This is a genomic window from Escherichia albertii, assembly GCF_028622335.1.
Classification (GTDB): domain Bacteria; phylum Pseudomonadota; class Gammaproteobacteria; order Enterobacterales; family Enterobacteriaceae; genus Escherichia; species Escherichia albertii.
Genome location: NZ_CP117568.1, coordinates 4,033,529 through 4,264,214 on the forward strand (window position 1 = coordinate 4,033,529; position 230,686 = coordinate 4,264,214).

Genomic DNA, 230,686 nt, shown 5'->3' on the forward strand with positions numbered 1-230,686 from the left:
GCGGCTCGCGGGGTTTGGGGCAGTCTATTCTACAGCGGCATATTGCCTCGTTTTCGCATCATGGTTTGCAGGAAAGTAGTGACGACGCGCTACGGTATATTGCGGAACATGATGATGCGCTGGCGTTTGCGCGTATTAATCGCCAGCTGATTGCTTTGCGCATGATGCAACAGGTGAAGGCAGTGGGAAGTCCTGTTCTGGATGTGGCGCATAACTTTGTTAGCGCGTGCCAAATCGGCGATCAACAAGGCTGGTTACACCGTAAAGGGGCTACGCCGGATGACAACGGTCTGGTGATTATTCCCGGTTCACGCGGCGATTACTCATGGCTGATTCAACCCGTCAGCAGTGAAGAAACATTGCATTCGCTGGCGCATGGGGCAGGGCGTAAATGGGGGCGCACCGAGTGTAAAGGGCGTCTGGCAGCGAAATTCACAACAGCGCAACTCATGCGTACTGAACTGGGTAGCCGGGTAATATGTCGCGATAAACAACTCATCTTTGAAGAAGCACCACAAGCCTATAAATCGGTAGAAAGCGTGGTTCAATGCCTGGAACAAGCCGGTTTAATTATTCCTGTCGCGCGGCTGCGTCCGGTGCTGACGCTCAAAAACAGTGGAGGGAAAAAAGGATGATCTTGCTACAACTCTCCTCAGCTCAGGGGCCAGAAGAATGTTGTCTCGCAGTAAAAAAGGCGCTGGACAGGCTGATTAAAGAAGCTGCCCGACAAGACGTTGCGGTAACGGTGCTGGAAACAGAAACGGGCCGCTACTCTGACACGCTGCGTTCGGCGCTGGTTTCTCTGGATGGCGACAACGCATGGGCATTAAGCGAAAGCTGGTGTGGCACTATTCAGTGGATTTGTCCGAGTCCGTATCGCCCTCATCATGGGCGCAAAAACTGGTTTCTGGGCATTGGGCGTTTTACCGCTGATGAGCAGGAACAATCCGATGCGATCCGTTATGAGACGCTGCGTTCGTCGGGGCCGGGCGGTCAACATGTCAATAAAACCGACTCGGCGGTACGCGCCACGCATCTGGCAACCGGGATTAGCGTGAAGGTACAGTCAGAACGCAGCCAGCATGCTAACAAACGGCTGGCGCGATTGCTGATTGCCTGGAAACTGGAACAACAGCAACAGGAAAATAGCGCGGCGCTGAAATCGCAGCGGAGAATGTTCCATCACCAGATTGAACGTGGCAACCCGCGACGAACGTTTACAGGGATGGCATTTGTTGCTGTGTAATGCAGGAAACTGTCCCGCCGCTTTCTTCATGAAAGCGACGGGCAGAAGGAAAGGAGTCGTCATGTTTATCGGTCATCTTCTGGCTGGATATTTAATCAATTGCACCTTAGCGAAATGTTTGCCGCTGATGGTTAGCCATGTGCGGTGGGCGATGATTATTGGTTTAGTCGGGGCCGTTGCGTCCGATTTTGATCTTTTCTTATTTCCCGGGCGCGGCGTAATAAAATGTCATAAACAGATCATTTTGTGGTTTAAAGTTTTTCTGTCTAAATTCATAGGTTGTTGAATCAATCAGTTTCAGTGGTTGTTTAAAACAGGTTGCCAGAATGTCATCTGGCTGAGGTTTGTGGATCCGTAGCGTAAAATCGCCGATGGAACCATTCTTCCAGTTGGCTCCAGTGGTGAGAATGTACTCCAGTCTTGTCCAACCGATCACATCGCTGTCAGGATTCTTCTTTTCTTTCGTTAATGTTTTTTCTAACTGTTGTAATTTGCGGAGGGTCACATGATTCAGGCATTTATCGGGAGCGAAGGACGGGAGAGTTTTGGTAGACAGAGGTAGACCACCGGAAAGACTGGGAGAATATGAATGGTGAATTACGACCTCTTTTTCGGCAGGGAAGTTTTGCTGCCAGACAAAATATTGCTGGAGAGTAAATAATGGTATTTTATCTTTAAACCACTGTTCCGGCATATCAGGTTGTATATTAAATCCTTGCAAAACATCAATAAGTTGATCTGGCGTCCAGCCAGTTTGTTGTATTTGTTTAGTTATGTCCTCCTCTATTTTGCCAGTATTATCAGTACGCATAACTATCCAGCGCGACTCTGTCGCAATTGGTTTTCCATCTACGCTGAGTTGGAAATTGCCAATACCCGGTGATTTACCGTCAATTTCACTATCTTTAGTGATAATTGGCATGGGAAATGCCATCGGCAATGTAATATCTTGTGAGCTATGGTTAATAAAAAGATAGTCAACGTTTATTCTATCGGGACTAATTAGCAGACGTTCTTTTGCCATGCTGATGTCATTTTGCTGTAGAAACTCAATGGTGCCGTTGTTTTCTCCCCACCACGTATCATTAGCACAGGTCGCTGTACTGAATGCTATCAAAAGGAAAAATAAAATCGTATGTGGCATTGAAAATGAATTCCTTGTGGAGAAAATTATGTTTATTATGGTGAAAGTTGAGAGGGATTTCCAGGGAATAGTCAATGCGCATACTAATATTATTAATGATGATGTTTTGTGCCAATATATACGCAGAAAAAATGCAATGGCTGGGCCAACAGCATCCATGGAATATGGAAATAACCCAGTCTCTTGCCCGAGAAACGCGTTTAGCACAAACTTCTTTTGAAACTATCCGTCTTTATTCCGGTTTTGAATATACATCAGAGAAATACGCTCTGAATTTGGTCTATTTTTGTGGGGCGCAAAAATTATCAGAACAAGGCGCTTCATCTGCAAAAGAACGTTTCCACATTTACGACCGTATATTTTTGTATTCGGTCGTTGACGGGTGGATAACGGCAGCGCAGTTCGACAAAGAGGCGGCAACTTCGCGGGAAACGGCTTGTCGGTATGGAGAGGCGATAGCGCCGGAGATACAAAAACTATTGGCTGACATAGCAATACAGAGCCACAGTAAGTTCTGCCGGCCAGTGCCTGAAGGTGACCCTCTCAGACGACAACTTTTAGACGCACTGCGCAGAGCTTATATTGGCGATAGTAATAAACGTAAGTTAAACAGTGTATTTCCTGCGGTGGAGTTTGTGGCTGAACGCCTGTGCGCTACTGCAAATTATGCCTTATTTTATGGCTATGTTTCTGGTGAGTCACCTAATCCTTACTGGCATAAAGAGAGCCATGTTGAAAGAACGATGAGTGTGGATGGTATGACAATGGATATTTTGCCCAATACACCACATCGTTACGAAAAACGTTTTCTGGATGTTATTCTGGAAAAAAATATCTATGGTATCTGGCAGACAATACCGCAAAATTATTATCTGACACAACAAACAACGCTTGCTGCATGGTTTGATAATCGACCTGGCGAAGGTTATTGGAACGGTTCTCTTCACCATGATCCTCTTTTTTCCACAACCCTTGCTAAAGTGGCGCTTCAGCGTGAGCAACGCTGTGCTCGCGAAGGGGATACTCTTTCTGTGACCGGACTGTTGCATCAGAAAGGTGAGGGGAAATCCGCATACTGGATAATTACACCGGATAAGCCACTCTTCTGCGTACGCGATGTCGACACTCGCGGGAGAAATTGGAATCGGCAATTACAATTAGTCCTTACGGCAGATGAACGTTCGGCATTGCGTTATTTATTAGATAAAAGCGTGGTAGTTGGTGGCGATCTTTTTCTTGCATTAGGCGATATGCATCATACTCCTCTGTTGTTGGATAATATTTTCCTTCTGACACAGGCGCGGTGAGCAGTGATTACAGCCTGTCATTAATCCTTTAGTGCATTGTTGATCAATGCTACAATTTTCTTCTGTAACACCCTTTGTTCCGAGTTTATTACGAAAATCATTCCCGTAATGAGTAAGAGCAGAACTGGAGGGAAAATAATAAAACAGATAAATAGTGGTTGAATTCCCTTTTCGACAATAGAGCATATTGCACTGATTTCAGCTACGGTAGAAATTAAAAGGCATGTTATCGCAATAAATGGCAAAAAGTGTGTGTGGAAAAATTACCATTCAGCAGGGGTTGGGGGCCACACTTACTCCATTTACCGTAGAATGTGCAAAAATTACGCTTACCTGATGAGGCCGTTTGATATCTGATTTTAATAGTGTTTTCTGAATATGAGACAGATAAATATTGATTTGCTGCCTGATTTAATTTTTGCTGTGCCTCTGATGGCATTAACTGAGTTTGAAAAGAGAATTTTGGCGGGACCGGAAACCAGATGCGAAATAAATTGAACATTATTCATCCTTGAACCGTCCACGCCTGTAGGCGTGGACGTTATCGTTATTACTTCGCCGGAATTTCTTTCAGCAGTTCAGTCAGAAGCGTCCAGTAGTGACCAACGCTTTCGATGTGAACTTGCTCATCCGGGGAGTGTGGGCCGGTGATGGTTGGCCCGATTGAAACCATGTCCATTTCTGGATACGGTTTTTTAAACAGACCACATTCCAGACCCGCGTGGATAATCTGGATGTTCGGCGTCTTGTTGAACAGACGCTGATAGGTTTCACGCACCAGATGCATTACCGGAGAGTTCGCGTCCGGCTGCCAGCCAGGATATGCGCCTTTCGCTTCGGTTTTTGCGCCTGCCAGTTTACCCAGCGAATCCAGCATGCTCACCACGTAGTCTTTACCGCTATCGATCAGAGAACGGATCAGGCAGTGGATTTCTACGTTTTCGTCAGTCATGGTCACCACACCGACGTTCAGAGAGGTTTCAACCACGCCTTTGGCTACATCGGAGTTACGGATCACCCCATTCGGGGTGGCGTTCAACAGACGAATAAAGGTATCGCGAGAGTTGACGCTCAGCGCAGCTTTGTCGTTCGCTACAGAATCCAGCAGTAATGCCAGATTTTTCTCTTTCTCTGCCAACTCGTTTTTCAGGATATCCTGATAGGTATTTACCAGCGATTTCAGCGCGTCGACTTTATCTGCGGCCACAGCGATGGTCGCAAAGGCTTCACGCGGGATGGCGTTACGCAATGTGCCGCCGTTGAAATCGATAAGACGCAGATCCAGTTCTTCTGCATGACCCGCCAGGAAGCGTACCAGCAATTTGTTGGCGTTACCCAGACCAACGTGGATTTCACCACCGGAGTGACCGCCTTTCAGACCTTTTAAGGTTAACGTGAAGGATTCAAAACCAGCCGGAACCGCTTCACGATCTAAATGCAGGTTGGAGGTGAAGTCGATACCCCCCGCACAACCCATGTAGATTTCACCTTCTTCTTCGGAGTCGGTGTTAATCAGAATATCGGCCTGCAACCAGTTGCTCTGTAAGCCGAACGCGCCGTCCATGCCGGCTTCTTCGGTCATGGTCAGCAGCACTTCCAGCGGGCCGTGAACCACGTTTTCGTCAGCCAGAACCGCCAGTGCAGAGGCCATACCAATGCCGTTATCCGCACCCAGCGTGGTGCCGCGCGCTTTAACCCATTCGCCATCAATATAAGGCTGGATAGGATCTTTAGTGAAGTCATGCACGGTGTCGTTATTTTTCTGCGGCACCATATCGAGGTGGGCCTGCAAGACGACCGGTTTACGATTTTCCATACCTGCGGTGGCAGGTTTACGAATCAGGATGTTACCTACCTGATCACGCTCGACGTGGAAACCTTTCTCTTTTGCCCAACCAACAATGTATTCAGCAAGCTGCTCTTCATGATAGGACGGGTGAGGAATAGAACAAATTTTGGCAAAAATATCCCACAGCGGTTGTGGAGATAATTGAGACAGTTCAGACACGTTAAGTCTCCTTGTCGATCTCCCGCAAAACAGTATTGCAGGTCACAGGGTTAGCAGAAAATGTTGTCAGCACAAGTCAGGCTTGCGAGATATGTTTGAGAATACCACTTTATCCAGCGTCAGGGAGCGGCGGTGCGTAAAAAGACGCGGACTCATGTGAAATACTGGTTTTTAGTGCGCCAGATCTCTATAATCTCGCGCAACCTATTTTCCCCTCGAACACTTTTTAAGCCGTAGATAAACAGGCTGGGACACTTCACATGAGCGAAAAATACATCGTCACCTGGGACATGTTGCAGATCCATGCACGTAAACTGGCAAGCCGCCTGATGCCTTCTGAACAGTGGAAAGGCATTATTGCCGTTAGCCGTGGCGGGCTGGTACCGGGTGCGTTACTGGCGCGTGAACTGGGTATTCGTCATGTCGATACCGTTTGTATTTCCAGCTACGATCACGACAACCAGCGCGAGCTTAAAGTGCTGAAACGCGCAGAAGGCGATGGCGAAGGCTTCATCGTTATTGACGACCTGGTGGATACTGGCGGAACGGCGGTTGCGATTCGCGAAATGTATCCTAAAGCGCACTTTGTCACCATCTTCGCTAAACCGGCTGGTCGTCCGCTGGTTGATGATTATGTCATTGATATCCCACAAGATACCTGGATTGAACAGCCGTGGGATATGGGCGTCGTATTTGTTCCGCCTATTTCCGGTCGCTAATCTTTTCAACGCCTGGCTTTGCCGGGCGTTGTTCTTTTTAACTTCAGGCAGGTTACAATAGTTTCCAGTAAGTATTCCTGGAGGCTGCATCCATGACACAGGCAAACCTGAGCGAAACCCTGTTCAAACCCCGCTTTAAACATCCTGAAACGTCGACGCTAGTCCGCCGCTTTAATCACGGCGCGCAATCGCCTGTGCAGTCGGCCCTTGATGGCAAAACCATTCCCCATTGGTATCGCATGATTAACCGTTTGATGTGGATCTGGCGCGGCGTTGACCCGCGTGAAATCCTCGGCGTCCAGGCGCGTATTGTGATGAGCGATGCCGAACGCACCGACGATGATTTATACGATACAGTAATTGGCTACCGCGGCGGCAACTGGATTTATGAGTGGGCTACCCAGGCGATGGAATGGCAGCAGAAAGCTTGTGCGGAAGAAGATCCGCAAGTCAGCGGGCGTCACTGGTTGCATGCAGCCACACTGTATAACATCGCCGCCTATCCGCATCTGAAAGGGGACGATCTGGCGGAGCAAGCCCAGGCGTTGTCAAACCGCGCTTATGAAGAGGCAGCGCAACGTCTGCCAGGAAGTATGCGGCAAATGGAGTTCACTGTTCCAGGCGGTGCGCCCATCACTGGTTTTTTGCATATGCCAAAAGGCGATGGGCCATTCCCGACAGTATTAATGTGTGGCGGGCTGGATGCGATGCAAACAGATTATTACTCCCTTTATGAGCGCTATTTTGCACCGCGCGGTATTGCGATGTTGACTATTGATATGCCTTCGGTCGGTTTCTCTTCAAAATGGAAGCTCACCCAGGACTCCAGTCTTCTGCATCAGCATGTTTTAAAGGCGTTGCCGAATGTGCCGTGGGTAGATCACACGCGCGTCGTGGCCTTTGGTTTCCGTTTTGGCGCTAACGTTGCTGTGCGTCTGGCTTACCTTGAATCACCGCGTTTGAAAGCGGTGGCTTGCCTTGGTCCGGTAGTTCATACCTTGTTAAGTGACTTTCAGTGCCAGCAACAGGTGCCGGAAATGTACCTTGACGTTCTGGCGAGTCGTTTAGGGATGCACGATGCTTCAGACGACGCTTTGCGCGTAGAGCTGAACCGCTATTCGCTAAAAGTGCAAGGGTTGCTGGGGCGTCGCTGTCCAACGCCAATGTTATCAGGTTACTGGAAGAACGATCCTTTTAGCCCGGAAGAGGACTCGCGGTTAATCGCTTCGTCATCTGCTGACGGTAAATTGTTAGAGATTCCGTTCAATCCGGTGTATCGGAATTTTGACAAAGCGCTTCAGGAAATCACCAACTGGATCGAAAAACGATTGTGTTAAATATTTGCTAAATTTTACCAGTTTGGTAAAACAGTTGCTTCACAACAGGAGATCGCAATGACGTTACCGAGTGGGCACCCGAAAAGCAGATTGATCAAAAAATTTACCGCGCTTGGCCCGTATATCCGTGAAGGTAAGTGCGAAGATAATCGATTCTTTTTCGATTGTCTGGCTGTATGCGTCAACGTGAAGCCTGCGCCAGAAGTGCGTGAGTTCTGGGGCTGGTGGATGGAACTGGAAGCGCAGGAATCTCGTTTTACCTACAGCTACCAGTTTGGTTTATTCGATAAAGCTGGCGACTGGACGCATGTTCAGGTAAACGATGCAGAAGTGATTGAGCGACTGGAGTACACCCTGCGTGAGTTTCATGAAAAGCTGCGTGAACTGTTGGGAACGTTAAGTCTGAAACTGGAGCCGGCAGATGATTTTCGTGATGAGCCGGTGAAGTTAACGGCGTGACTGACATGTACCGGGTTAGATGCTCGTACATCTAACCCGGCCTGGAATATTAGTTTTTTAGGCCGGATAAGGCGTTCTCGTTGCATCCGGCAATATTCGTTAAAATTGATATGTCATTCCAACCGCGACAATATCATCATTATTAATATTCAACTTGTTATTGCTATCCAGTTGGTTGATTTTATAATCAACAAACGCTGACATATTTTTGTTGAAAAAATATGTTGCACTGACATCAATATAATTGACCAGATCCTCATCACCGATGCCTTCAATATCTTTTCCTTTTGATAATACATAACCTAACGATGGACGCAGACCAAAATCAAATTGATATTGCGCGACGGCTTCAAAGTTTTGTGTTTTATTAGCAAAACCGCCAGAAATTGGCGTCATGTTACGTGTTTCAGAATAAAAAGTTGCCAGGTAAATATCGTTGGCGTCATATTTCAGGCCTGTTGCCCATGCTTCTGCGCGCTTGCCTGTACCACGGCTTTGCTGGTTTTGCTCATTGGTGCGGTCAGAATTAGTATAGGCTCCGCTGATGGCAAAATCGCTGCCGCCAAAGTCATAACTCAGTGAAGTACCGAATCCATCACCGTTTTGCTTTTTCACATCACGGTTTTCGTTTTTTCCTTGATATTGCAGGGTTAAGTTCAGGCCATCTACAATGCCGAAGAAGTCGGTATTACGATAAGTTGCCAGTCCGCTGGCGCGCTTGGTCATAAAGTTGTCGGTTTGTGCGGAGGAATCGCCACCAAATTCCGGGAACATATCGGTCCAGGCTTCTACGTCATATAACGCGCCCAGGTTACGACCATAATCAAAAGAACCCAAATCTTTATATTTCAATCCGGCAAACGCGAGGCGCGTTTTTTGCTGTGTGGTATCGCTTTCGGCTTTATTCCCGGCAAACTCCGCTTCCCATCGACCATAACCGGTTAGTTGATCGTTAATTTGAGTTTCGCCTTTAAAACCAAAACGGATATAGCTCTGGTCGCCATCTTTATTGTCATTATCACTGATATAATGCATGGCCTTAACTTTGCCATAAATATCCAGTTTATTACCATCCTTGTTATAAACCTCTGCGGCTTGAACAGATGCAGATGCCACAATTCCCATTACCATTAATGCCAGTGTACTCTTTTTCATTTTCATTCCTGATTTTAATTAACGCGCAAATATTCGTCGGGAGCGTCCCGTTGAAAGCAGGAAAGTTTTTAACGTGGAATTGTTAAATTTATATTACAGGGTAATAATATTCTTAAAATAGGGTAATTTATTAAATCTGTAATAAAAACGTAAACCACTGCCGCTACGCTTGCTGATCCCGCGCAATAAAACGCCCTGCTTTTTTCGCAGATGGTTGGCAACCGGCGACAGTCCTGCTAAAACGTTCGTTTGATATCATTTTTCCTAAAATTGAATGGCAGAGAATCATGAGTGACAGCCAGACGCTGGTGGTAAAACTCGGCACCAGTGTGCTAACAGGCGGATCGCGCCGCCTGAACCGTGCCCATATCGTTGAACTTGTTCGCCAGTGCGCGCAGTTACATGCCGCCGGGCATCGGATTGTAATCGTGACGTCGGGTGCGATCGCCGCCGGACGTGAGCACCTGGGTTACCCGGAACTGCCAGCGACTATCGCCTCGAAACAACTTTTGGCGGCGGTAGGGCAGAGCCGACTGATTCAACTGTGGGAACAACTGTTTTCGATTTACGGCATTCACGTCGGGCAGATGCTGCTGACGCGTGCGGATATGGAAGACAGAGAACGTTTTCTTAACGCCCGCGATACCCTGCGTGCGCTGCTCGACAACAATATTGTTCCGGTAATTAATGAAAACGACGCCGTGGCGACGGCGGAAATTAAAGTCGGTGATAACGACAACCTCTCGGCGCTGGCGGCGATTCTGGCGGGAGCTGATAAACTGTTGTTGCTGACCGATCAAAAAGGTTTGTATACCGCTGACCCTCGCAGCAATCCGCAGGCAGAACTGATTAAAGATGTGTATGGCATTGATGACGCACTGCGCGCAATTGCTGGCGACAGCGTTTCTGGCCTCGGAACCGGCGGCATGAGCACCAAGTTGCAGGCCGCTGACGTGGCTTGCCGTGCGGGTATCGACACCATTATTGCTGCTGGCAGCAAACCGGGAGTGATTGGCGACGTGATGGAAGGTATTTCTGTTGGTACGCTGTTCCACGCTCAGGCAACACCTTTAGAAAACCGCAAACGCTGGATTTTCGGTGCGCCGCCTGCGGGTGAAATCACCATTGATGAAGGGGCGACCGCTGCCATTCTTGAGCGCGGCAGCTCTCTGTTACCGAAAGGCATTAAAAGCGTGAGCGGTGACTTCTCGCGTGGTGAAGTGATCCGTATCTGTGACCTTGAAGGGCGCGATATCGCCCACGGCGTTAGCCGTTATAACAGCGATGCATTGCGTCGCATTGCCGGACACCACTCGCAGGAAATTGATGCAATACTGGGATATGAATATGGCCCGGTTGCTGTTCACCGTGATGACATGATTACCCGTTAAGGAGCTGGCCGATGCTGGAACAAATGGGCATTGCCGCGAAGCAAGCCTCGTATAAATTAGCGCAACTCTCCAGCCGCGAAAAAAATCGCGTGCTGGAGAAGATTGCCGATGAACTGGAAGCGCAGAGCGAAAGCATCCTTAAAGCGAATTCTCTGGATGTTGCCGATGCTCGTGCCAATGGCCTTAGCGAAGCGATGCTTGATCGCCTGGCACTGACACCAGCCCGTCTGAAAAGCATCGCTGACGATGTGCGCCAGGTGTGTAACCTCGCCGATCCGGTTGGGCAGGTGATTGACGGCGGTGTGCTGGACAGCGGTCTGCGTCTGGAGCGTCGTCGTGTGCCGCTGGGGGTGATTGGTGTAATTTATGAAGCGCGTCCGAATGTGACGGTAGACGTCGCTTCGCTGTGCCTGAAAACCGGTAATGCGGTTATCCTGCGCGGTGGCAAAGAGACCTGCCGTACTAATGCTGCAACGGTAGCGGTCATTCAGGATGCGCTGAAAACCTGCGGTTTACCGGCTGGCGCCGTACAGGCGATTGATAATCCTGATCGCGCGCTGGTCAGTGAAATGTTGCGTATGGATAAATACATCGACATGCTGATCCCACGTGGTGGTGCTGGCCTGCATAAACTGTGTCGTGAACAATCGACGATTCCGGTGATCACTGGCGGTATTGGTGTCTGCCATATTTACGTTGATGAGAGTGCAGAGATTTCTAATGCACTGAAAGTGATCGTCAACGCGAAAACTCAGCGTCCAAGCACGTGTAATACGGTAGAAACGTTGCTGGTAAATAAAAATATTGCGGATAGCTTCCTGCCTGCATTAAGCAAGCAAATGGCTGAAAGTGGTGTGACGCTACATGCCGATGCTGTCGCACTGGCGCAATTGCAGGCAGGACCCGCGAAGGTGGTGGCTGTTAAAGCTGAAGAGTATGACGATGAGTTTCTGTCATTAGACTTGAATGTCAAAATCGTCAGTGATCTGGACGACGCCATCGCCCATATTCGTGAACACGGCACGCAACATTCCGATGCGATCCTGACCCGCGATATGCGCAACGCCCAGCGTTTTGTTAACGAAGTGGATTCCTCCGCTGTTTACGTTAACGCCTCTACGCGTTTTACCGACGGCGGCCAGTTTGGTCTGGGGGCGGAAGTTGCGGTAAGCACACAAAAACTCCACGCGCGCGGCCCAATGGGGCTGGAAGCGCTGACCACCTACAAATGGATCGGCATCGGTGATTACACCGTTCGCGCGTAAATAAAATCGGGTGATGCAAAAGTAGCCATTTGATTCACAAGGCCATTGACGCATCGCCCGGTTAGTTTTACTCTTCTACCCCGTGATTCACGTTCGTGAACATGTTCTTTCAGGGCCGATATAGCTCAGTTGGTAGAGCAGCGCATTCGTAATGCGAAGGTCGTAGGTTCGACTCCTATTATCGGCACCATCTAAATCAATAAGTTACACATCATTAGAACCTTCCTTATTTTTTGACTGGGACAAGTTTGGGACCGATGGGTTCAGGATCGAGTCTATTTGCCGTGCGTGTTCGGTAAGGTGATTAGGTGCAAGGTGAGTATATCGATAGGTTCCCGGCCACATCTCACACAGATTTGTGGCCCCTGAATTTTAATTCCCGGCTGGTTTTAGATGAAGACGAGCTAAGGATTCATCTTCTGCCCAGTAAATACGCTCCGCGACCATCGCTTCAGGATTGAGCTGTACGCCACGCAGTACGCGTTCTTTGAAACGAAGATAGCCACCTTTATCAATAAGATGTCCCATATGGAGATAAATGGGCTTGCCATTTAACATCTCTTTTTCAAATTCAAACAGGTTAATAATTACCTGCCTAATGACATCTTCAGTAACCCAGTTAAGAAACAGCTTACCAATTCGTGGGGTTTTTTTACTGGTTCTCCCGCCCAGACGAACCTGCCAGAATTTTTCTGGTTTACGTTGCCAGGCCAGAGTCGGGCAGGCCAGAACGCATTCACCACAACCGATACAGGCAGATTCTTCTTTTGTAGCTTTGCCGTTCTTTAATGACAGACAACCTACTGCGTGATGAGCACAGGCTTTCACGCAGGCGCCACATCCAATGCAGCGTTCCGCAGTAAAACGAATTTTTGCTACGCCAATAATGCCAAAGTCTGACATTGATGCCTTGGCACAATCATTCGGGCATCCGACAATAACTGTTTTCAGATGATAAGGACTGGGATAAATCAGTTTTTCCAGTCGTTGGGATAAACCTGTGGTATCCGTGTTGGCTTTCTGGCAGATGCGATTTCCCTGACAGGCGACGATGTTGCGCCCACCGATAGCCTGATATCCTGCTCTGGGATCATCAACCTCAACATTGCACATTTCCATTTCGATTTCACGAATGAAAGGCTCGAGCGCTGCATTCACTTTGTCCATGTCTTCGTAACGAATACCTGGCATTGCCAGCTTCTGACGCGTTGTCAGGTGTATTTGACCGTTGCCGTAGGTTTCAGCAATATCGCGTGCCACTGTCAGCAGATGAGCCGGTAAAATACCACCAGGTATGCGCACGCTGATCATGGCTTCTCCGCGAACTTTAGAAAGGCGATATTCGTTATTCGCACGGGCTTTAATGATATCAATATCCATACTCATAATTTTTACCTTAATCCGCAAACTTCCGGGCAATGTCATAGTTGAAAACTGGACCATCGACGCAGACATACACGTCACCCATACGGCAATGGCCACATTTACCCACAGAGCAAGCCATTCTGCGTTCGTAGTCCACCCAGATTTGCTCTGGTCGTAGCCCTTTTTGCAACAGCATCTGTACGGTAAATTTGATCATGACTGGTGGACCAACAACAATGGCTTGCATATTGTCTGTCCGGCGGAGTGTTAATTCTGCGAGACGATCGGTTACCCGACCTATCTGGTAACGCTCATCTGCTTCACCTTCATCAAGTGTCAGAATGAGGTTGTGGATATTATCCCAACCCTCCATTTCATCTTTGTACAAAACACAGTCGCGATTTTTGTAGCCAAGAATCATATCCATATGCGTAATTTCGTCAGGGTTTTCGACGAAATAGCGCATTAGCCCTTTAACGGGGGCGACTCCGGTGCCGCCAGCAATAATCAACAACGGCTTATGGCGGAAAGCGTCAATGGGATAGCCATTTCCGTAACAGCCGCGAAGCCATAAATTATCACCTTCTTTTAATGTGAATATTTCGTTGGTGACTTTACCCACCTTGCGAATAAGAAGGTCTATCCAACCGTCTCCATAGTCTGAAATGGAAATAGGGGCTTCACCTGTGCGCGGTAAAGAGACTTCGACAAATTGTCCGAACTTCGCCGGAAAATCGACTGATACACGGAAATTCCATTCCAGTGGCGTGTGGCGCGTAATATTGAGAATGCGGTATGCAACAGGCAGCAGGTTATGTTGCTTTTTATTGTGGCAAGTACACGGTGACATACATTATGCCTCCTCTGTTAGCGCGCGCTGTACGGCGGCTGTCATTTTATTAATGATGTGGGAGAATTTAATGTACTGAGGACAACGATCGTCACATCGTCCGCAGCCAACACACATATGCTCAACCCCATTTCGCGCTTTGTAGTCGTTTACCTTATGTAAAGCCCGGTAGCGCAGACGTTCACTGACTTTCTCGCGAAAACCGTGACCACCAGCCATATCGCTGAAGCCAGGTATCATGCAACTGGCCCACTGGCGGCGACGTTCTCCCCGCTGCGGATTTTCATCGTAAGTAATATCGAACACGCTGTAACAGGTGCAGGTGGGGCAGCCGGTGGTGCAACGACCACAACTGATACAGCGGCTCTCGTAAGCATTCCATAACGGATGTCCAATAATTACTTCGCGTATTTTCTGTGGGTCATCACAAATGCTGTCTGGAGTGACAACTTTCTCAGGATTTTCACTGATGAATGATGGACTGTATTCGACGGTATGTCCCAGCCCGCGTAGCGCATCTTCGATAAAATCGTCGTTAATAAAAACCTCGGCACCTTCGTCACTAAAACGCATAGCGGCGCTGTAATTGTCAGTTTTGTTGCTGCCCATCGAAACGCAGAAACAATTTTCAAAGCTTTTTTCACATTCAATTAAAACAAAACGAATGTGTTTGCGTAATAATTGATAAGTGTAATCGGAATTATTCCCATTTGATAAGTACATAAAATCCAGACGGGACATGGCGTTAATATCACAAGCCCGGGCAAAGATTAATATTGGAGTGGTATCTGTATCTGCAATCTGGATAGTGTCTTTATCAAAATAGAAGAGTGTTTCGGTTATTGGTGCGATGATGGTGTTTGGCGACATGTGCGATTTTTCTTGCCAGACTAAATCCTCCCATCTGCTAATTTGCTGATAAGTAATATTATCTGTGTCAGAAAATCTACCACCGCAGTGTTCTGCTGTAGGGGCAAAGACACGCCATTTTGGGGTTAGTCGCTGGAGTAGCAAACTAAATTCTCCAGGCGTAATTTTGATAGCCATGACATACTCCGTATGTGTAATTGCAAATAAAAATTTTTAATCATATCCGAGAGATAGCTCATCGTAAGCTACCCCCTGACGTTCAGGCTTGCCAACAGGAAAAATTGATTTTTGTTACCAGTTTAATGAATAGATTAGGCTGATTTTCAATGATGAAATAGAACGGAAGTGAATGTTGTACTAATTTTTAACTCAATAAAATAAAATGAATTTAATGGTTGTTAATGTGCTTTATAATAAATTTGGTTTAATATTTTATCTGTTTTGGTGAGTTGTTTCTGTGATGGTGATGTATAGCACCCTTTATAACTTTATGGTTATTGATATATAATGGAAAAGAAAATTTTGTTTATTTTGGAGGAGAAATGCTTCCTGTTAGCTCATCAGCAAGTAATAACCTTAATCACCCGATACATAAAAGTAATACACGTCAAGGCGTATTACAGGCAGAAGGGGAGAAAGCGCGAACGATTGTCAATGTGGATGTCGCACCAAAGGCAAATAAGAGACCCAGGCTGTTGTTAAATTTAAGTGCCGCATCTCGCGAAATTTCCATTGGTAGCGGGCTTGAGGGCGATGTATTCAAGGATAAAAACAATCCGGGGTTTGTCATTAAACGTTACCACACAAGTGATGATGCTGGTGAAGAGTGTGAGCTGTTTAATCGATTTTATGGCGAAGGAAGTGCAGAAGTCTTTGTGGAAAATGGGAAGACTCACTTGCGTATGCTGGAGGTTCCTGGTACGCCATTGAAAAAGCTTTCAGAATTTCCTAAGGATTCGGAAAAATTGTTTCTGAATATGATTATTGATATGGCTGAGCATAAGATAATTCATGGAGATCTGCATATGGAGAATATCTTATATGATGAAAGTGCTCACCGTTTCTGGCCCATTGATTTCTCGAACTCCTATGAGCGATATTATTCATTAGATGGTGATAAGAAACCGTTTGCTAATGAGTTATCTGAAAGTGATTTTTCATCTGTTTTAACTGCATTGCGCAATAGAGTTGGATGATTTTTTTATAGGGATGTTTTTATTTTAAAATGAACCATTGCTTCTCATTTACAATACATTACCAGCCACCCTTTTTTCCCTCTTGTGATGAAAAATTATATTTGTAATGAAAGTTTAGACAGCCTATAGGAAAAGTAGTGGTTGGGGTGAGGTGCGTTTTAGTTGCCATTGTATCATGATGTCTGTTAATTACATTGGGGTAGTTATAGTGAATTATTGGAGGGATTATGCCCATCATGACTTTTAGTATACCCAATATGTCTCAATTATCCCCTGAAAATATACAGGTTTTACAGGATGCTGCCAGACAAAGTGGTGAAATAAACATGTCTGTCGGTAGTAGACAATATTCTATTACTCATGTTCAGTCGTTAGATGGATTTACAGTTGAGCCTGTAAGGGGCGGTTTTCTGGATAGATTATTCAGACGAGAGCACCGGATGGCAGAAAGAGCCATTTCTCTTGAAAGAAGGTTAAATAATGATAATGATTTCTACTCTCTATTCAATAATTATTTTAGAAGGGTGATTGAAGATTATATGGAAGGGAAAGCAAACAATGCTACATTACAAAATAAAATAAATTCTTGTGCATTTAATCTGGATTCTGCGCGTTTCTCTTATCCCGAATCATCTTTGATATGTCCGATAACGTTGTGTAAACCTGAATACGGTATTTTTATGAAAAATTCTCAGGAGTCTAAGATATGTAGCTTGTATGATCAAGCGTCATTGTTGCATCTTGTTAAAAACAATGCGTCTCATCCTTTGAGTAGAGAACTAATAACTGAATCCATGATTATGGAAAAAGATAAATGTCATTTTGATCATAAAAGAGATGCTTTTGTTGTAAGTGATTCTTAATTTTATAAATGGTATTTTGAAGTGAATGGAAAAAGTTAATTAAAAAGGAATATGTCTGCATGCCGATAGATTTAACTGCTTATGTTTTACCAGAGTTTAATTTGCTGTTTAGCGTTCCTGACGAAGTATTATCTGAGATACGTAATCAGAGTGCTGCTGGAGAGGCTCAAATCCAGTTAGGGGAGCTGATGGTATCAATACGGCCTATGTCAATAGATGGTTTTTTTATGGGAAGCATTAACCAGAATGGATTATCGGAAGATAGCATTCTGATGGGGTTACAACATATAGAATATCTTGAGCGAGAGATTAACGCAGGAGGCTTGACGAGTAGTGAAGTTAACATGTTGCGTGAGATTGAAATAAATGTGAATACTTCTTTACTTCCTGATGTGCGGTTACCGCGAATATTAGATAAAATTGAGTTATGTGCATTTAACGTGAAAGATGCAGAGCTGAAGGGGACAGAGAGTTCACTGACATGCCCTATTACATTATGTGAACCTGAGGATGGGGTTTTTATGAAGAATTCTCTGCATTCAGATATATGTACATTGTATGATAAATCAACATTAATGCATCTTGTTAATACAGGAGCATCTCATCCTATAAGTAGAGAGTCAATAACAGCATCAATGATTGTGAGAAGAGATGAATGTTATTTTGATTCTGAGAGAGAAAATTTTGCTGTAAAAAATTAATGTAAGAACAGAATTGTATTCTTAATTTTAAGATTGTTCTTAACATAATATTGTAATCGATATATATGATTTACTGTTATTTAAGTAAGAGAGATTGTATGAAATTACGATATTTGTTAGATAAAAGGTAATCTGGTTAGATAAGGGCGTAATTTTATGATGATTGATTTGACTCCTAATCTGAATTCTGCTGGATTATTGAATTTAATTCCAGAGGGCACTTTATCTGATATACGTAAGCAAGCTTATGTTGGATTTGCTAAAATCCGAATTGGGAATGTGATAGTGTCAATACGCTCTATGCCCATCTCTGGGTATTTTACTGGGGAAATTAATACTGAAGATCTGACTGAAGATGCACTTCAAATAGCGTTGAATCATATTGATTATATTGAGCGCTCACTTAATAATGGTTTTTCTGGTTGTGAAGTCAAGGTTTTGCACAAAATGGATTTAGAATATCAAACTTCACTGCTTGTTAAAAATAAAACGTAATTTGTTGGTAGGTTTAATATTGATGTAAACGATATTTTTTAATTGTTATTGGATGTTCTGTTTATGCCGCTATATTTGGCGGCATATTTAATGGTGGAAAGAAAACATGTTGCCATTAAAAACATACTGTTATTAATCTATGCAAGTGTCCTTGTGTTACCAGGAACCGTAAAAGAGGACAATGAGAGAGAAGACAGCGCCTTTTCTCAGCCAATGGGGTTCGCTTTTGAACAACTATGTTTTATCACCTATGACGCCATTGTGCTTGAGCTGATGGCCCAGCCTGGTGAAACCAGTGACACAATGTTTAAAAGACACGCTGACCTTGAGTAACTTTCAGGAAATCTTCCTTTAATGAGCAATGCCAGGTCGTTAAGCCACAGACTGACCGCCTGATTAAAGATGTTATTCTCAACACAAAACGTCAGCCCTCACCTGTAAAAGGCGGAGCTGACGGATGAAATATCAGGCAACAGGCTCTATTCGGCGTGTAAAACTTTAGTTGTTATAATTTGAACACGCTCCATGACTTCGTTGTTTAAGGATTTCCCGCGCAGAATCGGCCATTATCATGACTGCGCCAGCCAGCATTAAAGTATCTTTCAATACCAGACGACCCGCGCCAGATAAATAAGGAAAACCATGATGGGCATCGCCTAACGCAGGGACCCATGCCTCAGGGGTGGTGATTAAAAATGAGAGCGTGACTAATGGCGTGGTAAATGCCATTAGTCCCCCCAGTAAACCCAGCCACCGATTAATCGGGTTAGCTAAAACCAGCAGGGCAATAATCACCTCCACTACGCCAAGACCGTTGGAAAAACCATAGGTATTATTGGCAACTTGCCATGCTCGTGCTTCCGGCTTGTATTCGCCTTCGTGTGTCAGGTATTGTTTATATTCCTCTGGGTGTTCGTAAAAGAAAGACATTACCGGACTGTTCGCCACGAATGGTGTAATACTGTCTGCCTCGTAAGGGACAAACTTTAATAACCCAATCCACATAAAAACAATCGCAATGCTCAGACGAATTAATGTCAGGCCGATTTTATCCCCTCGGCTTAACAGGTGCATATATTTTTCCATTGTAAACATCCTTATTTATACAATACTGCCGTTGCAGTTGAGTTATTATCAATCCGCATAGAAGTGATTTTCCAGGATGAGGCATCATGTTTTTTGGCAATATTAGCAATAGCATCTTCCAGAACTGTCGGTGATGCTGATATTGACGAGACGCTGACGTGTTTAAGAACTACTTTGTCATCAGCATTGGCGGAAAAAGTCATAACGCCAGATAATAACGTCGCAAATAAAACGGTTTTTTTAAACATATAAAATACCATCAATAGAGTGATTAAGAGTTTATAGAATATACAAAACGTGACAAAGTTGTTTTCTTTAAGACGCCAGAATATTTGTCCTGGCGTCTGATTTTTTATTTAATCTTATTTGACTAATGAAAACAGGTCGTTGAGTGATTCACTCATCGACGGATGAGTGAAGATCTGATCGCGTAATACGAGATAAGGTAAATCTGCATCCATCGCCATTTTCACAATATTGATTATTTCGTGGGAGTCAACACACAACAGTGATACCCCTAATATACGCTGGGTTTTATTATCGATAATCGCTTTTAATACACCTCTGGTATCATTCATCACTCTGGCGCGTGGAATTGCCGCAACAGGTAATGTTACCACCTGAATATCCGCACCACGCTCTCTGGCCTGTTCTTCCGTCATGCCAACCCGGGACAGCGGTGGTGTCATAAATACGGAATAGGGCACATTTTTTCGATCGTCAGTACTGCGTTTACCTTCTCCCAGCAACTCATCGCGTACGATACGGAAGTCATCCAGTGAAATATAGGTAAACTGCAGCCCGCCGGTAACATCTCCCATAGCCCAAATATTGTCTGCGGTGGTATGTAATCGGTTGTCAACGACGATGGCCCCGCGTTCATTCACTGCAACTCCGGCATTTTCTGGTTGCAATGAGGCCGTTGCAGGTTGACGACCGGAAGCAATTAACAGCGCATCCACTGCCAGTTGATCGCGCTCAGAATGTATTTGCACTTTATTTCCATCGTGGCTGATACGCTGCACATGGGCATTGAGGATGATATCGACTCCTTGCTCGCGTAAAATAGCTGCGATGTTATCAGCAATATCCCGATCTTCTCGTGGTAAAAATAACGATGCGGCTTCGAAAATGGTAACTTTACTGCCAAAATTAGCGAACATAGAGGCAAACTCAACGCCAATATATCCCCCGCCTAAAATACCTAAATGCTCGGGTAATTCCTTCAGATTAAGCAACCCGGTACTGTCATATACGCCAGGCGTTGTGGTTATTCCTGGAATCGCTGGCACCACGGTTTGTGCACCAGTATTAATAAAAATCTTTTCACCATGAATCTCCAGATTTCCCTCAGACCGGTGAATACGCAGAATATGATTATTGATAAACTCAGCTCTTCCTTCGAACACATCGATATTGGGCATATCAGCGAGATTATGGAAATTCTTATTGCGTAAGAAATTGACCACGGCATCTTTACGTTGCATGGCGCTGGCAAAATCCAGGTGCTGTTGCGCATCATGAACCAGCGTCTTGGTTGGGATGCAGCCGATATTAATACAAGTCCCACCATACATTTCACTCGACTGTTCGATGAGCGCTACGCGCCATCCGGCTTTAGCCAGCGTTGCTGCTAATGTTTTTCCCGCCTTACCAAAACCAATAATAACTGCCTGATATTTGTTCATGATTATATCCTGTCAAAACGTGTTCACTTGCCATAATAACTATAGACGCAACGGCGAAAATAACATCTCTTCACAACGCTTAAGAATTTGTCTTATTGTCTGACGATCGTTGTTTTTTTATCAGAGTCACAATATGGTGATAATGATTAACTAATTGATGATATTGAATTAAGGCTTATCTAAGATTGTTCGCACTTATAATCAAAAAACACTCAGGAGTCTGATATGGATGCCCTTAGCCGTTTGTTGATGCTTAACGCCCCACAAGGAACGATTGATAAAAATTGCCTGTTAGGGAGCGACTGGCAGCTTCCTCATGCCGCCGGAGAACTGTCAGTTATTCGTTGGCATGCGCTAACACAAGGTGCAGCGAAACTGGAAATGCCAGCGGGGCAGACCTTTACGTTGCACCCGGGTAACGTGGTTCTTCTGCCACAAAATTCAGCTCATCGTCTGAGTCACGTCGAAAATGAATCGACCTGTATTGTTTGCGGCACTCTTCGACTACAACGTTCGGCTCGTTATTTTTTAACGTCTTTGCCTGAAGTTTTGTTTTTGGCGCCGGAAAGCCACTGCGTGGAGTTTCGCTGGATAAGGGAGGCGATTCCTTTTTTACAACAGGAGTCCAGATCCTTGATGGCGGGAGCGGATGCTCTGTGTAGTCAGATCTGTGCCGTTTTGTTTACGCTCGCTGTGCGTGAATGGATTACACAAGCTAATACCGAGAAAAATATCCTCAGTTTGTTGCTGCATCCGCGTCTTGGTTCAGTGATGCAGCAAATGCTGGAAATGCCAGGACATAACTGGACAGTCGAATCATTGGCCAGCATTGCCCATATGTCCAGGGCGAGTTTTGCTCAGCTTTTCCGGGAGGTTTCTGGAACCACGCCACTGGCTGTATTAACAAAATTGCGGCTACAAATAGCGGCCCAGATGTTTTCCAGGGAAACGCTCCCCGTCGTGGTGATTGCGGAGTCCGTAGGCTATGCCAGCGAATCATCCTTTCACAAGGCCTTTGTCCGCGAGTTTGGCTGTACTCCAGGGGAATATCGGGAAAGCGTCAGGCAACTTCAGGAGGTTAAGCATGAATAAGATTATCGGGTATAAAAATAGAGGATGTGACATTTAACATAGCTGTCTAAAAAGAAAGCAGCAGGATGTTCTCGCTGAAATAAAGAACATCCTGATATTCTAAAGGTAAGAGTTTCGTTACTTAACCGTTGCTTTCACCTTTATCAATATAAACGTATCTGTCTAAGTGAGCTGTTTTATCGCATAAACAAGAAATAAAAGAGACCCACTTTTAAGCCAAGTATTGTGATGTAAGCACAGCAGTATTTCATAGTACCAGACATTATTTTGTTGGCTTGCCCTTCCATTTTGGTCGCTGAAACGGCAATGGCGATGCTTTGTGGAGAAATCATTTTTCCTCCTGTTGCGCCAGACGTATTTGCTGCGGCTAACCAGTTAGGGTCGATATGTAATTTACTGGCTGCAATAGTTTGTAGCTTGCCAAACAAAATATTCGAGTTAGTGTCGCTCCCTGTGACAAATGTTCCCAGCGCACCAATAACTGGCGCGAGGAAGACGTATGATCTTCCGGTAAGATCAACAATTGATTGTGCCAGCGTAGAAATTATGCCGCTGAGGTCCATGACAGTGGCCATGGCGACAATGGCCATAATCGCGATAATGGAGTTTTTAAGCTGAAGTGCGGTTTTTATAAATACTTCAAACATACCGCGTGCTGAGGCTCCCTGGATAAAACCACCGAGAATAGTCGCAAAGATAATCAGCATTCCGGGCGTTGTGAGCCATTCGACCTTTAACGCTAATGTACTGCCATCAGCCAGTGAGAAATGCAGCACTGACGCTAATTGAGATGCTGCTGATTTTATTGTTGGAAATAACGGTGAGCACAACAAAATAAAGACAAAAATAAACAGATAAATAGAACCGACCCGGAACAGTACCTTTGCTGAACGTGGTGCCATTTCACGGGTATGACTGGTTTCAATACGCCACTGTGGATCTATTTCACCTTTGCGAAGACGACTGGCAATCGCGACAGCAAAAAGGCTAACCAGGCTACCAGCAAAAGCGGGTAATTCGGCACCGAGATGTATAGCAACAAAATACTGCGGAACAAGTGTCGCGATGCCACATATTAAGGTAATAAGGAATACGCCGCGAATTGCTCTCACACCTCCGCCAATGATGCAAATGATGACAAATGGCAGCAAGATATTAAAAAGCGCTAGTTGCAGGATAATGGTGCCGCCTAAGGTGTAAACAGGCAGGTTAACCTGTTCAGCGAGGATTGACACCGGAATCCCCACAGCTCCAAACGCCGTAGGTACGGTATTAGCGACCAGCGACGCGATGGCTGCTTTCAGTGGGGTGAATCCCAGCGCGATAAGGATACCGATAGGGATCGCGACTGCCGTACCGTATCCGGCTGCAGCTTCAAGAAAACCACCGAAGCACCACGAAATAAGGAGTACCTGGATACGTTTATCTTCGCTAATACTGGCGAGAATATCGCGGAGAATATCCAGCGCTTTCGTTGCCTGCATAACGTTATAACTGAATATCGCGCCGAGGATAACAATGACAATCGGCCATAATCCTTTGAGTGCGCCATAGCCTATTGAGGCTTTAAGATTCTGTACAGGCATATCCCAGAACAGAACAGATAAAACAGCCGTGAATGCCAGCGATATCAGGACTGAATAATGAATGGGCATTTTCAATTTTAAAATCAAAAATACCATGAGTAGCAAAGGTGAGAGTGCGAGAGCAAACATTAAATATTCGTGCATTGCTATTTCCAACTATATTGTTTGACCTTGTTTATGTGTTTTTTTCGAAAGAGGTTATCTCATTGTGGAAATGAAAAATGCAAACTGAATCGCTTCAGTGAAATAAAGTTACAGTTGTTTATGTTTGTATATATTTTGTTAAAAAATCAATCTGTAAAAAATGTTTGTATATTATTATCGCTACTAAATAAGTAACTCAAAATAGGTACAAAAGATAGCGGTATGGGATATATAGCCTTCTGAAATCGGTTTCATGAGAACGTTTTGAGTGGGGGGGACATTATAAAAATGTGAGCGATGCCGAAAGAAATAAAATTAGTTATTGCATCTGGATATTGAATGAAGGATTATTATTTTGTCATACAAAAGAGGCTGAGATTGTATTTTTGTCATCCAGATAAAAAGTTCCCCCATTTTTATTGTTGACTGATAACCCTGAAGGGGGAGCTGCTATCGGCATAAATTGAAATGAAGTCATGGAGCATTGGTTGTGAATGTAAATTTCTTTGTTACCTGTATTGGTGATGCACTGAAATCACGGATGGCACGAGATTCCGTGCTGCTACTGGAAAAACTCGGCTGTCGCGTAAATTTTCCTGAGAAACAGGGATGCTGCGGTCAGCCTGCGATCAATAGTGGTTATATCAAAGAAGCGATTCCAGGGATGAAAAATCTGATCGCCGCACTGGAAGACAACGACGATCCCATTATTTCTCCGGCTGGCTCTTGCACTTATGCCGTAAAAAGTTACCCGATGTATCTGGCTGAAGAACCTGAATGGGCATTACGTGCCGAAAAGGTTGCCGCGCGTATGCAGGATCTCACCTCTTTTATCGTTAATAAATTGGGGGTAGTTGATGTTGGCGCCAGCCTACAAGGGAGAGCGGTGTATCACCCATCCTGTAGTCTGTCCCGCAAATTGGGTGTGAAGGATGAACCACTTACGCTCCTGAAAAATGTGCGTGGACTGGAACTATTGACGTTCGCCGAACAGGACACTTGTTGCGGATTTGGCGGTACGTTCTCGGTCAAAATGGCCGAAATATCCGGCGAGATGGTGAAGGAAAAGGTTTCACACCTGATGGAAGCCCGTCCTGAATATTTAATTGGCGCAGATGTGAGTTGCTTGTTGAACATTAGCGGCCGATTACAGCGTGAAGGGCAGAAGGTCAAAGTGATGCATATTGCTGAAGTGCTGATGAGTCGCTGAGGGGATAAATATGTCGATCAAAACCAGTAATACAGAATTCAAGACACGCATCCGTCAGCAAATTGAAGATCCGATCATGCGTAAAGCGGTGGCGAACGCGCAGCAGCGTATCGGGGCTAATCGGCAAAAAATGGTTGATGAATTAGGACACTGGGAAGAGTGGCGCGATCGTGCCAGCCAGATACGTGATCATGTTCTGAGTAATCTGGACGCTTATCTGTATCAACTTTCAGAAAAAGTGACGCAAAACGGTGGTCACGTCTATTTCGCAAAAACCAAAGAAGACGCTACCCGTTACATTTTACAGGTCGCTCAGAGCAAGAATGCGCGGAAAGTTGTGAAGTCTAAATCGATGGTGACCGAAGAGATTGGCGTCAATCATGTGTTGCAGGATGCTGGAATTCAGGTGATTGAAACCGATCTGGGGGAATATATTCTTCAGTTGGATCAAGATCCGCCATCTCATGTTGTGGTTCCGGCCATTCATAAAGATCGTCATCAGATCCGCCGGGTGCTACATGAACGCCTGGGCTACGATGGCCCGGAAACGCCTGAAGCCATGACCTTATTCATTCGTCAAAAGATCCGTGAGGATTTCCTCAGTGCCGAAATCGGTATTACCGGCTGTAATTTTGCGGTTGCAGAAACAGGGTCAGTATGTCTGGTGACCAATGAAGGCAATGCGAGGATGTGTACCACGTTGCCAAAAACGCACATTGCGGTGATGGGGATGGAACGCATCGCCCCCACGTTTGCCGAGGTTGATGTATTGATCACCATGCTGGCGCGTAGTGCTGTTGGCGCACGTTTGACGGGATATAACACCTGGTTGACGGGGCCGCGCGAAGCGGGCCACGTTGATGGTCCAGAAGAGTTTCATTTGGTTATTGTCGATAACGGGCGCTCTGATGTACTGGCCTCTGAATTTCGTGATGTGTTGCGTTGTATCCGCTGCGGAGCCTGTATGAATACCTGCCCGGCATACCGCCATATTGGTGGGCACGGATACGGTTCTATTTACCCAGGACCAATCGGCGCAGTGATTTCTCCGCTGCTTGGCGGCTACAAAGATTTTAAAGATCTGCCTTATGCCTGTTCTTTATGCACAGCCTGTGACAGCGTTTGCCCGGTGCGTATTCCACTGTCGAAACTGATTTTGCGCCATCGTCGGGTGATGGCTGAAAAAGGAGTTACAGCAAAAGCGGAGCAAAGGGCGATCAAAATGTTCGCTTATGCCAATAGTCATCCGGGGTTGTGGAAAGTCGGGATGATGGCTGGCGCCCACGCGGCGAGCTGGTTTATCAATGGCGGTAAAACCCCCATCAGGATTGGTGCAATTGGCGACTGGATGGAGGCACGCGATCTTCCTGAAGCTGACGGCGAGAGTTTCCGTAGCTGGTTTAAGAAACATCAGGCGCAGGAGAAAAAGAATGGATAACCGTACTGCATTTTTGCAAAACGTTGCTCAGGCACTGGGCCGTCCGCTGCGACTCGAACCGCAAGCAGAAGATACGCCGCTTAACAATTATGCTAATGAGCGGCTAACAGAACTGAATCTGCAACAACGCTGTGAGGCGTTTATTCAGTTTGCCAGCGATGTCATGCTGGCGCGTTGTGAACTGACCAGCGAAGCGCAGGCGGCAGAAGTTGCATTACGTCTGTGTAAAGAGCTGGGAGAGCAGTCGGTTGTGATTAGCGGCGACACGCGACTGGAGGCGCTGGGGATCAGCGAACGTTTGCAGCAGGAATGCAATGCTGTTGTGTGGGATCCGGCGAAAGGCGTTGAAAATATCTCACAGGCTGAGCAGGCTAAAGTTGGCGTTGTGTATGCTGAATATGGCTTAACCGAATCGGGCGGGGTGGTCCTTTTTTCCGCAGCCGATCGCGGGCGTTCATTAAGCTTGCTGCCTGAGTCCTCTCTATTTGTTCTGCGTAAAAGCACCATCTTGCCGCGAGTGGCGCAGTTAGCTGAAAAATTGCATCAAAAAGCGCAGGCTGGCGAACGTATGCCGTCCTGCATTAATATCATCAGCGGTCCCAGCTCAACAGCGGACATTGAGCTTATCAAAGTCGTTGGAGTTCACGGCCCGGTGAAGGCGGTGTACCTGATTATTGAGGATTGTTGATCAATAAATGGGGAGTCCTCCTGGCGATGTCGGTCAGGGGGGCCCGGCAGATCATTTTTATGGTTTTAAAAGAGATGTTTTTGTAGGGATAATGACGCGCTAACCGATTGAAAATGTGAGCTGGAGAAGGCTGATGCTGAAAGAAAACTTTGCTGAATTGCAATTATTTCTGGCGATTGCCCGGGAGCGAAGTTTTACCAAAGCGGCGGCAAAACTTGGCGTGTCACAGTCTGCGCTCAGCCATGCGATGAAGTCACTGGAAGAGCGTCTGAATGTGCGTCTGTTGACCCGTACAACCCGCAGTGTGGCGCCGACAGAAATGGGAGAGCAAATTATTGCCTGCCTCGAACCTCGCCTTGCCGATCTTGAGCATGAGTTGAGTGCCGTTATTGAACGGGATGGGCCGACCTCCGGCAATATTCGCTTGTCAGCAGGCGAACATGCCGTTCGCTATCTTCTGTGGCCAAAGCTGAAGCCGTTTCTGCATCAATATCCGCAAATTAATGTTGAACTGGTGGTTGATAACGGTCTTGTCAATATTGTTGAAGGGCGTTTTGATGCCGGCGTCAGATTAGGCGAAAGCGTTGATAAGGACATGATTGCCGTCAGGATTGGCCCGGATATGCGTATGGCGGTCGTTGCATCTCCTGACTATTTTTCGGCAATGGGGATTCCTGAAACACCTCATGATTTGCAGCATCATCGCTGCATTAATATGCGCCTGCCAACGGCAGGCGGCTTGTATCACTGGGAGTTTGAGAAAGAAGGAAAGTCACTGCGTGTTCAGGTTCAGGGGCAGTTGACATTTAATGTCTTAGATGAGCGACTGGATGCGGCAATATGCGGTTACGGCATTGCTTTTGTCCCTGAAGATAGCGTTGCGGATAAAGTTAATTCCGGCGAATTAGTCCAGGTTCTGCAAGACTGGTGTCCGACATTTCCAGGCTACTATCTCTATTATCCAAGTCGCAAACAGCACCCTCCCGCTTTTGCGTTGTTAATTGAAGCGTTGCGGTACAGGCAATAACCTCTATTGCTTAGCGCTCAATAAGCGCCTGAAGATTAGCTGGGTAACGCTCGCCAATGATTTTTACCGTCTCCAGCGCCTGTTCTATCTTCTGCATCTCCGTCTGAGAAAGGATGACATTAGCGGCGCCGAGGTTTTCCTCCAGACGGTGCAGTTTAGTGGTACCCGGAATCGGCACAATCCACGGTTTTTGCGCCATCAACCATGCCAGAGCAATTTGTGCTGGCGTCACGCCTTTTTCTACCGCTAATTCTCCCAGTAAGGTGACCAGCTTTTCATTAGCGGCAAGAGATTCTTCGCTAAAGCGCGGCACAATACTGCGGAAATCGTCTTTACCAAACGTCGTCCCGGACGTGATTGCACCAGTAAGGAAGCCTTTACCTAATGGACTAAAAGGCACGAAACCAATTCCCAGCTCTTCCAGCAACGGCAGGATCTCTTGTTCCGGTTCCCTCCACCACAGAGAATATTCGCTTTGCAAGGCTGTAACGGGTTGAACGGCATGAGCGCGGCGAATGGTTTGCGCACCCGCTTCGGAAAGACCGAAGTGTTTTACTTTACCTTCTGCAATCAGATCTTTAACTGCACCGGCAACGTCTTCGATTGGCACTTCCGGGTCAACGCGATGCTGATAAAGCAGATCGATAACATCAGTTTTAAGGCGACGAAGCGACCCTTCCACTGCTTTGCGAATATGCTCTGGACGGCTATTTAATACCCGTTCTTTGTTGCCATTGTCTAAGCTAAAACCAAATTTAGTGGCGATAACTACGCGATCGCGAAATGGTTGCAATGCTTCACCCACGACCTCTTCATTCAGATATGGGCCGTAAACTTCGGCAGTATCGAAGAAGGTCACACCGCGTTCTACTGCAGTTCGAATCAATTCAATTGCCTGACGAGTGTCGGTTGCTGGGCCATAACCATGACTAAGTCCCATACAGCCAAGTCCCAGCGACGATACTTCCAGCCCTGATTTTCCAAGATAACGTTTTTGCATAATTTTTTCCTCTCTGTCACGGTTATCGACGCTTTTCCCATACATTTCAGCAATCTTTGTTAGTTCGGGATGCTGGAATAAACCCTTTCTTCCTTCTGCAAATGGCGCCCGGGCTTCCGGCTGGATACCCCGGTTTTGCATCTGTTGTGGGGAAAGCATAGCGCGGGAGAATTTATTTGATTAGAGATGGTAATTTTCTTAGGTCTATGAATAAAATTCATAAATAGATATGCAGAGTGGGGAAGCCCCCTTTTGGCAAGAGAAGGCGTTCAAAAGGCGGAGTCCCTACAACTGAGAAATCCAGCTATCTGAACATATTGCTTTTTGAGAGCTTGTTTTGTGGGTGAAAATTAGCCAGGCATTGTTTGTTGCTGTCATTGTGATTTTACGCTGTAAAGATTTGGTTTAAAAATTGATGCCTGCATTTTTACTAAATGCAGAAGCCATTTCCTGTAATTACGGTATGGATTATATTAAGAGATAGTCATTTATTAATGGAAAAGAGTTGTTTTATTTTACGCTGAAAGGATTCAGTCTTAAATTAATTAATAATATTTAATGAGACAATTCTTATATTCCGATACTCAATTAGTGTTACCACTTTTTCTTGTATTAATAATCGAAACCAGAACTCTTTCAGTAAGTTGTATTTTAAGTTGATTTGGGGTCATAGATACATATAATGCCTCTATGTTCGAAGCTGGAAGTTAATGTAAGAATGATGTTGCAGTTGTTAATTTATAAAACGAATCCAGTGGAGATCTAACCTTATATTCATTTTTAAGCTGTGTATCTGACGTATACAGTTTTTAATATTATGCAGTCTGTTTGAATTTTTATTATCTCTCTCATGAACGGGAATAGTATTTAACTATTGTAGTTTATGAGTGTTTAGTTTTGTCTGGATGCTTGCTGGAGAATCTCATGAATAAAATATATCAGCTAAAGTGGAACAGGTCCCGTAGCTGTTGGTGTGTCTGTTCTGAACTGGGAAGCAGAATAAAAGGAAAGAAGGCAAAGGCAGTTTTAATTAGCGCGATAAGTTTATATTCATCTCTGGCAGTGTCCAATGATGTCATTGTGGACCAGGATAAGACTGTTGAGTTCGGTACAAGTAACCAGAGCATCAATTACCGTATTACAGTTACCGACAATGCCAACCTGGTTATCAATGCAACTGATTCTTCTCGTCCGCGTTTGACTCTCGCTTCTGGTGGCGGACTGGATATCACCGGAGGGAAGGTACATATCAATGGCCCGCTTAATTTTCTGCTAAAAGGAACGGGGTTCCTGAACGTTTCCAATGCGGGAAGTGAGTTGTATGCTGATGATCTATATGAATCAAACTCTGGCATGAGACATGATAAGGGCTATTTTAATGTCTCTAACGGTGGCAAAGTTCATGTTAAAGGCACCAGTCGCCTGACTTATTTGCAGGGCAACGTCAGTGGTGAAGGCAGCCAGGTAAATTCCGAAACCTTCTTTATGGGGGTTTATAGCAGTTACGGTGGTAATCAATTTCTGTCAGTTAATAACGGCGGTGAAGTTAATGCTCGTGAGCATATTAGTCTGGGCTATTATAATCAACGCTCCGATACGACACTCGCAGTTTCGGAAGGTGGTAAAATTTCTGCGCCGAAAATTAGTTTAAGCACCAACTCGGAATTGGCATTAGGTGCCCAGGAAGGGAAAGAGGCGAAGGCAGCAGGGATTATTGATGCCGAAAAAATTGAGTTTGTGTGGGCAGATACATCTGACAAGAAAATCACCTTAAACCACACGGATAAAAATGCGACTATTTCTGCGGATATTGTCAGTGGCAGCGAGGGGCTGGGCTATATCAATGCGCTCAATGGTACGACTTACTTAACCGGCGATAACTCTGCATTTAGCGGCAAAGTAACGATTGAGGAAAAGGGGGCTTTGGGAGTTACCCAAAATATAGGTACAGCAGATATCACTAACCGCGGGAAATTACATCTGAAGGCTGATGGTAACATGACCTTTGCCAATAAAATTTCTGGCAATGGAACGATCAGCATCGATAGTGGAACGGTTGCTTTGACCGGAAATAATTATGCATTCTATGGATATATCGATGTGGCTACTGATGCTGTCGCTGTTATTTCTGAAGACAGAAACATCGGTCGCGCGGATCTGGATGTTGATGGCAAATTGCAAATTAATGCCAATAAAGATTGGATATTTGATAACGATCTTCGAGGTAAAGGCATTGTTGAAATAAATATGGGGAATCACGCATTCTCCTTCGATGAGTATGCTTATACCGACTGGTTCCAGGGTTCTCTGGCATTTCAGAACACAACATTTAACCTGGAACAGAACGCCGAGTTTCTGGCGAAGGGCGGAGTGATAGCGGGTCAGGGAAGCCAGATAACGGTGGGTAAGGGCGCTCACTCCATTAGCACTCTGGGATTCTCCGGCGGAACTGTTGATTTTGGCGCCCTGGCAGCAGGTGCACAGATGACAGAAGGGACGGTCAACGTTAGCAAAACGCTGGATCTGCGGGGCGAGGGCGTTATTCAGGTAACTGACAGTGACGTTGTACGCTCTGTCTCCCGCGATATTGACTCTGCGTTATCGCTCACTGAAGTCGATGATGGCAATAGCACCATTCAACTGGTTGATGCAAAAGGTGCTAGCGTAGTCGGCGATGCTGGCAATCTGCAATTGCATGATCAAAATGGACAAATTCTCACCAGTAGTGCACAGCGCGATATTCAACAGAATGGGCAAAAGGCGGCTGTTGGCACTTACGACTATCGCCTGACAAGTGGGGTAAATAATGACGGCCTGTATATTGGCTATGGCCTGACGCAGCTTGATTTACAGGCTACCGACAGTAACGCCCTGGTGCTGAGCGCCAATGGTAAAAGCGAGAATGCTGCCGATCTCAGTGCGCAGATTACCGGCAGCGGCGATCTGGCGTTCAGTAGTCAGAAAGGTCAGACCGTATCGCTATCTAACAGGGATAACGACTATACCGGTATTACCGATCTGCGCAGCGGGGCACTCCTGCTGAATAATGATAACGTGTTGGGCAATACCCGCGAATTGCGCCTGGCCGCAGAGACTCAATTGGATATGAATGGTCATAGCCAGACCATTGGTACGCTTGATGGCGGCGTAGATTCTCTGCTTAACCTCAATGGCGGGAGTCTGACTCTTGCTAACGGAGGGCGTTCGGCCGGTTCGCTAACAGGAAATGGTGAGTTGAATATTCAGGGCGGTACGCTGGATATTGCGGCTGATAACAGCGGCCTGACGGCTAATATGAATATTGCAAACGGGGCCAGTGTTCTGGTGAGCCATGCACAAGGATTGGGGAGTGCAAACGTCGAGAACAACGGCACCCTGACACTGAATAACAAGGGTGAAAAGGCATTAACTTCTCCTGTGCAGTACACCCTGGGGGGGAATCTGACTAACAGCGGTACGCTGATGGCGGGGATGTCAGGTCAGCAAGCAGGTAATGAATTAATTATTAAAGGGAACTACCACGGTAATAACGGACAATTGGTGCTGAATACGGTGCTGGATGGCGATAATTCAGCTACGGATAAACTGGTCGTACAGGGAGATACCAGCGGATCGACTTCCGTTACGGTTAACAACGTTGGTGGGACTGGGGCTAAAACGCTCAATGGTATTGAACTCATCCATGTTGGCGGCAAATCTGAGGGGGAATTTGTTCAGGCAGGACGTATCGTGGCGGGGGCGTATGACTACACTCTTGCGCGTGGTCAGGGGGCGAATAGCGGCAACTGGTATTTGACCAGTGGGAATAATTCACCGGATCCGCAGCCGAATCCAGAGCCGACGCCGACTCCAAAGCCAGAACCGACGCCAACACCGACGCCGACGCCAACACCTGATTCCGGTCAGAATCTGGATAATGACCTGCGTCCTGAAGCTGGCAGCTACACTGCGAACCTTGCAGCAGCTAATACGATGTTTACTACGCGACTGCATGATCGTTCAGGAAATACGTACTATACCGACATGGTGACTGGCGAGCAGAAACAAACCACCATGTGGATGCGACATGAAGGAGGCCACAATAAATGGCGTGATGGAAGCGGTCAGCTAAAAACCCAGAGCAATCGTTATGTTCTACAACTGGGTGGTGATATCGCGCAGTGGAGCCAAAACGGCGGCGATCGTTGGCATTTGGGAGTAATGGCGGGTTACGGCAACAGTGATAGCAAAACAATCTCGTCGCGAACTGGTTATCGCTCGAAAGCGAGTGTGAACGGATACAGCACGGGTCTGTATGCCACCTGGTATGCCAATGACGAGTCGCGTAATGGGGCGTATCTTGATAGTTGGGTGCAGTACAGTTGGTTTGATAACACCGTGAAAGGCGATGATTTACAAAGTGAATCTTATAAATCGAAAGGATTCACCGCTTCGCTGGAGACGGGATATCGACAAAAACTGACCGAATTTATGGGAAGTCAGGGAACGCGTAATGAATGGTATGTGCAGCCGCAAGCGCAGGTTACCTGGATGGGGATCAAAGCAGATAAACATCGCGAAAGCAATGGCACTCGAGTCAGCAGTGAAGGTGATGGTAATATTCAGACCCGTCTTGGTGTAAAAACCTGGCTGAAGAGCCACCATAAAATGGACGACGGTAAATCTCGCGAATTCCAGCCATTTGCTGAAGTGAACTGGTTGCATAATAGTAAGGATTTCAGTACTCGCATGGACCGTGTTGCCGTGTATCAGGATGGCTCTCGCAATATTGCAGAGGTAAAAGCCGGTGTGGAAGGTCAGATAAATTCCCATCTGAATGTATGGGGAAATGTCGGCGTTCAGGTTGCTGATAAAGGGTATAACGATACCTCGGCGACGATTGGCGTTAAATGGTCATTCTGATCTGAATAATCTGTTGAGGAAAAGAGAGCCGAATTTGGCATAATTCGGCTCTTTGAATCAATTATTCTTGCCGTCAGCTTTTCCGTCGCAGGGGAAACAATCGGAGTTGGCTGACGCACATGATTTAATCAATGGTGTGTTAAATGGGTTCTTATGATTTGAGTGTTTTTCTGAAAGAGTTCGGGGCAACGGTTAATTTAGCGTTGCCTGACATTGTGTCCGAAAAAGAACGGCTTTTACTCAAGCTGTTGATGGAGGGGATGTCGGTTACAGAAATCTCACAGTACAGAAATCGCAGTGCAAAGACAATTTCACATCAAAAGAAGCAACTGTATGAAAAATTAGGGATCCAGAGCGATATCACCTTCTGGCGGGATATCTTTTTTCAGTATCATCCGCAGGTAGTCTCCGCCACGGGAAGTAAAAATAAATTTTATATCCCTGACAACCATTTTCATCATGTTATCACGCCTGAAGCCATCAGCCTGGCGCTGGAAAACCATGAGTTCAAACCGTGGATTCAACCCGTTTTCTGTGCACAAACAGGTGAATTAACCGGCTGCGAAATCCTGGTTCGTTGGGAACATCCGCAAACGGGAATAATCCCGCCGGATCAGTTCATCCCGCTGGCAGAATCTTCCGGTCTTATTGTGATAATGACCCGTCAGTTGATGAAACAAACAGCAGATATTCTGTTGCCGGTAAAACATTTGCTACCGGACAATTTCCATATTGGGATTAACGTGTCCGCAGGCTGTTTCATGGCATCCGGGTTTGAGCGTGAGTGCCTTCACCTGGTGAAAAAATTAGGGGATAACAAAATTAAATTGGTTCTGGAATTAACTGAACGCAATCCGATCCCTGTTACACCAGAGGCCAGAGCGATATTTGACAGCTTACACCGACATAACATTACTTTTGCCCTGGACGATTTTGGTACCGGTTATGCGACCTATCGCTACTTGCAAGCGTTTCCGGTCGATTTTATTAAAATTGATAAATCGTTTGTGCAAATGGCGAGTGTTGACGAAATTTCTGGTCATATTGTGGACAATATTGTCGAGCTGGCACGTAAGCCGGGTCTTAATATTGTTGCGGAAGGGGTGGAAACTCAGGAGCAGGCCGATTTAATGATCGGGAAAGGCGTTCACTTTTTGCAAGGGTATTTGTTTTCTCCGCCGGTACCGGGTGAGAAATTTGTCACTGAATGGGTTAAAAAAGGAATGGGTGTTTCACTGGGAACAAGAAACAAATAGCTTCGCAACTGTTTCGGGGCCTGTGAGAGAGTTGCTCTTAGCAGCTCTCCCGATGCAGTAAATCCTGATAAATCTCAGTTAATATCCCTTTTGACGCAAACTGTTTTTTAATCCACTGCGTCACCTGACCCGTAGCAGAGTGCTGGGTTGCCAGTAACATGCGCGAATCCTGACGCGGATTATGGATTTGCCGGGTAACCAGCAGTGATTGCGCCATCGCCTCGCGAACCATGTAATCAGGCAAAAAACCGATACCTTCGCCCAGGATCTGGCATTGGCATTTAGTATTGAAATCAGGCACCAGGATTGATTCCTGACCGTGCAGCAACCAACCCACTTTTTTATTAATGGTATGCGCAGTGTCTTCTACCATGATGTTGGGATAAAGGCGTAACTGGCTTTCGGCTATTGGTTCTGGCATAAAGGCCAGCGGATGATCCGGGGCGATAGCAAATGCCCAGCGAATGGCGCCAATCTCGGTGTAATCAATACCGCCGCCGTCCAGCAGGGTATCGGGAGCGCCAATGGCAATATTTGCCTGATTATTAATAATGGCGTCCCAGACGCCGTTATACACCTCGGTGGTGACAGTAATCTGGCAAGTGGGAAACTGCTTTTTCAGCACTTGTAATAAGCGCGCGGTGTGTCTGGGCGTATAAAGCAACTGATTAATACAAATTCGAATACGCGCTTCTATACCCTGTGAAATGGTATCGATGCTGCGCTTGATGGCGTGGAAATCATTCAGCAGATCGGTGGCCTTGCGAAAAAAATAACGCCCGGATTCCGTTAGCTCAATATTGCGGGTGTTGCGAGTAAAGAGCACAACATCCAGCCCTGTCTCCATTCGCTTAATCGTGTAGCTAATGGCGGAAGTGGTTAACCCCAATTCATCCGCGGCTTTACTAAAGCTGCCAAAACGTGCGGCGGTAGTAAACGCCAACAGGTTTTCTTCAGTAAAAATTGAGTTCATTAAACCATTCCCGCCATTATCTAATCTGAGTTTCTCCAACCATGACTGTAGAGATATTGACTAAAGATGGGTAATCATTTTTGAATAACTTTTAATACCCATCGCTTTTTGTTGTTGTTTCGCTCAATTTTCGCCCGCTATATTCAGAAATTATCCCTACACAGTTACCCGCCAGAAAACCCAGTATCGTCACCGTCCAGTTAAGTCCGCTGGCAAAAAACAGCGTCATGCCCAGAAAGCCGCCGGGAATGAACGACAGTAACCAGAAGCGCCCTTGCCAGACCACTACCGCTGAAAATGGTACGGTGGTAATCACGCTGGCCCAGAAGCTGGAAAGCCCGCTCACGGAAGCCAGCCAGCCGGAGGTCAGTGCGGCGAAAAATGCCCAAACCATCCCGGAATAATTGACGGCAAGGCTCTTGATAAACCCCGATTTACCGCCGCCTGCGGCATAAAAACTACAAAAGGCGACGAAGCCAATCGTTCCTAATAATTCCCATCCTTGAGAGACTCCGATATGTGATGACACCATCTGCCAAAGGCCTGCGCAAATCCCCACGGTGATCCCTGTTGCAGTGAGTCCGTTCATCTTGTTCTCCTCTGGTTAGAATTGAATAGGTGTTGCTCTTACATGTGCAGACTATAGAGAAATAAAACCCAATTGAGTGAAAGGGTATCGGGGCAAAGAAACAAATATTGCACTACCGCACACGGCTTAATGATTGTTGAATGATATTCAACAAAAAGGCGAAATATGGCGAATTAAATTTAAGCGGGTTCTTTTATCAGATTATCATTGCTATTCTCAATTCATCGAAAACAGCCACAAAAACCAGGGGAATGTGAATGACTATAAAAAATCTACCTGCCGACTATTTATTGGCTGCACAACAGGGCGATATCGATAAAGTAAAAACCTGTCTTGCGCTGGGCGTCGATATTAATACCTGCGATCGCCAGGGGAAAACGGCAATTACGCTGGCAAGTTTATATCAGCAATATGCTTGCGTGCAGGTGTTAATTGATGCCGGGGCAGATATTAATAAACAGGATAAGACCTGTTTAAATCCTTTTTTAATAAGCTGCCTGACCGGTGATTTAACGCTACTACGAATTATTTTACCGGCTAAACCCGATCTTAATTGCGTAACCCGTTTTGGCGGTGTCGGCCTGACGCCAGCCTGTGAAAAAGGCCATTTAAGTATTGTAAAAGAGCTTTTGGCAAATACGGAGATTAACGTTAACCAGACCAACCATGTTGGCTGGACGCCACTACTGGAAGCGATTGTGCTTAATGATGGCGGGATTAAACAGCAGGCGATTGTCCAGTTATTGCTGGAACACGGCGCCAGTCCGCACATGACGGATAAGTATGGCAAAACACCGCTGGAACTGGCGCGGGAGCGCGGTTTTGAAGAGATTGCGCAGCTGCTGATTGTCGCAGGCGCATAACCCAGGAGGCTTGCTATCAACACACCAGAAAGACGGTGTGTGTGGGCGCTAACTGCGGATACGGATTTTCTGGCGCAGCGGGGTCAAGGACAGGTTGAACAGGTCTTTGCCAGAGCGGTAAATATCGCACTCCCGGCCCGCCAGCAGTTGCTGACGCTGCTTTGTGAAGAGTACGACAATGCGCCAAACAGTTGTCGGTTGGCACTCACTCACTTTGATGGTCTGTTCCGTCATGGTGATAAGGTTCAGTTTGACGAACAAGTCATTACGGTTGGTCAACATCTTCATATAGAGATGAGTCATTGCCGGATTTGGCACTCCCCAACATGGCAAATGACGGCTGAAAATTTTCGCCTTATCACCTGGCAACAGTGGCACGACATTATTCATCAGCACCTGGGGGAAAATGAAACCCTGTTTAATTATCGCGGCGATAATCCGTTTTATCAGGCATTAAATAAAGAATTACATATCAGGAGACACGCGCTTATTCAGGCAGTAATCGATAAACAAAATATCGACTCAGCGGTCGCCAGTATGATGGGCTTAGGGATTGGCCTTACGCCATCAGCCGACGATTATTTAACAGGTCTGGCGCTTATTTTATTTATTCCCGGGCACCCGGCGGAAAAATACAAAGAGCAATTTTATCTTGGTCTGCAACGCGGCAGAAATAATACCACATTACTAAGTGCCATAACGCTGGAAGCCGCATTACAACAACGCAGTCGGGAAAATATTCATCGTTTTATTTACAACATTATTTATGACATCCCTGGGAACGCAACCCAGGCAATAGAAAAAATTAAACATATTGGCTCCAGTTCCGGCTGCGACATGCTGTATGGCATGGCCGATGGTTGTGCGCTGAGTCAAACCTACGGAGGGAATTATGTCAGTTAAAATAGTCATTAAACCGAATACCTATTTTGATTCGGTCTCGCTGATGTCTATCTCCACACGTGCAAATAAACTCGACGGCGTCGAGCAGGCATTTGTGGCGATGGCGACCGAAATGAACAAAGGCGTTCTGAAGAATTTAGGACTGCTGACGCCGGAGCTGGAACAGGCGAAAAACGGTGACCTGATGATTGTCATCAACGGCAAAGCGGGCGCGGACAACGAGCAGTTGCTGGTGGAGATTGAAGAGCTGTTCAACACTAAAGCGCAAAGCGGCTCGCATGAAGCGCGTTACGCCACTATTGCCAGCGCCAAAAAGCATATCCTGGAAAGTAACCTAGCAGTGATTTCGGTCAACGGTCTGTTTGCCGCTCGCGAAGCGCGTCAGGCGCTGCAAAACGATCTTAACGTGATGCTGTTTTCCGATAACGTCTCGGTTGAAGATGAACTGGCGCTCAAGCAACTGGCCCACGAAAAAGGGCTGCTGATGATGGGGCCAGACTGTGGCACGGCGATTATCAACGGCGCGGCGCTCTGCTTTGGTAACGCTGTGCGTCGCGGCAACATCGGTATTGTTGGCGCATCCGGCACCGGCAGTCAGGAACTGAGCGTCCGCATTCATGAATTTGGCGGCGGCGTTTCGCAACTGATTGGCACTGGCGGGCGCGACCTGAGCGAGAAAATCGGCGGCCTGATGATGCTCGACGCTATCGGGATGCTGGAAAATGACCCGCAAACTGAAATCATTGTGCTTATCTCCAAACCGCCTGCGCCTGCGGTGGCACGCAAAGTGCTGGAACGTGCGCGCGACTGTCGCAAACTGGTGGTGGTCTGCTTCCTCGGTCGTGGTGAAACGCCAGTGGATGAGCAGGGGCTACAGTTTGCCCGCGGTACTAAAGAGGCGGCGCTGAAAGCGGTGATGCTCTCCGGCGTGAAACAAGAACATCTCGACCTGCATACCCTGAACCAACCGTTGATTGCGGATGTCCGCGCTCGCCTGAAACCGCAGCAGAAATACATTCGTGGCCTGTTCTGCGGCGGCACGCTGTGCGACGAAACCATGTTCGCGGTGATGGAAAAACACGGCGATGTCTACAGCAATATTCAGCCCGATCCTGAATTTCGCCTGCAAGATATCAACCGCAGCATCAAACACACCTTCCTCGACTTTGGCGATGACGACTTCACCAACGGCAAGCCGCACCCGATGATTGACCCCACCAACCGCATCAGCCGCTTGATCGAAGAAGCGCGCGATCCACAGGTGGCGGTGATCGTGATGGATTTTGTGCTCGGATTTGGATCGCATGAAGATCCGGTCGGTTCCACCATCAAGGCGATCAAAGAAGCGAAAGCGATCGCCGCTGCCGAAGGACGCGAGTTGATCATTCTCGCCTATGTGCTGGGCACCGATCTCGATACGCCATCATTAGAACAACAAAGCCAGATGCTGCTTGATGCCGGGGTAATTCTGGCCAGCAGCAGCACCAATACCGGATTACTGGCGCGTGAATTTATCTGCAAAGGGGAGGAAGCCTGATGAACCCGTCACTGTTTAGCCAACCGTTGAACGTTATTAACGCCGGCATCGCCATGTTTAGCGATGACCTGAAAAAGCAGCATGTAGAAGTGACCCAACTCGACTGGACGCCGCCGGGGCAGGGCAATATGCAGGTGGTGCAGGCGCTGGACAACATTGTCGATTCGCCGCTGGCGGACAAAATCGCCGCCGCTAACCAGCAGGCGCTGGAGCGCATTATCCAGTCGCATCCGGTGCTGATTGGTTTTGATCAGGCCATTAACGTGGTGCCGGGCATGACGCCGAAAACCATTCTTCACGCCGGACCACCAGTGACCTGGGAAAAAATGTGCGGCGCGATGAAAGGCGCGGTCACCGGGGCGCTGGTGTTCGAAGGGCTGGCAAAAGATCTCGACGAGGCGGCTGAACTGGCGGCTTCCGGGGAGATCACTTTCTCGCCGTGCCACGAACATGACTGCGTGGGGTCGATGGCGGGCGTTACCTCTGCCTCGATGTTTATGCACATCGTGAAAAACAAAACCTACGGCAACGTCGCTTACACCAACATGAGCGAGCAGATGGCGAAGATTTTGCGTATGGGTGCCAACGATCAGAGCGTGATTGACCGCCTCAACTGGATGCGCGATGTGCAGGGGCCAATGCTGCGTGACGCGATGAAAATTATCGGCGAGATCGATCTGCGCTTAATGCTGGCGCAGGCGTTGCATATGGGCGATGAGTGCCATAACCGCAATAACGCCGGGACGACGCTGCTGATTCAGGCGCTGACGCCGGGGATTATTCAGGCAGGTTATTCCGTCGAGCAACAGCGCGAAGTGTTTGAGTTTGTCGCCAGCAGCGACTACTTCTCCGGCCCGACGTGGATGGCGATGTGTAAAGCGGCGATGGATGCGGCGCACGGCATCGAATACAGCACCGTGGTGACCACCATGGCGCGTAACGGCGTCGAGTTCGGCCTGCGGGTTAGCGGCCTGCCGGGGCAGTGGTTTACCGGCCCGGCGCAGCAGGTCATCGGCCCGATGTTTGCCGGTTATAAGCCGGAAGATTCAGGGCTGGATATTGGCGACAGCGCCATCACCGAAACCTACGGTATTGGCGGATTTGCGATGGCGACCGCGCCTGCGATCGTCGCGCTGGTGGGCGGCACGGTGGAAGAGGCTATCGATTTCTCCCGTCAGATGCGTGAAATCACCCTCGGTGAAAACCCCAACGTCACCATTCCGCTACTGGGGTTTATGGGCGTGCCATCGGCAATCGACATCACCCGCGTGGGTAGCAGCGGCATTCTGCCGGTGATCAACACCGCCATCGCTCATAAAGATGCGGGCGTCGGCATGATTGGCGCGGGTATTGTGCATCCACCTTTTGCCTGCTTTGAGAAAGCCATTCTTGGCTGGTGCGAGCGTTACGGCGTTTGACCTGCAAAGCGCGCGTTGTTCATGCCGGATGCGGCGTGAACGCCTTATCCGGCCTACGGATGGCGCGAGAATCTGTAGGCCTGATAAGCGTAGCGCATCAGGCAATTTGACGTTGGTCATAACCCCATCACCCTCTGTCGCGGACATAACAATATGAAAGAACTTGTGGTCGTTGCCATTGGTGGCAACAGCATTATCAAAGATAACGCCAGCCAGTCGATTGAGCATCAGGCGGAGGCGGTGAAAGCCGTCGCCGACACAGTGCTGGAAATGCTGGCTTCCGATTACGACATTGTGCTGACCCACGGCAACGGGCCACAGGTCGGGCTGGATTTACGCCGTGCGGAGATTGCCCACGAGCGCGAAGGTCTGCCGCTAACGCCGCTGGCGAACTGTGTGGCGGATACGCAAGGCGGCATCGGCTACCTGATACAACAGGCGCTGAACAACCGACTGGCGCGTCACGGCGAGAAAAAAGCCGTCACCGTGGTGACTCAAGTAGAAGTAGATAAAAACGATCCGGGGTTTGCTCATCCCACCAAGCCCATCGGCGCATTCTTTAGTGAAAGCCAGCGTGACGAATTACAAAAAGCAAACCCTGACTGGCGCTTTGTTGAAGATGCCGGACGGGGCTATCGCCGCGTGGTTGCCTCGCCGGAACCACAACGTATTGTCGAAGCACCTGCCATTAAGGCGCTGATCCAACAAGGCTTTGTAGTGATTGGCGCGGGCGGCGGCGGAATTCCGGTGGTGCGCAGCGAAGCAGGAGATTACCAAAGCGTGGACGCGGTTATCGACAAAGATCTCTCTACTGCGCTGTTAGCCCGTGAAATTCACGCCGACATTCTGGTGATCACCACCGGCGTGGAAAAAGTGAGTATCCACTTTGGCAAACCGCAGCAGCAGGCGCTGGATCGCGTAGATATTGCCACCATGACCCGCTATATGCAGGAAGGGCATTTTCCGCCTGGCAGCATGTTGCCAAAAATCATCGCCAGTCTGACATTCCTGGAACAAGGCGGCAAAGAAGTGATTATCACCACGCCGGAATGCCTGCCAGCGGCGCTGCGCGGTGAAACGGGCACCCATATTATTAAAACGTAAGGACGTAAGATGAAAGAAAACAATAGCCGCCGTGAGTTTCTCAGCCAAAGCGGTAAGATGGTCACCGCCGCCGCGCTGTTTGGTACCTCTGTGCCGCTCGCCCATGCGGCAGTTTCTGGCACCATCCACTGCGACGCAAATAACACCATGAAAATCACTGACCCGCACTATTATCTCGACAACGTGCTGCTGGAAATCGGTTTTGACTACGAAAATGGTGTGGCTGTGCAGACTCGCACGGCGCGCCAGACCGTGGAGATTCAGGACGGCAAAATTGTTGCCTTGCGCGAGAACAAACAGCACCCGGATGCTACGCTGCCGCACTATGATACTGGCGGTAAGTTGATGTTGCCCACTACCCGCGACATGCATATTCATCTCGACAAAACCTTTTATGGCGGGCCGTGGCGCTCACTCAATCGCCCGGCAGGCACCACCATCCAGGACATGATCACGCTCGAGCAGAAAATGCTGCCGGAGCTGCAACCCTACACTCAGGCGCGGGCGGAAAAACTGATCGATTTATTGCAATCGAAAGGCACCACTATCGCCCGTAGCCACTGCAATATTGAACCGGTTTCCGGTCTGAAAAATCTGCAAAATTTGCAGGCGGTGCTGGCGCGACGTCAGACGGGCTTCGAGTGTGAAATCGTCGCCTTCCCGCAGCACGGTTTACTGCTGTCGAAATCGGAACCTTTGATGCGAGAAGCGATGCAGGCAGGGGCACATTACGTCGGCGGGCTGGACCCGACCAGTGTTGATGGCGCGATGGAAAAATCCCTCGATACCATGTTCCAGATTGCGCTGGACTACGACAAAGGTGTCGATATCCACCTGCACGAAACCACTCCGGCGGGCGTGGCAGCCATCAATTATATGGTGGAAACGGTGGAGAAAACGCCGCAACTGAAAGGCAAGCTGACCATCAGCCACGCCTTTGCGCTGGCAACGCTCAACGAGCAACAGGTAGATGAACTGGCGAATCGCATGGTGGCGCAGCAAATTTCTATTGCCTCGACGGTGCCAATTGGCACGCTACATATGCCGCTCAAACAGTTACACGATAAAGGCGTAAAAGTGATGACCGGCACCGACAGCGTTATCGACCACTGGTCGCCTTACGGCCTGGGCGACATGCTGGAAAAAGCCAATCTTTATGCGCAGCTTTATATTCGTCCTAACGAACAGAATTTATCCCGCTCGCTGTTTTTAGCCACCGGTGACGTATTGCCGCTGAATGAAAAAGGCGAGCGCGTGTGGCCAAAAGCGCAGGATGACGCCAGCTTTGTGCTGGTGGACGCCTCCTGTTCTGCCGAAGCGGTGGCGCGTATCTCGCCGAGAGTGGCAACCTTCCATAAAGGACAACTGGTATGGGGAAGTGTGGCGGGGTGATACATATTTGATGCACCCGTAAGCGTTTCTTTTGTGTCGGGCAAATTAACGACGTCTGCGAGGCGATGTGAAATATCGCGTATCGCCACATAATAACCTCGCTCTCCGACACTGTTTTAGTTTAGGGGAGCGATAAAATCCATTCCGACTGAGATGGAATTGAGTTGCTAATTAAAATGATAAGTAGACAGGAATTTGCTGGTGTTTAATTAATAAACAGCAAAGACGTCTTGTGAATGAATATGTTGACATTCATATAAAAACATCATATTTTCGTCATGTTTATGTAGGGTGTTTTCTATATCTTACGCATCGCACTAAGACCTGACAGAAAATATGCTGGAAGGTTTATATCAAAAACCGCCATTAGCTCATCAGGAAGAGCAGACGACAACCAGGATTGTTGTATGGTACGGGGTTCGAGGCCTCGATGGCGGTCCAATTTCTCATCTTGCTATTTCCATTTTTTAATACGTCCAGAATATTAAATATTCTTCTTTTTGACTGTTTGCTGAACAATAAATAATATTGTCACAAGCCGAAACGAAAAAAGCCCACACAGGGGACGGTGGGCTGAAATGGGAAGCAAAGACTCAAGTAAACTCATCGGAAATTAAGGACCACGCATTACGGTGGCATCATCGCCCATGAGCCGGATAAGGCAAATCGGGTTGATTACGTAGAAGTTTCATTATCAGTTCAGATGTTATTACCGCTGCACTATTCCTTCGTAAATCAGACGTAGCGCGAATACGCTGATAATCGCGCCAATTACCCGACTGGCTACACTTTGCATACGTCCATACGCACGACGCACGGTCGGTAAAGAAAATGCCTGACTAAGAAATATACGCCAGATAACAGAGGCAAGAACAATTCCTGCCCAGGCCGTTAAACGCGCCCAACCTGGTGTTTCCGCGTTTAACGTTACCGAAAAAATACTGATAAAAAACAAAACGGTCTGTGGATTAGAAAGATCGGTAATTAATCCACGGCGAAAAAATACATACCAGGGGGCGCTGAGTGGTTGCTGTAGCGTGCTCATTTGCGGGGCTGACTGGCGGCGCATACTGCTCCAGGCAAACCATAAGAGATAAGCGCCGCCAGTGATTTTAATGAGCGAGAAAATCTCTTCACATTGGGTAATGAGTGTCGCCATGCCAAACAACCCTAACCCGGAATAGAAAGCATCGCCCAGCGCCACACCGAGCCCGGTCACTACGCCAGCGCGACGGCCTGAGGCCAGGCTGGTTTGTACCACGATGAATAAATTTGCTCCGGGATTAAAAAAGGTCATTACGAACAGTCCGACAGTCAGATAAACGGCGTGTAAAGGGTCCATAGTGATTTCATCCATTAATGAGCTTAATTAACCTCATCCTATTTATAGTAAAACTGACTGAATGCGAACAGGATCACAAAGACAGTCAAACCAGGAGAGGGCCGCCCCGTTGATACGGTATTCGGCGAGGGGAATACCGTATTCTATAGGGGGAGAGCGTCAGGGCATCATAATTAACATTAAGCCATGTCAGAATGAGCGATTTTTTATAGTGGCTGCTATAACCATTGATTTATTATCCGCACCGTTAATTTCAACTAGAGTATTAATTATGCGATTGATTTCTGGCTTGGGTAATATAATGAATCCCCCCAAAACATCTTGCTGTAATAATGAAGTAAATAAGCATGGTCTTTCCATAAAATCTTCAAGTGTACTGCGCGCCTGTGCTAATTATTTTGCCATTATGTTAAATGGTCGTTCTGAATACAATCATTCTCACATTAAAAAATTACTTAATGATGTTAATTTCATTAATCTTATAACCAGTATCATAACCAGTCAATTTTCTCCTCGTGATAATAATGTGTTAGCTATTCATGTAAAATTCACCAGTGAATTTCGTAAATCTTTTCCTGATTTACCTGACTATGAGGTTATATTTAAGATAAAGGTGAGCCCCGGGGGCGGAGGAAAAATATGGGTTGAAAATATCAATGAAAGAAAATTATGTGGTGATTATAAACTTTATGGGAAGACATTAGAGGCACTTAAAAACATGGATGATTTTATTAGTCAGAAAAAATGCTTTTTTATCGAAGCACGAACCAATAGATATTGAAAGACTCCCAAAAGGTAATGCTGGAATGTCATTATTCATAATTGATGGCGAGTAATTAAGATATTTTACATATTCAGATAACACGTTGTTACGTCAGGAAAAATGTAAATATATTCTCTTTTCCTGTGGCTTTTTCCTGAATACTGAACTACTTGTTAATCAACCCTGAATGATGACATCCAGCTTCAGGGCATTAGCCAATCACACATCATGGAGTTCACCTATGAAAACTGGAACTAAGCTTTTAGTTGGTGCGTTAGCTTTCGTGGTTACAAACGTCTATGCTGCAGAATTAATGACTAAAGCAGAATTTGAGAAAGTCGAATCGCAATATGAAAAAATAGGTAATATTTCAACGAGTAATGAAATGTCGACCGCTGATGCGAAAGAAGATTTGCTTAAAAAAGCTGATGAAAAAGGTGCTGATGTGTTAGTGCTGACCTCCGGCCAGACCGACAATAAGATCCATGGTACGGCTGATATTTATAAGAAGAAGTAAGTTTATCCGCTAATACATGCCCGGTACGCAAGTTTATCGGGGAACACAATATATTGAAATTCATATTTTTGTCGGCCGGATAAGGCATTCACGCCGCATCCGGCAATTTAATTTTTTAGCCGCCGCCAGAAGGTTGTCCGACTGATACCTAAATAATTCGCTGCTGCCGTTCTGTCGCCATTAAATTTCTCCAGCGCTTGTTGTGGCGTCAGTGAATGAAGGGCGGTTGTTTTCGTCGATTCACGTGCCAGTTCCGGCAGTAGCTGCTGTAAAAACGGCAGTGTTAACTCCGGCGTCGGTTCCACGCTTAAAAATAATGCCAGCCGCTCCATCATATTACGCAGTTCACGAATATTACCCGGCCAGTCATAGTGCAACAGCGCGGCTTCGCTTGCCTGTAATCCCTGACGAATTGCGGCAGAAAAAGGGGCGGAGAGTGCCGCCAGCGACACTTTCAAAAAGCGCTCTGCCAGCGGCAAAATATCCGCTACCCGCTCGCGCAGTGGCGGCAGTTGCAGGCGTAAAATACTCAGGCGATAAAACAGGTCACGACGAAATTGCCCCTGTTGCATATCCTTTTCCAGATTACAGTGTGTAGCACTAATCACTCGCACATCGACAGAAACAGGCTGATGCCCGCCGACGCGTGTCACTTCTTTTTCTTCCAGCACCCGCAGCAGCCGGGTCTGCAACGGTAGTGGCATTTCGCCTATCTCATCCAGAAACAGCGTGCCGCCGTGGGCAATTTCGAACAGTCCGGCGCGGCCTCCGCGTCGTGAGCCGGTAAACGCGCCTTCCTCATAACCAAACAGCTCCGCTTCCAGCAGCGATTCAGCAATCGCTCCACAGTTGACGGCAACAAACGGATGTGACTTTTTTCCCTGCCGCGCATCGTGACAGGCAGCGTATTCCCGATGAATCGCTTGCGCCGCCAGTTCTTTGCCCGTCCCCGTTTCCCCTTCAATCAATACCGCCGCACTGGAGCGGGCGTAGAGCAAAATGGTCTGCCGCACCTGTTCCACCTGTGGTGATTGACCGAGCATATCGTCCAGAACGTAACGCGTACGCAGGGCGTTGCGATTAGCGTTGTGAGCATTATTTCGCAGAGACATGCGCGTCATATCCAGCGCATCGCTGAACGCCTGGCGCACGGTGGCGGCAGAATAAATAAAAATTCCGGTCATCCTGGCTTCTTCTGCCAGATCGGTAATCAGCCCCGCGCCGACTACCGCTTCGGTGCCGTTGGCTTTGAGCTCGTTAATCTGCCCGCGTGCGTCTTCTTCGGTAATGTAGCTACGTTGGTCGAGGCGCAAATTAAAGGTTTTTTGAAACGCCACCAGTGCCGGAATAGTTTCCTGATAAGTGACGACACCGATAGACGACGTAAGTTTTCTCGCTTTTGCCAGTGCCTGTAACACATCGAATCCACTCGGTTTAATCAGAATTACCGGCACCGAGAGGCGGCTTTTCAGATACGCGCCGTTAGAGCCAGCAGCGATGATGGCGTCGCAATGTTCGCTGACCAGTTTCTTGCGGATATAGGTCACCGCTTTTTCAAAGCCAAGCTGAATAGGCGTGATGTTCGCCAGGTGATCGAATTCCAGGCTTATGTCGCGAAACAACTCGAACAGCCGCGTTACAGATACCGTCCAGATAACCGGTTTGTCGTCGTTCAGCCGGGGTGGATGTGACATAGCGCACCGCAAAGTTAAGAAACCGAATATTGGGTTTAGTCTTGTTTCATAATTGTTGCAATGAAACCTTCCTGAAACGTTAGCTGAAACGTGTTTTTCCTTTTTCTTCGGTATTATTTTTATTTCGACGCGTTGTGTTAATTTTCTATAAAAATGCAGTCATTGAATATGCTATTTGCTAACGAGTATGAACTCTGTTAATAAAGGGATTGTGGTTGTCGAAATAATATATATATGAGTTTATAACTATCTTTTAAATATAATTTAAAAGAATGAATGAAATAAATGGAGAGATTTTTATGAATAAAATGATAAGGATAATGATTGCTCTTCTTTCTCTATTGCTAGCAGCCTCAATGTTGAGTGGTGCTGGGGTGGAATTTACCCATACGTGGTATGCAGCTCCTGCGGCGTTTTCAAAATTTATTGTAACTATCTTCACGATGGGCGCTTTTGTCACTATTTCATTAAAAATAAGCAAAAAGTTCAGCGATTAAATCAGGTCTGCGGATTCGCGTTTTACCTACTCATTGCAGCGCCAAATGGGGCAAAGTTGTTTCACTGAAACGTCTGAGTCTGTTTCAGTGAAACAGTTTCTGATAAATCACTGCCGTTTATTTTTACTATCATTCATAATTAACTTATTGATATTTATGTGGTTATAACAAACTGAGATGTTTTTTTAATTTCTGGCACCTCCCTTGCTTTGTCTTTATCAACAAAACAACAAGTTGATAACAAAGGATGGGCTATGTCTCTACACTCTCCAGGTAAAGCGTTTCGCACTGCACTCACCAAAGAAAATCCATTGCAGATTGTCGGCACCATTAATGCTAACCACGCGCTGCTGGCACAGCGTGCCGGATATCAGGCAATTTATCTCTCCGGCGGTGGCGTGGCGGCAGGATCGCTGGGGCTGCCCGATCTCGGTATTTCTACTCTTGATGATGTGCTGACTGATATTCGTCGTATCACCGACGTTTGTTCGTTGCCACTGCTGGTGGATGCGGATATCGGTTTTGGTTCTTCGGCTTTTAACGTTTCCCGCACTGTGAAATCGATGATTAAAGCCGGGGCGGCGGGCTTACATATTGAAGATCAGGTTGGTGCAAAACGCTGCGGTCATCGTCCGAATAAAGCGATCGTCTCGAAAGAAGAGATGGTGGATCGGATCCGCGCGGCGGTGGATGCGAAAACCGATCCTGATTTTGTGATCATGGCGCGCACCGATGCGCTGGCGGTAGAGGGGCTGGATGCGGCGATCGAGCGTGCGCAGGCCTATGTTGAAGCGGGTGCCGAAATGCTGTTCCCGGAGGCGATTACCGAACTCGCCATGTATCGCCAGTTTGCCGATGCGGTGCAGGTGCCAATCCTCGCCAACATTACCGAATTTGGCGCCACGCCGCTGTTTACCACTGACGAATTACGCAGCGCCCATGTCGCGATGGCGCTTTACCCGCTTTCCGCGTTTCGCGCTATGAACCGCGCCGCTGAACATGTCTACAACGTCCTGCGTCAGGAAGGCACGCAGAAAAGCGTCATCGACACCATGCAAACCCGCAATGAGCTGTACGAAAGCATCAACTACTACCAGTACGAAGAAAAGCTCGACGACTTGTTTGCCCGTAGTCAGGCGAAATAATAAACGCCCGTTGGCTGTATTCGACAGCCGATGCCTGATGCGTCGCTGACGCGACTTATCAGGCCTACGGGGTGAACTGAACTGTAATCCCGACCCTACAAATGATAACAATAACGAGGACAACATGAGCGACACAACGATCCTGCAAAACAGTACCCATGTCATTAAACCGAAAAAATCTGTGGCACTTTCTGGCGTTCCGGCGGGCAATACGGCGCTCTGCACCGTGGGTAAAAGCGGCAATGATCTGCATTACCGTGGCTACGATATTCTTGATCTGGCAGAACATTGCGAATTCGAAGAAGTGGCGCATCTGCTGATCCACGGCAAACTGCCGACCCGTGACGAACTCGCCGCTTACAAAACAAAACTGAAAGCCCTGCGCGGTTTACCGGCTAACGTGCGTACCGTGCTGGAAGCCTTACCAGCGGCATCGCACCCGATGGATGTCATGCGCACCGGCGTTTCCGCGCTCGGCTGCACGCTGCCGGAAAAAGAGGGGCACACCGTCTCTGGCGCGCGCGATATTGCCGACAAATTATTGGCGTCGCTTAGCTCAATTCTTCTCTACTGGTATCACTACAGCCACAACGGCGAACGCATCCAGCCGGAAACCGATGACGACTCTATCGGCGGTCACTTCCTGCATCTGCTGCACGGCGAAAAGCCGTCGCAAAGCTGGGAAAAGGCGATGCATATTTCGCTGGTGTTGTACGCCGAGCACGAGTTTAACGCTTCCACTTTTACCAGTCGGGTGATTACGGGCACTGGCTCTGACATGTATTCAGCCATTATCGGCGCGATTGGCGCACTGCGCGGGCCGAAGCACGGCGGGGCGAATGAAGTGTCGCTGGAGATCCAGCAACGCTACGAAACGCCGGACGAAGCCGAAGCTGATATCCGCAAGCGGGTGGAAAACAAAGAAGTGGTCATTGGTTTTGGTCATCCGGTTTATACCATCGCCGACCCGCGTCATCAGGTGATCAAACGCGTTGCGAAGCAGCTCTCACAGGAAGGCGGCTCGCTGAAGATGTACAACATTGCCGATCGCCTGGAAACGGTGATGTGGGAGAGCAAAAAGATGTTCCCCAATCTCGACTGGTTCTCAGCCGTTTCTTACAACATGATGGGTGTTCCCACCGAGATGTTCACGCCACTGTTTGTCATCGCCCGCGTCACTGGCTGGGCGGCGCACATTATCGAACAACGTCAGGACAACAAAATTATCCGTCCTTCCGCCAATTATGTTGGCCCGGAAGACAGACAATTTGTCGCGCTGGATAAGCGTCAGTAAGCCTCTACGAATAACAATAAGGAAACGTACCCAATGTCAGCTCAAATCAACAACATCCGCCCGAAATTTGACCGTGAAATCGTTGATATCGTCGATTACGTGATGAACTACGAAATCAGCTCCAGAGTGGCCTACGACACCGCCCATTACTGCCTGCTCGACACCCTCGGCTGCGGTCTGGAAGCTCTCGAATACCCGGCCTGTAAAAAACTGCTGGGGCCAGTTGTTCCCGGCACCGTCGTACCTAACGGCGTGCGCGTCCCCGGAACTCAGTTCCAGCTCGACCCCGTCCAGGCGGCATTCAACATCGGCGCGATGATCCGTTGGCTCGATTTCAACGATACCTGGCTGGCGGCGGAGTGGGGCCATCCTTCCGACAACCTCGGCGGCATTCTGGCAACGGCGGACTGGCTTTCGCGCAATGCGGTCGTCAGCGGCAAAGCGCCATTGACCATGAAACAGGTGCTGACTGGAATGATTAAAGCCCACGAAATTCAGGGCTGCATCGCGTTGGAAAACGCCTTTAACCGCGTCGGCCTCGACCACGTTCTGTTAGTGAAAGTCGCTTCCACCGCCGTAGTAGCTGAAATGCTCGGCCTGACTCGCGAGGAAATCCTCAATGCCGTTTCGCTGGCGTGGGTAGACGGTCAGTCACTGCGCACCTACCGCCATGCGCCGAACACCGGCACGCGTAAATCCTGGGCGGCGGGCGATGCCACCTCCCGCGCGGTACGGCTGGCACTGATGGCGAAAACGGGCGAAATGGGTTACCCGTCAGCCCTGACTGCGCCTGTATGGGGCTTCTACGACGTCTCCTTTAAAGGTGAGTCGTTCCGCTTCCAGCGCCCGTACGGTTCCTACGTGATGGAAAATGTGCTGTTCAAAATCTCCTTCCCGGCGGAGTTCCACTCCCAGACGGCAGTTGAAGCGGCGATGACGCTCTATGAACAGATGCAGGCAGCAGGCAAAACGGCGGCAGACATCGAAAAAGTGACTATTCGCACCCACGAAGCCTGTATTCGCATCATCGACAAAAAAGGGCCGCTCAATAACCCGGCAGACCGCGACCACTGCATTCAATACATGGTGGCGATCCCGCTGCTGTTCGGGCGCTTAACGGCGGCAGATTACGAGGACAACGTGGCGCAAGATAAACGTATTGACGCCCTGCGCGAGAAGATCAATTGCTTTGAAGATCCGGCGTTTACCGCTGACTACCACGACCCGGAAAAACGCGCCATCGCCAATGCCATAACCCTTGAGTTCACCGACGGTACGCGCTTTGAAGAAGTGGTGGTTGAGTACCCAATTGGGCATGCTCGCCGCCGTCAGGACGGTATTCCAAAACTGGTTGATAAATTCAAAATTAACCTCGCGCGTCAGTTCCCGACTCGCCAGCAGCAGCGCATTCTGGACGTTTCTCTCGACAGAGCTCGCCTCGAACAGATGCCGGTCAATGAGTATCTCGACCTGTACGTCATTTAAGCAAATGGCGGTAAGGCGTAAGTTCAACAGGAGAGCGTTATGTCTTTTAGCGAATTTTATCAGCGTTCGATTAACGAACCGGAGCAGTTCTGGGCCGAGCAGGCCCGGCGTATAGACTGGCAGACGCCCTTTACGCAAACGCTCGATCACAGTAATCCGCCGTTTGCCCGTTGGTTTTGTGAAGGCCGAACCAATTTGTGCCATAACGCCATCGACCGCTGGCTGGAGAAACAGCCAGAGGCGCTGGCATTGATTGCCGTCTCTTCGGAAACAGAGGAAGAGCGCACCTTTACCTTTCGTCAGCTGCATGACGAAGTGAACGTGGTGGCCTCAATGCTGCGCTCGCTGGGCGTACAGCGTGGCGATCGGGTGCTGGTGTATATGCCGATGATTGCCGAAGCGCATATTACCCTGCTGGCCTGCGCGCGCATTGGCGCTATTCATTCGGTAGTGTTTGGTGGATTTGCCTCGCACAGTGTGGCGGCGCGGATTGATGACGCTAAACCGGTGCTGATTGTCTCGGCAGATGCCGGGGCGCGCGGCGGTAAAATCATTCCCTATAAAAAATTGCTCGACGATGCGATAAACCAGGCGCAGCATCAGCCGCGCCACGTTTTGCTGGTGGATCGCGGGCTGGCGAAAATGGCGCGCGTTAGCGGGCGTGATGTCGATTTTGCTTTGTTGCGCCATCAGCACATCGGCGCACGAGTGTCGGTGGCGTGGCTGGAATCCAACGAAATCTCTTGCATTCTCTACACCTCCGGCACGACCGGCAAACCTAAAGGCGTGCAGCGTGACGTCGGCGGTTATGCGGTGGCGCTGGCGACCTCGATGGACACCATTTTTGGCGGCAAAGCGGGCGGCGTGTTTTTTTGCGCCTCGGATATCGGCTGGGTGGTGGGGCATTCGTATATCGTCTACGCGCCGCTGCTGGCAGGGATGGCGACTATCGTTTACGAAGGATTGCCGACCTGGCCGGACTGCGGCGTGTGGTGGAAAATCGTCGAGAAATATCAGGTGAGTCGGATGTTCTCCGCGCCGACCGCCATTCGCGTGCTGAAAAAATTCCCTACCGCCGAAATTCGCAAACACGATCTCTCGTCGCTGGAAGTGCTCTATCTGGCGGGGGAGCCGCTGGACGAGCCGACCGCCAGTTGGGTGAGCAATACGCTGGATGTGCCAGTGATCGACAATTACTGGCAGACCGAATCCGGCTGGCCGATTATGGCGATTGCTCGCGGTCTGGATGACAGGCCGACGCGTCCGGGAAGCCCCGGCGTGCCGATGTATGGCTACAACGTGCAGTTGCTCAATGAAGTCACCGGCGAACCGTGCGGCGTCAACGAGAAAGGGATGTTGGTGGTGGAAGGGCCATTGCCGCCGGGCTGTATTCAGACCATCTGGGGCGATGACGAGCGCTTTGTGAAGACTTACTGGTCGTTGTTTCCCCGCCCGGTATACGCCACCTTTGACTGGGGTATCCGCGATGCTGACGGTTATCACTTTATTCTTGGGCGCACTGACGATGTGATTAATGTTGCCGGACATCGGCTGGGGACGCGTGAGATTGAAGAGAGTATCTCCAGTCATCCGGGCGTTGCCGAAGTGGCGGTGGTTGGGGTGAAAGATGCGCTGAAAGGGCAGGTGGCGGTGGCGTTTGTCATTCCGAAAGAGAGCGACAGTCTGGAAGACCGCGAGGTAGCGCACTCGCAAGAGAAGGCGATAATGGCACTGGTGGACAGTCAGATTGGCAACTTTGGCCGCCCGGCGCACGTCTGGTTTGTCTCGCAATTGCCGAAAACACGCTCCGGGAAAATGCTGCGCCGCACGATCCAGGCAATTTGCGAAGGACGCGATCCGGGGGATCTGACGACCATTGATGATCCTTCGTCGTTGGATCAGATCCGCCAGGCGATGGGAGAGTAGGTTATTGTCGGATGCGTCGTATGGCGCATCCGGCATTTATCGCCAGCTCACCTGATAATAATAACGACCCGCGTTCAATAAAAACTCCGGCGAAACTGACGGGCTCCAGGAGTCGTCGCCACCAATCCCCATATGAAAACCATCGATATTCAGCCATGTGCCTTCTTCCGCTTGCAGCAGATGGCGATGGTTGGTCTCCATGAGTTGCTTTTGACTATAGCGGCTGATATTGAACTGAAAGTCGCCGCGCCACTGGTGTGAGCCATAATTCAATTCGCGAGTGCCACAACGCAGACCGTTTTCACTGGGGAAGACGTAGGGGGTATACATCGCTGACAATGGCCGCTCCCAGCGGTCATAACAGGCTGCACTTAGTCTGTCAGGGTAGTTTTCTTCCGGGCCTAGTCCCAGCCAGTTTACGCGCTCAGCCACTTGCGCCAGTTGGCAGGTGAGGCCAATGCGTGCCGGATGCGGCGTATCGCTTGCAACTTCAACATCCACACTGATGCTCATCTCACCATGCCCATCAATACGATATGTTTTCCGGCTGATAAATAAGATTTTTCCCTGGTGTTGCCATGTGTGGACGGTAGTTATCAGAACTGCGTCGATGAGTTTATCTGCCGTACACTGTAGCAACGCGGCTTGTGTCTGATAATGGCCCGCCGATTTCCAGCGTTCTACCCATGCGTTAGGGTCAATGCGGGTGGCTTCGCTTACGCCAATGTCGTTATCCAGCGGCGCACGGGTGAACTGGTCGCGAAGCGGGGTCAACAGTTGCTTTTCACCATCAATCCATAATTGTGTGAGAAAACCTGACAGACGGCTAAATTGCCAACGCTTATTACCCAGTTCAATGCAAAAGTCCGTTTCGTTGGTAAGCAGTTGCGGGCAGGAATGGGGCGCGGAGAGTGGCGTCACGCTGAGATTTTCCGCCAGTCGCCACTGTTGCCAGGCGCTGATATGTCCGGCCTGCGACCACGCGGTCGCGTTCGGTTGCACCACGCGTACTGTTAGCCACAGCTGCCCGGCGCTCTCAGGTTGAGGTAGTTCAGGCAGTTCAATTAACTGTTTACCTTGCGGCCCGATATTCAGAGGCGTTTCGCCGTTCGCCAGAGGATTGCCGTCCAGCGCCACCGACCAGTGTAGAATTTCGTTATCGCTATGACGGAATAAATATTCACTGGTCACTTCGAGTGTTCGTTCAAGTAAGCGAAACTGGAAAAACTGCTGCGCGTGTTTCGCTTCCGTTAGTGCCGGATGCGGCGTGCGATCGGCAAAGACCAGGCCGTTCATACAGAACTGGCGGTCATTAGGCGTATCGCCAAAATCACCGCCGTAAGCCGACCACGGATGACCTTCTTCATCATATTTAATCAGCGACTGATCCACCCAGTCCCAGACAAAACCGCCTTGTAAACGCGGATATTGACGAAACGCCTGCCAGTATTTAGCAAAACCGCCGAGGCTGTTGCCCATCGCGTGGGCGTATTCACAAAGGATCAGCGGACGCAACTCGCCGGGCATCGAAAGCCATTTTTTAATCGACCATTTCGGCACTGCCGGGAAGGGCTGATCTTCATCCACGCGCGCGTACATTGGGCAGATAATATCGGTTGCCGAGGTGTCTGCTCCACCGCCTTCATATTGTACCGGACGGGAAGGATCGGCGGATTTAATCCAGCGATACAGCGCGTCGTGATTAGCGCCGTGGCCCGATTCATTACCCAGAGACCAGATAATCACGCATGGGTGATTGCGATCGCGTTGTACCATCCGCGTGACGCGTTCGCTCATTGCGGGTAACCAACGTGGATCGTCTGCCAGGCGATTCATCGGCACCATGCCGTGGGTTTCAATATTGGCTTCATCCACCACATACAGGCCGTAGCGGTCGCACAGTGTGTACCACAGCGGATGGTTCGGATAATGCGAACAACGCACGGCGTTAACGTTGTTCTGCTTCATTAGCAGGATATCCTGCACCATCGTCTGCTCATCCATAACCTGACCGTGCAGAGGATGATGTTCATGACGGTTAACGCCGCGAATCAGCAACGGCTTACCGTTCAGTAACAGCAAGCCATTTTCAATCCTCACCTGGCGGAAGCCGACATCGCAGGCTTCTGCTTCAATCAGCGTGCCGTTGGCAGTGTGCAATTCAATCACCACACGGTAGAGGTTCGGGAGTTCTGCGCTCCACAGGGTCGGATTTTCGACGTTCAGGCGCAGCGTGACGCGATCGGCATAACGACCCCGCTCATCGATAATTTCGCTGCTAAAAGGTGCGGTGCTGCTGGCAACCTGCGTTTCACGCTGCCACAAAGAAACCGTTACCCGTAGATCATTGTGTAACTCGCCACTCATGTGGACTTCAGCTTCCAGTACGGCGCGGCTGAAATCGTCATTAAAATGAGTATTAATATGGAAATTGCTGATTTGCGTGCTCGGTTTATGTAGCAATGAAACATCGCGGAAAATGCCGCTCATTCGCCACATATCCTGGTCTTCCAGATAACTACCGTCACTCCAGCGCAGCACCATGACGGCGAGGCGGTTGTCTCCGGGGCGTAAAAAAGCGCTCAGGTCAAAGTCAGATGGCAAACGGCTGTCCTGGCCGTAACCGACCCAGTGCCCGTTGCACCACAAATGAAATGCTGAGTTAATGCCATCAAAGATAATTCGCGTCTGGCCTTCCAGCAGCCAGCTTTCATCAATAGAAAATGTGAGTGAGTAACAACCTGTCGGGTTTTCTGTGGGAACAAATGGCGGATTCACCGCAATGGGATAGGTCACGTTGGTGTAGATAGGGGTATCGTAACCATGCATTTGCCAGTTTGACGGCACTGGTATGTCATCGGCACCGGGGAGATCGTGCTCAAGCCAGCTTTCCGGCACCGCTTCCGGTGAGGAAAACCAGACAAATTGCCAGTTGCCGTTCAGACTGCGCAACGAGTGGGAAGGGGGATTGTCACGGGCTTCTTCGCTGCTGCGCCAACTGGAAAAAGGAGGATGCGCTGTAAGGCGATTGAGTTGTGTAACGTCAGGGTTTTCCCAGTCGCGGCGGGCAAGTACAACAGCAAGCGAATCCGTAAACATATCATTCCCCTGAATATAATAATTTATCGGCGCTATCATGGCATAGCACGGAAGGTTTTGCGCCACTGGGTATGGTGCAAAGTTTGCTCTGCATCACAGAGCTTATCGCTCTAACGTAAATCATGGCGATGTTGCTGCTGATTTATAGCCACTATGCGTTTCTGTCGCGTTTTATCATGCCAGTGGGCAAAAGGCGCTTCCTCCCCAATACAGGCATAGTGTTTACAGGTATACTCGCAAAAATTATTCAGCGGGTTTGGAAATAAAGATGGCAAAACTTACCTTACAGGAGCAGTTGCTTAAAGCCGGTTTAGTCACCAGCAAGAAGGCAGCTAAAGTCGAGAGAACAGCAAAAAAATCACGTATTCAGGCGCGTGAAGCGCGAGCGGCGGTAGAAGAAAATAAAAAAGCGCAGCTTGAGCGCGATAAACAATTAAGCGAACAACAAAAACAAGCGGCATTAGCGAAAGAATATAAAGCCCAGGTGAAGCAGCTTATTGAAATGAACCGTATTACTATTGCTAATGGCGATATTGGGTTTAATTTCACCGACGGTAATCTGATTAAGAAAATTTTTGTCGATAAGCTCACGCAAACGCAGTTGATTAATGGTCGTCTGGCGATTGCACGCCTGGTTACCGATAGCAATAGCGAAGGTGAGTACGCCATTATTCCCGCCAGCGTTGCCGATAAAATTGCGCAACGTGATACCAGCAGTATTGTATTACACAGTGCACTTAGTGCAGACGCGCAGGATGAGGACGATCCGTATGCCGATTTTAAAGTGCCTGATGATTTGATGTGGTAGATATACACTGATGGATTGCCTGATGCGCTACGCTTATCAGGCCTGCATTTCACTCCGTAGGCCTGATAAGACGTTTACGCCGCATCCGGCGGTCGTACGCTATTATCAACGCATATTCAATTTGTTGGCGTGGTACGCAATATGTTCGCCAATAAAACTGGAGATAAAATAATAGCTGTGGTCATAACCCTCGTGATAACGGATTAATGCCTTAATATTCATCTCCTGACAGATCTTTTCAAGATTTTGAGTCCGCAGTTGTTCTGCATAAAAATCGTCACTCAATCCCTGATCAACCATTATTTCTGCGACGCGTCGACCTTGTGAAATAAGACTTACTGGATCATAGTTCAACCAGCTTTCTTTATTTTCACCCAGATACGCGGCAAAGGCCTGTTGCCCCCACGGCACTTGTGAAGGCGAAACAATCGGAGAGAATGCCGAGACGCTGACATATTCATCCGGGTTACGTAGCGCCAGTACCAGCGCGCCCAGTCCCCCCATAGAATGACCCGAAATTGACTTTTTGGCTGTTGCCGGAAAATGTTTCATCACTAAATCCGGCAGTTCACTGCGGATATAGTCGTACATTTTGTAATGTTCATTCCACGGTGCTTGCGTCGCGTTCAGATAAAATCCGGCACCTTGTCCGAGATCGTAACGGTCGGCATCCGCGATATTACTGCCGCGGGGACTGGTATCAGGCGCAACAATAATAATGTTGTGTTCTGCCGCGTAACGCTGCATCCCTGATTTGGTAATGAAGTTCTGCTCGGTGCAGGTCAGTCCCGAAAGCCAGTACAATACCGGCAGCTTTTCACTTGCTGCTTTAGGCGGGAGATAGACGCCGACATTCATTTCACAATTAAGGGATTGGGAATAATGCCGATAAACATTTTGCCAGCCGCCAAAGCAGGCATGTTTTTCAATGAGTTCCATCAGTCATTATCTCATGGTTAATTCCCCTGGCGGTTGCTCGGGGAAGGAATTAAGAATCCCGTCTGAACTGGACGGGGCGAAACCAGCTCGTAGGCCTGACAGGTGTAGCACATCAGGCAATCTTACGCTTTCCATCAGTTTCAAAAGAAAACTCGATTCCCCGCCCTGACAGGGCGGGGTAAACCTGCGGGAAATTAGTAACGAATCACAGTTCGAATGGATTTGCCTTCATGCATTAAATCAAAGGCGTCATTAATTTCATCCAGCGTCATGGTGTGAGTCACAAACGGTTCCAGATCGATATCGCCTTTCATGGCATCTTCAACCATGCCCGGCAACTGTGAACGGCCTTTTACGCCGCCAAATGCGGAACCTTTCCATACGCGACCGGTGACTAACTGGAATGGGCGAGTGGAAATTTCCTGACCGGAGCCCGCGACGCCGATGATGACAGACTGTCCCCATCCGCGGTGAGCGCTTTCCAGCGCTGCACGCATTACGTTGACGTTACCGATGCACTCAAAGGTATGGTCGATACCCCATTTGTTGATATCCAGCAGAACATCTTTAATCGGTTTATCGTAGTCATTCGGGTTAATGCAGTCAGTAGCGCCGAAGCGACGCGCCAACTCGAATTTCTCCGGGTTAGTATCGATAGCGATAATTCGTCCGGCTTTTGCCTGACGAGCGCCCTGAACCACCGCCAGACCGATTGCGCCAAGACCGAACACGGCAACGGAATCACCCGGTTGGACTTTAGCGGTGTTATGCACAGCGCCAATACCAGTGGTTACGCCACAGCCGAGCAGGCAGACGTGTTCGTGGTTTGCTTCTGGGTTAATTTTTGCCAGAGAAACTTCCGCAACTACGGTGTATTCACTGAATGTGGAGCAGCCCATGTAGTGATACAGCGGTTGACCGTTATAAGAAAAACGGGTGGTGCCATCCGGCATCAGGCCTTTGCCCTGGGTTTCGCGAACCGCAACACAGAGGTTGGTTTTGCCGGAACGACAGAACTCACACTCGCCGCATTCTGCGGTGTAAAGCGGGATCACATGGTCGCCTGGTTTGACGCTGGTTACGCCTTCACCGACCTCAACCACAACGCCTGCCCCTTCGTGGCCGAGGACTACCGGGAATACACCTTCCGGGTCATCGCCGGAGAGAGTAAATGCGTCGGTGTGGCAAACGCCGGTATGGGTGACTTTAATCAGCACTTCACCTTTTTTCGGTGGCGCCACATCAATTTCAACGATTTCCAGTGGTTTACCGGGAGCAAATGCAACGGCAGCACGTGATTTCATCTCTCGCTTTTCCTCAATATGGTAATAGTTTCAACTACTTAAGATAGGCACGAACCAGTTCAATAGTGTCGTCAACGGATTGGCTGACTTCGCGGCTGTAGCAGTCATTTCGGTCAAACGTTTCCCGGATATGGCTTTCAAGTACTTCTGCCATCAGCCCGTTAGCCGCGCCCCGAACAGCGGCTATCTGTTGGAGTATGGCACGGCATTCGGCATCCCCCTCCAGCGACCGTTCCAGAGCATCAATCTGCCCCCGAATACGACGAACTCGAGTAAGGACCTTTTTCTTCTCTTCTGGAGTACTGGGCATTTCGCACCTCATCATCTGCATGCAATATACTATAGGGGGGTATGCTATATGTCAATATATACCCCCCTATAGTATATAACATTAGAGAATAAACTTTATTCTGTCCTGGTATTTGTAGGCATGATAAGACGCGTGAGCGTCGTATCAGACGATATTCGTTAAAAGTAGCAAAATGCGTATATTCGCTAACCATTGCTGTTTTTTTTCTAAAAACGCTTTGTTCTTAACAAGACGTTTTAATTCCTTTATCAAATTTACCGGCAACGAAATACTGCTCCCATAACAAGACAGGGGAGCAGACAATCATGGCAATTTCATCGCGTAATACATTTCTCGCCGCACTGGCATTCATCGCTTTTCAGGCGCAGGCGGTGAACGTTACCGTTGCGTATCAAACCTCCGCCGAACCGGCGAAAGTCGCTCAGGCCGATAATACTTTCGCCAAAGCGAGCGGGGCGACCGTGGACTGGCGTAAGTTTGACAGCGGGGCCAGCATCGTGCGGGCACTGGCGTCGGGCGACGTACAAATCGGCAACCTTGGCTCCAGTCCGTTAGCCGTGGCTGCCAGCCAACAAGTGCCGATAGAGGTTTTCTTACTGGCCTCAAAACTGGGCAGCTCCGAGGCATTGGTTGTGAAGAAAACCATCAGCAAGCCCGAGGACTTGATTGGTAAACGGATTGCCGTACCGTTTATTTCCACTACGCACTACAGCCTACTGGCGGCGCTGAAGCATTGGGGTATTAAGCCCGGACAAGTGGAGATTGTGAATCTGCAACCGCCGGCGATTATCGCCGCCTGGCAACGAGGAGATATTGATGGCGCTTACGTCTGGGCGCCTGCGGTTAATGCGCTGGAAAAAGACGGCAAGGTGCTGACTGATTCTGAACAGGTCGGGCAGTGGGGCGCGCCAACGCTGGATGTCTGGGTCGTGCGGAAAGATTTTGCCGAAAAACATCCTGAGGTAGTGAAAGCCTTCGCCAAAAGCGCCCTTGATGCCCAGCAGCCTTACATAGCCAATCCTGATGCGTGGCTGAAACAGCAAGAAAACATCAACAAACTGGCGCGCTTAAGCGGCGTGCCGGGGGCCGACGTTCCCGGATTGGTGAAGGGAAATACCTATCTGACGCCACAGCAGCAAACGGCAGAACTGGCTGGCCCCGTAAACAAGGCAATTATCGACACTGCCCAGTTTTTAAAAGATCAGGGAAAAGTCCCTGCCGTGGCGAATGATTACAGCCAGTACGTCACCTCTCGCTTCGTGCAATAAAAGGAGACGCGGATGCTGCAAATTTCTCATCTCTATGCCGATTATGGCGGCAAACCTGTGCTGGAAGATATCAATCTGACGCTGAATAGCGGCGAACTGCTGGTCGTACTGGGGCCGTCCGGTTGCGGCAAAACCACCTTGCTGAATCTGATTGCCGGATTTGTACCTTATCAGCGCGGCAATATTCAACTGGCGGGCAAACGCGTTCAGGGGCCGGGCGCGGAGCGCGGAGTCGTTTTTCAGAACGAAGGATTGCTGCCGTGGCGTAGCGTGCAGGATAACGTGGCGCTTGGTCTGCAACTGGCTGGCGTAGAGAAAGCGCAGCGCCAGGAAATCGCGCGCCAGATGCTGAAAAAAGTGGGCCTTGATGGTGCGGAAAAAAGGTATATCTGGCAGCTTTCCGGCGGTCAGCGCCAGCGAGTGGGAATTGCCCGCGCGCTGGCGGCGAATCCACAACTCTTATTACTTGATGAACCGTTTGGCGCGCTGGATGCCTTCACTCGTGACCAGATGCAAACCCTGCTGCTGAAACTTTGGCAGGGGAGCGACAGGCAAGTGCTATTGATTACCCACGACATAGAAGAAGCGGTGTTTATGGCGACCGAACTGGTTTTGCTTTCATCAGGCCCTGGTCGTGTGCTGGAGCGTTTGTCGCTCAACTTTGCCCGTCGCTTTGTTGCAGGCGAATCGAGCCGCAGTATCAAGTCCGATTCCGCGTTTATTGCCATGCGCGAATATGTTTTAAGCCGCGTATTTGAGCGACGGGAGGCGTTCTCATGAGTGTGCTCATTAATGAAAAGTTGCATTCGCGTTGGCTGAAATGGCGCTGGCCGCTTTCGCGTCAGGCGACTTTAAGTATCAGTACGTTAGTCGTCTTGCTTGCCATATGGTGGGCGGTGGCGGCGCTGCAACTGATGAGTCCGCTGTTTTTACCGCCGCCGCAACAGGTGCTGGCAAAACTGCTCACTATTGCCGGACCACAAGGATTTATGGATGCCACGCTGTGGCAGCATTTGGTCGCCAGCCTGACGCGCATTGCGCTGGCGCTCTTTGCGGCGGTGTTGATAGGTATCCCGGTTGGGATCGCGATGGGACTAAGCCCGACAACGCGCGGCATTCTGGATCCGGTAATCGAGCTTTATCGTCCGGTGCCGCCGTTGGCGTATTTGCCGCTGATGGTGATCTGGTTTGGTATTGGCGAAACCTCGAAGATCCTACTGATCTATTTAGCGATTTTTGCACCTGTGGCGATGTCGGCGCTGGCGGGGGTGAAAAGCGCCCAGCAGGTTCGCCTTCGCGCTGCGCAGTCGCTGGGGGCCAGCCGTGCGCAGGTGCTGTGGTTTGTTATTTTGCCCGGCGCCCTGCCGGAAATTCTCACCGGATTACGCATTGGCCTTGGCGTGGGGTGGTCAACGCTGGTGGCGGCAGAACTGATTGCCGCGACGCGAGGCTTAGGTTTTATGGTTCAGTCAGCGGGCGAATTCCTTGCGACTGATGTAGTGCTGGCGGGGATCGCGGTGATAGCGGTTATCGCCTTTCTTTTAGAACTGGGTCTGCGCGCGTTACAGCGCCGTCTGACGCCCTGGCATGGAGAAGTACAATGAGTGAACGTCTGAGCATTACCCCGCTGGGGCCGTATATTGGCGCACAAATTTCGGGTGTCGACCTGACGCGCCCGTTAAGCGATAACCAATTTGAACAGCTTTACCATGCGGTACTGCGCCATCAGGTGGTGTTTGTGCGCGAACAGGCTATTACACCGCAGCAGCAACGCGCGCTGGCTCAGCGTTTTGGCGAGCTGCATATTCATCCTGTTTATCCCCATGCCGAAGGCGTTGACGAGATTATTGTACTGGATACTCATAACGATAATCCGCCGGATAACGACAACTGGCATACTGATGTGACATTTATTGAAACGCCACCCGCAGGGGCGATTCTGGCGGCGAAAGAGTTGCCATCGACCGGCGGCGATACGCTATGGACCAGCGGTATCGCGGCGTATGAGACGCTCTCTGTTCCCTTCCGCCAACTGTTGAGCGGGCTGCGTGCAGAGCATGACTTCCGTAAATCGTTCCCGGAATACAAGTCCCGCAAAACGGAGGAAGAGCATCAACGCTGGCGGGAAGCTGCTGCGAAAAATCCACCGTTGTTACATCCGGTGGTGCGTACACATCCGGTGAGTGGTAAGCAGGCGTTGTTTGTTAATGAGGGGTTCACCACACGAATTGTTGATGTGAGCGAGAAAGAGAGTGAAGCATTGTTAGGTTTTTTATTCACTCATATTACCAAACCGGAATTTCAGGTGCGCTGGCGTTGGCAGCCGAATGATATTGCTATTTGGGATAATCGTGTGACCCAGCATTATGCAAATGCCGATTATTTGCCGCAGCGACGAATTATGCATCGGGCAACGATACTCGGAGATAAACCGTTTTATCGGGCAGAGTAAGGAGATATGCCGGGTCGGGATTACCCGGCATCATGGTCATTAACGTAGAATTTTTTTCTCGGCCAGATCCAGCGCAAAGTAGCTGAAAATCAGATCCGCACCCGCACGCTTAATTGCGCCTAAGCTTTCGAGCACCACTTTCTCTTCATCTATTGCACCAGCCAGCGCGGCAAACTTGATCATCGCGTACTCGCCGCTGACCTGGTATGCGCCAATAGGCAATTCTGTACGTTCACGTAATTCACGCATTATGTCGAGGTATGCCCCGGCAGGTTTAACCATCAGGCAGTCTGCGCCCTGGGCTTCATCCAGCAGCGATTCACGAATCGCCTCGCGACGGTTCATGGGATTCATCTGATAGCTTTTGCGATCGCCCTTTAATGCGCTTCCCGCTGCTTCGCGGAACGGGCCATAAAAGGAGGATGCGAATTTGGTCGAATACGACATGATCGCGGTATCTTTAAAGCCTGCGGCGTCCAGCGCCTGGCGAATTGCCTGCACCTGGCCGTCCATTGCGGCGGAAGGTGCGATGAAGTCTGCGCCTGCAGCAGCGGCAACGACGGCTTGTTTACCTAAATTCACCAGGGTTGCGTCGTTATCGACTCCGTGATCGCACAACACGCCGCAGTGACCGTGAGACGTATATTCGCAGAAGCAAGTATCTGACATGACGATCATTTCCGGCACAGTCTGCTTACAGATGCGCGACATGCGAGCCACAAGACCGTCTTCCCGCCAGGTATCGCTGCCGATTTCATCGGTATGGTGGGAAATGCCGAAAGTCATGACCGAACGAATACCGGCATTGGCGATGCGTTCGATTTCACGAGCCAGATGTTTCTCAGGAATGCGCATTACGCCGGGCATGGCTTCAACGGCTTTGTAGTCGTCGATTTCCTCTTCAACAAAGATCGGCAACACCAGGTCGTTAAGGCTAAGTGTTGTCTCTTCAAACATAGCGCGCAGCGCAGGAGATTTGCGCAGGCGACGAGGGCGTTGGATTAAGTCTGTCATGGTCTGCCTGATGTTTGTGGAATTGAAGGGCACAGTATACCTGAAGCCGGGCCAGAGTGTTTTACGAAAGTTGCCGCTATGTTGATTTAAAGAGCGAGTAATAGAGTGTGATGACATAATTTTAATAATGTCGGTAATGTTTTTATATTCATGGAAAAAATTTTAAATTTTTATTTATAATTTTAAATTATGAATATCAGCCAAATATCGAGGCTGTGAAAAAATGAATAAATTAAAGTTCCCTGCTTATTGATACATTATTTGTCTGTTTGGTTGGTTAGCTATTTGTTTGTAAAATGGATAAGGATGAAAATTCTCTGCAACATGTTGAAATTATGTGGTTTTGTTAATTTGTGTTTTTTATTTGTGCTCGTGTTTTATATATGTCCGCAATCGGACTTAGGGGAAAGAATAATTGAACCATTCCTCTATAACGCCGCATAATCGTAAACGCAAAACATAATATGTTTTCTATGCATTGATAATTGATGGATCAACTTATTACGTCCCTGAGGAGGGATGACAAATGCACTCCTGGAAAAAGAAACTTGTAGTATCACAATTAGCATTGGCTTGCACTCTGGCTATCACCTCTCAGGCTAATGCTAAAACGTATGACACTTTTGGGTATCATGATAATACTAAAACCGTCCTTGACTGGGCTAATATGCCTGTAAATGGTGACGGCGATTATATTACCTATAGTGGCTTTGTTTATAACAATGCGGCAAGCGGCGATTTTGACACGACTTTCAGCGGCGACACGGTAAACGGTATCATTTCCACCTACTACCTGAATCATGATTATGCTGATAATTCTGCGAATACGTTGAATATCACCAACTCAACCATTCACGGCGATATCACTTCTGACTTGCCTTTTGGCTGGTACAGCTATGATTCATCAACTGATACTTACAGTGGTTATGAGTTCAATAATGGCACGACTGTTGCGGCGCATGACTGGGTTGATAATGATACCTTCACGCTGAACATCTCCAATTCCACTATTGATGATGATTACGAAGCGCTCTATTTCACCGATACTTATCTGGATGCCGACGGTAAAACCGTTAAGAGCAATGCCGATCAGTTTGTAACTGCTCTGGGCGTCGCTGTTAATCTGGATGTAGAAAGCGCCATCAACATTACCAACAACTCTCATGTCGCCGGTATTGCTCTGACCCAGGGCGATACGACGAATGCTAAGTATACTACCGGTGATCATCAGTGGGATAACAGCATTAAAGTTGTTGATTCTACCGTAACGTCTGGTGCAACTGAGCAACTGGAAAATAGCGGTCATTTCGGTCACTCTGCTGAGCCGAGTGATTATGACGGTTCTTCCTATACCGCGGATGATGTTGCGTTAGCTTTTGTTGATAACGCTGCTTCAGATTACCGCATGGTAAACAACGTAGAGTTCGACCATTCAACTCTGCAGGGCGATGTGGCTTTCTCCAGCACGTTTAACGCCAATTTCGGCTTTACCGACGTTAACAAAGATGGCGTATACGACAGCAATGCCGGCTGGGCAACTGATGATCAGAACGTTGACCATTTGAGCCTGACGCTGAATAACAGCAAATGGGTTGGCGCTGCGCTGTTTGACTACGAAACTGTTAATCCGGCTAATTTCTATGATATCGCGGCAAATAGCCTGGACCCGGATTCTTCTTCTGCTGATGCATGGGGACGTGTTAACTCCGCAGATAGCTTCCAGAGCGGCATCTTTGACGTCAAACTGGTTAACGGTTCCGAATGGGATACTACCAAATCTTCTCTGATTGATACGCTGACTGTAGATGGCGCTTCTCAGGTTAACGTTGCTGACTCCAGTCTGACTTCAGACTCCATCGCTCTGACCAACGGTTCTTCTATGAACATTGGCGAGAATGGTTCTGTTGATACCGATCACCTGACCATCGACAGCTACAGTACGGTTAATCTGGATACTACCGCCGTTAACTATGGTGATACTGCGCTGTATGCTAACACTATCACCGTTAACAATGGCGGTGTGCTGGACGTAAACGTTGATCAGTATGACGCTAATCCGTTCCAGACTGAGAAATTAGAGCTGACTAACGGTGGTGTATTCGATATCCATAGTAGCGATTACATCCTGAATGCCGATCTGGTTAACGGTCATACCAATGACACCTCCAAGTCTAACTACGGCTACGGTGTTATTGCGATGAACTCCGACGGTCACCTGACCGTAAACGGCAATAGCGATCTGAACTCCGGTGACGAAGCAGATGCCAGCAGCGTGAACGACAACGTAGTCGCCGCAGCCGGTAACTACAAAGTTCGTATCGACAATGCAACGGGCACTGGTGCAATCGCTGATTACAAAGATAAAGAAATTATCTACGTAAACGACGCCAATACCAACGCGACCTTCTCTGCAGCTAACAAAGCTGACTTGGGTGCTTACACCTATCAGGCAGAGCAGAAAGGTAACACCGTTGTTCTGCAACAGATGGAGCTGACCGACTACGCTAATATGGCGCTGAGCATCCCGTCTGCGAACACCAATATCTGGAACCTGGAACAAGACACCGTTGGTACTCGTTTGACCAACTCTCGTCATGGCCTGGCTGATAACGGCGGCGCATGGGTAAGCTACTTCGGTGGTAACTTCAACGGCGACAACGGCACCATCAACTATGATCAAGATGTTAGCGGCATCATGGTCGGTGTTGATACCAAAGTTGACGGTAATAACGCTAAGTGGATCATCGGTGCGGCTGCAGGCTTTGCTAAAGGTGACATGAATGACCGTACTGGTCAGGTGGATCAAGACAGCCAGTCTGCCTACATCTACTCTTCTGCTCACTTCGCGAACAACATCTTTGTTGACGGTAACTTAAGTTACTCTCACTTCAACAACGATTTGAACGCTAACATGAGCGACGGTACTTATGTTGACGGTAGCACCAACTCTGACGCCTGGGGCTTCGGTGTTAAACTGGGTTACGACTGGAAAGTGGGTGACGCAGGTTATGTAACTCCTTACGGCAGCATTTCTGGTCTGTTCCAGTCTGGTGATGACTACAACCTCAGCAACGACATGAAAGTTGATGGTCAGTCTTATGACAGTATGCGTTATGAACTGGGTGTAGATGCGGGTTATACCTTCACTTACAGCGAAGACCAGGCTCTGACTCCGTACTTCAAACTGGCTTACGTTTACGACGACTCTAATAATGATGCCGACGTAAATGGTGATTCCATTGACAACGGTACTGAAGGGTCTGCGGTACGTGTTGGTCTGGGTACTCAGTTCAGCTTCACCAAAAACTTCAGCGCCTATACCGATGCTAACTACCTCGGTGGTGGTGACGTAGATCAAGATTGGTCTGCGAATGTAGGTGTTAAATATACCTGGTAATATTCTTCACTCTGAAGAAATACTGGTAATTTAATCTAAATAATGCCCGTCAAGGATTTGACGGGCATTACTGCATAGGACGCGCAAATGTTATCTGTAGGTAAACCTCTTCAGGAATTTAGTAAGCTCGATAAATGTTTGTCCAGATACGGCACGCGCTTCGAGTTTAATAATGAAAAACAAATTATTTTTTCCAGTGATGTCGACAACGAAGACACATTCGTTATTTTAGAAGGGATTATCTCTCTGCGTAGAGAAGAAAATGTACTTGTCGGTATTACACAGGCTCCTTTTATTATGGGGCTGGCTGATGGTTTAATGAAAAATGATATACCATACAAATTAATATCAGAAGGAAACTGTACGGGATATCATCTGCCAGCCAAACAAACTATTGCTCTTATTGAGCAACATCAACTCTGGCGTGACGCTTTTTACTGGTTAGCCTGGCAAAATCGAATTCTGGAATTACGCGATGTTCAGCTCATTGGTCATAATTCCTACGAACAAATTCGTGCCACTTTATTATCAATGATTGACTGGAATGACGAGTTACGCTCACGTATTGGTGTAATGAATTATATTCATCAACGTACACGGATATCACGTTCTGTCGTCGCTGAAGTTCTCGCTGCCTTACGCAAGGGTGGTTACATTGAAATGAATAAAGGCAAACTGATTGCTATCAACCGTTTGCCTTCAGAGTATTAATCAGGACGCGGGGATGACCAGCGGTTTATTCCCGCTCAGTTCGGTTATTAAATCATTAATTCCATCACTCATATTTTTAAAACGGGTCAACGGAGAGCGGGTGACAACGACAAACGCGCCAATATTTTTTTGCGGAATCATCGCCATGTAAGTAATGAAACCGCCGCCGCCACCGGTCTTTTGAATAATTCCCGGACGTCCATCCTTCGGCGCCATATACACCCAGCCTAAACCGAGCGCATCTGCTTTGCCTGGCACATCCATCCCGATCACTTTCGTAAACTGTGCACGCTGATAAATCAACGTCTGCATACGATCTGCCTGATTGCTGCGTTGATAAAAATCAGACGATAAATACTGCTGCATCCAGCGCATCATATCGCCAGGCGTGGAATAGACACCGCCGCTGCCAATTGCCGCCAGGGTGTTATTACATGGACTGGCGCCTCGTTCGGCTACCATTAAACGACGGCACTGGTCAGGAGATGGCGTGTAGGTGGTGTCCTTCATTCCCAGCGGACGGGTAATTTGCTCTTCAAACAATTGTGTATAGGGCTTGCCAGAAGCATTTGCCAGCGCATCTGCCAACAGGTCGAATGCGAGATTGGAGTACGCGGCCTGACTACCCGGAGCGGCTTTCAGTTTCGCAGTTGAAAGGTATTTCCAGCGCTGCTCGCGAGTCGGCCAGACAAAAACCGGACGATTTGCAGCCCCGCCCGGTTGTTCACGAGGCAGGGCGCTGGTATGCGTTGCCAGATTCACCAACGTGATGGGCGTTCCATTGTAGGTCGGTACGCGTGCGCCTGGCGGAGCATATTTACTTAGCGGATCGTTTAACTTCACCGTCCCTTGATCCAGCAATTTCACCAGCATTTCGCTGGTCATCAGTTTGGTTAATGAAGCAATACGAATTACGGAATCCAGCTGCGGGCGAACGTTATTTCCGGGACGTGTTTCCCCATAACTGCGAAAAACATGCTGATTGCCATCGATAACCACTAACGCCATCCCTGTGGCGCCGCTGCCGTAAAAAATATGATCGGCATAACGCTCGACAATGTCAGAGGCGAACTCCGGTTCGGTAATCGATTGCGCCGCCTGGACGGAGGTCAATGACGCCGCGCACAGCACGACAGAAAAAAGCAGACTACGTTTCAACGGTGGTGTCCATAAATTGAATGAAGGTAATAGAGCGTATTTATACTACTCATTGATGGATTGCAAAGCGCGAATTAGTGCAATTTTAGTGCGAAAAGCGTAACGGCGCGTAAACTCAACCTCTTCCCTGCTCACCAATACCGACATTTGTGATCCCGCGCGTGTTAATCCACTATTGTAAACAATCCTTTGTTTGTGAAATCCGTCGAAACAATTCTTCTGGTCAGGATGACGAACTAAGAGCCACCCTTTTGGTCACAATGGGCGGTTTCAATTGGCTGACCCCTTTGGGGCAGTCGTACGGTTTACGCACAGCATCTGTTAAAACGATAAGAAGTTAGCAGGAGATCATATGTTCAAGTCTTTTTTCCCAAAACCGGGAGCCTTTTTTCTCTCGGCCTTTGTTTGGGCGTTAATTGCCGTGATTTTCTGGCAAGCCGGAGGCGGTGATTGGGTGGCACATATCACCGGTGCTTCAAACGATATTCCTATTAGCGCCGCGCGCTTCTGGTCGGCAAACTTTCTGATTTTCTACGCCTATTACATTGTTTGCGTGGGGCTTTTTGCGCTGTTCTGGTTTATCTACAGTCCACATCGTTGGCAATACTGGTCAATACTCGGCACTGCGCTGATTATCTTTGTGACCTGGTTCCTGGTGGAAGTCGGAGTGGCGGTCAACGCCTGGTATGCACCGTTCTACGATTTAATTCAAACCGCGCTAAGTTCCCCGCATAAAGTGACCATTGAACAGTTCTATCGCGAAGTGGGCGTCTTTCTGGGGATCGCACTGATTGCAGTGGTGATAAGCGTGCTGAACAATTTCTTTGTCAGCCACTACGTATTCCGCTGGCGTACCGCGATGAACGAATATTACATGGCGAACTGGCAACAACTGCGTCATATCGAAGGGGCCGCTCAACGCGTACAGGAAGACACGATGCGCTTTGCCTCTACGCTGGAGGATATGGGCGTTAGTTTTATCAATGCTATCATGACGTTGATTGCTTTTTTACCCGTGCTGGTAACACTCTCTGTACATGTCCCGGAACTGCCGATTATTGGTCATATTCCTTATGGTCTGGTGATTGCCGCAATTGTCTGGTCATTGATGGGTACCGGATTGCTGGCGGTGGTAGGGATAAAATTGCCAGGGCTGGAATTTAAAAACCAACGCGTAGAAGCGGCTTATCGTAAAGAGCTGGTCTATGGTGAAGACGATGTCACCCGTGCGACGCCGCCAACAGTGCGTGAGCTGTTCAGTGCTGTGCGGAAGAACTATTTCCGTCTCTATTTTCACTATATGTATTTCAACATTGCCCGCATTCTCTATTTGCAGGTCGATAACGTTTTCGGTTTGTTCTTGCTGTTTCCGTCGATTGTTGCCGGTACGATTACGCTCGGTCTGATGACACAGATTACCAATGTGTTCGGTCAGGTCCGAGGTGCCTTCCAGTATTTGATTAACTCGTGGACCACACTGGTAGAGTTGATGTCAATCTATAAACGTCTGCGCAGTTTTGAACATGAGCTGGATGGTGACAAAATTCAGGAAGTAACCCATACGTTGAGTTAAAAGGAGAGGTAATGTCGTTGGTCAATCGTCTTTCTTCGCTTTCATTGTTGGCTGTTTTTGTTTTAGCGGGATGCAGTAGCCAGGCGCCGCAACCGTTGAAAAAAGGTGAAAAAGCGATAGATGTGGCGAGCGTGGTTCGGCAGAAGTTGCCAGCCAGCGTGAAAGACCGTGATGCCTGGGCAAAAGATCTTGCGACCACTTTTGAGAGCCAGGGACTGGCGCCGACGATGGAGAATGTTTGCTCGGTGCTGGCGGTAGCGCAGCAAGAATCCAACTATCGTGCGGACCCGGTGGTGCCAGGGCTAAGTAAAATCGCCTGGCAAGAGATTGACCGTCGCGCTGAACGGATGCACATTCCGGCTTTTCTGGTCCATACCGCGCTGAAAATCAAATCGCCAAACGGCAAAAGTTACAGCGAACGATTAGATACTGTGCGTACAGAAAAGCAGTTGAGTGCGATTTTTGACGATCTGATAAGCATTGTGCCGATGGGGCAGACGCTGTTTGGTTCGCTTAACCCGGTTCGCACTGGCGGGCCGATGCAGGTCAGTATTGCTTTTGCCGAACAACACACCAAAGGCTATCCATGGAAAATGGACGGCACTGTGCGTCAGGAAGTTTTTAGTCGTCGCGGTGGATTATGGTTTGGCACGTATCATTTATTGAATTATCCGGCTAATTACAGCGCGCCAATTTACCGTTTTGCTGATTTTAATGCAGGCTGGTACGCCAGTCGTAACGCCGCATTTCAGAATGCAGTTAGTAAAGCCAGTGGTGTGAAGCTGGCGCTGGATGGTGATTTGATTCGTTATGACAGTAAAGAACCGGGCAAAACGGAGCTGGCGACACGCAAACTGGCGGGCAAACTCGGAATGAGCGATAGCGAAATTCGTCGTCAGCTAGAAAAAGGGGACAGTTTCTCTTTTGAAGAGACCGCGTTGTACAAGAAGGTTTATCAGCTCGCAGAAGCGAAAACGGGTAAATCGCTGCCGCGTGAAATGTTGCCCGGCATTAAGCTGGAAAGCCCAAAAATCACCCGTAACCTTACCACTGCATGGTTTGCAAAGCGTGTTGATGAGCGATGGGCGCGCTGTATGAAGCAGTGATCAATAGAGAATTGTGTGCCAGATAAGGCGTTTACGCTTTATCTGGCAAAGCAAATCTTACTGGCGGCGATGTCGCCAGTGCAGCCATCCGGCAACTATTGCAAAAATGAAGCAGCCAACCAAAAATGGTATCAGTCCAAAAATAGTGCCGACGCCGAAACCCATTTCCACCCGAGGACGACCTGTCTCCTGTACCTGCATCAAACGCTCATAGATGCCTGGCGCATGTACTAACAGATTCAACAATTGCGCTCCAATCCAAAAGCAAAACAGCACAAACAAAGCGTAGGCAACGTTGCCGGACGTTGAAGAGGTATTACGATTTTTTTTGCTAAACATTGACTTAGACAAGGTGAAATCAGCCATAAAAACCTCCCGAAGTCATTTACTTCTCTTCTGGTGTGATACCAGCGGTTGATGGCAAGTCTGACAGGTCATTTAGATTGTCAACATCAGAATCATGGTAAATTCAGACTGGGAATATTCCCGAAGTGTGAATACTCGTCGAGTGTCACAAAATGGTAACTTTAAGTTAAATTCCCCAACAGGATTAAAAATGCCGTCTATGCCACAGACGAATGTTGCGGAATATGGGAGGATGTTATTTTTCGTTAGGAGCAGTCAATGAACCTGCCTGTAAAAATCCGCCGCGACTGGCATTACTACGCGTTCGCTATTGGTCTCATTTTCATTCTTAATGGTGTGGTGGGATTGTTGGGATTCGAGGTAAAAGGTTGGCAGACCTATGCAATCGGTCTGGTGACGTGGGTGACAGGCTTCTGGCTGGCAGGGATGATTATTCGTCGTCGCGATGATGAAGCTGAAAACGCCCAATAACAAATTATTGGGCGTTCTGGTGTTGCTGACAACGTGCTCGTTGTTTATGCCGGATGTGGCGTGAACGCCTTATTCTGCCTACAAAATCGATATTACAATTATCTGCCAGGCCAGATAAGCGAAGCGCATCAGGCAATCTTACGTCTGCGCATCACATCGTGGTTTTCAATGCGTTATCCGCAGCGTGGCGCTCCAGCGCCAGTTCAATCAAACGCGTGATGAGGTCGGTGTAACTCAGACCGCTGGCTTGCCACAGTTTCGGATACATACTGATGTTAGTGAATCCAGGTAGTGTGTTGATTTCATTGATCACCACGTCATTTTCCGGGGTTAAAAAGACGTCCACTCGTGCCATACCGGCACACCCCAGCGTCTGATAAGCCTGCACTGCGATCGCCCGGATTTTGTCGTTAATTTCCGGTGCAATGTTCGCAGGAACCACCACTTTCGCGCCATCTTCATCAATGTACTTGGTGTCGTAGGCGTAGAAATCACTGGTCAGCACGATCTCGCCGCAGGTGCTGGCTTGCGGATCGTCATTACCCAGAACGGCGCATTCGATCTCACGGCCTTTGATCCCTTGCTCAACGATCACTTTATGATCGAACTCGAATGCCAGATCGACGGCAATTGCGTATTGTTCTTCACTGGTTACTTTGCTGACGCCAACCGAGGAACCCTGGTTAGCCGGTTTTACAAACAGCGGTAAACCCAGTTTAGACTGCACTTCGGCAAAACTGATTTTGTGGCGATTAGCACGCGTCAGAGTAATAAATGGCGCGATGTTCAACCCGGCGTCGCGCAGTAGACGTTTGGTGACGTCTTTATCCATGCAAGCGGCAGAAGCCAGAACATCTGAACCGACAAACGGTAAATTGGCGACCCGTAGCATTCCCTGCAAGGAACCATCTTCACCCAGCGTACCGTGGACAATCGGGAAAATGACATCCACCGTTGGCAACGGCTGGCCGTTTTGCGCGTCGATAAGCTGATGCTCATGCTTGCCTGGCACCTGTGCGAGGCTGGTCGCAGAAGGGCGTAGCGCAATATGGGCAGGATCGTCTGCATTCAGCAGATAATTGTTGGCATCGCTGACGTGCCATTGCCCTTGTTTGTCAATGCCCAGCAGCACAACGTCGAAACGGCTTTTATCAATGGCATCGACAATATTTTTTGCCGATTGCAAAGACACTTCATGTTCTGCTGATTTTCCACCAAAAACGATACCTATCCGCAGTTTTTCCATCTTGAAAACCTATCCCGTCGAACATAAAGAGCATACATTACCACGACAATACGGGGGATTCGCGGCCTTCTGACAGAATGTTGCGATCTTCTGACCACAAAGCACTCGGCTTGCTGGTTAAGAAATATTATTGATTAAATTGTGTGCGTTAGATCACAAAAATGATGAACGGGAAACGAATTTATTCCTGAGATTAACGGAGGCTTAATCAGTGAATAGCTTAATAATAAGTTAACTAAGCAAATATATTTCATAACTTTTTATTATACTAAAGGTTGATAGTTGAATAGCGGCTTTATTTGTAAGACAACTATTTAAATAAGAGAAACGTTTCGCTGACAAATATTTGTGTAAAATATTTCCTTTGTCATAAAAATACGACTTCCAGGCCCTATGAAGTGATGAAGCATAATGTTAACTTCTCCATACTTTGGATAAGGAAATACAGATATGAAAAATCTCATTTCTGAGTTGTTATTTAGACTCGCTCAAAAAGAAGAAGAGTCGAAAGAACTGTGCGCGCAGGTGGAGGCACTGGAGATTATTGTTACCGCAATGCTGCGCAATATGGCACAAAATGACCAGCAGCGGTTGATTGATCAGGTTGAGGGGGCATTGTATGCGGTAAAGCCCGATGCCAGCATTCCTGACGGCGATACGGAGCTGCTGCGCAATTACGTAAAAAAGTTGTTGAGATATCCTCGTCAGTAACAAATTAAGTCACTTTTCTTACTGTCATAAAGCTGTCATGCCGGAGACTTATAGTCGCTTTGTTTTTATTTTTTTATTGTATTTGTACATGGAGAAAATAAAGTGAAACAAAGCACTATTGCACTGGCCCTGTTACCGTTACTGTTTACCCCTGTGACAAAAGCCCGGATACCAGAGATGCCTGTTCTGGAAAATCGAGCTGCACAAGGAGATATTACTACGCCTGGCGGTGCTCGCCGTTTAACAGGTGATCAGACTGCCGCCTTACGTGATTCACTTAGCGATAAACCGGTAAAAAATATTATTTTACTAATTGGCGATGGGATGGGCGATTCGGAAATCACTGCCGCACGCAATTATGCCGAAGGCGCGGGTGGTTTTTTCAAAGGGATCGATGCCTTACCGTTGACTGGTCAATACACCCACTATGCGCTGGATAAAAAAACGGGCAAACCAGACTATGTGACCGATTCTGCCGCGTCAGCAACCGCCTGGTCAACCGGCGTCAAAACCTATAACGGCGCTCTGGGCGTTGATATTCACGAAAAGGATCACCCCACCATTCTGGAAATGGCAAAAGCCGCCGGACTGGCGACGGGTAATGTGTCAACGGCTGAATTGCAGGATGCCACGCCTGCAGCGCTGGTGGCGCATGTGACGTCGCGCAAATGTTATGGTCCTGGCGCTACCAGCGAGAAATGCCCGAGCAACGCGCTGGAAAAAGGGGGTAAAGGTTCTATTACCGAGCAACTGCTTAATACCCGTGCTGATGTCACGCTTGGCGGCGGCGCAAAAACTTTTGCAGAAATTGCAACCGCTGGCGAATGGCAGGGAAAAACGTTGCGTGAACAGGCGCAGGCGCGTGGTTATCAATTAGTCAGCGATACAGCATCGTTGAATGCGGTGATGGAAGCGAATCAGCAAAAACCGCTACTGGGATTATTTGCCGATGGCAATATGCCAGTGCGTTGGGAAGGACCAAAAGCAACATACCACGGCAATATTGATAAGCCCGCTGTAACCTGTACGCCGAATCCGCAACGTAATGATAGCGTGCCGACGCTGGCGCAGATGACCGATAAAGCCATTGAATTATTGAGTAAAAATGAGAAAGGCTTCTTCCTGCAAGTTGAGGGAGCATCGATCGACAAACAAGATCACGCCGCTAATCCTTGTGGGCAAATTGGTGAAACGGTCGATCTCGATGAAGCTGTACAGCGGGCGCTGGAATTTGCCAAAAAGGATGGCAATACACTGGTTGTGGTAACGGCAGACCATGCTCACGCCAGTCAGATTGTCGCGCCGGATACTAAAGCACCGGGCTTGACTCAGGCATTAAATACCAAAGATGGCGCAGTGATGGTGATCAGCTACGGTAACTCTGAAGAAGACTCTCAAGAGCACACTGGCAGCCAACTGCGAATTGCCGCTTATGGTCCACATGCCGCGAATGTGGTTGGCCTGACCGATCAGACCGATCTCTTCTACACTATGAAAGCTGCGCTGGGGCTGAAATAAAAACTCGCCCGGCGGTGAATTTTCGCTGTCGGGTGGTATTTTTCATGTTAGCAACCAGACTTAAAGGCAGATCACGGGCGCAAACGCTCATGGTTAAAATGTGAAGAGGGATGGTGCTATGAAAATAACATTACTGGTTACCCTGCTATTCGGTCTGGTTTTTTTAACCACTGTCGGTGCTGCCGAGAAGACGTTAACCCCACAACAACAGCGTATGACTACCTGTAATCAACAGGCGACGGCGCAGGCGTTAAAAGGGGATGCCCGTAAGACGTACATGAGTGATTGCCTGAAGAACAGCAAATCTGCGCCTGGTGAAAAGAGTTTGACGCCACAGCAGCAGAAGATGCGTGAATGCAATGGTCAGGCGACGCAGCAATCTCTGAAAGGCGATGATCGCAATAAGTTTATGAGTACTTGCCTCAAAAAAGCCGCGTAATACCTGTTAGTGCTAACGGGTGAGCTAAGGAAATGGCTCACCCGAAATATCATACTCCCGCCTGTAGCCCCGTCTCTATAATTTGGGAAAATTGTTTCTGAATGTTCCCAAAAATAATGAATGATGAAAACTTTTTCAAAAAAGCGGCGGCGCATGGGGAGGAACCTCCTTTTACTCCTCAAAACGAACATCAGCGATCCGGGTTGCGATTTGCCCGTCGTGTCAGGCTTCCCCGTGCGGTGGGATTGGCTGGTATGTTCTTACCGATTGCTTCAACGCTGGTTTCGCATCCGTCGCCGGGCTGGTGGTGGCTGGTGTTGGTCGGTTGGGCATTTGTCTGGCCGCATTTGGCCTGGCAGTTAGCGAGCAGGGCTGTTGATCCGCTAAGCCGGGAAATTTACAACTTAAAAACCGATGCAGTGTTAGCGGGAATGTGGGTAGGCGTAATGGGCGTAAACGTGCTGCCTTCAATCGCAATGTTGATGATTATGTGTCTGAATTTGATGGGGGCAGGCGGCCCCCGTCTGTTTGTTGCAGGTCTGGTGCTGATGGTGGTTTCCTGCCTTGTCACCCTGGAACTGACCGGTATTACGGTGTCGCTAAATAGTGCGCCGCTGGAATGGTGGCTCTCCCTTCCCATTATCATTATTTATCCTTTGCTGTTTGGTTGGGTCAGCTACCAGACGGCGATTAAACTGGCTGAACATAAACGCAGATTGCAGGTTATGAGTACTCGCGACGGTATGACGGGGGTGTATAACCGGCGTCATTGGGAAACGATGCTACGCAACGAATTTGATAATTGTCGGCGGCATAACCGTGATGCGACGTTATTGATTATTGATATCGACCATTTTAAGAGCATTAACGATACCTGGGGCCATGATGTCGGTGATGAAGCGATTGTTGCTCTCACCCGCCAGTTACAAATTACCCTGCGCGGCAGTGATGTGATTGGTCGATTTGGCGGCGATGAGTTTGCGGTGATCATGTCCGGTACGCCAGCGGAGAACGCCATTACCGCTATGTTGCGTGTGCATGAAGGGCTAAATAATTTACGCTTGTCGAATGCGCCGCAGGTGGTGTTACGGATTAGCGTTGGTGTTGCACCATTGAATCCACAAATGAGTCACTATCGTGAATGGCTGAAATCGGCAGATATGGCGCTCTATAAAGCAAAGAAAGCCGGACGTAACCGCACCGAAGTGGCGGCCTGACGTCCGGCGATGAGCATCAGGACTTGCTAAGTTTTTCTGATTTTTCCATACACTTCGTCATCGCTTCGATCACGGCGGCACGGAAGCCTTTCTCTTCCAGTACGCGCACTGCTTCAATGGTGGTGCCTCCCGGTGAGCAGACCATATCTTTCAATGCGCCGGGATGTTCTCCGGTTTCCAGTACCATTTTCGCGGACCCCATTACGGCCTGAGCTGCAAATTTGTAGGCCTGTGCGCGTGGCATTCCACCCAGCACCGCGGCGTCGGCCATCGCTTCGATAAACATAAAAACATAGGCTGGTGAAGAACCGCTCACTCCGACCACCGGATGGATCATCGGCTCGGCAATCACTTCCGCCTCACCGAAGCAGCGGAAAATATTCAGAACATCAGCGGTATCTTCTGGTGTGACCAGCGCATTTGGCGTCACGGAAGTCATCCCGGCGTTAACCAGTGCGGGGGTATTTGGCATCGCGCGGATAATTTTCCGGTCATGGCCCAGCGCCCGGGCAAGCTGGTCGAGGGTGACGCCTGCGGCGATAGAGACCACCAGCGAGCCTTTATTCAGGCTGGAGGTGATTTCGCTAAGCACTTTAATCATAATGCCCGGCTTAACGGCGGCAAAAACGATGTCGGCGATTTGCGCTACTTCTTGTGCCGATTCTGCGGCGTTGATGCCGAACTGGTCATGTAAGGCAGCGACTTTATCCGGGGAGGGGGTATAAACCCAGATTTGCCCTGGAAGGACCTGGCCGCTGGCAATCAGACCGCCGAGAATGGCTTTTCCCATATTGCCGCAGCCAATAAAACCGATTTTCTTTTCCATTGCCTCACTCCTGCCGTGAAATTCATTGTTTTGATAATCGCTGGCAGAAGCATAAACAGAACTATGCCGGAAGGCAAAAGCGCGACACAATAGAGGATGACTTAACAAAGGATGACTTTATGACAATATGGGTGGACGCCGATGCGTGTCCCAATGTAATTAAAGATATTTTGTACCGCGCGGCGGAACGTATGCAAATGCCCGTGGTGCTGGTGGCGAACCAGAGTTTACGCGTGCCGCCCTCGCGGTTCATTCGTACACTGCGCGTTGCGGCTGGTTTCGATGTTGCCGATAACGAAATCGTACGCCAGTGTGCGGCGGGGGATTTAGTGGTAACCGCGGATATCCCTCTTGCTTCAGAGGTCATCGGGAAAGGTGCGGCGGCGCTTAATCCACGCGGTGAGCGTTACACGCCAGCAACTATTCGCGAACGTCTGACAATGCGCGATTTTATGGATACTTTACGTGCCAGCGGTATTCAGACCGGAGGACCAGATAGTCTTTCGCAACGTGACCGCCAGTTATTTGCCGCTGAGCTGGAAAAGTGGTGGCTGGAAGTACAACGTAGTCGCGCATAAATGTAATTTATTATTTACACTCCTTTCTCATATATTTCTTGTTATAGTAAGGAATGTATTGAAATTTGCGTCCTGAGTGGAACTATTTCTTTACAATCGAAATTGTACTAGCTTGATGGTATGATCGCTATTCTCACGAAACCGGCTTTCGCCGCACTGCGACCTTTTGGGGAAAACCCACGATGACACAACCTCTTTTTCTGATCGGGCCTCGGGGCTGTGGTAAAACAACGGTTGGAATGGCCCTTGCCGATTCGCTCAATTGTCGGTTTGTCGATACCGACCAATGGCTGCAATCACAACTCAATATGACGGTCGCGGAGATCGTCGAAAAGGAAGAGTGGGCTGGATTTCGCGCCAGAGAGACCGCGGCGCTGGAAGCAGTGACTGCGCCTTCCAGTGTTATCGCAACGGGGGGCGGCATTATTCTGACGGAATTTAATCGTCATTACATGCGCAATAACGGAATTGTGGTTTACCTTTGCGCGCCGGTATCGGTGTTGGTTAATCGCCTGCAAGCTGCGCCTGAAGAGGACTTACGACCGACTCTGACAGGGAAACCGTTAAGTGAAGAGGTCGAGGAAGTACTGGAAGAGCGCGATGCGCTGTATCGCGAAGTTGCGCACATTATCATTGACGCCACAAACGAACCGGATCAGGTGGTCTCTGAAATTCGCTGTGCATTGACACAGACGCTAACAGAGCACCAGCTCCGTGCAGCGCATCCTAACCCTGACTCTTTTATCTGCGAGCATTCGACATCTCTGGATGCTAAAAAAACGGAGAAAGAGTGACAGTATAAAACGGCTCGGAAGGGATTCTGAGTGCCACTATAACGGACCTGCGTCACACTTTTCACAATTCATGTTTTTCAAATAATTAGAATATTAAACAATAACAACCCATTACTGGAATCATTTGGAATCTTTACATTATGCCGTGCGCGTTTGCTGCCAGGCTTTTTGTCATTTGCTGCACAGGTGACTGTCAGCAGTGGGGCCTGGCATTTAGCCGGTAATTAACGACGAAGTAAAAGTAAGGTGGAAGAACAATGAGTGCGTCGTTGGCAATCCTGACCATCGGCATTGTACCTCTGCAGGAAGTTTTGCCGCTCCTGACCGAGTACATTGACGAAAAGAATATTTCTCATCATAGCCTGTTGGGAAATCTAAGCCGCGAGAGAGTGATGGCGGAGTATGCGCCGCAAGCGGGCGAAGAAACTATTCTCACATTACTCAATGATAATCAGTTGGCCCAGGTTTCGCGTCGAAAAATAGAACGTGATCTGCAAAGTGTGGTTGAAGTGCTCGATAACCAGGGCTACGACGTTATTTTGTTGATGAGCACGGCCGCCATTCGCGGTATGACCGTCCGAAATACGATCTTCCTGGAACCGTTGCGTATTTTGCCGCCGCTGGTTTCCTCTATTGTTGAGGGCCATCAAGTCGGCGTGATCGTACCGGTTGAAGAGCTGTTGGAAGCGCAGGCACAAAAATGGCAAATCTTACAAAAACCGCCGTTGTTCTCTCTGGGGGATCCTGTTCATGATTCGGAACAGAAAATCATCGAGGCAGGGAAAGAATTATTGGCAAATGGCGCGGATGTTATCATGCTGGATTGTCTTGGATTTAACCAACGTCATCGCGATTTACTGCAAAAACAGCTCGATGTTCCTGTTTTGCTCTCTAACGTATTGATTGCAAGGTTGGCAGCGGAATTACTGATGTAATTTTGCGTGACAGCCAGCGTCTCTGACCCCTATAGTGAAATAGACGTTTAACTACCAGACAAGGCCAGTTTATGCTTCAAAGTAATGAGTACTTTTCCGGCAAAGTGAAATCGATCGGCTTTACCAGTAGCAGCACTGGTCGCGCCAGCGTCGGCGTGATGGTGGAAGGCGAATATACCTTCAGCACTGCCGAACCTGAAGAGATGACAGTAATTAGTGGCGCGCTGAATGTGTTGCTGCCTGACGCGACTGACTGGCGAGTGTACGAAGCTGGTGAAGTGTTTAATGTTCCCGGTCACAGCGAGTTCCATCTGCAAGTTGCTGAACCGACCTCTTATTTGTGCCGCTATCTGTAATATCGCGCCTTCCCGGTTGAACGGGAGGGCGTTTTTCTGAAATGTTTCTATTTAATTAATAATAGTATTTTTTTTTTTGCTGTTTTTTTAGGCATATTTATAATCTGTCAAGATGGGTATAAATATTATGAATAGGTAATTAACACCCCTCAATAATATGCCAATGCAAGGCGACGAGACTAAAAGAGATGTCGTCGCTAATATTATTTCTGTCTTCCAGAACTACAGCCGTTACGTAATTTCGTCAAAACTGGAGTGACGCGGTAAACTCGTAGTGAAGCGCGTAATAAGTTGGAGGAAAGATAATGAAACAACGCCCCTGGAGCAAGTTACAGCGGGAGATTTATGATTTACTGACTCCGACGATTAATCTGCAAATTCACTGCACATGCTACCCGATGCGTAGTCAAAATGGGGGAAGCACCGATTTGCCGCGTTACTGGATTTCTCTGGATAAAGACATTATCTGGGATTATCCCAAAGACTTTGTGGCGGGTAATTGCGGAGTTCAGAATTGTCACGGTGAAACCTGTTGGTACCCTTACCTGACGGATATTTCTGCGATATCTAATTTACTGCGTGAATATATTGATACACCGAAAGAAGATGTGTTAACGAAGCAGTTTACTAACGATAAATGGGGATTAGTGAATATTCTGCGTGCCGCCGACAGGCGAATAGGAATGAGGCGGTTAGATCAGTTACGACGTAAAACGCATAATATTGCCGCGTTAAAAATCATTGCCCGACGTACCGAATGATTACCCAATGCCGGATATGGTATACGCACTTTATCCGGCTAGTCATGGTTTCGTAGGCCGGATAAGACGCGCCAGGCATCACATCCGGCGTTGAAGGCAAATTAGTGATTAACGCTGGGCTTCACCACCTAATCCTTCGATCAGGTTTTGAATTAATGCCGCCAGTTCACCAGTCATCAGGATGAAATCGGCATCAAACCGCTGGGCGAAATCCTCACGATCAATGTCTTCGTTTTGATCGCGTAGTTCGTCGCAGAATTTCAGACGTTTCAGCGAGCCATCGTCGCACATTACAAACTGAATGCGTTGTTGCCAGTCGAGCGCCAGTTTGGTGACGACTTTTCCGGCTTCAATGTGATTGGTGATCTCTTCGCTGGTCAGGTCCTGTTTTTTCGCGCGGATCACGCCGCCATCTTCCAACAGCGATTTCAGTTCAGCTTCATCGAGTAACTGGAAGCCCTGCGCCGCGCCACCGGAACGCACCCATTCGGTTAGCGTGAGTTCAATCGGGTTTTCCATGCTCAATGGCACAACTGGTAGCGAACCGAGGCTTTTACGCAGCAGTGCCAGCGTATCTTCTGCTTTTTTGGCACTGGCGCAGTCCACCATAATCAAACCGTTAACCGTGTCGATCCACATCATTGTCTGGCTAAAGCGGCTGAAAGCGCGTGGCAGCAGAGAGTGCAGCACTTCATCTTTCAGTGAATCTTTTTCAGTTTTCTTCAGCTTACGCGCCTGTTCCGCTTCCAGTTTGGCGATTTTCGCTTCCAGCGCCTGTTTAATGACCGGAGACGGGAGAATTTTTTCTTCTTTGCGTGCGCAGATAATAATTTGACCATTGGCAACGTGCGTTAATGCATCGCTGTGCGATCCCATCGGAGGAACCCAGCCCATTTTCGCCATATCCTGGCTGCCGCACGGGGTAAATGCCATCGAGGCTAGCTGTTTTTCCATCTCTTCTGCACGCAGTGAAATGTCGCGGCTAAGACGGTAAACCATTAAATTTTTGAACCACAGCATGATAATTTCCACGGCCTTGTCGTTAAATTTAGCGGGCATGATAACGAATTGTCGGCGGCCTTGCATTGCCAATCCCATTGCCTGTCTCTACGCTATTGATATTGAAAAAGATAAGGAGAGTACCGTGCGTATAGGTATCGATTTAGGCGGCACCAAAACTGAAGTGATTGCCCTGGGCGATGCAGGGGAGCAGTTGTATCGCCATCGTCTTCCCACGCCGCGTGATGATTACCGACAAACTATTGAAACGATTGCCACACTGGTCGATATGGCGGAACAGACAACGGGGCAATGTGGAACGGTAGGTATCGGCATACCCGGATCTATCTCGCCATATACTGGCGTGGTAAAAAATGCCAATTCCACCTGGTTAAACGGACAGCCATTCGATAAAGACTTAAGCGCACGATTGCAGCGGGAGGTCCGGCTGGCAAATGACGCCAATTGTCTGGCTGTTTCAGAAGCGGTAGATGGCGCGGCAGCAGGGGCGAAGACGGTATTTGCCGTGATTATCGGCACGGGATGTGGCGCAGGTGTGGTGTTCAATGGGCGGGCGCATATCGGTGGCAACGGCACGGCAGGCGAGTGGGGGCACAATCCACTACCGTGGATGGACACAGACGAACTGCGTTATCGCGAGGAAGTCCCTTGTTATTGCGGTAAACAAGGTTGTATTGAAACCTTTATTTCGGGAACCGGATTCGCTACAGATTACCATCGGCTGAGCGGACACGTGCTGAAAGGCAGTGAAATCATTCGTCTCGTCGAAGAAAACGATCCGGTAGCGGAGCTGGCATTGAACCGTTATGAGCGGCGTCTGGCGAAGTCACTGGCACATGTGGTGAATATTCTCGACCCGGACGTGATTGTCCTGGGCGGCGGGATGAGCAATGTCGAGCGTTTATATCAAACCGTTCCGCCGCTGATTAAACGGTTTGTCTTCGGTGGCGAATGTGAAACGCCAGTGCGTAAGGCGAAGCATGGTGATTCCAGTGGCGTACGCGGCGCCGCGTGGTTATGGCCGCAAGAGTAACAACCGGGCATTTACAGGCCAGATAAGGCGCTCATGCCGCATCTGGCAGGTTGCCAGTCACCGTAACCAATCAATGCATAGCTTGCAGGATAATGATCAGTCAGGATTTCTCCCTCTGTATTCATTATCCTGCTGAATAGCTATTTCACCGCAAATGCATTGTCCAGTTTGCTGTAGCCCAGGCCGTTGATCTTTTTCACTTTGATCTGTACCGGAATGCGCTCTTTCATTGCGTCAACGTGGCTAATCACGCCGATAGTTTTACCGCTGGCGTTCAGTGCATCCAGCGCATCAAGAGCGGTATCCAGCGTTTCGCTATCCAGTGTGCCGAAGCCTTCATCGAGAAATAGCGAGTCAATACGCGTTTTATGGCTGACCAGATCCGAAAGCGCCAGTGCCAGCGCCAGGCTAACGAGAAAACTCTCGCCGCCGGAAAGGGTGCGGGTATCGCGTACCGCATCGGCCTGCCAGGTATCGATAACCTCAACTTCCAGCGTCTCGCTGGCTTTGCGCTGTAACAGATAGCGCCCGTGCAGACGGGTAAGTTGCTGGTTAGCCAGGTGGACCAGATTGTCCAGCGTTAGTCCCTGGGCGAACTTACGGAATTTATCGCCTTCTTTAGAGCCGATCAGTGCGTTGAGATATCCCCAGTCTTCGGCCTGTTGCGTCATCAGGGAAATTTGTTGCATCAGGGCCTGTTGCTGTTGACGATTATCTGCATCCTGCTTCAGTTGCTGGCGAATTTCCCCCTGTCGGGTGGTACTTTCACGCAATTTTTGGTTAGTTTGTACTAACTCCTGCTGTATTTGTTCCACTGTTAAAGTGAGATCCAGCCCGGCAGGCGGCTGTTGCTGATGTTGTGTTAGCGTTTCAGACACCTGAGATGCCAGCGTTTTCGCCTGACGACGCTGGTTTTCCAGACGTTGTTTAAGTTGCTCCAGTTGGGTCAGCTTCTGTTCATCCATTAGTGCCGCAACGAACTCTTGCTGGTCGGCAAAGATGCTGCCCTGTAGCGCAGCGTCAAACTGCGCCTGGACTTTTTCCAGGTTTTGTTGCGCCAGAACTTCCTGTTGCTTTAAGGTCCGGCACTGGCTTTGTAACGCGAGGCATTGTTCATGAATTTGCCGCCAGTTTTCCAGCGCCACATTTTCTTCACTGTGTGGTAACTCATCACTTTGCGGTAATGTGTCCAGAATCGGCGTCAGTTGCTGAATACGGTTTTGCAGCTCGCTTAATTCATTCTGGCGCTGTTGCCAGCTTTGCGCTTCTTGCTGGCGTGCTGCCAACCAGCTCTCTTCTTCATCTTCCTGCGGTAATGTCAGCGCGTAACTTGCTAATGTTGCAGAGAGTTGCTGATGGCGTTGTTCTATTTGTTGTTGATACTGAGTAATTTGCTGATTATGTGCGGCAATTTGCGCCTGCAATTCATGGCGCTGACTGAGCAATCGTAACTGTTGTTCGTGCTCATCTTGTGCATCAAGCCACGGTTGAATATCGTCCTGCGGCTGCAACGTGATATTCAGGCTGTCTGTGACGGCTTGCCACTGTTGAGTAAGCGCTTGCTCATCTTGCCGGATGCTTTGCGCTTCGTTCTCATCGCGCTGAAGCTGCTTTGTTAATGCATCCAGTTGCCCACGCAGCGCCGCGCCTTCTTCGCCGAGCTTTTTCACTTCCTTTTCCAGCGTCAGTAAGCGGGCCTGATTAACCCCCAGTTCCAGCGCCTGATAGGCCTCGACCGCCGGGTGGCTGGTGGAACCGCAAAGCGGACATGGCTGACCCGCCTGTAACTGCGCGCGCTGGGCCTCCAGCGTTTTAATGCGTGCTTCCTGCTCGCAAATGGTTTTGACATCGGCAAGCTGCTGCGTCTTTTCTTTATAACGTTGGCGCATTTCTGTCAGCGCAGCGTTACGTTGCGTTTGTTCCAGCGTAACGCTCTGAATAGCGGCTTGCAGCTGCGCCAGCCGTTTTTGCTGAGGGACTATCTGCCCGTGCAGCGCAACCAGGCGCTGACGCAGTGGGCGTTGCTCAGCATGTTGCGCCTGGGCGGTAGCAGCTTCATCAGCGGTTAAAGTCAACGAGATCGCCGGAAGCGCATTAAGTTTTTGCCCGGCATGGTTTAACTGCTGTTGCCATTGCCGCAGATGTGCGCGATCGCTGGCCTGTTGGGAGAATTGCGCACGCCATCCGGTCAATTCGTTGTTCCACAGGCGAAAGCGGTCATTTTCCTGTAACCACGCATTCAGCGTTTGTTGACGGTGTTGTATTTCTGCTGACAAACGTGTTGCGTGGTGACGAATGCTTGCGCGAAGCGCTATTGTGCTTTGTAAGCGAGTGTTCACTTCCTCAATCTGCTGACGAGTATGCATCAGAGCAGCAGAGTGTTCTGCGATGCGTTCCCAGTGTGGACGGAGATTTCGCGCTGGCAGTGCCAGACGGAGTGCCGCCAGTTGGGGTTGCGCTTTTTCTTCCTCTGCCAGTGCCTGTTGCAGCGTTTGTTGACGACGGCGCGTTTCCTTCTGTAATTCATCCAGACGCGTTAACCAGTTTAGTGATTGTTGTTCTTGCTGTTGCGCGACAAGTAACTGTTTTTCTTCGTCAGTAAGTGCCTGCAAACTTTCTGTCAGCGATTGCACTTGTTCTGGTGCGAGCAACGCGACGCCGTTGGCCTGCGCTTGCAGTTTCTCCAGCTCAGTACGGGCCAATTTGTGCTGTTCAAAGACCATCGCCGAGATTTGCCCGTAGATTTCGGTGCCGGTTAACTCCTCGAGCAATTCCGCGCGCTCTTTCGGTTTGGCATTGAGGAAGGCTGCAAATTGGCCCTGCGAAAGCAGCATCGAACGGGTGAAACGTCCGTAATCCAGTCCGGTTAATGTCGCCGTTAATTCCAGCTTATCTTTTACTTTATCGGCAAGGATTTTACCGTCTGCACAGCGCGCCAGCTCTACGCGCGGCACCTGCAAATTACCGTCCGGCTGGTTGCGCGCCCGATTCTGGCTCCAGAATGCGCGGTACGCTTTGCCTTTGACTTCAAATTCAACTTCCGCCAGACATTCGGCGGTATCGCGGGTCATCAGATCATTTTGCGATTGTGAAATGGTTGAGAGGCGCGGAGTCTCGTGATACAGCGCCAGACAAATGGCATCCAGCAGCGTGGTTTTCCCCGCGCCGGTAGGGCCGGTAATCGCAAATAGTCCGTTACTGGCGAACGGCTCGCGGGTGAAATCAATCTTCCATTCGCCTTTTAATGAGTTGAGGTTTTTCAGGCGCAGGCTGAGAATTTTCATGCTTCATGTTCTCCGGCGAGGGTCTGCAATGTTGTGGCGAAAAGATGTTGCAGACGTTGATGCTGCGTTTCATCAAGTTCCTCCAGCGCCAGACGGCGATTAAAAACGTCCTCGACGCTAAGTTCGCTGAGAGTTTCACGCTGTTGGCTGGCCAATACACGCTCGCGCTGTTCGCGGCTCCGGCGTACCAGCAGGACTTCCACAGGCAGTGATTCAGTTAATGTCTGAATTTTGCGCTGAATATCATGCAGATACTCATCAGTAGTGATTTCAATATCCAGCCAGATGGGCGGGTTCTGCGGCGCATCTCGCCATTGTTCCAGTTGCGTGGTAATCGCCGCCAGGTCTCCTTTCAGTACCGCCATCGGTTGTGTTACCGGTACACTCAGATTTTCCACGCTCTCTAATTTGCCGTTTGAAAATGTCACCAGATGGACATATTTATTTTTGCCGCATTCATCAAAACTCAGAGGAATGGGGGAGCCGCAATAGCGAACATGCTCCATGCCGCCAATAATCTGCGCGCGGTGAATATGCCCGAGCGCGATGTAGTCGGCTGGCGGAAAGTTTTGTGCCGGGAAGGCATCCAGCGTACCTATATAGATGTCGCGCACGGCGTCGCTTTTGCTGGCGCCAACGGTCGTTAAATGCCCCGTGGCGATGATGGGCAGAGGCTGATCGCCGCGCAGCTTGCAGGCATCGGCATAGTGTTGTTGGTAATAGTCAGTGATCGCTGTCAGCAAATGCTGCTGTTTTTCAATACCGTTAAGCCCCGCCTGGCTGGTAATAATGTCACGCGGGCGTAAAAAAGGAATGGGGCATAGCACCGCGCCAGGCGTCCCGTCGCGACGTGGCAAGATTTGTGGGGCATGTCCGGCGCTGGCGACCACGGTAGTATTGAGGAACGCCATGATATCGCGCGATTCATTCAGCGTGGCTACCGAGTCATGGTTTCCTGCCAGTACCACCAGATGACAGCCGGTTTGCTGTAAATTGACAACAAAGCGGTTATATAACGTACGGGCGTAACTGGGCGGTGAGCCGGTATCGAAAACATCACCGGCAACAATAATCGCATCTACCTGATGGGTTTGCGCGGTCTCCAGCAGCCAGTCAAGAAAGGCCTGATGTTCAGCTTCGCGGCTTTTGCTGTAGAAGTTCTGGCCGAGATGCCAGTCTGATGTGTGAAGAATGCGCATAACAATTTCCTGGCGAAAAAGCATGAGCGCGATTATACCCAAACAGGTGTGTGATTTACTTTTTTCTGCGCCCGGAAATCAATAACCTGAGGACGAGTGCGACGTTCTTTTCATAAATCTGTCATAAATCTGACGCATAATGGCGTCGCATTAATGATCGCAATCTATCTCTTACAACAGGGCAAATCATGGCGAGACGTATTCTGGTCGTAGAAGATGAAGCTCCAATTCGCGAAATGGTCTGCTTCGTACTCGAGCAAAATGGCTTTCAGCCAGTCGAAGCGGAAGATTATGACAGTGCTGTGAACCAACTGAATGAACCCTGGCCGGATTTAATTCTCCTCGACTGGATGTTACCCGGCGGTTCCGGTATCCAGTTCATCAAACATCTTAAGCGTGAGTCAATGACCCGGGATATCCCGGTGGTGATGTTGACCGCCAGAGGGGAAGAAGAAGATCGCGTGCGTGGACTTGAAACCGGCGCGGATGACTATATCACCAAGCCGTTTTCGCCGAAGGAGCTGGTGGCGCGAATTAAAGCGGTGATGCGCCGTATTTCCCCTATGGCGGTAGAAGAGGTGATTGAGATGCAGGGGCTAAGTCTCGATCCGACTTCTCACCGGGTGATGGCGGGCGAAGAGCCGCTGGAGATGGGGCCGACAGAATTTAAACTACTGCACTTTTTTATGACCCATCCCGAACGCGTGTACAGTCGCGAACAACTGTTAAATCATGTCTGGGGAACCAACGTATATGTGGAGGACCGCACGGTCGATGTCCACATTCGTCGCCTGCGTAAAGCACTGGAGCCTGGCGGGCATGACCGCATGGTGCAGACCGTGCGCGGTACCGGATATCGTTTTTCAACCCGCTTTTAACGCCTTGCTCATCGGACGCAGAGCAGGGCTTATGATTTCTTAACTGGAGTATCTTACGTGCTGGAACGGCTGTCGTGGAAAAGGCTGGTGCTGGAGCTGCTACTTTGCTGCCTCCCGGCCTTCATCCTGGGTGCTTTTTTTGGTTACCTGCCCTGGTTTTTGTTGGCATCGGTAACGGGACTGCTTATCTGGCATTTCTGGAATTTATTGCGTCTTTCATGGTGGCTGTGGGTTGACCGCAGTATGACGCCGCCACCGGGGCGTGGTAGCTGGGAACCGCTGCTGTACGGCTTACACCAGATGCAACTGCGTAATAAAAAACGTCGCCGCGAGCTGGGCAATCTTATTAAACGTTTTCGTAGCGGCGCGGAGTCGCTGCCCGATGCGGTGGTGCTGACTACGGAAGAGGGCGGCATTTTCTGGTGCAACGGTCTGGCGCAACAAATTCTTGGCCTGCGCTGGCCGGAAGATAATGGGCAGAACATCCTTAACCTGCTGCGTTACCCGGAGTTTACGCAATATCTGAAAACTCGCGATTTTTCTCGCCCGCTTAATCTGGTACTCAACACCGGGCGGCATCTGGAAATTCGCGTCATGCCTTATACCCATAAACAGTTGCTGATGGTGGCGCGCGATGTCACGCAAATGCATCAACTGGAAGGGGCGCGGCGCAACTTTTTTGCCAACGTAAGCCATGAGTTGCGTACACCGTTGACGGTATTACAGGGCTACCTGGAGATGATGCATGAGCAGCCGCTGGAAGGCGCAGTTCGAGAAAAAGCGTTGCACACCATGCGTGAACAGACCCAGCGGATGGAGGGGCTGGTAAAGCAGTTGCTGACACTGTCAAAAATTGAAGCTGCACCAACGCAGTTGCTGAATGAGAAGGTTGATGTGCCGATGATGCTGCGCGTTGTTGAGCGTGAAGCTCAGACTCTGAGCCAGCACAAACAGACATTTACTTTTGAAATTGATAACAACCTCAAAGTGTCTGGCAATGAAGATCAGCTACGTAGTGCGATTTCCAACCTGGTTTATAACGCGGTGAATCATACGCCGGAAGGTACACATATTACCGTGCGCTGGCAGCGAGTACCGCACGGTGCCGAGTTTAGCGTTGAAGATAACGGGCCAGGCATTGCACCGGAGCATATTCCGCGACTGACGGAGCGTTTTTATCGTGTTGATAAAGCGCGTTCCCGACAAACAGGTGGCAGCGGATTAGGGTTAGCCATCGTTAAACATGCGGTGAATCATCACGAAAGTCGCCTGAATATTGAGAGTACATTGGGTAAAGGCACGCGTTTCAGCTTTGTTTTGCCGGAACGTTTAATTGCCAAAAACAGTGATTAATCCACCTTTGTCATTTTTTGTTTCCACAAGCCAGCCGACGCTGGCTTTTTTTGTTTGCAGTCAAAAAACGAACGCTAAATTTCACAACGAATGGTGATTTTTTGTTCGCATGATTAGCCATATCTTTTTCACTGAAATAGTGTTTTATACTGATTGATGATTTCTTATCGATATATACCTCTGGTTTTTAGATCCCTCCTTGCTTTAAAACGTTATAAGCGTTTAAATTGCGCATCAGATGCTGTCATACTGACTGCATTAAAGCGGTAAATCGAAAAACTATTCTTCGCCGCATTTGGTCGGGAGTTTTTCCCGCTAAAATTGTTTAAAAATACCGCTGTATCATCCCCAGGGATTGGCACAAAAATTTAACGTTACAACACCACATCCACAGGCAGTATGATTTATGACCCATCAGTTAAGATCGCGCGATATCATCGCTCTGGGCTTTATGACATTTGCGTTGTTCGTCGGCGCAGGTAACATTATTTTCCCTCCCATGGTCGGCTTGCAGGCGGGCGAACACGTCTGGACTGCAGCGTTCGGCTTCCTCATTACTGCCGTTGGTCTGCCGGTATTAACGGTGGTGGCGCTGGCGAAAGTTGGCGGCGGCGTTGACAGCCTGAGCACGCCAATTGGTAAAGTTGCCGGTGTACTGCTGGCAACGGTTTGCTACCTGGCGGTGGGGCCGCTGTTTGCGACGCCGCGTACAGCAACAGTCTCCTTTGAAGTGGGGATTGCGCCGTTGACAGGCGACTCCGCGCTTCCGCTGTTTATCTACAGCCTGGTCTATTTCGCTATCGTTATTCTGGTTTCCCTCTATCCGGGCAAACTGCTGGATACAGTCGGTAACTTCCTTGCGCCGCTGAAAATTATCGCGCTGGTTATCCTGTCTGTTGCTGCAATTGTCTGGCCAGCGGGTTCTATTAGTACCGCGACAGAGTCTTATCAAAACGCTGCGTTTTCTAATGGCTTCGTCAACGGCTATCTGACGATGGATACGCTGGGCGCAATGGTATTTGGGATCGTTATTGTTAACGCAGCGCGTTCTCGCGGCGTTACTGAAGCGCGCCTGCTGACCCGTTATACCGTCTGGGCGGGCCTGATGGCGGGTGTTGGTTTAACGCTGTTGTACCTGGCGCTGTTCCGTCTGGGTTCAGACAGCGCGTCGCTGGTTGATCAATCCGCGAACGGCGCGGCAATTCTGCATGCTTACGTTCAGCACACTTTTGGCGGCGGCGGTAGTTTCTTGCTGGCGGCGTTAATTTTCATTGCCTGCCTGGTTACGGCGGTTGGCCTGACCTGTGCCTGTGCGGAATTCTTCGCCCAGTACGTACCGCTCTCTTATCGTACGCTGGTGTTTATCCTCGGCGGTTTCTCGATGGTGGTGTCTAACCTTGGCTTGAGCCAGCTGATTCAGATCTCCGTACCGGTGCTGACCGCTATTTATCCGCCGTGTATCGCACTGGTTGTATTAAGTTTTACGCGCTCATGGTGGCATAATTCGTCCCGCGTGATTGCTCCGCCGATGTTTATCAGCTTGCTTTTTGGTATTCTCGACGGGATCAAAGCATCCGCATTCAGCGATATCTTACCGTCCTGGGCGCAGCGTTTACCGTTGGCCGAACAAGGTCTGGCGTGGTTAATGCCAACAGTGGTGATGGTGGTTCTGGCCATTATCTGGGATCGCGCGGCAGGTCGTCAGGTGACCTCCAGCGCTCACTAAATCACTGAAAATTTGTTTTAACCACGGGGCTACGATGCCCCGTGGTTTTTTATTGTGTTGATGGGTTAGGAATTGATGGAAAGTAAGAACAAGCTAAAGCGTGGGCTAAGTACTCGACACATACGCTTTATGGCACTGGGTTCAGCAATCGGCACCGGGTTGTTTTACGGTTCGGCAGACGCCATCAAAATGGCCGGACCGAGCGTGTTGTTGGCCTATATTATCGGTGGCGTCGCGGCGTATATCATTATGCGCGCGCTGGGAGAAATGTCGGTACATAATCCGGCCGCCAGCTCTTTCTCGCGCTATGCACAGGAAAACCTTGGCCCGCTGGCAGGTTATATCACCGGCTGGACCTACTGCTTTGAAATCCTGATCGTCGCCATCGCCGATGTGACCGCTTTCGGTATTTATATGGGCGTCTGGTTCCCGACAGTACCGCACTGGATTTGGGTGTTGAGCGTGGTATTAATCATCTGCGCTATCAACCTGATGAGCGTAAAAGTCTTCGGCGAGCTGGAGTTCTGGTTCTCGTTCTTTAAAGTTGCCACCATTATCATCATGATTGTCGCTGGTTTCGGCATCATCATCTGGGGGATTGGCAACGGCGGGCAACCGACCGGTATCCATAACCTGTGGAGCAACGGCGGCTTCTTCAGTAACGGCTGGCTTGGCATGGTCATGTCGTTGCAAATGGTGATGTTTGCCTACGGTGGCATCGAAATTATTGGTATTACTGCCGGTGAAGCGAAAGAGCCGGAGAAATCTATTCCACGCGCCATTAACTCTGTGCCGATGCGTATTCTGGTGTTTTATGTCGGTACGCTGTTCGTCATTATGTCTATTTATCCGTGGAATCAGGTTGGCACCGCCGGTAGCCCGTTTGTGCTGACGTTCCAGCATATGGGCATTACCTTTGCCGCCAGTATTCTTAACTTTGTTGTGCTGACAGCCTCGTTATCGGCAATTAACAGCGACGTGTTTGGTGTAGGCCGTATGCTGCACGGCATGGCAGAGCAGGGCAGCGCGCCGAAAATTTTCAGCAAAACCTCGCGTCGCGGTATTCCGTGGGTCACGGTACTGGTGATGACCACTGCGCTGCTGTTTGCGGTGTACCTGAACTACATCATGCCGGAAAACGTTTTCCTGGTGATCGCTTCGCTGGCAACCTTCGCCACGGTGTGGGTATGGATTATGATCCTGTTGTCGCAGATTGCTTTTCGTCGGCGTCTGCCGCCGGAAGAAGTTAAGGCTCTGAAGTTTAAAGTACCGGGCGGAGTGGCAACAACTATCGCGGGTTTGATTTTCTTGCTCTTTATTATCGGGCTGATTGGTTACCACCCTGACACGCGTATTTCTCTGTATGTTGGTTTCGCGTGGATTGTTGTGCTGTTGATTGGCTGGATGTTTAAACGCCGCCGCGATCGCCAGCTGGCTGAAAATCACTAATTCCTCTGTACTGTAAACCGGGTCAGGAACAAATCCTGATCCGGCTATTCCGAAAGTTATCCGCCCCCGCCCTCCTCCCCCAAATATCCTTAAGATGATGAGTGATCCTGCATTAGGCTATGGCAAGGTGATCAGATTTTCATCACAGGGGAATTATGATGTTAAATGCATGGCACCTGCCGGTGCCCCCATTTGTTAAACAAAGCAAAGATAAACTGCTCATTACACTGTGGCTGATGGGCGAAGAGTCGCCGCAACGCATTATGCTGCGCACGGAAAACGATAACGAAGAAACGTCAGTGCCGATGCATAAACAGCGCAGTCAGCCGCAGCCTGGCGTAACGGCATGGCGAGCAGCGATTGCTCTCTCTTGCGGGCAGCCGCGGCGACGCTATAGCTTTAAATTGCTGTGGCACGATCGCCAGCGTTGGTTTACGCCGCAAGGCTTCAGCCGTATACCGCCCGCTCGACTGGAACAGTTTGCCGTCGATGCACCGGATATTGGTCCACAATGGGTAGCGGATCAGGTTTTTTATCAGATCTTCCCGGATCGTTTTGCTCGTAGCCTTCCTCGCGAAGCTGGGCAGGATCGTGTCTATTACCATCATGCGGCCGGGCGGGAGATTATTCTGCGCGATTGGGAGGAACCGATTACTGCGCAGGCGAGCGGATCAACGTTCTATGGCGGCGATCTGGACGGTATTAGTGATAACTTGCCGTATCTGAAAAAACTTGGTGTAACGGCGCTGTATCTTAATCCGGTGTTTAAAGCACCGAGCGTACATAAATACGATACCGAGGATTATCGCCATGTCGATTCGCAATTTGGCGGTGACGGGGCGTTACTGCGTTTGCGGCACAATACGCAGCAGCAGGGAATGCGGCTGGTGCTGGACGGCGTGTTTAACCACAGTGGCGATTCTCATGCCTGGTTCGACCGACACAACAGTGGGACAGGTGGAGCCTGCCATAATCCTGAATCTCCCTGGCGCAGTTGGTACTCGTTTAGTGATGATGGCACGGCGCTTGACTGGCTGGGCTATGCCAGTCTGCCTAAACTGGATTATCAGTCGGAAAGTCTGGTGAATGAAATTTATCGCGGCGAAGACAGTATTGTCCGCCACTGGCTGAAAGCGCCGTGGAATATAGATGGCTGGCGGCTGGATGTGGTGCATATGCTGGGGGAAGCGGGGGGCGCACGCAATAATTTGCAGCATGTTGCCGGGATCACCAAAGCCGCAAAAGAAACCCAGCCGGAAGCGTATATTGTGGGCGAGCATTTTGGCGATGCGCGGCAATGGCTACAGGTCGATGTGGAAGATGCCGCCATGAACTATCGCGGCTTCACATTCCCGTTGTGGGGATTTCTCGCCAATACCGACATCTCTTATGATCCGCAGCAGATTGACGCCCAAACCTGTATGTCCTGGATGGATAATTACCGCACAGGGCTTTCTCATCAACAACAATTACGCATGTTTAATCAGCTTGATAGCCACGATACCGCGCGATTTAAAACGCTGCTCGGTCGGGATGTTGCGCGTCTGCCGCTGGCGGTGGTCTGGCTGTTCACCTGGCCTGGTGTACCGTGCATTTATTACGGTGATGAAGTGGGACTGGATGGCAAAAACGATCCGTTTTGCCGTAAGCCGTTCCCCTGGCAGGTGGAAAAGCAGGATACGGCGTTATTCGCGCTGTACCAGCGAATGATTGCGCTGCGTAAGAAAAGTCAGGCGTTGCGTCGTGGCGGCTGTCAGGTGCTGTATGCGGAAGATAATGTGGTGGTGTTTGTTCGTGTGCTGAATCAGCAGCGTGTGCTGGTGGCGATCAACCGTGGCGAAGCGTGTGAAGTCGTGTTACCCGCGTCGCCGTTGCTTAATGTCGCGCAATGGCAACGCAAGGAAGGGCATGGACAATTGGCGGAAGGGATTCTGGTGTTGCCTGCAATTTCGGCCACGGTGTGGATGAACTAATACCTTACAACGCTTTGCGTGACGCCTGCGCCATCATCCACGGATAAAACCGCCAGAAGCGGGTTTCGAGGGCGTCATAATGGGCGTCTAAATCGTACCAGGAGTCACGCAGGGCATCCAGACGTGGGCGACGGCTTGCCATGCCGTTTAACACGTTCTGGATGAAATCCATATCGCGATAGCGCACCAGCCATTGCTCTGACCATAAATAATTGTTCAGGTTGATAAAACGCGGCGGTGAGTCCGGCAAAATAGCCATCACTTGCTCGCGGGCATAACAGACAAATTCCTCTAACGGAAAATCGGGCGACAGCTGCGACCAGTGGCGGGAAAGAAAGTGATCCCACATGACATCCAGCGTAATAGGCGCAACACGGCGAGTTTCATTACGAAACCACTCTCGCGCTTCGCGGACTTCCGGCAGATTATCGGTTAATACGTCGATACGCCGATGCATATGAATGCCAGCCACGACGTCGGGTGGAAAACTTTCTTCAGGATTTCCGCGAACAAAATCAGCCAGTAAGTTGCCAGAAAGCGAGCTTTCAGCGAGATGGGCTAAATGCAGGTGAGCTAAAAAATTCATATACACTTCATCCTTCAAACTGCCTCTTCGTTGGCTGCCTTTACTCACCCCAGTCACTTACTTAATGTAAGCTCCTGGGGACTCATTCAGTTGCCATCTCGATGCATCTTGAATGATTTTGTGTATAGATTATGTCATCCATCAAGGAGGGTAAAGGTTGCAGGGAGAGCGCCCCGGCACTAGACTACCCGCCTCTTATTTTAGTCTGAGTCAGTGTCATGCGCGTTACCGATTTCTCCTTTGAATTGCCCGAAACCCTGATTGCCCACTATCCCATGCCTGAACGCAGTAGCTGTCGTTTACTGTCGCTGGACGGGCCGACGGGTGCGCTGACGCACGGTACTTTCACCGATTTACTCGATAAGCTCAACCCCGGCGATCTTCTGGTTTTTAATAATACCCGCGTGATCCCGGCGCGCCTGTTTGGGCGTAAAGCCAGCGGCGGCAAGATTGAAGTGCTGGTTGAGCGGATGCTCGACGACAAACGCATTCTCGCGCATATTCGCGCCTCGAAAGCGCCAAAGCCGGGCGCAGAGCTGCTGCTGGGCGATGACGAAAGCATCAACGCCACAATGACCGCGCGCCACGGCGCATTGTTTGAAGTCGAATTTAACGATGAGCGCTCGGTGCTGGATATTCTCAACAGCATTGGCCATATGCCGTTGCCGCCGTATATCGACCGTCCAGACGAAGATGCCGACCGCGAACTTTATCAAACGGTTTATAGCGAAAAACCGGGCGCGGTAGCGGCTCCGACTGCTGGACTGCATTTTGACGAACCGCTGCTGGAAAAATTACGCGCCAAAGGCGTTGAGATGGCATTCGTGACCCTGCACGTGGGAGCGGGTACGTTCCAGCCAGTACGTGTTGACACTATTGAAGATCACATCATGCACTCGGAATACGCCGAAGTGCCGCAGGATGTGGTTGATGCGGTACTGGCGGCGAAAGCGCGCGGTAACCGGGTGATTGCGGTAGGCACCACCTCGGTTCGTTCGCTGGAAAGCGCGGCCCAGGCGGCGAAAAACGATCTTATCGAACCGTTTTTTGACGATACCCAAATTTTTATCTATCCGGGTTTCCAGTACAAAGTGGTCGATGCTCTGGTGACTAACTTCCACCTGCCTGAGTCGACGCTGATTATGCTGGTTTCAGCATTTGCCGGCTATCAACACACCATGAACGCCTATAAAGCGGCGGTAGAAGAGAAATATCGCTTTTTTAGTTACGGTGATGCGATGTTTATCACGTACAATCCGCAGGCAATTAATGAGCGCGTCGGGGAGTAATTCCGCGGCGCTGGTTTAAACGTTGGACTGTTTTTCTGACGTAGTGGAGAAAAAATGAAATTTGAGCTGGACACTACCGACGGTCGCGCACGCCGTGGCCGCCTGGTTTTCGATCGCGGCGTAGTGGAAACGCCTTGTTTTATGCCTGTTGGCACCTACGGTACCGTAAAAGGGATGACGCCGGAAGAAGTTGAAGCCACTGGCGCGCAAATTATTCTCGGTAACACGTTCCACCTGTGGTTGCGTCCGGGACAGGAAATCATGAAACTGCATGGCGATCTGCACGATTTCATGCAGTGGAAAGGCCCAATCCTTACCGATTCTGGCGGCTTCCAGGTTTTCAGCCTCGGCGATATTCGTAAAATTACCGAACAGGGCGTGCACTTCCGTAATCCCATCAACGGCGACCCGATTTTTCTTGACCCTGAAAAGTCGATGGAGATTCAGTACGATCTTGGTTCAGATATCGTCATGATCTTTGATGAGTGTACGCCGTATCCTGCTGACTGGGATTACGCAAAACGCTCCATGGAGATGTCTCTGCGTTGGGCGAAACGTAGTCGCGACCATTTCGACCGCCTCGGCAACAAAAATGCGTTGTTTGGCATTATTCAGGGCAGCGTTTACGAAGATTTACGTGATATCTCTGTTAAAGGTCTGGTGGATATCGGTTTTGATGGCTACGCTGTCGGCGGTCTGGCGGTAGGTGAGCCGAAAGCAGATATGCACCGTATTCTGGAGCATGTGTGTCCGCAAATTCCGGCAGACAAACCGCGTTACCTGATGGGGGTCGGTAAACCAGAAGATCTGGTTGAAGGCGTGCGTCGCGGTATCGATATGTTTGACTGCGTAATGCCAACCCGTAATGCCCGAAATGGCCATTTGTTCGTGACCGATGGCGTGGTGAAAATTCGTAATGCGAAGTATAAGAGCGACACGGGACCTCTGGATCCAGAGTGTGATTGCTACACTTGTCGCAATTATTCACGTGCCTACTTGCATCATCTTGATCGTTGCAACGAAATATTAGGCGCGCGACTCAATACCATTCATAACCTTCGTTACTACCAGCGTTTGATGGCGGGTTTACGCAAGGCTATTGAAGAGGGTAAATTAGAGAGCTTCGTAACCGATTTTTACCAGCGTCAGGGGCGAGAAGTACCACCTTTGAACGTTGATTAATATTAATAATGAGGGAAATTTAATGAGCTTTTTTATTTCTGATGCGGTAGCGGCAACGGGTGCTCCGGCGCAAGGTAGCCCGATGTCTTTGATTTTGATGCTGGTGGTTTTCGGTCTGATTTTCTATTTCATGATCCTGCGCCCACAGCAGAAGCGCACCAAAGAACACAAAAAGCTGATGGACTCCATCGCCAAAGGCGATGAAGTGCTGACGAACGGTGGCCTGGTCGGTCGCGTAACCAAAGTAGCGGAAAACGGCTACATTGCTATCGCACTGAATGACACCACTGAAGTAGTTATTAAACGTGACTTCGTAGCTGCCGTTCTGCCGAAAGGCACCATGAAGGCGCTGTAATTAAAATTTTTCCCTAAGGGAATTGCCGTGTTAAACCGTTATCCTTTGTGGAAGTACGTCATGCTGATCGTGGTGATTGTCATCGGTCTGCTGTATGCGCTTCCCAACCTGTTTGGTGAGGATCCGGCTGTTCAGATCACTGGCGCGCGCGGAGTCGCCGCCAGTGAGCAAACGCTGATCCAGGTCCAGAAAACGTTACAAGAAGAAAAAATAACTGCTAAGTCTGTGGCACTGGAAGAGGGCGCTATTCTTGCGCGCTTCGACTCCACTGACACTCAACTGCGCGCTCGTGAAGCATTAATGAGCGTTCTGGGTGACAAATACGTCGTGGCGCTTAACCTTGCTCCGGCAACGCCGCGCTGGCTGGCAGCTATTCATGCTGAGCCGATGAAGCTCGGCCTCGACTTGCGTGGCGGGGTTCACTTCCTGATGGAAGTGGATATGGACACCGCGCTTGGCAAACTCCAGGAACAAAATATCGATAGCCTGCGCAGCGACCTGCGTGAAAAAGGCATCCCATATACCACCGTTCGTAAAGAAAATAACTACGGCCTGAGCATCACCTTCCGCGATGCCAACACCCGTGATGAAGCCATCGCATATCTGAGCAAGCGTCACCCTGATTTGGTGATTAGCAGCCAGGGCAGCAACCAGTTGCGTGCAGTAATGAGCGATGCGCGTCTGAGCGAAGCGCGTGAATATGCGGTACAGCAGAACATTAACATCCTGCGTAACCGTGTAAACCAGCTCGGCGTGGCTGAGCCTGTGGTTCAGCGTCAGGGCGCCGATCGTATCGTGGTCGAACTGCCGGGTATTCAGGATACCGCTCGTGCGAAAGAAATTCTCGGTGCGACGGCAACGCTGGAATTCCGTCTGGTAAATACCAATATTGACCAGGCCGCTGCCGCATCAGGCCGCGTACCGGGCGACTCTGAAGTGAAACAGACCCGCGAAGGTCAGCCGGTTGTGCTGTACAAACGTGTGATTCTGACCGGTGATCACATCACCGACTCCACTTCCAGCCAGGATGAATATAACCAGCCGCAGGTTAACATCTCGCTCGACAGCGCCGGTGGCAACATCATGTCTAACTTCACCAAAGACAATATCGGTAAACCGATGGCGACTTTGTTCGTGGAGTACAAAGACAGCGGTAAGAAAGATGCTAACGGTCGTGCGGTTCTGGTGAAACAGGAAGAGGTGATTAACATCGCCAACATCCAGTCTCGCCTGGGTAACAGCTTCCGTATTACTGGCATCAACAACCCGAGCGAAGCGCGTCAGCTTTCATTACTGTTGCGTGCTGGTGCGTTGATTGCGCCGATTCAGATTGTTGAAGAGCGTACCATTGGTCCGACTCTGGGGATGCAGAACATTGAACAGGGGCTGGAAGCATGTCTCGCCGGCTTGCTGGTTTCTATTCTGTTCATGATCCTCTTCTACAAGAAGTTTGGTTTGATTGCGACCAGTGCGCTGATTGCCAACCTGATCTTGATCGTCGGTATTATGTCGCTGCTGCCAGGTGCAACGCTGAGTATGCCGGGTATAGCGGGTATCGTCTTAACCCTTGCGGTGGCGGTCGATGCGAACGTACTGATCAACGAACGTATTAAAGAAGAGTTGAGCAACGGACGTACCGTTCAGCAGGCAATTGATGAAGGTTATCGTGGCGCATTCAGTTCCATCTTCGATGCGAACATTACCACGCTGATCAAAGTTATCATCCTGTACGCAGTGGGTACCGGGGCAATTAAAGGGTTCGCGATTACTACCGGTATCGGTGTGGCGACGTCGATGTTTACCGCGATTGTCGGTACGCGTGCCATCGTAAACCTGCTATATGGCGGCAAACGCGTCAAGAAGCTGTCAATCTGAGGAGTGCGATGTGGCACAGGAATATACTGTTGAACAACTAAACCATGGCCGTAAAGTTTATGACTTTATGCGCTGGGACTACTGGGCTTTCGGCATCTCAGGTCTGCTGTTAATCGCCTCGATCGTCATTATGGGCGTGCGCGGCTTTAACTGGGGGCTGGATTTCACCGGTGGTACGGTTATTGAAATTACGCTCGAAAAACCGGCTGAAATTGATGTGATGCGTGACGCATTGCAGAAAGCCGGCTTTGAAGAGCCGATGCTGCAAAACTTCGGTAGCAGCCACGACATCATGGTCCGCATGCCGCCTGCTGAAGGCGAAACTGGCGGCCAGGTGTTGGGCAGCAAAGTTCTGAAGGTGATTAACGAATCGACTCATCAGAACGCGGCGGTGAAACGTATTGAGTTCGTCGGCCCGAGCGTGGGCGCGGACCTTGCGCAGACTGGCGCCATGGCGCTGATGGCAGCACTGCTGTCTATCCTTGTGTACGTTGGTTTCCGCTTCGAGTGGCGACTGGCGGCGGGGGTGGTTATCGCGCTGGCGCACGACGTTATCATTACGTTGGGTATTTTGTCGTTATTCCATATCGAGATTGACCTGACAATCGTTGCATCGTTGATGTCGGTTATCGGTTACTCGCTTAACGACAGTATCGTGGTATCGGACCGTATTCGCGAAAACTTCCGCAAAATCCGTCGCGGTACGCCTTACGAAATCTTTAACGTGTCGCTGACCCAGACGCTGCATCGTACATTGATTACGTCAGGTACGACCTTAATGGTTATCCTGATGCTGTACCTCTTCGGTGGCCCGGTGCTGGAAGGCTTCTCGCTGACTATGCTTATCGGTGTTTCCATCGGTACCGCATCTTCCATCTATGTTGCATCAGCGCTGGCTCTGAAACTGGGCATGAAGCGCGAACACATGCTGCAGCAGAAAGTGGAAAAAGAAGGGGCGGACCAGCCGTCAATTCTGCCATAATCAGGCCTTCCATGGTTACCAAAATCCCGGTCTTAGGAGCGGGATTTTTTTCCATTTTGACGATTGCGAAAACCCCCACATCTTGGGAAACTGCGCCTAACCCTACATTTCATCCAGGTAACTTTTCATGGCAATCATTCCAAAAAACTATGCGCGGTTAGAAAGCGGCTATCGTGAAAAAGCGCTGAAACTCTATCCGTGGGTGTGTGGACGCTGCTCCCGCGAGTTTGTCTACTCCAATCTGCGTGAACTTACCGTTCACCATATCGATCACGACCACACCAATAACCCGGAAGATGGTAGTAACTGGGAATTGTTGTGCCTGTATTGCCACGACCATGAGCATTCGAAATATACCGAAGCGGATCAGTATGGTACGACTGTTATCGCAGGAGAAGATGCGCAGAAAGATGTCGGTGAAGCGAAGTACAACCCATTCGCTGATTTAAAAGCGATGATGAATAAGAAGAAGTGATTAAAACGAAAAATTGCCTGATGCGCTACGCTTATCAGGCCTACGTTATCTCCGCAATATATTGAATTTGCGTGCTTTTGTAGGCCGGATAAGGCGTTTACGCCGCATCCGGCGTGAACAAAGCGCACGTTGTTAACAATCTGAAATGCCGGATACAAAATCCGGCATTTCATTCATCAGAAGTTGTAACCTACTACCAGGTAACCACCCCAACCGGTAGAGCGAACGTTGAAGTTGCCCTTACCAAAGTTCAGTTCTGCGTCGTCGTTCCACTGACCGCCGTTGTGCCAGTAACGGGCTACTACAGAATAGTGCCAGTGATCGTAGTTCAGCGCCAGAATATGGCTGGATGCGATAGAGTTATTGGTACGTGCTTTGTTACCGTTCAGGTTGGTGAAGTCTTCGTCACCCAGGTCAGAGCCCCAGTCAAAGTTGGTGAAGCCGATGTAGCTCAGTTGACCGCCCCACAGATCGGTAATCGGCACGAAATATTTCACTTTGAAACGGTAGCCGTCCCATTCGTTTTCGTTCGCGGCACCGTAGTTCTGCCACTGATACTTCGCATACACGTTCATGGACAGGCTCATCGGCAGTCCAGTGTCGATATCAGTACCCAGACCCATGTACCAGGTGCTCTGGCGACCATCTTTATTACGACCCATATCGTAGATGTAGTTGTTCGCGAAATACCACTCTTTGAACGGGCCGAAGCTCAGATCGGTATTAGTCAGTTTATCGATGGAGAAGCGCGGTTCGATTTCCATAAACAGCGGAGAACCGTGGTTCCAGATACCTTTTGCATCGGTGTTACCGCCGAAGAATACCGGCGCATCTGCGTAACCATAGAAGTCGAACCAGTCTTTTTTAGCGAATGCTTCGTACTCGAGGTAGGTATCGTTACGGAGCTGAGGTCCGAAACGTGTGTGATAGCTTCCTACAACGTTAACGCTCTGGTGCCACCAGTCGGAGAGATACTGCGGTTTGTCATTTTCAGCTGCGTTGACAGTAAAAGATGATGAGAGCGCCAGTACCGCACCGGCTGCCAGTAATGTTTTTTTCATATGTATGCCACTGTTGGAAAATCCCTTGCGGGAGTGAAAAAGACGAAAAATGCGTTTCTAAATATTTCGTATACAGAGGAGCCTATTATAAAAATCATTGCTCACAAAAATATGTGTCGTTTCACAGTTCTATCATTTACGTAATCGATTGCGTTCACGTTTACACACATTCGGGCGGGGATTGTACTGACTTTCATCTTTGTTGCAAACTTTTACTATCATTCTGGCTGATGTCAGCCAGGTAACATGGAAGCAGCGACAGATGTTACAGAATGCACAAAATACCTTGAAAAACGTTTATTGCATAACAGGCTGAATATCGTGAATGCGTACAAAGTCTAATTGTTCAGGTGAAATGCCGTTTAACTGTAACGGGATGTCAACATCGCTGGGGGCGAGAACGCTGGCAGGTGCATTAATCAATTGATTCTGCACATTGATTTCCTGAAAGTTGTCTATTGTTCCCTGAATTTTCCCATATTCAACGGTTCCGCTGAATGCAGGTAAAGGATCATTGGATTCGCCCTGAATACGCAACGTCAGCATTGTGCCATTTGTATCTGGAGAAATATTCACCAAAGATATGCGTAAGGTGCCGATCTGGCTTTCCAGGCGTGCGGGGGTTTTCGAGCCTGGCAGGAGGTAAACACCACTATTGGATTTCGCATTGAGCCTGTTTTGTTGGGTGATTTTGACGGTTTCTTTATTGAGTTGCGTCATCTCTTGACTCAGCGTGCTGACGCTGTGTTTCATCTGGCGGATTTCGCTTTGCTGTACACAGGCGCTTAGAGTAAACAGGCTTCCCAGCAGAATCGGTCGCAAACACACTTTAATGTTCATAGGGCGTCCCTTTTTGTCGCAATTAGCCTAATAGTAGTGGGTAAAGGCCACGAAAACATCGCTCCTTTGTCTCAAAAGCGTTGCGCCTTTGTTGTATCGTCAGTTCAGGGTAAAATAGATTTCTGTTAACCACCTGGTCAGGACGCCGTATGCATTGCCCATTCTGTTTCGCCGTGGACACTAAGGTTATTGACTCTCGTCTCGTGGGCGAGGGCTCATCCGTACGCCGCCGCCGGCAGTGTCTGGTGTGTAATGAACGTTTCACCACCTTCGAAGTGGCGGAACTGGTTATGCCGCGCGTTGTGAAAAGCAACGATGTGCGCGAACCGTTTAATGAAGAGAAATTGCGTAGTGGAATGCTACGGGCGTTGGAAAAACGTCCGGTCAGTTCCGATGATGTCGAAATGGCGATTAACCATATTAAATCGCAACTACGTGCCACCGGAGAACGCGAAGTGCCCAGCAAGATGATTGGCAATCTGGTGATGGAACAATTGAAAAAACTCGATAAAGTCGCCTATATCCGCTTTGCTTCCGTTTATCGTAGTTTCGAAGATATCAAAGAATTTGGCGAAGAGATCGCGCGCCTGGAGGATTAAGCCGTGCAGGACGAGTATTACATGGCGCGGGCGCTAAAGCTGGCGCAGCGAGGGCGTTTTACCACTCATCCCAACCCGAATGTTGGGTGTGTCATTGTGAAAGATGGCGAAATTGTTGGTGAAGGTTATCATCACCGCGCGGGTGGACCGCATGCCGAAGTACATGCGTTGCGCATGGCTGAAGAGAAAGCCAAAGGCGCGACTGCGTATGTGACACTCGAACCTTGCAGCCATCATGGTCGTACACCGCCGTGCTGTGACGCATTGATTGCCGCAGGCGTGGCGCGTGTGGTTGCCGCGATGCAGGACCCCAATCCGCAGGTTGCAGGACGAGGGCTTTATCGCCTGCAACAAGCGGGTATTGACGTCAGTCACGGCCTGATGATGAGTGAAGCTGAGCAATTAAATAAAGGCTTTCTCAAGCGCATGCGTACCGGTTTTCCTTATGTACAGCTAAAACTCGGTGCATCGCTTGATGGTCGCACGGCAATGGCCAGCGGTGAAAGCCAGTGGATCACTTCACCTCAGGCGCGACGTGATGTGCAACGTCTGCGTGCGCAAAGTCATGCCATTTTAACCAGTAGTGCCACGGTACTGGCTGACGATCCAGCTTTAACGGTGCGTTGGTCTGAACTGGATGAACAAACGCAGACGCTTTATCCGCAAGAGAATTTACGCCAGCCAGTTCGTATTGTCATTGATAGTCAAAATCGTGTAACGCCGGAACACCGCATCGTACAGCAGCCGGGTGAAACCTGGTTTGCGCGTACTCAGGAAGATTCTCGTCATTGGCCGGAGACGGTGCGCACCTTGTTGATACCGGAATATAACAGACATCTCGATTTGGTCATGCTGATGATGCAACTGGGTAAACAGCAGATTAATAGCATCTGGGTCGAAGCGGGGCCGACGCTTGCGGGTGCATTGCTCCAGGCGGGGTTAGTCGATGAGCTGATTGTTTATATCGCGCCTAAACTATTAGGCAGCGAGGCCCGCGGATTATGTACGCTGCCGGGGCTTGAGAAATTAGCTGATGCGCCCCAATTTAAATTCAAAGAGATACGACATGTAGGCCCGGATATTTGCCTGCATTTAGTGGGCGCATGATCTCCCGGCTCGAAAGGGAAGCAGCGCACAAAATATTATGCTAAAATCCGCCCCCCTGCGGGGCCATACTCGAACCCGAAGGAAAAAAATGAACATTATTGAAGCTAACGTTGCTACCCCGGACGCTCGCGTCGCCATCACCATTGCGCGTTTCAACAACTTTATCAATGACAGCCTGCTTGAAGGTGCCGTTGACGCACTGAAACGTATCGGTCAGGTAAAAGATGAAAACATTACCGTAGTTTGGGTGCCGGGTGCCTATGAGCTGCCGCTGGCGGCTGGCGCACTGGCTAAAACCGGTAAATACGACGCGGTGATTGCGCTGGGCACGGTTATTCGTGGCGGCACTGCCCATTTCGAATATGTGGCTGGTGGTGCAAGCAACGGCCTGGCGCATGTTGCCCAGGATAGCGAAATTCCGGTTGCTTTTGGGGTTCTGACCACTGAAAGCATTGAACAAGCGATTGAACGTGCTGGCACCAAAGCTGGCAACAAAGGTGCAGAAGCTGCACTGACCGCGCTTGAAATGATTAATGTATTGAAAGCCATCAAGGCCTGAAATTAGTAAGGGGAAATCCGTGAAACCTGCTGCTCGTCGCCGCGCTCGTGAGTGTGCCGTCCAGGCGCTCTACTCCTGGCAGTTGTCCCAGAACGACATCGCTGATGTTGAATATCAGTTCCTGGCTGAACAGGATGTAAAAGACGTTGACGTCCTGTACTTCCGTGAGCTGCTGGCCGGGGTGGCGACTAACACCGCATACCTCGACGGACTGATGAAGCCCTACCTGTCCCGCCTGCTGGAAGAACTGGGCCAGGTAGAAAAAGCTGTACTGCGCATTGCGCTGTACGAGCTGTCTAAACGTAGTGATGTGCCGTACAAAGTGGCCATTAACGAAGCGATCGAACTGGCAAAATCGTTCGGCGCAGAAGACAGTCATAAGTTCGTCAACGGTGTACTCGATAAAGCAGCACCTGTGATTCGCCCTAACAAAAAGTGACACCCAGGCCGGTAGAGTAGCGGAAAACAGTTTCGCGCTCGCCGGCCTTTTCTTTTTTTACCTGCTGAGGCATAACGTATGGCATGCGGCGAGTTCTCCCTGATTGCCCGTTATTTTGACCGAGTAAGAAGCTCCCGTCTTGATGTCGAACTGGGCATCGGCGACGATTGCGCACTTCTCAATGTTCCCGAGAAACAAACTCTGGCGATCAGCACCGATACGCTGGTGGCGGGCAACCACTTCCTTCCTGATATCGATCCTGCGGATCTGGCGTATAAAGCGCTGGCGGTGAACTTAAGCGATTTGGCGGCGATGGGCGCCGATCCGGCCTGGTTGACGCTGGCATTAACCTTACCGGACGTCAACGAAGCGTGGCTTGAGTCCTTCAGCGACAGTTTGTTTGATCTTCTTAATTATTACGATATGCAGCTCATTGGCGGCGATACTACACGTGGGCCGTTATCGATGACGCTGGGTATTCATGGTTTTGTCCCAATGGGACGTGCTTTAACGCGCTCTGGCGCTAAACCTGGTGACTGGATCTACGTGACTGGCACGCCGGGAGATAGCGCTGCCGGGTTGGCGATTTTGCAAAACCGTCTTCAGGTTACCGATACTAAAGATGCTGAATATTTAATAAAACGCCATCTCCGCCCGACACCGCGTATTTTACAAGGGCAGGCGCTGCGTGACCTGGCGAATTCGGCAATCGATCTTTCTGATGGTTTGATTTCCGATCTGGGGCATATCGTGAAAGCCAGCGACTGCGGCGCGCGTATTGATCTGGCATTGTTGCCATTCTCTGACGCGCTTTCTCGTCACGTCGAATCGGAGCAGGCGCTGTGCTGGGCGTTATCTGGCGGTGAAGATTACGAGTTATGTTTCACCGTGCCGGAGCTTAACCGTGGCGCGCTGGATGTCGCGTTGGGGAATCTTGGTGTGCCGTTTACCTGCATCGGGCAAATGACCGCTGATATTGACGGACTCTGTTTTATTCGTGACGGCGAACCTGTCACGCTTGACTGGAAAGGATATGATCATTTTGCCACGCCATAAAGATGTCGCGAAAAGCCGCCTGAAAATGAGTAACCCGTGGCACCTGTTGGCGACGGGATTTGGTAGCGGATTAAGTCCGGTTGTCCCTGGTACGATGGGATCGCTGGCGGCGATCCCTTTCTGGTATTTGATGACCTTTTTGCCCTGGCAACTCTATTCGCTGGTGGTGATGCTGGGGATCTGTATTGGCGTCTATCTTTGTCATCAAACGGCGAAAGATATGGGCGTGCACGATCACGGCAGTATAGTCTGGGACGAGTTTATCGGTATGTGGATCACCCTGATGGCCATTCCTGCGATGAACTGGCAATGGGTATTAGCTGGATTTCTTATTTTTCGTATTTTCGATATGTGGAAACCCTGGCCAATTCGTTGGTTTGACCGTAATGTGCACGGTGGAATGGGAATTATGATCGATGATATTGTCGCAGGGGTGATTTCGGCAGGGATATTATACTTTATTGGTCATCACTGGCCGGTAGGCATCATCTGATGTGTTAGTTGAACAGTGCAGTAATGTATTAATATTGGGTATGTAATTTAGTACTGATTGCGATTAATAGAGTGCCCCTGAAAGGGGCACTGTTGGTTTTTTAATAATTCATCTTATAAAAAATATTATTAACAATTTCCTCAAAATAAAGGTCAATTGTCTCGTTTATTGTGCTATAGGATTCTAGCGATATGTCATGTATGGCGTTTATTATCTCCGGGCTTTGCCTTATAATTTTATCTATATTAGAATCTACAATAATTTTCGCCATTTGAGACCTCATTAGCGAATTTTCTATCGCCTTAGTATTCAGTTTTTCTTTTTTATACTGAGTTATAAGAGATTTTTTTACATGTTGAGGATTAAATATAATGTCAGGGGCTGTTGTCTTATTAAATATATCACTGTACTGACTGTTTTTCTTCATAAAGAGATTAATATTGTTTTTTGTCTCTTTAATTGTTTCTTCTTTATTAAAATGTAATGGGTGAGGGTTCTTATCTGAAATTAAATATTGGATGATTACGTCTGCAAATTGTTTATTAGATTTTTTTATTTCACTATCTTCTACGATTTCTTTGAACGCCTGTTTAAGCTGCTCACCTTTGTTTGTATATTGATCCCAGTTATAATTTTTTATAAATTCATTGTATTGTTCTTTGTCGTTATCTTTATTTTTATTATGAACATTGGATAATATAGCCAGATTCAGTGTTGTATCTTCCATCTGATTTTTATCAGGAATTGTAATGTTTGATAAATTACAACTGCTAAAATTAGCGCCCCGGCAATCAGATTTTGATAGATCTACCCATGATAAATTGGAGCCAATGCAGGAACTATTTCTGAGGATAATACCTTCAAGATCATTCCCTCTTTTGTTTTCGTTATTATAACCTTTACCTGGAAGCATAGTATTATTAATATTAGCGCCGTTGCAATCAGTATTATTAAGATTACAGTTCTCAAATATGCACCCAGAAAAATTAGAACTGGTGCAATTTGCATCTTTAAGATCAACGTAAAAAAGCTTAGAATTTTTGAGATCAACACCTGAGAGATTGAAACCCTCCATATTTTGGGTAGATATAGTGGTGTGTGCTAAACAGAGACCTCTTAAATCTAACTTCCCATTTTCATCTGTTTCTAAGGCAATTGAATAATCTTTTACTACCTTGTCATAGAAGATAATAGCGCCTTTCATAACTATTTTGCCATCCTGATCAGGAGCAAATTCAATTTTATGGTGAAAACTATTATTTGAAACTTCTCTGGTTGCTGATGCAATGTTATTCCAGAAACGGCAGAGTGTATATTGTTTTTGTATGGCTGAAAGGTTGTTTTGTCTTATATTCAAATAATCATCTATTGTTGAATTTGAGTTTATATTAAGAAAAGAATCTGGCATTTGAGCTGAATCGGCATTTAAATCTGATTTAATGTTGATAAACTCTTTGATTGCTCTCTTCACTTTATCTTTTTCACTGTTGCAAAAAAAATCATGAATTTTGTCCCATAGCCATTCGAAAATGTTTTGTTTGGGAGTTGGTTTTAGTGATTCTTTAAAATCTATCGCCGAAAAATTATTAACTTGAACTGGACTAGACATGATTGAAACCCTCTTACACAATATTAATTATGATTTAATATATAAGGGATATGCCTTGGGTAAACTATCAAAATTCGCTCAAATTGATGCTTTCACAGAGTTTTGATGATTTGTTTGATATTCAATGAGTTGTAGGAGCATATATCTTGTATGGGGCTGTTGAGGTTAAAGAAGAATTGGAGCGCACATTATCCCCATCGCGATAAACGATGGGGATAACCGAAGAAAGTAGAAACTGCAATGGAAGTGAGGGGATTACAAGAAGCCTACTTAAACCCTACCACCGGGTGCGGTTTATATGGCGTTTCCAGTTCAGCAATCTGCTTCGGTTGGAGAGTGATATCTACCGCGTTGAGCAACTCATCAAGCTGTTCTTCGCGCGAAGTACCGATTATCGGCGCAGCAATACCCGGTTTGCTCAATAGCCATGCCAGCGCGACTTGTGCCCGTGTGACGCCTGACTCTTCACTTACGCTGGCTAAGCGGGCCGCTATTTGCGCATCATTTTCATCGCTTTCTTGATAGAGATTTTTCCCCACTTCATCAGACACTTGCCGTGCGGTGGTTTCGCCCCACGGACGCGTCAAACGACCCCGCGCCAGCGGACTCCACGGAATGACCGCCACGCCTTCCTGATAACACAGTGGCAGCATTTCGCGCTCTTCTTCGCGATAAATCAGGTTGTAGTGATCCTGCATACTGACAAATTGTGCCCAGCCATGCTGTTTTTGCAGCTCCAGCGCTTGAGCAAACTGGGAGGCATGCATCGATGATGCGCCGATGTAACGCGCTTTCCCGGCTTTTACGACGTCGTTCAGGGCTTCCAGCGTCTCTTCAATTGGCGTGTTGTAATCCCAGCGATGAATTTGCAGGATATCGACATAATCCATACCGAGACGGCGCAGACTGTCGTCAATAGAGCGCAAAATTTGTGCGCGAGATAATCCTTCTGGCAAATCACCAACGCGATGGAACACTTTGGTGGCAACGACTACGTCTTCACGACGGGCGAAATCCCGCAATGCGCGACCGACGATCTCTTCGCTGCTGCCATCGGAATAGCTATTGGCGGTATCAAAGAAATTTATGCCGCCTTCCAGCGCGCGTTTAATTATGGGACGGCTGCTCTCTTCCGGCAGTGTCCATGCGTGATTACCGCGATCCGGCTCGCCAAAGGTCATACAGCCGAGGCAAAGTCGGGAAACGCGAAGGTCGGTCTTTCCTAAGGGGTTGTATTGCATGCTGCCACTCCCGCTATACTCGTCATACTTCAAGTTGCATGTGCTGCGGCTGCGAGTTATTCGGCCCATCCATGGGCCTCACCCTTAACAGGGCCGCTGCAAGCAGCGTTCAAATCCGCTCCATGCGGATTTGTCGTTCACCCCAGTCACTTACTTATGTAAGCTCCTGGGGCTTCACTCGTTTGCCGCCTTCCTGCAACTCGAATTATTTAGAGTCTATGAATAATTTCTTAAGCATAGCAGGAGTGGAGTTGGGATTATGCCAGCCAGGCCTTGATTTTGGCTTCCATTCCGGCGGCATCGAGGCCAAGTTCGGCGCGCATTTCTTGCTGGGTTCCCTGTGGGATAAAGAAATCAGGTAAGCCAATGTTGAGCACCGGTACGGGCTTTCGATGCGCCATCAACACTTCATTCACGCTGCTGCCTGCACCGCCCATAATAGCGTTTTCTTCAACGGTAACCAGCGCCTCGTGGCTGGCGGCCATTTCCAGAATTAACGCTTCATCAAGTGGTTTCACAAAACGCATATCGACCAGCGTAGCGTTCAGCGATTCAGCGACTTTCGCCGCTTCTGGCATCAGCGTACCGAAGTTAAGGATCGCCAGTTTTTCACCACGACGCTTCACAATGCCTTTGCCAATCGGCAGTTTTTCCAGCGGGGTCAGTTCCACGCCTAGCGCGTTGCCGCGCGGGTAGCGCACCGCCGACGGACCATCGTTATAGTGATAGCCGGTATAGAGCATCTGGCGACATTCGTTTTCATCGCTCGGGGTCATAATGACCATTTCCGGGATACAGCGCAGATAAGAGAGATCAAACGCCCCCTGGTGGGTTTGACCGTCAGCGCCGACAATGCCCGCACGATCGATGGCGAACAGGACCGGCAATTTTTGAATCGCCACGTCATGTAACACCTGGTCATAGGCGCGTTGCAGGAAGGTTGAATAAATCGCCACGACCGGTTTGTATCCGCCAATCGCCAGACCGGCGGCAAAGGTCACTGCATGTTGCTCGGCGATCGCCACGTCGAAATAGCGATCCGGGAATTTCCGTGAAAATTCAACCATGCCGGAACCTTCGCGCATCGCCGGGGTAATCGCCATTAGTTTGTTGTCTTTGGCTGCCGTTTCACACAGCCAGTCGCCAAAGATTTTTGAATAGCTTGGCAGGCCGCCGCTGCTTTTTGGCAGGCAACCGCTGGAGGGATCGAATTTAGGCACGGCGTGGAAGGTGATAGGGTCTTTTTCTGCCGGTTCATAACCACGACCTTTTTTGGTCATGATATGCAGGAACTGCGGGCCTTTCAGGTCGCGCATGTTCTTAAGCGTAGTGATAAGCCCCAGCACATCGTGTCCGTCCACCGGGCCGATGTAGTTAAAGCCCAGCTCTTCAAATAGCGTGCCCGGCACCACCATGCCTTTAATATGTTCTTCGGTGCGTTTAAGCAGTTCTTTAATTGGCGGTACGCCGGAGAAAACTTTTTTCCCGCCTTCGCGCAGGGAAGAGTAAAGCTTACCGGAAAGTAATTGCGCCAGATGATTGTTGAGCGCGCCGACGTTTTCGGAGATCGACATTTCATTGTCGTTAAGGATCACCAGCATATCCGGCTTGATATCGCCAGCATGGTTCATCGCTTCAAACGCCATACCCGCGGTAATTGCGCCATCGCCAATCACACAGACGGTGCGGCGGTCTTTGCCTTCTTTCTCGGCTGCAACCGCAATACCGATTCCGGCGCTGATGGAGGTTGATGAATGCCCGACGCTTAACACGTCATATTCACTTTCGCCGCGCCACGGGAACGGGTGCAGGCCGCCTTTCTGACGGATGGTGCCGATTTTGTCGCGACGTCCGGTCAAAATTTTATGCGGATAAGCCTGATGTCCCACGTCCCAGATTAACTGGTCAAATGGCGTGTTATAGACGTAGTGCAGCGCCACGGTCAGTTCGACCGTGCCCAGCCCGGAGGCGAAGTGCCCGCTGGAACGGCTCACGCTGTCGAGTAAATAGCGGCGCAGTTCATCGCAGAGTTTCGGTAAACTCTCTTTTGGCAACAGTCGTAACTCCTGGGTGGAGTCGACCAGTGCCAGGGTCGGGTATTTGGCAATATCAAAACTCATCAGGGGCCTATTAATACTTATTGTTTATTTATTACGCTGGATGATGTAGTCCGCTAGCGCTTCCAGTGCCGAGGTATCGAGTGACTGTTCAGCCAGTTGACTCAATGACTGGCGGGCATCGTCGATCAGATCCCGGGCTTTCTTCCGGGCTTGCTCAAGACCCAGAAGTGCAGGGTAAGTACTTTTGCCAAGCTGCTGGTCGGCACCCTGACGTTTACCCAACGTTGCAGTATCTCCCACCACATCCAGGATGTCATCCTGAACCTGGAAGGCAAGCCCGATACTTTCTGCGTATTTATCGAGTATCGGCAGAGCATTTCGCCCTTTTTCTCCGGCACTTAACGCGCCAAGACGGACGGCGGCGCGAATTAATGCGCCTGTTTTGTGGCGATGAATACGTTCCAGCGCCTCCAGAGGAACTTGTTTACCTTCCGCGTCTAAATCTAACGCCTGACCACCGCACATTCCGGCAATTCCGCTGGCATTTGCCAGCTCGGATATCATCGCGAGTCTGTCACGGTCTGAAACTTCCGGCATATCGGCATCGCTCAGAATCGAAAACGCCAGCGTTTGTAGGGCATCGCCTGCGAGGATGGCATTGGCTTCGCCAAACTTCACATGACAGGTCGGTAAACCACGACGCAGGTCATCGTCGTCCATCGCGGGTAAATCATCATGAATTAATGAGTAAGCGTGGATACACTCTACGGCGGCGGCGGGGGCGTCCAGAGTACTCAGACTCACACCGAACATTTGACCTATGGCATAGACCAGGAAAGGTCGCAGGCGCTTACCACCTAATAATGCGCCATACTGCATGGTTTCTACCACGGGAGTGTTCTGAAAGGGCAGTGGGGCGATAAAACGGCTCAGCGCCTGGTTGGCCTGTTTAACGCAGGCTTCGAGTTGCTGCGGAAAATCCATTACTCATTGTCCGGTGTAAAAGGTGTTGGAGAGGCGTCTTCGTTGTCAGACAGCAAAATTTGTACGCGCTGTTCGGCTTGCTGTAATTTGGCCTGTCCCTGACGCGCTAGTTGCACGCCACGTTCGAACTCATTCAGCGCCTCTTCCAGCGGCAGGTCGCCGCTTTCCAGACGGGTCACAATCTGTTCCAGCTCGCTCAGCGCCTTTTCAAAGCTGGCGGGCGCCTCATTTTTCTTCGGCATAATGAATGTCTGACTCTCAATATTTTTCGCCCCGCCATGGTAACGGACTCAGGGCAAATAGCAAATAACGCGCAATGGTAAGGTGATGTGCGCAGCAAAGCGATGTTAGTGATATACTTCCGCGCCTGGATGCAGCCGCAGGTGTGGGCTGCTGTATTTTTCCCTAAACAAGTCCGTTAAGACTTGCCAACGAACCATTGCCGCCATGAAGTTTATCATTAAATTGTTCCCGGAAATCACCATCAAGAGCCAATCTGTGCGCTTGCGCTTTATAAAAATCCTTACCGGGAACATTCGTAACGTTTTAAAGCATTATGATGAGACGCTCGCTGTCGTCCGCCACTGGGATAACATCGAAGTTCGCGCCAAAGATGAAAGCCAGCGTCTGGTTATCCGCGACGCGCTGACCCGCATTCCAGGTATCCACCATATTCTCGAAGTTGAAGACGTGCCGTTTACCGATATGCACGATATTTTCGAGAAAGCGTTGGTTCAGTACCGTGATCAACTGGAAGGCAAAACTTTCTGCGTACGTGTGAAACGCCGCGGTAAGCATGATTTTAGCTCTATTGATGTGGAACGTTACGTCGGTGGCGGTTTAAATCAACATATTGAATCCGCACGCGTGAAGCTGACTAACCCAGATGTGACTGTCCATCTGGAAGTGGAAGACGATCGCCTGCTGCTGATCAAAGGCCGCTACGAAGGTATTGGCGGTTTCCCGATTGGCACCCAGGAAGATGTGTTGTCGCTCATTTCCGGTGGTTTCGACTCCGGCGTTTCCAGTTATATGTTGATGCGTCGCGGTTGCCGCGTGCACTACTGCTTCTTTAACCTTGGCGGCGCGGCGCATGAAATCGGCGTTCGTCAGGTGGCGCATTATCTGTGGAATCGCTTCGGCAGTTCCCACCGTGTACGTTTTGTCGCCATTAATTTCGAACCAGTAGTCGGGGAAATTCTTGAGAAAATCGACGACGGTCAGATGGGCGTCATTCTGAAACGTATGATGGTGCGTGCTGCGTCTAAAGTGGCTGAACGTTACGGCGTACAGGCGCTGGTCACCGGCGAAGCTCTGGGTCAGGTCTCCAGCCAGACGCTGACCAACCTGCGCCTGATTGATAACGTCTCCGATACGCTGATCCTGCGTCCGCTGATCTCTTACGACAAAGAGCACATCATCAACCTGGCTCGCCAGATTGGTACTGAAGATTTTGCTCGCACGATGCCGGAATATTGTGGCGTGATCTCCAAAAGCCCGACGGTGAAAGCGGTTAAGTCGAAGATTGAAGCGGAAGAAGAGAAGTTTGACTTCAGCATTCTCGACAAAGTCGTTGAGGAAGCGAATAACGTTGATATCCGCGAAATCGCCCAGCAGACCGAGCAGGAAGTGGTGGAAGTGGAAACCGTCAACGGCTTCGGTCCGAATGACGTAATCCTCGATATCCGTTCTATTGACGAACAGGAAGATAAGCCGCTGAAAGTGGAAGGCGTCGACGTGGTTTCCTTGCCGTTCTACAAATTGAGCACCAAATTTGGCGATCTTGACCAGAGCAAAACCTGGCTGCTGTGGTGTGAGCGCGGGGTGATGAGCCGCCTGCAGGCACTCTATCTACGCGAACAGGGTTTTAAAAATGTGAAGGTATATCGCCCGTAATTTGTCGTTGTGACGTCGCATCGTGTAGATGCGACGTTTACCGCATCCAACATTACTCGTAATAATTATAAATCCCTGCCGCCATCACCAGTTGTGATGCCACTTCATGGGCTTTCTCGCGCCCAACCAGCAAGTCTGTAATTTTCAGACCAAAGTCGATAGCTGTGCCTGGTCCCTGGCTGGTCAGCAATTTTACCCGCGCATCCCAGACGACGCGTTTATCCTGCCATTGTTCGGTGGGGATTTTGTCTTTCAGCGTCGGGAAGCCGGTCATATTGCCAATCGGGAAAATATCATGCGGCACTAACACCGTAGCTGGTGTCGCGCAAATCGCGGCGACGATACGCCCGGAACGGTGGAACTGTTTGACGGTTTCGACCAGCAAGGTGCTGTCGCGAAAACACTCCGCGCCTTTAATGCCACCAGGCAGTACGATCACGTCATATTCGCCATCAGCAACCTCGACCAGCGGTGCATCTGCCAGCAGCTTAACGCCGCGCGAGCAGGTAATTGTCAGGTTGCCATCGCTGGCGACGCTGGCAGTGGTGACGTTGATGCCGCCGCGAACCAGCAGGTCGATAGTGGTAACCGCTTCTGTCTCTTCGCTACCAGGGGCGAGGCAAACCAGTGCCGATGCGCTCATATTCACTCTCCTTTCTTTTTACCATTTCAAACAGGCGGGTGTTTTCCGGTACAGCAATCCCATGTGCGCGGGCGCGGCGTAAGAGGAAACCATTGATATAGTCGATTTCGGTGTGGCGCAGCGCGCGAATATCCTGCAGCATTGATGAGATATTTTCCGCGGTAGCATCAATCACCTGCATCACGTAATCGCGTAAATCTTCCGGCGAAGTATGATGCCCTTCACGTTCAATGACTGCCGCAACTTCCTCGCAGATTTGCATGACTTCTTGCTGATGATAGCGTAATTCACCGTTCGGGCAGTCCTGGATGGCGGTCAGTGGATTAATTACGCAACTCACCGCCAGCTTGCGCCATAGCTCGGCGCGAATATTGTTATGCCAGGCGACGTCTGGCAATACGGTTTGTAAAACATCGGCCAGATAACTGTAATCGCCATCCTGTTGACGCGCCGGGCCGATATGGGTAATGCCGTTAGCGACATGAATAATGATATTGCCGTCGCGGCGAGCCGCATGAGTGGTTGTCCCCATCAACAGAGGTTGTTCAATATTCTGCAACTCTTCGATGGTGCCCATGCCGTTGTGAATCAGCAGAATTGGCGTGGTTGCAGGTAGAGTCGATGCCAGGCTTTTAACGGCATCGGACACTTGCCAGGCTTTCAGCGTCACCAGTAATAGATCGCTGGTTGCCAGAAAGTCGGGATCGTTAGCGGTCAGCGACTCGTTGAAAATCGAACCGTCTGTCTCCATCAGATTCACGCTACAATAAGGTTGCGGTACACGCAGCCAGCCCTGAACTTCATGTCCCTGTTTGCAAAGTGCTGTAAGCCAAAGTTGCCCTAAGGCACCGCATCCCAATACGGTAATTTTCATTGTTCCTCCTCACCCGCAACCACTCCGGGTGTTCAATAAGGCTATCCCTTAATTGTGCATGCTGTTGCGACTATGCACAATTAAGGGATACATCCTGGTGCAGGACTGTCTGTTGTTTAATTTTGCAGGTATTATGCTTCGCATCAAAAATGAAGGGAGAGGAAAAGATGCCATCTTTCGATATTGTTTCCGAAGTTGATCTTCAGGAAGCGCGTAACGCGGTAGATAACGCGAGCCGTGAAGTGGAGTCCCGTTTTGACTTCCGTAACGTTGAAGCGTCGTTTGAACTGAACGACGCCAGCAAAACCATCAAAGTGTTGAGTGAGTCCGACTTCCAGGTCAATCAGTTGCTGGATATTCTGCGTGCCAAGCTGCTGAAGCGCGGCATTGAGGGCAGTTCGCTGGATGTACCAGAAAATATCGTTCATAGCGGTAAAACCTGGTTTGTGGAAGCGAAGCTAAAGCAGGGTATTGAGAGCGCGACCCAGAAGAAAATCGTCAAGATGATCAAAGACAGCAAACTGAAAGTGCAGGCGCAAATTCAGGGCGATGAGATCCGCGTGACCGGTAAATCTCGTGATGATTTGCAGGCAGTGATGGCGATGGTGCGCGGTGGCGATCTTGGCCAGCCGTTCCAGTTCAAAAACTTCCGCGATTAATCGTGACAACATGCGCTTTGTTCATGTCAGATGCGGCATGAACGCCTGATTCGGCCTACAAAGGTTTGTCACTCAGAAACTTTGTAGGCCTGATAAACGTAGCGCAGCAGGCAATTCGCCTCGTTTTTTATGCCTGGCGAATTGCCTGTTCAACCTCAAAGCGATTCGTCACTTTGCTGTCGATTTTCACGTAAGCCGAATGTTCTTCTTCTGCAATCAACACTTCTTTGACGCCAGCGGTTTCCAGTAAATGCACTTTTAACGCATTGTTTGCGGCAATGTCTGGCGGAATTTCAATGCGTAAACTGCTGACATATGGCGGTTCTTTCATGGTACTGGAGACCGCCAGCCATACAGCCGCCAGTATTGCGCCAGCGAGAAATACCCCCTGACCGTCAAACATGCCGTCAATCCAGCCGCCCAGCGAACCGCCAATCGCCACGCCGAGAAACTGGCTGGTGGAGTAAACCCCCATCGCCGTACCTTTGTAACCTGCTGGCGACTCTTTACTGATAAGTGAAGGCAGAAGGGCTTCCATCAAATTAAACGCCACAAAGAAAAGCTGCACGCCGACCACCAGTTGCCAGAACTGCGTTTGTGCGTTCCACAACACAATTTCCGCAACGACGATCAGCCCGACGCAGAAGACAAAGACTTGCTTCATTTTGCGCTTAACTTCAGCGTAGATAATGAAAGGCACGACCGAACCAAAGGCGATTAACATCGTCGCCAGATAGACCTTCCAGTGTTCAGCCGCCGGGAACCCCGCATCAGCCAGCTGTCCGGGCAGGGCAACAAAGGTAGACATCAGCAGCATGTGCAGACACATAATGCCGAAGTTGAGTTTCAGCAGCCGCGGTTCCGCCAGCACTTTGCTGAAACTGCCTTTCACTATCCCGGACTCTCGATTAAGTACATGTGTGCTGCTGTTGGGCACAACCCAAATGGTCAATGCAATGCCTGTGGTTGCCAGAATAGCGATCATCCAGAACAGCGCGTGCAGCCCAAGTTTGTGGGTGATGATTGGGCCAAGCACCATCGCAATGGCGAAGGTAATACCAAAACTCACGCCGATAAACGCCATCGCTTTGGTGCGGTTTTGTTCGCGAGTAAGATCGGAGAGTAGTGCCATAACGGCGGCGGCAATCGCACCGGAACCTTGTAACGCACGGCCCAGAATAATTCCCCAGATGGAGTTGGAAAGTGCGGCGATAACGCTACCGGCGGCAAACACCGCCAGGCCGCCGATAATTAATGGCTTGCGACCAATGCGGTCGGAAAGCAGGCCAAACGGAATCTGAAAAACGGCCTGAGTCAGGCCATAAATGCCAATGGCAATACCGATTAATGCTTCGCTGGCACCTTGCAGGGCCATACCGTATGTGGTCAGAACCGGCAGAACCATAAACATGCCCAGCATGCGCAATGAAAATACGGTTCCTAAACCCCAGGTCGCGCGCCGCTCCGCTGGCGTCATTTTGTAATCGTTCATTAAAACCCCTTAAAAAAATTGCCTGCCTAGTGTAGTGCGGAGCACAAGTCGGGTAAACAGAGTGTTAATGAGTAAATATTACACAGGAGGGGGATTGGTGTGTTGGGTATGATTTTTCTTGTATTCCTCACATTAATGTTTCATCTGTCAAATATAATAAATAATAAAGACAAATGATCTTATCCCTGAGCTAATAATGTTAATCCTCAAATTATTATCAGGTATGTTATTTTTTATCAGAGGAGAGTGTTGTTTTTATTCAATAAATAGATGTGTTATTGATGATGTTTCAGATTAAGTGAGTATTTATCAGAGAGTTGTTATGATAGTAGGTTTATTCTTGATATGAATGTTGGAGTGTTAATCAAAAGAATAATATTACCGTTAATATTGAAGGGTAGAGACTAAGATGCTACCTGGCTTCATGCGCCCTCTTGTCCGCTAGATCACTGGATTGAATCCTCTATACAAATGATACGGATGCTCCTTTATTAACTTAATCATGGCTTCTGTTTCGCAACTCATTCGTCTGTTTTTGGGATAAACCAGGGCGTAACGTGCAAGCGGAAGATGTTCTCTTATCGGCAATTCAATGAAGTTTTCATTATTAAAAGGCGTCGACATTGCTTTCGCGAGCACACTGATAAAGTCGGCATGTTCTACCAGATTGTAGATCGTAATGACAGAATCTGTGCGCACAACACGATCGGTATTGACAATGTTATGTTCAAATAATTCAAATAACGCCTGATAATATCCCATATCAGTTTGGGGGAGCACCCATCGGGCATGCGTTAGCGATTGTAATGTTTCACACTGTGCCAGTGGATGCATCTTGTCTGCAACGAAGGAAAATTCTGCATCGAATAAAGGATGTATTATCATGTTTTGTATTGGCATATCTGGTGTGACGGTGCCAATGGCAAAATCGATATGCCCTTCGCGAAGTGCTGGCAATATCGTTGATAATTGTCCTTCCTGAATTGAAATTTTTGCACCAGGGTAACAATTCAGGAAAGATTTTGTTATTTCTGGCAATATCGTAAAACCGATTAAAGATGAGTAACCGAATGCTATTTCTGGAGAAACATGTTCCAATAGACGACGCATTTCTGCCACGCTATGTGAAATGTCTTTTAATATGATTCGTGAATGAGATAGCAGCAGTTTACCTGCTTCCGTCAACTCGACTCCATTGTTATCACGGATGAGCAATTCGGTATCAAAATAATTCTCAATATCATGAATCGTTTTGGTGATGGCTGGTTGCGTAACACCTAATGAACGGCTTGCTGCGCGAATACTGCCACATCTGACGACTTCCTGAAAAACCAGAAAATGTTGTGTTTTAGGTAACTCCTGCATGAAATACTCTTATTAATAATAAAGTCATCTTGTTTTTAGAATATCTCGAATGTTATTTATCCTGTGGATTTATTTTTGTGATCTACTTAAAGTTTGATACGTAATGCTGTGAAATATATGTGTTTTGTGTTTTTGATATGATGCGATTTATTGATGCTAATCAATATTAAACCTATGGTGATAAAAATTTGTTATCACCATTATTTTTTATGTTCTTTTTTTTGTTTGCAGGCAATGTGACGATTTCTCTGTCTGATATTAATCACGAGGATGGAGAAATGGGTATGGATGAAAGTCATGACTATAACATATCGCTACTTAAGTTAATCATAGCGACACTTATTATTGTTATAATATCTGAATGTATTGGGGTGATATCTATTCGTTTGGGTAATGTATCAGTTAATCTTCTCCCTATGCTGTATGCCGTCGTTCTGGGCGTGTTCATAACTCCTGACTTATTAGGGAAATACATACCTGTAGTAACAAAACTTATTAGTAAGAAAGAAATTGCCATCACTGGCAATGTCGTCATGTTGGCGTTATTACCTCTGGGAGTGAAATACGGAACATTAGTCGGACCAAATATAAAAGCGGTCATAGATGCTGGTCCTGCATTGATTTTGCAGGAGATTGGTAATTTGGGGTCGGTGCTAATCGCGATGCCGCTGGCGCTATTACTGGGTATGAAGCGTGAAGCGATAGGGGCCTGTTCCAGCATTTCGCGCGAGCCTTCGCTGGGGGTTATCGGTGAAAAGTACGGTATTGACAGTCCTGAAGGTACTGGCGTGCTCGGTACATATCTCGTTGGCTCTATTATTGGCACAGTCTATTTCGGCATTATTAGCCCCTTTGGCTTGCAAATTGGTCTTCACCCGTTGTCTCTTGCCATCGCCTGTGGTCTTGGTTCTGGCAGTATGATGGCCGCTGCTTCGGCTTCGCTCGCGGCAGCAGTACCAGATATGTCTGAGAAAATCCTCGCTTTTGCTGCAACCAGCAACATGCTTGCTGCATTCACAGGAATGTATGCGCTGATATTTTTGGCGCTACCTCTGAGCAATTTCATGTATCGCATACTGACGTCGAGAAAGCGCTGAGTTATTTACGGAGAATAAATCATGACGATGAAAGATTGTCTGTTGAACCTCAAGATTATTATACCTGCACTGGTTCTGGTGCTTGTCGCTCAGTGGGTTGGAAAAGGAATGTCGCCCGTCGCGGCAATACCAGGAACACTGATGATGTTGGGCATTATTTTTATATCATTACAAATTAAAGCCTGGATGCCGCGCTTACCTTTGCCTGCATTCGCCTGGGCGACGTTACTTGGGCTTTTACTCAGTATGCCATGGTCACCAGTCAGTGATGTTTTTATGCGTTATACCAACAAAATTGATTTTCTGGCGACGACTACGCCATTGCTGGCATTTGCCGGACTCTCTGTCGGCAATAGCCTGGATAAATTAAAAAGTCTTAGCTGGCGGATCGTGATTATTTCCCTGTTGGTATTCACGACGGCATTTTTCGGTGCGGCGATTGTTGCACAGTCCATTTTGCAAATGCAGGGCATTATTTGAGGATAAGAGAGGTTATGATGGAATATCAAAAGTATCGTGATTATGGTGTACAAGTACGTCGTCATTTACATCAATACCCTGAATTAGGGCGTGAAGAATATGAAACCCGGCGTTATTGTATTCAGCAACTGGAACAATGGGGTTATAAAATTACTGATTGTTTTGAAACTGGTTTCTACGCTGATTTGCAGATAAATAATCATTTTCAGACTATTGCTTTTCGGGCCGATATGGATGCTTTACCTGCGGAAGAAAAAAACGGTGAAGTCGTGACATCTGTTAATCCCGGAGTGGCGCACCTTTGCGGTCATGATATTCATATGGCGGTGTCATTGACTGCCGCACGTATGATGAGTGACAACAAAGATCGTCTGAAATTTAATATCCGTTTTCTCTTTCAGCCTTCCGAAGAGATGTTTCGCGGTGGAGCGAAGGGAATGGTGGAGGCAGGATGCCTGAAGGGCGTGGAGCGGGTATATGGTTTGCACAACGATCCGCAGATCGATTATGGAAAAATCTCTGTTCATCCGGGAATTATGTCTTCTAATGGTGATCAATTTAAGGTGACTATCGAAGGGAAAAGTGCCCATGCTTCCGCGCCCCATCTCGGACGTGATGCCCTTTCTGAGGCGGTACGTTTACTTAATTCATTCAGAAGTATCATTACGGATAATGTTGATCCTAACAAAGCCGCTCTTATTTCAACCTGTATGTTGAAGGCGGGAGAGGCGCCAAATATTTTGGCGCGTAATGCTGAGTTTCAAGGTTCGATCCGTTCTTTTGATAAAGATGTACATAACACTCTGATGGAAAAATTCAAAAATGAACTTGGAGAGACATGCCGCCGTGGATTTAATGTAGAACTTGATATCAGGGGGTATCCGGCTATCAATAACCATCGCCAGGCGACGCAGGATTTAATTGATGTCGGTCATCAGCTATTGGGTGAAGAAGGCGTGCTGACGGATTTACCGCCGATGGTAGGTTCTGAAGACTTTTCTTATTTCCTGGAAGAAAGACCAGGCGCATTTTTCTTTTTAGGCAGTGGTGATCATGCAAAAGGGATCTGTAACCCGTTACATTCAAATCCTTTTATCGCCAATGAGAAGTCCATTTTACTGGGGGCCCTGATTTATGGCTCTCTGGTTGGTCTTACTGCGGATCGTAGTGAATTACAATTATCGCAGGCGTAATAAAAAACGCCCCGGATGGATGAACTGTCCAGGGCGTTTTTTACTTTAATACTTACGCTGCTTACCACATATACGCCAGCAGCGTATGCGAGTCCGGCACCATAAAATCAACGGACATCATTACCGAGAGGGCGGTGATGGCGATGATTGAGAAACCGAACAGTTTGCGCGCCCAGATTCTGTCATCAGCGACCTTATAACCACGCAGGGCCATGCCTAACCACCAGACGCTGACCGCCGCGGCGACCACCAGATATTTATACCCAGCGTAACCGCCCAGCGAGAGCATCAATGTAGCAACGGCAAAGGCGATGATATACAGCGTAATGTGGTTCTTCGCTACCGAAATGCCTCTTACCACCGGCAGTACCGGAATGTTTGCCGCCTGATAATCCTTAAAACGGAAAATAGCGATGGCGTAAGAATGAGGCATTTGCCACAGGCTGAAAATCGCCAGCAGGATTGCCGCGCCGCTATCGAACTCACCGGTCACTGCACAGTAGCCAATCACCGGCGGCGCTGCGCCGGAGAGAGAACCGATCAGCGTTCCGTAGACCGAGTGGCGTTTCATGTACAGGCTATAGACGCCGACATAAACCACAAAGCCCATTACCCCCAGCCAGCAGGCCAGCGGGTTTGCGCCAAACCACAGCAGCATAAAGCCAGCAATACCCAGCAAGGTGGCGTACACCAGCGAGACAGCAGGAGAGATCAGGCCTTTAACCAGCACCCGGTTCTTCGTCCTTTCCATCTTTCTGTCGATATCCCTGTCGATGTAGTTGTTAAACACACAACCCGACGCCACAACCAGTGACACCCCAACCAGCGTGTAGATAAACAGGGGATAATCAATGCTGCCCTTTGAGGCCAACAGGAATCCCCCAATCACCGAGATCAGGTTGCCAAAGATGATGCCTGGTTTCGTTACTTGCAGGTATTGCTTAAACATCATAACCGCCGCTCTTAGTGCATCATCATGTTGTAGTTGAGGTTCCACATAATCCAGATGGAGCCGACAACCAGGATAGCGATGATTAGCACGGTGAAGACAAACGCCGTCATGTTCCAGCCTTCATCTGATTTGGTATTCATGTGCAGGAAGCACACCAGATGCACCAGAACCTGTACCACTGCCATTGCCAGGATTGTTCCCAGAATTACGGCCGGAGAGGCAGCCCCTGTCATCACCATCCAGAACGGAATTACCGTCAGGATTATCGACAGGATAAAGCCTGTCATGTAGGTTTTTACGCTGCCATGGGATGCGCCGCCGCTCGCGTTAGAATGACTCATTACATCGCCCCCATCAGATAAACAACAGTAAACACGCAGATCCAAACTACATCCAGGAAGTGCCAGAACAAACTCAGGCACATGATGCGGGTACGGTTGGTGCCGGTCAGGCCGCGACGGGCGATTTGCACCATCAGCACCGCCATCCAGATAAGACCGGAAGTGACGTGCAGACCGTGCGTGCCGACCAGCGCGAAGAACGCTGACAGGAAGCCGCTGCGATCCGGGCCCATGCCGTTAACAATCAGGTGATGGAATTCATAGAGTTCCATCCCGATAAATCCGGCGCCAAACAACCAGGTCAACATAAGCCAGGAGATAACCTGGCTTTTGTTGTTTTTGTACATGGCGATAGCCGCCATGCCGTAGGTGATGGAGCTGAACAACAGCAAGAAAGTTTCAACCAGAACGAACGGCAGTTCGAAAATGTCCTTACCTGTCGGGCCGCCTGCGGTGCCGTTCACCAGAACGGCATAGGTAGCAAACAAGATAGAGAACAGAATGCAGTCGCTCATCAGGTAGATCCAGAATCCGAAGATTTTGGTTCCGCCTGCATCGTGGTGCCCGTGTTCGTGCGCGTGGGCAGTCGCGTGCGTCAAAGTATCAGTTGCCATTTTTCAGCCCTGCCTTAGTAATTTCATCGAAATGCTGGTTTTCCAGTTTTTCGATTTCTGCCACCGGCACGTAGTAATCCACGTCCTCGTCGAAGCTTTTCACGATCCAGGTGATGATCATGCCTGCGAAGCCAACAATCGCCAGCCACCAGATATGCCAGATCATGGCGAAACCGAAGATGGTGGAGAAAGCCGCAATGACGATTCCGGCGCCGCTGTTTTTCGGCATATGAATTTCTTCATAGTGGTCAGGCTTTTTGTACGCTTCGCCTTTCTCTTTCATTTCCCAGAATGCATCACGCTCGTGAACGTGCGGCACAACGGCAAAGTTATAGAACGGAGGCGGGGAAGAGGTTGCCCACTCCAGCGTACGGCCACCCCACGGGTCGCCAGTCAGGTCACGGTTCTGGTCGCGGTCGCGAATAGAAACGTACATCTGAATAACAAGGCAGAGAATACCCAGCGCAATCAGCACCGCACCGCTGGCTGCAATCATCAGCATGGTGTGGAACTGCGGGTCAATCTGCTGGCTCAAACGACGGGTCATGCCCATGAAGCCCAACGCATACAGCGGCATAAAGGCAACGAAGAAGCCGATGATCCAGAACCAGAACGCGCGTTTACCCCAGGTTTCATTCAGTTTGAAACCGAACGCTTTAGGCCACCAGTAGGTCATCCCTGCGAAGCAACCGAAGACTACGCCGCCGATGATAACGTTATGGAAGTGTGCAATCAGGAACAGGCTGTTATGCAGAACGAAGTCCGCGCCAGGTACTGCCAGCAGCACGCCAGTCATACCGCCCACCGAGAAGGTGACGATAAAACCGATGGTCCACAGCATCGCAGAATGGAATACGATGCGGCCCTGATACATGGTGAACAGCCAGTTGAAGATCTTCACCCCGGTCGGGATGGCGATAATCATCGTGGTGATACCAAAGAAGGCGTTTACGTTCGCGCCCGCCCCCATCGTAAAGAAGTGGTGCAACCAAACGATGAACGACAGCACGGTGATACAGACGGTTGCCCATACCAGTGAGGTATAACCAAACAGACGTTTACGCGAGAAGGTTGCCGCAATTTCGGAGAACACACCGAAAACAGGCAGGATCAGGATGTAAACTTCCGGGTGGCCCCAGGCCCAAATCAGGTTGATGTACATCATCATGTTGCCACCCATATCGTTGGTAAAGAAATGGGTGCCCAGATAGCGATCCAGGGTCAACAACGCGACGGTAACCGTCAGAATTGGGAAGGAGGCAATAATCAGTACGTTCGCGCACAGTGATGCCCAGGTAAATACCGGCATCTTGAACATGGTCATGCCCGGTGCGCGCATCTTCAGAATGGTAACGAAGAAGTTGATACCGGTTAGCGTCGTACCTATACCGGATAGCTGGAGACTCCATATCCAGTAATCGACACCGACTCCCGGACTGTACTCTATTCCCGATAACGGTGGATAGGCCAGCCAACCGGTCTGCGCAAACTCACCCACGCCGAGAGAAACGTTAACCAGAATCACGCCAACAACGGTAAACCAGAAGCTTAAGTTGTTGAGGAACGGGAACGCAACGTCACGCGCGCCGATCTGCAGCGGAACCACCAGGTTCATCAGACCGATAACGAAAGGCATTGCCACGAAGAAGATCATAATCACGCCGTGGGCGGTGAAAACCTGATCATAGTGGTGCGGCGGCAGGAAGCCAGCTTCGCCCGCTGAGGCCAGCGCCTGTTGGCTACGCATCATAATGGCGTCAGCAAAACCACGCAGCAACATGACAATCGCCACGATGATATACATGATCCCAAGGCGCTTATGGTCGACAGAAGTCAGCCACTCTTTCCACAGGTAAGTCCACTTACCGAAGTAAGTAATCAGGCCAACGAGCGCTAGACCTCCCAAAATAATGCCAGCGATCGTAACCATGATGATAGGTTCATGGAACGGAACTGCATCAAGTGATAATTTTCCGAACATCTTTATTCTTCCTCAACCCCTTTAATGGGCGGATTCCGCGTGGCTCATGTCCATGCCTTCCATACCTTCGTGTGCGCTGTGCTCACCTTCTGGCTGGGTCATGTCCATGCTCTTACCGTGAGCCATAAACTTGTTAATTACATCGGCAAACAAATCGGGTTTCACGTTGGAGAAATATTCCACCTGGTTGTATTCGCTAGGTGCAGCCAGTTTTTCGAACGCAGCCATATCAGACATCGTGTTTGGTGACTGTTTCGCTTTCGCGACCCATTGTTCGAATGCGGCACGATCCGGTGTAGCGATAGCCTTGAACTTCATACCTGAGAACCCCTGGCCGCTATAGCTGGCAGAGATACCGTCATAAGTACCAGGCTCGTTGGCGATCAGATGCAGGCGAGTTTGCATACCGGCCATGGCATAAATCTGACTACCCAGACGTGGAATAAAGAAGGAGTTCATCACGGAGTTGGAGGTCACTTTGAAGTACACCGGAGTGTTCGCCGGGAAGGCGATTTCATTTACGGTAGCAATGCCTTGTTCCGGGTAGATGAAGAACCATTTCCAGTCCATGGAAACCACTTCGATGGTAATTGGCTTCTCGTCGTGCGCCAGCGGTTTGCTTGGCTCAAGAGCGTGAGTGGTTTTCCAGGTCAGTACCGCAAGGAAGATGATGATTAAGATAGGCACCGTCCAGACCACAGCTTCCACTTTATTGGAGTGTGACCAGTTCGGGCTGTACTTCGCATCTTTATTGCTCGCACGGTACTTCCAGGCGAAACCAACAGCCATCAAGATGGCAGGAATAACGACAATCAACATCAGGCCAAATGCCGTCAGTATCAGTGAACGTTGTTCCATACCAATCTGTCCTTTGGGATCTAACAGCGCAGAATTACAACCACTGAGCAATACAGTGCCTGCAAATAATGACAACCATCCCAAACTTTTATTGTATTTCCTGAGTCTCATTTAACGACCTCAATTCCACGGGATCTGGTGGCGTTTAAAGTGTGTGGGCATTTTACGGGAAGGTTACATTGCTGTAAACATGATTAAATTATTGTTACTTTGATTTGGTTGTTTGCTCACATGTGTTGCAAAATATGTCGTGTTGATTTTAAGAAACTGTTGCAAAAGGGCGTTATAACGAAAGGAGACTACAGGAGGGACCAGAAAGGGTAATTGGTATAACCAATGTTAAATAAAACAACTGTTTAACAATTAATTATCATTAAAATGACAATTACATGGGGAGAAAAAGAATACCATTAGCTGAATCGTGTAAGAAAAATAAAACCTATAAATACGATCAATAATTTCAGAAAGCTAAGCCGCACAAAAGAACAAATATTATTAAGTGATGCTGATGTTTATTTAGCCGTAATAATTACACGGAGTGATTACTACAGCTAAATAATATTCACAGGTTACGTCAGGTGTGTTTTACGTAGCGCCAGATAGTCCAGTAAACCGCCAAGCACTACGCCGCCAAGAGCGACTAAAACACCGGCTTCCAACAAGGCTGGCAGGAACGAGAAATGGGTCAAATCCAGCGCGTCCATCGTCAACAGCAGTAACCACACAGCCAGCAGGCAGACGCCCGCCGCCAGAGTCCACGTGGCAAAGGCATAACCTGACGGATATTCGGTACGCGGGATAAAGTCGTTGTTGAGCCGCGTATATTCCAGCGTCTGGCGGCAAACCAGCAGTAAAATAAGTCCGGGGACGGCGGCTGCGACAGAGAACAGATAGAACGTCGACCAGCCGTGAGCTTCAACAAACCAGCCTGCCACGGGGCCTACATAAACCCGACCTACGGCAGAGAGTGCTGAGAGCAGGGCGAACTGAGTAGCGGAAAATGACTTATTACACAGAGTCATTAACAGGGCCACAAACGCCGATGTTCCCATCCCGCCGCACAGGTTTTCGAAAAAGACGGCCGCGCCCATACTGTAGAGATGCTTATCAGTGATGGAAAGCAGCCAGTAACCAGCGTTGGACGCGCCCTGTAAAATACCGAAAATCAGTAGCGCACGGAACAGCGAAAGGCGCTGCATCAAAATACCGCCGTACAAAGCACCAACAATGGTCGCCAGTAAACCGAGCGTTTTGTTAACCACACCCACTTCACCAGCATCAAACCCGACGCCGCGAATTAAAAAGGTGGTTGTCAGACTCATGGCGAAAGCATCACCCAGTTTGTACAGTACGATTAAAAGCAGAATCAACCAGGCGTTATTGCGACCAAAGAAATCACGCAGAGGCGCAACAACGGCTTGCTCCAGTGTTTTCGGTACGGGAATGGTGTCGGTTGGTTCCGGTGCAAGCAATGTCGCGATAATACAAGGGATCAACAGGGCCGCCATCAACCAGTACATGCCTTGCCAGCCCAGCCATTTATCCGCCAGCCATAAAGCCAGACCGCCAGAAACCAGCATCCCCAGACGGTAACCCAGTACGCTGATTGCCGCTCCTGCGCCGCGTTCTTCCGCTGGAAGTACATCCGTTTTCCAGGCATCAAAGACGATATCCTGAGAAGCGGAGCAAAAAGCGATAACCACCGCCAGCGCAGCCATCCAGCGTAGTTGCGTACCCGGTTCAAGAAACCCCATTGCCGCAATCGCCAGTAATAACAGCGTTTGCGTAGCGAGCAGCCAACCGCGTCGCCGACCGAGAAATGGTGGGGTATAGCGATCCATTAACGGCGACCAGAGGAATTTAAATACGTAAGCCTGGCCCACCAGAGAGAAGAAACCAATAGTTTTAAGATCGATATTCTCGACCGTCATCCACGCTTGTAACGTGCCGGATGTCAGGGCGAGGGGGAGCCCGGAAGCAAAACCCAGGATCAGCAAAATGGCTGAACGCGGCTGTTGGAAAATACGTAAATATTGACTGGACATGGGCATCTACAGGCCCGGTTTACGCCGGGCCAGAAGGCAGAAATTAACGTGCGTTCTGCTTGATGAATTCGTGAATGCTGGTGTCCTGAGACATATCAGCGATGGTGTCGGTCAGCACACTGTTAACCGCATCGGCAATGTTTTTGTTGGAGGCCTGGAAAGCGCCTTCAACGTTGTAGCTGGCACGATAGTTTTTGGTCATCTTGTTGCCATTTTGCGCAGTGGCGATGATGGCAATATCCGCTTTGGTAGCAATGTTGTAACGCACATTGCCCTGGGAAACGTCTGCGTACAGTTGGTTAACGATGATTTGCAGATTAACCGGACCATTTGGGCCGACCATATAACCACGTGCGGTCATTTGTTTTTCCAGCACTTCTTGCAGCAGGAAACGCAGATCGCGGGAAGCGGTCAGGGTAACAATCTGGTTGTTGCGGGTGACTTTCGCCAGCGCCTGATCGGCACGCTGATCAGCGCCGTTAATGCTCACGGTGACGCCCATCAAACTTGGATCTTGTTGTGGCAGCGTCATTGTCGGGGAGACATCGATAGTCGTTGGCGGCGTTGCGCACCCCGCAAGCATAAACAGGGCAACTAACGGGAAGAGGATTTGTTTAAACATGTTCTGGCTCTCAGAGACTTGTAAGCGTGTTTGGTAAAAATTCCCGCCATCATAACATTGCCAACGACGAGGGGAAGTGGGTGAGGCATGTAAATTCATCATGTTGACGAAATAATCGCCTTGAGCAAAAGAAACACCGACGCGAAGCCCGTGAATCGATCTTTAAACCAGTAAACTTCATACGCTTGACGGAAAAAACGGGGTGAACGCTAAATATTTGTTGTTAAGCTGTAATGGAAACGGTAAAAGCGGCTAGTATTTAAAGGGATGGGTGACATCTCAGCGTTGTCGGAGGAGATATTTCATGATGATACGTGAGCGGATAGAAGAAAAATTAAGGACGGCGTTCCAACCCGTATTCCTCGAAGTTGTGGATGAAAGCTATCGTCACAATGTCCCGGCCGGCTCTGAAAGCCATTTTAAAGTTGTGCTGGTCAGCGATCGTTTTACGGGTGAACGTTTTCTTAATCGTCATCGAATGATTTACAGTACGTTAGCGGAAGAACTCTCTACTACCGTTCATGCGCTGGCTTTGCATACTTATACCATTAAGGAGTGGGAGGGGCTGCAGGATACGATCTTTGCCTCTCCTCCCTGTCGTGGAGCTGGAAGCATCGCCTAAAAACGCATTTGCAACAGTCAGCGCTTTTCCAGTATGTTGCTAGAGATTTTATGAAAAACGGCCTGCGGGCCGTTTTGTTTTGTCTGGATTTTGTGCTTTTTGCCTGGCATTCAGATGAAAATTGCCCGGGAATTGTGAAAAAATACGCGGCAGCGCGCAATAACCGTTCTCGACTCATATAAGTGATGCCGCTATAATGCCGCGTCTTATTTGAATGTTTCGGGATGATTCTGGTAACAGGGAATGTGATTGATTATAAGAACATCCCGGTTCCGCGAAGCCAACAACCTGTGCTTGCGGGGTAAGAGTTGACCGAGCACTGTGATTTTTTGAGGTAACAAGATGCAAGTTTCAGTTGAAACCACTCAAGGCCTTGGCCGCCGTGTAACGATTACTATCGCTGCTGACAGCATCGAGACCGCTGTTAAAAGCGAGCTGGTCAACGTTGCGAAAAAAGTACGTATTGACGGCTTCCGCAAAGGCAAAGTGCCAATGAATATCGTTGCTCAGCGTTATGGCGCGTCTGTACGCCAGGACGTTCTGGGCGACCTGATGAGCCGTAACTTCATTGACGCCATCATTAAAGAAAAAATCAATCCGGCTGGCGCACCGACCTATGTTCCGGGCGAATACAAGCCGGGTGAAGACTTCACCTACTCTGTAGAATTTGAAGTCTATCCGGAAGTTGAACTGCAGGGTCTGGAAGCGATCGAAGTTGAAAAACCGATCGTTGAAGTGACCGACGCTGACGTTGACGGCATGCTGGATACTCTGCGTAAACAGCAGGCTACCTGGAAAGAAAAAGACGGCGCTGCTGACGCAGAAGACCGCGTTACCATCGATTTCACCGGTTCTGTAGACGGTGAAGAGTTCGAAGGCGGTAAAGCGACTGACTTCGTACTGGCGATGGGGCAGGGCCGCATGATCCCGGGCTTTGAAGACGGTATCAAGGGCCACAAAGCTGGCGAAGAGTTCACTATCGATGTGACCTTCCCGGAAGAGTACCACGCAGAAAACCTGAAAGGTAAGGCAGCGAAATTTGCTATCAACCTGAAGAAAGTTGAAGAGCGTGAACTGCCGGAGCTGACTGCTGAATTCATCAAACGTTTCGGCGTTGAAGATGGTTCCGTAGAAGGTTTGCGTGCTGAAGTGCGTAAAAACATGGAACGCGAGCTGAAGAGCGCAATTCGCAATCGCGTTAAGTCCCAGGCGATTGAAGGTCTGGTAAAAGCTAACGACATCGACGTTCCGGCTGCGCTGATCGACAGCGAAATCGACGTTCTGCGTCGTCAGGCTGCACAGCGTTTCGGCGGCAACGAGAAACAAGCTCTGGAACTGCCGCGTGAACTGTTTGAAGAACAGGCTAAACGTCGTGTTGTAGTTGGCCTGCTGCTGGGCGAAGTTATCCGCACCAACGAGCTGAAAGCTGACGAAGAGCGTGTGAAAGGCCTGATCGAAGAGATGGCTTCTGCGTATGAAGATCCGAAAGAAGTTATTGAGTTCTACAGCAAAAATAAAGAGCTGATGGACAATATGCGTAACGTCGCTCTGGAAGAACAGGCTGTTGAAGCGATTCTGGCGAAAGCGAAAGTGACTGAAAAAGAAACCACTTTCAACGAGCTGATGAACCAGCAGGCGTAATTTACGCAGCGTAAAGCGCTAAATTCGCACAAAGGCCCGTCACCGCCAGGTGGTGGGCTTTTTTTTGTCATGAATATTGCATGGGACCGTGCGAAAACCGCGTTTCGGTGTTAGCGTTACAACAAAAGATTGTTATGCTTGAAATATGGTGATGCCGTACCCATAACACAGGGACTAGCTGATAATCCGTCCATAAGGTTACAATCGGTACAGCAGGTTTTTTCAATTTTATCCAGGAGACGGAAATGTCATACAGCGGCGAACGATATAACTTAGCACCCCATATGGCGCTGGTGCCGATGGTCATTGAACAGACCTCACGCGGCGAGCGCTCTTTTGATATCTATTCTCGTCTACTTAAGGAACGCGTCATTTTTCTGACCGGCCAGGTTGAAGATCACATGGCAAACCTGATTGTGGCGCAGATGCTGTTCCTGGAAGCGGAAAACCCGGAAAAAGATATCTATCTGTACATTAACTCCCCTGGCGGGGTAATCACTGCCGGGATGTCTATCTATGACACCATGCAGTTTATCAAGCCTGATGTCAGCACCATCTGTATGGGCCAGGCGGCCTCAATGGGCGCATTCCTGCTGACAGCCGGGGCAAAAGGTAAACGTTTCTGCCTGCCGAATTCGCGCGTGATGATCCACCAGCCGTTGGGAGGCTATCAGGGTCAGGCGACCGATATCGAAATTCATGCCCGTGAAATTCTGAAAGTTAAAGGGCGTATGAATGAACTTATGGCGCTCCATACGGGTCAATCATTAGAACAGATTGAACGAGACACCGAGCGCGATCGCTTCCTGTCCGCACCTGAAGCGGTGGAATACGGTCTGGTCGATTCGATTCTGACCCATCGTAATTGATGCCAGAGGCGCAACTGTACCGCTATACTTACCCAGAGCGGGCACAACGCTGTAAGCGGCTTGCGCCTGAGAATGGCATTTGCGTCGTCGTGTGCGGCACAAAGAACAAAGAAGAGGTTTTGACCCATGACAGATAAACGCAAAGATGGCTCAGGCAAATTGCTGTATTGCTCTTTTTGCGGCAAAAGCCAGCATGAAGTGCGCAAGCTGATTGCCGGACCATCCGTGTATATCTGCGACGAATGTGTCGATTTATGTAACGACATCATTCGCGAAGAGATTAAAGAAGTAGCACCGCATCGTGAACGCAGTGCGCTGCCGACGCCACATGAAATTCGCAACCACCTGGACGATTACGTTATCGGGCAGGAACAGGCGAAAAAAGTGCTGGCGGTCGCGGTATACAACCACTACAAACGTCTGCGCAACGGCGATACCAGCAATGGCGTCGAGTTGGGCAAAAGTAACATTCTGCTGATTGGCCCGACCGGCTCCGGTAAAACGCTGCTGGCCGAAACGCTGGCGCGCCTGCTGGACGTCCCGTTCACCATGGCCGACGCGACTACCCTGACCGAAGCCGGTTATGTGGGCGAAGATGTTGAAAACATTATTCAGAAGCTGTTGCAGAAGTGCGATTACGACGTACAGAAAGCGCAGCGCGGGATTGTCTACATCGATGAAATCGACAAAATTTCTCGTAAGTCAGACAACCCGTCTATTACCCGTGACGTTTCCGGTGAAGGCGTACAGCAGGCACTGTTGAAACTGATCGAAGGCACGGTTGCCGCCGTTCCACCGCAAGGTGGGCGTAAACATCCGCAGCAGGAGTTCTTGCAGGTTGATACCTCTAAGATCCTGTTTATCTGCGGCGGCGCGTTTGCTGGTCTGGATAAAGTGATTTCCCATCGTGTAGAAACCGGCTCCGGCATTGGTTTTGGCGCGACGGTAAAAGCGAAGTCTGATAAAGCAAGCGAAGGCGAGCTGCTGGCGCAGGTTGAACCGGAAGATTTGATCAAGTTTGGTTTGATCCCTGAGTTCATCGGTCGTCTGCCAGTTGTAGCAACGTTGAATGAACTGAGCGAAGAAGCCCTGATTCAGATCCTTAAAGAGCCGAAAAACGCCCTGACCAAGCAATATCAGGCGCTGTTTAATCTCGAAGGCGTGGAGCTGGAGTTCCGTGACGAGGCGCTGGATGCTATCGCCAGGAAAGCGATGGCGCGTAAAACCGGTGCTCGTGGTCTGCGTTCCATCGTTGAAGCGGCGCTACTCGATACCATGTACGATCTGCCGTCCATGGAAGATGTCGAAAAAGTGGTAATCGATGAATCAGTGATTGAAGGCCAGAGCAAACCGTTGCTGATTTATGGCAAGCCGGAAGCACAGCAGGCTTCTGGTGAATAATTAACCATATTCATACAATTAGTTAACTAAAAAGGGGGGATTTTATCCCCCCTTTCATTTTTCCTCTATTCTCAGCGTTGAATGTGGGGGAAACATCCCCATATACTGACGTACATGTTAATAGATGGCGTGAAGCACAGTCGTGTCATCTGATTACCTGGCGGACATTAAACTAAGAGAGAGCTCTATGAATCCTGAGCGTTCTGAACGCATTGAAATCCCCGTATTGCCGCTGCGCGATGTGGTGGTTTATCCGCACATGGTCATCCCCTTATTTGTCGGACGGGAAAAATCTATCCGTTGTCTGGAAGCGGCGATGGACCATGATAAGAAAATTATGCTGGTCGCGCAGAAAGAAGCCTCAACGGATGAGCCGGGTGTAAACGATCTTTTCACCGTCGGGACCGTGGCCTCTATATTGCAGATGCTGAAACTGCCTGACGGCACCGTCAAAGTGCTGGTCGAGGGGTTACAGCGCGCGCGTATTTCTGCGCTCTCTGATAATGGCGAACATTTTTCTGCGAAGGCGGAGTATCTGGAGTCACCGACCATTGATGAGCGGGAACAGGAAGTGCTGGTGCGTACCGCAATCAGCCAGTTCGAAGGCTACATCAAGCTGAACAAAAAAATTCCACCCGAAGTGCTGACGTCGCTGAACAGCATCGACGACCCGGCGCGCCTGGCGGATACCATTGCCGCGCATATGCCGCTGAAACTGGCTGACAAGCAGTCCGTTCTTGAGATGTCCGACGTGAATGAGCGTCTGGAATATCTGATGGCGATGATGGAATCGGAAATCGATCTGCTGCAGGTTGAGAAACGCATTCGCAACCGCGTTAAAAAGCAGATGGAGAAATCCCAGCGTGAGTACTATCTGAATGAGCAAATGAAAGCGATTCAGAAAGAACTCGGCGAAATGGACGACGCGCCGGACGAAAACGAAGCCCTGAAGCGCAAAATCGACGCGGCGAAAATGCCGAAAGAGGCGAAAGAGAAAGCGGAAGCAGAGCTGCAGAAGCTGAAAATGATGTCTCCGATGTCGGCAGAAGCGACCGTGGTGCGCGGTTATATCGACTGGATGGTTCAGGTGCCGTGGAATGCGCGTAGCAAGGTCAAAAAAGACCTGCGTCAGGCGCAAGAAATCCTTGATACCGACCATTATGGTCTGGAGCGCGTGAAAGATCGCATCCTTGAATATCTCGCGGTTCAAAGCCGTGTCAACAAAATCAAGGGGCCGATTCTCTGTCTGGTTGGGCCGCCGGGGGTAGGTAAAACGTCTCTGGGGCAGTCCATTGCGAAAGCGACCGGACGTAAATATGTCCGTATGGCGTTGGGCGGTGTGCGCGATGAAGCGGAAATTCGTGGTCACCGTCGTACTTACATCGGTTCTATGCCGGGTAAACTAATCCAGAAAATGGCGAAAGTGGGCGTGAAAAACCCGCTGTTCCTGCTGGATGAGATCGACAAAATGTCTTCGGATATGCGTGGCGATCCGGCTTCCGCACTGCTTGAAGTGCTGGATCCAGAACAGAACGTGGCGTTCAGCGACCACTATCTGGAAGTGGATTACGACCTTAGCGATGTGATGTTTGTGGCGACGTCGAACTCCATGAACATTCCGGCGCCGCTGCTGGATCGTATGGAAGTGATTCGCCTTTCTGGTTATACCGAAGATGAAAAACTGAACATCGCTAAACGTCACCTGCTGCCGAAGCAGATTGAGCGTAATGCACTGAAAAAAGGTGAGCTGACCGTCGACGATAGCGCCATTATCGGCATTATCCGTTACTACACGCGTGAGGCTGGCGTGCGTGGTCTGGAGCGTGAAATCTCCAAACTGTGTCGTAAAGCGGTTAAGCAGTTACTGCTCGATAAGTCACTAAAACATATCGAAATTAACGGCGATAATCTGCACGACTATCTTGGCGTACAGCGTTTCGACTATGGTCGCGCGGATAACGAAAACCGCGTTGGTCAGGTTACGGGGCTGGCGTGGACAGAAGTGGGTGGCGACTTGCTGACCATTGAAACTGCATGTGTCCCAGGTAAAGGCAAACTGACCTATACCGGTTCATTGGGTGAAGTTATGCAGGAGTCCATTCAGGCGGCGTTAACTGTGGTTCGCGCGCGTGCAGAAAAACTGGGTATTAACCCTGATTTTTACGAAAAACGCGATATCCACGTGCATGTGCCGGAAGGTGCGACGCCAAAAGATGGTCCGAGTGCTGGTATCGCGATGTGCACCGCACTGGTTTCTTGCCTGACGGGCAACCCGGTTCGCGCCGATGTGGCGATGACAGGGGAGATCACTCTGCGTGGTCAGGTGTTGCCTATCGGCGGTTTGAAAGAAAAACTGCTGGCAGCGCATCGCGGCGGAATTAAAACAGTCTTAATTCCGTTCGAAAACAAACGCGATCTGGAAGAGATCCCGGAGAATGTCATTGCCGATCTGGATATTCATCCGGTGAAGCGTATTGAGGAAGTTCTGACTCTTGCGCTGCAAAATGAACCCTCTGGTATGCAGGTTGTAACCGCAAAATAGTGACCTCGCGCAAAATGCACTAATAAAAACAGGGCTGGCAGGCCAATTCGGACTTGCCAGCCTTTTTTTGTCTCGTTAACTTAGAGGGCGGATTAGGCTTGCCCTTAGTAAGGGGTGTTGTAAGGGGATGGCGGGCCTGATATAACTGCTGCGCGTTCGTATCTTGAAGGATTCAAGTGCGATATAAATTATAAAGAGGAAGAGAAGAGTGAATAAATCTCAATTGATCGACAAGATTGCTGCAGGAGCTGATATCTCTAAAGCTGCGGCTGGCCGTGCGTTAGACGCTATTATTGCTTCCGTAACGGAATCTCTGAAAGAAGGGGATGATGTAGCGCTGGTAGGTTTTGGTACTTTTGCCGTTAAAGAGCGTGCTGCCCGTACTGGCCGCAACCCGCAGACCGGTAAAGAGATCACCATTGCTGCCGCTAAAGTACCGAGCTTCCGTGCAGGCAAGGCACTGAAAGACGCGGTAAACTAAGCGTTGTCCCCTGAGGGGATGTGACGAAGTTCAAGGGCGCATCTACTGATGTGCCTTTTTTATTTGTATTCCGTGACTTTCTGCGTGTTGTGGGCTGACAATTGCCCCCGTTTCTTGTCACAATAGGCCTTTGCGCGCAGCGATACGCTGCGTGAGGTATACAGTCACCTACAGCGGAGTGTTGTTACACCATGATGGACAGCTTACGCACGGCTGCAAACAGTCTCGTGCTCAAGATTATTTTCGGTATCATTATCGTGTCGTTTATTTTGACCGGCGTGAGTGGTTACCTGATTGGCGGAGGCAATAACTACGCCGCAAAAGTGAATGACCAGGAAATCAGCCGTGGTCAGTTCGAGAACGCTTTTAATAGCGAGCGTAATCGCATGCAGCAACAACTGGGCGACCGATACTCTGAACTGGCGGCGAACGAAGGTTACATGAAAACGTTGCGTCAGCAGGTGCTGAATCGTCTGATCGACGAGGCGCTGCTGGATCAGTACGCCCACGAACTGAAACTGGGTATCAGCGATGAGCAGGTTAAACAGGCTATTTTCGCAACCCCAGCTTTCCAGGTTGACGGCAAATTCGATAACAGCCGCTATAACAGCATCCTCAACCAAATGGGGATGAGCGCCGATCAATACGCGCAAGCATTACGCAATCAGCTGACAACTCAACAGCTGATTAACGGCGTTGCCGGCACCGACTTTATGCTGAAAGGTGAAACCGATGAACTGGCAGCGCTGGTCGCTCAACAACGCGTAGTGCGTGAAGCAACTATTGATGTTAACGCGCTGGCGGCTAAGCAGGCAGTGACCGAACAGGAAATCGCCAGCTACTACGAGCAAAACAAAAACAATTTCATGACGCCGGAACAATTCCGCGTGAGCTATATCAAGCTGGACGCTGCGACGATGCAGCAACCGGTTAGCGATGCGGATATCCAGAGCTACTATGATCAACATCAGGATCAGTTCACTCAGCCACAGCGTATGCGCTACAGCATCATCCAGACTAAAACTGAAGATGAAGCGAAAGCTGTACTTGCTGAGCTGAATAAAGGTGGTGATTTTGCTGCCCTGGCGAAAGAGAAATCAGCCGATATTATCTCTGCCCGTAATGGCGGCGATATGGGGTGGTTAGAAGATGCCACTGTCCCGGACGAGCTGAAAAATGCTGGCCTGAAAGAAAAAGGACAACTTTCTGGCGTTATCAAATCCTCGGTGGGTTTCTTGATTGTGCGTCTGGATGACGTTCAGCCAGCGAAAGTGAAGTCATTAGACGAAGTGCGTGATGACATCGCGGCAAAAGTGAAACACGAAAAAGCCCTGGATGCTTACTATGCGCTGCAACAGAAAGTCAGCGATGCGGCGAGCAATGACACCGAATCTCTGGCTGGCGCAGAACAGGCGGCGGGCGTGAAAGCGACGCAAACGGGTTGGTTTAGCAAGGATAATCTGCCGGAAGAGTTAAACTTTAAACCCGTTGCGGACGCGATCTTCAACGGTGGTCTGGTTGGTGAAAACGGCGCTCCGGGTATCAACTCTGACATCATCACTGTAGACGGCGATCGCGCGTTCGTCCTGCGTATCAGCGAACACAAACCGGAAACGGTTAAACCGTTGGCAGATGTTCAGGAACAGGTTAAGGCGATGGTTCAGCACAATAAAGCGGAACAGCAGGCGAAACTGGATGCTGAAAAACTGCTGGTTGAGCTGAAAGCAGGCAAAGGTGCGGAAGCTATGCAGGCGGCAGCTCTGAAATTTGGCGAGCCGAAAACCTTAAACCGTTCTGGTCAGGACCCGATTAGCCAGGCGGCGTTTGCTCTGCCTCTGCCAACTCAGGACAAACCGAGCTATGGTATGGCGACCGATATGCAAGGCAATGTCGTTCTTCTGGCGCTGGATGAAGTGAAACAAGGCTCAATGCCGGAAGAGCAGAAAAAAGCGATGGTGCAGGGGATCACCCAGAACAACGCACAAATCGTCTTTGAAGCGCTGATGAGTAACCTGCGCAAAGAGGCGAAAATCAAAATTGGCGATGCGCTGGAACAGCAATAATCCTGAAGACGCCTCGCAAAAAAATGCGTTGCAACTGTAACAAGAAAAGGTCGCTTTCGCGGCCTTTTCCATTTCTGAACATTGCCATTTGTTTCCTGTTTTCACTCCCGTTAAGGTGATTCCACTGTTAACAAACAAGGAGAAAACAGTATGAAACACGGAATCAAAGCTCTGCTCATTACCCTTTCCCTGGCCTGTGCCGGAATGTCTCATAGTGCACTGGCGGCAGCTCCTGCGGTGAAAAGTTCGGCGGTAGAAACCAAAGCAGATGCGCCTGCTACGGCCCAAAACAAAGCGCTGGCTCCTGCGAAAGCCAGCGATGAAGAAGGTACCAGGGTCAGTATTAACAACGCCACGGCAGAAGAGTTAGCCCGTGCTATGAATGGCGTTGGTCTGAAGAAGGCGCAGGCGATCGTCAGTTATCGGGAAGAGTACGGTCCGTTTAAAACGGTGGAGGATTTAAAACAGGTTCCGGGAATGGGCAATTCGCTGGTGGAACGTAACCTGGCAATATTAACCCTGTAATTAATTTGCATAGTGGCAATTTTTTGCCAGACTGAAGAGGTCATACCAGTTATGACCTCTGTACTTATCACAGTTCTTATAACAACAACGTAAGGCTATTGCGCTATGCAAACACAAATCAAAGTTCGTGGATATCATCTCGATGTCTATCAACACGTCAATAACGCTCGCTATCTGGAGTTTCTCGAAGAAGCCCGCTGGGATGGGCTGGAAAACAGCGACAGCTTTCAGTGGATGACTGCTCATAACATCGCTTTTGTGGTGGTCAATATCAATATTAACTATCGCCGCCCGGCGGTATTAAGCGACCTGTTAACTATCACCAGTCAGTTGCAGCAATTAAATGGTAAAAGCGGCATTTTAAATCAGGTCATTACCCTTGAACCGGAGGGGCAGGTGGTGGCAGACGCGCTTATCACCTTTGTCTGTATCGATCTCAAAACGCAGAAAGCTTTAGCTCTGGAAGGGGAATTGCGCGAAAAGCTGGAACAGATGGTGAACTAAAGGGACTATGGCGCCGGATGCAGTGCTGTGGCGGCTTATCCGGCTTACAAGCAAAATCGTAGGCCGAATAAGGTATTCGCGCCGTATCCGGCGACACTCGAGATAATTACTTCAATCCGGTCTTCTGTTTCATCGCCGCCATCACCGCCGGTTTATCGGCCAGATAATGATTCAACCCGTTGGCGCGTAAGTTACACGCTGCACAATGGCCGCAACCGTCGCCTTTTATGCCGTTGTAGCAGGTCAGGGTTTCGCTACGCACTAAATCCAGCTTGCCGTAATAATCCGCCAGCGCCCAGGTTTCTGCTTTATCAATCCACATCAGCGGCGTTTCAAAACGAATATCTTTCGCCATACCCAGACTGACGGCGTGGTTCAACGCTTTCACGAATTCATCGCGGCAATCCGGGTAGCCGGAGAAGTCTGTTTCGCAGACACCGGTAATCACAGCTTCCGCCTTCACCTGATACGCATAAATTGCTGCCAGAGTCAGGAATAAAATATTGCGCCCCGGCACAAAGGTATTAGGAATGCCATCGGCGTCAGGTTCATAATCGGGCACCGGAATACTGTCACGCGTCAGGCTGCTGACAGCCAGTTGGTTAAGCAGCGTCACATCCAGCACTTTATGCGCGCGCGCGCCCAGTTTCAGCGCCAGCTCGCGAGCGACGTCTATCTCTGCGCGATGGCGCTGACCGTAATCAAACGTCACGCAATGGACTTCATCGTATTGCTGTAATGCCTGCACCAGACATGTGGTGGAATCCTGGCCTCCACTGAACACAACGACAGCACGTTTCATAAATCATCCTGCTAAATCAATAAAAGCGTTATGGTAACGCTTGCGGGTAACCCCGACCAGCGCTTCATTGCGACGGCGCGGGAAGCCAGGCTTCGGTAAATTCAAACCAGCCACGTGGTGTCAGACGGACACCGTTCACACCGGGCGGCGCGCTGATACGGTAATGATAGTTAAACAGCGGCGTCAGCGTGGCGTCGTCCATTAGCTGGTTAAACACCGTTTTCAGGGCGTTATGCCGATTTTCCTCATCAGGCATAATTTGCACGGCATCCAGCGTCGATTGCAGATGCGTATATGCGCTGGCAGTGAAAACATGCGGCCACAGAGGATCACAACGCAGCCATTGTTCAAGGGTATATTCTGGTGCCTCGCCAATCAGCCTGTCGCCCATCATCAAATCTGCCTGTGTCAGTGAAGCGGCATCGTCCCAGCTTTTCGCGTTATGAAAAATGATTTTTAGTTCACAACCTTCTGCCGCCAGTGTTGCTCGTAACTGTTCCGCCATGGCATGAAGTTCCACTGGCAGGTGATAAACCAGTGTCAATGTTTCTGGGAGTTTGACTTCTACTGGCACTTCCCACTGTGGAATAGTCCAGCCTGGCAGCAATGCATGACTGGCGGTGATCAGATTTTCTCCGACTTCTAATGTTTGTAATAGACCGGATTGATGAATGATGGCGATCACTTTTCGCGCCTGCCAGAGAGTAAGTCTGGCGCTTTTACGTAATGTTAAATAGCAAAACCCCAAACTAATACCGCTACTGACCGGGCTGACCATCGGTAAATCTTCAGGTTTGCCGATGGTGATTTGTACCGGATGCCGACAACTGGTACCCAAATCTTTTTCAAAAAGCGGAGGGGTTATCCAGTACTCAACCGCTTTTAGCAGCGGATGACGTAAATGGTAATAATCATGGCTTTCCAGTCGCACCAGTTCTGGAGTGAATTGTGTTAAGCGGAAAGGACCGGTTCCGACTTGCGGGAATTGTGGATGCGCCAGATGGCTGCAATAGCTTGCCAGCCGGTGCGCCAGCCAGTAATCGGGACGATGTAAAAAGAAAGTCAGGCACTGTGGATGGGTAACTTCTATATGTCGCACACTGATAAATAATTTATCCAACGCAGGCTGTTGTAGCAGCATCGACAATCGCTGGTGCAGTTGCGAGGCTTTTACCGCATCGCCGTTATGCCAGTGTAGTGTTGAGCGAAGATAAAAATCCCAACGTAGTCCGTCAGCAGATGCTTCCCAGTGATGCGCTAAGTCGCCAACAGGGCGTTGCGTATTGTTATCGAAACGGGTCAGGCCGGAAAAAATTTGTCCAGCAAGATGTTGCTCGGCACGACCGGGTAAAAATCCCGGTTGCAATGGTTCGAGTGGGCGATAATAGGGAATACGCAGAGTTGGCGTATCGTTTTGCCATTGCCCGCCCATAAACGGTTGTAACAACGTGCGCAGTTCGCCAGGGGCCAGTTGTGCCAGCTCCAGCACATCTTGCTGTTTTCCGGTTTCCAGCGCCTGTTCTATCATCGTGTTGCGCAGGGATTCCGGTGTCACCAGAAAACGCAGTTGCCCGCGTTTTCCGCGTCCTGACTGTGCCTGCCATTCCAGCCATCCCGCGTCCTGCGCCTGGCGTAATAATGTACGCACATGACGTTCGCTGCAAAAACAGCGCTCAGCCAGTTCGCTGACTGTCACGGATTGCGGCCTTCCGGCAGAAGGTTGCCACAGACGCTGATACTGGTTAAGACGGTTAAGCAATCGCATATAAACCCGGAACAATATTATTTAACTATTCACTATTACTTCCGTATATATCAGGTGATACTCAATCACCATTAACCGTGTCACAGAGTGGAGAAAGAAATGGCTCGTCTGGCAGCATTTGATATGGACGGCACGTTATTGATGCCTGACCATCATTTAGGTGAGAAAACGCTTTCTACTCTGGCGCGTTTGCGTGACCGTGATATTACTCTCACGTTCGCAACAGGCCGTCATGCGTTGGAAATGCGCCATATTCTCGGTACCTTCGCGCTGGACGCCTATTTGATTACCGGCAATGGTACGCGTGTGCATTCGCAAGAAGGCGATCTTCTTTATCGCGATGATCTTCCCGCGGATGTAGCAGAGCGAGTGCTGCACCAGAAATGGGATACCCAGGCAAGTATGCATATTTTCAATGACGATGGCTGGTTTACCGGACAAGAGATGCCGTCATTGTTACAGGCTTTTGTGTATAGCGGTTTTCGTTACCAGATTATCGATGTTAAAAAAATGCCGCTTGATCGCGTCACCAAGATCTGTTTCTGCGGCGATCACGACGATCTTACGCGCTTGCAGATCCAGCTACACGAAGCCTTAGGCGACCGCGCGCATTTATGTTTTTCCGCGATTAATTGTCTGGAAGTATTGCCAGTAGGGTGTAATAAAGGCGCTGCGCTGGCGGTGCTTGCTGACCATTTAGGATTTTCTCTGCGTGACTGCATGGCCTTTGGCGATGCAATGAACGATCGTGAAATGCTGGGCAGCGTTGGTAACGGCTTTATTATGGGTAATGCAATGCCACAGTTACTCGCGGAACTTCCTCATTTACCGGTGATTGGACACTGCCGAAATCAGGCTGTCTCTCACTATTTGACGCACTGGCTGGACAATCCACATCTACCTTATTCCCCCGAATAACGAGATCTCTTCCAGCACCGGGCAGTAGCCCGGTTTTTTTTCTTCTATTTTGTCATTTTGTGCAGTAACGGATAAAGCGCACGGAATAAATTGTCGCTATTTCGCCTTTAAAATAGAATAAAAAGAGAAAAAAATTCTCTGCGGGCCGAATATGTTAGATAAAATAGACCGTAAACTGCTGGCCCTGTTACAGCAGGATTGCACCCTCTCTTTGCAGGCGTTGGCAGAAGCCGTTAATCTGACAACGACCCCCTGCTGGAAGCGTCTGAAACGACTGGAAGATGATGGTATTCTTCTCGGTAAAGTCGCTTTGCTGGACCCGGAAAAAATTGGTCTGGGTCTGACGGCTTTTGTGCTGATTAAAACGCAGCATCACAGCAGCGAATGGTATTGCCGCTTCGTCACGGTTGTAACGGAAATGCCGGAAGTGCTTGGGTTTTGGCGCATGGCGGGCGAATACGATTATCTGATGCGCGTCCAGGTCGCGGACATGAAACGTTACGACGAGTTTTATAAGCGTCTGGTGAATAGTGTTCCGGGACTGTCGGATGTCACTTCCAGTTTCGCGATGGAACAGATTAAATACACCACCTCGTTACCCATCGAATAATTATCCAGAATCAGGTCAGGACAAAACGCGTGCGATTATTTGCTCAACTAAGCTGGTATTTCCGTCGGGAATGGCGTCGCTATCTCGGGGCTGTCGCCTTGCTTATCATTATCGCTATGCTGCAACTGATCCCGCCGAAAGTGGTCGGTATTGTTGTTGATGGCGTGACGGAACGGCACTTTACCACCGGGCAAATCCTGATGTGGATAGCTACCATGGTGTTGATTGCGGTTGTTGTTTATCTACTGCGCTATGTCTGGCGCGTACTGTTGTTCGGTGCTTCTTATCAGCTGGCGGTGGAGCTGCGGGAAGATTACTACCGTCAGCTGAGCCGTCAACATCCAGAGTTTTACCTTCGTCACCGGACAGGCGACTTAATTGCACGTGCGACAAATGACGTCGATCGTGTGGTGTTCGCTGCCGGGGAAGGGGTATTAACGCTGGTTGATTCGCTGGTGATGGGCTGCGCGGTATTAATTATGATGTCGACGCAAATTAGCTGGCAGTTAACTTTAATCGCGCTGTTGCCGATGCCGGTGATGGCGATCATGATTAAACGTAACGGCGACGCTTTACATGAGCGCTTTAAGCTGGCGCAGGCGGCTTTTTCCAGCCTCAACGACCGCACCCAGGAGAGTCTTACCAGCATTCGCATGATCAAAGCCTTTGGTCTGGAGGATCGCCAGTCGGCGTTATTTGCCGCGGATGCCGAAGATACGGGTAAGAAAAACATGCGTGTGGCGCGGATCGACGCCCGATTCGATCCAACTATTTATATTTCCATCGGCATGGCGAATTTGTTGGCAATAGGTGGCGGTAGCTGGATGGTGGTGCAGGGTAGCTTAACGCTGGGCCAGCTTACCAGCTTTATGATGTATCTTGGCTTGATGATCTGGCCGATGCTGGCGCTGGCATGGATGTTTAACATTGTGGAACGCGGTAGCGCGGCATATAGCCGCATTCGCGCAATGCTGGCCGAAGCGCCGGTGGTTAACGACGGTAGCGAGAAAGTGCCGGAAGGGCGCGGAGAACTGGATGTCGCTATTCATCAGTTTACTTATCCACAAACTCACCATCCTGTACTGGAGAATGTGAACTTTGCGCTGAAACCTGGTCAGATGTTGGGGATCTGTGGGCCAACGGGCTCAGGTAAAAGTACCGTTCTGTCATTAATTCAACGCCATTTCGACGTTACCGAGGGCGACATTCGTTTCCATAATATCCCCCTGACCCGGCTGCAACTTGATAGCTGGCGTGGGCGTCTGGCGGTGGTTAGCCAGACGCCGTTCCTCTTTTCCGACACCGTTGCTAATAACATCGCGCTAGGTTGCCCTAATGCAACGCAACAAGAAATTGAACATGTAGCGCGGTTAGCCAGCGTACATGACGATATTTTACGTCTGCCGCAGGGGTACGACACGGAAGTTGGCGAGCGCGGCGTGATGCTTTCCGGTGGGCAAAAACAGCGTATTTCCATTGCCCGGGCGTTGCTGGTGAATGCGGAAATCCTCATTCTGGATGATGCGCTTTCAGCAGTGGACGGACGTACGGAGCACCAGATCCTGCATAATCTGCGCCAGTGGGGGCAGGGACGAACGGTGATTATCAGCGCTCATCGTCTTTCTGCGTTGACGGAAGCGAGTGAAATTATTGTGATGCAGCACGGACATATCGCTCAGCATGGAGATCACGATACGCTGGCACAGCAAAGCGGCTGGTATCGCGATATGTATCGTTATCAACAACTGGAAGCGGCGCTTGATGACGCTCCAGAAATTCATGAGGAGGCCGCTGATGCGTAGTTTTAGCCAACTCTGGCCGACTCTGAAACGCCTGCTGGCTTACGGTTCGCCGTGGCGCAAACCGCTGGGCGTCGCCGTGGTGATGATGTGGGCTGCGGCAGCGGCAGAAGTGAGTTGCCCGCTGCTTATTAGCTACTTTATCGACAATATGGTAGCGAAAAATAATCTGCCGCTGAAAGTGGTTGCCGGATTGGCGGCAGCGTATGTCGGGCTGCAACTGTTTGCTGCCGGACTGCACTACGCGCAGTCGCTGCTGTTTAACCGGGCGGCGGTTGGCGTGGTACAACAGTTGCGAACGGATGTGATGGATGCCGCCCTGCGCCAGCCGTTAAGTGAGTTTGATACCCAGCCGGTTGGACAGGTTATTTCTCGGGTGACTAATGACACCGAGGTGATCCGCGATCTTTACGTTACCGTGGTGGCTACCGTTTTGCGCAGCGCCGCGTTGGTGGGCGCCATGCTGGTGGCGATGTTCAGCCTCGACTGGCGCATGGCGCTGGTGGCGATTCTGATTTTTCCGGTGGTGTTGGTCGTGATGGTGATATACCAGCGTTACAGCACGCCTATTGTCCGCCGAGTACGCGCTTATCTGGCCGATATCAATGATGGATTTAACGAAGTTATCAACGGTATGAGCGTCATTCAGCAGTTTCGCCAGCAGGCGCGATTTGGCGAACGTATGGGCGAGGCAAGTCGTTCGCACTATATGGCGCGGATGCAGACTCTGCGACTGGACGGCTTTTTGTTACGACCATTGCTTAGTATGTTTTCGTCGCTCATTCTTTGTGGCTTATTGATGTTGTTTGGCTTCTCCGCCAGCGGCACCATTGAGGTGGGCGTGCTGTATGCATTTATTAGTTATCTGGGGCGCTTAAACGAACCACTCATCGAACTAACCACTCAACAGGCGATGTTGCAACAGGCCGTGGTGGCAGGTGAACGCGTGTTCGAATTGATGGACGGTCCGCGCCAGCAATATGGTCATGATGATCGCCCGCTAAAGAGTGGCACGATAGGCGTTGATAACGTGTCGTTTGCTTACCGTGGCGACAATATGGTGTTGAAAAATATTCATCTCACTGTTTCTTCACGTAGTTTTGTTGCGCTGGTAGGGCATACCGGTAGCGGCAAAAGTACCCTCGCCAGTTTGTTAATGGGCTATTACCCACCGACTGAAGGTGAAATTTGTCTTGATGGACGCCCACTAAGTTCACTAAGTCATAACGCATTACGCCAGGGCGTGGCGATGGTGCAGCAAGATCCCGTTGTGCTGGCGGATACTTTCCTCGCTAACGTAACGCTGGGGCGCGACATTTCCGAAGAGCGTGTCTGGCAGGCGCTGGAAACCGTTCAACTGGCAGAGCTGGCGCGCAGCATGAGCGATGGTATTTATACACCGTTGGGTGAGCAGGGCAATAATCTCTCGGTCGGGCAAAAGCAGTTGCTGGCGCTGGCGCGTGTACTGGTTGAAACGCCGCAGGTGTTGATTCTGGATGAGGCGACCGCCAGCATTGACTCTGGCACTGAACAGGCGATCCAACATGCGCTGGCAGCGGTGCGTGAACACACGACGCTGGTTGTTATAGCCCACCGTTTATCGACTATTGTCGATGCCGATACCATTTTGGTGCTTCATCGTGGTCAGGTTGTAGAACAGGGGACTCACCAGCAACTGCTGGCGGCCCAGGGGCGCTACTGGCAGATGTATCAACTGCAACTTGCAGGAGAGGAATTGGCTGCCAGCGTACGCGAAGAGGAATCACTGAGCGCCTGATTCGCACGAAATTTCAGCGTTGGTGCAAAAATGTAACGCACTATGCACTGCCATAGTGCGTTTTTGTTTTCACTCTCTTGCCATTGCCGCTTTCTCTCTCGTTTTTTACTCCTGGCATACTGCTTGCAATACCTTCTTCGTGTCGCAGAACTATTAGCGAATTCTGAACGGAGGGGATCTATGAAGCTGGTGACCGTGATAATCAAACCATTCAAGCTGGAAGACGTTCGTGAGGCATTATCTTCCATTGGCATTCAGGGGCTGACTGTCACCGAAGTGAAAGGTTTCGGACGTCAGAAGGGCCATGCCGAGCTGTACCGTGGCGCGGAATACAGCGTCAATTTCCTGCCTAAAGTAAAAATCGATGTGGCGATTGCCGATGATCAACTTGATGAGGTGATCGATATCGTCAGCAAGGCGGCTTACACCGGAAAGATTGGCGACGGCAAAATCTTTGTCGCTGAATTGCAACGCGTCATTCGTATTCGTACCGGCGAAGCCGACGAAGCGGCGCTGTAATCTCTGGCACATACAGCAACAGGAACGAAAAATGAAGATAGCGACGATAAAAACTGGGCTTGCTTCACTGGCGCTGATGCCGGGGCTGGTAATGGCGGCACCTGCGGTAGCCGATAAAGCCGACAATGCGTTTATGATGATTTGTACTGCGCTGGTGCTGTTTATGACCATTCCGGGGATTGCCCTGTTTTACGGTGGGTTGATTCGCGGCAAAAATGTGCTGTCGATGTTGACGCAAGTGACCGTGACGTTTGCGCTGGTTTGTATTTTGTGGGTGGTGTATGGCTACTCGCTGGCGTTTGGCGAGGGGAACAACTTTTTTGGCAACATTAACGGGTTGATGTTGAAAAATATTGAGCTGACCGCAGTGATGGGCAGTATTTATCAGTACATCCACGTTGCGTTTCAGGGATCGTTTGCCTGTATTACTGTGGGCCTGATCGTCGGAGCGCTGGCAGAACGAATCCGCTTCTCAGCTGTGTTGATTTTCGTGGTGGTATGGCTGACGCTCTCTTACATTCCGATTGCACACATGGTCTGGGGCGGAGGTTTGCTGGCTTCTCACGGCGCTCTGGATTTTGCGGGCGGCACAGTAGTACACATTAACGCCGCAATCGCCGGTCTGGTGGGCGCGTATCTGATAGGCAAGCGCGTGGGCTTCGGCAAAGAGGCGTTTAAACCGCACAACCTGCCGATGGTCTTTACCGGTACTGCCATTCTCTATATCGGTTGGTTTGGCTTTAACGCCGGGTCCGCAGGCACGGCGAATGAAATTGCGGCGCTGGCATTTGTGAATACGGTGGTAGCAACGGCGGCGGCAATTCTTGGCTGGATCTTCGGCGAATGGGCGCTGCGTGGTAAACCGTCGCTGCTGGGGGCGTGTTCTGGCGCGATTGCCGGTCTGGTCGGTGTGACGCCAGCCTGTGGCTATATTGGTGTTGGCGGCGCGTTGATTATCGGCGTGGTAGCTGGTCTGGCGGGCTTGTGGGGCGTTACTATGCTTAAACGCCTGTTGCGGGTCGATGATCCCTGTGATGTCTTCGGTGTGCACGGTGTTTGTGGCATTGTCGGCTGTATCATGACCGGGATTTTCGCCGCCAGCTCGCTGGGTGGTGTGGGCTTCGCTGAGGGGGTGACAATGGGGCATCAGTTGCTGGTTCAGCTGGAAAGCATCGCCATTACCATCGTCTGGTCTGGTGTGGTGGCGTTTATAGGCTACAAACTGGCGGATCTGACGGTTGGCCTACGCGTACCGGAAGAGCAGGAGCGCGAAGGACTGGACGTCAACAGTCACGGCGAAAATGCCTACAACGCGTAACCAGCAATCAAACGCCAGTTTGCCTGATGCGCTGCGTTTATCAGGCCTACAATAAAAATCACAATTTATTGAGTTTATAAGGATTGCCAGGCCGAATAAGGTATTTACGCCGCATCCGGCATCAACAAAGAGCACGTTACCAACTATCTGGCAGCCGGGTGGTTTTCACCTCCGGCTGCTTTTTTAATTGTGATTACGCATTACCCCTTCCTGAACGGTCGAGGCAACTAACACGCCATCCTGGGTGTAAAACTCTCCGCGTACAAATCCGCGGGCACTGGATGCTGATGTGCTCTCCACGTTATACAACAGCCACTCATTTAAATTAAATGGCCGATGGAACCACATCGAATGGTCGATGGTGGCAATCTGAATCCCCGGCTCGAGAAAACCGATGCCGTGCGGCTGTAGGGCGACGGGCAGGAAGTTCAGATCAGAAGCGTAACCGAGCAAATACTGATGAACGCGCAGATCATCCGGTACGTTGCCATTCGCGCGGATCCATACCTGACGATGCGGTTCTGCGACGTGACCTTTCAACGGGTTATGAAACTCTACAGGACGCACTTCCAGCGGACGATCGCAAATAAATTTATCTTTCAATACTGGCGGCAGAAGGTGCGCCAGCGACTGGGCGATTTGCGTTTCCGATGGCAGACCATCAGGTGAGGGAGCAGGTGGCATCGTTTTTTGATGTTCAAATCCGGCTTCCGGCGCCTGGAAAGAGGCGGTCATATAAAAGATGGGTTTACCATTTTGAATAGCCGCTACCCGACGGGCGCTAAAACTGTTGCCATCGCGCAGTGTTTCCACATCATAAATTATTGGGTTTTGACTATCGCCAGGGCGAAGAAAGTAGCTGTGGAATGAATGTACCAGACGTTCTTCGGGGACCGTCTCTTTTGCAGCATATAGTGCCTGACCCACGACCTGACCGCCAAAGACCTGGCGTAAACCTAAATCTTCACTCTGGCCGCGAAAGAGTCCTTCCTCAATTTTTTCCAGATTTAACAATGTCAGCAAATTTTTTAAGGCCTGACTCATATTAACTCTCCAGTAACAAAGCTGCCGTAGCAAGCCAAAGTGAGTTGAGTATAACGCAATTTTGTCACTGGTCCGATGGGTGCAATAGTCTGAATTACTGACTAAATGCAGGCGTAAATACGTGATGTGTGCCACACTTATTGATGTTAATGTTTTGTTAATCAATCCCCGGTAAGGAAAGCAGCCTGCTGGCGCATTGATTATAAGGAGAAGTGAATGAAACTCGTGCACATGGTTAGTGGTTTAGCGGTTGCCATTGCGCTAGCGGCTTGCGCAGATAAAAACGCGGATATCCAGACGCCAGCGCCTGCTGCAAATACCTCTATTGCAGCGACACAGCAACCTGCTATTCAGCAACCGAATGTTTCCGGTACCGTTTGGATCCGTCAGAAAGTCGCATTGCCGCCCGACGCGGTGCTGACCGTGACACTTTCTGACGCATCGTTAGCGGATGCGCCGTCAAAAGTGCTGGCGCAGAAAGCGGTGCGAACCGAAGGTAAACAGTCACCGTTCAGTTTTGTTCTGCCGTTTAACCCGGCGGATGTGCAGCCGAAAGCACGTATTCTGCTGAGTGCGGCGATTACCGTGAATGATAAACTGATGTTTATCACCGATACCGTTCAGCCGGTGATCAATCAGGGCGGGACCCGGGCCGACCTGACATTGGTGCCGGTTCAGCAAACTGCTGTACCGGTTCAGGCTAGCGGTGGCGCAACGACTACCGTACCTTTGACTTCACCAACTCAGGTGAATCCATCTTCGGCAGTTCCGGCGCCAGCGCAATATTAAACGCAGTAACCCTCTCTACCCGGAGAGGGTTAATAGTTCCAGCGATAACGCTGTAAGTCGATTTGCCCGCTTCCTGATACCATCACACCTTCTGCCAGTAATGCCTGTCGTTGACGCTGTAAATCCGGTCCAGTTAGCGAAATTGTGCCATGACGATTAACTACCCGATGCCAGGGTAAGGTGCTGCCTTCGGGGAGACGCTTTAACACACCACCCACCTGGCGCGCGGCGCGGGGAGAGCCTGCCAGTCTGGCGACATCGCCGTAGGTGGTTACATAGCCTTCTGGAATGGCGGCAACAATTTGCCAGACGCGCTGGGGAAATGAGTCTTCTTTTTCCATCTTTTCTTCCTGAGGTAATCTTCCAGCATAATCTGGAAAAACGCCCGAGTGAAGTCGCATTGCGCAAGAAACCAGCATCCGGTACGCAATGGGTTGCAATTAGCGGGGGCAGCAGTGATAATGCGCCTGCGCGTTGATTTTCAACGCTCTCAATGGGGGCTCTGTTGGTTCTCCCGCAACGCTACTCTGTTTACCAGGTCAGGTCCGGAAGGAAGCAGCCAAGGCAGATGACGCGTGTGCCGGGATGTAGCTGGCAGGGCCCCCACCCATTTCTGCCGTCCCTGCCGTTTCGTCAAAAAATCCCAATGAGTCTAAACTTTAACCACGACTGACGCCGCAAGAATTGTCTGGCTGCGCAGTGCGCTTCGGAGGTCTTTCTGATGAAGTATGTTGATGGTTTTGTGGTTGCTGTGCCTGCCGAAAATAAAGAAGCCTATCGAGAAATGGCCGCTAAGGCGGCACCGCTGTTTAAAGAGTTTGGCGCACTTCGCATTGTTGAATGCTGGGCCAGCGATGTGCCGGATGGCAAGGTGACTGATTTTCGTATGGCGGTAAAGGCGAAAGAGAATGAAGAAGTGGTTTTTAGCTGGATTGAATACCCTTCAAAAGAGGTCCGCGACGCGGCCAATAAAAAAATGATGTCTGACCCGCGAATGAAAGAATTCGGCGAGTCTATGCCATTTGATGGTAAGCGAATGATTTATGGTGGATTCGAGTCAATCATCGACGAGTAGCCCGGCGGGCTGTGCGGCGTGCCGCCAGCCCCTAAATTTACAGGTGTTGTTCTGCCCAACGAATGAAATCTTCTTTTGGTAAGGCCTTGCTGTACAACCAGCCCTGACCGTAATGAACGCCATGTTGACGTAACCACTCTTCTTGTTTGCTGGTTTCTATCCCTTCCGCCACCATTTTCAGATTCAGCGTTTTTGCCATTTCGATGATATGTGGCGTGACATTTTTATATTCCAGCGCATCAACGAAAGACTTATCTATCTTCAGAATGTCGACATCCAGATCCTGCAAATAACTCAAACTCGAGTAGCCGGTACCAAAGTCATCGAGATAAATATCATGTCCTGCCTGACGGTATCTGGCGATGATTGGCGCGCTGGTTTTAGGATCGGCAAACTCACGCTCCGTGAGTTCAAGGGCGATTTGTTTGGGATTGACCTGGTAACGATGGATCATTTCCCGCAAGAGGTACGGAATTTTTTCCGAGGTGAGTACTGTGGATTCAAGATTTATTGAAATATGTTGATCCGGGTGCTGGTGTAGCCAGCTACCCATATCTTCAAAGACGCTTCTGATAATCAACAAGGTCAGCGGTTCGGAAAGTCCGGTTTGCTGCGATAGTGGAATAAATATCTCCGGCGACAGCCATGAGCCGTCAGTTTGTGGCCAGCGAGCCAGAGCTTCAGCCCCCACGATTTTTCCGCTACTTAAAGAGACAATCGGCTGATAATGTACACAAATATCATGGTTTTCAATGGCATCTTGCAAACGGTAATGCGGAGACTGAACCCGACGTAAAATTCGTAACACAAACATTGCCGCCAACAGGCCAATTAACAGCCCAACAGGCAGCCAAATAAAGACCTGGCGATGCCAGCCTTTTTGCATTAGCTGCGTGGAGGCCCAGGTAATGATCGAAATATTCATCTCCGGGAAGGGCTGGATATTGTAAATGATTCCGTTGCTTTCAACATGCTCACCGGTTTTTTCTTGTAGTCGGGTGATTATTCCCCGAGCAATTTCGTCGCTACTGGTAATCACAATGTTATGGACGTTGCCAACAATGGCAGCATCAATTCGCCATGAACTATAGGGAATCACATCGATAAAGGAAGCCGGGTCGATCATTACCACGTAATTTGTGGTTCCCATTGCGACCATATAGCGAGTAATACCTAAATCGTTATGCGACGTTAGCCAGACACGGTAGCCGTCTTTGGAGATTTTACCGGGTTCGGGGAAAGTGTCAGGCGGGCTTTTATGTTCCAGCGAGGAACATAAAGGAACATTATTCTTTATATAAAGGACTTCCTGGACATAGCGATAGCTGTAAGAAACGCGGCGCATTTCCATCAGATGTTCATTACTACAGGCGTTTCCCTGCCATCTTTCCAGTTCTTGTAACGCACTTTTCCCCTGGGCTGCCACTTTATCGGCACGAATGGCAACGCGAGAAGAATAGGTGTTCAGCTCCTCCACAAACGATGCTTCTACTTGTTGATGTGCCAGCCAGATGCTTAAGCCTACCGGCAACAGTACAGAAAGGATAAGTACTCCCGAAATCAGGCTGACCAGATGTCGTGTTCTCACCAACATGTCCTTATTAACACAATGTAGGGAAAGTATATCCGATAGTGGAAAAGGGGAGACAGAAGATAGGTCATTTGCGCGGGGCTTTCGCGAGGCGAAATCTGGCAATGATTGTTGTCAATTAACCAGGCGCAGAGATTTACGCCTGGTGTGATACCTCAACTTAAGAGGTCGCTTCGGTGCGTGCGAGGGTGAAAATATCGTAAAAGGACAACTGACCTTTACGAGTAAGCATGTTTTGCAACTGTTCTTTGTGGATGTTAGCGACACGCGGCGAGTTCAGAATAGACTCTACCAGTACTGTTGGAACATAGCGTGTGTTGTACCATTCACCGTTGTAACAAACCCGGAAATCCAGCACGTCGATATCTTCATAGCGATAGCGTGGATAAACGTCAAAAAAGAAGAAACCGTTAAGCAGGATAAACAACACCACCAGAAGCCAGACAGAGTCCACCAATGTTTCAGATTGTAACATTACTGCCAGTGTGGCGAAAAAAGCGACATACATGCCGATGAATAGCCCCGGATGTTTACGGATGAAACTGATACTAAAGCGGGGTTTGTTGTCGCGTTTTTCATGCGCATTCAGAGAATCAATCGTTTCGGTCAGCAGGCGTTGTATTTCGGTCATTTTTGCCTTCGTGGAATCTGTAGCTTTTCAGGGAACACCCTATTTTAACGTGGGAATGATACGAGGGAAGTAACAGATTGGACACATTTTTGCATAACAGTTGTAACTATGGTTGCAACTTTTTAATGATTCTGGCCGGATTGCCGCCGACAATAACGTTGTCAGGAATATTTTTAGTGACAACTGCGCCGGAAGCCACAACAACGTTATCACCAATAATGACACCCGGATTGATGACAGCACGCCCGCCAATCCAGACATTATTACCTATCGTCACGGGTTTCCCCAGTTCTACGCCGCTATTGCGCGCGACCGGATCGACAGGATGCGTGGCGGTATAGATATGTACCCCTGGCGCCAGCATGCAATTATCACCGATACGAATAGGGCAGACATCAAGCATCACGCAATCGAAGTTCGCGTAAAACCCTTTACCGAGGTAAATGTTATAGCCATAGTCGCAGCGAAAGGAGGGTTCAATATACGCATCCATCACTTGACCGAGTAAATCGGTAAGAATTTGCTGGCGTAATGTTTGCTCTTCCGGTGAGGAATGATTGTATTGATGAATAAGCTGACGAGCGCGCAGGCGATCACGAGATAAAGTCTCATCTGCTGAGCGATACAACTCACCAGCAATCATCTTTTCTTTTTCTGAACTCATTACTGACTTCCCGGTTGCTGAACATGCAGCAACACAGTAATGCGAAAAGTCCGTTAAGAGAACGTATCCGCGACTTCCGTGTGATAAAAATCACACATAATATACCCTCGATACAATAGAATATAAAATTCTTATTAAACAGAAGGTTATAGTTAAAGATATGTATTGTTAATTTATTACCGAATGAATTTCCACACTGAGGAAGGGATCTTGTCATATAGCTTATTCATAGTCAGCTCTGCAAGACGATGGTCGGCAGCTGAGTAAAATACCGCCAATTCATTATCTGATAATTCATATTTATTTTTCTCGATAACACGTTCCAGTGTGTCAATTGTCTGGCAACGACGCAGACGCATCAAATAATCGGTTTTTGTTAAAGGTTTATCGGACATACTTCTACCCATGGTTGTAATAATTCTAACAAGATAAACTTGCAGGATTCGCTTTGGTGGCGTTAACAAAGCAACGGAACAATCGGTTACCTGACTTCCGCCATTTCTGAAGATCCTGCATATTAATACCATAACTACTGAACAACATAAAGGTGTCGTCCAGATATTCATCAATCTGTTCAATGAGCTTATTGTCTTCATTATACTTAATTTTGTAATTAAGTGCGAAGGTCGCAATATGCTCAATCAGTTCATTCAGCTGTAGATTGATTGCCGAGGTTGGGTCATTTACCCAGCCATGGTTACTTTCTTCAAGGTTTGCAAGACAGTCATGATACAGGGTTTCGCAGAGAAACTTAAGCTGTGCGATATCATGTCTTTTTGGTGAGTATTCATCCATAATGCGTCCCCTTTCATTAGTGGTTTAACTAACGGACACCTTTCGGGATGGGTACAACTCTACTGACCTGGACTTGTCCTCTCGCTTGTTACTTTAACTATAAGCCACTCTATAACGAATTTCATTGCATTATTACGAAAAATTACAATCAGGAAGGGAAGTGTGGAAGGACTCACTTTTTCATCCTGGCATAAGTCCGACATAGACAAAAGCGGTTTGTCGCATTCTATTCATGACGTTATCGGGATTATCGTTGGGCGGTAAAACTACCATGGATATTGTCATACTAATAACCAGGAATGCTCCGATTATGGCGTAATAATCAGAAGTTAATAAAGAATTGCCGCAAATAAATAAGAATAGCCTCTACATAACTCTGAATTATAAAACCTATTAGTGCGACTTAATATAAATTAACTAACAATAAGCATTTTCTATGAATTTAAAAAAGTAAACGCTAACTTTCGTATGAAGCATTTGGGGGAGCGGTTGTTCCATTCAGATTACGTGCATTAAAAAGGCCGCTTACGCGGCCTTCGTGGTTACGAACTTAATCAGTGATGATTGACGGTATGGTTATGTTCAAGATCTTCGTTTTTGCGGCTAAAGCGGCGGCGAACCACCACAAAGAACACCGGAACGAAGAAGATAGCCAGTACCGTAGCGGTCACCATCCCGCCCATAACGCCAGTACCTACCGCGTTCTGTGCGCCGGAACCTGCACCGGTGCTGATAACCAGCGGCATAACGCCGAGGATAAATGCCAGTGAGGTCATCAGGATTGGACGTAAACGCATTCGCACAGCGTCCAGAGTAGCTTCGATCAGACCTTTGCCTTCTTTATCCATCAAGTCTTTGGCGAATTCCACAATAAGTATCGCGTTCTTCGCCGACAAACCAATGGTTGTGAGTAGGCCTACCTGGAAGTAAACGTCGTTGGTCAGGCCACGGAAAGTCGCCGCCAGCAACGCGCCGATAACCCCTAACGGAACAACCAGCATAACGGAGAACGGAATCGACCAGCTCTCGTACAACGCCGCCAGACACAGGAATACGACAATCAACGAAATCGCGTACAGTGACGGTGCCTGGTTGCCGGAGAGACGCTCCTGATAGGACATCCCCGTCCAGTCGTAGCCAACGCCTGTAGGCAGTTTGCTTGCCAGTTCTTCCATCAGCGCCATTGCTTCACCAGTACTCTTACCTGGTGCAGCCTGGCCCAGGATTTCCATGGATGGCAGACCGTTGTAACGTTCCAGACGCGGTGAACCGTATTCCCAACGAGAAGAAGAGAACGCTGAGAATGGCACCATCTGCCCATTGGCGGCACGGACATACCAGTCGCCGATATCTTCCGGCAGCATGCGGTATTTCGCTTCTGACATCACGTAAACTTTCTTCACACGACCGCGGTCGATAAAGTCGTTCACGTAACTGCCGCCCCATGCCGCGCCCAGGGTAGTGTTGATATCGCTGATAGAAACACCCAGTGCCTGGGCTTTCTCCTGGTCGATATCAATCTTGAACTGCGGGGTATCTTCCAGACCGTTAGGACGTACGCTGGTCAGCAGATCAGGATGCTTCGCTGCTTCACCCAGTAGCTGGTTACGCGCCTGAGTCAGTTTCTCATGGCCGAGGCCTGCCTGGTCAATCAGCTCAAAGTCAAAACCGGTTGCTGTACCCAGTTCCACAATCGCAGGCAGGTTAAAGGCGAATACCATCGCATCTTTAATCTGCGAGAAGGCGCGAGTCGCACGCATGGTGATTGCTTCAACTTTGTTTTCATCGCCCGGACGGTCAGCCCAGTCTTTCAACGAAACGAACGCAATACCTGTGTTCTGACCACGCCCTGCAAAGCCGAAGCCGTTAACGGCGAATACCGACTCAACGTTTTTCTTCTCTTTGGTCAGATAGTAATCCGTCACCTCGTTAAGGACTTTCTGTGTACGTTCCTGCGTTGCACCTGCTGGCAACTGAACCATGGTCATAAATACGCCCTGGTCTTCATCTGGCAAGAAGGAGCTTGGCAGACGCACGAACAGATAAGCCATGCCGACCACAATGATCAGATACAGCGCCAGATAACGACCCGTACTGCGCAGAATACCGCCTACGCTATCGGTGTAGTGGTGCGTGCTCTTCTCGAACATGCGGTTAAACCAACCGAAGAAGCCTTTTTTACCTTCTCCGTGATCGCCTTTAGCGATCGGTTTTAGCATGGTGGCACAAAGTGCCGGAGTCAGGATCAACGCCACCAGTACTGACAGCGCCATCGCCGAAACAATGGTGATGGAGAACTGACGATAAATTGCCCCGGTCGAGCCGCCAAAGAAGGCCATCGGCACGAATACCGCCGACAGTACCATCGCGATACCGACCAGCGCGCCCTGAATCTGTCCCATTGACTTACGCGTGGCTTCTTTCGGCGGCAAACCTTCTTCCGCCATCACACGTTCAACGTTTTCTACTACAACGATGGCGTCATCCACCAACAGGCCGATGGCGAGCACCATCCCGAACATCGTTAGCGTGTTTATCGAGAAGCCAAAGGCGGCAAGGACGGCAAAGGTCCCCAGCAATACCACCGGTACGGCAATGGTCGGAATCAATGTCGCACGGAAGTTCTGCAAGAACAGATACATGACCAGGAACACGAGGATGATCGCTTCGACCAGCGTTTTCACCACTTCGTGAATAGAGATTTTCACGAACGGCGTAGTATCGTACGGATAAACGATTTTCAGACCCGACGGGAAGAACGGTTCCATTTTCGCCAGTTCAGCGCGGATTGCCGCAGCGGTATCCAGCGCGTTAGCGCCGGTTGCCAGCTTGATCCCCAGACCGGAAGCTGGTTGACCATTAAACTCAGCGATAATGTCGTAGTTCTCACCGCCCAGCTCAATTTTCGCCACATCACGCAGCAGAACACGGGAACCATCCTGATTCACTTTCAGCAGAATTTTGCCGAACTCTTCCGTAGAGGTCAGACGCGTCTGAGCAATAATCGAGGCGTTAAGCTGCTGGCCTTTTACCGGTGGAGTACCACCAAGCTGACCGGCCGCGACCTGGGCGTTCTGCGCTTTGATTGCGGTAATGACATCAACTGGTGTTAACTGGTATTTGTTCAGTTCGTTCGGGTTCATCCAGATACGCATCGCGTACTGGGAACCAAACAACTGAACGTCACCCACGCCCGACGTACGACTGATGGCATCTTTCATATTCGCTGCCACATAGTCGGAGATATCCTCCTGCGTCATGGTGCCGTCGGTGTTGATAACGCCGACAACCATCAGGAAGCTGCTGGAAGATTTCTCAACGCTCACCCCTTGTTGTTGTACTTCCTGCGGCAGCAACGGCATCGCCAGTTGCAGTTTGTTCTGCACCTGAACCTGCGCGATATCCGCATCAGTACCGGACTCAAAGGTCAGGGTGATTTGCACGGTACCCGTGGAGTCACTGTTGGAGGACATGTACATCAGATTATCGATACCGTTCATATTCTGTTCGATAACCTGGGTAACCGTATCCTGCACCGTTTTCGCATCAGCACCGGGATAGGTAGCGGAGATCGTCACTGCCGGCGGTGCAATAGTAGGATATTGCGCCACCGGCAGTTTGAGGATCGCGAGTCCCCCTGCCAACATGATAATGATGGCGATCACCCACGCAAAAATCGGGCGATCGATAAAGAAATTAGGCATGTCTTAACGGCTCCTGTTTAAGTTAAGACTTAGACTGTTCAGACTGAGCACCGCTTGTGGCTTGCTGGTTGTTATCAGCGGTTATCTCTTGCGCTTTTACCTGAACACCAGGACGCACTTTCTGCAGCCCACTGATTACTACGCGCTCGCCTGCTTTCAGACCTTCCGTTACCAACCACTTATCGCCAATAGCCTGGCTTGCGACGATCGGGCGAGTTTCCACTTTGTCATCCGCGCCTACTACCAGTACGGTGGCTTCGCCGCGTGGTGTACGAGTTACACCCTGTTGCGGTACTAAAATGGCGTTTGGATTCAGCCCTTCTTCCAGACGTGCGCGCACGAACATACCCGGCAGCAGCGTGTGATCCGGGTTCGGGAAGATAGCGCGTAACGTGATAGATCCGGTGGTTTGATCAACGGTAACGTCAGAGAACTCCAGCGTACCGTCCTGCGGGAACTTAATGCCGTCGCTGGTGATCAGCGATACTTTGGCTTTGCCGTTCTCTTGCTTCAGCGTGCCGTTAGCGAGTTCTTGTTTCAGACGCAAGAAGTCGTTGCTGGACTGGGTCACATCAACGTAGATCGGATCAAGCTGTTGCACGGTTGCCAGCGCTGTTGCCTGACCATTTTGCACCAGTGCGCCTTCCGTCACGGCCGATTTACCAATACGGCCGCTGATTGGAGAAGTCACTTTGGTGTAAGCCAGGTTAATTCGCGCGGTTTCAACAGCTGCTTTTGCCGCAGTAACTGCAGCGTTCGCTTGTTGCGCGTTAGCCAGTGCCTGATCGTACTCTTGCTTACTGATGTACTGAGTGCCGAGCAGTTTCTGATAACGATTCACTGTCAGTTGCGCGATATTGGCGGCAGCCTGTGCTTTCGCCAGATCGCCTTTCGCACTGTCGTATGCTGCCTGATAGGTCGCAGGATCAATCTGATAGAGAGAGACACCGGCGTCGATATCGCTACCCTCTTTGAAATTACGCTTCAGGATTATCCCACTAACTTGAGGACGAACTTCTGCGATCCGGTAGGCGCTGGTGCGACCCGGAAGCTCAGTCGTGATCTGCAGAGGTTCAGTTTTGACTGTCACTACACCAACGGCGGGCATCTGCTGGCCACCTTGTTGGGCCGGTTTGTCGTCACATCCTGTTAGGGCTAAGCTGCCTGAGAGCATCAGAACGACCGCCAGAGGCGTAAACCCTCTGTTTTTGTTCATATGTAAACCTCGAGTGTCCGATTTCAAATTGGTCAATGGTCAAAAGTTGATAAACCCATTGCTGCGTTTATATTATCATCGTGCTATGGTACATACATTCATAAATGTATGTAAATCTAACGCCTGTAAATTCACTAACATATGGCACGAAAAACCAAACAAGAAGCGCAAGAAACGCGCCAACACATCCTCGATGTGGCTCTACGTCTTTTCTCACAGCAAGGAGTATCATCCACCTCGCTGGGAGAGATTGCAAAAGCTGCTGGCGTTACGCGCGGTGCAATCTACTGGCATTTTAAAGATAAGTCGGATTTGTTTAGTGAGATCTGGAAGCTTTCTGAGTTCAATATTGGTGAACTAGAGCTTGAGTATCAGGCAAAATTCCCTGACGATCCACTCTCTGTATTAAGAGAAATATTAATTCATGTTCTTGAAGCCACGGTGACGGAAGAACAGCGTCGATTATTGATGGAGATTATATTCCACAAATGCGAATTTGTCGGAGAAATGTCTGTTGTTCAACAGGCGCAGCGTAATCTTTGCCTTGAAAGTTATGACCGTATAGAGCAAACGTTAAAACATTGTATTGAAGCAAAAATGTTGCCAGCGGATTTAATGACACGCCGCGCGGCGATTATTATGCGAGGCTATATTTCGGGCCTGATAGAAAACTGGCTGTTTGCTCCGCAATCTTTTGATCTCAATAAAGAAGCCCGCGATTACGTCACCATTTTATTGGAGATGTATCAACTTTGCCCCACGCTTCGCGCACCTGTGGCTAATGTGAAATCCTGAATCTGGCTCCAGGATTTTTCCTGGACATTTTCACCGTTGCTATTCTGGTTCTCCCCGTCGTGATATTCTATCGGTTTGACTATTTCAGGTCGCCCTTCAGGTTTAGAAACCTTCATTCATCATGACTATGTTCCAGTATTACAAACGATCACGGCATTTTGTTTTTTCAGCATTTATTGCTTTTGTTTTTGTCTTGTTATGCCAGAACACGGCGTTGGCGCGGGCGTCATCGAATGGTGATCTCCCGATGAAAGCTGACCTGCAGGCACAGCTTGATACACTCAATAAACAAAAAGATCTTTCTGCCCAGGACAAACTGGTGCAGCAGGATCTTACGGACACCTTAGCCACCCTCGACAAAATTGATCGCGTAAAAGAAGAAACGGTTCAATTACGACAAAAAGTTGCTGATGCGCCCGAGAAAATGCGCCAGGCGACGGCGGCGTTAACTGCGCTGAGCGATGTAGATAACGACGAAGAAACGCGTAAAACACTTAGCACGCTCTCTCTGCGTCAACTGGAATCTCGTGTCTCCCAGGCGCTGGATGACTTGCAAAATGCACAAAACGATCTGGCTTCCTATAACAGCCAACTGGTGTCGTTACAGACGCAGCCGGAACGTGTGCAAAACGCGATGTATACCGCTTCGCAGCAACTGCAACAAATTCGCAGTCGGCTGGATGGCACCGACGTTGGTGAAGCTGCGTTACGCCCCAGCCAAAAAGTGTTGCTGCAGGCGCAACAGGCGCTGTTGAGTGCCGAAATTGACCAGCAGCGTAAAAGTCTGGAAGGGAACACCGTCTTGCAGGATACCCTGCAAAAGCAACGTGATTACGTGACGGCGAACAGCGCGCGCCTGGAGCACCAGTTGCAATTGTTGCAAGAAGCGGTAAATAGCAAGCGCCTGACCTTAACCGAAAAAACGGCCCAGGAAGCGGTCACTCCAGATGAAACCGCGCGTATTCAGGCTAATCCGTTGGTGAAGCAGGAACTGGAAATTAACCAGCAGTTAAGCCAGCGTCTGATTACCGCTACCGAAAACGGTAATCAGTTAATGCAGCAAAATATCAAAGTTAAAAACTGGCTGGAGCGGGCGCTGCAATCGGAACGCAATATCAAAGAGCAGATTTCTGTCCTGAAGGGCAGTCTGTTGTTGTCGCGTATTCTTTATCAGCAACAACAAACACTGCCATCGGCGGATGAACTGGAAAACATGACCAACCGCATCGCGGATTTGCGTCTCGAACAGTTTGAGGTCAATCAGCAGCGTGATGCGTTGTTCCAGAGCGATGCGTTTGTCAGCAAACTGGAAGAAGGTCATGCTAACGAAGTTAATGACGAAGTTCACGATGCTTTGTTACAAGTCGTTGATATGCGTCGCGAACTTCTGGATCAGCTAAACAAACAGTTGGGTAATCAACTGATGATGGCCATTAACCTGCAAATCAACCAGCAGCAGTTAATGAGCGTGTCGAAAAACCTGAAATCCATCCTGACTCAGCAAATCTTCTGGGTGAACAGTAACCGTCCGATGGACTGGGACTGGATTAAAGCGTTCCCACAATCGCTGCAAGATGAATTTAAGTCGATGAAAATCACGGTGAACTGGGAAAAAGCCTGGCCTGCCGTATTTATCGCTTTCCTTGCTGGTTTGCCGCTGTTGTTGATTGCCGGGCTAATTCACTGGCGTCTGGGATGGTTGAAGGCATACCAACAAAAACTGGCTTCGGCAGTAGGTTCTCTGCGTAACGATAGCCAGCTTAATACGCCGAAAGCCATTCTTATCGACCTGATCCGCGCGCTGCCAGTGTGCCTGATTATTCTTGCCGTCGGACTGATCCTGCTGACCATGCAGCTCAACATTAGCGAATTGCTATGGTCGTTCAGCAAAAAACTGGCGATTTTCTGGCTGGTATTTGGCCTGTGCTGGAAAGTGCTGGAAAAAAATGGCGTTGCCGTACGTCACTTTGGTATGCCCGAGCAACAAACCAGTCACTGGCGTCGACAGATTGTTCGCATCAGCCTCGCGTTGCTGCCTATCCATTTCTGGTCTGTGGTGGCAGAACTTTCCCCGCTGCATCTGATGGATGACGTGCTGGGGCAGGTAATGATTTTCTTCAACCTGTTGTTGATTGCTTTTCTTGTGTGGCCGATGTGCCGCGAAAGCTGGCGCGATAAAGAGTCGCACACCATGCGACTGGTGACTATTACCGTGCTGTCGATTATCCCGATTGCACTAATGGCGTTGACTGCTACAGGGTATTTCTATACCACGTTGCGTCTGGCTGGGCGCTGGATTGAAACCGTTTATCTGGTGATCATCTGGAACTTGCTTTACCAGACGGTGCTGCGTGGTTTAAGCGTGGCGGCGCGGCGTATCGCCTGGCGTCGTGCGCTGGCGCGTCGGCAGAATCTGGTGAAAGAAGGGGCGGAAGGCGCTGAACCGCCGGAAGAACCGACTATCGCGCTGGAACAGGTCAACCAGCAGACGCTGCGTATTACCATGCTGCTGATGTTTGCGCTGTTTGGCTTGATGTTCTGGGCGATTTGGTCCGATTTGATCACCGTGTTCACCTATCTCGACAGCATCACACTGTGGCATTACAACGGCACCGAAGCTGGTGCGGCGGTGGTGAAAAACGTGACCATGGGCAGCCTGTTGTTTGCGATTATCGCATCGATGGTTGCCTGGGCGCTGATTCGCAACTTACCCGGTTTGCTGGAAGTACTGGTACTTTCACGGCTGAACATGCGCCAGGGCGCGTCGTATGCCATTACCACTATCCTTAACTACATCATTATTGCCATTGGTGCGATGACGGTATTTGGGGCGCTTGGCGTCTCGTGGGATAAACTCCAGTGGCTGGCGGCGGCATTATCCGTAGGTCTTGGTTTTGGTTTACAAGAGATTTTCGGTAACTTCGTCTCCGGTTTGATCATTCTGTTCGAACGTCCGGTTCGTATTGGCGATACGGTAACCATTGGTAGCTTCTCCGGGACGGTCAGCAAGATCCGTATTCGTGCGACGACGATTACCGATTTCGATCGCAAAGAAGTGATCATTCCGAATAAAGCGTTTGTCACCGAGCGTCTGATCAACTGGTCGTTGACTGACACCACCACGCGTCTGGTGATCCGCCTGGGCGTGGCCTATGGCTCCGATCTGGAAAAAGTACGGAAGGTGTTGCTGAAAGCGGCGACTGAGCATCCAAAAGTGATGCACGAGCCGATGCCAGAAGTTTTCTTCACGGCGTTTGGCGCCAGCACGCTGGACCACGAGTTGCGTCTGTACGTTCGTGAACTACGCGATCGTAGCCGCACCGTCGATGAGCTGAACCGTACCATTGATCAATTGTGCCGTGAAAACGACATCAACATTGCCTTTAACCAACTTGAAGTGCATTTGCACAACGAGAAGGGCGATGAAGTGACGGAAGTGAAACGCGACTACAAAGGTGACGATCCGACGCCTGCGGTAGGGTAAGAACGAAAGGGGCGGCATTTAGTTGTCCCGAGATTGCTAACAAAGTACGCATTGTTCATGCCGGATGCGGCGTGACCGCCTTATCCGGCCTACGAAACCGTAAGAATTCAATATATTGCAGGAGCGGTGTAGGCCTGATAAGCGTAGCGCATCAGGCAGTTTTGCGTTTGCTTGCAATCTTAGGGGACATTTAGCGGCCCCATTTATTTTTCGCTTTGCGCCTCATCATCGCGCGTTAATTTCTTTTCATAATCGCGCTTCACAATATCCAGCGCGCGCAGCACGGTGCGGGCAGGGATCTGATTTTCTTCCAGTAGCACAATCAAATCGACGGCCAGTTTGACATCGTCCGGCGCATTTTCCAGTGACATATATTCTCCATTATTAACGAGTTAAGCGAGCCAGCTTATTCTCGATTTTTTCCAGCGCATGGCGACACCGCACCAGGCGCGCTTCATAAGCTTCTACTTCACGATACAGTGTCTGTTGCTCGACTAAATCAGTCGTCTGCGCCAGACGGTTTTTTCGCTCCATCACCATCTCATATAAACGCCGCTCAAATTCCTGGTGCTGAATACGTTTTCGTTGCCAACGGGCAATTTTTGGTGGTGCGCTATCCCACTCGCGTAGCGACCAGGCTGCGGCTTCACGCGCTATAGCCTCCAGTTGCGCCGCCAGATGTTCTGCCAGCCAGGCCACTTGCGGTAGTTGCTGTTGCTCAACCGCATGACGAAGCGCGGACAAATGATCCCCCGCTTCATCCAGACACGCCTGTAACGTTGTCGTGCGAGTTTGAAAAAGATGGCGATCAAAACGGGCGCTTAGCGTGCTGAACTGCGCCACCGGGGCACAACGCTGGCGTAGCGTGGCCAGCTGAACGGCCAGTTTTTCCAGTAGCAGGGCAGTTTTCACGGCAAGACCTCAATGAAAATGATAATTGTTATGCTAAAGTAGCCTCTCTGTAAGCTGACTACATATACTATGCAACGAATCATTTTAATCATCATTGGCTGGCTGGCGGTAGTGCTGGGTACGCTGGGCGTGATATTGCCGGTTTTGCCGACGACGCCGTTTATCCTGCTGGCAGCCTGGTGCTTTGCCCGTTCTTCTCCGCGCTTTCATGCATGGTTGCTGTACCGCTCATGGTTTGGCAGTTATTTACGCTTCTGGCAGAAACATCATGCCATGCCACGTGGTGCGAAACCGCGGGCGATTTTCATTATTTTGATCACTTTTGCGATTTCTCTGTGGTTCGTAAAGATGCCGTGGGTGCGCATCATGTTGCTGGTTATTCTTACTTGCTTGCTTTTCTATATGTGGCGAATTCCGGTGATTGATGAAAAGCAAGAAAAGCACTGAAGCTCAACAATCGCAGTTGCAATTATTGCGTACAGCCAGTACATTCTGGCGTTTTCGAGCACAGGCGCAGGCGGTCAAAGGTTAAACAACTGTTACTTTTGATACGTTTAAAACGCGCCGTGAGTACCACCGTAACAAGCAGGCTACACTTATGACCGCGACTGCACAGCAGCTTGAGTATCTCAAAAATAGCATCAAAAGCATTCAGGACTACCCAAAACCCGGCATTCTTTTCCGCGATGTCACCAGCTTACTGGAAGACCCGAAAGCTTACGCTCTCAGCATCGACTTGCTGGTTGAGCGTTACAAAAATGCGGGCATTACCAAAGTTGTCGGCACTGAAGCGCGTGGCTTCTTGTTTGGCGCCCCGGTAGCGCTGGGGCTGAACGTTGGTTTTGTGCCGGTACGTAAACCGGGCAAATTGCCGCGTGAAACCATCAACGAAACTTACGATCTGGAATACGGCACCGATCAACTGGAGATCCACGTTGATGCCATCAAACCAGGCGACAAAGTGTTGGTAGTAGACGATCTGCTGGCAACTGGCGGCACCATCGAAGCGACGGTTAAACTGATTCGTCGCCTGGGTGGTGAAGTGGCTGATGCTGCGTTTATTATCAACCTGTTCGATCTCGGCGGCGAACAGCGTCTCGAAAAACAGGGCATTACCTGCTACAGCCTTGTCCCGTTCCCGGGCCATTAATTATCGCCAGTCTTGTGCTGTCCACGCTACGGACAGCACAAGATGTGCATTCAGCCTCGCCGTTCTGGCGGGGCTGTGTTAGCATTACCCCTTCGTGAATCCACCTTCCAGCGTTTCAGAGCCTGCCAATGAGTTATCAGGTCTTAGCCCGAAAATGGCGCCCACAAACCTTTGCTGACGTCGTCGGCCAGGAACATGTGCTGACCGCACTGGCGAACGGCTTGTCGTTAGGGCGTATTCATCATGCTTATCTTTTTTCCGGCACTCGCGGCGTCGGGAAAACCTCTATCGCCCGACTGCTGGCGAAGGGGCTAAATTGCGAAACCGGCATTACCGCAACGCCGTGCGGTGTGTGCGATAACTGCCGTGAAATCGAGCAGGGGCGCTTTGTCGATCTGATAGAGATCGACGCTGCCTCGCGTACCAAAGTCGAAGATACCCGCGACCTGCTGGACAACGTTCAGTACGCACCAGCACGTGGTCGTTTTAAAGTTTATCTGATCGACGAAGTGCATATGCTGTCGCGCCACAGCTTTAACGCACTGCTAAAAACCCTTGAAGAGCCACCAGAGCACGTCAAGTTCCTGCTGGCGACGACCGATCCGCAGAAATTACCGGTGACGATTTTGTCGCGCTGTCTGCAATTTCATCTCAAGGCGCTGGATGTCGAGCAAATTCGTCATCAGCTTGAGCACATCCTCAACGAAGAGCATATTGCTCATGAGCCGCGTGCACTGCAACTGCTGGCACGTGCCGCCGAAGGCAGTTTGCGAGACGCGTTAAGTCTGACCGATCAAGCGATTGCCAGCGGCGACGGACAGGTTTCAACCCAGGCGGTCAGTGCGATGCTGGGTACGCTTGATGACGATCAGGCGTTATCGCTGGTTGAAGCGATGGTCGAGGCCAACGGCGAGCGCGTAATGGCGCTAATTAATGAAGCTGCTGCCCGTGGTATTGAGTGGGAAGCTTTGCTGGTGGAAATGCTCGGTCTGTTGCACCGCATTGCGATGGTGCAGCTTTCACCTGCCGCGCTCGGCAACGATATGGCGGCTATTGAACTGCGAATGCGTGAACTGGCGCGTACCGTACCGCCGACGGATATTCAGCTTTATTATCAGACGCTACTGATTGGTCGCAAAGAACTGCCGTATGCGCCGGACAGACGCATGGGGGTTGAAATGACGCTGCTGCGCGCGCTGGCGTTTCATCCACGGATGTCGTTGCCTGAACCGGAAACGCCGCGTCAGTCCGTCGCGCCAACGGCGGTAATGACACCTACGCAAATGCCGCCGCAACCGCAATCTATGCCTCAGCAGGCGCCGACGGTACCGCTCTCAGAAACCACCAGCCAGGTGCTGGCGGCGCGCCAGCAATTGCAGCGCGCTCAGGGAGCAACCAAAGCAAAAAAGAGTGAACCGGCAGCCGCTACCCGCGCGCGGCCGGTGAATAACGCTGCGCTGGAAAGACTGGCTTCGGTCACCGATCGCGTTCAGGCGCGCCCAGTGCCATCGGCGCTGGAAAAAGCGCCAGCCAAAAAAGAAGCGTATCGCTGGAAAGCGACTACTCCAGTGATGCAGCAGAAAGAAGTGGTCGCCACGCCGAAGGCGCTGAAGAAAGCGCTGGAGCATGAAAAAACGCCGGAACTGGCGGCTAAGCTGGCGACTGAAGCCATTGAGCGCGACCCGTGGGCAGCCCAGGTGAGTCAGCTTGCGTTGCCAAAACTGGTCGAACAGGTGGCGTTAAATGCCTGGAAAGAGGAGAACGGCAACGCGGTGTGCCTGCATTTACGTTCCTCCCAGCGGCATTTGAATAACAGCGGCGCACAGCAAAAACTGGCTGAGGCGTTGAGCGCGTTAAAGGGGGCAACGGTTGAACTGACTATCGTTGAAGATGATAATCCCGCAGTGCGCACGCCGCTGGAATGGCGTCAGGCGATATACGAAGAAAAACTTGCGCAGGCGCGCGAGTCCATTATTGCGGATAATAATATCCAGACTCTGCGTCGATTCTTCGATGCGGAACTGGATGAAGAAAGTATCCGCCCCATTTGATCGTAAGCCAGGCTTACGATCGTCATCCTTAACGTGATTGAGAGAGAAACCTATGTTTGGTAAAGGCGGTCTGGGCAACCTGATGAAGCAAGCCCAGCAGATGCAAGAAAAAATGCAGAAAATGCAGGAAGAGATCGCGCAGCTGGAAGTCACCGGCGAATCTGGCGCAGGTCTGGTAAAAGTGACCATCAATGGTGCTCACAACTGCCGTCGCGTAGAGATCGACCCGAGCCTTCTGGAAGACGACAAAGAGATGCTGGAAGATCTGGTTGCTGCCGCATTCAACGATGCAGCACGCCGCATCGAAGAAACTCAGAAAGAAAAAATGGCGTCTGTTTCTTCTGGAATGCAGTTGCCGCCAGGCTTTAAGATGCCGTTCTGATGCAAACCAGCCCGCTGTTGACACAGCTTATGGAAGCTCTGCGCTGTCTGCCGGGCGTTGGCCCGAAGTCGGCGCAGCGTATGGCGTTCACGCTGCTTCAGCGCGATCGTAGCGGCGGGATGCGCCTGGCGCAGGCGCTCACCCGGGCGATGTCGGAAATCGGTCACTGCGCCGATTGCCGTACCTTCACTGAACAGGAAGTTTGTAACATCTGTTCGAATCCGCGTCGTCAGGAAAACGGTCAAATCTGCGTGGTGGAGAGTCCGGCGGACATCTACGCCATTGAGCAGACTGGACAGTTTTCAGGCCGTTATTTTGTGTTGATGGGACACCTGTCGCCGCTGGACGGCATCGGTCCAGATGATATTGGCCTCGATCGCCTGGAACAGCGTCTGGCAGAGGAAAAGATCACCGAAGTGATCCTCGCGACCAACCCGACGGTCGAAGGTGAAGCCACCGCTAACTACATCGCCGAGCTTTGTGCGCAATATGGCGTTGAAGCCAGCCGAATCGCTCATGGCGTACCGGTTGGCGGCGAACTGGAAATGGTCGATGGCACTACGCTGTCGCACTCCCTTGCCGGGCGTCATAAGATTCGTTTTTAAGCAAACGAGAGCGGGATCACCTGCTCTCGCTTGAAATTATTCGCCCTTGTCCCCATCTCTCCCTCATCCTGTTTTTAACCTTAAAAATGGCATTGTTGAGGTAGACCTACATGAAAGGACAAGAAACTCGTGGTTTTCAGTCAGAAGTGAAACAGCTTCTGCACCTGATGATCCATTCTCTCTATTCCAATAAAGAAATTTTCCTGCGTGAGCTTATCTCTAACGCCTCCGATGCGGCGGACAAGTTACGTTTCCGCGCGCTCTCTAACCCGGATCTGTACGAAGGTGATGGCGAACTGCGCGTTCGCGTCTCTTTCGATAAAGACAAGCGCACCCTGACCATCTCCGATAACGGCGTGGGGATGACCCGCGACGAAGTGATCGACCATTTAGGGACTATCGCGAAATCTGGCACCAAATCATTCCTCGAATCCCTGGGTTCTGACCAGGCGAAAGACAGCCAGCTGATCGGTCAGTTTGGTGTTGGTTTCTACTCCGCGTTTATCGTGGCCGACAAGGTAACCGTGCGTACCCGTGCGGCAGGCGAAAAACCAGAAAACGGCGTGTTCTGGGAATCGGCGGGTGAAGGTGAATACACCGTTGCCGACATCACCAAAGACGATCGCGGTACTGAAATCACCCTGCATCTGCGTGAAGGCGAAGACGAGTTCCTCGACGACTGGCGCGTGCGCTCTATCATCAGCAAATACTCCGACCATATCGCGCTGCCGGTAGAGATCGAAAAACGCGAAGAGAAAGACGGCGAAACCGTTATCTCCTGGGAGAAAATCAACAAAGCGCAGGCGCTGTGGACCCGTAACAAGTCGGAAATCACCGACGAAGAGTACAAAGAGTTTTACAAACACATCGCCCACGACTTTAACGATCCGCTGACCTGGAGCCACAATCGCGTTGAAGGTAAGCAGGAGTACACCAGCCTGCTGTACATCCCGTCGCAGGCGCCGTGGGATATGTGGAACCGCGATCATAAACACGGCCTGAAACTGTACGTCCAGCGTGTGTTCATCATGGACGACGCAGAACAGTTTATGCCGAACTATCTGCGTTTTGTACGTGGCCTGATTGACTCCAGCGATCTGCCGCTGAACGTTTCCCGTGAAATCCTCCAGGACAGCACGGTAACGCGTAACCTGCGCAATGCGCTGACCAAGCGTGTACTGCAAATGCTGGAAAAACTGGCGAAAGACGACGCGGAAAAATACCAGACCTTCTGGCAACAGTTTGGCCTGGTACTGAAAGAAGGTCCGGCGGAAGATTTCGCCAACCAGGAAGCCATCGCTAAACTGCTGCGTTTTGCTTCTACCCATACCGACTCTTCTGCACAGACCGTGTCTCTGGAAGACTACGTTTCCCGCATGAAAGAAGGGCAGGAGAAAATCTACTACATCACCGCAGACAGCTATGCGGCAGCGAAGAGCAGCCCGCATCTGGAACTGCTGCGTAAGAAAGGCATCGAAGTTCTGCTGCTTTCCGACCGCATCGATGAGTGGATGATGAACTATCTGACTGAGTTCGACGGTAAACCGTTCCAGTCTGTGTCTAAAGTTGACGAGTCGCTGGAAAAACTGGCTGACGAAGTTGATGAGAGCGCGAAAGAAGCGGAGAAAGCACTGACTCCGTTCATCGACCGTGTGAAAGCCCTGCTCGGCGAGCGTGTGAAAGATGTCCGTCTGACCCACCGTCTGACCGATACGCCAGCGATTGTCTCTACCGACGCGGACGAAATGAGCACTCAGATGGCGAAACTGTTTGCCGCAGCGGGCCAGAAAGTGCCGGAAGTGAAATACATCTTCGAACTGAACCCGGATCACGTACTGGTGAAACGCGCGGCAGATACCGAAGATGAAGCGAAGTTCAGCGAGTGGGTAGAACTGCTGCTGGATCAGGCGCTGTTGGCAGAACGCGGTACGCTGGAAGATCCAAACCTGTTTATTCGCCGTATGAACCAGCTGCTGGTTTCCTGATGTAATGCCGGATACATCCTATCCGGTATATCGGTAAATGTGGTGCCGGATGACCTTCGTGTCATCCGGCATTTTTTCTTTTTAGTATCTGCATTTTCCGCAAATTATCTCCCCTTTAACCGTTTCAGCCTCAGGAGCCTTCCTTGAGGCAATCGCCTGTTGGTGGTATCGTTTATCGCTTTTTCAAAAAATTCGACACATTTTAAGGGGATTTTCGCAATGCGTATCATTCTGCTTGGCGCTCCGGGCGCGGGGAAAGGGACTCAGGCTCAGTTCATCATGGAGAAATATGGTATTCCGCAAATCTCCACAGGTGATATGCTGCGTGCTGCGGTCAAATCTGGCTCCGAGCTGGGTAAACAAGCAAAAGACATTATGGACGCTGGCAAACTGGTTACCGATGAACTGGTGATCGCGCTGGTTAAAGAACGTATTGCTCAGGAAGACTGCCGTAACGGTTTCCTGCTTGACGGCTTCCCGCGTACTATTCCGCAGGCTGACGCGATGAAAGAAGCGGGCATCAATGTTGATTACGTTCTGGAGTTCGACGTACCGGACGAACTGATTGTTGATCGTATTGTTGGTCGCCGCGTTCACGCGCCATCTGGCCGTGTTTATCACGTTAAATTCAATCCGCCGAAAGTAGAAGGCAAAGACGACGTTACTGGTGAAGACCTGACTACCCGTAAAGACGATCAGGAAGAAACTGTACGTAAACGTCTGGTCGAATACCATCAGATGACGGCGCCGCTGATCGGCTACTACTCTAAAGAAGCGGAAGCGGGCAACACCAAATACGCGAAAGTTGATGGCACCAAACCGGTTGCTGAAGTTCGCGCAGCTCTGGAAAAAATTCTCGGCTAATCAAGTCGCAGCAGATCTGCTCTCGGGCAGGTCTGCTCATTCTCCTCAGGCAATACCTCTTACAGCAATTAGTTCTTCTTCTTCACTTTTCCGCTACAATTATCAACAAGTTGAATCGATAAGAGGCGGTAATGCGTCAAACTAAAACCGGTATCCTGCTGGTAAATCTGGGCACGCCCGATGCCCCCACTCCTGAAGCGGTAAAACGCTACCTGAAGCAATTTTTAAGCGACAGACGCGTGGTTGATACCTCACGGCTGTTGTGGTGGCCATTACTGCGTGGCGTGATTTTACCGCTGCGCTCGCCACGCGTAGCAAAACTGTATGCCTCTGTCTGGATGGAAGGTGGTTCGCCGCTGATGGTTTACAGTCGCCAGCAACAACAGGCGCTGGCAGAACGTTTACCGGAAATGCCGGTGGCGCTGGGCATGAGCTATGGTTCGCCATCGCTGGAAAGTGCCGTTGACGAACTGCTGGCAGAACATGTTGATCATATTGTGGTGCTGCCGCTCTACCCGCAATATTCCTGCTCAACGGTTGGCGCAGTGTGGGATGAACTGGCACGCATTCTGGCGCGCAAGCGTAGCATTCCGGGGATTTCGTTTATTCGCGATTATGCTGATAACCCCGATTATATTAATGCCTTAGCGAATAGCGTTCGCGCCTCTTTCGCTAAACATGGCGAGCCGGATCTGCTGCTGCTCTCCTATCATGGAATTCCACAGCGTTATGCGGATGAAGGCGATGATTACCCGCAACGTTGCCGCATAACAACTCGTGAACTCGCTTCTGCACTGGGGCTGGCGCCGGAAAAAGTGATGATGACGTTCCAGTCACGTTTCGGACGCGAACCCTGGCTGATGCCTTATACCGACGAAACGCTGAAAATGCTCGGAGAAAAAGGCGTAAGCCATATTCAGATAATGTGCCCCGGATTTGCTGCGGATTGTCTGGAAACACTGGAAGAGATTGCTGAGCAAAACCGTGAGGTCTTCCTCGGTGCTGGCGGAAAAAAATACGAATATATTCCGGCGCTTAATGCCACACCGGAACATATCGAAATGATGGCTAATCTTGTTGCAGCTTATCGCTAAAGAATCGAGCGCCGTCGCGCAGAGCCTCGTCGGCGGTTTTCATCATCCGTGAATAATGCAAAAAGGCGTGCAGCGTACCGGAGTAGAGCTTGAACTCACAAGGTTGCTGGTGCGCCGCTAACGTCTGGTAAAGCAGACGGCTGTCATCCAGCAGCGGATCGAACTCTGCGCCAGCGATATAGCAGGGCGGCACATCACGTGTGAGATCATTGTTAAACAGGCAGTAATACGGCGACTCACGGTCTGCTTTGTTGCTTAAATACGCTTCTTCATACATCTGCAAATCCTGTTGCGTTAAGCCATCCCAGTCACCGCCCAACAGGCGACGGGTCACGGAATCCTGCAACCCATAAAGTCCATACCACAGTAAAACACCAGCAATCTTACCGCAATCGATCTGCTTATCACGCAGCCACAAAGCGCTGGCGAGCGCCAGCATCGCGCCAGCAGAATCACCGGCAAAGCCAATGCGTGACATATTGATTTGATAATCGTCCGCCTGCTGGTGGAAATGGCAACAGGCGGCCACAATTTCCTCTATCGCCTGCGGAAAACGTGCTTCTGGCGAAAGGGTATAATCAACACCAATTACCGTACATTGGGTATAGTTTGCCAGCAGCCGCATAATGCGATTGTGGGTATCGAGGTTGCCGAGAATAAACCCGCCGCCATGAAGATAAAACAGCGTCGCCGGGCTATTCGGGTTCGGACAAAATAACAGCGTCTCCACCCGACCATATTTTGTCGGAACCGCGTAAGCTCTGGTTTCCATTTCTGGAGCGTCGGCATTCCAGAATCGCCGCTCAAGCGTGTAATGTTGACGTTGCTCGGCAATCGTTCCCGTTGCGGGCCAGGGCGGTAAATCTGGCTGAATCGTATTAACAACGGCCTTCATTTCAGTAGATATCAGTTCCAGCACGGGGAATTTGTTTTCCGTCTTCATTGAAAAACTCCTTTCAAATGACGCCATTGTAAGGAACCACTGCCATGAAAATGCGATCCCGTCTGCTGATATTGAAACTGCCCGTGCCTCGCGCGCTCAGGCATGATTGTGTTAATATTCGCCGCTCAGTTAACCACCCTTAAAAATAATCATGAAATTTCCCGGTAAACGTAAATCCAAACATTACTTCCCTGTAAACGCACGCGATCCGCTGCTTCAGCAATTCCAGCCAGAAAAAGAAACCAGCGCTGCCTGGGTCGTAGGTATCGACCAGACGCTGGTGGATATTGAAGCGAAAGTGGATGATGAATTCATTGAGCGTTATGGATTAAGTGCCGGGCATTCACTGGTAATTGAAGATGATGTAGCCGAAGCGCTTTATCAGGAGCTGAAACAGAAAAAACTGATTACCCATCAGTTTGCGGGCGGCACTATTGGTAACACCATGCACAACTACTCCGTGCTGGCGGATGACCGCTCCGTATTGCTGGGCGTAATGTGCAGCAATATTGAAATTGGTAGCTATGCCTATCGTTACCTGTGCAACACGTCCAGCCGTACTGACCTTAACTATTTACAAGGTGTGGATGGGCCGATTGGTCGCTGTTTTACGCTGATTGGTGAGTCGGGCGAGCGTACCTTTGCTATCAGCCCAGGACATATGAACCAGTTACGGGCGGAGAGCATTCCTGAAGATGTCATTGCCGGAGCGTCGGCGCTGGTATTAACGTCCTATCTGGTGCGCTGTAAACCGGGTGAACCGATGCCGGAAGCGACCATGAAAGCCATTGAGTACGCGAAGAAATATAACGTACCGGTGGTGCTGACGTTGGGAACTAAATTCGTCATCGCTGAGAATCCACAGTGGTGGCAGGAGTTCCTCAAAGAACACGTTTCCATCCTTGCGATGAACGAAGATGAAGCCGAAGCATTGACTGGAGAGAGCGATCCGCTGCTGGCCTCTGACAAGGCGCTGGACTGGGTGGATCTGGTACTGTGCACCGCTGGGCCAATTGGCTTATATATGGCGGGCTTTACGGAAGACGAAGCAAAACGCAAAACCCAGCATCCACTGCTGCCGGGCGCTATCGCGGAATTTAACCAGTATGAGTTTAGCCGCGCCATGCGCCATAAAGATTGCCAGAATCCGCTGCGCGTCTACTCTCATATTGCGCCGTATATGGGCGGACCAGAAAAAATCATGAACACCAACGGGGCCGGAGACGGGGCACTGGCGGCGCTGTTGCATGACATTACCGCCAACAGTTATCACCGTAGCAACGTACCAAACTCCAGTAAGCATAAATTCACCTGGTTGACATACTCGTCGTTAGCGCAGGTGTGTAAATATGCCAACCGCGTCAGTTATCAGGTGCTTAACCAGCATTCGCCACGCTTAACGCGCGGGCTGCCGGAGCGTGAAGACAGCCTGGAAGAATCTTACTGGGATCGTTAAGTTGTTGGATGCAACCAAATCGCACCCGTAGGCCGGATAAGATGCGCCAGCATCGCATCCGGCAATGCGGTTTATCCAATCAAGTACCCGTAGGCCGGATAAGATGCGTCAGCATCGCATCCGGCAATGATATCAATGTATTACCCCGTCACCACTTCACCCGCCGGTGGCGTTTCCAGCAGCTCCAGCATCGTACGGGCAATTTCTCGCTCACCCATTACTACCTGATTCGCCCCACGTTCGGTAATATACGCCACTTCATCGTCATAATGGGCGCGGGCAATAATCTCAATATCCGGGTTTTTCGCGCGGGCAGAGGCCACAATCTCGCCCGCTTCGTAACCGTTTGGAATGGTCAGAATCAGCCATTTCGCGCATTCCAGATGCGCCAGGTGCATGATCTCTTCGTTCGCTGCGTTACCTAATACGGCGCGAACGCCGCGCTCACGCAATTCATCGACGCGGGTGCGTGACGTTTCAATCACCACCAGTGGAATATCAGACGCGAGCAATTTTTCTCCCAGCAGACTGCCCACCCGACCGTAGCCGACCAGCAGTGCGTGGTTGCAAATATCCACCGGAATTTGTTTCTCTTCTTCGATAGCTTCTTCCAGAGTCTGTTCTTCCAGCGTTTCAGTCTTCGCCAGATATTTCTCCAGCAAAGCAAACAGTACCGGGTTGAGCATAATCGACAAAATTGCGCCTGCCAGCACCAGGTTTTGCCCGGATTGCGGCAGCAGATTCAGCGCCATCCCCAGTCCCGCCAGAATAAAGGCGAACTCACCAATTTGCGCCAGACTGGCGGCAATGGTTAATGCCGTACGCTGAGAGTGACCAAATAACCGGACGAGGAAAAACGCCGCCACTGACTTACCAAATAAAATAATGGCCAGTGTTGCCAGCACGGCCAGCGGTTGCTGAATAAGAATTAACGGATCAAACAACATGCCGACGGAGACAAAGAACAACACCGCAAATGCATCACGCAACGGCAGCGTATCGTGGGCGGCACGGTGGCTCAGTTCAGACTCGTTCAACACCATCCCGGCAAAGAACGCACCGAGCGCAAAGGAGACGTCAAACAACTCTACCGCGCCAAAAGCAATCCCTAATGCCAGCGCCAGCACTGACAGGGTAAACAGCTCGCGTGATCCGGTTGCTGCGCTACGCGCCATGATCCACGGCACCAAGCGGCGACCTACCAGCATCATAATGGCGATAAATGCGACTACCTTGCCGATGGTAATCCCCATATCGACCGCCAGCGTAGCAAAGCCCACATCGCCTTGTTCCATCATTCCGGCTACCGCTGGTAGCAATACCAGCGTCAGGACCATCACCAGGTCTTCTACAATCAACCAGCCAATGGCGATTTGTCCACGCTGGCTATCTATTAATTGCCGTTCTTCAAGTGCGCGCAGTAACACCACGGTACTGGCGGTAGAAAGACACAAACCGAACACGATACCGGTCATCAGTGACCAGCCCAGCACGCTGGAGAGCGCCATACCCAGCAACGTCGCCACGGCTATCTGGGCGATGGCGCCGGGAATGGCGATGGACTTTACTGCCATCAAATCCTTGAGTGAAAAATGCAGACCAACGCCGAACATCAGCAAAATGACGCCCAGCTCTGCCAGTTCAGGTGCCAGTTTAGTATCGGCAACAAAGCCCGGAGTAAACGGTCCTGCCAGCACGCCCGCTAACAGATATCCCACCAGAGGAGAAATACGCAGTTTATTGGCCAGCATGCCGAGGATAAAGGCGAGCACAAGGCCGCCAACAATGGTGGTAATAAGCGGGGTGGCGTGATGCATTCCGTCTCCTTTTCCTGGTGATTGTTGTCCATTTTTGGCCGGGAAAACCAAAATTACAGATGATAGTTTATGACAATTTCATTGTTGATGTTTATGAATAATTCTTGAATTTTGCAGAAAAATGGAATTAACCGCAAAAAAAGACACGGATCGAAAAAGGGATGAGGTGTATGAAGAGGAAAGGCTTATGGCGACAGGAAAGAGATGCGGTCAAAGTTAACCTCTGACCGCAAGAAAATCAGGCTTTATGTCGGTTATCAGGTAAGAATATGGTCAACATCCCAAGAAGTGGCAGGAAAGCACATATTTTATAAACTAATTCAATACTGGTATGGTCGGCAATAAGCCCCAGGACTGCGGCGCCAAGCCCTCCCATGCCAAAGGCAAAACCGAAAAATAGCCCGGAAACCATACCGATACGTCCCGGAAGCAGTTCCTGGGCGTAGACCAGGATGGCGGAAAATGCCGATGCGAGGATAAATCCAATTATTACCGTTAAAATTCCCGTCCAGTGCAGGCTGGCGTAAGGTAAAACCAAAGTAAACGGCGCTACGCCGAGGATAGAGCCCCAAATGACATATTTTCTACCAATCTTATCGCCTACAGGCCCGCCAATCACGGTTCCTGCTGCAACGGCAAATAGAAAGGCAAACAGATGAAGCTGGGCATTCTGGATAGATAATTCAAATTTTTGCATCAGATAAAAGGTGTAATAGCTACTGATGCTCGCCATATAGAAATATTTCGAGAAAATCAGTACCAGCAGTACGCAAACAGCCAGTACGACCTTATTACGTGGCAGTGGATTGCTTATTGCTGCTTTCGGTTTTCCTTTACTCATCCGATGTTGTGCGGAGTACCAGCGGCTGATTTGCGCCAACACCACAATAGCCAGTAGCGCTGCCAGCACAAACCATGCCACGTTGCCTTTGCCATAAGGTGCGATGATCACCGCTGCCAGCAATGGCCCCAACGAACTGCCAAAGTTTCCGCCTACCTGGAAGATTGATTGCGCCAGACCATGACGCCCACCGGAGGCCATGCGCGCCACGCGGGAAGATTCCGGGTGAAAGACTGACGAACCGGTACCGACCAGCGCCGCGGCGAGCAAAACAGTAGCAAAACTACCTGCCAACGCCAGCAGTACCAGCCCGCTTAAGGTGAAGCACATGCCAATTGGCAACGACCACGGCATCGGATATTTATCGGTCCAGTAGCCGACCACTGGTTGCAATAGCGATGATGCAAGCTGGAAGGTGAGAGTAATCATCCCTATCTGCATAAACGTCAGGGAAAACTCTGACTGGAGCAGCGGATAAATCGCCAGAATCAGCGATTGGATCATATCGTTCAGAAGATGCGAGAGGCTGATAGCCCCTAAAATGCCAAACGACGTGCGAGGTTTGACGGCCGACGCAGGCTGGGTTTGTTCACTCATTGCCATAGGAAAGTCACTTTTTCAGGGTTGCGATGTAAAGAATAATCTGAGTTGTAATTATTACCCGACTAACATACCTGTATGCATAGCTTGAAGGAAGTCTCAATTTTGAAAACAGAAACGGCATTCTATTTTCGGATTTATCACCACCGAATACAGATTTGTCTATTATATCGCGTCATACTCATTTCAAACGTTGATATCTGGTCAGGGAGATAAGAATGAAATTGTTGCAACAGAGCGTGGCATTAGCTCTATTGACCACATTGGCACTGGCGAGTGGAAGTGCTCAAGCTTATGAGCAGGATAAAACTTATAAAGTTACTATTCTGCACACCAACGACCATCATGGTCACTTCTGGCGTAACGAATACGGTGAATATGGCCTGGCGGCGCAAAAAACGCTGGTGGATGGGATCCGCAAAGAGGTTGCGGCTGAAGGCGGCAGTGTGCTGTTACTTTCCGGCGGCGATATTAATACTGGTGTGCCGGAATCCGATTTACAGGATGCCGAACCCGATTTTCGCGGTATGAATCTGGTGGGTTATGATGCGATGGCGATCGGCAATCATGAATTTGATAACCCGCTCACCGTATTACGCCAGCAGGAAAAGTGGGCGAAGTTTCCACTGCTTTCCGCCAATATCTATCAAAAAAGTACTGGCGAGCGCCTGTTTAAACCCTGGGCGCTGTTTAAACGTCAGGATCTGAAAATAGCTGTTATTGGGCTGACAACCGATGACACGGCAAAAATCGGCAATCAGGCATATCTCTCGGATATTGAGTTTCGCAAACCTGCCGACGAAGCCAGACTGGTGATTCAGGAACTGCAACAGACAGAAAAGCCAGACATTATTATCGCTGCGACCCATATGGGGCATTACGATAATGGCGATCATGGTTCTAACGCGCCAGGTGATGTGGAGATGGCGCGTAGCTTGCCCGCCGGATCGCTGGCAATGATTGTTGGCGGACATTCGCAAGATCCCGTCTGTATGGCGGCGGAAAATAAAAAGCAGGTGGATTACGTTCCAGGTACGCTATGTAAACCGGATCAACAAAACGGCATCTGGATTGTACAGGCGCACGAATGGGGCAAGTATGTTGGCCGGGCCGATTTTGAGTTTCGCAATGGCGAAATGAAAATGGTCAATTACCAGCTAATTCCGGTAAACCTGAAGAAGAAAGTGACCTGGGAAGACGGAAAAAGCGAACGCGTGCTTTATACCCCAGAAATCGCTGAGAACCAGCAAATGATTTCACTGCTGTCGCCGTTCCAGAGTAAAGGTAAAGCGCAACTGGAGGTGAAGATTGGCGAAGTCAATGGTCGTCTGGAAGGTGACCGTGATAAGGTCCGTTTTGTGCAGACCAATATGGGGCGGTTAATTCTGGCAGCACAAATGGATCGCACCGGAGCAGACTTTGCCGTGATGAACGGCGGCGGGATTCGCGACTCCATTGATGCGGGCGATATCAGCTATAAAAGTGTGCTGAAAGTGCAGCCGTTCGGCAATATAGTGGTGTATGCCGATATGACGGGTAAAGAGGTGATTGATTACCTGACTGCCGTCGCGCAGATGAAGCCCGACTCCGGCGCCTATCCGCAGTTTGCCAATGTTAGCTTTGTGGCGAAAGACGGTAAACTTAACGATCTGAAAATCAAAGGTGAACCCGTCGATCCGGCGAAAACTTACCGTATGGCGACGTTAAACTTCGGTGCCTCCGGCGGTGATGGTTATCCGCGTCTTGATAACAAACCCGGTTATGTGAATACCGGTTTTATTGATGCGGAAGTGCTGAAAGCGTATATCCAGAAAAACTCGCCGCTGGATGTCAATGCCTACGAGCCGAAAGGCGAGGTAAGCTGGCAGTAATGTGCAAGTGCCGGATATTTTCATCCGGCAAAGCACTTAATCACGGCGTGCAATATCGGCAAACTTAGCATCCAGAATCTTTGCCAGATCGCTTGCCGCCAGCTCAATATCCAGTCCTCGTTTGCCACCAGAGACATAAATGGTGGCAAACTCTTGTGCGGGGGCATCAATCAACGTAGGCAGGCGTTTTTTCTGCCCCAACGGGCTAATTCCTCCAACCAGATATCCCGTCGAACGTTGCGCCACCATCGGATCGGCCATTTCCACTTTTTTGGCGCCCAACGCCTTTGCGACCTTTTTAAGGTCCAGTTGACCTGCGACCGGCGTTACTGCGACGGCCAGGTGTTTCATATCGCCATTCACCGCGACCAGCAGTGTTTTGTAGACTTGATCCGAATTCAAACCTAATTTTTTGACCACTTCATCGCCAAAATTGGTTTCCGCCGGATCGTGTTCGTAGGTATGAATCTGAAAAGAAATCTTGTTTTTTTCGAGTAATTTAACAGCGGGTGTCATCGTAATTTTCCTGCCTCAAACAAAAAACGGAGCAAGCATACGCCGGATTGCGGCCCAAAAAAAAGTGTCATCTTGTCTAAGAGTATTGGCAGGATGGAGAGATTGAGCGACAATCGACTTACACCGTCGCTTAAAATGACGGCATAATAATAAAAATATGAAATTCCTCTTTGACGGGCCAATAGCGATATTGGCCATTTTTTTAGCGCAGCATTTGCGGCAAATTCCCTTCTCCATACAGATGTAGCGCACCAACCGCGACCATATAGCGCCCCGGTGGCATGGTGCGTAATTTATCCCGCCAGGCGAGATTTCGCTGGTGCATCAATACGTCGTACAGTGACTGGCTGAAAGTATTGGGCAGCGTTATTTCATGATTTTGCGGCGGCGCATTCAGCCACCAGCTCATCATTTGTTGCAGCAGACGCGCGTTGGTATGCCAGTGAGTCAGGGTATCGTCCAGCAACGCCAGCCCTTGATCGGGTAACTGGAGCAATAGCGCAATCTGGCTTTCTGCTCCTTCCAGCTCTATTACAGGTTTATGTTCCTGCTTCGCTGCCTGTAATAGTTGGTAATCAATGCCATATTCAGCCCGTAACCCTAATTTTTGCGCCTGAGTCGCCTGGAGAACCATCGCAATTTGCCACAGCGGTTGGGTAGAAAATAGCGACGGAGAAATGCCCATTTCCTGGCTAATGTGATGCAGGCTTTGCAGTTGCGTTTCGCTGATGCGCTCTTCCAGCGCCTCGCAGGCAGGCAAATTGGCAAACGGTGTATCGCAGGTGGAGACATCCGCCTCAACAATTAACGCATCAGCATTTTTCAGCTTTTTAAGCAGGCGAGGAGGCAGTGGAGCCATATCGCGGCTACCCATATGAATACTGCCAATCAGATGAAAATGGCGATTGCCGGGAAGAGAGATATCGATGGCAGGCCAGGAGTAATGATTACCACGCAGCGCGGCCCACAGTGTTTTTACCCGGTACAACAGATCCATACGACCTCCCTTTGTGAAATATCATGCTAGCGCGCAGGGAGGGAGGGCGCAAATGGAGTTAGGGACTTGTTCAGTGGTCGCTTAAATGTTGTCGAAAAATTGCTATTGCTTTGAAACGAAAGAGCACCATTGCCTGATGCAACGCCGACGCGCCTTATCAGCTGTGCCCGAACCGTAGGCCGGATAAGGCGTTTACGCCGCATCCGGCAGTCGTGCGGCGATGCCAGATGCGCCACTCTAAAGCAGCGCATCCGCAATGACCGACTTATTCCTTCGGTTTAAACCGCAGCAATCGGTTGGCGTTACTCACTACGGTAATCGACGAGAGCGCCATTGCCGCGCCGGCAACCACCGGGTTAAGCAGCGTTCCGGTGAACGGCCACAAAATACCGGCAGCGACCGGAATGCCAATGCTGTTATAGATAAACGCGCCGAGCAGGTTCTGCTTCATATTGCGCAGCGTTGCACGGGAAATGGCTAACGCATCCGCAACACCCATCAGGCTATGGCGCATCAGGGTTATCGCCGCAGTCTCAATGGCAACATCGCTACCGCCGCCCATCGCAATACCAACATCCGCCTGGGCCAGCGCTGGCGCGTCGTTAATGCCATCGCCCACCATCGCCACCTGACGTCCCTGACTTTGCAGACGTTTAATCGCTTCGGCTTTACCGTCTGGCAATACACCGGCAATCACTTCATCAATACCGGCTTCTTTGGCGATAGCATTGGCGGTGGTTGGATTATCCCCGGTTAACATCACCAGACGATATCCCGCTTTATGCAGACGTTGCAGCGCCGCCACGCTGTCGCTACGCAAGGGATCGCGCACTGCTAACAGGGCTACCGCTTGACCGTCGACAGCCAGCAACACGGGGGTTGCGCCTTGCGACGCCTGGGCAGAAATATCGGCTTCAATCGCTTTGGTGTCCACTTGCTGGTCATTTAACAGCGCCTGATTACCCAGTAGCAGCGTATGGCCTTCAGCTTCGCCGCTCACACCCAGGCCGCGCAATGTGCGGAAACCGTTGACCTGCGGCAATGTCATGTCGCTCGCTTTATCGAGGATCGCTCGCGCCAGCGGATGGCTGGAACCTTGCTCCAGCGCTGCCGCCAGACGTAGCGCCTGCGTTTCGTCAAAACCGGCGAAAGTTTTCACCGCAACAACCTGCGGTTTCCCTTCAGTCAGCGTCCCGGTTTTATCGAACACGACAGTATCCAGCGTACTGGCGCGTTGCAGTGCGTCGGCATCACGTACCAGCACGCCAAACTCCGCCGCACGACCAACGCCGGAAATAATTGACATCGGCGTTGCCAACCCCAACGCACACGGACAAGCGATGATCAATACCGTCGTGGCGACAACCAGGGTATAGACAATCTGCGGCGCCGGGCCGAAGAAGTACCAGATCGCCGCGCTGATCAGCGCAATCAACACGACCACTGGTACAAACACGGCAGAAATTTTATCCGCCAGTTGACCGATTTCCGGTTTACTACTTTGGGCCTGGCGCACCATGCGAATTATGCGTGCCAGAGTGGTATGGCTGCCGACTGCGCTGGCGCGAAACAGCACGCTGCCGTCCTGTACTACCGTCCCGGCGTGAACGCTATCGCCTTCGCTTTTTTGCAGTGGGATAGGTTCGCCCGTCAGCATGGCTTCATCCAGCCATGCTTCACCCTGAGTGATCTCGCCGTCTACCGGCACACGATCACCCGTCGTCAGGCGCAGTAGCATACCCGGCTGCACTTCCACCAGCGGTACGTTCTTTTCACCGTCATCAGTAACCAGGCGCGCTGTCGGCGGAGTTAAATCGAGTAATTTTTCCAGCGCTTTTGATGAGCGCTGACGCGCGCGCGCTTCCAGCATATGGCCGAGGTTAATCAGACCAATAATCATCGTGCTGGCTTCGTAATAAAGATGCCGCGCCTCCATCGGGAACCACTGCGGCCACAGGTTGACGCTCATCGAATAGAGCCACGCGACCCCGGTCCCCAGCGCCACCAGCGTATCCATCGTCGCCGTGCCGTTCAGCAAGCTTTTCCACGCGCTACGATAAAAATGGCCGCCCGCGAGAACCATTACCGCCAGGGTTATCAGGCCGATAACCAGCCACAGACTGCGGTTGTCGGCGGTGACCATCATATTATCGCCGATCATTCCCCAGACCATCACCGGGATACCCACCGCCAGGGCAACGATAGCCTGCCAGCGGAAACGCTTCATTGTCGCGATGGCGGTCTCCTGCTGACGTTCGCGGCGTTTGGCATCATCTTCAATTGCTTCCGCGCCGTAGCCTGCTTTCTCAACCGCCTGAACCAAATCTTGTGGGGAGGCGCTGCCCATCACCAGCGCAGTGCGCTCCGCCAGGTTTACCCGTGCCTGGGTGACGCCCGGTACGCTTTGCAGTGCGTTTTGCACTCGGGTGACACAGCTGGCGCAGCTCATGCCGCTCAGCAGCAACTGCTGACTATCATCCTCGGCGGTCGCTGCCGGAAGCTCATCAGAAACCGCTGCCAGTGCTTCCGACGGGATTGATGACTCCGCCAGCGGTTTAGCCTTTGGGTGGCTTACAGATGCGTCATAACCCGCTTGCTTGATGGTTTCGATAAGTTGTTCGGCGCTGGCCGTGCCGGTAACGTGCGCTTCAGTGATTGACACATCAGCCTGCTCAACGTCCGGGCGTTGTTCGAGACTTTCTTTCACGCGTTTAACGCAGTGACCGCAAGACAGGCCGTCTAGCGTCAGGTCGATAGTTTGAGACATAGTTCACTCCTTTTAGACAGTTTTTACTGACCGTGATAAAGGGTAAACCTTCCAGCAAGGGGAAGGTCAAGAAATTATTTCTCAATGAAATAATATGTTGGCAAGAATTAAAAAATTGGCTCAATTTGCATCATGATTAGATATTTAATTCTTTATTTTCCTGTAGTTAGGGTGCTGATGCTAAGTTAAATCATGATGCCTTGAAATCGGCATCGGGGTGAGAAATAACCTCCCGCATCTATAAAAAGGAGTTAGCGAAAGATGTCAGATGCAAAAAAACTACAGCAGGCAGTGGATCAGGCATACACCCTGTATCACACGTTTGGCGGCGGGCAAAACGCAGACTACATCCCCTTCCTGGCAAATGTTCCCAGCCAACTGGCGGGAGTGGCTATTGTCACCTGTGAGGGCGATGTCTATTGCGCAGGTGACAGCGATTACCGTTTCGCGCTGGAGTCCATTTCCAAAGTCTGTACCTTAGCCCTGGCGCTAGAAGATGTCGGTCCACAGGCGGTGCAGGACAAAGTTGGCGCTGATCCCACCGGGCTTCCCTTTAACTCAGTTATTGCCCTGGAACTGCATGGCGGCAAACCGTTGTCGCCGCTGGTCAATGCAGGGGCAATCGCCACGACCAGCCTGATCAAAGCTGATAATGCCGAGCAGCGCTGGCAGCGAATTTTGACTATTCAGCAACAACTTGCCAGCAGCCAGATAACGCTCTCTGACGAAGTGAATCAGTCAGAGCAGACGACCAACTTTCACAACCGTGCGATTGCCTGGCTGCTTTACTCCGCCGGATATCTCTATTGTGATGCGATGGAAGCCTGTGACATCTACACCCGTCAGTGCTCCACGCTCATCAATACCGTTGAGCTGGCGACGCTTGGCGCAACGCTGGCGGCGGGCGGCGTGAACCCGATAAGCAAAAAACGCGTTCTTCAGGCTGACAATGTGCCGTACATCCTGGCCGAAATGATGATGGAAGGGCTGTATGGTCGCTCCGGCGACTGGGCGTATCGCGTTGGTTTGCCTGGAAAAAGCGGCGTTGGTGGCGGTATTCTGGCGGTAGTTCCTGGTGTGATGGGGATTGCCGCGTTCTCACCACCGCTGGATGAAGAGGGCAACAGCGTACGCGGACAAAAAATGGTGGCATCGGTCGCTAAACAACTCGGCTATAACGTGTTTAAGGGCTGATCATAATGAGCATGGAAGGGAGTAACGATAGCAAACCTCTTGGTCTATGGAACGTGGTTTCCATTGGTATCGGGGCGATGGTGGGGGCAGGGATTTTTGCGCTGCTGGGGCAGGCAGCGTTATTAATGGAAACGTCGACATGGGTTGCGTTTGCCTTCGGCGGTATTGTGGCGATGTTTTCTGGCTATGCTTATGCGCGTCTTGGCGCCCATTACCCAAGTAATGGCGGAATCATCGACTTTTTTCGCCGGGGGTTAGGCAACGGCATTTTTTCGTTGGCGCTATCGTTACTTTACCTGATGACGCTGGCAGTCAGTATTGCGATGGTCGCGCGCGCATTTGGCGCTTATGCTGTGCAGTTTTTGCATGAAGGCAGCCAGGATGAGCATCTTGTTTTGCTGTATGCGTTGGCGATTATTGCGCTAATGACCCTGTTCAACTCCTTAAGCAACCATGCGGTAGGGCGACTGGAAGTGATTCTCGTCGCCATTAAAATGATGATTCTGTTACTGCTGATTGTTGCGGGCGTCTGGTCGCTACAACCGGCGCACATTTCTCTCTCTCCGGCACCCAGCTCCGGCGCGTTCTTCTCCTGTATCGGCATTACCTTCCTCGCCTATGCGGGCTTTGGCATGATGGCGAATGCAGCGGATAAAGTGAATGATCCGGCGGTTATTATGCCGCGGGCATTTCTGGTGGCGATTGGCATTACCTCTCTGCTCTATATCGCCCTGGCTCTTGTGCTGCTTAACGACGTTTCAGCATTAGAGTTAGAAAAATATGCTGATACAGCGGTGGCGCAAGCCGCTTCACCGTTGCTCGGGCATATCGGCTACGTGATTGTCGTTATCGGCGCGTTACTGGCGACAGCATCAGCGATTAACGCCAATTTGTTTGCCGTGTTCAATATCATGGACAACATGGGCAGCGAGCGCGAGTTGCCGAAAGTGTTGAATAAATCCCTGTGGCGGCAGAGCACCTGGGGCAACATCATTGTTGTGGCATTGATCATGCTGATGACGGCAGCGCTTAATTTAGGTTCACTGGCCAGCGTCGCCAGCGCCACCTTTTTGATCTGCTACCTCGCAGTATTTGTGGTGGCGATTCGCTTGCGACATGACATCCACGCTTCGTTGTCGATCCTCGTCATTGGTATGCTGGTCATGCTACTGGTCATCATTGGTTTTATTTACAGCTTGTGGTCCCAGGGCAGCAGTGCGTTGATGTGGATTATTGGCACACTATTACTAAGTTTTATTGTGGCAATGGTAATGAAACGGAATAAAACGGCATAACCCTTTCTGTGCGCAGCGTGTACCAGTACTGCGCTTTCGAGAATTCTCTCCTGCTTTGGTACAGCATTTTAAATCCGAAACTTGTCGTACCCCGCGAGTAGTGTCAGACTAATTCAGCAATATCATGTTGAATTATCTGTTTAGATCGCCCAACAAATTACAGGAGGCGTTGCGCGAACGATGAACATTAGCGATGTGGCGAAAAAAACGGGACTGACTGCTAAAGCGATTCGTTTCTATGAAGAGAAAGGGCTGGTCACACCGCCGCTGCGTGGTGAAAACGGTTATCGCACTTACACGCAGCAGCACCTCAACGAACTGACTTTACTGCGCCAGGCGCGGCAGGTGGGGTTTAACCTGGAAGAGAGCGGTGAACTGGTTAATCTGTTTAACGACCCGCAGCGCCATAGTGCTGACGTGAAACGGCGTACGCTGGAAAAAGTGGCGGAGATCGAGCGACATATCGAAGAACTGCAATCTATGCGCAATAAGCTTCTGACGCTGGCGAATGCCTGCCCCGGCGATGACAGCGCCGCCTGCCCGATTATCGAAAATCTCTCCGGCTGTTGTCATCATAAGGCGGGGTGATTAAGGCTTACGGAAATAGTCGTCCATTATTTTCGTCAGTTCCGGGCGTTCGCCGTCATCGTTGATGGCGAAATCGAGAAAAAAGGCATCGGCTTGCGGCGTTCGGTGTTGCGCCATCAACCGGAAGGCGAGGGCGCGATGTCGGGCATACGCTGACTCATGCGTAATAAAACGGGCAAAATTAATAAACAAATTGTAATCCTGATAAAAAAGCGCCTGTAAAATGACTTCAGGTAACTCGTCGCTTGCCAATCCTTCGTTGATCATTCGCGTTATGTTTGCTTTGCTCAAATTTCCGGCTTCAACAATTCGCCTGGCTTGATCCAGTGAAGGGTAACGGCTGACACTTTGCTCCAGTTCTTCGGGCCAGTTTTGGTATGTGTGGATGTGCTTATCAGGGCCGAAACTCTCCCATGAGCCGGGCGGTAATGTTTTCCACTCAGTGAGTTTGGGAACGTGGCACAGCAGCTCTGTTTTATGCAGACATTCCCCGCCCGGAAATACCAGTGTTTGCTGCTCCTCATTAAAACGGGTCGCAGTGCTGATAACCAGTGTTTTCAGTGGACGCCCTTCCAGCGCGGCGGCAGTGGCTTTATGGTGCCCGTCGAGCAGAACGCAGAGATAGGAATCAGTAAGATACCAGGCCAGAGCGCGGGCATCAGGTTTATCGCGATAAAACGTCGCCCGCTCTGGATTAAAATGTGATGGCGGCTGACCGGGAAGAAGAAAACAGGGAGCAGTATCACTGAAATAGCCATATTCAGGAGCCCAGACGGCAACGGTTGCCGGGTTACTGGAACTATGGTCCGTTGCCGCCCAAAAGAAATGCCCATTGCCATCCGTCGGGTAAAGCTCACGATCCTCCAGCAGATAATAGCCATCAGCCAGGCATGAGAACAGCGGCGTCAGCGCGGCAAAAGCGTCCGCCATGCCAGACCACGGGCGATTCCAGTTTTCGAGGGCAGATAAAAACTGTGCGGCACCCTGTTCATCATCCGCAAAACCGCTGTAGACAAATTCCGCGCAGGTGGGGCAGCCAGTCTCGGACCAGAAACGTATCAATGGGACATCTTGCCAGCAGAGTGAATGAATAAGACCGTAAGAGTGCGGTTTGTGGATCACACACCGTCGAAGAAATCCTTTTCCAGATCTCACCGAAAAAATGACGCCAGCAGGAGTTTGTTTTAACAGACGGACTTCAGGTTTTCGAAAGAGGGGAAACATAGCCATTCCTTAGCCGAAAATAGAGGGCAACATGCCGGATGCGGTGCGAGCGCCTTATCCGGCCTACGGTTTGGTACAGATTTCCAGGTGTGATAAGACGCATCAGGCGATGACCGCACGGATAATCAACGTTATCCCTTCTATCGCAATCACCTCAACATGCGTACCCGCGGCTAAATCCTCGCTGGCGCTGACTGGCCATGAGCTGTCGCCGACGCGCATATGACCGCGCCCGTTGACTAACGGCGATTCCAGCACAAATCGTCTACCGATCAATTGTTGCCCGCGCTGGTTTAAATGACTATCGCTGTGCTTTTGTTCGCGTACTCGCCGCGACAACCATTTCCACCACAGCCAGGCGGCGAGCAACGTCAGAATGGCAAACATCGCCCCTTGCCACTCCCAACCCAGCGGTAGCAGCCAGACTACCAGGCCGGTAATGACCGCCGCCACGCCGCTCCACAACAAATAACCGTTACCGCCCAGCATCTCGGCAGCCAGCAGCAAACCGCCGAGACTAAGCCAGAAAATATGCGGATGAACGACCATTAACTCAATCATGGTTTAGTCCGTTTATTGGCGCTGTCTTTCACCAGTTCGGCAATCCCGGCAATCGACCCCATCAGGCTGCTGGCCTCTAATGGCATCATCACCACTTTGCTGTTGCTGGAGGAACCGATCTGCTGCAACGCTTCGGTATATTTCTGCGCCACAAAGTAGTTCACCGCCTGAATATCACCAGAGGCGATGGCTTCCGATACCATTTTGGTGGCGCGGGCTTCTGCTTCGGCGGAACGTTCACGCGCTTCAGCCTGTAAAAATGCCGACTGTCGTTCACCTTCCGCTTTCAGGATCTGTGACTGTTTTTCACCTTCCGCTTTGAGGATTTCCGCCTGACGAATCCCTTCTGCTTCAAGGATGTAAGCTCGCTTGGTACGTTCCGCTTTCATCTGCGCGTTCATTGAAGAGATGAGCTCTGCGGGCGGGCGTACATCACGGATTTCGATACGGGTGACTTTTATCCCCCACGGGTTAGTGGCTTCATCAACAATATGCAGCAGACGCGAGTTAATGCTGTCGCGCTGGGAGAGCATTTCGTCCAGCTCCATCGAACCCAGAACGGTACGGATGTTGGTCATGGTCAGGTTGATGATTGCCAGTTCCAGATTACTGACCTCATAAGCGGCGCGCGGAGCATCAATCACCTGAATAAAACAGACCGCGTCGATAGTGACGTTGGCGTTATCTTTCGAGATGACTTCCTGGGATGGAATGTCGAGCACTTGCTCCATCATATTGATCTTGCGGCCAATGCGATCCATAAACGGCACCACCAGACTCAGCCCCGGCTGTAATGTTTTGGTATAGCGGCCAAAACGTTCTACCGTCCACTGATAGCCCTGCGGCACGATTTTGACGCCTGCGCCGACAATCACCAGCGCGACAAAAATAAGAATCGGGATAAAGATAAGCATCGGAAAAACCTCCTGTTGTACCGTCCATAATGAGCAAAATTGCTGCTTGATTAAACAAATTATACCCGATTACTGAAAGAGAGTTCCCCCTTATTCCTGCGGAGGATAAACTGTTTCTATTAAAAATGAGAAAAAGGGATGAGCGATGCAGGAAAATACTCCTTTGCTTCAGCTACAAAACGTAGGATATCTGGCCGGTGATACGAAAATTCTCAACAACATCAGTTTTTTATTGCGTGCTGGTGAATTTAAGTTAATTACCGGCCCTTCGGGATGTGGAAAAAGTACGTTGCTGAAAATTGTCGCGTCATTAATCAGTCCCGGCGAGGGAACGATTTTGTTCGAAGGGGAAGATATCACGACCCTGAAGCCAGAAGTGTACCGCCAGCACGTTTCTTATTGTGCACAGACCCCTGCGCTGTTTGGCGACACGGTATACGATAACCTGATCTTTCCCTGGCAGATCCGTAATCAACAGCCTGACCCGGCTATTTTTCTCGATTTTCTCGAACGCTTTGCGCTGCCGGATACGATTTTACAGAAAAATATCGCTGAACTTTCTGGTGGTGAAAAACAGCGTATCTCGTTGATTCGTAACCTCCAGTTTCTGCCAAAGGTATTATTGCTGGATGAAATTACCAGTGCGCTGGATGAAAACAACAAACGCAATGTGAATGAGATGATTCATCACTATGTTCGTGAGAAAAATATCGCCGTATTGTGGGTGACTCACGATAAAGACGAAATTAATCATGCGGATAAGGTGATTACGCTGCAACCGCATGCCGGAGAAATGCAGGAAGCACGCTATGAACTCGCATAATATTACTAATGAATCATTGGCACTGGCATTAATGCTGGTGGTGGTGGCGATTTTAATTAGCCATAAAGAAAAACTGGCGCTGGAGAAAGATATTTTCTGGAGCGTCGGGCGGGCAATTATTCAACTGATTATTGTTGGCTATGTACTGAAATATATATTCAGTGTTGATGATGCCAGTCTGACATTATTGATGGTGTTATTTATCTGCTTTAATGCGGCATGGAATGCGCAAAAACGCAGTAAATATATTGCTAAAGCTTTTATCTCATCGTTTATTGCCATTACGGTAGGGGCGGGAATTACCCTGGCGGTGCTGATTCTCTCGGGGTCGATTGAGTTTATTCCGATGCAGGTGATCCCAATCGCCGGGATGATAGCCGGTAACGCGATGGTGGCGGTCGGGCTGTGTTATAACAATCTCGGTCAGCGCTTTATCAGCGAGCAACAACAGATTCAGGAAAAATTGAGCCTGGGCGCGACGCCGAAACAGGCGTCTGCAATATTGATTCGTGACAGTATCCGTGCGGCATTAATTCCGACTGTCGATTCAGCAAAGACTGTTGGTTTGGTGAGTTTGCCGGGAATGATGTCGGGGCTGATATTTGCCGGGATTGATCCGGTAAAGGCGATTAAATATCAGATTATGGTGACCTTTATGCTGCTCTCCACCGCCAGCCTGTCGACCATTATTGCCTGCTATTTAACCTATCGTAAGTTTTATAACTCGCGCCACCAGTTGGTGGTGACGCAATTGAAGAATAAATAATGCGATGCCTGATGCGACGCTGGCGCGTCTTATCATGCCTACAAACCTGTGCCTGAACGGTAGGCCGGATAAGGCGTTGACGCCGCATCCGGCGGTTATGTGCAGATGCCTGATGCGACGCTGGCGCGTCTTATCATGTCTACAAACCTACACAGCATCGCATCTCAACGGAAAATCAGTACAACAACGCATACAGCTGGCGGCGATACTTCGACGCCAGCGCATCACCGGTCCCCAGCGCAGCGAGGATCTCCTGGAAGGTTTTACGTGTCTGACCGTCTGCGGCAGTTAAATCTTTACGCAGATGCCCAAACAGCAACTCCAGCGCCTCTTCATTGCGCCCAACCTGATGCAGTTGCAGCGCCAGTTGCGTCGCCAGTGCGGCATCTTCTGGATTCTCCGCTACCTGCTGTTGCAGCTGTTGAATTTCCGGCGTATCTGCCGCTTGCTTTAGCAGTTCGATTTGCGCCACCAGTCCCTGATAGCGGGTGTCCTGATCCTGTAACGGAATGGTTTTCAGCACGGCTTCTGCATCTTCAGAACGGTTCAGGGCAATCAGTGTTTCTGCCAGCAGCAGGCCGATCTCCCCGCTCTGATTTGACAACTGCCAGGCTTCTTTCAGCAGCGGCAGGGCGTCGGTGTAGTTTTCTTCCTGCATCAGTTGCATTGCCTGCTGTGCTTTCAGTTCTTCTTCGCGGGGCAGCACTTTATCCAGCAGGGCGCGGATCGCTTCTTCCGGTTGCGGCCCCTGGAAACCGTCTACCGGTTGCCCGTTCTGGAACAGATACACGGTCGGAATCGCACGCAAACCAAACTGGGCGGCAATCATCTGCTCCGCGTCGCAGTCCAGCTTTGCCAGAATAAATTGCCCGTTGTACTGCGCCGCGAGGCTTTCCAGAATTGGCGTTAATTGCAAACAGTGCTGGCTACGTTCAGACCAAAAATAGAACAGCACTGGCGTGGTCATCGACTGTTCAAGAACCTGTTGCAGGTTAGATTCGTTAATGTTGACAATATTTTCTACGGACATGGAGTCGCTCTCTGTTGTCGATATTTTCTTTGACATGGGGGCTTAAGCGCGCGCTTCAACTCACCCCTGCAATATTTTGTCCATCACGCGCCCCGGCAGCAGGCGCTTAAGCACCATTACCGCCCAGGTCACCAGCGTCACCGGATAGCGCATCCTCGGCCTCTCGCTAATAAAAGCATGGCGCACTTTATCGACCACTGCTTCTGGCCCCAGCGTAAAGCGGGCGGCGATGCCGGGATTTTCGACTGGTTTATCACTTTGCGTCTGGTTGACGTTGTCGGTGAAGCGAGTACGAATGGGACCGGGCTCAATCAGGCTGACTTTAATTCCGCTGTGGCGCAGTTCCATGCGCAGTGCGTCTGACCACGCCTCCAGCGCATATTTACTGGCTGCATAAGCACCGCGACCCGGCGTGGAGATTAATCCCATCACCGATGAGGTCATCACAATACGCCCTTCACCGTGCGGCAACATAGTGGGTAACAGGCGCATGGTGAGCTGGTGTGCGCCAAAAAAGTTGGCGGAAAACTGCTGTTCCATCTGCGCGCGGCTGATGGTGGAAAGGGGACCATACACGCCGAATCCGGCATTGTTAAAGATCCCATACAGACAATTATCGGTCAGGGCGATCACTTCGTCGGCTGCGCGATCAACGCTTTCTGGTGAATCCAGATCGATCAACACACCGGTGAATCCCATGCTGTTCATGCGCGCAACATCATCCGCTTTCCGACAACCTGCCAGCACATGAAAACCCTGGCGTTTTAATTCGAGCGCGCTTTCCAGACCAATTCCACTGGAACATCCGGTAATTAAGACCGATTTTTGCATAACTTTACCTGTCAGGATCTCCGTTGCTTTATGAGTCATGATTTACTAAAGGCTGCAACTGTTTCGCCATCCAGTCGGCAATAAACGGCTGGGCGTCGCGGTTGGGATGAATACCGTCATCCTGCATCCATTGTGGTTTGAGGTAGACCTCTTCCATAAAAAAGGGCAGTAGCGGAATGTCGAACTCTTTGGCGAGCTTTGGATAAATAGCACTAAAGGCTTCATTATAACGGCGACCATAGTTTGCCGGCAGACGTATTTGCATTAACAATGGTTCTGCGTTGGCGGCTTTGACATCCTGCAAAATCTGGCGCAGCGTCTGCTCTGTTTGCTGCGGCTGAAAGCCTCGCAAACCGTCATTGCCGCCCAGTTCTACCAGCACCCAGCGTGGTTGATGCTGTTTCAGCAAAGCCGGAAGGCGCGCCAGCCCTTGTTGTGAGGTGTCGCCGCTGATGCTGGCATTAACGACCGACGTTTTACTCTGCCACTTATCATTCAATAAGGCAGGCCAGGCCGCGCTGGCTGACATTCGATACCCGGCGCTCAGGCTATCACCCAGAATCAACAACGTGTCCGCTGCGGCGGCGCGGAAGGTTAACAGGACCAGAAACAGGAAGGGCAAATGCCAGCGGAAAACATTGTTGAAGTTCATCATCTTAAGAAGTCCGTCGGTCAGGGGGAGCATGAACTCTCCATCCTCACCGGAGTTGAGCTGGTTGTCAAACGTGGCGAGACCATCGCACTGGTGGGCGAGTCGGGATCGGGTAAGTCAACCTTGCTGGCGATCCTCGCCGGGCTGGATGACGGCAGCAGTGGCGAAGTGAGTCTGGTGGGACAACCGCTACATAATATGGACGAAGAAGCGCGGGCAACGTTACGTGCGAAGCACGTAGGCTTTGTTTTTCAGTCATTTATGTTAATTCCTACCCTTAACGCGCTGGAAAACGTCGAGCTTCCGGCGCTGCTGCGCGGTGAGAGTAGCCTGGAAAGCCGTAACGGGGCGAAAGCGTTGCTCGAACAGTTAGGGCTGGGTAAACGTCTTGATCATCTTCCGGCACAGCTTTCTGGCGGCGAACAGCAACGGGTGGCGCTGGCGCGAGCCTTTAATGGTCGACCTGATGTGCTGTTTGCCGACGAACCCACCGGCAACCTTGACCGCCAGACGGGCGATAAAATTGCCGATCTGCTTTTTTCCCTCAACCGTGAGCATGGCACCACGTTGATTATGGTGACCCATGACCTGCAACTGGCGGCGCGCTGCGACCGCTGCTTACGGTTGGTGAACGGGCAGTTGCAGGAGGAAGCATGATTGCACGTTGGTTCTGGCGTGAATGGCGCTCTCCGTCACTATTAATTGTCTGGCTGGCGCTAAGCCTGGCGGTGGCCTGCGTGCTGGCGCTGGGCAATATCAGCGATCGCATGGAGAAAGGTTTAAGCCAGCAAAGCCGTGAGTTTATGGCGGGCGATAGGGCGTTGCGCAGTTCACGTGAAGTACCGCAAGCGTGGCTGGAGGAAGCGCAAAAGCGCGGCCTGAAAGTCGGCAAACAGCTGACTTTTGCCACTATGACTTTTGCGGGCGACACGCCGCAACTGGCGAGCGTCAAGGCGGTGGATGATATCTACCCGATGTATGGCGATCTGCAAACCAATCCCTCAGGCCTGAAACCACAGGCGGGAAGCGTTCTGCTGGCGCCACGACTGATGGCATTGCTTAACCTGAAAATCGGCGACACCATCGACGTGGGCGATGTCACGCTACGGATTGCCGGAGAAGTGATTCAGGAGCCGGACTCGGGTTTTAACCCCTTCCAGATAGCCCCTCGCCTGATGATGAATCTGGCAGATGTCGACAAAACCGGAGCCGTGCAGCCGGGAAGTCGGGTCACCTGGCGCTATAAATTCGGCGGTACGGCAAACCAGCTTGATGGTTATGAACGATGGTTGCTACCGCAACTCACGGCAGAACAACGCTGGTATGGTCTGGAACAAGATGACGGCGCGCTGGGGCGATCGATGGAACGCTCGCAACAATTCCTGCTGCTTTCGGCACTGCTAACCTTACTGCTGGCTGTGGCGGCGGTGGCAGTGGCAATGAATCATTACTGTCGAAGCCGTTACGACCTGGTGGCGATCCTCAAAACGCTGGGGGCAGGGCGAGCGCAACTGCGTAAGTTGATTGTCGGTCAGTGGTTGATGGTGTTGGTGCTTTCAGCCGTTACTGGCGGGGCGATAGGCCTGTTGTTCGAAAACGTGTTGATGGTGCTGCTCAAGCCCGTTCTGCCTGCGGCACTACCGCCTGCCAGCCTCTGGCCGTGGTTATGGGCGCTCGGCACCATGACGGTTATCTCGCTGCTGGTGGGACTTCGACCGTACCGCCTGTTGCTGGCAACGCAGCCTTTACGCGTATTACGTAACGATGTGGTAGCCAACGTCTGGCCGCTGAAGTTTTATCTGCCGATTGTCAGTGTGGTGGTTGTGCTGCTGCTCGCCGGACTGATGGGCGGCAGTATGCTGCTGTGGGCGGTGCTGGCGGGTGCGGTGGTGCTGGCTTTGCTGTGCGGCGTGCTGGGCTGGATGCTGCTGAATGTATTGCGCAGCATGACGCTTAAATCGCTACCTCTGCGCCTGGCGGTCAGTCGCCTGTTGCGCCAGCCGTGGGCGACGTTAAGCCAGCTTTCAGCCTTTTCGCTCTCCTTTATGCTGCTGGCACTGCTGTTGGTGTTGCGTGGCGATCTGCTTGACCGCTGGCAACAACAACTGCCGCCAGAAAGCCCGAACTACTTTTTAATCAACATCGCTACGGAACAGGTCACACCGCTAAAAACGTTCCTGGGTGAGCACCAGGTCGCCCCCGAGACATTTTATCCGGTGGTGCGGGCACGTCTGACGGCGATTAACGGCAAGCCGACTGAAGGCAATGAGGATGAGGCGCTCAACCGCGAACTCAACCTCACCTGGCAAAATACGCGGCCCGATCATAACCCGATCGTCGCTGGTAACTGGCCGCCAAAAGCGGATGAAGTATCGATGGAAGAGGGGCTGGCGAAACGCTTAAACGTTGCCCTCGGCGATACCGTGACTTTTATGGGCGATACCCAGGAGTTTCGTGCCAGGGTGACCAGCCTGCGCAAAGTAGACTGGGAAAGTTTGCGGCCTAATTTCTATTTTATTTTCCCAGAAGGGGCGCTCGATGGGCAGCCGCAAAGCTGGCTTACCAGTTTCCACTGGGAGAACGACAACGGCATGTTGACGCAACTTAACCGCCAGTTCCCGACCATTAGTCTGTTAGACATTGGCGCGATCTTAAAACAGGTTGGTCAGGTGCTGGAGCAGGTAAGTCGGGCGCTGGAAGTGATGGTGGTGCTGGTGACGGCCTGCGGTATGTTGTTGTTGCTGGCACAGGTGCAGGTGGGAATGCGTCAGCGCCACCAGGAGCTGGTGGTGTGGCGCACTCTCGGCGCGGGCAAAAAACTGCTGCGCACGACATTGTGGTGTGAGTTTGCCATGCTTGGGTTTGTTTCTGGTCTGGTGGCCGCAATTGGCGCGGAAACGGCGCTGGCGGTATTGCAGGCGAAAGTGTTTGATTTCCCGTGGGAGCCAGACTGGCGATTGTGGATTGTGCTGCCGTGCAGCGGTGCGCTGCTTCTTTCCTTGTGCGGAGGCTGGCTGGGCGCACGACTGGTTAAGGGGAAGGCGCTGTTCAGGCAGTTTGCGGGGTGATGACAGGCGTCAGATTGCCTGATGCGCTACGCTTATCAGGCCTACAAAGATCGTGCAATATATTGAGTTTTCGAGATTTTGTAGGCCGGATAAGGCGTACACGCCGCATCCGGCAGTTGTGCGCAGATGCCTGATGCGACGCAGGTGCGTCTTATCATGCCAGGAAACCAGCGCTCAACCGTAGGGCGGATAAGGCGTTCACGCCGCATCCGGCATGAACAACGCGCACAGAATCTCCCCCATTACTGCGCTTTAACCCACTCCATCACTTCCGCCCACTCACCGCGAAAAACGATTTTTTCAGCTTTTTTCTCAAGCTGATAGCGATACATCGGGTCGTAATACTCTTCAAGCAGTGGCACCAGCCAGGCCAGATGACCGTCGGTGCTGCCGGTTACGAGTTGCGTTGCCAGCGCCGTATCCAGTCGTGCGGCCAGTTCGTTATAGCGCTGTAGCCCAAGCCGACGCTTAATCGCCGAAAGCCCATGGTGCAGGTATTCGCAATACTCTTGCCAGCCCTGTTCGTCGCCGTACGCGTGGGTAAAATCATGATGCATACGCAGGAAATACTCTTCGTTCAGGCGTTCAAGACGGATCTCAAACGGATCTTCTACCACCGCAATCGTCGCCTGAGTCATTCGCTCGCGCAGACATTCCGGCAGGTGATTCGAACCGATCATCCGGCTTTCATCTTCCAGCACCCACAGGCGCAAATCCTGACGGGCGTCGGTTTTTAGCATTTCAGCAGCCAGCAGGTTTTCAAAACTCGCCTGGCTAAGTTGCGGTTGTAGCGTGCGGCCAAAAGCAGAACCGCGATGATGTGCCAGCCCTTCCAGATCAACGCCGTTGGGTTGTTGTTGTACTAACCGTGTTTTACCACTGCCGGTACAGCCGCCAATCAGCACAATGGGTTTTTGTGACAGTTCGATAGTCGCCTGAATCGCGGCCTGGCGCAGTGCTTTATAACCGCCGTTGACCAGCGGATAGTCAATCCCGGCATCATGCAACCAACGTTGCACAATATGTGAACGCTGACCGCCACGGGCGCAGCAGAGAATACCTTGCGGATGTTGCAGACAAGCTGCTCGCCAGGCGTCCATGCGCTGCTGGCGAATTTCACCCGCCACCAGTTTATGCCCCAACGCCAGCGCCGCGTCTGACCCTTGCTGTTTATAGCAGGTGCCAACGGCGGCGCGTTCATCGTTATTCATTAACGGCAAGTTGATAGCAGCGGGCATCGCACCTTGTTCAAATTCAACGGGCGCGCGGACATCGATAATAGGTGTATCGGCGATGAGTATCGCGCGATAGTCCGTTCCATCGTTCATGTTAAATCCTGAATCTAACTAAACAGCAATGGGCGGGATTTTACGCGCACAGCGAGGCGCCGGGGAAGGGTAAGATTGATTCCCCGGCATTTATGGTTTAATTGAGCTTATTTTGTGCCCAGATTACGCCGCTGGCATATTCCGGCGTTAGTAGAGGGATTAATGCTTCCAGCGTTGCAGTCAAACGTGATGTGTCACCGTCGGTTAAATTCAGGTGACCCACTTTACGACCCGGACGCACTTCTTTGTTGTACCAGTGCAGATGCACCAGTGGTAGTTTCAGCCAGTCATAATTCACATCGCTGCCAATCAGGTTAATCATCACCGATGGGCTATTAACCACTGGTTGCGGTAACGGCAAATTGGTAATCGCCCGCAGATGCAGCTCAAATTGGCTGATGCTGGCGCCGTTTTGCGTCCAGTGACCGCTGTTATGTACGCGTGGGGCCAGTTCATTGATCAGCAGACCTTGAGGGGTGACAAAACACTCCATCGCCATCACGCCCACGTAGTCCAACTCCTGCATAATCGCCGATAGCATCTCTTCTGCCTGAGCTTGCTGCCGGGCATTGGCCTGCGGAAACGCGACACTGGTACGCAGAATGCCGTCCTGATGCAGGTTGTGTGTTAGCGGATAAAACACGGTGCTGCCGTCAAAGCCGCGTGCGCCAACCAGTGATACCTCGCCGGAGAAGTTAATACCCTGCTCGACAATACATTCGCCGTAGCATTCAGCCGGTAACTGTGCAGTTTCATCGGTGCGTAAACGCCATTGACCGCGACCGTCATAGCCGCCAGTGCGACGCTTAACAATTGCCAGTTCACCAAGTTTTTCGAATACCGCAGACCATTCGTTGCGATCGACCAGTAACTGCCACGGCGCGGTCGGCAGACGGAGCTTGTCAAAAAGCTGCTTTTGGGTCAGACGGTCGGCAATAATCGGGAACACATCGCGGTTCACAAAAGCCGGATGGCGCGCCAGCTCGCGGGTTAATGCGGTTTCCGGCCAGCGTTCGATCTCAGCGGTAATCACGCTTTGTTGAAAGGGCACCGCCGCAGGCTCAGCGTCCAGCCCGACAGGCCAGACAGCAATCCCTAACGGCTCGCCCGCCTGGTGTAACATACGGCCTAACTGCCCGTTACCGAGGACGCAAACCTGTTTCATACCGCACCCCGCGGGTCCGGGTTTTCCAGCACTTCGTCGGTCTGGGCTTTGCGCCAGTCGTTCAGACGCTGGTGCAATTCTTTGTCGTGAGTTGCGAGAATTTGTGCTGCCAGTAACGCCGCGTTTGCCGCACCGGCTTTGCCAATCGCCAGCGTACCTACCGGAATACCGCGTGGCATTTGCACAATGGAGTAAAGACTATCAACACCGCTCAGTGCGGCGCTCTGTACTGGTACGCCCAGCACTGGCACCAGCGTTTTGGCGGCAATCATGCCCGGCAGATGCGCCGCGCCGCCTGCGCCCGCAATAATCACCTGATAACCGTTCTCTTCGGCGCTTTCGGCGAAGTTGAACAGTTTATCGGGGGTGCGATGAGCGGAAACCACTTCAACGTGGTGCGGGACATTCAGTATTTCGAAGATTTCGGCGGCGAACTGCATGGTAGCCCAGTCGCTTTTGGACCCCATCACGATGGCGACACGCGCCGGATTATTGCGGGAAGACATGCGTCTAAAAACTCCTGTGGTGCACAACTCTCGGCTTTAGAGGGCACAGAGAATAGCACGGAAAAAGAGCAAGGAAAACGGTTGCGTAGACGAGATTAACCGTCATTCGTTGAGTTTTTAGTCTGAGTTGTGTGTTGATTATGCGCTCTGGCTGAACTGGCAAAGAATGTCCATATCAGCACAATGCTCCACGGAAAAAAGCAAATACCGACAATCAATATAAATCTTTCTACAAAGCGTTGGTTGTGAGGGCGGGTAAGCAATAAGTAGATCATATAGAAATAAACTATCCATGAAATGACTGCCGCCGCTACCAGTGACAATGCGCCAAAATAGAAACCAACAAGCCCAAACCAGCTAATACACAGAGGTGCTCCTGCCGTAAGGGCGATGCCAGAAATCAAAAATCCGTTGCAGCGTTGCATAATAATATTCCCTGTCGTTATTTCATTCAGGGACTATTACCTTGCTGACTCAGAAAAAGATATACCGGTTGCGGTAGTCTGGTGCCTTTTTCGGAATTTATTAATTCGTGGTTAAAACGGAAAATGGATTAATTCAACGTCATCTGCCGTGACTTTCACCATCGATCCTTCTGTATGCCAGGCACCCAGCACGATGCGGAAAGCAGATTGCTGATTAGCGATGAGTTCATGCACCGCCGGACGATGCGTATGTCCGTGGATCAGCCATTGTGCCTGATTTTTTTCCATCGCACTGACCACCGCGTTTTGGTTAACGTCCATGATCGCCAGCGATTTACTGCTGTTGGCTTCTTTACTGTTCGCGCGCATTCGCGCGGCAATACGTTTGCGCACAAACAACGGCAGGGCGAGGAATAGCGTTTGCAACCAGGGGTTGTGGACTTTGGCGCGAAAAGCCTGATAACTCGCGTCATCGGTGCACAGCGTGTCGCCGTGCATAATCAACACCCGGCGACCATAAAGTTCGAGCACTTTTTCTTCCGGTAATAACGTCATGCCGCTTTCGCGAGCAAAGCGTTTGCCGAGCAGAAAATCACGGTTGCCATGAATGAAATAACAGGGAACGCCGGAATCTGATACCGCTTTGATCGCTGCCGCTATCTGGCGATGAAGTGGGTTGGGATCGTCGTCACCAATCCAGGCTTCAAACAGATCGCCAAGAATATACAGTGCGTCGGCCTTGCGGGCTTCCCCCGCTAAAAAACGCAGAAAACCGGCGGTGATCGCCGGTTCTTCCACGCAGAGATGAAGATCTGCAATAAAGAGTGTCGCCACGATTACTCGCTAACGGTCACGCTTTCAATGATGACGTCTTCTTTTGGCACGTCCTGATGCATGCCGCTACGACCGGTTGCCACACCTTTAATTTTGTCGACTACGTCCATGCCTTCAACCACTTCTGCAAACACGCAGTAGCCCCAACCTTGCAGGCTTTCACCGGAGAAGTTCAGGAAGTCGTTATCAACCACGTTGATGAAGAACTGGGCAGTTGCAGAGTGCGGAGCCTGAGTACGCGCCATTGCCAGCGTACCACGGGTATTTTTCAGACCGTTGTTAGCCTCGTTTTTGATCGGTTCTTTGGTGGCTTTTTGTTTCATGCCAGGTTCAAAGCCGCCGCCCTGAATCATAAAGCCGTTGATAACACGGTGGAAAATGGTGTTGTTGTAAAAACCTTCGCGGCAGTAGTCCAGGAAGTTTTTAACTGTTTCAGGTGCTTTATCGTCAAAAGTTTTGATGACAATATCGCCGTGATTGGTGTGGAAAGTAACCATTTTTGCATCCTGTTCCGTTTGATTGGTGCTTCGACCCGGTTCGGGTCATATATAGGGTGGTGTTATAGCATAACCGCACGATCGGATCATCTCGCAATGTATGCTGATTCGCGCGGGAAATATGGGTATTATACGCAACTCAATTACCACACATGTCTAAACGGAATCTTCGATGCTAAAAATCTTCAATACTCTGACACGCCAAAAAGAGGAATTTAAGCCTATTCACGCCGGGGAAGTCGGCATGTACGTGTGTGGAATCACCGTTTACGATCTCTGTCATATCGGTCACGGGCGTACGTTTGTTGCGTTTGACGTGGTTGCTCGCTACCTGCGTTTCCTCGGCTATAAGCTGAAGTATGTGCGCAACATTACCGATATCGACGACAAAATCATCAAACGCGCCAATGAAAATGGCGAAAGCTTTGTGGCGCTGGTGGATCGCATGATCGCCGAAATGCACAAAGATTTTGATGCTTTGAACATTCTGCGCCCGGATATGGAGCCGCGTGCGACGCACCATATCGCAGAAATTATTGAATTGACCGAGCAACTGATCGCCAAAGGTCACGCTTATGTGGCGGACAACGGCGACGTGATGTTCGACGTACCGACCGATCCGACTTATGGCGTGTTGTCGCGTCAGGATCTCGACCAGTTGCAGGCAGGCGCGCGCGTTGACGTGGTCGACGACAAACGCAACCCGATGGACTTCGTACTGTGGAAGATGTCGAAAGAGGGCGAACCGAGCTGGCCGTCTCCGTGGGGCGCGGGCCGTCCTGGTTGGCACATTGAATGTTCGGCAATGAACTGCAAGCAACTGGGTAACCACTTTGATATCCACGGCGGCGGTTCAGACCTGATGTTCCCGCACCACGAGAACGAAATTGCCCAGTCTACCTGTGCCCATGATGGTCAGTATGTGAACTACTGGATGCACTCAGGAATGGTGATGGTTGACCGCGAGAAAATGTCGAAATCGCTGGGTAACTTCTTCACCGTGCGTGATGTGCTGAAATACTACGACGCTGAAACTGTGCGTTACTTCCTGATGTCCGGTCACTATCGCAGCCAGCTGAACTACAGCGAAGAGAACCTGAAGCAGGCGCGTGCGGCGCTGGAACGTCTCTACACTGCACTGCGCGGCACAGACAAAACCGTTGCGCCTGCGGGCGGTGAAGCGTTTGAAGCGCGCTTTATTGAAGCGATGGACGACGATTTCAACACCCCGGAAGCCTATTCCGTGCTGTTTGATATGGCGCGTGAAGTGAACCGTCTGAAAGCGGAAGATATGGCGGCAGCCAACGCAATGGCGTCTCACCTGCGTAAACTGGCTAGTGTGCTGGGCCTGCTGGAACAAGAACCGGAAGCGTTCCTGCAAAGCGGCGCGCAGGCAGACGACAGCGAAGTGGCTGAGATTGAAGCGTTAATTCAACAGCGCCTGGATGCCCGTAAAGCGAAAGACTGGGCAGCAGCGGATGCGGCGCGTGACCGTCTTAACGAGATGGGGATCGTGCTGGAAGATGGCCCGCAAGGAACCACCTGGCGTCGTAAGTAATTCCTCCTCCTCAATTATCCAGGGCAATGTCTGAATGGCATTGCCCTTTTCTCATTTTGTCTCCATTGAGCATCACTCTGACATCTGTCACGACAAATTTTATTGTCATCCAACATACTGTGGTTTCGTCATAACTTGCAGAATGGAATCTCCTCTTGCCGATGAATAATTTTCCTCCCTTCCGACTGACGTTGATTACCCCCTACCAGACACTCTCTGCACTGGTTATGCGACTTGCGGCGGAATACAGTTGTGCCGTTCATACCCTTGAAGCGGTGCTGGATGAAGTCTATCAGATCAGCGAGCAGTGCCTGGGACAGCAACCGGAAGTGTTGCTCAGCCGGGGAGGAACGGCGGAATATCTACGTTCAGTAGTACAAGATGTCCCTGTTGTCGCTATCAAAACCGCGCCGCTTGACCTCCTCTGTGCGCTACAGCCTTTTGTTCATCGTATTCGCCATGTCGCGTTTTTTAATTTTGGCGAATCAATGCCTGGCGTTGCGGACATAGCTCGTGCGCTGGATATGCAGATTGACGAATATGTTTTCCACACTCAGGAAGAGATGCAGAGTCAGTTGCTCATTTCCCGGCAACTGGGCGCTGAGATGGCACTCGGCGGGCAACTTACTGTTCGTCTGGCGGGAGCGGTGCAGTTCCCCTGTGTACTGCTGGAAACAGGAGAACATTCTGTGCGTCAGCTATTGCAGGAAGCGGCGAACATCGCGGGCGTCCGGCGTAAGCTTTCGGCGCGTTCAGCACGCCTGAATACCGTTCTGAATAATATCGCACAAGGCATTATCGTCACCGATGAGCGGGATGGTATCTCAATGATTAATCCGGCAGCGGAGCGATTGTTGAATGTCGATGCGACGGGAACATTAGGCAAACCGATCAGCGAGGTTATCCCGTTATCCCGCGTCCCGCAGGTGCGCCAGAGCGGGCAGCGAGAACAGGGCGAATTACTGGAAACAGCCGGACGCACGCTGGTCGCGGATCGGGTGCCAATTCTTGATGATGGATACTGTCTCGGCGTAGTGTGTACTTTTGCCGATAGTGGCCGGATTCAACGTGCGGAGCAACGTTTGCGCCATCAATTGCGTAATAAAGGCTTCACTGCACGTTACAGTTTTGATGATGTTTTAACCTGCTCTCCGGCAATGCTGGCGGTGAAATCGCTGGCGAAAACGTATGCCGCCGCTAATGCCACCGTATTGATTCAGGGGGAGACGGGAACAGGTAAGGAATTGTTTGCTCAGGGTATTCATCTTGCCAGTCGCCGGGCTGACAGGCCGTTTGTGGCAATTAACTGTGCGGCAATCCCGGAGGTGTTGCTGGAAAGTGAATTATTCGGTTACGAAGAGGGAGCATTCACTGGCGCCCGACGTAGCGGTAAGGCGGGAATGTTTGAGCTGGCACACCAGGGGACATTGTTTCTGGATGAAGTGGGAGAACTGCCATTGTTACTCCAGGCGCGCTTGTTACGTGTGTTACAAGAGCGCGAAGTGGTTCGTTTGGGGGGCACACAGGTTATTCCTGTTGATGTACGTATTTTGTGCGCGACGCATCGGGATCTTGACCAGTGCGTGTCGGTAGGAACCTTTCGTCAGGATCTGCTGTATAGATTGAATGTGCTTTCGTTGTTCATTCCGCCGTTACGAGAGCGGCGTAGCGATATTCTCCATCTTGCCAGACATTTTCTTGGTCAGCAGCAGATTGAAAAGCACCGGGTAAATCACGTGCTGGAGGCGGTGGGGGCGCAACTGGAGCGCTACAACTGGCCGGGGAATTTGCGTGAACTGCAAAATATTACGGAGCGGCTGGCGTTGTTTGTCACTTTCGAGCCGCAAACCGACTGGCGTCAGCGGCTGAGCATGGTCTGGTCGCCCGCTGCGCAGGGCAAAGATAACGCTGTTTTGCCGCTGACGTTACAAGGGGAGTTTGCTTCGCTCAAAGAGATGGTGCGGGATCTGGAGCAGCAGATTATTCACTACTATTTGCAACGCAACAATGACGATCAAACTCGCGTTGCACAATTGTTAGGTATCAGCCGTATGAGCCTGTGGCGTCGGATGCAGGACGGACATTCAGAGACATCATGCGAACAGTGAACGACGTTAAAGGTGATAACGCCGTTCACCAACGTATGATTAATGAGATTCAGATGTGGCGGCTTTGCGCGGGCGTATGGTGAGCACCAGTATCGCCGCAGCAATCAGACAGCCGACCATCAGACCAAACCCCGCAGCATATGACCCCTGATAGTATTGAATCAGATAACCAATCGCGATGGGAGCGATAAAACCGCCGATCTGCCCTCCGGTATTGATAAAACCACTGGCGAAGCCCATTACTTTGGTGGGCAGCACTTCCATTGAAATTGCCCAGAACACGCCAAACGGCATAAAGATGCCGAATGCTGCTGTCAGCGTCAGCCACAGTACGCACATATTGGGATCTGCGGCGGCAAATGCCTGCCACATAAACAGCGCACCCAACAGGTAACATGTGGCGACGAAAATCTGCTTACGTCCGCCAAACAGGTGATTACACACCCAACTGGCAATCAGCATCGCGACGAACGAGGCAAAGAAAGGAATAGAGGCGACGAGCCCCATTTTCACCATTGCAAACTGACGTACATCAACCAGATAAGACGGCAACCAGGAGAGGAATCCCCAGAAGGCGATGCCAAAGAGCAAGTAGGTGCACATCAACATCCACAGTCCAGGTTCACGAACGGCCGCAGCAAGCGCCAGTCGCTTTTCTTCTTTACTGAGCGCCACCGTATCGGAGGCTGTTTGTCCTTCACGAATTTCCGCCAGTTCCTGCGGCGTTACGTCAGGGTGATCTTCCGGTTTGTCACGCATGTACTTCCAGCACAACCAGGTGACGATAAAACCGGGGATCGCGAAGATGTAGAACACGCCGCGCCAGCCTACCCATTGCATCAGTAAAACCACCAGTAACGGAGCGAAAGCTGGGCCTAAGGCGATGGAGCACAGATTCAGCGAGTTAGCGCGAACTTGCTCCTTTTTCGGAAACCATTGACTGATAAGCTTCCAGGAGGCGGGCGGATGCATTGCTTCGCCTGCGCCAAACAACGGGCGTACCAGCAGCAGACCAATAAAACCGCCGACCATGCCAGTAAAGGCGGTAAACAGCGACCACCAGAACAGCGCCAGCGTCATGGTGACCCGACCACCAAAACGGTCAACCATCAACCCCGCGCCAATTTGCAGTAAACCATAGCCGATGAAAAAGGCGCTGAGCACTAATCCTTTTTCGCCGGCAGTGAGTCCCAGTTCATTGCTGATCGCGGGTAAAGCAACCGAAAAATTAACGCGATCAAGGTAAGAAATCAGAAAAATCAACCAGAGTATCAACAACATCTTGTTGCGTACTCGCCATTGACCCGATCCTGTCGTCATTATTATCTCCTTCAGGTAGTTATGCTGTGAAATGCAGTAAACCTTGTTGCGACATCCAGTTCTGGATCAGCGCGGCAATGTCATCCGCGTTGCGATCCATAATCAGAATGTGTGAGTTGCCATGGATCCCCAGTTTGGGAAGTTGGAGCCACGTTACGGGGACGTTCGCTTGTGAAAGCTTCCCGGCCCAGGCAGTGACATTGCGATAAAACTCAGGCCACCAGGTTTCTCCGGCGTCGAGGTTGTCGCCCCAGATAACCAGGAACGGTATGTCACGGAGTTGCGTAAGATCGACGCCTGCAGTATCCGGCGCGCCGGATGGCTCCAGCAGAATGACTGCCGCCACACGTTCCGGGTGTTGCTGCACGACATTCAGGATCTGTCCGCAGCCCTGGCTATGGGCGAGAATGACGCTTTTACCTAATTTGGCGAGCAGCGCGGCATAAGCCGCTTCCGCCAGCGCGTCATTGCATGTCCAACGCGGAACGGCTTGTTTCATGAAGATATCGAACGCTTCGACGGGAAATTGCTGTCCAGGCCAGACTTCACGTGTCGGATAATTCGGACCAAAACGAAAACTTTCCCATGCTTGTTGCTTGGTACGGAACTGGGGTTGCCCGGCGTAGATATGTGGGTACTGAGCCCATGAAGCCCGGCCACGTTCTACACCATCGCAGACATATGTGTTATGGCCGTGACGCAGGAAGTAGTGGTGCATACCTGGGCGACCGTCCGGCGTGGTTTCCCAGCAGGCTCCGGTCATGCCGCCGCCGTGGACAAACACCAACGGCCAACGTGCCTGCGGCTGTTCAAGTTCGATGAACTGTACGTACATCTGTCCCGCTTCGAATTGCCCGTTAGGATCGAGTCGCGACGGGGTACAACCTTTGGCGATAGTGGTTTCAAATGTCGGCTGACCGCTGATTTCGTACTCCTGGCCGCCGACGAAAAAGCTGCCAAGATTGCGGATATGCAAGGTTGCATTACTCATCGCAGAGGTTTCCTGTCTGGAAATTAAACTCACGATAACATCGTGCCTGTGACAAATGACTCGTTATGCCTGTCTGGAGGTGTTGACGAATAAAGGCTACCGCATGCAGCAATTTCTCCTGATCAATGCCGGTCTGCACACCCATTCGCCAGAGCATGTTGACGGTATCTTCTGTCGCGCAATTACCTGCCGCACCTGGCGCGAACGGGCAACCGCCCAACCCGCCAGCGGCAGTCTCCAGGCGTCGTATGCCATGCGTCAATGCCACGAGGGTGTTGGCCAGCGCCATACCGTGGGTGTCATGCAGGTGCAGACCGATATCCAGCAGAGGGTGAATGTTGCGTACTCTGGAGAGTAATTCCCCTGTCTGTACCGGAGAGGCGACGCCGATGGTGTCGCACAATGTCACGTCTTTGATGCCGCGGGATACAGCTTCCGACAGCAGCCGCAAAACGGCATCAACACTGACGGCCCCTGCGAACGGGCAGCCAAAGACAGTCGCCATACTGAGGGTGACGTACATATCGGGTCTGGCAGTGGTAATAGCAGACAGTTCTGCCAGCGAATCCGCGTGAGTACGCTTGATATTGGCTTGATTGTGTTGCTCGCTGGCAGAAATCACATAGCTGATATGGCGCACGCCAGCATGCCAGGCATCCTGCGCCCCCCGCAGATTAGGCACCAGAGCGACGATGTCTAGTCCCAGATTCTCGCGGGTATTGCGTTGTAGAACATGTGCGACTACCTGTCCGGCATCAGCCATTTGCGGGATTGCTTTCGGGTTAACAAACGACGTGATTTCCAGGCGTTTTAATCCGGCATCGATCAGCAAATCAATCGACTGCGTTTTGATTTCTGTGGGGATCCAGGTACTGATATTCTGAAAACCATCGCGCGGGCAAACCTCTGTCATAGCGATATCTGGCGGCAGAGACGCAGCGTTAATCCATGATTTCAGGTTCACAGGATGCCCTCCGCGCGCAACTGCGCAAGTTCCGCATCGTCTAAACCCAGTCTGGAGCTGTAGATTTCCTGATTGTGTTGCCCAAGAAGTGGAGAAGGCGTTCGGATGCCGGTTGGTGTACTCGTCAGCTTGATGTGGGAACCCGTGAGTTTTAGCGTCCCCGCGATGGGATGTTCGACATCAATAAACATCTCGCGAGCATCGGCAATATGCGGGTCGCTAACCAGTTGATCAATGTTATTAATTGGCGCGGCAGGGACTCCGGCATTCAGCATGCAATCGACGATCTCATTGACGCTGTACTGGCGACTCCAGATCTCAATTATTGGCTTGAGCAGCGCATGGTTTTTGACGCGCAGTGGATTGCTGTTGAACTCTTCACGGGTTGCCAGTTCTGGTTGCCCCATGGTCTGAGCGACCAGACTCCACAGTTTGTCGTTGGCGGCGGCAATTACTACGTCACCGTCGCGGGCTTTAAAGGTGTCGTAGGGATAGCAGGATTCGTATCGGTTGCCGATACGTTCGGGAATTCGCCCCTCTGTCAGGTAAATCTGGGTGATAATCTCCAGACTGGCGACGACCGAATCCACCAGGGCAATATCGACCTTTTGTCCTTCGCCAGTCTGGTCGCGGTGGCGCAATGCGGCCAGCGTGCCGATAGTGGCCGAAAGCCCGGCTAAAACATCGCTCATCGCCGTACCAGAGCGGGTAGGTTCACCGCCGGGCCAGCCCGTGGTGCTCATCAACCCGCCCATCGCCTGACCGATAATGTCGTAACCTGGACGCTGACTGTATGGCCCGGTATGACCAAAACCGGAAATCGCGCAGTAGATGATACGCGGGTTAACCTTTCTCAGCTCGTCATAGCCTAGCCCCAGTTTTTCCATCGTGCCTGGACGGTAATTTTCCACCACGATATCGGCAGTTTTGACCAGTTCCAGAAACAGTGCCTTGCCGCGCCCTTTCAGGTTGAGAGTGATCCCTTTTTTGTTACGGTTGAGATTCATGTAATAGGCGCTTTCGCCATTTTTAAATGGTGCGAACTGTCGGGTATCGTCTCCGACACCGGGACGTTCGATTTTGATTACCTCCGCCCCCATATCCGCCAGCATCATGGTGCAAAAAGGGCCAGCCAGTACGCGGGTTAAATCCAGTACCTGTAATCCGGCAAGCGCGCCTTGTTTATTTTCCATCTGTTACTCCTTGCTGCGTTGTAGAAATTGCTTGTTCGCTATAGCAAGGGATGTGCCAGCTGACGTGAGAGAAGTCAGGAAGGCAGGTACAGGAGGCGTTGACAGCAAAAAGAAGATGATAAATGTGTGGTGAGAGAAAACTGAACTGTATCAAAAATGGGAAGGTAATTATGGCGTTTGATACAGTTCAGGGGAAAGCCAGGAGACAATGCAATGTATCTGCTAACTCAGCGCTTTCTGCACCACCATAACATTCCCATCAGTACCATCCCCGGCAACCATACCCACATCAATTCAGAAATTATCACCTGATGACCGTACGGCGTGGTGTAACGAGACAATGCGAACGGCGCGACCTTAATCACCTGCCAGGGAGCGAAAAAGTGTTCCTCTGACCACGGCCACAGCCAGCCAACGCCTTTACCGCCAGTGGTTACCGAATCCAGCAAGCTGTGCGATAACAACGAGACGGTTAAAAACAGCCAGCAGCGAATCAGTCCAGCCCTGAACCATCGACGTCCAATTAGCATGCATAACAGCGGGACAACAAACGCAAACACCAACGAATGGGTAAAACCGCGATGACCAAAAACATTGCCGTAAGCAACGCCAAATTTAAACGACAATACGTCGGCATCGGGCAGCATCGCCACGACGATTCCGGCAAATAACAGGCGCGGGGGGATGATTTTCGAACCCAACCCCAAACCAATGCAAAGGGGAACGGCGGCGTGCGTAATAACGGTTGGCATGATGATCGCTTCGGCAAAATGTCGATGCTATCAGCATGGATGAACGGGGCGTAGAGGGCAAAAGTCTGAAAAGCGAACCGGCCTGTTGATACAGGCCGGGAAAGGGATCAGGCAACAACCTGCACGCTGTGACCAGCAAAACTCACGGTCTGACCGGCGACGATTTTGCAGCGTTTGCGCGTTTCAACCGTACCGTCGACTTTCACCTGGCCTTCGGCAATCGCGATTTTCGCCTGCGCGCCGCTTTCGCTCCAGCCTTCCAGTTTCAGCAAGTCGCACAGCTCAACGTGCGGATGTTTACCTAAAGAAAATGTCGCCATGTTACTCACCCTGTGGATCATGATATTCAACGCACGCCTGTAGCGTGTTTTCAATCAGCGTGGCAACCGTCATCGGGCCAACGCCGCCCGGAACAGGCGTAATGTATGAGGCGCGTTTAGCCGCGTCTTCAAACACCACGTCGCCCACAACTTTGCCATTTTCCAGACGGTTGATGCCGACATCAATCACAATAGCGCCTTCTTTGATCCAGTCACCGGGAATAAAACCCGGCTTACCGACGGCGACGATCAACAGATCGGCATTTTCTACGTGATGACGCAGATTTTTAGTGAAGCGGTGAGTCACGGTGGTGGTGCAACCAGCGAGCAACAGTTCCATGCTCATTGGGCGACCGACGATATTCGACGCGCCAATCACCACGGCGTTGAGGCCGAAGGTATCAATGTTGTAACGCTCAAGCAGTGTGACGATACCACGCGGGGTGCAGGGACGCAGACGCGGTGCGCGCTGACACAGACGACCGACGTTATAAGGATGGAAACCGTCCACGTCTTTGTCCGGGTGAATCCGCTCCAGCACTTTAACGTAATCAATTCCTGCAGGAAGCGGTAACTGCACCAGAATACCGTCGATGGTGTTGTCGGCATTCAGCGCATCAATAAGCTCAAGCAGCTCTGCTTCGCTGGTGGTTTCCGGGAGGTCATAGGAGCGGGAGACGAACCCGACTTCTTCACAAGCCTTACGTTTGCTTGCGACATAAATTTGCGATGCAGGGTTGCTACCCACCAGCACAACGGCCAGTCCTGGCGCCCGCAGTCCGGCTGCAATACGCGCCTGAACTTTTTGAGCAACTTCAGAGCGCACCTGCTGCGCAATCGTTTTACCGTCAATAATCTTTGCTGCCATCAGAGAGAGGATTCCATCTGTTACGTAGGTCGAAGGGGATAAGTCTATTTTGTCAGAAGCGGGGCGCGCTGTCAGGTTTCGTTTCAGATTTATCACGAGAAGTTACATAAAGAAACTATGTCAAACGAATTGGTGAGTTTGCTAAGCAAGCTATTTGCAATGGACTAGAGCAATTTAGGCAATATCTGAGGTTAGAAAAAGTATTTTCGGTCTGTTATTTTTTTGAGGGAAGGCTATTTTTATCGTGAATAATCTTTTTGCGCAGAAACTTTCATTCACCCGTCTCTCTGTCTTCATGCCAGGACTGGGAGGTAAAAGCATTTTTAGAAGATGAAAATAACCTTACAGCTATATTGATGCCATTAATGTAACAATCGAATCTGTAAGGATATTAGAGTCGTATGTGAGCATGAAGGTATATCTATGAAATCGGTCTTCATTTCTTCTATCATCGCCGTCACTCTGTTTGCAACTGCCAATACCTATGCAGCAACAACCAACGGTGGCGTTATTCACTTTGAAGGCGAGTTAGTTAATGCAGCCTGTGCTGTAAATACGGAGTCAGCCGATCAGGTTGTCTCCCTCGGTCAATATCGAACAGATCTCTTTAATGCTGTTGGCGCAACTTCTGCATCAATTCCGTTCACTATTGAGTTGAATGACTGTGATGTTTCTATTGCTGCTACTGCCGCTGTTGCATTTTCGGGGCAGGCAGATGGTAATAATGATGATTTATTAGCCATTGTTTCAGGCACTAATGTAGCGACGGCAACAGGAGTCGGTATTGAAATCCTGGATAATACTTCCAAAACACTAAAACCTGATGGATCGGTTTTCTCTGAAGCGCAAAGCTTAATTACGGGGACTAACGTTTTGCATTTTTCTGCACGGTATATGGGAACGGGACTTAGCGCAACTGCAGGTCAGGCAAATGCTGATGCTACGTTTATAATGCAATATCCTTAATCTCTCACTTATCACGATTTTTTAATTATTCTGTAAGACGAAGCGGCATGATATATGGTTATCATAAGGCATATTGAGTTTACATCATGCCGCTATATTAGAAAGATTAAGGTATAGAGCAATGTTGTGTTGACCAAACGCAGGCTCTATTTTCTATGATGTTCATCGTTTTCTTGTCGCCAGAAATACACAAGGTGTGTTGGCTATGTTGTCTAAATTGAAGATTTTATTATCTCAGATTGTCGACAAAGCGCGTTCTGTTCATGCAAGTTCAATATATTACAGGTGCCGTGCAGGCCTGATAAACATTGCGCATCAGACAATTTTATGCTTGCCATTATTCTCATTGTTTATTGTAAGTTGCCTTTTTATTTCAGTAAACGCTAACGCGGCTGGTGGAATTGCTCTGGGGGCTACGCGAATTATTTATCCTGCAGATGCGAAACAAACATCGGTCTGGATTAGAAATAGCCACTTACAGGAAAGATATCTGGTCAATGCCTGGATTGAAAATAGTAATGGTGTGAAAGATAAATCATTTATCATTACGCCGCCGCTATTTGTCAGTGAACCCAAAAGCGAAAATACATTGCGTATCATATATACTGGATCACCGTTAGCGACAGATCGCGAATCACTATATTGGATGAATGTCAAAACGATACCCTCGGTAGATAAAGGTGCGCTGGATGGCAGAAACGTATTGCAACTGGCGATATTATCAAGGATGAAATTATTCCTCCGTCCTGCAAACTTACAGGAACTTTCCGCCGAGGCACCGGATTTACTCCAGTTTTCTCGTTCTGGTAATGTTCTCAATATCCGTAACCCGTCGCCATTTTATGTCACTCTGGTTAACCTGAAAGTAGGAAACCAAAAAATACAAAACGTTATGGTCTCACCTAAAAATAATTCACAGTTCCCCTTGCCTGCAGGAGTTCAGGGAAAATTGACGTTTCAGACTGTTAACGATTATGGCTCGGTAACCCCCGTCAGAGAGGTGAGTTTGCATTAATCAAGTTCACCAAACATATTGAAAATAATTATGAAGACAAAAAAAAAGAGATATCTATCGCATCGGCAAGGATTGTTCTTTCTGGCAATGTGTCATCCACTGATAAGTCAGGCAGAAAGTTATTTTAATCCCGCATTTTTATTATCAAATGGTGAGCCTGTCGCTGATTTATCTCGTTTCGAAAAAGGTAACCATCAACCAGCAGGTGTTTATCGCGTCGATCTCTGGCGTAATGAGGAGTTTATTGGCTCACAAGATATTGTTTTTGAAACGTCAACAGAAAAAACCGGAGATAAATCTGGTGGTCTGATGCCATGTTTCACAATGTCGCTCCTTAACAGAATAGGGATTAATGCGGCTGCTTTTCTGGCATTACAGGAAAAACAAAATGACAGTTGCATAAATTTACTTAAAGTTATCCCGGATGCACAAATTAATTTTGATTTTTCAGCATTGCGACTGAATGTCAGTATTCCGCAAATTTTATTGTCAAATAGCGCCAGAGGATATATTCCTCCAGAGGAGTGGGATGAGGGTATTCCTGCTTTCCTTCTGAATTATAATTTCACCGGGGACAAAGGAAATGGTAATGACAATTACTTTTTTAGCGAATTGAGTGGGCTGAACTTAGGACCGTGGCGTTTGCGAAATAGTGGAGCGTGGAGTTATTCCCGCGGTAATGGTTACCACTCTGAAAAATGGAATAATATTGGGTCATGGGTACAACGAACCATCATTCCGTTAAAGAGTGAAATAGTAATGGGGGATAGTAATACAGGAAGTGATATTTTTGATAGTGTCGGTTTTCGCGGTTTCCGACTCTACTCTTCCGATAGCATGTATCCCGATAGTCAGCAAGGGTTCGCCCCTGTCGTCCGTGGGATCGCCCGTACCGCTGCGCAATTAACCATTCGGCAAAATGGTTATATTATCTATCAAAGCTATGTTTCTCCTGGTGCTTTCGAAATAAACGATTTACATCCAACATCTGCCAGTGGTGACCTTGACGTCACCATTGATGAGCGAGATGGTAATCAGCAGAATTACACCATTCCTTATTCTACGGTGCCAATTCTGCAACGTGAAGGTCGCTTTAAATATGATCTCACGATGGGTGACTATCGCAGTGGTAATAGCCAACAATCTTCACCATTCTTTTTTCAGGGAACGGTAATTAGTGGGTTGCCGATGGAGTTTACCGCTTATGGTGGTACGCAATTATCGGCACATTACACTGCATTTTTATTGGGGTTAGGACGTAATTTAGGGCGCCTGGGTGCGGTGTCGTTAGATGTAACACATGCTCGTAGTCAGCTAGTGGATGATAGCCGCCATGAAGGCGAATCAATTCGTTTTCTTTATGCTAAATCAATGAATAATTACGGCACAAATTTTCAATTAATCGGTTATCGTTACTCTACGCAGGGATTTTATACTCTCGATGATGTCGCGTATCGTCATTTAGAAGGCTATGAATATGATTATGACTATGATGGTAATCGGCGTAGTGATCCAGTGATTGTAAATTATCATAACCTGCGATTTAATCGTAAAGGTCGTATGCAGATGAATGTTTCCCAATCATTAGGCGATCTCGGTTCTCTTTATATTTCAGGAACACATCAAAAATACTGGAATACTTCTGATGCGGATACCTGGTATCAGATTGGGTATACCAGTAGTTGGTATGGCATCAGTTATTCACTCTCTTTTTCCTGGAATGAGTCAGTAGGAATGCCAGACAACGAACGTATTGTTGGTTTTAATTTATCTGTGCCATTTAATATTTTTACTAAGCGCCGCTATACACGTGAAAACGCAATCGATCGCACCTACGCGACATTTAACGCAAACCGAAACAGTAATGGTCAAAATAGCTGGTTGGCGGGCGTTGGCGGTACCTTACTGGAAGGGCACAACCTGAGCTATCACGTTACTCAGGGTGACACGAGTAATAATGGTTATACCGGTAGTGCAACAGCAAACTGGCAAGCTTCTTACGGTACGTTGGGAGTGGGTTATAACTATGATCGCGACCAACATGATTTTAACTGGCAACTCGCCGGCGGTGTCGTCGGTCACGAAAATGGCGTTACGCTAAGCCAACCGCTGGGAGACACGAATGTATTAATCAAAGCGCCTGGCGCGAGCGGCGTGCGTCTTGAAAATCAGACCGGAATTTTAACGGATTGGCGCGGTTATGCCGTGATGCCTTATGCCACTGTTTATCGCTATAACCGCGTTGCGCTGGATACTAACTCGATGGGTAATTCTATCGATGTGGAAAAAAATATCAGCAGTGTTGTGCCGACGCAAGGTGCGCTGGTCCGTGCAGAGTTTGATACGCGTATAGGCGTGCGGGCGCTCATTACCGTACTTCAGGGGGGTAAACCTGTGCCATTTGGTTCTCAGGTATGTGAAACAACCACCGGTATAACCAGTATGGTGGGGGATGACGGGCAAATTTATCTGAGTGGTGCGCCGTTATCTGGAAATTTATTGATTCAATGGGGAGAGAGCGTTCACTCTCGCTGTATGGCTCATTATGTATTACCGCAAGAAAGTTTACAGCAGGCAATAACGGTTATTCAGGCAACTTGTGCATCTTCGTCATCATAAAGGGTATAACCAATGAAATTAATCTGGAAATTAATATTGGTGGTAACTTGTTTGTGGCTAACATGCCCGGCATGGGGCACTGTATGCGAAAATTACGATGGTGCTCCGACTGATGTCTATTATGATCTGTCTAATGTTTTTAACAGTACGAATAATCAACCGGGGCAGATTGTTGTCTTACCAGAAAAATCAGGGTGGGTAGGAGTAACAGCCATCTGTCCGGTAGGAACTCTGGTGGATTATACTTTTCGTAGTTATGTGACTAATTTTACCGTTCAGGAAACGATCGACAATTATCAATATTTAAAGTTAAATGATTATCTTTTGGGGGCTATGAGTCTGGATGATAGTATAATGAATACTCAGTACCCGCCAAAAAATTATATCCAAATGGGAAGGTATGAAAATGTTAAGAATCATTTGCCCTTTGGTGTTATGGATTCTCATCTTATATTCCGCTTAAAAGTTATTCGCCCGTTTATTAATATGGTTGAGATCCCCCGGCAAGTGATGTTTACTGTCTATGTAACAACAACGCCATTTGATCCGTTGATAACGCCAGTTTATACAATTAGTTTTAGTGGTACGGTAGAAGTTCCGCAAAATTGTGAGTTGAATACTGGTCAAATTGTAGAATTTGATTTTGGTGATATAGGCGCATCATTATTTAGTGAGGCTGGTCCTGGGAATCGACCTGACGGCGTCATGCCGCAAACAAAGTCGATTGCAATAAAATGTACTAATGTTGCCGCGGAAGCTTATTTGACGATGCGCCTTGAGGCAGAAACCGTTTCTGGACAAGCGATGGTGTCAGATAATCCCGATTTAGGTTTTATTATTGCAGATCAGAATAATATGCCGCTTACGCCAAATGATTTGAATAGTATTATTCCTTTTCGTCTGGACACTCAAGCTGCAGCCAGTGTGACGATTCATGCCTGGCCTGTAAGTATCACTGGATTAAAACCAACAGAAGGCCCATTTAGTGCACGGGGATATCTGCGAGTGGATTATCAATGAGGGGCGTAGAATGCAGTTAAAAAAAGTCTTGGGTTTTGTATCGGGAATAATATTGAGTTCTTGCAGTTGGGCTGCAGATCCATTAGGGACGATTAATATCGAATTGCATGGCAATATCATTGATTTTTCCTGTACCGTAAATACAGCAGATATCGATAAAACGGTAGAGTTAGGCAGATGGCCGACGAAGCAATTATTATCTGCAGGCGATACGACAGCACTTATTCCATTCAGCCTGCGACTGGAAGGGTGTCCGCCAGGTTCGGCATCTGTTACATTTGCAGGGACGCCGGCGACGGATAACAGCTTACTTGCACTGGATGATGCGGTCATGGCGCAAAATGTCGCAATAGAACTGCATAATAGCGATCGCGGCAGATTACCGCTCGGCGAGTCTAGCCAGACAGTCGCGGTTGATGCAAATGGAAACGTCACGTTGAATTTTTTTGCTAATTACATTGTGTTAGCAAGTGGTGTTCAGGCCGGGGCGGCGAAAGCAGATGCGACGTTTATGATTAATTATAATTAGGTTTATATTAATTCATATAATCTGGCATAATTGATTAGCTCAACAATTGAATGCAAACCTAGTTTGCTATAGATATTAGACTTGTGGGCGCTAACTGTTTTGTTACTCAACAGTAATTGTCCGGCGATCTCTTTATTTGATAACCCATTGACAAGATAACGCAAAATAGTTAACTCACGATTGGTTAATGGCGTAGATATATAACATTCGTGCGCATGTTGACTATTTTTTATATAGTGGATGGTTTCTGAGGGAAAAAATGTATAGCCTGCAAGTATCATTTGTACAGCATGGAAAATGTCATTTTGATCATGACATTTACTGACGAAACCACTGGCACCAGCCTGAATGGCCCGTCCGGCATAAAAACATTCTGTTTTTGAGGATAAAAAAAGTACTCTGGTAGCGCTCTGAATTTGTTTGATTTTTTTTAAGAAAGTAAAGCCATCTATACCAGGGAGGTCGATATCCATAATGATTAAATCGACAGAATGGCAACGAAGATAATCAATAGTGATGCGATGATCATCAGTTTTTAACACAATTTGCAGATTGTCATGTTTTTCTAAAAGGACTTCAATGGACATCCTGATGATGGGATGCGTATCCATAACGATAACCGATGCAGGCCTCATAGTTACCACTCTCAAACGGTAGCGCATCTTAAGAGTAAGAATAGAAAATGCACTTTCCTGTGGATGTTCAACCAGACAGTTATCTCGCCTGAGATCGGCATCTGGAACGTTTTGTTATCCCTTTTTGGGGGAGATGAATCAGACGTCATCGTTCACTTGTTCAGCAACCAGTTCAAAACCCATTGACTCAGCAAGGGGTGACCGTATAATTCAGGCGAAAGATCCACATAGCGGTATCACTTCCTAGTGCGCCCTTAGCTCAGTTGGATAGAGCAACGACCTTCTAAGTCGTGGGCCGCAGGTTCGAATCCTGCAGGGCGCGCCATTTTAAGATATAAATTCTCGTTTTTTGTTTTTGCAAGTCAGAGGCAATATTTGAAATTTTCATCAATTTCTATGCGGCCAGGATACGACTTAGCCTATTATTTCTTTAAGGCTTCCTGCAAATGTCTCAAGATTTGTGACATGTTGGGCTATTGGAAAAAATAAATGAAGCATTTCATAAGATGGATGAGCGGAATCAACCATATAACCACTCACCATTTCATTATAAAGTAACACGCTGACGCTAATTTTACCTTCCTCTGATTCGTCTAATATAATTCTGCTGCCATCAGAGTATTCAGGTGTTATGCATTGTCGATAACTACATCCTGCGTTAGTGCGCAAATTAAGAAGACTGGCATAAAAGTCTATCTCTCCGGCTTTTGTGGAGAATGCCGTTAATCCGGTTGCTTTTTTTTGTATTTCAGATGCAATCAGAAACTGAATAAAATTTCCCCCTGTTGTATCTTCCCATGAACATCGTTGCTGATTTATTTTATTTATAGTTTTCTCTGTATTAACCTCTGATAGTGTGTTTTTGGGAAAGTAGTCACATAATATTGTGTTATTGGTAATAGGCATAATCGTTTCCTTAATATCAATAAAATAGATGAATTGTAATTATTTGTTGCAGTGTTTAATATCAAATATCGCTCATTTGTAGCGATGATATGCAAATATAATAATTACATTATAAATGTATCATCCATCATTGTATTGGCTGTAGGCGTTGTTCTGTCAGATAGTTCAGTGGTGTCATGCCATAAAATGCTTTAAACACAGAGATAAAGTAGGACGTACTACTATAACCGCACAGTTGCGCAACCTGAGCGATGTTCCTGTTATCCATCAGTAGTAGTTGTGCAGCGTAGCGCATGCGACAATGGGTGACGATCTGACTGTAAGTAGTGTTCTCACTTTTCAATTTTTTCTTGAGCAAACTGGGACTTAAACACAGCGAGCTGGCAACAATTCGCAGGCTCCAGTAATGCTGAATATCGCTTTGGATAATCAGGTATACGCTATCGCGTATACTGCTGCGCAGGATATACATCAGTAAGGCAATAAAGCGTGATTGATCGAGGAAGTTTGACAAAACGGTAAATAGTAACGCGCGAGTAAGTTCTGTTTCACAAGGTTTGCAGTCTTGCTGTTGGCTATGGCTGGCCGCCAGCCGGAAAACTTCCGGGGTGCGGCTGTGGCAGGCAATAACGGGCGCTGCCAGTCGTGGCCAGGGATTTACACTGATTAGATTTTTATTCAGAAATAGTAAATAATCATGAATAACTTTACGATTAATATGAGCAATAAGGGCATTATTTACTGTGGAAACTTCAATAGTATTATTATTACAGGCGAAGGCGGCAAGATAGTTTGCCGGGAGGATAAATGATGCATGATCGTTAATTCTAACCTCTACTTCTTTCTCGGTTAATATAACCACGCAAGGCTCACTGCTGCTCAATTGCATTTCGCACTCCTTAGATATCAGCAATTCCGCTCAAAGGATTTTATGCTTCCTGCACCGTGTTCGGTTCAATTGTCCGAAAATAATCTATTTTCTTTAACATTTTTACGGCAGTGGGATCTTGATGAGAATCTGATGGCGTGGACTAAGAAATGGCAAGCAAGACGATGCCTTACTTGCCAGAAAATACATTAATACGCGAGGATGCCATGTGCGGCGGGCAAATAACGCAGAGAGAAATAGAGCATATCTTTGTCGCATGATGAACGTTTTGCTAACAATGAAGCGATCTCTGCGTCTGGTTTCGGTTTCGCTTCAAACGTTTTTCCCTTACCTGCAACAAACAATTCATAAACAATGCCGTTGGCGGGTGAAGATGCCTGGCAATCGGCGCTGGCTTGCAGATAACGCTCACGCTGTTCTGCGGTGAGTTTATCGACGCCGCTGCCATCCTGAACCCAGATCTTAATTCCGGTCGTTTTAACTTGTTCCAGCAGATGCTGATAGCCATCCGGCGACATATTTCCGGCAAAGAAACTACTGATATAAATTGGTTTCGCAGAAATATCGCTGATTAGTTGACGTGAATTGTTTAGCCACTTCAATAATGGCTGGCGCGCGGCTTCACTGCGCCAGTTCAGATCATCAACTTCAGCGCTAATGTACCAGCCATCCGGCGTCACGCCTGGCGCGGAACTCCATAATCTGGCTTGCTGGAGATCGGCTGCCAGTAGGCGATTAAAATAGCTTTCCAGCGCCGCAGATGATTGCTTCTGATGCATAAAAAATTCTGGATCGGCATTCAGACCAACAATCAACTTCAGACCTGCCTGTTGCGCTGCTGCAGCTCGCTTGAACAATAACGCGCGCTGTTCTGGTTGGGTGAAAGCATCGCCGTAACGGGTCCATTGCAGAATCAACGTGTCAAATCCTTGCAGTCGTAACTGGCTCATCAATCCTTGCCACTGGACATCAGTAACCTGGCTGTCGCGATTTTGTGGCTGCCAGATAATACCTTTCATTGCAAAGGAAAAAGGGCTGACTAACAGCAGTGTCAGCAATATGAAAATTAACTTACGCATTTACCAGTGCACTCCAATGGTGAGAAACGCATTGTTGCGTTCCCCGGTACGTTGATTAATCGCCTTAAAGGTATGTTGATATTCGACGCCGAGACTGATTTTGTGCGGCCAGGCATCATAGTGCGTCGCTCCGGTCCAGATGTTCCAGCGTACGCCGACGCCGCCCAGTTGTGCGCCCTGAGTGCCTTTATCACGATAGCCGTTGTCCTGTACATGAGCGTAAGGTTCAAGAGTTTGTCCGTCCGCAACTTTCTGATGCCAGCTCACGCGATAGTCGGCCGTCCACGCCTGAATATCCTGGCGGACATATTGTGCCGCATCGAGATACAGGTTTTGGGCAAACCAGCCGGGGCCATTCGGATGCCACTCGTCGCTGTATTTACCGCCGTTAAAGAACGAGGCGCTGGCGCGCAGCATGGTATCGGATGCGCCATTTTGCCCGTTCAGCGGGAATTGCTGCTCAATAGCGAGAAAAAAGATCTGATCGCGTAGCGGCTTCCAACGCAGGCCGGTGCCGGACATTGGGTTTTTCACTGGCATGACCACGCCGTTTTCTCCGGTGTCAGCAAAAACACGGCTGTAAACCGAAAGCAGGTCGCCTTCCAGCAGCATATTGCGCCCGATGCGGTATTCGGCTTCCAGTTGTCCATAACTGCGATAGCTTTTCCCCGGCGCAGCGCCGCCAACATTGTTGTTAGCGGTACTCATCGCCCCTGAACGCAAGCCAATGGAAGAATCGAAACTGAACGTCCAGTGGCGCCCGGCATCTTCATGTAGACGGCGAAAGTTAAAGCGTTGTTGATTTTGCTCCGGGGTTAATGGGGTAATCAGCGCCTGATTATCAATGTCATCAATCACCTGGCGGGTATAATTTTGCGTCGCAGGCATGTCATCCAGCCGCTGATTCACGTAGGCTAACTGTCGGATCAGCGCCGGATCGTCCGGTAATCCCTTATGCGCCTGTTCCAGCATTTCGCGTGATTGTGCAATATCTCCGCTATCCCACAAGGCGTAACCGAGTGCTGCTTTGGTATTGCTGTTATTAGGATCCAGGTCAAGCGCTGCACGCAGATCGCTTATTGCAGCGGGTACATTATGTTGTTGCCGATAGATAGTCGCCCGGGCGACATAAGCTTCGGCTGAAGGGGCTATATTGATTGAACGAGTGAGATCGTTCAGCGCGAGTTCTGGCTGAGCTGGAATATAACGTTGCGCATGGAGCCACCAGTACAGGGCATTGTTTCCCAGTCCTCGTTGTTCTGCCTGTTGCAGCCAGCGATCGCGAGCCGCGCCATTTCCTGCTGCCTGGGCGGTATTGGCGGCGGCAAGCAGATCCTCGTTGTTCATCTCATGAAGATTAATTTTCTCCCAGGCCGCCAGAGCGGTCGTATAGTCCTCAACCTGATAAGCCTGGTATGCTACGGCGCGATGTTGCCAGGCATTCGGTTGCCGTTTTTCCGCCTGTTGCCACGCATACAGCGCTATGCCGGGCAGAGTATCCTGATAACATTTCGCCAGCCGATTCCAGGCAGCGGCATCATAAGAAGGCGACATATCCCCCAGCAAGCGGACTATCGCCGGGCAATTATCCGTAATTCCTGGTAACTGGCTTTGCCACTGACGTTGCTCCGCCAGCGGCAAGGGTTTCGATAAAATTGCCACTTTCGCAGGCGTCGCCAGATAAGGATGACTTTCCAACAGAGAAGCCAGACGCGCCATTAAGGTATTGCTGACAGCCGCATCGCCATGAAAGGGATAGCGTTGCAGCAGCAAATCGGCAGCTTCACGTGGCTGTCCTGCCTGCATCAGTTGCCAGGTTAGTTGATCCAGACGTGTAAGGTTTGCAGGGGCTTGCTGGTACAACAATCGCGCCAGACGCAGCGCTTCAGCTTTGTTTTGGGTCGCCACGCTGACGGTATAACGCTCTTCGAGCATTTCATCGGCAGGGAGGGTTGCAAGCAGCTTTTGTGCGGCCTCATATTGCCCTTCTTTTAACAGCACAGGTAGCGTCGCACCCACGACATACTGGCGGTTAGCGGCAAACTGTACCGTGTGATTCGCCAATGCCTGTACCGGATTGGCGCTGTATTTTGATAACAGATAGAGCCAGCTTTTCTCTTGTGCCTCAGTGGTAAATAGCGGTGTATTTTCAGACAGATAACGTTGGAGGCGCGTTTTTTCACCACGATAAGCCAGAGTGGTAGCATAAGTGATGTACGATTGTGGATCGGTGAAAATCCCCTGCGATTGCAGCGCCAGAATCCTGGCGTCCAGTTGCCCGGTCAGCAAAACATCAAACCACTGCCGACGCTCTGCCGCGCTTAATGTATTTTGCTGGCGTGACTCGCTGAA

The 230,686-nt window shown here is 49.8% G+C and carries 205 protein-coding genes, 2 tRNA genes, 1 other RNA gene, 5 pseudogenes and 1 other annotated feature (2 of these 214 cut by a window edge); of the genes and pseudogenes, 123 read left to right on the forward strand and 90 right to left on the reverse strand.

Annotation, left to right across the window (positions count from 1 at the left end; all coding sequences use genetic code 11):
- The 3 genes and pseudogenes from PS053_RS19475 to PS053_RS19485 form a co-directional block, all read left to right on the forward strand.
- Window positions 1–635: the 3' portion of an RNA ligase RtcB family protein gene (locus tag PS053_RS19475; protein WP_256879079.1), read on the forward strand. The gene continues 505 nt to the left of window position 1, outside the view; the window shows 635 of its 1,140 coding nt (coding positions 506–1,140); the start codon falls outside the window, past its left edge; the stop codon is at window positions 633–635.
- Complete coding sequence (gene prfH / locus PS053_RS19480) at window positions 632–1,246, forward strand: peptide chain release factor H (protein WP_059218775.1); 615 nt, start codon at window positions 632–634, stop codon at window positions 1,244–1,246. Before PS053_RS19475 ends, prfH begins: the two co-directional genes overlap by 4 nt.
- Before the next feature lie 61 nt (window positions 1,247–1,307).
- Window positions 1,308–1,445: pseudogene (locus tag PS053_RS19485) on the forward strand (metal-dependent hydrolase); the annotation flags it as partial.
- On the opposite strand, the gene PS053_RS19490 reads toward PS053_RS19485, so the two are convergent.
- Entirely contained in the window at window positions 1,446–2,390 is a 945-nt protein-coding gene (locus PS053_RS19490; RefSeq protein ID WP_149450132.1) for a DUF4424 family protein, read from the reverse strand.
- A gap of 74 nt (window positions 2,391–2,464) precedes the next feature.
- On the opposite strand from PS053_RS19490, the gene PS053_RS19495 reads away from it, so the two are divergent.
- The gene (locus tag PS053_RS19495; protein ID WP_077871481.1) at window positions 2,465–3,697 is read left to right on the forward strand and encodes a DUF4431 domain-containing protein; all 1,233 of its coding nucleotides are present in this window, start codon (window positions 2,465–2,467) and stop codon (window positions 3,695–3,697) included.
- Window positions 3,698–4,247: 550 nt separating this feature from the next.
- Here PS053_RS19495 and pepD read toward each other — a convergent pair.
- The gene (gene pepD, locus PS053_RS19500) at window positions 4,248–5,705 is read right to left on the reverse strand and encodes a cytosol nonspecific dipeptidase (RefSeq protein ID WP_001292996.1); all 1,458 of its coding nucleotides are present in this window, start codon (window positions 5,703–5,705) and stop codon (window positions 4,248–4,250) included.
- Window positions 5,706–5,965: 260 nt separating this feature from the next.
- On the opposite strand from pepD, the gene gpt reads away from it, so the two are divergent.
- The 3 genes from gpt (at window position 5,966) to crl (ending at window position 8,220) form a co-directional block, all read left to right on the forward strand.
- Window positions 5,966–6,424, forward strand: coding sequence for a xanthine phosphoribosyltransferase (gene gpt / locus PS053_RS19505; RefSeq protein ID WP_001291989.1), 459 nt, complete (start codon window positions 5,966–5,968; stop codon window positions 6,422–6,424).
- A gap of 92 nt (window positions 6,425–6,516) precedes the next feature.
- Window positions 6,517–7,761 (forward strand): esterase FrsA, encoded by a 1,245-nt coding sequence (gene frsA / locus PS053_RS19510; RefSeq protein ID WP_059239673.1) that lies wholly within the window; start codon window positions 6,517–6,519, stop codon window positions 7,759–7,761.
- Window positions 7,762–7,818: 57 nt separating this feature from the next.
- On the forward strand, window positions 7,819–8,220 hold the full coding sequence (gene crl, locus PS053_RS19515) for a sigma factor-binding protein Crl (protein ID WP_000174680.1): 402 nt from the start codon (window positions 7,819–7,821) through the stop codon (window positions 8,218–8,220).
- Between the two features lie 99 nt (window positions 8,221–8,319).
- On the opposite strand, the gene phoE is transcribed toward crl, so the two are convergent.
- Window positions 8,320–9,375, reverse strand: coding sequence for a phosphoporin PhoE (phoE, locus tag PS053_RS19520; RefSeq protein WP_208625514.1), 1,056 nt, complete (start codon window positions 9,373–9,375; stop codon window positions 8,320–8,322).
- Window positions 9,376–9,662: 287 nt separating this feature from the next.
- Between phoE and proB the strand changes: the two genes are divergently transcribed.
- The 3 genes from proB (at window position 9,663) to PS053_RS19535 (ending at window position 12,221) form a co-directional block, all read left to right on the forward strand.
- On the forward strand, window positions 9,663–10,766 hold the full coding sequence (gene proB / locus PS053_RS19525) for a glutamate 5-kinase (protein WP_059229223.1): 1,104 nt from the start codon (window positions 9,663–9,665) through the stop codon (window positions 10,764–10,766).
- A gap of 11 nt (window positions 10,767–10,777) precedes the next feature.
- A complete protein-coding gene (gene proA, locus PS053_RS19530; protein WP_000893293.1) occupies window positions 10,778–12,031 on the forward strand; it encodes a glutamate-5-semialdehyde dehydrogenase in 1,254 nt (417 codons plus the stop codon).
- A 114-nt stretch (window positions 12,032–12,145) separates the two neighbouring features.
- Window positions 12,146–12,221: transfer RNA gene (locus tag PS053_RS19535), tRNA-Thr, on the forward strand.
- Between the two features lie 14 nt (window positions 12,222–12,235).
- Here the strand turns inward: PS053_RS19535 and PS053_RS19540 are convergent.
- The 4 genes and pseudogenes from PS053_RS19540 to asrA form a co-directional block, all read right to left on the reverse strand.
- Window positions 12,236–12,358, reverse strand: a pseudogene (locus PS053_RS19540) (integrase); the annotation flags it as partial.
- Between the two features lie 45 nt (window positions 12,359–12,403).
- Window positions 12,404–13,417, reverse strand: a complete 1,014-nt coding sequence (asrC, locus tag PS053_RS19545; protein ID WP_000061297.1) for a sulfite reductase subunit C — start codon at window positions 13,415–13,417, stop codon at window positions 12,404–12,406.
- A 10-nt stretch (window positions 13,418–13,427) separates the two neighbouring features.
- Entirely contained in the window at window positions 13,428–14,246 is an 819-nt protein-coding gene (gene asrB, locus PS053_RS19550; RefSeq protein WP_256879078.1) for an anaerobic sulfite reductase subunit AsrB, read from the reverse strand.
- 3 nt (window positions 14,247–14,249) lie between these two features.
- Window positions 14,250–15,293, reverse strand: a complete 1,044-nt coding sequence (gene asrA, locus PS053_RS19555) for an anaerobic sulfite reductase subunit AsrA (protein ID WP_024165278.1) — start codon at window positions 15,291–15,293, stop codon at window positions 14,250–14,252.
- 365 nt (window positions 15,294–15,658) lie between these two features.
- Here asrA and PS053_RS19560 point away from each other — a divergent pair, with 365 nt between their 5' ends.
- The 5 genes and pseudogenes from PS053_RS19560 to PS053_RS19580 form a co-directional block, all read left to right on the forward strand.
- Window positions 15,659–16,312 (forward strand): OspG family effector kinase, encoded by a 654-nt coding sequence (locus tag PS053_RS19560; protein WP_077871365.1) that lies wholly within the window; start codon window positions 15,659–15,661, stop codon window positions 16,310–16,312.
- 227 nt (window positions 16,313–16,539) lie between these two features.
- On the forward strand, window positions 16,540–17,175 hold the full coding sequence (locus PS053_RS19565; RefSeq protein ID WP_149451995.1) for a T3SS effector NleG family protein: 636 nt from the start codon (window positions 16,540–16,542) through the stop codon (window positions 17,173–17,175).
- A 59-nt stretch (window positions 17,176–17,234) separates the two neighbouring features.
- On the forward strand, window positions 17,235–17,876 hold the full coding sequence (locus tag PS053_RS19570; protein WP_256879077.1) for a T3SS effector NleG family protein: 642 nt from the start codon (window positions 17,235–17,237) through the stop codon (window positions 17,874–17,876).
- Between the two features lie 156 nt (window positions 17,877–18,032).
- On the forward strand, window positions 18,033–18,371 hold the full coding sequence (locus tag PS053_RS19575; protein WP_256879076.1) for a hypothetical protein: 339 nt from the start codon (window positions 18,033–18,035) through the stop codon (window positions 18,369–18,371).
- 144 nt (window positions 18,372–18,515) lie between these two features.
- Window positions 18,516–18,704, forward strand: a pseudogene (locus tag PS053_RS19580) (hypothetical protein); the annotation flags it as partial.
- Window positions 18,705–18,869: 165 nt separating this feature from the next.
- On the opposite strand, the gene rclC reads toward PS053_RS19580, so the two are convergent.
- The 3 genes from rclC to rclA all read right to left on the reverse strand — a co-directional run bounded on the left by rclC (window position 18,870) and on the right by rclA (window position 21,145).
- Window positions 18,870–19,457, reverse strand: coding sequence for a reactive chlorine species resistance protein RclC (gene rclC / locus PS053_RS19585; protein WP_103053295.1), 588 nt, complete (start codon window positions 19,455–19,457; stop codon window positions 18,870–18,872).
- Window positions 19,458–19,468: 11 nt separating this feature from the next.
- The gene (gene rclB / locus PS053_RS19590) at window positions 19,469–19,705 is read right to left on the reverse strand and encodes a reactive chlorine resistance periplasmic protein RclB (protein ID WP_025237522.1); all 237 of its coding nucleotides are present in this window, start codon (window positions 19,703–19,705) and stop codon (window positions 19,469–19,471) included.
- Between the two features lie 114 nt (window positions 19,706–19,819).
- A complete protein-coding gene (gene rclA, locus PS053_RS19595) occupies window positions 19,820–21,145 on the reverse strand; it encodes a reactive chlorine resistance oxidoreductase RclA (protein ID WP_085456038.1) in 1,326 nt (441 codons plus the stop codon).
- Window positions 21,146–21,370: 225 nt separating this feature from the next.
- On the opposite strand from rclA, the gene rclR reads away from it, so the two are divergent.
- Entirely contained in the window at window positions 21,371–22,237 is an 867-nt protein-coding gene (rclR, locus tag PS053_RS19600) for a reactive chlorine-specific transcriptional regulator RclR (protein ID WP_044714881.1), read from the forward strand.
- Between the two features lie 176 nt (window positions 22,238–22,413).
- Here the strand turns inward: rclR and PS053_RS19605 are convergent, their stop codons facing one another.
- Entirely contained in the window at window positions 22,414–23,967 is a 1,554-nt protein-coding gene (locus PS053_RS19605) for an L-lactate permease (protein WP_256879075.1), read from the reverse strand.
- 490 nt (window positions 23,968–24,457) lie between these two features.
- Between PS053_RS19605 and PS053_RS19610 the strand changes: the two genes are divergently transcribed.
- The 4 genes from PS053_RS19610 to PS053_RS19625 all read left to right on the forward strand — a co-directional run bounded on the left by PS053_RS19610 (window position 24,458) and on the right by PS053_RS19625 (window position 28,330).
- Complete coding sequence (locus tag PS053_RS19610) at window positions 24,458–25,177, forward strand: (Fe-S)-binding protein (RefSeq protein WP_001102102.1); 720 nt, start codon at window positions 24,458–24,460, stop codon at window positions 25,175–25,177.
- Window positions 25,178–25,187: 10 nt separating this feature from the next.
- The gene (locus PS053_RS19615) at window positions 25,188–26,615 is read left to right on the forward strand and encodes a LutB/LldF family L-lactate oxidation iron-sulfur protein (RefSeq protein ID WP_000023941.1); all 1,428 of its coding nucleotides are present in this window, start codon (window positions 25,188–25,190) and stop codon (window positions 26,613–26,615) included.
- Complete coding sequence (locus PS053_RS19620; protein WP_025237518.1) at window positions 26,608–27,303, forward strand: LutC/YkgG family protein; 696 nt, start codon at window positions 26,608–26,610, stop codon at window positions 27,301–27,303. Before PS053_RS19615 ends, PS053_RS19620 begins: the two co-directional genes overlap by 8 nt.
- A 133-nt stretch (window positions 27,304–27,436) precedes the next feature.
- Entirely contained in the window at window positions 27,437–28,330 is an 894-nt protein-coding gene (locus PS053_RS19625) for a LysR family transcriptional regulator (RefSeq protein ID WP_044712046.1), read from the forward strand.
- A 10-nt stretch (window positions 28,331–28,340) separates the two neighbouring features.
- Here PS053_RS19625 and PS053_RS19630 read toward each other — a convergent pair whose 3' ends face one another.
- Window positions 28,341–29,330, reverse strand: coding sequence for an aldo/keto reductase (locus PS053_RS19630; RefSeq protein ID WP_256879074.1), 990 nt, complete (start codon window positions 29,328–29,330; stop codon window positions 28,341–28,343).
- A gap of 924 nt (window positions 29,331–30,254) precedes the next feature.
- Here PS053_RS19630 and PS053_RS19635 point away from each other — a divergent pair.
- Together PS053_RS19635 and PS053_RS19640 are read left to right on the forward strand one after the other, a co-directional pair.
- Window positions 30,255–34,232: an autotransporter outer membrane beta-barrel domain-containing protein gene (locus tag PS053_RS19635; protein WP_256879073.1), complete on the forward strand. Its 3,978-nt coding sequence runs from the start codon at window positions 30,255–30,257 to the stop codon at window positions 34,230–34,232.
- 143 nt (window positions 34,233–34,375) lie between these two features.
- On the forward strand, window positions 34,376–35,488 hold the full coding sequence (locus PS053_RS19640; RefSeq protein ID WP_000536082.1) for an EAL domain-containing protein: 1,113 nt from the start codon (window positions 34,376–34,378) through the stop codon (window positions 35,486–35,488).
- Between the two features lie 37 nt (window positions 35,489–35,525).
- On the opposite strand, the gene PS053_RS19645 is transcribed toward PS053_RS19640, so the two are convergent.
- The gene (locus tag PS053_RS19645) at window positions 35,526–36,461 is read right to left on the reverse strand and encodes a LysR substrate-binding domain-containing protein (RefSeq protein WP_001084378.1); all 936 of its coding nucleotides are present in this window, start codon (window positions 36,459–36,461) and stop codon (window positions 35,526–35,528) included.
- A gap of 91 nt (window positions 36,462–36,552) precedes the next feature.
- Window positions 36,553–37,050, reverse strand: coding sequence for a DUF1097 domain-containing protein (locus PS053_RS19650; RefSeq protein ID WP_059216706.1), 498 nt, complete (start codon window positions 37,048–37,050; stop codon window positions 36,553–36,555).
- Between the two features lie 257 nt (window positions 37,051–37,307).
- On the opposite strand from PS053_RS19650, the gene PS053_RS19655 reads away from it, so the two are divergent.
- The 7 genes and pseudogenes from PS053_RS19655 to PS053_RS23200 all read left to right on the forward strand — a co-directional run.
- Entirely contained in the window at window positions 37,308–37,913 is a 606-nt protein-coding gene (locus PS053_RS19655) for an ankyrin repeat domain-containing protein (protein ID WP_059214941.1), read from the forward strand.
- Window positions 37,914–37,952: 39 nt separating this feature from the next.
- The gene (locus tag PS053_RS19660; protein WP_256879072.1) at window positions 37,953–38,816 is read left to right on the forward strand and encodes an oxamate carbamoyltransferase subunit AllH family protein; all 864 of its coding nucleotides are present in this window, start codon (window positions 37,953–37,955) and stop codon (window positions 38,814–38,816) included.
- Window positions 38,806–40,353, forward strand: a complete 1,548-nt coding sequence (gene fdrA / locus PS053_RS19665; RefSeq protein ID WP_256879071.1) for an acyl-CoA synthetase FdrA — start codon at window positions 38,806–38,808, stop codon at window positions 40,351–40,353. Before PS053_RS19660 ends, fdrA begins: the two co-directional genes overlap by 11 nt.
- Complete coding sequence (locus PS053_RS19670; RefSeq protein ID WP_256879070.1) at window positions 40,353–41,771, forward strand: YlbE family protein; 1,419 nt, start codon at window positions 40,353–40,355, stop codon at window positions 41,769–41,771. Before fdrA ends, PS053_RS19670 begins: the two co-directional genes overlap by 1 nt.
- 153 nt (window positions 41,772–41,924) lie before the next feature.
- Window positions 41,925–42,875 (forward strand): carbamate kinase family protein, encoded by a 951-nt coding sequence (locus tag PS053_RS19680; protein ID WP_137651129.1) that lies wholly within the window; start codon window positions 41,925–41,927, stop codon window positions 42,873–42,875.
- A 9-nt stretch (window positions 42,876–42,884) separates the two neighbouring features.
- Window positions 42,885–44,267 (forward strand): amidohydrolase family protein, encoded by a 1,383-nt coding sequence (locus PS053_RS19685; protein ID WP_059225103.1) that lies wholly within the window; start codon window positions 42,885–42,887, stop codon window positions 44,265–44,267.
- Window positions 44,268–44,813: 546 nt separating this feature from the next.
- Window positions 44,814–44,950: pseudogene (locus tag PS053_RS23200) on the forward strand (hypothetical protein); the annotation flags it as partial.
- A gap of 26 nt (window positions 44,951–44,976) precedes the next feature.
- On the opposite strand, the gene PS053_RS19690 reads toward PS053_RS23200, so the two are convergent.
- A complete protein-coding gene (locus PS053_RS19690) occupies window positions 44,977–45,609 on the reverse strand; it encodes a LysE family transporter (RefSeq protein ID WP_256879069.1) in 633 nt (210 codons plus the stop codon).
- Window positions 45,610–45,820: 211 nt separating this feature from the next.
- Between PS053_RS19690 and PS053_RS19695 the strand changes: the two genes are divergently transcribed.
- Both PS053_RS19695 and yahO read left to right on the forward strand, forming a co-directional pair.
- The gene (locus tag PS053_RS19695; RefSeq protein ID WP_226058087.1) at window positions 45,821–46,390 is read left to right on the forward strand and encodes a hypothetical protein; all 570 of its coding nucleotides are present in this window, start codon (window positions 45,821–45,823) and stop codon (window positions 46,388–46,390) included.
- A 223-nt stretch (window positions 46,391–46,613) separates the two neighbouring features.
- The gene (gene yahO, locus PS053_RS19700) at window positions 46,614–46,889 is read left to right on the forward strand and encodes a DUF1471 family periplasmic protein YahO (RefSeq protein WP_000848013.1); all 276 of its coding nucleotides are present in this window, start codon (window positions 46,614–46,616) and stop codon (window positions 46,887–46,889) included.
- 107 nt (window positions 46,890–46,996) lie between these two features.
- On the opposite strand, the gene prpR is transcribed toward yahO, so the two are convergent.
- Complete coding sequence (gene prpR, locus PS053_RS19705) at window positions 46,997–48,583, reverse strand: propionate catabolism operon regulatory protein PrpR (RefSeq protein ID WP_256879068.1); 1,587 nt, start codon at window positions 48,581–48,583, stop codon at window positions 46,997–46,999.
- Window positions 48,584–48,882: 299 nt separating this feature from the next.
- Here prpR and PS053_RS19710 point away from each other — a divergent pair, with 299 nt between their 5' ends.
- From PS053_RS19710 to prpE, 5 genes are all read left to right on the forward strand, one after another.
- The gene (locus PS053_RS19710; protein WP_059214948.1) at window positions 48,883–49,080 is read left to right on the forward strand and encodes a hypothetical protein; all 198 of its coding nucleotides are present in this window, start codon (window positions 48,883–48,885) and stop codon (window positions 49,078–49,080) included.
- Window positions 49,081–49,334: 254 nt separating this feature from the next.
- The gene (prpB, locus tag PS053_RS19715; protein ID WP_000052216.1) at window positions 49,335–50,225 is read left to right on the forward strand and encodes a methylisocitrate lyase; all 891 of its coding nucleotides are present in this window, start codon (window positions 49,335–49,337) and stop codon (window positions 50,223–50,225) included.
- 124 nt (window positions 50,226–50,349) lie between these two features.
- Entirely contained in the window at window positions 50,350–51,519 is a 1,170-nt protein-coding gene (gene prpC / locus PS053_RS19720; RefSeq protein WP_001285918.1) for a bifunctional 2-methylcitrate synthase/citrate synthase, read from the forward strand.
- Between the two features lie 33 nt (window positions 51,520–51,552).
- Window positions 51,553–53,004: a 2-methylcitrate dehydratase gene (prpD, locus tag PS053_RS19725; protein ID WP_256879067.1), complete on the forward strand. Its 1,452-nt coding sequence runs from the start codon at window positions 51,553–51,555 to the stop codon at window positions 53,002–53,004.
- Between the two features lie 39 nt (window positions 53,005–53,043).
- On the forward strand, window positions 53,044–54,930 hold the full coding sequence (gene prpE, locus PS053_RS19730; protein ID WP_256879066.1) for a propionate--CoA ligase: 1,887 nt from the start codon (window positions 53,044–53,046) through the stop codon (window positions 54,928–54,930).
- 36 nt (window positions 54,931–54,966) lie between these two features.
- Here prpE and PS053_RS19735 read toward each other — a convergent pair whose 3' ends face one another.
- Window positions 54,967–58,029 (reverse strand): beta-galactosidase, encoded by a 3,063-nt coding sequence (locus tag PS053_RS19735; protein ID WP_256879065.1) that lies wholly within the window; start codon window positions 58,027–58,029, stop codon window positions 54,967–54,969.
- Between the two features lie 268 nt (window positions 58,030–58,297).
- Here PS053_RS19735 and PS053_RS19740 point away from each other — a divergent pair, with 268 nt between their 5' ends.
- Complete coding sequence (locus PS053_RS19740; protein ID WP_001096697.1) at window positions 58,298–58,837, forward strand: DUF2058 domain-containing protein; 540 nt, start codon at window positions 58,298–58,300, stop codon at window positions 58,835–58,837.
- 105 nt (window positions 58,838–58,942) lie between these two features.
- On the opposite strand, the gene fghA is transcribed toward PS053_RS19740, so the two are convergent.
- The 3 genes from fghA to frmR all read right to left on the reverse strand — a co-directional run bounded on the left by fghA (window position 58,943) and on the right by frmR (window position 61,390).
- Window positions 58,943–59,776 carry an S-formylglutathione hydrolase gene (gene fghA, locus PS053_RS19745; RefSeq protein ID WP_000419024.1) on the reverse strand — a complete coding sequence of 278 codons (834 nt, stop codon included), beginning with the start codon at window positions 59,774–59,776 and terminating at the stop codon, window positions 58,943–58,945.
- Between the two features lie 194 nt (window positions 59,777–59,970).
- Window positions 59,971–61,080, reverse strand: coding sequence for an S-(hydroxymethyl)glutathione dehydrogenase (frmA, locus tag PS053_RS19750; RefSeq protein WP_000842094.1), 1,110 nt, complete (start codon window positions 61,078–61,080; stop codon window positions 59,971–59,973).
- A gap of 34 nt (window positions 61,081–61,114) precedes the next feature.
- Window positions 61,115–61,390 carry a formaldehyde-responsive transcriptional repressor FrmR gene (gene frmR / locus PS053_RS19755; RefSeq protein ID WP_001141271.1) on the reverse strand — a complete coding sequence of 92 codons (276 nt, stop codon included), beginning with the start codon at window positions 61,388–61,390 and terminating at the stop codon, window positions 61,115–61,117.
- 305 nt (window positions 61,391–61,695) lie between these two features.
- Between frmR and tauA the strand changes: the two genes are divergently transcribed.
- From tauA to tauD, 4 genes are read left to right on the forward strand one after another with little or no spacing between them, the layout of a single operon-like run.
- The gene (gene tauA, locus PS053_RS19760; RefSeq protein WP_025237504.1) at window positions 61,696–62,658 is read left to right on the forward strand and encodes a taurine ABC transporter substrate-binding protein; all 963 of its coding nucleotides are present in this window, start codon (window positions 61,696–61,698) and stop codon (window positions 62,656–62,658) included.
- Between the two features lie 12 nt (window positions 62,659–62,670).
- On the forward strand, window positions 62,671–63,438 hold the full coding sequence (gene tauB, locus PS053_RS19765) for a taurine ABC transporter ATP-binding subunit (RefSeq protein WP_256879064.1): 768 nt from the start codon (window positions 62,671–62,673) through the stop codon (window positions 63,436–63,438).
- Entirely contained in the window at window positions 63,435–64,262 is an 828-nt protein-coding gene (gene tauC, locus PS053_RS19770; RefSeq protein WP_113640063.1) for a taurine ABC transporter permease TauC, read from the forward strand. Before tauB ends, tauC begins: the two co-directional genes overlap by 4 nt.
- Window positions 64,259–65,110 (forward strand): taurine dioxygenase, encoded by an 852-nt coding sequence (gene tauD / locus PS053_RS19775; RefSeq protein ID WP_025237502.1) that lies wholly within the window; start codon window positions 64,259–64,261, stop codon window positions 65,108–65,110. Before tauC ends, tauD begins: the two co-directional genes overlap by 4 nt.
- Before the next feature lie 39 nt (window positions 65,111–65,149).
- On the opposite strand, the gene hemB is transcribed toward tauD, so the two are convergent.
- Window positions 65,150–66,124 (reverse strand): porphobilinogen synthase, encoded by a 975-nt coding sequence (gene hemB, locus PS053_RS19780; RefSeq protein WP_000130734.1) that lies wholly within the window; start codon window positions 66,122–66,124, stop codon window positions 65,150–65,152.
- 526 nt (window positions 66,125–66,650) lie between these two features.
- On the opposite strand from hemB, the gene PS053_RS19785 reads away from it, so the two are divergent.
- Both PS053_RS19785 and iprA read left to right on the forward strand, forming a co-directional pair.
- On the forward strand, window positions 66,651–69,521 hold the full coding sequence (locus PS053_RS19785; RefSeq protein ID WP_256879063.1) for an autotransporter outer membrane beta-barrel domain-containing protein: 2,871 nt from the start codon (window positions 66,651–66,653) through the stop codon (window positions 69,519–69,521).
- An 87-nt stretch (window positions 69,522–69,608) separates the two neighbouring features.
- Window positions 69,609–70,232 carry a hydrogen peroxide resistance inhibitor IprA gene (gene iprA / locus PS053_RS19790; protein WP_000953616.1) on the forward strand — a complete coding sequence of 208 codons (624 nt, stop codon included), beginning with the start codon at window positions 69,609–69,611 and terminating at the stop codon, window positions 70,230–70,232.
- On the opposite strand, the gene ampH is transcribed toward iprA, so the two are convergent.
- Window positions 70,233–71,390 carry a D-alanyl-D-alanine-carboxypeptidase/endopeptidase AmpH gene (gene ampH, locus PS053_RS19795; RefSeq protein WP_256879062.1) on the reverse strand — a complete coding sequence of 386 codons (1,158 nt, stop codon included), beginning with the start codon at window positions 71,388–71,390 and terminating at the stop codon, window positions 70,233–70,235. It lies immediately after the preceding gene.
- 352 nt (window positions 71,391–71,742) lie between these two features.
- Here ampH and sbmA point away from each other — a divergent pair, with 352 nt between their 5' ends.
- On the forward strand, window positions 71,743–72,963 hold the full coding sequence (gene sbmA / locus PS053_RS19800; protein ID WP_256879061.1) for a peptide antibiotic transporter SbmA: 1,221 nt from the start codon (window positions 71,743–71,745) through the stop codon (window positions 72,961–72,963).
- Window positions 72,964–72,974: 11 nt separating this feature from the next.
- On the forward strand, window positions 72,975–74,069 hold the full coding sequence (yaiW, locus tag PS053_RS19805) for a surface-exposed outer membrane lipoprotein YaiW (protein ID WP_000060648.1): 1,095 nt from the start codon (window positions 72,975–72,977) through the stop codon (window positions 74,067–74,069).
- A 57-nt stretch (window positions 74,070–74,126) separates the two neighbouring features.
- On the opposite strand, the gene PS053_RS19810 is transcribed toward yaiW, so the two are convergent.
- Window positions 74,127–74,435: a DUF2755 family protein gene (locus tag PS053_RS19810; RefSeq protein ID WP_000763155.1), complete on the reverse strand. Its 309-nt coding sequence runs from the start codon at window positions 74,433–74,435 to the stop codon at window positions 74,127–74,129.
- A 258-nt stretch (window positions 74,436–74,693) separates the two neighbouring features.
- Between PS053_RS19810 and PS053_RS19815 the strand changes: the two genes are divergently transcribed.
- Complete coding sequence (locus PS053_RS19815; RefSeq protein ID WP_010336370.1) at window positions 74,694–74,906, forward strand: DUF2754 domain-containing protein; 213 nt, start codon at window positions 74,694–74,696, stop codon at window positions 74,904–74,906.
- A gap of 151 nt (window positions 74,907–75,057) precedes the next feature.
- Here PS053_RS19815 and ddlA read toward each other — a convergent pair whose 3' ends face one another.
- Window positions 75,058–76,152 carry a D-alanine--D-alanine ligase gene (ddlA, locus tag PS053_RS19820; protein ID WP_000413646.1) on the reverse strand — a complete coding sequence of 365 codons (1,095 nt, stop codon included), beginning with the start codon at window positions 76,150–76,152 and terminating at the stop codon, window positions 75,058–75,060.
- 450 nt (window positions 76,153–76,602) lie between these two features.
- Here ddlA and iraP point away from each other — a divergent pair, with 450 nt between their 5' ends.
- The 4 genes from iraP to adrA all read left to right on the forward strand — a co-directional run bounded on the left by iraP (window position 76,603) and on the right by adrA (window position 80,037).
- Window positions 76,603–76,863, forward strand: a complete 261-nt coding sequence (iraP, locus tag PS053_RS19825; RefSeq protein ID WP_137650411.1) for an anti-adapter protein IraP — start codon at window positions 76,603–76,605, stop codon at window positions 76,861–76,863.
- Window positions 76,864–76,965: 102 nt separating this feature from the next.
- On the forward strand, window positions 76,966–78,381 hold the full coding sequence (phoA, locus tag PS053_RS19830) for an alkaline phosphatase (protein WP_059257826.1): 1,416 nt from the start codon (window positions 76,966–76,968) through the stop codon (window positions 78,379–78,381).
- A 118-nt stretch (window positions 78,382–78,499) separates the two neighbouring features.
- Window positions 78,500–78,820 (forward strand): phosphate starvation-inducible protein PsiF, encoded by a 321-nt coding sequence (gene psiF, locus PS053_RS19835; RefSeq protein ID WP_002430264.1) that lies wholly within the window; start codon window positions 78,500–78,502, stop codon window positions 78,818–78,820.
- A gap of 101 nt (window positions 78,821–78,921) precedes the next feature.
- Complete coding sequence (gene adrA / locus PS053_RS19840; RefSeq protein WP_000484028.1) at window positions 78,922–80,037, forward strand: diguanylate cyclase AdrA; 1,116 nt, start codon at window positions 78,922–78,924, stop codon at window positions 80,035–80,037.
- A 16-nt stretch (window positions 80,038–80,053) separates the two neighbouring features.
- Here adrA and proC read toward each other — a convergent pair whose 3' ends face one another.
- A complete protein-coding gene (gene proC, locus PS053_RS19845) occupies window positions 80,054–80,863 on the reverse strand; it encodes a pyrroline-5-carboxylate reductase (protein ID WP_256879060.1) in 810 nt (269 codons plus the stop codon).
- A 119-nt stretch (window positions 80,864–80,982) separates the two neighbouring features.
- Between proC and PS053_RS19850 the strand changes: the two genes are divergently transcribed.
- The 5 genes and pseudogenes from PS053_RS19850 to PS053_RS19870 all read left to right on the forward strand — a co-directional run bounded on the left by PS053_RS19850 (window position 80,983) and on the right by PS053_RS19870 (window position 84,287).
- Window positions 80,983–81,441: a YaiI/YqxD family protein gene (locus tag PS053_RS19850; protein ID WP_000158129.1), complete on the forward strand. Its 459-nt coding sequence runs from the start codon at window positions 80,983–80,985 to the stop codon at window positions 81,439–81,441.
- Between the two features lie 182 nt (window positions 81,442–81,623).
- Window positions 81,624–82,139: pseudogene (gene aroL, locus PS053_RS19855) on the forward strand (shikimate kinase AroL); the annotation flags it as partial.
- A 353-nt stretch (window positions 82,140–82,492) separates the two neighbouring features.
- A complete protein-coding gene (locus tag PS053_RS19860) occupies window positions 82,493–83,170 on the forward strand; it encodes an AroM family protein (RefSeq protein ID WP_001276390.1) in 678 nt (225 codons plus the stop codon).
- Window positions 83,171–83,241: 71 nt separating this feature from the next.
- Complete coding sequence (ppnP, locus tag PS053_RS19865) at window positions 83,242–83,526, forward strand: pyrimidine/purine nucleoside phosphorylase (protein ID WP_000941956.1); 285 nt, start codon at window positions 83,242–83,244, stop codon at window positions 83,524–83,526.
- Between the two features lie 305 nt (window positions 83,527–83,831).
- Window positions 83,832–84,287, forward strand: coding sequence for an SF0329 family protein (locus PS053_RS19870; protein WP_000813700.1), 456 nt, complete (start codon window positions 83,832–83,834; stop codon window positions 84,285–84,287).
- A gap of 108 nt (window positions 84,288–84,395) precedes the next feature.
- Here the strand turns inward: PS053_RS19870 and rdgC are convergent, their stop codons facing one another.
- Complete coding sequence (gene rdgC / locus PS053_RS19875) at window positions 84,396–85,307, reverse strand: recombination-associated protein RdgC (RefSeq protein WP_024164968.1); 912 nt, start codon at window positions 85,305–85,307, stop codon at window positions 84,396–84,398.
- Between the two features lie 124 nt (window positions 85,308–85,431).
- Here rdgC and mak point away from each other — a divergent pair, with 124 nt between their 5' ends.
- The gene (mak, locus tag PS053_RS19880; protein ID WP_256879059.1) at window positions 85,432–86,340 is read left to right on the forward strand and encodes a fructokinase; all 909 of its coding nucleotides are present in this window, start codon (window positions 85,432–85,434) and stop codon (window positions 86,338–86,340) included.
- Between the two features lie 140 nt (window positions 86,341–86,480).
- Here mak and sbcC read toward each other — a convergent pair whose 3' ends face one another.
- Complete coding sequence (sbcC, locus tag PS053_RS19885; protein ID WP_256879058.1) at window positions 86,481–89,624, reverse strand: exonuclease subunit SbcC; 3,144 nt, start codon at window positions 89,622–89,624, stop codon at window positions 86,481–86,483.
- Window positions 89,621–90,823 carry an exonuclease subunit SbcD gene (gene sbcD, locus PS053_RS19890; RefSeq protein ID WP_256879057.1) on the reverse strand — a complete coding sequence of 401 codons (1,203 nt, stop codon included), beginning with the start codon at window positions 90,821–90,823 and terminating at the stop codon, window positions 89,621–89,623. The genes sbcC and sbcD overlap by 4 nt, the downstream gene beginning before the upstream one ends.
- Window positions 90,824–91,011: 188 nt before the next feature.
- Here sbcD and phoB point away from each other — a divergent pair, with 188 nt between their 5' ends.
- The 5 genes from phoB to malZ all read left to right on the forward strand — a co-directional run bounded on the left by phoB (window position 91,012) and on the right by malZ (window position 98,202).
- Window positions 91,012–91,701 carry a phosphate response regulator transcription factor PhoB gene (gene phoB / locus PS053_RS19895; protein ID WP_000113933.1) on the forward strand — a complete coding sequence of 230 codons (690 nt, stop codon included), beginning with the start codon at window positions 91,012–91,014 and terminating at the stop codon, window positions 91,699–91,701.
- A 57-nt stretch (window positions 91,702–91,758) separates the two neighbouring features.
- Entirely contained in the window at window positions 91,759–93,054 is a 1,296-nt protein-coding gene (phoR, locus tag PS053_RS19900) for a phosphate regulon sensor histidine kinase PhoR (RefSeq protein ID WP_054412566.1), read from the forward strand.
- A gap of 406 nt (window positions 93,055–93,460) precedes the next feature.
- Window positions 93,461–94,780: a branched-chain amino acid transporter carrier protein BrnQ gene (brnQ, locus tag PS053_RS19905; RefSeq protein ID WP_000149646.1), complete on the forward strand. Its 1,320-nt coding sequence runs from the start codon at window positions 93,461–93,463 to the stop codon at window positions 94,778–94,780.
- Between the two features lie 75 nt (window positions 94,781–94,855).
- On the forward strand, window positions 94,856–96,229 hold the full coding sequence (gene proY / locus PS053_RS19910) for a proline-specific permease ProY (protein WP_010341228.1): 1,374 nt from the start codon (window positions 94,856–94,858) through the stop codon (window positions 96,227–96,229).
- A gap of 155 nt (window positions 96,230–96,384) precedes the next feature.
- A complete protein-coding gene (malZ, locus tag PS053_RS19915; RefSeq protein WP_256879056.1) occupies window positions 96,385–98,202 on the forward strand; it encodes a maltodextrin glucosidase in 1,818 nt (605 codons plus the stop codon).
- Window positions 98,203–98,206: 4 nt separating this feature from the next.
- Here the strand turns inward: malZ and acpH are convergent, their stop codons facing one another.
- Window positions 98,207–98,788, reverse strand: a complete 582-nt coding sequence (gene acpH, locus PS053_RS19920) for an ACP phosphodiesterase (protein WP_001009869.1) — start codon at window positions 98,786–98,788, stop codon at window positions 98,207–98,209.
- Window positions 98,789–99,006: 218 nt separating this feature from the next.
- Between acpH and queA the strand changes: the two genes are divergently transcribed.
- The 6 genes from queA to yajD all read left to right on the forward strand — a co-directional run bounded on the left by queA (window position 99,007) and on the right by yajD (window position 104,946).
- On the forward strand, window positions 99,007–100,077 hold the full coding sequence (queA, locus tag PS053_RS19925; protein WP_059224555.1) for a tRNA preQ1(34) S-adenosylmethionine ribosyltransferase-isomerase QueA: 1,071 nt from the start codon (window positions 99,007–99,009) through the stop codon (window positions 100,075–100,077).
- 54 nt (window positions 100,078–100,131) lie between these two features.
- Window positions 100,132–101,259 carry a tRNA guanosine(34) transglycosylase Tgt gene (gene tgt / locus PS053_RS19930; RefSeq protein ID WP_000667314.1) on the forward strand — a complete coding sequence of 376 codons (1,128 nt, stop codon included), beginning with the start codon at window positions 100,132–100,134 and terminating at the stop codon, window positions 101,257–101,259.
- Window positions 101,260–101,281: 22 nt separating this feature from the next.
- Window positions 101,282–101,614 carry a preprotein translocase subunit YajC gene (gene yajC / locus PS053_RS19935; RefSeq protein ID WP_000007629.1) on the forward strand — a complete coding sequence of 111 codons (333 nt, stop codon included), beginning with the start codon at window positions 101,282–101,284 and terminating at the stop codon, window positions 101,612–101,614.
- Between the two features lie 27 nt (window positions 101,615–101,641).
- Window positions 101,642–103,489, forward strand: coding sequence for a protein translocase subunit SecD (gene secD, locus PS053_RS19940; protein ID WP_000934831.1), 1,848 nt, complete (start codon window positions 101,642–101,644; stop codon window positions 103,487–103,489).
- Between the two features lie 10 nt (window positions 103,490–103,499).
- Window positions 103,500–104,471 (forward strand): protein translocase subunit SecF, encoded by a 972-nt coding sequence (gene secF, locus PS053_RS19945; RefSeq protein ID WP_000046649.1) that lies wholly within the window; start codon window positions 103,500–103,502, stop codon window positions 104,469–104,471.
- 127 nt (window positions 104,472–104,598) lie between these two features.
- On the forward strand, window positions 104,599–104,946 hold the full coding sequence (gene yajD, locus PS053_RS19950) for an HNH nuclease YajD (protein WP_000974823.1): 348 nt from the start codon (window positions 104,599–104,601) through the stop codon (window positions 104,944–104,946).
- A gap of 176 nt (window positions 104,947–105,122) precedes the next feature.
- Here yajD and tsx read toward each other — a convergent pair whose 3' ends face one another.
- Together tsx and PS053_RS19960 are read right to left on the reverse strand one after the other, a co-directional pair.
- Window positions 105,123–106,007 (reverse strand): nucleoside-specific channel-forming protein Tsx, encoded by an 885-nt coding sequence (gene tsx / locus PS053_RS19955; RefSeq protein ID WP_273774353.1) that lies wholly within the window; start codon window positions 106,005–106,007, stop codon window positions 105,123–105,125.
- Between the two features lie 297 nt (window positions 106,008–106,304).
- Window positions 106,305–106,847: a SadB/YajI family lipoprotein gene (locus PS053_RS19960; RefSeq protein WP_001022832.1), complete on the reverse strand. Its 543-nt coding sequence runs from the start codon at window positions 106,845–106,847 to the stop codon at window positions 106,305–106,307.
- Window positions 106,848–106,996: 149 nt separating this feature from the next.
- Here PS053_RS19960 and nrdR point away from each other — a divergent pair, with 149 nt between their 5' ends.
- The 6 genes from nrdR to pgpA all read left to right on the forward strand — a co-directional run bounded on the left by nrdR (window position 106,997) and on the right by pgpA (window position 111,100).
- Window positions 106,997–107,446, forward strand: coding sequence for a transcriptional regulator NrdR (gene nrdR, locus PS053_RS19965; RefSeq protein ID WP_000543535.1), 450 nt, complete (start codon window positions 106,997–106,999; stop codon window positions 107,444–107,446).
- A gap of 3 nt (window positions 107,447–107,449) precedes the next feature.
- Window positions 107,450–108,553 carry a bifunctional diaminohydroxyphosphoribosylaminopyrimidine deaminase/5-amino-6-(5-phosphoribosylamino)uracil reductase RibD gene (ribD, locus tag PS053_RS19970; RefSeq protein WP_256879055.1) on the forward strand — a complete coding sequence of 368 codons (1,104 nt, stop codon included), beginning with the start codon at window positions 107,450–107,452 and terminating at the stop codon, window positions 108,551–108,553.
- 88 nt (window positions 108,554–108,641) lie between these two features.
- Window positions 108,642–109,112 carry a 6,7-dimethyl-8-ribityllumazine synthase gene (gene ribH, locus PS053_RS19975; protein WP_001021162.1) on the forward strand — a complete coding sequence of 157 codons (471 nt, stop codon included), beginning with the start codon at window positions 108,642–108,644 and terminating at the stop codon, window positions 109,110–109,112.
- Window positions 109,113–109,131: 19 nt separating this feature from the next.
- Window positions 109,132–109,551, forward strand: coding sequence for a transcription antitermination factor NusB (gene nusB / locus PS053_RS19980; RefSeq protein ID WP_000801125.1), 420 nt, complete (start codon window positions 109,132–109,134; stop codon window positions 109,549–109,551).
- A 78-nt stretch (window positions 109,552–109,629) separates the two neighbouring features.
- Window positions 109,630–110,607, forward strand: a complete 978-nt coding sequence (gene thiL / locus PS053_RS19985; protein WP_000752131.1) for a thiamine-phosphate kinase — start codon at window positions 109,630–109,632, stop codon at window positions 110,605–110,607.
- Window positions 110,585–111,100 carry a phosphatidylglycerophosphatase A gene (gene pgpA / locus PS053_RS19990; protein WP_000584832.1) on the forward strand — a complete coding sequence of 172 codons (516 nt, stop codon included), beginning with the start codon at window positions 110,585–110,587 and terminating at the stop codon, window positions 111,098–111,100. Before thiL ends, pgpA begins: the two co-directional genes overlap by 23 nt.
- A 100-nt stretch (window positions 111,101–111,200) precedes the next feature.
- Here the strand turns inward: pgpA and PS053_RS19995 are convergent, their stop codons facing one another.
- From PS053_RS19995 to xseB, 5 genes are all read right to left on the reverse strand, one after another.
- Window positions 111,201–112,709, reverse strand: a complete 1,509-nt coding sequence (locus PS053_RS19995) for a pentapeptide repeat-containing protein (RefSeq protein ID WP_256921741.1) — start codon at window positions 112,707–112,709, stop codon at window positions 111,201–111,203.
- 266 nt (window positions 112,710–112,975) lie between these two features.
- Entirely contained in the window at window positions 112,976–113,950 is a 975-nt protein-coding gene (gene yajO / locus PS053_RS20000; RefSeq protein ID WP_059214973.1) for a 1-deoxyxylulose-5-phosphate synthase YajO, read from the reverse strand.
- Between the two features lie 257 nt (window positions 113,951–114,207).
- A complete protein-coding gene (dxs, locus tag PS053_RS20005) occupies window positions 114,208–116,070 on the reverse strand; it encodes a 1-deoxy-D-xylulose-5-phosphate synthase (protein ID WP_000006773.1) in 1,863 nt (620 codons plus the stop codon).
- A gap of 24 nt (window positions 116,071–116,094) precedes the next feature.
- Window positions 116,095–116,994 carry a (2E,6E)-farnesyl diphosphate synthase gene (ispA, locus tag PS053_RS20010; protein ID WP_000347209.1) on the reverse strand — a complete coding sequence of 300 codons (900 nt, stop codon included), beginning with the start codon at window positions 116,992–116,994 and terminating at the stop codon, window positions 116,095–116,097.
- A complete protein-coding gene (gene xseB / locus PS053_RS20015; protein ID WP_001124936.1) occupies window positions 116,994–117,236 on the reverse strand; it encodes an exodeoxyribonuclease VII small subunit in 243 nt (80 codons plus the stop codon). Before xseB ends, ispA begins: the two co-directional genes overlap by 1 nt.
- A gap of 205 nt (window positions 117,237–117,441) precedes the next feature.
- Between xseB and thiI the strand changes: the two genes are divergently transcribed.
- Complete coding sequence (thiI, locus tag PS053_RS20020; protein ID WP_000668712.1) at window positions 117,442–118,890, forward strand: tRNA uracil 4-sulfurtransferase ThiI; 1,449 nt, start codon at window positions 117,442–117,444, stop codon at window positions 118,888–118,890.
- Between the two features lie 52 nt (window positions 118,891–118,942).
- Here thiI and yajL read toward each other — a convergent pair whose 3' ends face one another.
- Both yajL and panE read right to left on the reverse strand, forming a co-directional pair.
- Complete coding sequence (gene yajL, locus PS053_RS20025) at window positions 118,943–119,533, reverse strand: protein deglycase YajL (protein WP_273774355.1); 591 nt, start codon at window positions 119,531–119,533, stop codon at window positions 118,943–118,945.
- On the reverse strand, window positions 119,496–120,407 hold the full coding sequence (gene panE / locus PS053_RS20030; protein WP_256879053.1) for a 2-dehydropantoate 2-reductase: 912 nt from the start codon (window positions 120,405–120,407) through the stop codon (window positions 119,496–119,498). The genes yajL and panE overlap by 38 nt, the downstream gene beginning before the upstream one ends.
- 167 nt (window positions 120,408–120,574) lie before the next feature.
- Between panE and yajQ the strand changes: the two genes are divergently transcribed.
- Window positions 120,575–121,066 (forward strand): nucleotide binding protein YajQ, encoded by a 492-nt coding sequence (gene yajQ / locus PS053_RS20035; protein ID WP_001138904.1) that lies wholly within the window; start codon window positions 120,575–120,577, stop codon window positions 121,064–121,066.
- A 127-nt stretch (window positions 121,067–121,193) separates the two neighbouring features.
- Here yajQ and PS053_RS20040 read toward each other — a convergent pair whose 3' ends face one another.
- Complete coding sequence (locus PS053_RS20040) at window positions 121,194–122,558, reverse strand: MFS transporter (RefSeq protein ID WP_256879052.1); 1,365 nt, start codon at window positions 122,556–122,558, stop codon at window positions 121,194–121,196.
- Between the two features lie 441 nt (window positions 122,559–122,999).
- Window positions 123,000–123,923, reverse strand: a complete 924-nt coding sequence (gene tdcA / locus PS053_RS20045; protein WP_001157012.1) for a transcriptional regulator TdcA — start codon at window positions 123,921–123,923, stop codon at window positions 123,000–123,002.
- 188 nt (window positions 123,924–124,111) lie between these two features.
- Here tdcA and PS053_RS20050 point away from each other — a divergent pair, with 188 nt between their 5' ends.
- From PS053_RS20050 to PS053_RS20060, 3 genes are read left to right on the forward strand one after another with little or no spacing between them, the layout of a single operon-like run.
- Entirely contained in the window at window positions 124,112–125,020 is a 909-nt protein-coding gene (locus tag PS053_RS20050; RefSeq protein ID WP_223274673.1) for a DUF3100 domain-containing protein, read from the forward strand.
- A 21-nt stretch (window positions 125,021–125,041) separates the two neighbouring features.
- On the forward strand, window positions 125,042–125,500 hold the full coding sequence (locus PS053_RS20055; RefSeq protein ID WP_059218740.1) for a hypothetical protein: 459 nt from the start codon (window positions 125,042–125,044) through the stop codon (window positions 125,498–125,500).
- Between the two features lie 14 nt (window positions 125,501–125,514).
- Complete coding sequence (locus PS053_RS20060; protein ID WP_000970857.1) at window positions 125,515–126,693, forward strand: M20 metallopeptidase family protein; 1,179 nt, start codon at window positions 125,515–125,517, stop codon at window positions 126,691–126,693.
- Window positions 126,694–126,754: 61 nt separating this feature from the next.
- On the opposite strand, the gene cyoE is transcribed toward PS053_RS20060, so the two are convergent.
- The 7 genes from cyoE to PS053_RS20095 form a co-directional block, all read right to left on the reverse strand.
- Window positions 126,755–127,645, reverse strand: coding sequence for a heme o synthase (cyoE, locus tag PS053_RS20065; protein WP_000971343.1), 891 nt, complete (start codon window positions 127,643–127,645; stop codon window positions 126,755–126,757).
- Between the two features lie 11 nt (window positions 127,646–127,656).
- Window positions 127,657–127,986, reverse strand: a complete 330-nt coding sequence (locus PS053_RS20070) for a cytochrome o ubiquinol oxidase subunit IV (RefSeq protein ID WP_000019794.1) — start codon at window positions 127,984–127,986, stop codon at window positions 127,657–127,659.
- Window positions 127,986–128,600 carry a cytochrome o ubiquinol oxidase subunit III gene (locus PS053_RS20075; RefSeq protein WP_000179823.1) on the reverse strand — a complete coding sequence of 205 codons (615 nt, stop codon included), beginning with the start codon at window positions 128,598–128,600 and terminating at the stop codon, window positions 127,986–127,988. The genes PS053_RS20070 and PS053_RS20075 overlap by 1 nt, the downstream gene beginning before the upstream one ends.
- The gene (gene cyoB / locus PS053_RS20080; RefSeq protein WP_000467153.1) at window positions 128,590–130,581 is read right to left on the reverse strand and encodes a cytochrome o ubiquinol oxidase subunit I; all 1,992 of its coding nucleotides are present in this window, start codon (window positions 130,579–130,581) and stop codon (window positions 128,590–128,592) included. The genes PS053_RS20075 and cyoB overlap by 11 nt, the downstream gene beginning before the upstream one ends.
- 21 nt (window positions 130,582–130,602) lie before the next feature.
- A complete protein-coding gene (gene cyoA / locus PS053_RS20085) occupies window positions 130,603–131,550 on the reverse strand; it encodes a cytochrome o ubiquinol oxidase subunit II (RefSeq protein WP_001239445.1) in 948 nt (315 codons plus the stop codon).
- 458 nt (window positions 131,551–132,008) lie between these two features.
- Complete coding sequence (gene ampG, locus PS053_RS20090) at window positions 132,009–133,484, reverse strand: muropeptide MFS transporter AmpG (RefSeq protein WP_024165010.1); 1,476 nt, start codon at window positions 133,482–133,484, stop codon at window positions 132,009–132,011.
- A gap of 43 nt (window positions 133,485–133,527) precedes the next feature.
- Window positions 133,528–134,106 carry a lipoprotein gene (locus PS053_RS20095; protein ID WP_256879051.1) on the reverse strand — a complete coding sequence of 193 codons (579 nt, stop codon included), beginning with the start codon at window positions 134,104–134,106 and terminating at the stop codon, window positions 133,528–133,530.
- Between the two features lie 304 nt (window positions 134,107–134,410).
- Here PS053_RS20095 and bolA point away from each other — a divergent pair, with 304 nt between their 5' ends.
- The 9 genes from bolA (at window position 134,411) to fadM (ending at window position 144,754) form a co-directional block, all read left to right on the forward strand.
- Window positions 134,411–134,728, forward strand: a complete 318-nt coding sequence (gene bolA / locus PS053_RS20100) for a transcriptional regulator BolA (RefSeq protein ID WP_000973459.1) — start codon at window positions 134,411–134,413, stop codon at window positions 134,726–134,728.
- Between the two features lie 342 nt (window positions 134,729–135,070).
- A complete protein-coding gene (tig, locus tag PS053_RS20105) occupies window positions 135,071–136,369 on the forward strand; it encodes a trigger factor (RefSeq protein WP_001198396.1) in 1,299 nt (432 codons plus the stop codon).
- 245 nt (window positions 136,370–136,614) lie between these two features.
- Window positions 136,615–137,238, forward strand: a complete 624-nt coding sequence (clpP, locus tag PS053_RS20110) for an ATP-dependent Clp endopeptidase proteolytic subunit ClpP (protein ID WP_256879050.1) — start codon at window positions 136,615–136,617, stop codon at window positions 137,236–137,238.
- A gap of 126 nt (window positions 137,239–137,364) precedes the next feature.
- Window positions 137,365–138,639 carry an ATP-dependent protease ATP-binding subunit ClpX gene (clpX, locus tag PS053_RS20115; RefSeq protein WP_000130308.1) on the forward strand — a complete coding sequence of 425 codons (1,275 nt, stop codon included), beginning with the start codon at window positions 137,365–137,367 and terminating at the stop codon, window positions 138,637–138,639.
- Window positions 138,640–138,826: 187 nt separating this feature from the next.
- Window positions 138,827–141,181, forward strand: a complete 2,355-nt coding sequence (gene lon, locus PS053_RS20120) for an endopeptidase La (RefSeq protein ID WP_002430252.1) — start codon at window positions 138,827–138,829, stop codon at window positions 141,179–141,181.
- A 190-nt stretch (window positions 141,182–141,371) separates the two neighbouring features.
- Entirely contained in the window at window positions 141,372–141,662 is a 291-nt protein-coding gene (gene hupB, locus PS053_RS20125) for a nucleoid-associated protein HU-beta (RefSeq protein ID WP_254892905.1), read from the forward strand.
- 191 nt (window positions 141,663–141,853) lie between these two features.
- Window positions 141,854–143,725, forward strand: coding sequence for a peptidylprolyl isomerase (gene ppiD, locus PS053_RS20130; protein ID WP_059224569.1), 1,872 nt, complete (start codon window positions 141,854–141,856; stop codon window positions 143,723–143,725).
- 150 nt (window positions 143,726–143,875) lie between these two features.
- Window positions 143,876–144,250, forward strand: coding sequence for a helix-hairpin-helix domain-containing protein (locus PS053_RS20135; RefSeq protein ID WP_059224571.1), 375 nt, complete (start codon window positions 143,876–143,878; stop codon window positions 144,248–144,250).
- 105 nt (window positions 144,251–144,355) lie between these two features.
- Window positions 144,356–144,754, forward strand: a complete 399-nt coding sequence (gene fadM, locus PS053_RS20140) for a long-chain acyl-CoA thioesterase FadM (protein ID WP_001194530.1) — start codon at window positions 144,356–144,358, stop codon at window positions 144,752–144,754.
- A 106-nt stretch (window positions 144,755–144,860) separates the two neighbouring features.
- On the opposite strand, the gene queC is transcribed toward fadM, so the two are convergent.
- Together queC and PS053_RS20150 are read right to left on the reverse strand one after the other, a co-directional pair.
- Window positions 144,861–145,556, reverse strand: coding sequence for a 7-cyano-7-deazaguanine synthase QueC (queC, locus tag PS053_RS20145; RefSeq protein WP_000817248.1), 696 nt, complete (start codon window positions 145,554–145,556; stop codon window positions 144,861–144,863).
- A 64-nt stretch (window positions 145,557–145,620) separates the two neighbouring features.
- Window positions 145,621–147,321, reverse strand: coding sequence for an SgrR family transcriptional regulator (locus tag PS053_RS20150; protein WP_059224573.1), 1,701 nt, complete (start codon window positions 147,319–147,321; stop codon window positions 145,621–145,623).
- Between the two features lie 99 nt (window positions 147,322–147,420).
- Between PS053_RS20150 and cof the strand changes: the two genes are divergently transcribed.
- The 6 genes from cof (at window position 147,421) to amtB (ending at window position 154,262) form a co-directional block, all read left to right on the forward strand.
- Window positions 147,421–148,239: an HMP-PP phosphatase gene (gene cof, locus PS053_RS20155; RefSeq protein WP_000113023.1), complete on the forward strand. Its 819-nt coding sequence runs from the start codon at window positions 147,421–147,423 to the stop codon at window positions 148,237–148,239.
- A 151-nt stretch (window positions 148,240–148,390) separates the two neighbouring features.
- Window positions 148,391–148,849: a DNA-binding transcriptional regulator DecR gene (decR, locus tag PS053_RS20160; RefSeq protein WP_000884591.1), complete on the forward strand. Its 459-nt coding sequence runs from the start codon at window positions 148,391–148,393 to the stop codon at window positions 148,847–148,849.
- A 29-nt stretch (window positions 148,850–148,878) separates the two neighbouring features.
- A complete protein-coding gene (locus PS053_RS20165; protein WP_059224575.1) occupies window positions 148,879–150,651 on the forward strand; it encodes a SmdA family multidrug ABC transporter permease/ATP-binding protein in 1,773 nt (590 codons plus the stop codon).
- The gene (locus PS053_RS20170; RefSeq protein ID WP_256879049.1) at window positions 150,644–152,425 is read left to right on the forward strand and encodes a SmdB family multidrug efflux ABC transporter permease/ATP-binding protein; all 1,782 of its coding nucleotides are present in this window, start codon (window positions 150,644–150,646) and stop codon (window positions 152,423–152,425) included. Before PS053_RS20165 ends, PS053_RS20170 begins: the two co-directional genes overlap by 8 nt.
- Before the next feature lie 180 nt (window positions 152,426–152,605).
- Window positions 152,606–152,944: a P-II family nitrogen regulator gene (gene glnK / locus PS053_RS20175; RefSeq protein WP_000780338.1), complete on the forward strand. Its 339-nt coding sequence runs from the start codon at window positions 152,606–152,608 to the stop codon at window positions 152,942–152,944.
- Window positions 152,945–152,975: 31 nt separating this feature from the next.
- Window positions 152,976–154,262, forward strand: a complete 1,287-nt coding sequence (gene amtB / locus PS053_RS20180) for an ammonium transporter AmtB (RefSeq protein WP_000685014.1) — start codon at window positions 152,976–152,978, stop codon at window positions 154,260–154,262.
- A gap of 183 nt (window positions 154,263–154,445) precedes the next feature.
- Here amtB and tesB read toward each other — a convergent pair whose 3' ends face one another.
- Window positions 154,446–155,306, reverse strand: a complete 861-nt coding sequence (tesB, locus tag PS053_RS20185; RefSeq protein WP_000075878.1) for an acyl-CoA thioesterase II — start codon at window positions 155,304–155,306, stop codon at window positions 154,446–154,448.
- A gap of 216 nt (window positions 155,307–155,522) precedes the next feature.
- Here tesB and PS053_RS20190 point away from each other — a divergent pair, with 216 nt between their 5' ends.
- Window positions 155,523–156,095 (forward strand): YbaY family lipoprotein, encoded by a 573-nt coding sequence (locus PS053_RS20190; RefSeq protein WP_000779847.1) that lies wholly within the window; start codon window positions 155,523–155,525, stop codon window positions 156,093–156,095.
- Window positions 156,096–156,124: 29 nt separating this feature from the next.
- Here the strand turns inward: PS053_RS20190 and PS053_RS20195 are convergent, their stop codons facing one another.
- Window positions 156,125–156,436, reverse strand: a complete 312-nt coding sequence (locus PS053_RS20195; RefSeq protein WP_000409915.1) for an MGMT family protein — start codon at window positions 156,434–156,436, stop codon at window positions 156,125–156,127.
- Window positions 156,437–156,598: 162 nt separating this feature from the next.
- Between PS053_RS20195 and ffs the strand changes: the two genes are divergently transcribed.
- An RNA gene (gene ffs / locus PS053_RS20200) (signal recognition particle sRNA small type) lies at window positions 156,599–156,695 on the forward strand.
- Between the two features lie 121 nt (window positions 156,696–156,816).
- Entirely contained in the window at window positions 156,817–157,170 is a 354-nt protein-coding gene (locus PS053_RS20205; RefSeq protein ID WP_000878151.1) for a DUF1428 domain-containing protein, read from the forward strand.
- A 37-nt stretch (window positions 157,171–157,207) separates the two neighbouring features.
- On the opposite strand, the gene PS053_RS20210 is transcribed toward PS053_RS20205, so the two are convergent.
- The 7 genes from PS053_RS20210 to acrA form a co-directional block, all read right to left on the reverse strand.
- The gene (locus tag PS053_RS20210) at window positions 157,208–158,758 is read right to left on the reverse strand and encodes an EAL domain-containing protein (protein ID WP_001260378.1); all 1,551 of its coding nucleotides are present in this window, start codon (window positions 158,756–158,758) and stop codon (window positions 157,208–157,210) included.
- A gap of 163 nt (window positions 158,759–158,921) precedes the next feature.
- Complete coding sequence (locus tag PS053_RS20215; protein WP_059224581.1) at window positions 158,922–159,392, reverse strand: YlaC family protein; 471 nt, start codon at window positions 159,390–159,392, stop codon at window positions 158,922–158,924.
- A 106-nt stretch (window positions 159,393–159,498) separates the two neighbouring features.
- The gene (gene maa / locus PS053_RS20220) at window positions 159,499–160,056 is read right to left on the reverse strand and encodes a maltose O-acetyltransferase (protein ID WP_025237467.1); all 558 of its coding nucleotides are present in this window, start codon (window positions 160,054–160,056) and stop codon (window positions 159,499–159,501) included.
- Window positions 160,057–160,232: 176 nt separating this feature from the next.
- Window positions 160,233–160,451, reverse strand: a complete 219-nt coding sequence (locus PS053_RS20225) for an HHA domain-containing protein (protein WP_001280991.1) — start codon at window positions 160,449–160,451, stop codon at window positions 160,233–160,235.
- A 25-nt stretch (window positions 160,452–160,476) separates the two neighbouring features.
- Window positions 160,477–160,851 (reverse strand): Hha toxicity modulator TomB, encoded by a 375-nt coding sequence (gene tomB / locus PS053_RS20230; protein ID WP_000344798.1) that lies wholly within the window; start codon window positions 160,849–160,851, stop codon window positions 160,477–160,479.
- A 554-nt stretch (window positions 160,852–161,405) separates the two neighbouring features.
- Window positions 161,406–164,555, reverse strand: coding sequence for an efflux RND transporter permease AcrB (gene acrB, locus PS053_RS20235; protein WP_001132500.1), 3,150 nt, complete (start codon window positions 164,553–164,555; stop codon window positions 161,406–161,408).
- 22 nt (window positions 164,556–164,577) lie between these two features.
- A complete protein-coding gene (gene acrA / locus PS053_RS20240; RefSeq protein WP_010334435.1) occupies window positions 164,578–165,771 on the reverse strand; it encodes a multidrug efflux RND transporter periplasmic adaptor subunit AcrA in 1,194 nt (397 codons plus the stop codon).
- Window positions 165,772–165,912: 141 nt separating this feature from the next.
- On the opposite strand from acrA, the gene acrR reads away from it, so the two are divergent.
- Together acrR and mscK are read left to right on the forward strand one after the other, a co-directional pair.
- Window positions 165,913–166,566, forward strand: a complete 654-nt coding sequence (acrR, locus tag PS053_RS20245) for a multidrug efflux transporter transcriptional repressor AcrR (RefSeq protein WP_000101747.1) — start codon at window positions 165,913–165,915, stop codon at window positions 166,564–166,566.
- Between the two features lie 121 nt (window positions 166,567–166,687).
- Window positions 166,688–170,050 (forward strand): mechanosensitive channel MscK, encoded by a 3,363-nt coding sequence (gene mscK / locus PS053_RS20250; protein WP_256879048.1) that lies wholly within the window; start codon window positions 166,688–166,690, stop codon window positions 170,048–170,050.
- Window positions 170,051–170,253: 203 nt separating this feature from the next.
- Here the strand turns inward: mscK and rsmS are convergent, their stop codons facing one another.
- Together rsmS and priC are read right to left on the reverse strand one after the other, a co-directional pair.
- Window positions 170,254–170,421 carry a pleiotropic regulatory protein RsmS gene (rsmS, locus tag PS053_RS20255; RefSeq protein WP_000051147.1) on the reverse strand — a complete coding sequence of 56 codons (168 nt, stop codon included), beginning with the start codon at window positions 170,419–170,421 and terminating at the stop codon, window positions 170,254–170,256.
- A gap of 13 nt (window positions 170,422–170,434) precedes the next feature.
- The gene (priC, locus tag PS053_RS20260; protein WP_256879047.1) at window positions 170,435–170,962 is read right to left on the reverse strand and encodes a primosomal replication protein N''; all 528 of its coding nucleotides are present in this window, start codon (window positions 170,960–170,962) and stop codon (window positions 170,435–170,437) included.
- Between the two features lie 69 nt (window positions 170,963–171,031).
- On the opposite strand from priC, the gene PS053_RS20265 reads away from it, so the two are divergent.
- The 8 genes from PS053_RS20265 to hemH all read left to right on the forward strand — a co-directional run bounded on the left by PS053_RS20265 (window position 171,032) and on the right by hemH (window position 179,093).
- Window positions 171,032–171,409 (forward strand): DUF454 family protein, encoded by a 378-nt coding sequence (locus PS053_RS20265; RefSeq protein WP_001188895.1) that lies wholly within the window; start codon window positions 171,032–171,034, stop codon window positions 171,407–171,409.
- A 151-nt stretch (window positions 171,410–171,560) separates the two neighbouring features.
- Window positions 171,561–172,112: an adenine phosphoribosyltransferase gene (gene apt / locus PS053_RS20270; RefSeq protein ID WP_000127357.1), complete on the forward strand. Its 552-nt coding sequence runs from the start codon at window positions 171,561–171,563 to the stop codon at window positions 172,110–172,112.
- Between the two features lie 128 nt (window positions 172,113–172,240).
- Window positions 172,241–174,163, forward strand: coding sequence for a DNA polymerase III subunit gamma/tau (gene dnaX, locus PS053_RS20275; protein ID WP_256879046.1), 1,923 nt, complete (start codon window positions 172,241–172,243; stop codon window positions 174,161–174,163).
- Window positions 173,496–173,560, forward strand: a sequence feature (DnaX frameshifting element). (Overlaps the previous gene by 65 nt.)
- Window positions 174,164–174,215: 52 nt before the next feature.
- Window positions 174,216–174,545 carry a YbaB/EbfC family nucleoid-associated protein gene (locus PS053_RS20280; protein ID WP_000467098.1) on the forward strand — a complete coding sequence of 110 codons (330 nt, stop codon included), beginning with the start codon at window positions 174,216–174,218 and terminating at the stop codon, window positions 174,543–174,545.
- Window positions 174,545–175,150, forward strand: coding sequence for a recombination mediator RecR (recR, locus tag PS053_RS20285; protein ID WP_001195026.1), 606 nt, complete (start codon window positions 174,545–174,547; stop codon window positions 175,148–175,150). Before PS053_RS20280 ends, recR begins: the two co-directional genes overlap by 1 nt.
- A gap of 110 nt (window positions 175,151–175,260) precedes the next feature.
- Window positions 175,261–177,135, forward strand: a complete 1,875-nt coding sequence (htpG, locus tag PS053_RS20290; protein ID WP_059220412.1) for a molecular chaperone HtpG — start codon at window positions 175,261–175,263, stop codon at window positions 177,133–177,135.
- 219 nt (window positions 177,136–177,354) lie between these two features.
- A complete protein-coding gene (gene adk / locus PS053_RS20295; protein WP_002430246.1) occupies window positions 177,355–177,999 on the forward strand; it encodes an adenylate kinase in 645 nt (214 codons plus the stop codon).
- A gap of 131 nt (window positions 178,000–178,130) precedes the next feature.
- Window positions 178,131–179,093, forward strand: a complete 963-nt coding sequence (gene hemH, locus PS053_RS20300; protein ID WP_059218727.1) for a ferrochelatase — start codon at window positions 178,131–178,133, stop codon at window positions 179,091–179,093.
- Here the strand turns inward: hemH and aes are convergent.
- On the reverse strand, window positions 179,068–180,036 hold the full coding sequence (aes, locus tag PS053_RS20305) for an acetyl esterase (protein WP_256879045.1): 969 nt from the start codon (window positions 180,034–180,036) through the stop codon (window positions 179,068–179,070). The genes hemH and aes overlap by 26 nt on opposite strands.
- A 151-nt stretch (window positions 180,037–180,187) precedes the next feature.
- Between aes and gsk the strand changes: the two genes are divergently transcribed.
- Window positions 180,188–181,492: an inosine/guanosine kinase gene (gsk, locus tag PS053_RS20310; RefSeq protein ID WP_137651459.1), complete on the forward strand. Its 1,305-nt coding sequence runs from the start codon at window positions 180,188–180,190 to the stop codon at window positions 181,490–181,492.
- Window positions 181,493–181,632: 140 nt separating this feature from the next.
- Here gsk and ybaL read toward each other — a convergent pair whose 3' ends face one another.
- Window positions 181,633–183,309, reverse strand: a complete 1,677-nt coding sequence (ybaL, locus tag PS053_RS20315) for a YbaL family putative K(+) efflux transporter (protein WP_000546259.1) — start codon at window positions 183,307–183,309, stop codon at window positions 181,633–181,635.
- 238 nt (window positions 183,310–183,547) lie between these two features.
- A complete protein-coding gene (gene fsr / locus PS053_RS20320; RefSeq protein ID WP_256879044.1) occupies window positions 183,548–184,753 on the reverse strand; it encodes a fosmidomycin MFS transporter in 1,206 nt (401 codons plus the stop codon).
- 215 nt (window positions 184,754–184,968) lie between these two features.
- Between fsr and ushA the strand changes: the two genes are divergently transcribed.
- A complete protein-coding gene (gene ushA, locus PS053_RS20325) occupies window positions 184,969–186,621 on the forward strand; it encodes a bifunctional UDP-sugar hydrolase/5'-nucleotidase (protein WP_256879043.1) in 1,653 nt (550 codons plus the stop codon).
- Window positions 186,622–186,657: 36 nt separating this feature from the next.
- Here ushA and ybaK read toward each other — a convergent pair whose 3' ends face one another.
- The 3 genes from ybaK to copA all read right to left on the reverse strand — a co-directional run bounded on the left by ybaK (window position 186,658) and on the right by copA (window position 190,901).
- Entirely contained in the window at window positions 186,658–187,137 is a 480-nt protein-coding gene (gene ybaK, locus PS053_RS20330) for a Cys-tRNA(Pro)/Cys-tRNA(Cys) deacylase YbaK (RefSeq protein WP_000186641.1), read from the reverse strand.
- Window positions 187,138–187,339: 202 nt separating this feature from the next.
- Complete coding sequence (locus PS053_RS20335; protein WP_000365129.1) at window positions 187,340–188,134, reverse strand: TraB/GumN family protein; 795 nt, start codon at window positions 188,132–188,134, stop codon at window positions 187,340–187,342.
- 265 nt (window positions 188,135–188,399) lie between these two features.
- The gene (gene copA, locus PS053_RS20340; protein ID WP_000083926.1) at window positions 188,400–190,901 is read right to left on the reverse strand and encodes a copper-exporting P-type ATPase CopA; all 2,502 of its coding nucleotides are present in this window, start codon (window positions 190,899–190,901) and stop codon (window positions 188,400–188,402) included.
- 261 nt (window positions 190,902–191,162) lie between these two features.
- On the opposite strand from copA, the gene glsA reads away from it, so the two are divergent.
- The 3 genes from glsA to cueR all read left to right on the forward strand — a co-directional run bounded on the left by glsA (window position 191,163) and on the right by cueR (window position 193,978).
- The gene (gene glsA / locus PS053_RS20345; protein WP_001278183.1) at window positions 191,163–192,095 is read left to right on the forward strand and encodes a glutaminase A; all 933 of its coding nucleotides are present in this window, start codon (window positions 191,163–191,165) and stop codon (window positions 192,093–192,095) included.
- Window positions 192,096–192,097: 2 nt separating this feature from the next.
- Complete coding sequence (locus PS053_RS20350) at window positions 192,098–193,390, forward strand: APC family permease (protein ID WP_024164630.1); 1,293 nt, start codon at window positions 192,098–192,100, stop codon at window positions 193,388–193,390.
- Between the two features lie 180 nt (window positions 193,391–193,570).
- Entirely contained in the window at window positions 193,571–193,978 is a 408-nt protein-coding gene (cueR, locus tag PS053_RS20355; RefSeq protein WP_001026756.1) for a Cu(I)-responsive transcriptional regulator, read from the forward strand.
- Here cueR and PS053_RS20360 read toward each other — a convergent pair whose 3' ends face one another.
- From PS053_RS20360 to PS053_RS20370, 3 genes are all read right to left on the reverse strand, one after another.
- On the reverse strand, window positions 193,979–195,202 hold the full coding sequence (locus tag PS053_RS20360) for a hypothetical protein (RefSeq protein WP_256879042.1): 1,224 nt from the start codon (window positions 195,200–195,202) through the stop codon (window positions 193,979–193,981). It lies immediately after the preceding gene.
- A gap of 102 nt (window positions 195,203–195,304) precedes the next feature.
- The gene (locus PS053_RS20365) at window positions 195,305–195,763 is read right to left on the reverse strand and encodes an NfeD family protein (RefSeq protein ID WP_000571577.1); all 459 of its coding nucleotides are present in this window, start codon (window positions 195,761–195,763) and stop codon (window positions 195,305–195,307) included.
- Entirely contained in the window at window positions 195,760–196,677 is a 918-nt protein-coding gene (locus PS053_RS20370) for an SPFH domain-containing protein (RefSeq protein WP_000904496.1), read from the reverse strand. Before PS053_RS20370 ends, PS053_RS20365 begins: the two co-directional genes overlap by 4 nt.
- Window positions 196,678–196,822: 145 nt before the next feature.
- On the opposite strand from PS053_RS20370, the gene fetA reads away from it, so the two are divergent.
- Together fetA and fetB are read left to right on the forward strand one after the other, a co-directional pair.
- Window positions 196,823–197,500 carry an iron efflux ABC transporter ATP-binding subunit FetA gene (gene fetA / locus PS053_RS20375; RefSeq protein WP_001157568.1) on the forward strand — a complete coding sequence of 226 codons (678 nt, stop codon included), beginning with the start codon at window positions 196,823–196,825 and terminating at the stop codon, window positions 197,498–197,500.
- The gene (gene fetB / locus PS053_RS20380) at window positions 197,487–198,266 is read left to right on the forward strand and encodes an iron efflux ABC transporter permease subunit FetB (protein WP_059258961.1); all 780 of its coding nucleotides are present in this window, start codon (window positions 197,487–197,489) and stop codon (window positions 198,264–198,266) included. Before fetA ends, fetB begins: the two co-directional genes overlap by 14 nt.
- A gap of 175 nt (window positions 198,267–198,441) precedes the next feature.
- Here fetB and cnoX read toward each other — a convergent pair whose 3' ends face one another.
- The 3 genes from cnoX to tesA are packed head-to-tail and all read right to left on the reverse strand — an operon-like array spanning window position 198,442 to window position 200,779.
- Window positions 198,442–199,296, reverse strand: coding sequence for a chaperedoxin (cnoX, locus tag PS053_RS20385; protein ID WP_010678580.1), 855 nt, complete (start codon window positions 199,294–199,296; stop codon window positions 198,442–198,444).
- A gap of 60 nt (window positions 199,297–199,356) precedes the next feature.
- Window positions 199,357–200,166 (reverse strand): NADP(+)-dependent aldehyde reductase, encoded by an 810-nt coding sequence (ybbO, locus tag PS053_RS20390; RefSeq protein WP_256879041.1) that lies wholly within the window; start codon window positions 200,164–200,166, stop codon window positions 199,357–199,359.
- A complete protein-coding gene (gene tesA, locus PS053_RS20395) occupies window positions 200,156–200,779 on the reverse strand; it encodes a multifunctional acyl-CoA thioesterase I/protease I/lysophospholipase L1 (protein WP_002430239.1) in 624 nt (207 codons plus the stop codon). Before tesA ends, ybbO begins: the two co-directional genes overlap by 11 nt.
- On the opposite strand from tesA, the gene ybbA reads away from it, so the two are divergent.
- Window positions 200,750–201,436, forward strand: a complete 687-nt coding sequence (gene ybbA, locus PS053_RS20400; protein ID WP_002430238.1) for a putative ABC transporter ATP-binding protein YbbA — start codon at window positions 200,750–200,752, stop codon at window positions 201,434–201,436. The two genes, tesA and ybbA, sit on opposite strands and share 30 nt — an antisense overlap.
- Window positions 201,433–203,847 (forward strand): putative ABC transporter permease subunit YbbP, encoded by a 2,415-nt coding sequence (ybbP, locus tag PS053_RS20405; RefSeq protein ID WP_256879040.1) that lies wholly within the window; start codon window positions 201,433–201,435, stop codon window positions 203,845–203,847. The genes ybbA and ybbP overlap by 4 nt, the downstream gene beginning before the upstream one ends.
- A gap of 242 nt (window positions 203,848–204,089) precedes the next feature.
- Here ybbP and mnmH read toward each other — a convergent pair whose 3' ends face one another.
- The 6 genes from mnmH to ppiB form a co-directional block, all read right to left on the reverse strand.
- A complete protein-coding gene (gene mnmH / locus PS053_RS20410; protein ID WP_000997738.1) occupies window positions 204,090–205,175 on the reverse strand; it encodes a tRNA 2-selenouridine(34) synthase MnmH in 1,086 nt (361 codons plus the stop codon).
- 97 nt (window positions 205,176–205,272) lie between these two features.
- Entirely contained in the window at window positions 205,273–206,340 is a 1,068-nt protein-coding gene (gene purK, locus PS053_RS20415; protein ID WP_256879039.1) for a 5-(carboxyamino)imidazole ribonucleotide synthase, read from the reverse strand.
- Entirely contained in the window at window positions 206,337–206,846 is a 510-nt protein-coding gene (gene purE, locus PS053_RS20420; RefSeq protein ID WP_059225527.1) for a 5-(carboxyamino)imidazole ribonucleotide mutase, read from the reverse strand. The genes purK and purE overlap by 4 nt, the downstream gene beginning before the upstream one ends.
- A 95-nt stretch (window positions 206,847–206,941) precedes the next feature.
- Window positions 206,942–207,271 carry a hypothetical protein gene (locus tag PS053_RS20425; protein ID WP_001188442.1) on the reverse strand — a complete coding sequence of 110 codons (330 nt, stop codon included), beginning with the start codon at window positions 207,269–207,271 and terminating at the stop codon, window positions 206,942–206,944.
- Between the two features lie 111 nt (window positions 207,272–207,382).
- On the reverse strand, window positions 207,383–208,105 hold the full coding sequence (gene lpxH / locus PS053_RS20430) for a UDP-2,3-diacylglucosamine diphosphatase (RefSeq protein WP_000212249.1): 723 nt from the start codon (window positions 208,103–208,105) through the stop codon (window positions 207,383–207,385).
- Between the two features lie 2 nt (window positions 208,106–208,107).
- Complete coding sequence (gene ppiB, locus PS053_RS20435) at window positions 208,108–208,602, reverse strand: peptidylprolyl isomerase B (protein WP_000256002.1); 495 nt, start codon at window positions 208,600–208,602, stop codon at window positions 208,108–208,110.
- 172 nt (window positions 208,603–208,774) lie between these two features.
- Between ppiB and cysS the strand changes: the two genes are divergently transcribed.
- Window positions 208,775–210,160 carry a cysteine--tRNA ligase gene (gene cysS / locus PS053_RS20440; RefSeq protein WP_000912343.1) on the forward strand — a complete coding sequence of 462 codons (1,386 nt, stop codon included), beginning with the start codon at window positions 208,775–208,777 and terminating at the stop codon, window positions 210,158–210,160.
- Between the two features lie 161 nt (window positions 210,161–210,321).
- Window positions 210,322–212,268, forward strand: a complete 1,947-nt coding sequence (locus PS053_RS20445) for a sigma 54-interacting transcriptional regulator (RefSeq protein WP_273774357.1) — start codon at window positions 210,322–210,324, stop codon at window positions 212,266–212,268.
- Between the two features lie 39 nt (window positions 212,269–212,307).
- Here the strand turns inward: PS053_RS20445 and PS053_RS20450 are convergent, their stop codons facing one another.
- The 7 genes from PS053_RS20450 to folD form a co-directional block, all read right to left on the reverse strand.
- A complete protein-coding gene (locus tag PS053_RS20450) occupies window positions 212,308–213,588 on the reverse strand; it encodes an MFS transporter (RefSeq protein WP_000206944.1) in 1,281 nt (426 codons plus the stop codon).
- Window positions 213,589–213,607: 19 nt separating this feature from the next.
- A complete protein-coding gene (locus tag PS053_RS20455; protein ID WP_273774358.1) occupies window positions 213,608–214,579 on the reverse strand; it encodes an alpha/beta hydrolase in 972 nt (323 codons plus the stop codon).
- A complete protein-coding gene (locus tag PS053_RS20460; protein WP_256879038.1) occupies window positions 214,572–215,543 on the reverse strand; it encodes a hydroxymethylglutaryl-CoA lyase in 972 nt (323 codons plus the stop codon). Before PS053_RS20460 ends, PS053_RS20455 begins: the two co-directional genes overlap by 8 nt.
- Window positions 215,540–216,736 carry a CaiB/BaiF CoA transferase family protein gene (locus PS053_RS20465; protein WP_059234301.1) on the reverse strand — a complete coding sequence of 399 codons (1,197 nt, stop codon included), beginning with the start codon at window positions 216,734–216,736 and terminating at the stop codon, window positions 215,540–215,542. Before PS053_RS20465 ends, PS053_RS20460 begins: the two co-directional genes overlap by 4 nt.
- A 227-nt stretch (window positions 216,737–216,963) precedes the next feature.
- Window positions 216,964–217,488 carry a metal-dependent hydrolase gene (locus PS053_RS20470; protein ID WP_256879037.1) on the reverse strand — a complete coding sequence of 175 codons (525 nt, stop codon included), beginning with the start codon at window positions 217,486–217,488 and terminating at the stop codon, window positions 216,964–216,966.
- Between the two features lie 107 nt (window positions 217,489–217,595).
- A complete protein-coding gene (gene ybcJ, locus PS053_RS20475; RefSeq protein ID WP_000190292.1) occupies window positions 217,596–217,808 on the reverse strand; it encodes a ribosome-associated protein YbcJ in 213 nt (70 codons plus the stop codon).
- Between the two features lies 1 nt (window position 217,809).
- Window positions 217,810–218,676: a bifunctional methylenetetrahydrofolate dehydrogenase/methenyltetrahydrofolate cyclohydrolase FolD gene (gene folD, locus PS053_RS20480; protein ID WP_000729157.1), complete on the reverse strand. Its 867-nt coding sequence runs from the start codon at window positions 218,674–218,676 to the stop codon at window positions 217,810–217,812.
- Between the two features lie 423 nt (window positions 218,677–219,099).
- On the opposite strand from folD, the gene fimA reads away from it, so the two are divergent.
- The 5 genes from fimA (at window position 219,100) to sfmF (ending at window position 224,825) form a co-directional block, all read left to right on the forward strand.
- Window positions 219,100–219,642: a type 1 fimbrial major subunit FimA gene (gene fimA / locus PS053_RS20485; RefSeq protein WP_000843548.1), complete on the forward strand. Its 543-nt coding sequence runs from the start codon at window positions 219,100–219,102 to the stop codon at window positions 219,640–219,642.
- Window positions 219,643–219,847: 205 nt separating this feature from the next.
- On the forward strand, window positions 219,848–220,657 hold the full coding sequence (gene fimC / locus PS053_RS20490; protein WP_234696631.1) for a type 1 fimbria chaperone FimC: 810 nt from the start codon (window positions 219,848–219,850) through the stop codon (window positions 220,655–220,657).
- Window positions 220,658–220,687: 30 nt separating this feature from the next.
- Window positions 220,688–223,276 (forward strand): fimbrial biogenesis usher protein, encoded by a 2,589-nt coding sequence (locus PS053_RS20495; RefSeq protein WP_256879082.1) that lies wholly within the window; start codon window positions 220,688–220,690, stop codon window positions 223,274–223,276.
- A 12-nt stretch (window positions 223,277–223,288) separates the two neighbouring features.
- Window positions 223,289–224,296, forward strand: coding sequence for a type 1 fimbria D-mannose specific adhesin FimH (fimH, locus tag PS053_RS20500; protein ID WP_000767798.1), 1,008 nt, complete (start codon window positions 223,289–223,291; stop codon window positions 224,294–224,296).
- A gap of 10 nt (window positions 224,297–224,306) precedes the next feature.
- Window positions 224,307–224,825, forward strand: coding sequence for a fimbria assembly protein (gene sfmF / locus PS053_RS20505; protein ID WP_256879036.1), 519 nt, complete (start codon window positions 224,307–224,309; stop codon window positions 224,823–224,825).
- A 2-nt stretch (window positions 224,826–224,827) separates the two neighbouring features.
- Here the strand turns inward: sfmF and fimZ are convergent, their stop codons facing one another.
- On the reverse strand, window positions 224,828–225,460 hold the full coding sequence (gene fimZ / locus PS053_RS20510; RefSeq protein ID WP_002430233.1) for a fimbria biosynthesis transcriptional regulator FimZ: 633 nt from the start codon (window positions 225,458–225,460) through the stop codon (window positions 224,828–224,830).
- A 248-nt stretch (window positions 225,461–225,708) separates the two neighbouring features.
- Between fimZ and PS053_RS20515 the strand changes: the two genes are divergently transcribed.
- A tRNA-Arg gene (locus PS053_RS20515) sits at window positions 225,709–225,785 on the forward strand.
- Between the two features lie 89 nt (window positions 225,786–225,874).
- Here PS053_RS20515 and PS053_RS20520 read toward each other — a convergent pair.
- The 4 genes from PS053_RS20520 to PS053_RS20535 form a co-directional block, all read right to left on the reverse strand.
- Entirely contained in the window at window positions 225,875–226,366 is a 492-nt protein-coding gene (locus PS053_RS20520) for a hypothetical protein (protein ID WP_059218863.1), read from the reverse strand.
- A gap of 127 nt (window positions 226,367–226,493) precedes the next feature.
- Window positions 226,494–227,255 (reverse strand): AraC family transcriptional regulator, encoded by a 762-nt coding sequence (locus PS053_RS20525; RefSeq protein ID WP_001177448.1) that lies wholly within the window; start codon window positions 227,253–227,255, stop codon window positions 226,494–226,496.
- Between the two features lie 188 nt (window positions 227,256–227,443).
- Complete coding sequence (locus PS053_RS20530) at window positions 227,444–228,334, reverse strand: DUF4434 family protein (RefSeq protein ID WP_001228558.1); 891 nt, start codon at window positions 228,332–228,334, stop codon at window positions 227,444–227,446.
- Window positions 228,335–230,686, reverse strand: partial view of a phage receptor gene (locus PS053_RS20535; RefSeq protein WP_256879035.1) — the 3' portion only. 621 nt of this gene lie beyond the right edge of the window; only the last 2,352 of its 2,973 coding nucleotides appear in the window; its start codon lies off the right edge, out of view; the stop codon is at window positions 228,335–228,337. It abuts the gene before it with no gap.

What these genes read in the sequence shown, in the direction of transcription:
- asrC (WP_000061297.1), bottom strand. Translation starts at nt 13,417, where the DNA reads ATGAGTATGGATATTGATATCATTAAAGCCCGTGCGAATAACGAATAT.
- PS053_RS19870 (WP_000813700.1), top strand. Translation starts at nt 83,832, where the DNA reads ATGAAACAACGCCCCTGGAGCAAGTTACAGCGGGAGATTTATGATTTA.
- PS053_RS20520 (WP_059218863.1), bottom strand. Translation starts at nt 226,366, where the DNA reads ATGCCTATTACCAATAACACAATATTATGTGACTACTTTCCCAAAAAC.
- rclB (WP_025237522.1), bottom strand. Translation starts at nt 19,705, where the DNA reads ATGTTTAAAAAAACCGTTTTATTTGCGACGTTATTATCTGGCGTTATG.
- acrA (WP_010334435.1), bottom strand. Translation starts at nt 165,771, where the DNA reads ATGAACAAAAACAGAGGGTTTACGCCTCTGGCGGTCGTTCTGATGCTC.
- cyoB (WP_000467153.1), bottom strand. Translation starts at nt 130,581, where the DNA reads ATGTTCGGAAAATTATCACTTGATGCAGTTCCGTTCCATGAACCTATC.
- fadM (WP_001194530.1), top strand. Translation starts at nt 144,356, where the DNA reads ATGCAAACACAAATCAAAGTTCGTGGATATCATCTCGATGTCTATCAA.
- PS053_RS19640 (WP_000536082.1), top strand. Translation starts at nt 34,376, where the DNA reads ATGGGTTCTTATGATTTGAGTGTTTTTCTGAAAGAGTTCGGGGCAACG.
- rsmS (WP_000051147.1), bottom strand. Translation starts at nt 170,421, where the DNA reads ATGTCACTGGAAAATGCGCCGGACGATGTCAAACTGGCCGTCGATTTG.
- PS053_RS19565 (WP_149451995.1), top strand. Translation starts at nt 16,540, where the DNA reads ATGCCCATCATGACTTTTAGTATACCCAATATGTCTCAATTATCCCCT.
- PS053_RS20280 (WP_000467098.1), top strand. Translation starts at nt 174,216, where the DNA reads ATGTTTGGTAAAGGCGGTCTGGGCAACCTGATGAAGCAAGCCCAGCAG.
- iprA (WP_000953616.1), top strand. Translation starts at nt 69,609, where the DNA reads ATGTTATCTGTAGGTAAACCTCTTCAGGAATTTAGTAAGCTCGATAAA.
- rclR (WP_044714881.1), top strand. Translation starts at nt 21,371, where the DNA reads ATGGATGCCCTTAGCCGTTTGTTGATGCTTAACGCCCCACAAGGAACG.
- thiI (WP_000668712.1), top strand. Translation starts at nt 117,442, where the DNA reads ATGAAGTTTATCATTAAATTGTTCCCGGAAATCACCATCAAGAGCCAA.
- acpH (WP_001009869.1), bottom strand. Translation starts at nt 98,788, where the DNA reads ATGAATTTTTTAGCTCACCTGCATTTAGCCCATCTCGCTGAAAGCTCG.
- tauA (WP_025237504.1), top strand. Translation starts at nt 61,696, where the DNA reads ATGGCAATTTCATCGCGTAATACATTTCTCGCCGCACTGGCATTCATC.
- malZ (WP_256879056.1), top strand. Translation starts at nt 96,385, where the DNA reads ATGATGTTAAATGCATGGCACCTGCCGGTGCCCCCATTTGTTAAACAA.
- cyoA (WP_001239445.1), bottom strand. Translation starts at nt 131,550, where the DNA reads ATGAGACTCAGGAAATACAATAAAAGTTTGGGATGGTTGTCATTATTT.
- PS053_RS20170 (WP_256879049.1), top strand. Translation starts at nt 150,644, where the DNA reads ATGCGTAGTTTTAGCCAACTCTGGCCGACTCTGAAACGCCTGCTGGCT.
- PS053_RS20360 (WP_256879042.1), bottom strand. Translation starts at nt 195,202, where the DNA reads ATGTTTCCCCTCTTTCGAAAACCTGAAGTCCGTCTGTTAAAACAAACT.
- prpC (WP_001285918.1), top strand. Translation starts at nt 50,350, where the DNA reads ATGAGCGACACAACGATCCTGCAAAACAGTACCCATGTCATTAAACCG.
- crl (WP_000174680.1), top strand. Translation starts at nt 7,819, where the DNA reads ATGACGTTACCGAGTGGGCACCCGAAAAGCAGATTGATCAAAAAATTT.
- PS053_RS19740 (WP_001096697.1), top strand. Translation starts at nt 58,298, where the DNA reads ATGGCAAAACTTACCTTACAGGAGCAGTTGCTTAAAGCCGGTTTAGTC.
- PS053_RS19785 (WP_256879063.1), top strand. Translation starts at nt 66,651, where the DNA reads ATGCACTCCTGGAAAAAGAAACTTGTAGTATCACAATTAGCATTGGCT.
- PS053_RS19960 (WP_001022832.1), bottom strand. Translation starts at nt 106,847, where the DNA reads ATGAACATTAAAGTGTGTTTGCGACCGATTCTGCTGGGAAGCCTGTTT.
- cueR (WP_001026756.1), top strand. Translation starts at nt 193,571, where the DNA reads ATGAACATTAGCGATGTGGCGAAAAAAACGGGACTGACTGCTAAAGCG.
- decR (WP_000884591.1), top strand. Translation starts at nt 148,391, where the DNA reads ATGTTAGATAAAATAGACCGTAAACTGCTGGCCCTGTTACAGCAGGAT.
- brnQ (WP_000149646.1), top strand. Translation starts at nt 93,461, where the DNA reads ATGACCCATCAGTTAAGATCGCGCGATATCATCGCTCTGGGCTTTATG.
- ispA (WP_000347209.1), bottom strand. Translation starts at nt 116,994, where the DNA reads ATGGATTTTCCGCAGCAACTCGAAGCCTGCGTTAAACAGGCCAACCAG.
- asrA (WP_024165278.1), bottom strand. Translation starts at nt 15,293, where the DNA reads ATGGCTATCAAAATTACGCCTGGAGAATTTAGTTTGCTACTCCAGCGA.
- tauC (WP_113640063.1), top strand. Translation starts at nt 63,435, where the DNA reads ATGAGTGTGCTCATTAATGAAAAGTTGCATTCGCGTTGGCTGAAATGG.
- PS053_RS20495 (WP_256879082.1), top strand. Translation starts at nt 220,688, where the DNA reads ATGAAGACAAAAAAAAAGAGATATCTATCGCATCGGCAAGGATTGTTC.
- tesA (WP_002430239.1), bottom strand. Translation starts at nt 200,779, where the DNA reads ATGAACTTCAACAATGTTTTCCGCTGGCATTTGCCCTTCCTGTTTCTG.
- prpB (WP_000052216.1), top strand. Translation starts at nt 49,335, where the DNA reads ATGTCTCTACACTCTCCAGGTAAAGCGTTTCGCACTGCACTCACCAAA.
- PS053_RS20470 (WP_256879037.1), bottom strand. Translation starts at nt 217,488, where the DNA reads ATGCCAACCGTTATTACGCACGCCGCCGTTCCCCTTTGCATTGGTTTG.
- clpP (WP_256879050.1), top strand. Translation starts at nt 136,615, where the DNA reads ATGTCATACAGCGGCGAACGATATAACTTAGCACCCCATATGGCGCTG.
- ppiD (WP_059224569.1), top strand. Translation starts at nt 141,854, where the DNA reads ATGATGGACAGCTTACGCACGGCTGCAAACAGTCTCGTGCTCAAGATT.
- ddlA (WP_000413646.1), bottom strand. Translation starts at nt 76,152, where the DNA reads ATGGAAAAACTGCGGATAGGTATCGTTTTTGGTGGAAAATCAGCAGAA.
- PS053_RS20190 (WP_000779847.1), top strand. Translation starts at nt 155,523, where the DNA reads ATGAAACTCGTGCACATGGTTAGTGGTTTAGCGGTTGCCATTGCGCTA.
- PS053_RS20070 (WP_000019794.1), bottom strand. Translation starts at nt 127,986, where the DNA reads ATGAGTCATTCTAACGCGAGCGGCGGCGCATCCCATGGCAGCGTAAAA.
- glsA (WP_001278183.1), top strand. Translation starts at nt 191,163, where the DNA reads ATGTCAGATGCAAAAAAACTACAGCAGGCAGTGGATCAGGCATACACC.
- PS053_RS20095 (WP_256879051.1), bottom strand. Translation starts at nt 134,106, where the DNA reads ATGTTTAAACAAATCCTCTTCCCGTTAGTTGCCCTGTTTATGCTTGCG.
- PS053_RS19605 (WP_256879075.1), bottom strand. Translation starts at nt 23,967, where the DNA reads ATGCACGAATATTTAATGTTTGCTCTCGCACTCTCACCTTTGCTACTC.
- rdgC (WP_024164968.1), bottom strand. Translation starts at nt 85,307, where the DNA reads ATGCTGTGGTTCAAAAATTTAATGGTTTACCGTCTTAGCCGCGACATT.
- ushA (WP_256879043.1), top strand. Translation starts at nt 184,969, where the DNA reads ATGAAATTGTTGCAACAGAGCGTGGCATTAGCTCTATTGACCACATTG.
- fimC (WP_234696631.1), top strand. Translation starts at nt 219,848, where the DNA reads ATGTTGTCTAAATTGAAGATTTTATTATCTCAGATTGTCGACAAAGCG.
- psiF (WP_002430264.1), top strand. Translation starts at nt 78,500, where the DNA reads ATGAAAATAACATTACTGGTTACCCTGCTATTCGGTCTGGTTTTTTTA.
- prfH (WP_059218775.1), top strand. Translation starts at nt 632, where the DNA reads ATGATCTTGCTACAACTCTCCTCAGCTCAGGGGCCAGAAGAATGTTGT.
- htpG (WP_059220412.1), top strand. Translation starts at nt 175,261, where the DNA reads ATGAAAGGACAAGAAACTCGTGGTTTTCAGTCAGAAGTGAAACAGCTT.
- nrdR (WP_000543535.1), top strand. Translation starts at nt 106,997, where the DNA reads ATGCATTGCCCATTCTGTTTCGCCGTGGACACTAAGGTTATTGACTCT.
- ppiB (WP_000256002.1), bottom strand. Translation starts at nt 208,602, where the DNA reads ATGGTTACTTTCCACACCAATCACGGCGATATTGTCATCAAAACTTTT.
- phoE (WP_208625514.1), bottom strand. Translation starts at nt 9,375, where the DNA reads ATGAAAAAGAGTACACTGGCATTAATGGTAATGGGAATTGTGGCATCT.
- ybbA (WP_002430238.1), top strand. Translation starts at nt 200,750, where the DNA reads ATGCCAGCGGAAAACATTGTTGAAGTTCATCATCTTAAGAAGTCCGTC.
- cof (WP_000113023.1), top strand. Translation starts at nt 147,421, where the DNA reads ATGGCTCGTCTGGCAGCATTTGATATGGACGGCACGTTATTGATGCCT.
- xseB (WP_001124936.1), bottom strand. Translation starts at nt 117,236, where the DNA reads ATGCCGAAGAAAAATGAGGCGCCCGCCAGCTTTGAAAAGGCGCTGAGC.
- queA (WP_059224555.1), top strand. Translation starts at nt 99,007, where the DNA reads ATGCGCGTTACCGATTTCTCCTTTGAATTGCCCGAAACCCTGATTGCC.
- folD (WP_000729157.1), bottom strand. Translation starts at nt 218,676, where the DNA reads ATGGCAGCAAAGATTATTGACGGTAAAACGATTGCGCAGCAGGTGCGC.
- mscK (WP_256879048.1), top strand. Translation starts at nt 166,688, where the DNA reads ATGACTATGTTCCAGTATTACAAACGATCACGGCATTTTGTTTTTTCA.
- clpX (WP_000130308.1), top strand. Translation starts at nt 137,365, where the DNA reads ATGACAGATAAACGCAAAGATGGCTCAGGCAAATTGCTGTATTGCTCT.
- prpE (WP_256879066.1), top strand. Translation starts at nt 53,044, where the DNA reads ATGTCTTTTAGCGAATTTTATCAGCGTTCGATTAACGAACCGGAGCAG.
- fdrA (WP_256879071.1), top strand. Translation starts at nt 38,806, where the DNA reads ATGTCAGTTAAAATAGTCATTAAACCGAATACCTATTTTGATTCGGTC.
- ybbP (WP_256879040.1), top strand. Translation starts at nt 201,433, where the DNA reads ATGATTGCACGTTGGTTCTGGCGTGAATGGCGCTCTCCGTCACTATTA.
- PS053_RS19680 (WP_137651129.1), top strand. Translation starts at nt 41,925, where the DNA reads ATGAAAGAACTTGTGGTCGTTGCCATTGGTGGCAACAGCATTATCAAA.
- tig (WP_001198396.1), top strand. Translation starts at nt 135,071, where the DNA reads ATGCAAGTTTCAGTTGAAACCACTCAAGGCCTTGGCCGCCGTGTAACG.
- proC (WP_256879060.1), bottom strand. Translation starts at nt 80,863, where the DNA reads ATGGAAAAGAAAATCGGTTTTATTGGCTGCGGCAATATGGGAAAAGCC.
- PS053_RS19670 (WP_256879070.1), top strand. Translation starts at nt 40,353, where the DNA reads ATGAACCCGTCACTGTTTAGCCAACCGTTGAACGTTATTAACGCCGGC.
- PS053_RS19995 (WP_256921741.1), bottom strand. Translation starts at nt 112,709, where the DNA reads ATGTCTAGTCCAGTTCAAGTTAATAATTTTTCGGCGATAGATTTTAAA.
- ybcJ (WP_000190292.1), bottom strand. Translation starts at nt 217,808, where the DNA reads ATGGCGACATTTTCTTTAGGTAAACATCCGCACGTTGAGCTGTGCGAC.
- bolA (WP_000973459.1), top strand. Translation starts at nt 134,411, where the DNA reads ATGATGATACGTGAGCGGATAGAAGAAAAATTAAGGACGGCGTTCCAA.
- fghA (WP_000419024.1), bottom strand. Translation starts at nt 59,776, where the DNA reads ATGGAACTCATTGAAAAACATGCCTGCTTTGGCGGCTGGCAAAATGTT.
- PS053_RS19575 (WP_256879076.1), top strand. Translation starts at nt 18,033, where the DNA reads ATGATGATTGATTTGACTCCTAATCTGAATTCTGCTGGATTATTGAAT.
- PS053_RS19615 (WP_000023941.1), top strand. Translation starts at nt 25,188, where the DNA reads ATGTCGATCAAAACCAGTAATACAGAATTCAAGACACGCATCCGTCAG.
- fetB (WP_059258961.1), top strand. Translation starts at nt 197,487, where the DNA reads ATGAACTCGCATAATATTACTAATGAATCATTGGCACTGGCATTAATG.
- glnK (WP_000780338.1), top strand. Translation starts at nt 152,606, where the DNA reads ATGAAGCTGGTGACCGTGATAATCAAACCATTCAAGCTGGAAGACGTT.
- PS053_RS20265 (WP_001188895.1), top strand. Translation starts at nt 171,032, where the DNA reads ATGCAACGAATCATTTTAATCATCATTGGCTGGCTGGCGGTAGTGCTG.
- frmR (WP_001141271.1), bottom strand. Translation starts at nt 61,390, where the DNA reads ATGCCCAGTACTCCAGAAGAGAAGAAAAAGGTCCTTACTCGAGTTCGT.
- PS053_RS20075 (WP_000179823.1), bottom strand. Translation starts at nt 128,600, where the DNA reads ATGGCAACTGATACTTTGACGCACGCGACTGCCCACGCGCACGAACAC.
- PS053_RS19625 (WP_044712046.1), top strand. Translation starts at nt 27,437, where the DNA reads ATGCTGAAAGAAAACTTTGCTGAATTGCAATTATTTCTGGCGATTGCC.
- PS053_RS19630 (WP_256879074.1), bottom strand. Translation starts at nt 29,330, where the DNA reads ATGCAAAAACGTTATCTTGGAAAATCAGGGCTGGAAGTATCGTCGCTG.
- cnoX (WP_010678580.1), bottom strand. Translation starts at nt 199,296, where the DNA reads ATGTCCGTAGAAAATATTGTCAACATTAACGAATCTAACCTGCAACAG.
- PS053_RS19620 (WP_025237518.1), top strand. Translation starts at nt 26,608, where the DNA reads ATGGATAACCGTACTGCATTTTTGCAAAACGTTGCTCAGGCACTGGGC.
- yajQ (WP_001138904.1), top strand. Translation starts at nt 120,575, where the DNA reads ATGCCATCTTTCGATATTGTTTCCGAAGTTGATCTTCAGGAAGCGCGT.
- dxs (WP_000006773.1), bottom strand. Translation starts at nt 116,070, where the DNA reads ATGAGTTTTGATATTGCCAAATACCCGACCCTGGCACTGGTCGACTCC.
- PS053_RS20450 (WP_000206944.1), bottom strand. Translation starts at nt 213,588, where the DNA reads ATGACGACAGGATCGGGTCAATGGCGAGTACGCAACAAGATGTTGTTG.
- yajC (WP_000007629.1), top strand. Translation starts at nt 101,282, where the DNA reads ATGAGCTTTTTTATTTCTGATGCGGTAGCGGCAACGGGTGCTCCGGCG.
- PS053_RS19810 (WP_000763155.1), bottom strand. Translation starts at nt 74,435, where the DNA reads ATGGCTGATTTCACCTTGTCTAAGTCAATGTTTAGCAAAAAAAATCGT.
- tsx (WP_273774353.1), bottom strand. Translation starts at nt 106,007, where the DNA reads ATGAAAAAAACATTACTGGCAGCCGGTGCGGTACTGGCGCTCTCATCA.
- maa (WP_025237467.1), bottom strand. Translation starts at nt 160,056, where the DNA reads ATGAGTTCAGAAAAAGAAAAGATGATTGCTGGTGAGTTGTATCGCTCA.
- cyoE (WP_000971343.1), bottom strand. Translation starts at nt 127,645, where the DNA reads ATGATGTTTAAGCAATACCTGCAAGTAACGAAACCAGGCATCATCTTT.
- acrB (WP_001132500.1), bottom strand. Translation starts at nt 164,555, where the DNA reads ATGCCTAATTTCTTTATCGATCGCCCGATTTTTGCGTGGGTGATCGCC.
- sfmF (WP_256879036.1), top strand. Translation starts at nt 224,307, where the DNA reads ATGCAGTTAAAAAAAGTCTTGGGTTTTGTATCGGGAATAATATTGAGT.
- adk (WP_002430246.1), top strand. Translation starts at nt 177,355, where the DNA reads ATGCGTATCATTCTGCTTGGCGCTCCGGGCGCGGGGAAAGGGACTCAG.
- PS053_RS19685 (WP_059225103.1), top strand. Translation starts at nt 42,885, where the DNA reads ATGAAAGAAAACAATAGCCGCCGTGAGTTTCTCAGCCAAAGCGGTAAG.
- yajD (WP_000974823.1), top strand. Translation starts at nt 104,599, where the DNA reads ATGGCAATCATTCCAAAAAACTATGCGCGGTTAGAAAGCGGCTATCGT.
- fsr (WP_256879044.1), bottom strand. Translation starts at nt 184,753, where the DNA reads ATGGCAATGAGTGAACAAACCCAGCCTGCGTCGGCCGTCAAACCTCGC.
- tomB (WP_000344798.1), bottom strand. Translation starts at nt 160,851, where the DNA reads ATGGATGAATACTCACCAAAAAGACATGATATCGCACAGCTTAAGTTT.
- PS053_RS20445 (WP_273774357.1), top strand. Translation starts at nt 210,322, where the DNA reads ATGAATAATTTTCCTCCCTTCCGACTGACGTTGATTACCCCCTACCAG.
- panE (WP_256879053.1), bottom strand. Translation starts at nt 120,407, where the DNA reads ATGAAAATTACCGTATTGGGATGCGGTGCCTTAGGGCAACTTTGGCTT.
- yajO (WP_059214973.1), bottom strand. Translation starts at nt 113,950, where the DNA reads ATGCAATACAACCCCTTAGGAAAGACCGACCTTCGCGTTTCCCGACTT.
- frmA (WP_000842094.1), bottom strand. Translation starts at nt 61,080, where the DNA reads ATGAAATCACGTGCTGCCGTTGCATTTGCTCCCGGTAAACCACTGGAA.
- proB (WP_059229223.1), top strand. Translation starts at nt 9,663, where the DNA reads ATGAGTGACAGCCAGACGCTGGTGGTAAAACTCGGCACCAGTGTGCTA.
- fetA (WP_001157568.1), top strand. Translation starts at nt 196,823, where the DNA reads ATGCAGGAAAATACTCCTTTGCTTCAGCTACAAAACGTAGGATATCTG.
- PS053_RS20455 (WP_273774358.1), bottom strand. Translation starts at nt 214,579, where the DNA reads ATGAGTAATGCAACCTTGCATATCCGCAATCTTGGCAGCTTTTTCGTC.
- purE (WP_059225527.1), bottom strand. Translation starts at nt 206,846, where the DNA reads ATGTCTTCCCGCAATAATCCGGCGCGTGTCGCCATCGTGATGGGGTCC.
- hemB (WP_000130734.1), bottom strand. Translation starts at nt 66,124, where the DNA reads ATGACAGACTTAATCCAACGCCCTCGTCGCCTGCGCAAATCTCCTGCG.
- cysS (WP_000912343.1), top strand. Translation starts at nt 208,775, where the DNA reads ATGCTAAAAATCTTCAATACTCTGACACGCCAAAAAGAGGAATTTAAG.
- mnmH (WP_000997738.1), bottom strand. Translation starts at nt 205,175, where the DNA reads ATGAACGATGGAACGGACTATCGCGCGATACTCATCGCCGATACACCT.
- proY (WP_010341228.1), top strand. Translation starts at nt 94,856, where the DNA reads ATGGAAAGTAAGAACAAGCTAAAGCGTGGGCTAAGTACTCGACACATA.
- PS053_RS20215 (WP_059224581.1), bottom strand. Translation starts at nt 159,392, where the DNA reads ATGACCGAAATACAACGCCTGCTGACCGAAACGATTGATTCTCTGAAT.
- fimZ (WP_002430233.1), bottom strand. Translation starts at nt 225,460, where the DNA reads ATGAGGCCTGCATCGGTTATCGTTATGGATACGCATCCCATCATCAGG.
- PS053_RS19645 (WP_001084378.1), bottom strand. Translation starts at nt 36,461, where the DNA reads ATGAACTCAATTTTTACTGAAGAAAACCTGTTGGCGTTTACTACCGCC.
- PS053_RS19560 (WP_077871365.1), top strand. Translation starts at nt 15,659, where the DNA reads ATGCTTCCTGTTAGCTCATCAGCAAGTAATAACCTTAATCACCCGATA.
- PS053_RS20195 (WP_000409915.1), bottom strand. Translation starts at nt 156,436, where the DNA reads ATGGAAAAAGAAGACTCATTTCCCCAGCGCGTCTGGCAAATTGTTGCC.
- PS053_RS20135 (WP_059224571.1), top strand. Translation starts at nt 143,876, where the DNA reads ATGAAACACGGAATCAAAGCTCTGCTCATTACCCTTTCCCTGGCCTGT.
- PS053_RS20205 (WP_000878151.1), top strand. Translation starts at nt 156,817, where the DNA reads ATGAAGTATGTTGATGGTTTTGTGGTTGCTGTGCCTGCCGAAAATAAA.
- PS053_RS19655 (WP_059214941.1), top strand. Translation starts at nt 37,308, where the DNA reads ATGACTATAAAAAATCTACCTGCCGACTATTTATTGGCTGCACAACAG.
- PS053_RS19850 (WP_000158129.1), top strand. Translation starts at nt 80,983, where the DNA reads ATGACAATATGGGTGGACGCCGATGCGTGTCCCAATGTAATTAAAGAT.
- gsk (WP_137651459.1), top strand. Translation starts at nt 180,188, where the DNA reads ATGAAATTTCCCGGTAAACGTAAATCCAAACATTACTTCCCTGTAAAC.
- sbcD (WP_256879057.1), bottom strand. Translation starts at nt 90,823, where the DNA reads ATGCGCATTCTTCACACATCAGACTGGCATCTCGGCCAGAACTTCTAC.
- tauD (WP_025237502.1), top strand. Translation starts at nt 64,259, where the DNA reads ATGAGTGAACGTCTGAGCATTACCCCGCTGGGGCCGTATATTGGCGCA.
- sbmA (WP_256879061.1), top strand. Translation starts at nt 71,743, where the DNA reads ATGTTCAAGTCTTTTTTCCCAAAACCGGGAGCCTTTTTTCTCTCGGCC.
- PS053_RS20150 (WP_059224573.1), bottom strand. Translation starts at nt 147,321, where the DNA reads ATGCGATTGCTTAACCGTCTTAACCAGTATCAGCGTCTGTGGCAACCT.
- prpR (WP_256879068.1), bottom strand. Translation starts at nt 48,583, where the DNA reads ATGTCACATCCACCCCGGCTGAACGACGACAAACCGGTTATCTGGACG.
- asrB (WP_256879078.1), bottom strand. Translation starts at nt 14,246, where the DNA reads ATGTCACCGTGTACTTGCCACAATAAAAAGCAACATAACCTGCTGCCT.
- fimH (WP_000767798.1), top strand. Translation starts at nt 223,289, where the DNA reads ATGAAATTAATCTGGAAATTAATATTGGTGGTAACTTGTTTGTGGCTA.
- copA (WP_000083926.1), bottom strand. Translation starts at nt 190,901, where the DNA reads ATGTCTCAAACTATCGACCTGACGCTAGACGGCCTGTCTTGCGGTCAC.
- PS053_RS20530 (WP_001228558.1), bottom strand. Translation starts at nt 228,334, where the DNA reads ATGCGTAAGTTAATTTTCATATTGCTGACACTGCTGTTAGTCAGCCCT.
- sbcC (WP_256879058.1), bottom strand. Translation starts at nt 89,624, where the DNA reads ATGAAAATTCTCAGCCTGCGCCTGAAAAACCTCAACTCATTAAAAGGC.
- PS053_RS19860 (WP_001276390.1), top strand. Translation starts at nt 82,493, where the DNA reads ATGAGTGCGTCGTTGGCAATCCTGACCATCGGCATTGTACCTCTGCAG.
- PS053_RS20335 (WP_000365129.1), bottom strand. Translation starts at nt 188,134, where the DNA reads ATGGATCTGTTGTACCGGGTAAAAACACTGTGGGCCGCGCTGCGTGGT.
- lon (WP_002430252.1), top strand. Translation starts at nt 138,827, where the DNA reads ATGAATCCTGAGCGTTCTGAACGCATTGAAATCCCCGTATTGCCGCTG.
- PS053_RS20060 (WP_000970857.1), top strand. Translation starts at nt 125,515, where the DNA reads ATGATGGAATATCAAAAGTATCGTGATTATGGTGTACAAGTACGTCGT.
- proA (WP_000893293.1), top strand. Translation starts at nt 10,778, where the DNA reads ATGCTGGAACAAATGGGCATTGCCGCGAAGCAAGCCTCGTATAAATTA.
- ampG (WP_024165010.1), bottom strand. Translation starts at nt 133,484, where the DNA reads ATGTCCAGTCAATATTTACGTATTTTCCAACAGCCGCGTTCAGCCATT.
- purK (WP_256879039.1), bottom strand. Translation starts at nt 206,340, where the DNA reads ATGAAACAGGTTTGCGTCCTCGGTAACGGGCAGTTAGGCCGTATGTTA.
- dnaX (WP_256879046.1), top strand. Translation starts at nt 172,241, where the DNA reads ATGAGTTATCAGGTCTTAGCCCGAAAATGGCGCCCACAAACCTTTGCT.
- aes (WP_256879045.1), bottom strand. Translation starts at nt 180,036, where the DNA reads ATGAAGACGGAAAACAAATTCCCCGTGCTGGAACTGATATCTACTGAA.
- ppnP (WP_000941956.1), top strand. Translation starts at nt 83,242, where the DNA reads ATGCTTCAAAGTAATGAGTACTTTTCCGGCAAAGTGAAATCGATCGGC.
- PS053_RS19570 (WP_256879077.1), top strand. Translation starts at nt 17,235, where the DNA reads ATGCCGATAGATTTAACTGCTTATGTTTTACCAGAGTTTAATTTGCTG.
- PS053_RS20370 (WP_000904496.1), bottom strand. Translation starts at nt 196,677, where the DNA reads ATGCTTATCTTTATCCCGATTCTTATTTTTGTCGCGCTGGTGATTGTC.
- amtB (WP_000685014.1), top strand. Translation starts at nt 152,976, where the DNA reads ATGAAGATAGCGACGATAAAAACTGGGCTTGCTTCACTGGCGCTGATG.
- fimA (WP_000843548.1), top strand. Translation starts at nt 219,100, where the DNA reads ATGAAATCGGTCTTCATTTCTTCTATCATCGCCGTCACTCTGTTTGCA.
- adrA (WP_000484028.1), top strand. Translation starts at nt 78,922, where the DNA reads ATGTTCCCAAAAATAATGAATGATGAAAACTTTTTCAAAAAAGCGGCG.
- queC (WP_000817248.1), bottom strand. Translation starts at nt 145,556, where the DNA reads ATGAAACGTGCTGTCGTTGTGTTCAGTGGAGGCCAGGATTCCACCACA.
- PS053_RS19815 (WP_010336370.1), top strand. Translation starts at nt 74,694, where the DNA reads ATGAACCTGCCTGTAAAAATCCGCCGCGACTGGCATTACTACGCGTTC.
- PS053_RS19635 (WP_256879073.1), top strand. Translation starts at nt 30,255, where the DNA reads ATGAATAAAATATATCAGCTAAAGTGGAACAGGTCCCGTAGCTGTTGG.
- PS053_RS20225 (WP_001280991.1), bottom strand. Translation starts at nt 160,451, where the DNA reads ATGTCCGATAAACCTTTAACAAAAACCGATTATTTGATGCGTCTGCGT.
- frsA (WP_059239673.1), top strand. Translation starts at nt 6,517, where the DNA reads ATGACACAGGCAAACCTGAGCGAAACCCTGTTCAAACCCCGCTTTAAA.
- prpD (WP_256879067.1), top strand. Translation starts at nt 51,553, where the DNA reads ATGTCAGCTCAAATCAACAACATCCGCCCGAAATTTGACCGTGAAATC.
- ybaK (WP_000186641.1), bottom strand. Translation starts at nt 187,137, where the DNA reads ATGACACCCGCTGTTAAATTACTCGAAAAAAACAAGATTTCTTTTCAG.
- yaiW (WP_000060648.1), top strand. Translation starts at nt 72,975, where the DNA reads ATGTCGTTGGTCAATCGTCTTTCTTCGCTTTCATTGTTGGCTGTTTTT.
- PS053_RS19690 (WP_256879069.1), bottom strand. Translation starts at nt 45,609, where the DNA reads ATGGACCCTTTACACGCCGTTTATCTGACTGTCGGACTGTTCGTAATG.
- apt (WP_000127357.1), top strand. Translation starts at nt 171,561, where the DNA reads ATGACCGCGACTGCACAGCAGCTTGAGTATCTCAAAAATAGCATCAAA.
- tauB (WP_256879064.1), top strand. Translation starts at nt 62,671, where the DNA reads ATGCTGCAAATTTCTCATCTCTATGCCGATTATGGCGGCAAACCTGTG.
- phoB (WP_000113933.1), top strand. Translation starts at nt 91,012, where the DNA reads ATGGCGAGACGTATTCTGGTCGTAGAAGATGAAGCTCCAATTCGCGAA.
- yahO (WP_000848013.1), top strand. Translation starts at nt 46,614, where the DNA reads ATGAAAACTGGAACTAAGCTTTTAGTTGGTGCGTTAGCTTTCGTGGTT.
- tdcA (WP_001157012.1), bottom strand. Translation starts at nt 123,923, where the DNA reads ATGCAGGAGTTACCTAAAACACAACATTTTCTGGTTTTTCAGGAAGTC.
- PS053_RS20365 (WP_000571577.1), bottom strand. Translation starts at nt 195,763, where the DNA reads ATGATTGAGTTAATGGTCGTTCATCCGCATATTTTCTGGCTTAGTCTC.
- ribH (WP_001021162.1), top strand. Translation starts at nt 108,642, where the DNA reads ATGAACATTATTGAAGCTAACGTTGCTACCCCGGACGCTCGCGTCGCC.
- yajL (WP_273774355.1), bottom strand. Translation starts at nt 119,533, where the DNA reads ATGAGCGCATCGGCACTGGTTTGCCTCGCCCCTGGTAGCGAAGAGACA.
- hemH (WP_059218727.1), top strand. Translation starts at nt 178,131, where the DNA reads ATGCGTCAAACTAAAACCGGTATCCTGCTGGTAAATCTGGGCACGCCC.
- pgpA (WP_000584832.1), top strand. Translation starts at nt 110,585, where the DNA reads ATGATCATTTTGCCACGCCATAAAGATGTCGCGAAAAGCCGCCTGAAA.
- rclA (WP_085456038.1), bottom strand. Translation starts at nt 21,145, where the DNA reads ATGAACAAATATCAGGCAGTTATTATTGGTTTTGGTAAGGCGGGAAAA.
- PS053_RS19490 (WP_149450132.1), bottom strand. Translation starts at nt 2,390, where the DNA reads ATGCCACATACGATTTTATTTTTCCTTTTGATAGCATTCAGTACAGCG.
- thiL (WP_000752131.1), top strand. Translation starts at nt 109,630, where the DNA reads ATGGCATGCGGCGAGTTCTCCCTGATTGCCCGTTATTTTGACCGAGTA.
- tesB (WP_000075878.1), bottom strand. Translation starts at nt 155,306, where the DNA reads ATGAGTCAGGCCTTAAAAAATTTGCTGACATTGTTAAATCTGGAAAAA.
- PS053_RS20040 (WP_256879052.1), bottom strand. Translation starts at nt 122,558, where the DNA reads ATGAACGATTACAAAATGACGCCAGCGGAGCGGCGCGCGACCTGGGGT.
- gpt (WP_001291989.1), top strand. Translation starts at nt 5,966, where the DNA reads ATGAGCGAAAAATACATCGTCACCTGGGACATGTTGCAGATCCATGCA.
- PS053_RS19650 (WP_059216706.1), bottom strand. Translation starts at nt 37,050, where the DNA reads ATGAACGGACTCACTGCAACAGGGATCACCGTGGGGATTTGCGCAGGC.
- PS053_RS20525 (WP_001177448.1), bottom strand. Translation starts at nt 227,255, where the DNA reads ATGCAATTGAGCAGCAGTGAGCCTTGCGTGGTTATATTAACCGAGAAA.
- iraP (WP_137650411.1), top strand. Translation starts at nt 76,603, where the DNA reads ATGAAAAATCTCATTTCTGAGTTGTTATTTAGACTCGCTCAAAAAGAA.
- tgt (WP_000667314.1), top strand. Translation starts at nt 100,132, where the DNA reads ATGAAATTTGAGCTGGACACTACCGACGGTCGCGCACGCCGTGGCCGC.
- PS053_RS20055 (WP_059218740.1), top strand. Translation starts at nt 125,042, where the DNA reads ATGACGATGAAAGATTGTCTGTTGAACCTCAAGATTATTATACCTGCA.
- ybbO (WP_256879041.1), bottom strand. Translation starts at nt 200,166, where the DNA reads ATGACTCATAAAGCAACGGAGATCCTGACAGGTAAAGTTATGCAAAAA.
- PS053_RS19710 (WP_059214948.1), top strand. Translation starts at nt 48,883, where the DNA reads ATGAATAAAATGATAAGGATAATGATTGCTCTTCTTTCTCTATTGCTA.
- PS053_RS20465 (WP_059234301.1), bottom strand. Translation starts at nt 216,736, where the DNA reads ATGGAAAATAAACAAGGCGCGCTTGCCGGATTACAGGTACTGGATTTA.
- rclC (WP_103053295.1), bottom strand. Translation starts at nt 19,457, where the DNA reads ATGGAAAAATATATGCACCTGTTAAGCCGAGGGGATAAAATCGGCCTG.
- PS053_RS20425 (WP_001188442.1), bottom strand. Translation starts at nt 207,271, where the DNA reads ATGCAACGCTGCAACGGATTTTTGATTTCTGGCATCGCCCTTACGGCA.
- PS053_RS19735 (WP_256879065.1), bottom strand. Translation starts at nt 58,029, where the DNA reads ATGTTTACGGATTCGCTTGCTGTTGTACTTGCCCGCCGCGACTGGGAA.
- PS053_RS19495 (WP_077871481.1), top strand. Translation starts at nt 2,465, where the DNA reads ATGCGCATACTAATATTATTAATGATGATGTTTTGTGCCAATATATAC.
- acrR (WP_000101747.1), top strand. Translation starts at nt 165,913, where the DNA reads ATGGCACGAAAAACCAAACAAGAAGCGCAAGAAACGCGCCAACACATC.
- recR (WP_001195026.1), top strand. Translation starts at nt 174,545, where the DNA reads ATGCAAACCAGCCCGCTGTTGACACAGCTTATGGAAGCTCTGCGCTGT.
- ybaL (WP_000546259.1), bottom strand. Translation starts at nt 183,309, where the DNA reads ATGCATCACGCCACCCCGCTTATTACCACCATTGTTGGCGGCCTTGTG.